Here is a 186,642-nt window from a genome sequence, read left to right on the forward strand (position 1 = left end):
ACGGATACGCCCCCGGCTCCCCCAGCTTCTCCACCGGATCCCACCCCGCAAGGGCCTCCGGACCGTAGACCGGCTCGATGGGCAGACCGGACTCCGACTCGCGTGCCATGGTGTGTGCCTCCAGCTGAGCTGTTTCGTGGGTACGGATCCGACCCTCGCGACGGACTGTAGTGGCGGCCGTGCGGCCGGTGGAGGGAGCACGCCTTTGAACTTGCTCACAGACCGGGGGAGACCACGCTCACACGCGTCACGCGGAGTTCGCGGACGCGTGTCGGTGGGCAGCATCCCTGCTGCACCGGAGACCGCACCGAGAGCCGCGGGGGACCCCATGCGCCCGTTCCGTACCGCCGTCGCCGCACCGCCCGTCCGCGCCGGTCTGGCCGCGTGCGCGGTGTTCGCGCTGCTGTGCGCCTGTGAGCCGCAGGCCGGCGGCGCGCAGGGGCGGCAGCCCCCGCCCATCAGCATCAGCATCGGCCCCACGGGCACGCCGGACGGCAAGGGCGGGGCGGCAAAGGGGAGCGGTGGTGGCCGGGAGACGGCCGGCGCCCCGGCGAAGGGGAGCGGAGGCGGGGCCTCCCGGTCCGCGCCGCCCGCCGCCTCCACGCCTGCGGCCGCCCCCGCCGCGGTCCTGTGGTCGAGCGGCGACACGGGCCCGCGGGTGCGCGAACTGCAGGCCAGGCTGCGCCAGGTCGCCTGGCTCCACGACGGCCCGACCGGCACCTACGACGACCTGACGGCACAGGCCGTCGAGGGCTTCCAGCGCAAGCGCGGGCTGCCGCGCACGGGCGAGACGGACACCGTCACCTGGCAGCGGCTGCGGGGGATGACGCGCGAACCGGGCTACTGGGAGCTGTACGCCATGGGCGGCCAGCCCGCCGCGCCGCCCGACCCGCGCTGCCTGAGCGGACGGGTGCTGTGCATCAGCAAGACCAGCCGCACCCTGCGCTGGATGATCGACGGCCGGACCGTCTCGACCATGGCCGTGCGCTTCGGCACCGAGCACACGCCCACCCGCGAGGGCGTCTTCAAGGTCTACTTCAAGTCACGCCACCACGTGTCGACGCTCTACGACTCCCCCATGCCGTACGCGATGTTCTTCAGCGGCGGCCAGGCGGTGCACTTCTCGCAGGACTTCGCGGCGCGCGGCTACTCCGGCGGCTCGCACGGCTGTGTCAACGTCCGGGACGAGAAGGCCGTCGCGGCGCTGTTCGCACAGGTGAGGAACGGGGACAAGGTCGTCGTGCACTGGTGACGGCGGCGGCGAGGAGTGAAGAGCCGGCGCGGGCGGGACCGGGGGAACGTGTCCCGCCCGCGCCGATGGGCACTGAGCCGTGGGTACGGGGGGAACCCCGGCTCGTGCGAAGCCGATGACCAGTCGGCTCATCTCCTACAGCGCCGGGGCGGCCGAAACTGTCACACCTGGCTCGCGGAAAGTTCAAAGCGGTACGAGAACACAGGTCAGGAGGCCGGCGAGGGGTGGGGCAGCGGCAGGGAGCCGGTTCCGGTGCCGGGCAGCCCGGCGGGGTGCGGCGGGTGCGGCCGGCTCGTGACCGGCTTCGTCGGTGCGGACCGGACGCCGCCGCGGGAATGCCCGTCACCCGTGCGGACGCCGCCCGGGCGTATGGAGGCGTCGCCGTCGTCGGCGCCCTCGTCGTCGCCGTCGCCGGTGCCCTCGTCGTCGCCGGCGTCGTTCTCGCCGCCCTTGCCGCGGCCGTCCCGGTCCGGCGTCCCGGCGTCCCGGCCGCCGCGGCCGTCGGAGCCCTTCTGCTCCGCGTCCTTCAGCAGGCCCTTGCAGTACTTCCGCACGTGCTGGGCGCCGTTCGCCGCCTCCTCGAGACCGCGCAGGCGCTCGATGCCCAGCGCCTTGCCGTCGCGTACGTCGCGGCAGGCCGAGGCGGTCCCGTGCCGCCGCGCGCCGGCCTCGTCGTCGTGGGGGCCCGCGCCGGAGCCGGACCGCGGGCCGGCGGCGGAGCCGCGGGCCTCGTCGCGCGACGGGGCGTCCGGCGCGACGGACCCGGACGTGCCGCCCCCGGGCGCGGGGGACGCCGGTCCGCCGTCCGCGCTCGCCCCGGGCGACGGTGTGAGAAGCGGGCGGCCGGTCGGGGAGACGGCCGCCGAGACGGAGGCGGCGGGCCCGGGGCGCTCCCCGTCGAACGGCGTCGGCAGGATTCCGGTTCCGGCGGCGACCGCCGCTCCGCCGATCGTGCCGGCGGCGAGGGCCGCCGCCAGGCCGAGGCGCACGGGGCGGCCCCAGACGGAGGGGCCGGATCTGTCCCGGCGCGGGACGGCGACGTGGACGACGCCCATGTCGCAGGCCTCGTCCGTACGTCTGCGGACGCCGGGCGCCGGGTGCGGCCGCTCGGCGGCGGCACCGGTGCGGGCCTGTCGGAAGGCGGCCACGGCGGCGGCCTCACCGGGCAGTTCGGGGCCGGTGGGCGGGGTCCCGGCGGCCAGTGCGCGCAGGGTCCCGGCGAGCCGGTCGGCCCGGGCGCGGACGGCGGCGTCGGCGCATTCGAGCGGCTCTCCGCGCAGCAGGCGTTCCGCCGCCTCCCGATTGAGCCACTTGTCCTGCTCGTCCGCCATCACATGTCCTTCTGCGTCCGCGTCCGCGTATCCGTCACACCGGCGGACGTCACCGGACGGGGGCGCGGTTCTCGCGGCAGGGCCACGACGGCGGGCGGCCCGGGGGATTCCGGATCGTCGCCGAGGAGCTCCGCGAGCCGCTTGAGACCGCGGTGCGCGGCCGTGCGGACGGCGCCCGGGCGTTTGCCGAGGGTCTCGGCGGCGGTCTTCGCGTCGAGGCCGACGACGACGCGGAGCACCACGGCCTCGGCCTGGTCCTGCGGGAGCCGGGCGATGAGGGAGAGGGTGCTGTCGGTGGCGAGCGCCTCGATGGCCTCGCCCGCGGTGTCGGACTCGGCGGCCCGGCCGGTGAGTTCGCTCTCGTCGCCGCCTATGGCGGGCCGCCGGCCGCGCATCCGGATGTGGTCGAGCGCGCGGTTGCGGGCGATGCGCGCGGCCCAGCCGCGGAAGCGGTCCGCATCGCCGCTGAACCGTCCGAGGTCCCGGGCGATCTGCAGCCACGCCTCGGACGTGACGTCCTCGGCGTCCGGGTCGCCGACCAACGTCCGTACGTACCCCAGGAGCCGCGGGTGCACCGATCGGTACACAGTCCGGAAACCGGTCTCGTCCCCGTCCTGTGCCGCAAGCACCGCCGCGGTCAGCTCCGCGTCCTCCCCCAGCACCGCGCCCCTCATTGCGCCCAGCCGGCGCCGCTCTCGCGGACCGGGTTCTCGCCGTCGTGACTTCCTCGATTGGTGGTTGCGGTCGTGCTCCGCATCCGGCGCGAAACGCACGTTACGACGTGAAACCGGTGCGCGTCCACGACCGTACAACGTGCAACTAACTCGTGACCCAAGGGGTGTGACACAAACCGCACCCGTGGCGCTGTAGAGAGTACGGGCCGCCGCGCGGCCCGTGCCGCGCGACGGTCGGGGCCTCTCCTGTGGGGGGTGGCGGCCCCGGCCGTTGCCATCGGCGACGGGAGCTCCCCGACAGGGGAGCTCCCGTTTTCTGCTGTCGGGGACGCGCCGCTGCTACCGCGTGCGGAAGGGGCGCGGGACCGGGCGCACGGTCCCCCGGGGCGGACCGGGGCGGGAGCGGGGCGCTCCGGGCGTCACGCGGGCGACGGGCCGCGGGGCTCACTCCCGTCCGCCGCCCCCTTCGCCCTTGCCGCCGTTGCCGTTGCCGCCGCCGTTCGCGTTGCTCCCGCCGGTCCCGTTGCCGTTGCCGCCGCCGTTCGCATTGCTCCCGCCGGTCCCGTTGCCGCCGCCGTTCGCGTTGCTGCCGTTGCTTCCGCCGTTGCCGTTGCCGCCGCCGTTCGCGTTGCTGCCGTTGCTTCCGCCGTTGCCGTTCCCGCCGCCGTTCGCATTGCTCCCGCCGGTCCCGTTGCCGTTGCCGCCGCCGCTGCTCCCGGCGTTCCCGTTGCCCCCGTTGCCGTTGCCGTTGTTGCCGGCGCTCTCGGCCTTGTCCTTCTTGCCCTTGCCCTTGTCCTTCCCGCCGTTCCCGGGCGTGCCGTCGCCGGACCCGGGCTCCCCGGTCCCCTCCGGTCCACCACTTCCCGTCGGCGTGGGCGGCGGTGTGCCGGGGGCGGTGGCGGGCGCCGAGGGGGTCGCGGGCCCCGCGCCGCCGGGCGGGACGCGCGGGGTCGTGACGTCCCGGTCCGGACGGGGCGGGCCGGCGGGTCCGGCGACGTGCCCGATGGTCGCGAACGCCGCTCCGCCGAGGACCACGCTGCCCAGCAGCAGCGCGCAGACGGTCCGCACGGACCACCGCGCCCCGGCGGCCCTGGGCCGCCAGTCGTCCCGGCGCCGGGTGCGCGCCGCGTGGGCGCCCGCGTCGCGGGCGGCCCGGAAGGCGGCGACCGCCCGCTCCTCGCCGTCGTCGGCGGCGCCCGGTCTCCGTACGGCCTCCGCGAGCAGCGCGTCGAGGCCCGGGGACGCACCGCGTCCGCGCCCGTCCCCCGCGGCGCCCTCCGGCGGCGGGTCGGGCGCGGGCGTTCCGCCGGAGGGCGCGGAACTGCCCCTGGAGGGCGCGGGATCGCCGCCGCGCCCGGGCGTGCGCGGACCACGGGCGGCGGGGCCGTGCCGGCCGGCCGCCCCGGACCCGTCGTCCTCGTTCCAGGACCCGTCGCCGTTCATCTCGACTCCCCCAGCGTGCGTGGCGGTTCATCCGTCACATCGTCGACGCCCAGCCGCCGCGCGAGCCGTTTCAGGCCCCGGTGGACGGCCGTGCGGACCGCCCCCGGGCGCTTGCCGAGCACGCGTGCGGCCGACGGGCCGTCGAGCCCGACCACGATCCGCAGCAGCACCGCCTCCGCCTGGTCCGGGGGCAGTTCGGCGACCAGGCGCAGCGCGGCCTCCGTGGAGAGGGACTCCAGGGCCTGGTCGTGGGTGCTGTGGGTGCCCGGCAGGTCGAGCACGTCCTGCTCGATGACCGACGGCCGCGGCCGGGCCCTCTGCCGCCGCAGGTGGTCGAAGGCCCGGTGCCGCGCGATGGTCGCGGTCCAGCCGCGGAACCCCGCGCCGTCCCCGCGGAAGCGCCCGAGGTCCCGCGCGATCTCCAGCCACGCCTCGGACGCCACGTCCTCCGCGTCGTCGCCGACCAGACCGCGCAGATAGCCCAGCAGCCCCGGCTGCACCAGGCGGTAGGCGACCGCGAAGGCGTGCTCGTCGCCCTGCTGCGCCCGCGCCACGGCGGCGCCCAGTTCCCCGTCGGACCCGCGTCCGCGGTGGGTCTCGCCTCCTCGGCCCAACACTTCCCTCGTTCGCAGCGAACTCGTCCCCGGGTCCGTCCCCGTGAGGCACCGTGCGGCACGGCCGTCGGCGGCCGTGCCTTCGGCAACATCTGCGTCGCGCCGCGCGGAAACGTCACAGGCGCTCAACGGCCGCGGACCGGTCCCGGCCGCCGGGGCGGCGACGGCCGCGGCAGGCCCCGCGCCTCACGGTAGAGCGCGCGCACGGATTCGCGCCCGCCGGTCTCGAAGCGCCGCACCACCTTGCCGAGCGGGTTCCACAGCCGGCCGTCCGGCGTCCGCACGCCCACGGGCCGGCCGAACAGCTCCCGCTGCTCCGGGTCGAACTCGACCCACACGGCGCCGACCCGGCGCACCAGGACCTCGCCGGTGTAGGCGCCGAGTTCGAACAGGACGCGCCCCGCGTCGGCCGGTTCCCGCCCCTCCCCGCGCATCTCGTCGACGATGAAGTCGACGACGCCCAGGCTGTCGACGGAGTAGTCGAGCGGCAGCCGCGACCTCGCCGAGACCCGTCGCACGAACTCCGCCGCGCAGCGCCGCATGCGCAGGTCGGCGGTCGCATGCCTGGTCCGCACTCCCATGCCGCGCCTCCCGCTCCGAGTCCTCCGTCCGCGTGCGCGCGGACCGGTCCGCAGAACAGAGCGCAAGGACCCCTCCGAACGTCACACCCGCCGCCGCGCGGGAGGCCGGGCACCGGCGCCCCGGGGCGGGCGCCGACGGCGGCAGTGACGCAGCGCACACTCTTTCCGGTGGTCTCCGGGGAGTCGTGCGCGCTCAACGGACGACGTCACCCGTGGGGCAGGTGACCTCGATGCGAAGACTTCCCAGGGGCGGGGCACTTGAGCCGCGGGACGACGTACGCGCACGAACCGCTCGGTCCGGGGCGGAGGGCCCGGCCGGCGCGCGGGAGGTGGTCCCGGGCGTCGCCGTCGCCGGGGCCCCCGCCGCGGCGGCGCCCGCGCCCGCCGGCACCGGGTCCGCCGGCACCGGGTCCGCCGGCCGCGACGGCGACGGCCGCGCCGGCCTGGTCCTCGGCACCGAGGACGAGGACACCGGCGACGGCACCCTGCTGTACGTACGTACGTGCCGGCGTCCGCCTCGGGCGCCTCGGGGCGGCCGCCGGGTACTACGGCCCCGCCCGGCTGGGCACGGCGGCCGGGGCCCGGCCGGGCCAGGTGCTCGCGCCGTGGCCCGCGGCACAGGGGACAACGGGCCGGGCCCACCGGACCGGGCGGCGAAGCGCCCCGCAGGACCGGACGGCGGAGAACCGGGATCCCGTACGAGGGCGTCCCGGCCCGCTCCGCCGCTACGCGGCGGCCGCCGCCGTCGCCTCCCGGCACAGCAGGTGCAGCGAGCCGTCCCCGGACCAGCAGCGCCGGGCCTCGACCACCGGGTCCCAGTACCGGCCGTCCGGGGTGCGCAGCATCAGGCCGAGGTGCGTCTCCAGCCACTCGCCGCCGGTGTGCCGCGCGATCACCTCGCCCGCGTACGCGCCGAAGCAGCGCAGCACGGTGTGCACGGCGTCGTACGGCGCGCCGTCCCTGCGTATCTCCTGGATCGTGCGGTCGACGCTCCACAGGCTGCGCGCCGAGTAGTCCAGCCGCAGCCGCGCCCCCTCGCGCAGGACGGCGACCGCGTCCGCCGCCCAGCGGATGGGCCGCGCCGCGGCCGGATGCCTTGTTGCCATCTGTGCAGTCACACAGAGGAAGATCCGTCCTGCGGGCCCGTCCTGTCACGCCCCGGTCCGGGCGGTACGCCCGACCGACGCGAGACCGCCCCAGGGCTCTCGCAGGACGGCCACAGGAACTCCCCGGGACCTGCGCGGTTCCGCGCCCGCGGCGGCACGGGCACGGCGGCGGGACCGGTGCCGGGGCGCGGCGTCCGGACAGGCACCGGAGGACGGCCGGGGGCGGGTGCCCGTCAGCTCCGTCCGCGCGCCCTGCGGGAGACGACCGCGCGCAGCACCCGGCGGCCCTCGGTGGAGATCTCCAGGGCCTGGCGCAGTCCGCCGGTCCCCTGGACCGCGAGCAGTTCCAGGACGGCGGTCTGGCGGCGCAGCTCGGCCGCGACGAGCGGCGGCAGGCCCTCCGCCCCTCCCCCGCGGCGCGCCTCCACCCAGGCGGCGTCGTCCTCGTAGGCGTCGAGCAGCCCGTGCACGCGCAGGGCCGCGACGGAGCAGGCGTCGGCCCACACGCGCAGGGCCGCGGCGTCCAGGGCGTCCGGGGCGGCCGACAGCATCCCGCGGACGAGCGGCACGGTCTCGTCGCCGGGGCCGCCCGCCTCCGCGGCGGCGGGCCCGAGGTCCCCGCGCACCTTGGCGAGCCGCTCGCCCCAGTCCGCGTCCTCCGCGAGCCCCGTCCACAGGGGCCGCAGGGTCTCGTCGTCACCGCCCAGCAGCGGTACGCAGCGGTCCAGGCACCCCAGGGCGCTCGCCGCCAGTGCCGGTCCGCCGGCTCCGGCGATCAGTTCGACCAGACTCATCGCGCCTCCCCTTGCGCCTCCCCCTCGGCGGACGCCGCCTTTCACGGAGCCCGCACATTTTCCCTTACTGCGCCCCGGCCGGCCGGAATGTCACAGGGGCACGACGCCCAGGCGGTCCAGGAACCGGAAGAAGAGCATCTCCGCCGAGGGCTCGTCCTCGGCGCTCAGCACCTCCAGGAGGGGCCGCTCGGCGACGGTGCGGCCGGCCTCCTCGGCCCAGGCCAGGGCCCGGGCGACGGCGTCGCGCGGCTCCAGGAAGTAGTCGTCGACGCTCGGTCCGTCCCCGCCGGACCCGAGGTGCCCGGCCATCGCGCCGCGCGCCAGGCACGTCGTCCAGGCCCCGCCGCGCGGCGCGGCGGCCTCGACGACCACGCAGTCGCCGCCCATCACGTAGCCGAAGAGGGCGGGCGCGCCGGTCTCGGCGGCCAGGCCGGCCATGTCCCCCACGTCACCGGCGCCGTCCTTGCTCGGGTACTGCCAGACCTGCCAGCCCTCGGACGTCATCTCGTGCAGCGTCATCCCCTGTACGTCCGCCAGCGCGGCCAGCCCGGCGAGCGGCTTCTCGCTCCTGCCGACGACGTAGTACCCCCAGAAGCCCATGCGGCGTCCCCCCAGACTCTCGACCCGCTCGGGCCGAATACACCACAGGGAGCGGCCCGCCGCCACCGGAACGGGCACAACGCCGCGGCGGGCGGCCGGTACCCGCCGCCGTGTGCCCGGTACCGCGCGGCCGCCGCCGGCCCGCCGCGCCGCCGGCCGTCCCGTCCCGCGTCCGCGCCGTCCGGCGCCGGGAGGCCGGCCCCCGGTCCGGCCCCTCAGCCCAGCCGCCCGGCCAGTGCCTCGAACTCGGCCCAGGACAGGTCCGGCTCCCCCGGGTCCCAGAGCTTCTGCGCCAGCGCCCGCAGCGGCATCCGGACGCCGGCGGCCACCTGGTCCTGCGTCTGCCGGGTCGCGAGGTCGCACCAGACGGCGAAGGAGGCGCCGAGGATCTGGCCGTCGTAGCGCTCGGGGACCGGCTCGGTGCCGCGCACCACGCGCGGGGTCCACTTCTCGTAGATGCGCTTCCCGGTCGGGTAGACGAAGGTGTTGGGCTCGCCGAGCACGTAGTAGAGGAACTCGTCGTTGTAGTTGATCATCCTGCGGCCCTCGGCCAGGTACTCGTCGGGCTGCCGCGCGCCGATCTCCTTGCCCGTCCAGTACGCGACCTCCAGGTCCCCGTCCGGCCGGACCGCCCCGCCGGGGAAGAAGCCGTCGTTCCACGCCCGCAGGGTCCGGTCGTGGCGGCGCACCGTCCTCGCGCGGTCGTTCAGCCAGCCGGTCGCGAGGTCCTTCACGCCGGCGGCCGCCCCGTACTTCTTCCGCGCCGCGGCGGCCAGCCGCGGGTACGACGCCTCCGGGTCGGACGCGACCAGCGCCTGGTACTCGTCGGCGCCCAGGTGCCAGTACCCGCCGGGGAACAGCTCGGCGTACTCGTCCAGCAGGTCGTCGACGACGTCCGCCGCCGCGGGGTCGGAGATGTCGACCGCGCCCCGGGTGGGCGTGCCCGACGCGGTGCGCAGCTGCAGGTCCGGGTGGGCGGCGATCACCGCGCCCAGGTGGCCGGGCGAGTCGATCTCGGGGACGACCGTGATGTGCCGGCTCTCCGCGAGCGCGACGATCCTCTTCACCTCGGCCTTCGTCAGGTGCGGCGAGGAGACGACCTCCGGGTGCGAGTCCGACTCGATGCGGAAGGCCTGGTCGTCGGAGAAGTGCAGGCCCAGCTCGTTGTACTTCAGGTCGCCCAGCTCGCGGATGCGGTCCTCGATCCAGCCGGCGGTGAAGTGCTTGCGCGCGATGTCCAGCATGAAGCCGCGCCGGGGCTTGGCCGGCTCGTCGCGTACCACGCCCTCGGGGGCCGTGCCGCCGCCGTGCACCTCCTGCTTCAGCGTGCGCGTCCCGTAGAAGACGCCCGCCTCGGCGGGTCCGGCGACGCGCACCCGCCCGTCCCGCACGGTCAGGGTGTACGACTCCGGGCCGCCGTCGCCGCCGAGGGCCAGCTCGACGTCGCCCGCGCGGGCGCCGGCCCGGCCCGCGTACGCCAGCCCCAGCTCGTCCGCGAGCAGCCTCCCCTCGTCGGCCAGGTCCGTGTCGCCCACGACGACCCGGCCGCCCTTCGCCGGCTTCCAGCCGGGACCCCGGGCCGGGGTGTGCCCGCGGACGGCGGGGATGGTGCGGGGCGCCTCCGACAGGGGGTACGTGCGCGAGGGCGAGGGGGACGCCGACGACGCCGGAGCGCTCCCCGAGGGACGCGAGCCCGTCGTGGCCCCGTCGCCGTCCGGCCAGACGGCGACGGCCACGGCGACGGCGCCCGCCGCCACGATCGCCGCCGCGGCCGGCAGCGGCCCGCCCGGTCCGCGCCGCGCCGGGGCCCGGCGCCTGCGTCCGCTCACCGCGTCTCACCCATCCCCATACGCTGCACCCCCGCGGCCGGCCTCCGGCGTGCGCCGCCCCGCTGATCGTCCACTAAGCGTTCTGAAACCTGCCCGGTCGAGTGAAATTCGGGCATCCGTCGGACAGCTCCTGTCAACTCTCGATAACTTGGCTGCACATCCCTCACTGCATCCCCTCCCGATGCACACGTGGCGGCCCTCCGGACCGTCACCGAGCCGCCGAGGATCCCACGCTGTCTCCGCAGTCTTCACCCCACCCCTCCCGTCCCCGCGACGCGGCCCCGGTCGTACCGGAGCAGGGCCGCGCGCCGTCCCCCGCCGCCCTGGAGCGGTTCAACCGCGCGCCCGCCGACACCGTCGAGGACGCCCTGCTGTCCTGCTACCCCAGCCCCCGCTGGGCCCGGCGGATCGCCGCGCACCGCCCCTACCCCGACCTGGAGTCGCTGCTGGCGGCCGCCGACGAGGCGGCGTACGACCTGACGGCCGCCGAGCTCGCCGGGGCGCTGGCCCGCGAGGCCCCGTCGCCCCCGCCCGGGTACGCCTCCGCCGCCGCGCTGACCGCCCTGGGCGCGGCCCACGCGGCGTACGAGAGCCGCTTCGGCCACGTCTTCGTGATCTGCCTGGACGACGCGGCCCCGGACGAGGCGCTCGACCGGGTGCTGGCCGGGATCCGGGCGCGGCTGGCCCACGACCCCGACGAGGAGCGCGCCGTCGTCGCGGAGGAGCTGCGGCGCCTGGCCCGCGGCCGGCTCGCCCGCCTGGTCGGGCGGTACGCCGGGCGCGACACGCCCGACGGGCGCCGGTATCGCGAGGATCATCCCGGTTCGGGTGACCCCGGTCACCCGTACGTGCCCGTTTGATTGCCTGTTTGATCACACAGACGGGCCCGCTGTAAGCGTTCCGACAAGTCGTCGCTACGATGGCCGGGGCCGGTGGACCGTACCCGGCCGGGCCCGTCCGACACGACAAGCCGGCGCGGCCCCAATCCCCGCTCCCGGAGGGTTCTTCCGTGCCGGCTGGAACGCTGTACCGCGGCCGGGAAGGAATGTGGTCCTGGGTGGCTCACCGAGTCACCGGCGTCCTCATCTTCTTCTTCCTGTTCGTACACGTGCTGGACACCGCTCTCGTCCGTGTCTCCCCGGAGGCCTACGACAAGGTCGTGGCCACCTACAAGACCCCGCTCGTCGCGCTGCTGGAGTACGGCCTCGTCGCCGCCATCCTCTTCCACGCGCTCAACGGCCTGCGGGTGATCGCCGTCGACTTCTGGTCGAAGGGCCCCCGCTACCAGAAGCAGATGCTCTGGACCGTCGTAGGCATTTGGGTCGTGCTGATGATCGGGGCGCTGTACCCGGTCCTCGGGCACGCCGTCCGTGAACTGTTCGGGGGCTGAGGCAGATGTCGACCACTGAGACCACCGCTTCCGGCGTCGGCCCCGTCGAGGGCGCGTCGCCGTACGGCCCGGACAACCCGGCCCCGTTCATCGAGCCCCCGCGCAAGCGGACCAAGAAGACCCCGAGGTCGACCCGCGGCAACTTCGAGATGGCCGCCTGGCTCTTCATGCGCCTGTCGGGCATCGTCCTGGTCGTCCTGGTCATCGGCCACCTGCTGATCCAGCTCGTCCTGGACGGCGGCGTCTCCAAGATCGGCTTCGCCTTCGTGGCCGGCCGCTGGGCGTCCCCCTGGTGGCAGGTCTGGGACCTCGCCATGCTGTGGCTGGCGATGCTGCACGGCGCGAACGGCCTGCGGACGATCGTCAACGACTACGCGGAGCGTCCGAACACCCGCCTGTGGCTGAAGGCTCTGCTCTACACCGCCACGGTGTTCACCATCCTGCTGGGCACGTTGGTGATCTTCACCTTCGACCCGAACATCCGCTAGGCACGGGGCTGCGACCATCATGAAGATCCACAAGTACGACACCGTCATCGTCGGCGCCGGCGGCGCCGGCATGCGCGCCGCCATCGAGGCGACGAAGCGCAGCCGCACCGCCGTGCTGACCAAGCTCTACCCCACCCGCTCCCACACGGGCGCCGCGCAGGGCGGCATGGCCGCCGCGCTGGCCAACGTGGAGGAGGACAACTGGGAGTGGCACACCTTCGACACGGTCAAGGGCGGTGACTACCTGGTCGACCAGGACGCCGCCGAGATCCTGGCGAAGGAGGCCATCGACTCCGTCCTCGACCTGGAGAAGATGGGCCTGCCGTTCAACCGCACCCCGGACGGCACCATCGACCAGCGCCGCTTCGGCGGTCACAGCCGCAACCACGGCGAGGCCCCGGTCCGCCGGTCCTGCTACGCGGCGGACCGCACCGGCCACATGATCCTCCAGACGCTGTACCAGAACTGCGTGAAGGAGGGCGTGGAGTTCTTCAACGAGTTCTACGTCCTCGACCAGCTGATCACCGAGGTCGACGGCGTCAAGCGCTCGGCCGGCGTGGTCGCGTACGAGCTGGCGACCGGCGAGATCCACGTCTTCCAGGCGAAGGCCGTGATCTACGCGTCCGGCGGCACCGGCAAGTTCTTCAAGGTGACGTCCAACGCGCACACGCTGACCGGCGACGGCCAGGCCGCCGTCTACCGCCGGGGCATCCCGCTGGAGGACATGGAGTTCTTCCAGTTCCACCCGACCGGCATCTGGCGCATGGGCATCCTGCTCACGGAGGGCGCCCGCGGTGAGGGCGGCATCCTGCGCAACAAGGACGGCGAGCGCTTCATGGAGAAGTACGCGCCGGTCATGAAGGACCTCGCCTCCCGCGACGTCGTCTCGCGCTCCATCTACACGGAGATCCGCGAGGGCCGCGGCTGCGGTCCCGAGGGCGACCACGTCTACCTCGACCTCACGCACCTGCCGCCGGAGCAGCTCGACGCCAAGCTCCCGGACATCACCGAGTTCGCCCGGACCTACCTCGGCATCGAGCCCTACACGGACCCGATCCCGATCCAGCCCACCGCGCACTACGCCATGGGCGGCATCCCGACGAACGTCCAGGGCGAGGTCCTCGCGGACAACACCACCGTCGTCCCGGGCCTGTACGCGGCCGGCGAGGTCGCGTGCGTGTCGGTGCACGGCGCCAACCGCCTGGGCACCAACTCCCTGCTCGACATCAACGTCTTCGGCCGCCGGGCCGGCATCGCCGCCGCGGAGTACAGCCAGAAGGCCGACTTCGTGGAGCTCCCGGAGAACCCGGAGTCCCTCGTCGTCGAGCAGATCGAGCGGCTGCGCGCCTCCACGGGCACCGAGCGGGTCGCCGAGCTGCGCCGCGAGCTGCAGGAGACCATGGACGCCAACGTCATGGTGTTCCGCACCGAGCAGACGATCAAGACGGCGGTCGAGAAGATCGCCGAGCTGCGAGCGCGGTACAAGAACGTGTCGATCCAGGACAAGGGCAAGCGGTTCAACACCGACCTGCTGGAGGCCGTCGAGCTGGGCAACCTGCTCGACCTGGCCGAGGTCATGGCCGTGTCCGCGCTCGCGCGCAAGGAGTCCCGCGGCGGTCACTACCGCGAGGACTACCCGAACCGCGACGACGTCAACTTCATGCGCCACACCATGGCGTACCGCGAGGTGGGCGACGACGGCTCCGAGTCCATCCGTCTCGACTACAAGCCGGTCGTCCAGACCCGCTACCAGCCGATGGAGCGTAAGTACTGATGGCTACCCCCGTACTGGACAAGGCGGAGGCCCCCTCCACCGCGTCCCCCTACATCACGGTCACCTTCCGCGTCCGGCGCTTCAACCCGGAGGTCGCGGCGGAGGCCACCTGGGAAGACTTCCAGCTGGAGATCGACCCCAAGGAGCGCGTCCTCGACGGCCTCCACAAGATCAAGTGGGACCTGGACGGCACGCTGACGTTCCGGCGCTCCTGCGCGCACGGCATCTGCGGCTCCGACGCCATGCGGATCAACGGCAAGAACCGCCTGGCCTGCAAGACGCTGATCAAGGACATCAACCCCGAGAAGCCGATCACGGTCGAGCCCATCAAGGGCCTGACGGTCCTGAAGGACCTCGTGGTCGACATGGAGCCGTTCTTCCAGGCGTACCGCGACGTCATGCCCTTCCTGATCACGAAGGACACGAACGAGCCGACGCGCGAGCGGCTGCAGTCCGCCGAGGACCGCGAGCGCTTCGACGACACCACGAAGTGCATCCTCTGCGCCGCCTGCACCTCCTCGTGCCCGGTCTTCTGGAACGACGGCCAGTACTTCGGCCCGGCCGCGATCGTGAACGCGCACCGCTTCATCTTCGACAGCCGTGACGAGGCGGGCGAGCAGCGCCTGGAGATCCTCAACGACAAGGACGGCGTGTGGCGCTGCCGCACCACGTTCAACTGCACGGACGCCTGCCCGCGCGGTATCGAGGTCACCAAGGCGATCCAGGAGGTGAAGCGGGCGCTGATCACGCGCCGCTTCTGACACCGCCGCGACGCCCGATCCCCGAGGGCCCCGTCTCCGGCCGGAGACGGGGCCCTCGGGCATGCGCGCCCTGTTCTCAGCACCCCGAAGGGCATCCTCTTCGCCAGGACCGCGGTACTGGCCGCGTCCAAGTGGCGGGAGACCCGGCAGACGCGCGCCGCCGGCCCGGGCGGGCGCGCCCACCACGGCGGGGACGGCCGGACGTACGACCCGCGGGGCGGCTGGTCCCACACGCCGCCCGCCCGTGGCGACGGCATCTGCGCCGCTGGTTAGGCTCTGTTCCCGTGCCAGCAGCGAACGACAGCCCCGGCCGGCCGGACTCCGGCGAGGAACGGACCGGCCGGGAAGCCACCGGTTCCGAGCGGACCGGCCAGGCCAAGAGCGAGCAGACCCGCGCCCTGATCCTCCAGACGGCCCTGCGCCTGTTCCAGGAGCGGGGCTACGACAGGACGACGATGCGGGCCATCGCCAAGGAGGCCGGGGTCTCCGTCGGCAACGCCTACTACTACTTCGTCGGCAAGGAGCACCTGATCCAGGGCTTCTACGACCGGATCGGCGCCGAGCACCAGGTGGCGGTGGAGCCGGTGCTGGAGCGCGAGACGGACCTGGAGGCGCGGATCGCCGGGGTGCTGAAGGCGTGGCTCGACGTCGCGGAGCCGTACCACGAGTTCGCGGCCCAGTTCTTCAAGAACGCCGCCGACCCCGACAGTCCGCTCAGCCCCTTCTCCCCCGAGTCGGCGGGCCCGCGCGAGGAGGCGATCGCCCTGCACCGCGAGGTGCTCTCCGGGGCGAAGGCGAAGGTGCCGGACGAGCTGAAGGACGTGCTGCCGGAGCTGATGTGGCTCTCCCAGATGGGGCTGGTCCTGTACTGGGTCTTCGACCGGACCGAGGGCCGCGAGCGCAGCTACCGCCTCGCCGAACGCGGCGCCCGGCTGACCACCCGCGGCGTCTCCCTGGCCCGCTTCCGCGTACTGCGCCCCCTCGTCCACGAGGTCCACGAGCTGTTCACGGACTTCCTGCCCGGGATGACACACATGCTGCCGGACCCGGCCGTCAAGGGGCGGGGCAAGTGATCACTCATGGGTGAAGCGGCTCGAACGGGACGTTCCGGTCCTGCCCCGCCTACGATGATGCTCTCGACAACCAGCTCCCAGGAGGCACGTGATGTCCGCAGCATCCGTCGAGCGGCCTCCCGGCGAGCGTCCGCTGATCGCGGAGGCGAACCGTCTCATGGACCGCCTTCCGGGCTACCGCGTCGAGATCATCGAAGACCAGATCCTCGTGTCCCCACCACCGGACGGCCCGCACGCCCGCGCCCTGACCAAGCTCATGCGCCCGTTCCTCGCAGCGGGACTGGACGACGGTCCCACTGAAGTCCTCCAGGGCGTCGGGCTGTGGCTGCCCACCGGCACCGAGGACTACGCGATCCCGGACCTCGCCGTGGTGGACGCCGACATCGACGACCATCTCGTCGGGAACAACTCCTACGACCCCGTCGTCCTCCGTCTCGTCCTGGAGGTCACGTCGGGCAACTGGAAGACCGACCTGAAGACCAAGGCCGCCGCCTACGCCGAGGCCGGGATCCCGGTCTACGTGATCGTCGACCGCAGGCACCAGCGCCTCCACGTCCTCACCGACCCGGCCGGGAGCGAGTACGCGGGCCACCGCGTCCACTCCCCCGGCGAGTCGGTCGCCCTCCCCGACTCCATCGGCGCCAAGGTCACCCTGGACGTCGACGAGGTGCTGCGGGCGGGCCGGCCGCAGCCGCGTCCCGACGGATGACTCAGGCGGCCGTCCGCTCCGGGGTCCGGGACGCCGTACGCAATCCGAACCGGGACCGAGCCGGGACCGAGGCCGGGACGGGGCCAGAGCCGGTACCGGGACCGGGCCGCGACCAGAGCCGGAGCCGCGGCCGGGGACGGGGACGGGGACGGGGACGGGGACGGCCAAAGGAGCCCTTGTCCTGATCGGCTCAGGGGGCCGGTACCAGCGCCCACACCGTCTTGCCGTGCACGCCGCGGCTCCACACCCCCCAGGCGGTGGTCAGCTGCTCCACCAGGTGCAGGCCGCGGCCGGACTCGTCGTTCGGACCGGGCCGCTCGCGCAGGCGCGGCTGCGCCGAGCCCTCGTCGGAGACCTCGATGAAGCAGGAGCCGTCCGCGAGCGCGGTCACCGCGACCTCGAACTCGCGCTCCAGGACCGGGCCGTGCCGCACGGCGTTCGTCGCGAGCTCGGAGACGAGCAGGACGGCGTCCTCCAGCGCCGGGTCCCCGTCCGAGTGCCCCCAGTCCGCCAGGTGTTCGCGCACCCGGGCCCGGGCGATGCCGACGGACGCCGGATGCCGGGGCAGCCGGAAGGAGTTGCGCCTCACCACACGTATGCTCCTCACCCCGCACACACCTCCCCCACACACATGGTGCTGCGTCGGGCGCTCCCGCGCCGTCACTTCCGCAATCACCGCTCCCGCGAGATCGCGTCACATCCGGAACGGCCACGCACGGTCCCCGCCCGGCGCCACCGCTGCGGAGATACGGTTCGCCAGCCGCGTCGTCACCGCTCAGAGCGCGCTTCCCGCCTCCCGCGGCGCAACGGGCCGGGGCATCACGGACGGCCTCCTTCCGGCGCCCCGGGCCATCGGGGCCGTGTTCGGGGCGCCCGCGGCTGTCCTGATCCGGACCCCCGGCGCGGCGGTGCGCGGCCCGGCCGGAGCGGGCAGCGCGACGAAGTCCGTCGTACCGGCCCCGCGGGGCCCGGCAGCGGTCACCGGCGGCCGCTCGTCCGGCGGCGGTTTCCGGACGTCCGCACGGTCCGCTTTCCGCTTTGCGGATGTGTATGGCTCGACTTTGCTCAGTACGGCCTCGGGGGGCCCGCCGCGAGAACCGGCGGACCCCCTTGCGGAGCCTTGCCGCGCCCCTGCCGGGCGGTCGTCTCAGGCCCGGCGCGAGGCCAGTTCGACGACCGTGACGTCGGAGGGCGCGCCGACCCGCGTCGGCGGCCCCCAGGCGCCCGCGCCGCGCGACACGTACAGCTGCGTGTCGCCGTACCGCTCCAGGCCCGCGAGCGTGGGGTTGGCCCGGTCGGCGATCAGGGGGCCGGGCCAGAGCTGGCCGCCGTGGGTGTGCCCGGACAGCTGGAGGTCCACGCCGTGCCGGACGGCGTCGTGGATCTGCACCGGCTGGTGCGCCATCAGCACGCACGCGCGGTCGCGGTCCCGGTCGCCGAGCGCCTTGTCGTAGTCGGGCCCCTGGCCCTCGTCCTCGCCGGCGACGTCGTTCACACCCGCGAGGTCGAAGCCGGGCAGCTCCGTACGGGCGTTCTCCAGCGGCCGCAGCCCGAGCGAGCGCACCTGCTCCACCCACTGCTCGGCCCCGGAGAAGTACTCGTGGTTGCCGGTCACGAAGTACGCGCCGTGCCGCGCCCGCAGCTGGGCGAGCGGCGCCGCGGCGGGCCCGAGGTCCTCGACGCTGCCGTCGACGAGGTCGCCCACGACGGCGATCAGGTCGGGGTTGGTGGAGTTGACCGTGTCGACGACCTTCTGCGCGAAGCCGCGGCCGAGCACAGGACCGAGGTGGATGTCGCTGACCACGGCGATCCGGTAGCCGTGGGCCGCGCGCGGCAGCTTCGCCAGCGGCACGGTGATCCGCTTGACCTTCGGGCCGCGCAGGACGCCGTACGTGCCGTGGCCGACGGTCCCGACCGCGGCGACCGCCGCGGCGGCGCCGACGGCGCGGGCGACGAAGAGGCGGCGGGAGGGACCGCCGGGCACGGGCCGCGCGGTGTCCGCGCCGGCCGCCGCGGACGGCTCCCGCCCGGCGGCACCGGACGCGCCGGTCCCGGCCTCGCCGCCGGCCGCCGTCCCCGCGTCCGCGCCGGAGCCCTCGGGCTCCGCCGTGGCCGTACCGCGCGCGGCGGTGGCGGAGGCGCCGCCCGCGGGGGCCGCGTCCTCGCGCGGCGCGCCCGCGGGCCCTGCCGTCCCGGCCGCCGCGGGGCCGTCCGCCGCGGACTCCGCTCTACCGGACTCCGCCGTACCGGGTCCCGTCGCGGCGGGCTCCTCCGTGACGGTCCCGAGCGCGCCCGCGCCGGAGGCCGTCTCCCCGCCTCCGGGCCGCGCGGCGGACGCGGGGCCCGCGGCGGGCGCGGAGGCCGTCCCGGCGGGCGCGGGACCGGTGGCGGCCGTGCCGGCGCCGGCGGGGCCGCCGTCCCGCTCCGCCGTCCGCGAGGGCTCCGCCCCGCCCGCGCGCGCCGCGCGCCGTTCGAGGAACAGCCGCAGCAGCGGCCGCACCAGCTCGCCCACCAGGAGCGCGAGCAGCAGGTACATGGCCAGCACCATGTACAGGAAGCCCGGCCAGGCCAGCACGCGCTGGAGGGCGAAGGGCATGCCCATGCGCCCGCCCGCGAGCGCGGCGAGCATCAGTACGGGCCCGACGACGAGCACGGCCGTGCCGATGCGCCGGGCGGGCCCTGGCCCCGCGGTCGTGTCGCGGACCAGCCGCCGCCACACGTACCAGTGCAGGACGGCGAGCAGGGCGAGGACGAGCAGTAAGAACACGATCACCATGGCGGCGCTCCCCTAAGTGCCTATGCCGTGCGCCGCAGTGCGCGCAGTCCGCGCAACCCGATGGCCCCCACGATCGTCCCCAGAACAAAGGAGACGACGGCGAGCGTCAGGTGCACCCAGAAGTACGCGGTCGGGTCACCGGCGTCGTCGAAGGCCAGCCCGCTGCCGTCCTTCCACAGGTTCTTGACGAAAGTGATCCAGATGACCCAACTCCACACCCCGAAGGCGAGCAGGAACCAGGAGACGGGACGGCTGAGCTTCATGCGTTCAGTATCACCGCCGCCCGCTGGCCGCCGCGTGCGGGGTGGGGAGGGGGGTGCCGGGGCCGACCGGGGACCCTGTAATTTCTCGGTCGTGCCCGCCTCTCAACGGATCGTCAGGACCTCCCTGTTGATCACCTCAGCGTCCCTGTTGTCCGTCTCCCTGTCCGTGCCCGCGGTCGCGGACGAGAAGCCGAAGCCCCCGGCGTCGATGTCGACGGTGGGCGGCGAGCGCCTCGGGAGGGCGGGGACCCAGGTGGAGCTGGGCAGCGGTGCCCCGGTGCTGCCCAAGGAGCTGACGGCGCGCTCCTGGATCGTCGCGGACGCGGAGTCCGGCGACGTGCTGGCCGCGCACAACGCGCACTGGAAGCTGCCCCCGGCGAGCACCCTGAAGATGCTGTTCGCGGACACGCTGCTGCCGAGGTTCCCCCGGACCGAGAAGCACGAGGTCGAGCTGTCCGACCTGGCGGGCGTCGGCGCGGGCTCCAGCACGGTGGGGATCAAGGAGAACGAGACGTACACGGTCCACGACCTGTGGCTCGGCGTCTTCCTGCGCTCCGGCAACGACGCCGTGCACGTGCTCTCCGCGATGAACGGAGGCGTCGACAAGACGGTCGCGGACATGCAGGAGCACGCCGACGAGCTCCGGGCCACGGACACGACCGTGGCCAGCCCCGACGGCTACGACGCGCCGGGCCAGGTCTCCTCCGCGTACGACCTGACGCTGTTCGCCCGCTCCGGGCTGCAGAAGAAGGACTTCCGGGAGTACTGCTCGACCGTGCGGGCGCAGTTCCCCGGCGAGACGAAGAAGGACAAGAAGGGGAGGACCACCCGCGGCTCCTTCGAGATCCAGAACACCAACCGGCTGCTGACCGGCGACTACGACGTGGACACCTACAAGGGCATCGCGGGGGTGAAGAACGGCAACACCACCAACGCCGGCGCCACCTTCACCGGGGTCGCCGAGCGCGACGGCAGGGTGCTGCTCGTGACGGTGATGAACCCGCAGAAGAACGAGCACAACGAGGTCTATAAGGAGACCGCGCGGCTGCTCGACTGGGGCTTCGCGGCGGCCGGGAAGGTGGAGCCGGTCGGCGAGCTGGTGGCGCCGCGCAGCGCGAGCCCGGACGCGCGGCCGGGCGGCACGGCGGCCCCGGAGAGCCGGGAGTCCGCGCGGGCCGCCGCGGCCGCCGCGCCGGGGACCGGGAGGTCGAGCGGTGCCGGGGTCGCGCTGGGCGTCGCCGGCGGGCTGCTGGCCCTGCTGGCGGGCGGTGCGTTCCTGATCAACCGTCGGTGGCCGCTGCCCGATCTGGTGCGCCGCCGGACGCGGCACTGACCTCCTCCTTCGGCGCGTCGTGCTCGCGCGTCGCCGTCCACGCGGCGCAGTACAGCACCAGCTTCGAGGTGAAGTTGATCCACAGCAGCAGGGCGATCGGCACGCCGAAGGCGCCGTACATGCTCTTGGCCGCGACGCCCTGCAGATAGCCGCTGAGCAGTAGTTTCAGCAGCTCGAACCCGGCGGCGCCGAGCAGTGCCGCGGTGATCAGCCGGCGGCGCTTGGGCTCGACGCCGGGCAGCAGCGTCAGGACGTACAGGAGCAGCAGGAAGTCGGCGAGGACGGCGACCAGGAACGCGGCGGCCTGCAGCAGGACGCCGCCGAAGCCGTTCTCGTCGATGCCGAGGCGGCGCGTCGTCCAGCCGATCGCCGCGGAGGCGAGGCCGGAGGCGGCCACGGAGACGAGGACGGCGCCGCCGAGGCCGAGGAGCACCCCGGCGTCGCCGGCCTTGCGCAGCAGGGGGTTCTCGTCGGGCTCGGGCAGTTCCCAGACGTCCCGGAGGGACTCCCGTACGGAACCGATCCAGCTGATGCCGGTGACCAGCAGCAGGGCGCCCGCGATGACACCGACCTTGCCCGCGTTGTCCACGAGCCCGCCGATGTCCAGCTGGTCCGCGATTCCGGGGATCTGCTCGGCCAGCTTGTCCTCCAGCGTGCGCACCTGCGCGTCGCTGAGGGCCGCGGCGGCGACCGCGGCGGTGACGGTGAGCAGCGGGAAGAGGGCGACGAAGCTGGTGAAGGTCATGGCGGCGGCCAGACGCGTCCACTTCACCCGGTCCAGGCGCTCGTACGAACGCCACGCGTGCGTCTCCATCAGGCGCGCGAGCCACGGCCCGATGCCCGGAAGCTTCTTCAGCCAGTCCATGTCCGGCCTCTGCCCCCGTCGCGGAAAACCAATGTCCGCGTCCCCCAGAAGCGCAGGACAGTGGCGAGCGCCATGCCCACCACGGCGCCGGAGACGGTGTCCGCGTGCCGCGAGGTGAGCCCGAGCCCGTAGTGGCTGACGGCCAGGCACAGCAGCTGCACGAGCGCGCCCGCGGCGTTCACCGCGAGGAAGACCCCGTACTGGCGCAGGCGCGGCCCGGTGCGGTGCCGGTAGGGGCCGAGCGCGTTGCCCGCGTACGCCACGGAGCAGCCGGCCGCGAACGACAGGGCCTTGGCGGTCAGCGGGTCCAGGCCCGCCGGTCCGCGCAGCCAGAGGAAGAGGGCGAGGTCGGCGGCGTACGCGACGAGGCCGGCGGCGGCGAAGCCGAGCAGTTCCCGCGACCGGCGCGGGCGGCGCCGGGTGCGCGAGGGGTCCGCGGTCCACGGGTGGCGCGGGGTCCACCGGCGGCGCCGGACCCACCGGCGGCGCGAGGCCCGCGGGTGGCTCGGGGTCCACCGACGGCGCGAGGTCCGCAGGTGGCGCGGGATCCGCCGGCGGCGCGAGGTCCACCGGCGGTGCCGGGCCCGTCGGCGGCGCGGGGTCCGCGGGTGGTGCGGGGCGCTCACCAGCCGGCCACCGCCAGCCCGTACATCGCCAGCCACACCAGCCCGATCAGGGCGAGCGCGCGGTCGTGCAGGACCACGTCCTCGGGCTCGCCGGCCGTGCCCCGGTCGGCGAAGACGGCGTAGCGCAGGACCGCCAGGATGAACGCGACCACCGACAGCTGCCGCCAGGGCAGCAGGCCGGACTCGGGCGGACCGCCCTCCAGGGCCCACAGGCAGTAGCCGAGGACGGCGACGCCGGCCGCGAGCTGCCAGACGAAGCGCAGGTAGCCGGTGGTGTACTCGCTGAGCAGCGCCCGGGTGGCACCCGCCTTGCCGGCCATCTGCACGGCCTCGGAGTAGCGCTTGGCGGCGACCATGAACAGCGCGCCGAAGCCGGCCGTGATCAGGAACCAGCGCGACAGCGGGATGCCGAGCGCGAGCCCGCCGATCATCGCCCGCATCAGGAAGCCCGTGGCCACGACGGCGAGGTCGACGACGAGGACGTGCTTCAGGCTGACGCAGTACGCCAGCTGCATGCCGAGGTAGGCGGTGAGCAGCGCCGCGGTGACCGGTGAGCCGAGGAGGGCCGCGGCGGCGGGCGCGAGGACGGCGAGGGCGCCGCCGACGGCGTACGCGACCGGCACCGGCACCTGCCCGGCGGCGACCGGGCGCCGGCACTTGACGGGGTGGGCGCGGTCGGCGTCGGCGTCCCGGGCGTCGTTGATCAGGTAGACGGCGGCGGAGCACGCCGTGAACAGCACGAAGACCAGGGCGGTGCGGAGCAGGGCGTGGCGCGAGAACAGCTCGCCCGCGGCGGCGGGGGCCGCCACCACCAGGACGTTCTTGATCCACTGCCGGGGACGGGCGGTGCGGACGAGGCCGGACAGCAGACCGCCCCGGCCCGGCGGCACGGGCCCCGGCCCCGGTCCGCGGACGCGGGTCCTGCCCAGGTCCAGGAGCGCGGTGTCGGTCACGGCCGGGACCTCCCGTTCGTCCAGCGGCTGCCCAGCCGGGCCGTGAGCGCGCCGAGGACCGCGCCCGCCGCCACGTCCGAGGGGTAGTGGACGCCGACGACCAGGCGCGACAGGCACATCGCGGCGGCCAGGGGCGGCACCGCGGCGGCGACGGGCGGGCGCAGCGCGCCGTACGCGACGGCAGCCGCCACCGCCGACGTGGCGTGCGAGCTGGGGAAGGAGTGCCGCCCGGCGGTGCGGACCAGCGGCTCGACGTGCCCGGGGCGCGGGCGGCGCACGAGCCGCTTCACCCCCATGCTGGCCAGGTGCGCGCCCGCCGTCAGGGCCGTGGCGCGCAGCCAGGCGCCGCGCCGCTCGCGGTCGGCGGCGGCGCCCGCCAGGCCGAGCGCGAGCCACAGCGTGCCGTGCTCGCCGGCCCGGGACAGGGCGCGGGCGGCGGCCGCGACGCGGGCGTCCGCGGCCCGGGCGCGGAGGGCCGACAGGAGCCGGCGGTCCAGGCCGTCGAGGTCGTCGAGTTCGTCCATGTGGACCCACTGTTCACCGCAACACCCCTGGAACTCCGTCACTATTGAGCGACATCCCATTAATCACCCATTTCGGGGAGGGATACGAGGTTTCTGGGCTGAACTTCTCAATAGTGGCGTTACGGTCGCCCGTATGCCTGCCGACACGGTTTCCGTCACCGGGTGGGGACGCACGGCCCCCACCACCGCCCGTCTGGTCCGCCCCCGCACCTACCAGGAGGCGGCGGACGCCGTCCGCTCCTGCGGCGCCCGCGGGGGCATCCCGCGGGGGCTCGGGCGGGCGTACGGCGACGCGGCGCAGAACGCGGGCGGGGCCGTCCTGGACATGACGGGCCTGGACCGCGTGCACCTGATCGACGCGGCCGGCGGGACGGTGCTGTGCGACGCCGGGATCTCGCTGCACCGGCTGATGCAGGTCCTGCTGCCGCTCGGCTGGTTCGTGCCCGTGACGCCCGGGACCCGCTACGTGACGGTCGGCGGGGCGATCGGCGCGGACATCCACGGCAAGAACCACCACGTCTCGGGGTCCTTCTCGCGGCACGTGCTGTCCATGGAGCTCCTCACCGCCGACGGCGGGATCCGCACCGTGCGCCCCGGCACGCCCCTGTTCGACGCCACCGCCGGCGGCATGGGGCTGACCGGCGTCGTCCTCACGGCGACGCTGCGGCTGCTGCCCGTGGAGACGTCGCTGATGTCGGTGGACACCGAGCGCGCCACGGACCTCGACGACCTGATGGCCCGTCTGACGGCCACCGACCACCGCTACCGCTACTCGGTCGCCTGGATCGACCTGCTCGCGCGCGGCGGGTCGACGGGGCGCTCGGTGCTGACCCGCGGTGACCACGCGCCCCTGGACGCCCTGCCGGACCGTGCGCGCCGCGACCCGCTGGAGTTCCGCCCCGGTCGGCTGCCCGCCGCCCCGTCCTTCGTCCCGGAGGGCCTGCTGGGCCGCACCACCGTGGGCCTGTTCAACGAGGCCTGGTACCGCAGGGCGCCCCGCGCGCGCACCGGGCAGCTCCAGTCGCTGACCGCCTTCTTCCACCCGCTGGACGGCGTACCGCACTGGAACCGCGTCTACGGCCGGTCCGGCTTCGTGCAGTACCAGTTCGTCGTCGGGTACGGGCAGGAGGACACCCTGCGGCGGGTGGTGCACCGCATCGCGCGCCGGGGCTGCCCCTCGTTCCTCGCCGTCCTCAAGCGCTTCGGCGAGGGCGACCCGGGCTGGCTGTCCTTCCCGATGCCCGGCTGGACCCTCGCCCTGGACATCCCGGCCGGCCTGCCCGGCCTCGACCTCTTCCTCGACGAGCTGGACGAGGAGGTCGCCGCCGCGGACGGCCGCGTCTACCTCGCGAAGGACTCCCGGCTGCGGCCCGGACTGCTGGGCGCGATGTACCCGCGGCTGGAGCAGTTCCGGCGGCTGCGCGGCGAGCTGGACCCGGACGGGGTGTTCACCTCGGACCTGTCCCGGCGCCTGGGCCTGTGACGCGCCCGCGGCTCCCCCGGTCCCCGCGCCCGGGCCTCCCCCACCTCCGCATCCCCTACAGGAAGTCGGTTCCATGAAGGACGCCTTCGGTACCCCGCAGTCGCTGCTCGTCCTCGGCGGCACCTCCGAGATCGCGCTGGCCACCGCGCGCCGGCTGATCGCCCGCCGCACCCGGACGGTCTGGCTGGCGGGCCGCCCCTCCCCCGCTCTGGAGTCGGCCGCCGAGGAGCTGCGCGCCCTCGGCGCCGACGTGCGGACCGCCGCCTTCGACGCGCTCGACCCCGGGAGCCACGAGACGGTGCTCGGCAAGGTCTTCGCCGAGGGCGACATCGACCTGGTGCTGCTCGCCTTCGGCGTCCTGGGCGACCAGGCGCACGACGAGCGGGACCCCGCGGCGGCGGTGCGCGTGGCACAGACCAACTACACCGGCGCCGTCTCCGCCGGCCTGCTCTGCGCCCAGGCCCTCCAGGCGCAGGGGCACGGCTCCCTGGTGGTCCTGTCCTCGGTGGCCGCCGAGCGCGCCCGCCGCGCCAACTTCATCTACGGCTCCAGCAAGGCGGGCCTCGACGCCTTCGCGCAGGGCCTGGGCGACGCGCTGTACGGCACGGGCGTGCACGTCATGGTCGTACGCCCCGGCTTCGTCCGCTCGCGGATGACCGCGGGGCTGCCCCGGGCGCCGCTCGCCACCACCCCGGAGGCGGTCGCCGCGGCCGTCGAGGCGGGCCTGCGGCGGCGCGCGGAGACGGTGTGGGTCCCCGGGGCGCTGCGGGTGGTGATGTCGGCGCTGCGGCACGCACCGCGCCCGCTGTTCCGCCGGCTGCCGGTCTGAGCCCGCCCCGGGGCCCCGGCCCGCCACCGCCCGGCATCAACGACGACCCCGCCGCTGCCACCCCGGGGACCGGCCGCCACCTCCGACCCCGGAAACCGGCGCGACACCCCCGGATCCAGGGACTGGCGCGCCGCTCCGGGACCCGGCGCCCGGCCCGCCGCCTCCGGCGCCTGAAGCGGTGCTCAGCGCTTCAGTGTCACGATCACCGCGCGCTCGGCGGGGCCACCCGGCTGGTCGGCCCTGACGTACCCCACGCCGATGACCTCGTCGGTGCCGGGGACCGGCTCGATCGCGCGCAGCCGCAGCGACTGCCGCGAGGAGGGCCGGACGCCGTGCCCGTCCGGCAGCCGGGGGCGCCCGATGCGCGTGCAGGTGCCGTCCGCGGCGAGGTAGCGGCCACCGTCCAGGAAGAGGCCCCGCGTGCCGTCGCGGGCCACCGGGACGCGGGCGGCGCAGTCGCCCGCCCAGTCCGGCTCCCGGTTCCAGCGCGTACCGTCCCAGCGCAGCCGGACGGCCTCCTCGGCGAGCCCGCCGCCGGGTCCGCCGGGGGCGCGGGTGCCGTACGCCCGGATGTCGTTCCGGGCGAGGGCCATGACCGCGTGGAGCGAGGCCCTCGGCGCGGCGGGCACCGGTTCGGGGAAGCGGTGCTCCGGCGTCGGCACCTCCCGCCACTTCCGCCCGTCCCAGTGCGCGGCGGCGGGCCGGCTCGCCCCGGCGGCCCCGCCGTCGCCGGTGGCGCGGCTGCCCACGGCCCACAGGTCGTCCGGTGCGACACCGCCGAGCGCGGAGGCGCGGACGGGCAGCCGCGCGGTGCTCCAGCGGGCGCCGTCCCAGTGGTGGACGCGGGACCGCGCGTCCAGGACGTGGATGTCGTCGGCGGCGAAGCCCCGTACGTCCACGACCCGGCCGGCCGGGGGGCCGGGCAGCGCGGTCCAGCGGGTGCCGTCCCGGCGGACCGACCGCGGCCCGTCCCCGCCCGGCAGGGACGCCGTCAGCAGGAACCCGTCGGTGCCGAGCGGGTCGAAGCGGGCCTCGTGGACGCTGCCGCCCAGGGCCCCGGGCATGGCCTGCCGCCGCCAGTGCCTGCCGTCGCCGCGCAGCAGGTAGCCGTCCTCGGGCGAGGGGCCGGAGGCGCCGGGGGCGCTGCCCGCCGCCCAGTAGTCGCCGGGGGCGGCGGCGATCACGTCCGTGAGCCGGCCGTCGCCCTCGTAGACCTCGTCGTAGGCCCAGGCCGGCCCGGAGTCCGGGGGCGCGGTCTCGGAGTCGGGGCGCCCGTCCGTCCCGCCGCAGCCGGCGGCGCCCAGCGCGGCGAGCACGGCCAGCGCGGCCAGGGCCCGCCGCGGGATGCGTGCGGTGCGCCGCGTGGCGTCCTGTGTCCCCATGGTCCCCCCTGCTGCTCGTCGCCCGGCGGGCGGGCGGCCAGGGGTCCGTGCCGGGACGGCCGTCCCGGCGCCCGCGGGTCAGCGGGCCGGCAGCGGACCCCGTTCCACGGAGCCGGCCTGCGGGGGCACGACCGCGCTCCCGAAGGGGAACTCGCGCAGCTTGCGCCACACGCCGTCGGCCCCCTGCTCGTAGAGCGCGAAGCCGGTGCACGGCCACTCGGCCTCGTAGCCGGCCAGCTCCTCGTACGCCCGGTCCATCGCCTCCTCGGCGATGCCGTGCGCCACCGTGACGTGCGGGTGGTACGGGAAGTGCAGCTCGCGGGCGACCGGCCCGGAGGCGTCCCTGACCTGCTTCTGCAGCCAGGTGCACGCCTCGGCGCCCTCGACGACCTGCACGTACACCACGGGCGACAGCGGGCGGAACGTGCCCGTCCCGGACAGTCTCATCGGGAACGGGCGCCCGGCCGCGGCCACCTCGGCGAGGTGCGCCTCGATCGCGGGCAGCGCCGCGGCGTCCACCTCCGTCGGCGGCAGCAGCGTGACGTGGGTGGGAATGGCGTGCGCCGCGGCGTCGCCGAAGCCCGCGCGCCGCTCCTGGAGCAGGCTGCCGTGTGGCTCCGGGACCGCGATCGACACACCGATCGTTACGGTCCCCACGTCGTCTCCTGTCGTCGTGTCGTGTTCCTGGTGTGCGGAACCCGCGGCCGGTCCGGTGTCCGCGCCGTGCCACGGTGCCGCGGGTTCGCTGTCCCGTCTACGACTGTACGGCCGCCGGGCCCGGAACCCGGCGTCAGTGCTTCGCGGGCAGGAAGCCCACCTTGTCGTACGTCTGTGCAAGCGTCTCCGCGGCGACGGCCCGGGCCTTCTCCGCACCCTTGGCGAGCAGGGAGTCGAGCGTCTCCGGGTCGTCCAGGTACTGCTGGGTGCGCTCCTTGAACGGGGTGACGAAGTCGACCATCACCTCGGCGAGGTCCGTCTTCAGCGCACCGTAGCCCTTGCCGGCGTACTTCTGCTCCAGTTCCGGGATACCCGTCCCGGTCAGGGTGGAGTAGATCGTCAGCAGGTTGCTGACGCCCGGCTTCTGCTCCGTGTCGTACCGGATCACGGTGTCCGTGTCGGTGACGGCGCTCTTGACCTTCTTGGCGGTGGTCCTCGGCTCGTCGAGCAGGTTGATCAGGCCCTTCGGCGTGGACGCCGACTTGCTCATCTTGACCGCCGGGTCCTGCAGGTCATAGATCTTCGCCGTCTCGCGCAGGATGTACGCCTCCGGGACCGTGAAGGTCTGCCCGAAGCGGCCGTTGAAGCGCTCGGCGAGGTCGCGGGTCAGCTCGATGTGCTGGCGCTGGTCCTCGCCCACCGGGACCTGGTTGGCCTGGTACAGCAGGATGTCCGCGACCTGCAGGACCGGGTACGTGAACAGGCCCACCGAGGCGCGGTCGGCGCCCTGCTTGGCGGACTTGTCCTTGAACTGGGTCATGCGGGATGCCTCGCCGAAGCCGGTGAGGCAGTTCATCACCCAGGCGAGCTGCGCGTGCTCGGGCACGTGGCTCTGGACGAACAGCGTGCAGCGCTCGGGGTCGAGTCCCGCGGCCAGCAGCTGGGCGGCGGCGAGCCGGGTGTTGGCCCGCAGTTCGGCCGGGTCCTGCGGAACGGTGATCGCGTGCAGGTCGACGACCATGTAGAACGCGTCGTGGGTCTCCTGCAGGGCCACCCACTGGCGGACGGCACCGAGGTAGTTGCCGAGGTGGAACGAACCGGCGGTGGGCTGGATGCCGGAGAGCACGCGGGGTCGGTCTTGGGCCATGTTCACCATTCTCTCAGGTACGGGGGGCGGGTCCGGTACCGGCCGGAGACAGAAACGATCCGGTCCGTTCCCTGTACTGCAACAAGTGGTCCGCGCCGCCCGGTGGCCGCCGCCGGTGAGACGAGGAACACACGGCCTCGCGGCGGGAACGGCCGACCGCCCGGCGCGGACGCCGGGCGGTCGGGGTGCGTGCGGTCGCGGTGGGCACCGTACGGGCGCGCGGCGGTCCGGCGCGGGCCGGGCCGTCCGCGGCCGGGTCAGGTCAGGTCGATCTCCGGGTAGAGCGGGAAGCCGGTCAGCAGGTCGGCGGCGCGGTGGGAGACCTCGTCGGCGATCTTGGCGTCCAGGACGTGCTGGGCCTTGGAGGGGGCGCCCTTGGCGGTGGTGCCCGGCTCGGCGGCGGTGAGCACGCGGTCGATCAGGCCGGCGATCTCGTCCATCTCCGCCGTGCCGAGGCCGCGGGTGGTCAGGGCGGGCGTGCCGATGCGGATGCCGGAGGTGTACCAGGCGCCGTTGGGGTCGGCCGGGATCGCGTTGCGGTTGGTGACGATGCCCGAGTCCAGCAGGGCGGTCTCGGCCTGGCGGCCGGTGAGGCCGTAGGAGGAGGCGACGTCGATCAGGTTCAGGTGGTTGTCGGTGCCGCCGGTGACCAGCGTGGCGCCGCGCCGCAACAGGCCCTCGGCCAGCGCGCGCGAGTTGTCGACGACGGCCTGCGCGTAGTCGCGGAACTCCGGGCGGCGGGCCTCGGCGAGCGCGACCGCCTTGGCGGCCATGACGTGCGGCAGCGGGCCGCCGAGGACCATCGGGCAGCCGCGGTCGACCTGCTCGGCCAGGGACTCGTCGCACAGCACCATGCCGCCGCGCGGGCCGCGCAGCGACTTGTGGGTGGTGGTCGTGACGATCGGGGCGTGCGCGACCGGGTCGAAGTCGCCGGTGAGGACCTTGCCCGCGACCAGGCCCGCGAAGTGCGCCATGTCGACCATGAGGGTCGCCCCGACCTCGTCGGCGATCTCCCGCACGATCCGGAAGTTCACCAGGCGCGGGTAGGCGGAGTAGCCGGCGACGATGATCAGCGGCTTGAACTCGCGGGCGGCGGTGCGCAGCGCGTCGTAGTCCAGCAGGCCGGTGGCGGGGTCGGTGCCGTAGGAGCGCTGGTCGAACATCTTGCCGGAGATGTTCGGGCGGAAGCCGTGGGTGAGGTGGCCGCCGGCGTCCAGGGACATGCCGAGCATGCGCTGGTTGCCGAAGGCGCGGCGCAGCTCGGCCCAGTCGGCCTCGGAGAGGTCGTTGACGTTGCGCACGCCGGCCTTCTCCAGGGCGGGGGCCTCGACGCGCTGGGCGAGGACGGCCCAGAAGGCGACGAGGTTGGCGTCGATGCCGGAGTGCGGCTGGGCGTAGGCGTGCTCGGCGCCGAAGAGCTCGCGGGCGTGCTCGGCGGCGAGGGACTCCACGGTGTCCACGTTGCGGCAGCCGGCGTAGAAGCGGCGGCCGACGGTGCCCTCGGCGTACTTGTCGCTGAACCAGTTGCCCATGGCCAGGAGGGTGGCCGGGGAGGCGTAGTTCTCGGAGGCGATCAGCTTGAGCATCTCGCGCTGGTCGGTGACCTCCTGCGCGATGGCGTCGGCGACGCGGGGCTCGACGCCCCGGATCACCTCGAGGGCGCTGCGGAAGGCGGTGGACTCGGTGGAGAGAGGGGCGGCGGAATCTGCCATGTCGGCCTCCGGACGTGGTGATCAGCGTTCGCGGTTCGGCCCAGGCGCACGGCACTCGCTCACCGCGCTCCCGCCCGGGGCCGCTGCGGACCTCGCCGGGCTGTCCTCCCCGGCAGGCCCCGGCCGCTCCCGGGGTGACACGGTGCGGGCCGCTCCCCGATGGTCGGTCCCATCCCAGCGCGCCAGTCACGGCCCGCCCGCCAGCCTACCGGGGACGCCCGAGGGCCGGTTCCCGGCGTCCACCATGCGGGCGACGACGGGACCGGCCCTCATGGGGCGGGCCGCCGGGACCGGGGCCGGTCCCGGGGGCGGGCCGCTAGAGGATCACGTGCGGCAGGAAGCGGGCGTACTCGTCCGTGACCAGCCCGGCGGACTCGCGGATGCCGAGGCCCGCCGACTCGTCCCCGACGACCCAGGCGCCCAGCACCACGCGGTTGCCGTCGAAGGACGGCAGCGGCGCCAGCTCCTGGTAACAGCACGCCTCGTCCCGCACGGCGGGCTCGCCGCCCGCCTCGTGGACGGTGACGCCCGCGCCCTCGCGGCCGAGCAGGGGCTTGGCGACCCAGCCGGTGGCGGTCAGCTCACGGGGCCCGTCGAGGTACGCGGGGAGCAGGTTGGGGTGGCCCGGGTACAGCTCCCACAACACGGCCAGCAGCGCCTTGTTCGACAGCAGCATCTTCCAGGCGGGCTCGATCCACAGGGTGGAGCCGGTGCCGCCGCCGTTGTCGAGCGTCTCCAGGACGTGCGGCCCGAAGCGGTCGGCGGTCAGCCACTCCCACGGGTAGAGCTTGAAGCAGCTGCGGATGAAGCGCAGCCGCTTGTCGACGAACCGGCCGGAGAGCCGGTCCCAGCCGATCTCCTCCACCGCCAGCCACTCGGTCTCCAGCCCGGCCTGCTCCGCGGTCTCCTTCAGGTACGCGACCGTCATCAGGTCCTCGCCGAGCTCGTCGGCGGCGGAGTGCGCGAAGTGCAGCGGGCCCGGCGGGAGCAGCTTCGCCTGCCTGCGCCAGGCGTCGACGAGGCGCTCGTGCAGGGAGTTCCACTGGTCGGCGCCCGGGAAGCGCTCCTCCATCCAGAACCACTGCGGGCTGGCCGCCTCGACCAGCGAGGTGGGCGTGTCGGCGTTGTACTCCAGGAGCTTGGCCGGGCCCGTGCCGTCGTGGCGCAGGTCGAAGCGGCCGTACACGGACGGCAGCTCGGCGCGCCGGTGCCAGGCCTCGGCCACCAGCTCCGCCAGGCGCGGGTCGGTGATGCCGAGGTCGGCGAACCGGTCGTGCTCGACGATGTGCGCGGCCGCGGCCAGGCACATGCGGTGCAGCTCCTCGACGACCTCCTCCAGCGCCTCGACCTCGGGCAGCGAGAAGACGTAGTACGCGCTCTCGTCCCAGTAGGGGCGCAGGGAGCCGTCGGGGTGGCGGGTCAGCGGGTAGATCAGCCCCTGCTCCTCGACCGTCCGCTGCCAGCCGGGACGGGGTTCGATCGTGCGGCGTTCCATGGTCGCGCCGTGTCCCGCGGCTCAGCCGCCGGAGCTGCCGTCGCCGCCGCCGAAGCCGCCGCGGTCCACGCCGCCGCTGCTCCCGGAGCCGCCGGAGCCGGAACCGCCCCCGGAGCCCTTGCTGAAGGAGCCGCCCTCGACCCAGCCCTTGCGCTCCTTGCCGCCGTAGTACCAGGCGTCGTCGGAGGTGACCCGGACCTTCTTCCTCGCCTTCGACGTGCCGCCGCTCTTGCAGTTCTTGTCGGAGACGACCTTGTAGCCCTTGGCCGCGTCGTAGCTGTCGCGGTCCACGCAGCGCTTGTCGGGGTCCGACGAGCACGCGGTGAGCGCCGCCGCGAGCAGTCCCATGCCGCCGAGCACGACCGTGCCCGAGCGCAGTTGCCGTCGTGCGTCCGCCATGTCTTTTCCTCCCCGTTGACGGTGCGTGGCCGCGGCACGGGTGCCCCGTGGCCGCACGGCCGCCGCTCAGACTAGATCACCGGCGCTTGACATGTGCCCGCTCCTCCCGGGGATATTTCAGGGCAGGGCCCGGCACAGGGCGTCCAGGGTGCCCGTCCACGCGTGGTCGGGCGGGGTGCCGTAGCCGACGACGAGCGCGTCGCGCACCGGCGCCGCCGACCGCTCGTGGCGGAAGCGGGACAGGCCGTGGACGGCGAGGCCCTGCCAGGCGGCCGCGCGGACCACCGACGGCTCGGTGCCGGGCGGCAGTTCGAGCACCGCGTGCAGGCCCGCCGCGATACCGGTGGCGCGGACCGAGGGCGCGCGCTCCGCGAGTGCCGCCACGAGCTGGTCGCGCCGGCGGCGGTAGCGCAGCCGGGCGGCGCGCACCTGACGGTCGTACGCCCCCGAGTCCAGGAACTCCGCCAGCGTCAGCTGGTCGAGGACCCCGCCCGTGACGCCCTTGGCCTCCGCCACCTCCGCCACCAGCGCCTCCGGCAGGACCATCCAGCCCAGGCGCAGTCCGGGCGCGAGGGACTTGCTGGCCGTGCCCAGGTACACCACCCGCTCGGGGTCGAGTCCCTGGAGGGCGCCGACGGGCTGGCGGTCGTAGCGGAACTCGCCGTCGTAGTCGTCCTCCAGGACCAGGCCGCCGGTGCGCCGCGCCCAGTCGACGAGGGCGGCCCGGCGGTCGGGGTGCAGCGGGACGCCCATGGGGAACTGGTGCCCGGGCGTCACCAGCAGGGCCCGTACGCCGCTCAGCGCGTCGACGCGGGTGCCGAGCCCGTCGAAGGCCAGCGGGTCGGTGCGCAGGCCGGCCGCGGCCAGCAGGTTCCAGTGCACGTCGAGGCCGTAGGACTCCACGGACACCGCGCGCACGCCGCGCCGCCGCAGCACCGTCCCGAGCAGGGAGAGGCCGTGCGAGAAACCGGAGCAGACGACGATGCGCCCCGGGTCCGCGCGCACGCCGCGGGCGCGGGCCAGGTAGCCGGCGAGGGCGGTGCGCAGCTCGATGCGGCCGCGCGGGTCGCCGTAGCCGAGGGCGTCGTGGGGCGCGGCGGTCAGGGCGCGGCGGGCCGCCCTGAGCCACTCGGCGCGCGGGAAGGCCGCGAGGTCGGGGCTGCCGGGGGTCAGGTCGTAGGCCGGTCCGGCGGCCGGGCGCGGCCGCGGCGCGGGCCGTCCGGCGGGCGCCGCGGGGGCGCGCTCGGCGACCCGGGTGCCGGAGCCCTGCCGGGCGGTGAGCCAGCCCTCGGCGACGAGGTCGGCGTAGGCGTCGGCCACGGTGTTGCGCGCGATGCCGAGGTCGGCGGCGAGCGCGCGCGACGACGGCAGCCGGGTGCCGGGGGCGAGCCGGCCGCCGCGGACCGCCTCCCGCAGCGCGTCGGTGAGACCTCTGCGCAGACCGGGGCCGGTCGGTTCGACGTAGAGGTCGATGCCCAAAGTGGCCCACTCTTTTGCCATGGAAATGGACCATACCCGTGGGCCGCCGCGTCCGTAGGGTCGATGCCATGACGACGAACGAGAACACCTCGGCCACGACCGCGTACGCCCCCGAGCACACCCCGCGCCTGGAGATGGCGAAGCTGGCACCCGACGTCTACAAGGCCATGGTGAGGCTGGACGCGGCGGCCCGGCAGGGCCTGGACCCGGTCCTCCTGGAGCTGGTGAAGATCCGCGCCTCCCAGATCAACCACTGCGCGTTCTGCCTCGACATGCACACCAAGGACGCCCTCGCCGCGGGCGAGCGCGTCGAGCGGATCATCCAGCTCAGCGCGTGGGAGGAGTCGCGGCACTTCTACACGGAGAAGGAGATCGCCGCGATCGAGCTGACCGAGGCGGTCACGGTCCTCACGGACGGCTTCGTACCGGACGACGTGTACGAGCGGGCCGCGAAGCACTTCGAGGAGGCCGAGCTGGCCCAGCTGATCGCCGCGATCACGGTGATCAACGCCTGGAACCGGTTCTCCGTGGCCACCCGCGCGGTGCCGGGGCACTACACGCCCGGCCAGTACAAGTGACGGTCCGCGGCGCCGCGGCCTTCCGCGCGCTGCACCACGGGCGGGCGCCCGGCGATCCGCTGGTGCTGCCCGGCCCGTGGGACGCGGCGAGCGCGCGGGTCCTCGCCGACGCCGGGTTCCCGGCGCTCGCCACTCCGAGCGCCGGGGTCGCCGCGGCGCTCGGGTACGCGGACGGGCGCACCCCGCCGGACGAGATGTTCGCGGCGGTGGCCCGGATCGCGCGGGCCGTGGACGTGCCCGTCTCCGCCGACGTCGAGGGCGGCTACGGGCTGCCCCCGAAGGAGCTGGTCGAGCGGATCCTGGAGGCGGGCGCCGTCGGCTGCAACCTGGAGGACTCCGCTCCGGACGGCACGCTCACCGACCCGCGCCGGCACGCCGACCGGCTGGCCGAGGTGCGGGCGGCGGCCGGGGACGCGCTGTTCGTGAACGCCCGCGTGGACACGTACCTGCGTGGGGTCGCCGGCCCCGGGCCCGCCCTGGAGCGGGCCGCCCTGTACGTCGCGGCCGGCGCCGACTGCGTCTACCCGATCGGCGCGCCGCCGGAGCACCTGCCGCTGCTGCGTGCGGGGATCCAGGGACCGCTCAACGCCTTCGCCCCCGCCGACGGCGCCTCCGTGGCCGAACTGGGCGCCCTGGGCGCCACCCGGATCACCTTCGGCCCGGGCCTGCTGCGCCGGACGACGGCGGCGCTGGCGGACATCGCGGCGGAGTTCGCCCCCGCCGGCCGGGAGGGGCGCCCCGGGTGACCGGGAGGAGTCCCCCGGCGGCCGGACGGACCAGGACGCGCCGCGCCGGACGGCGGCGGCACCGGCGGGTCCGGCACGCGGGCCGGACCGGCGTGGTGCCCCGCGGGACCCTGGCCGCACCGTCCGTGCGGCGGGCCGGCCGGGGCGCCGGACCGGCCCTGCCGTGCCGTGCTCAGCCGGCGAACCACCGCACCGGCCCCGGTGCCAGGTTCTGGTAGACGTGCTTGGTCTCGCGGTACTCGGCGAGGCCCGCCGGGCCGAGTTCGCGGCCGACGCCGCTCCTGCCGAAGCCGCCCCACTCCGCCTGCGGCAGGTAGGGGTGGAAGTCGTTGATCCACACCGTGCCGTGGCGCAGCCGTCCGGCGACCCGCCGGGCGCGCCCCGCGTCGGCGGTCCAGACGGCTCCCGCGAGCCCGTACTCGGTGTCGTTGGCGAGCGCGACCGCCTCGTCCTCGGTGCGGAAGGTCTCCACGGTCAGCACGGGCCCGAAGACCTCCTCGCGGACGACGCGCATGCCGCGGTGGCAGTGGTCGAGCACGGTCGGCTCGTAGAAGTAGCCGGTGGCGGGCCGGACGCCGGAGGGCCCGGGCCGCCCGCCGCCGGAGCGCAGCACGGCGCCCTCCGCGAGCGCCGAGGCGACGTACTCCTCGGTCCTCTCCCGCTGCCGCGCGGAGACGAGCGGGCCGCACTCGACGCCCTTCTCCGTGCCGCGGCCGAGCCTGATGCGGCCCGCGCGGCGGGCGAGCTCGGCGACGAAGCGCTCGCGCACCGGCTCCTCGACGATGAGCCGGGACCCGGCGGAGCAGACCTGCCCGCTGTGCATGAAGGCGGCGTTGAGTGCCTGGTCGACGGCGGTGTCGAAGCCCTCCGCGGTGGCGCAGGCGTCGGCGAAGACGACGTTGGGGTTCTTGCCGCCGAGTTCGAGGGCGACCTTCTTCACGCCCGCCGCCGCGGCCCGCGCGACCTTCGTGCCGCTGGCCAGGCCGCCGGTGAAGGAGACGAGGTCGACGTCGGGGTGCTCGGCGAGCCGGGCGCCGACCGGGTCCCCGGGCCCGGTCACGATGTTGGCGACGCCGGCCGGCAGCCCCGCCTCCGCGAGCAGCGCGACGAGCGCCACCGTGGTCAGCGGGGTGATCTCGCTCGGCTTGAGCACGAAGGTGTTCCCGGCCGCGAGCGCCGGGGCGACCTTCCAGCTCGCCTGCAGGAGCGGGTAGTTCCAGGGCGTGATCAGCGAGCAGACGCCGACGGGCTCGTGCACGACCACGCTGTGCACGTCGGGCGAGCCCGCGTCGACGACCCGGCCCGCCCCCTCCCCCGCCACCAGGTCGGCGAAGTAGCGGAAGGCGTCGGCCACGCAGTCGACGTCCACGCGCCCCTCCTCGAGGGTCTTGCCCGTGTCCCGGCTCTCCAGGAGGGCGAGTTCCTCGCGGTCGCGGACGAGCAGGCCGGCGACGCGGCGCAGCAGCGCGGCGCGTTCGGCGACGGGCGTGCGCGGCCACGCCCCCGCGTCGAACGCCCGCCGTGCGGCCGCCACCGCGAGGTCCGCGTCGCGCTCGTCGCCCTCGGCGACGGTGGCGAAGGGCCCGGCGTCCGCCGGGTCGAGGATCTCGCGCGTGGCCCCGGAGACGGCGGCCCGCCACTCCCCGTCCACGTGGATGGTCTTCTGCGTCTGGTGTCCCGGCATGATCGGTCGTGTGCCTTCCCTTCTTCTCTCGGCACCGCCGCGCGGAACCGCAAGCCCCCGCGCGGAGGTGCCGGGCGCCTGCCCGGACGCCGTCGCCTCATGCGCACCGGCGCCGTCGCCTCATGCGCACCGGGCGGCGGGAAGCACGCCGCGTCATCGGCCGACGGGCCGGGCCGCGCCCGGGCGGACGCCCGGCCCGCCGCCCGTCCGGATCAGCCCGTCCGGTGGGCCTCCGCCTCCTTGGTCAGCCGGACCGCCTGGAGCAGCGAGAGGCCGGGAACCGCCTCGCGCAGCGCCTTCACCGCGGGAACCGAGTCGTACGGGCCCTCGACACCGGCGGCCGCGAGCCGGTCCCGCGTCCAGCGCGCCCGCAGCTCGGCGTCGGAGGCGCCGGCCGCCTCCGCGACGAGCGCGACGGCGCGCTCCAGGCCCGGCCGCTCCTCGGGGCCCGCCTCGGCGAGCGCCCTGCGGACGCTCGCGGCGATGACGTCCGCCTCGCGCAGGACCAGGACGTCGGATTCCGTTTCCGTCTGCTTGCCACGTCCGAACATGGACCCATGGTGGTCCGGCGCCGCCCCGCGTTCCAGGGAGTTGAGGGACTTCTGAGGAGCGCGCCTTCGCGGGTCAGCCGCCGCCCGGCGCCGGGCACTGGGTGTCCGGCGGGCAGAACCAGTCCAGCGCCGTGTCCACGAGCCTGCGTTCGTCCTCGCGGCCGCCCGCGTCCGGGCCGTAGCCGGCGATCGCGTAGACGCGGTGGTCCACGGACTCGAAGCGGTGGTCGACGACGTGCCACGGCCCCACGTCCGGCTCTCCCTTGAGGGAGTCGGCGAGGTATTCGAAGCGGACGGCCGCGAGGCCGTCCCGGCCGGCGTCCTCCCGGGCGAGCTCCTCGAAGCCCCGCGGCTTGGGGACGGCGTCGGACAGGTACAGCTCGACCGACTCGTCCGGGGTGGCCTCCTCCACCTGGTAGACCTGCAGCCTCCGGGTGCCGTCCGGGCTGCGGTAGTGGACGACGTCGAACCCGAAGGCCGCGTCGGTCGTCCCTCGGTCCCAGCCCTCCGGCACGGCGACGCGGAAGCCCTCGGGGTCCTGCACGGCCTCGTAGCCGGCGGGCGGGGCGGCCGGGGAGGAGGGCGACGGGCCCTCCGTGGTGCCGCCCGGATCCGGTTCGTCCGGGCCCGGCGCGTCCGTGGCGGTGTTCTCCAGCACCACGAACCATCCCCTCGTCCCCGGCTCGTCCTTCCAGCCCAGCGCCCACGTGCCGAAGGCGAGTCCGCAGACGGCGAGGACGGTGACGGCGCCGCGCAGCGCGTGGCGCTGGCGGGCCGCGTCGCGCCGGTGCAGCTCGGCGACGCGCCGCTCCTGCTCCGGTCCCACCCACTCCTGGCGGTCCGCGTCGAAGACCCTCACGATCCCTGCCCTCCCGGAGTGGATCCTCAGCCCATGACCTGGGCGATCGCCTGGATGACTGCGGTCACGGACGCGGCGGTCGCGGCGGCGGGACCGTAGGCCGCGAGCCGGCCCAGCAGCGGTCCGAGACGGCCGCGGTCGGCGGCCCCGCCGGAGGTGATCTCCCCCTCCACGCGCGCCAGTTCGTCGTCCAGCGCGGTGTCCTCGCCCGTGCGGTCCCGCTCGGCCAGCTCGCCGCGCAGCCTCCGTACGGCGTCGAGCAACTGCTGCTGCGCGGGGTCCGGGCCGTTGTGATGGGTGACGCTCGTCGCCCGGCCGTGCGAGCCCGTGGCGATCGCGCCGCCGCTCATGCTGCCGATGCTGATGCCGACCCGGTCCTCGCCGCCGCGCTCGTCCCCGTCGCCGTCCGTGCCGCTCATGACGTGCTCCTCTCCGTGTGCGTGGCCTGGCCGTGGGTGCCGGTGGCGACCGCGCCGCCGGACATCTCCTCGATGTAGACGCCGCTGTTGTGGATGGTGGTGATGTGCTGCTCCAGGCGGTCGGTGCGGTAGCCGTGGGCGTGCAGGGCGTCGCGCACGCCCTCGCCGATGCGGTCCTGGAGGGTCCGGATGTAGCGGGTGACGTCCATCTCCTGGAAGAGGGAGAGCTCCTGCGTGCTCGCCAGCTCGCGCAGCGAGACCGCCGGCGCGTCCGGTGCGGCCCGCTCGGGGCGGTCCTGCCACACCCGGAGCACCGAGCGCAGCGTGCCGAGGGCGGCGACGCCCAGCGACACCCCGGCCGAGGGCCCGTCGACGAGCGCGCGGACCGCCTCGCGCAGCGGTCCCGCCGGCTCCCCCTCCACGAGCGCGTCCACCTCCCGGAACGCGGGCACGACCGGCCCGAGCACGTGGGGGACGACCTCCAGGACGAGCATGCCGCCCTGGGTGTGCACCCGGACCAGCAGCGACACGACGACCTGCTCGTCCCAGGCGCCGACCCGCACCCGCAGGAAGTGGCGGCGGGCCTCGCCGCCCTCACCGGCCGCCTCGGCCAGGTGCCGCTCGACCTGTTCCCGTCCGTAGACGCCCGCGCCGCTCCCGTCCCCCGGGCCCAGCGGCTCGTCCCGGCCCACGCCGGCCGGGAGGTACACGAACTCCTCGACCTCCAGCGCGCGCAGCCGGTCCCGGACGCCGTCGCCTGCGGACGCCCGCAGGTCCCGCAGGCGCGGCTCGATCATGTCGATGATTTGGCGCGCGGTGAGGAGCGCCGCCCCCGGGGGCCGCTGCCCTGGCACGGCCGCGAGGCTCTTCTCCGGCTGGTTCCGCGGCTGCAGTTCGAGCACGACCGACCAGGGCTTGCGCGGTGTCCCGGCGCCGATGAAGGGGCGGTTGACGTCGTAGAGGGTGAGCGAGGCGTCCTGCTCGCGGCGGATGCGCTCGCGCAGCCGGGCGTACCGGGCGGGCAGCGCGGGCTGCTCCGCGGCGGCGAACGCCCGCCGGGCCAGGGTGGCGCGCAGCGTCCCCTGCCGTACGGAGCGGTGGCGCCAGACGACCGTCGCCAGCAGCAGCGGGAAGAGCACCGGGTACGGCGTGTCCGTGACCGCGTGGAGGGCGAACCACCAGTACCGCAGGGCGAGCACCCAGACGGCCGCCGTGAACAGTTGCCCGAAGTACCGCCGCACCCACGCCAGGGGCGCGGGCAGCGTCACGCGCCGCAGCACCGCGGTGTCCGTGCCCCGGCCGGAGACCGTCCGCGCGCTCCACAGCAGCAGCGCGACCAGGGCGTAGGACACCGCCCACCGGCCCGGCACCACGTCGCCGAACGGGAGGGCCGGCCCGGGTCCGTCCGGCCGGAGGGGGAGCAGGAGCACGTCCCCGAGGGAGAGTCCCGCGTCGCCGCCGTAGGCGTCCTCCAGCGCGTCCCGGGCCATGACCGCGTCGGCGGCGAGGAACCCGGCCCACACGGCGAGCAGCAGCAGCGCCGTGCGCACCTCCTCGCGCCGGGCGTGCAGCGCGTGCGCGAGGACGGGCAGGACGTCGGCGCCGAACTGCGGCGCCACCGGGCGCTCGGCGTGCCCGACGAGTTCGTCGATCACCCGCCGGCGGAAGACCGCGTCCAGATGGGTTCCCGCGCACAGCAGCCGGGTGGCCTCCGTGCGGCCGCCCCGCCGCGTCGACGGTTCGTCGTCCATGCTCTCCCGGCACCCCCGTTGCCGTCGGTCGGCTCGTCCGGCCGGACATGTGGCCGAATTCCCCTGCAGTGAAGGGAAGTTGACGTTAGCGGAGGGGCAGGTCGGATGCGAGGGGCGGGACGGAAAGACCCCCGGATCGGTGAATCCGGGGGCGGGGGAGACACGCGGGCCCGCACGGCGTGCCGCCGTGCGGGCCCGCGGACGGCCGGGACGGGGCCCCGGCCGCGCGGCTCAGATGAGGCCGAGCGAACGGACCGCCTCGCGCTCCTCCTCGAGCTCCTTGACGGAGGCGTCGATGCGGGTGCGGGAGAACTCGTTGATCTCCAGGCCCTGGACGATCTCGTACGCGCCGTCCTTGACGGTGACCGGGAAGGAGGAGATCAGGCCCTCCGGGACGCCGTAGGAGCCGTCGGACGGGATGCCCATGGAGACCCAGTCGCCCTCGGCGGTGCCGTTGACCCAGGTGTGGACGTGGTCGACGGCGGCGTTGGCGGCGGAGGCGGCCGACGAGGCGCCACGGGCCTCGATGATCGCGGCACCGCGCTTGGCGACGGTCGGGATGAACTCCTCGGCCAGCCACTTCTCGTCGTTGACGACCTCGGCGGCGTTCTTGCCGGCGACCGTGGCGTGGAAGATGTCGGGGTACTGGGTGGCGGAGTGGTTGCCCCAGATCGTCAGCTTCTTGATCTCGGAGACCGGGACGCCGGTCTTCTTCGCCAGCTGGGTCAGCGCGCGGTTGTGGTCCAGGCGCGTCATCGCGGTGAAGCGCTCGGCCGGTACGTCCGGCGCGGCGGCCTGGGCGATGAGGGCGTTGGTGTTGGCCGGGTTGCCGACGACGAGGACGCGGACGTCGTCCGCGGCGTGGTCGTTGATGGCCTTGCCCTGCGGCTTGAAGATGCCGCCGTTGGCCTCCAGGAGGTCGCCGCGCTCCATGCCCTTGGTGCGGGGGCGGGCGCCGACCAGCAGGGCCACGTTCGTACCGTCGAAGGCGACGTTCGGGTCGTCGGTGATCTCGATGCCCTGCAGCAGCGGGAAGGCGCAGTCGTCGAGCTCCATCGCTGTGCCCTCGGCGGCCTTGAGCGCCGGGGTGATCTCCAGGAGGCGCAGCTTGACCGGCACGTCCGCGCCGAGCAGCTGGCCCGAGGCGATGCGGAAGAGCAGCGCGTAGCCGATCTGGCCGGCCGCGCCGGTGACGGTGACATTCACGGGAGTGCGGGTCATGGCGTTCTCCGTATGACAGCAGGCGGTGGGGCGTCCCTGCCCCCGGGGTGCGGGATCTTCTGCGGCCGCCGCGACGATCGATCCGGTACGGATGATCGATCTCTTGGCGTCAAGAGATCCGCGGTCAGGCTATCGCGCATCCGCCGTACCGCACGGTCCCGGGTCGGTGTGGTCCACCCCACAGAGTGCACGCCCGGCGGACACCGGGGCGGCCGCCGGTCCGGGACAGGGTGGACCGGCGGCCGCCGGGGCGGGTACCGGGCCCGGGAGGAGCACGTCCTCCCGGGCGGCGCCGGATTCCCGTGGGGTACGGGTGCGCCTGCCCCCGAGCGGCCGGATCATGCCTCCCGCGACACGGTCAGCACGCCGTCCCGCGCCCGCCCCGTGCGGTGCCCGCCTAGGGCCCGGTCCGTGCGGCGGTCCGGCGGTCCCCCGCGCCCGCTCCGTGCCGTCCGGCGGCCCCTCGGGCCTACTTCGTGCAGCCCTGGCGGCCGTTCTGCAGGAACGCGCAGGCGTTCGCGTCGCCCGCGTCCTTCACCGCGACCATCGGGGTGTAGGCGTCGGTGGCGTTCTCGACCTTGCCGCGCTGCGCCTCGGCGCCGTCCGCCGTCACCCGGACCTCGTCGCCCAAGGCGGCCTGCGTGATGCGCGCCCAGGCGGCCTCGCAGGTCTCGCTGTAGCGGACCTCGACGACGGCCGTGCCGACGGTGACGCTGCCGGCGGTGGTGGCCAGGTCGCCGCCGCAGCCCATCTTCTCGGGGTCCTGGCCCGTGCAGTCCGCGCCGCTGCACTCGACCCCGGCGGGCAGCTTCCTGCTCGCGGTCGGGGACGGGCTCGGATCGGCCTCGCTCTTCGTGCCGCCGCCCGCGGTCAGGTAGACGGCGAGCGCGACGACGACGAGCGCGCCCACGACACCCGCGACGAACATGCTCACGCGCCGCTTGCCCCCGTCGCCCTGCGGCGGCTCCGGCCGTGCGGCGGGCCGCGCGTCCCGGGGCGGCGTCCCGCCCGGCGGCCGGCCCTGGTGCGTGACGTAGGGCGGCGGGGCGACGGCCGGACCGCCCGGCGGCTGGACGGGGACGCCCCAGCTGCCCACGCCCGCGCGCGCCGCGGCGGGCCCGTGCTCCCCGGGCACGCCGGTGCGACCGGCCCGCTCCTCGCCCGGCTGCGGTCCCTGCGGCGGCACCGCCGGCGCCGTCCCCGCGGCGCCGGGAGCGGCCGCGCCGCCGCCCTTGCGTCCGCCGCGCACCTCCCCGGCCCGCGTCGGCCCGGTCTCTCCCAGCGCGGCCCGCGCCTGGGAGATCCGGATGGCCTCCATGGTCATGTCGTGGCGCATCTCCGAGCGGCTCCACGCGCGCTCGGCCAGCTCCCACATCGTCGTCAGGTGGACGGGGTTGGTGCCGGTCACCTCGGCCAGCGCGACGATCGCCCCCTTGGGCGCCAGCAGCCGTCCGTTGAGATAACGCTCCCAGGACGTCTTGCTGTAGCCGGTGCGGTCGGCGACCGCGGCGATGCTCAGCCCGCTGCGGTCGACGAGCCGCCGCAGCTGGCCGGCGAACTCCTTGAGCTGCGGATCGAGTTCGTCGGGCAAGGCCTTCCAACGAGGCACTGCTTCCCCCCTCCTCTTCCCCCGGTACGTGCCGGCTTCTCCCCCGCCCGCGCCGCCCTCCGGCCGGCTCCCGTCCGGCCGTCCAGAGGGATGCGTCCGACCGGGGTCCCGGTTCCCGGGGCGGGGTCGCGAAAGCGTTCGGGGCGCGGGCCTGCACGGTCGCACGCCCGCTGGTTCGCGGTCCAGTCTCCACCGGCGCCCACCGCGTCCGACCTGCGCCCCCGGCCCGCGCACCGGACGTACCGGACCGTCCGGATTGCCCACGTCGGCCCCGGTGCCGACGGTGATCCACGCACATCGCGGAACTTGTCGACACATCGATACAGAAGGGCCGCACGTCCGGTCCCGCCGGTCCCGTACGCCTTCACCGGCCCCTTCCGTACACCCTCACCGCCCCTTCCGTACACCCTCGCCGGCCTCTTCCGTGCGCGGCGACGGGAACCGCCGGAGCCCGCGCCCGCCGGGGAGCGCCCCCGCTGGGGGACGCCGGGGAGGCGGGAAGCGGACGGCAGGCGAGTCGACGGGGGTGTTCCGGAACGGTCACTTCCGTGCCACGGCGGGCGGACAGCCCTCGAAACCACCCGGCGCGTCCGCGACCCTTGATCCGAGGCGGCGCCCGTCCTCACTCGGGGGAGTGGGCGGGCGCCGTCGCTCCGTTCCGGGCGCCGTCAGGTCCGGATCGTGAAGTGGAGCGTGTCGTCCAGGAACGGGATCTCCAGCAGCGGCTTGGGCTGCGCCATCAGCGCGAGCAGCACGATGGCGAGGCCCAGCACGCCGTACGTGATCATGTCCGTGAAGCGCGAGCGGACCGCGAGCATGCCCACGTCGGGCAGCGCCCAGCGCAGCACGGCGCCCGCCAGCAGGGAGAGCCCGATCAGCACCGTGCCGACGCGGAACACGTCCAGCGCGGTGAGCAGCAGGCCGAGGCCGACGCCCGACAGCACGGTCAGCACGGGCCACTGCCGGGCGGGCGCCGGGGCGTCGCCGGGGGCCGCGCGGCCACCGCCCTCGGGCCGCGCGGTGTCCCGGGTGAAGAGCGGGAACCGGCGCGTGACGCGGCGCGGTCTGCCCTGCGCGTCGGGCGCGCTGATCGCGTCCTCGGCGACCGGCTCGACGAACTCCTCGGGGTCCCGGCCGGACTCCCGCCCGGCCTCCTGCCGCGGCGTGCTCTCAGCCGACACTGCGTTCCGCCGCCTCGACCACGTTGACCAGCAGCTGGGCCCGGGTCATGGGGCCGACGCCGCCGGGGTTGGGCGAGAGGAAGCCGGCCACCTCGGCGACGTCCGGGTGCACGTCGCCGACGATCTTCCCCTCGGCGTTGCGCGAGACGCCGACGTCGAGGACGGCGGCGCCCGGCTTGACGTCCTCGGCGCGGATCAGGTGCGGGGAGCCGGCGGCGGCGACGATGATGTCGGCCCGCCTCAGGTGCGCGGACAGGTCGCGGGTGCCGGTGTGGCACTGCGTCACCGTGGCGTTCTCGGAGCGGCGCGTGAGCAGCAGCGGCATCGGGCGGCCGATGGTCACGCCGCGGCCGACGACCACGACCTCGGCGCCCTTGGTCTCCACGCCGTAGCGGCGCAGGAGGGTGAGGACGCCGTTGGGGGTGCAGGGCAGCGGGGCCGGCTCGTTGAGCACGAGGCGGCCGAGGTTCATCGGGTGCAGGCCGTCCGCGTCCTTGTCCGGGTCCATCAGCTCCAGGATGCGGTTCTCGTCGATGCCCTTGGGCAGCGGCAGCTGGACGATGTAACCGGTGCAGGCGGGGTCCTCGTTGAGCTCGCGGACGACCGCCTCGATCTCCTCCTGCGTGGCGGTCGCGGGCAGTTCGCGCTGGATGGAGGCGATGCCGACCTGGGCGCAGTCGCGGTGCTTGCCCGCGACGTACTTCTGGCTGCCGGGGTCGTCGCCGACCAGGATCGTGCCGAGGCCGGGCGTGACGCCCTTCTCCTTCAGCGCCGCCACGCGGACGGTCAGATCGGACTTGATCGCGGCTGCGGTGGCCTTGCCATCGAGAATCTGGGCGGTCATGTCCCCCATCCTCGCGGATGACCCCTCCTGTGTTCCAATTCGGCCGCCCCCGAACCGTTCCCCGGGCCGTCCCCGGGCCGTCCCCGGGCCGTCTCCAGGCCGGGACAATGCTTCACTTGCGCAACATAAGGGCTATACGACTGGACAACGCCTCAACCTTGCCAGCACGATGAGCGGCGCAAAGTCGCGGCAGCGCAGGGGGGCGAACCGCTCGATTTGTGAAGTTCCTCCGCTGGAACCGCATCGTCCCCGATACACCAACGGAGAGATTTCGCCATGAGCTTCGGCGAGCCGAACAACCCGTACAACGCGGGTCCCCCGCAGAACCAGCCCGGGCAGCCGGGCTACGGCTACCCGTCCCAGGCCCCGCAGGGCGTCCCGCCGCAGGGCTACCCGCAGCAGCCCGGCTACGGCTACCCGCAGGCGCCGCAGGGCGTGCCGCCGCAGGGCTACGGCTACCCGCAGCAGCCCGGCTACCCCCAGCAGCCGGGTTACCCGGGCGGCCCCGGTCCCCGGGTCGCCAGCATGGGCCGCCGTTTCGGCGCCCGGATGATCGACGGCGTCATCATCGGCATCGTCTACGCCATCCTCGTCGTCGCCGGCGTCGCCGGGTCCGCCGACTCGATCAGCGACTGCGACCCGAGCTCGGCCGCCTACCAGAGCTGCGTCAACGACGCCAGCGGCGACTTCGCGGCGTCGTTCGGCGCCGTGCTCGGTGTCCTCTGGGTGCTCACCCTGCTCTACGAGTGGCTGCTGATCGCGCTGGTGGGCGCGACCCTGGGCAAGCTCGCCGTCGGCCTGCGCGTCGTGAAGGCCGACACGGGCCAGAAGCCCGGCCTGGGCTCCTCCTTCATCCGCTGGATCATCCCGATCGTCGGCAGCTTCGCCTGCGGCATCGGCCAGCTGCTCGTCTACCTGTCCCCGTTCTGGGACAAGTCGGGCCGCCAGCAGGGCTGGCACGACAAGGCCGCCGGCACGATGGTCGTCCAGAACTGAGCCGACGCGGGCCCCGCCCCCGCACCGCACATGCCACAGGGCCGTGTCCCCTCGTACGGGGGGACACGGCCCTGGTGCGTGCGGCCGCGGGCGGACCGGCGGGCGCGGTGGCCGGCCGGCCGCCCGGCGGGATCAGTGGAAGAAGTGGCGCGTACCGGTGAAGTACATGGTCACGCCGGCCTTCTTCGCGGCCTCGACGACCAGCTCGTCACGGACCGAACCGCCCGGCTGGACCACGGCCCTGACGCCCGCCTCGGCGAGGATCTCGAAGCCGTCGGGGAACGGGAAGAACGCGTCCGAGGCCGCGTACGAGCCGCGGGCCCGCTCCTCGCCGGCCCGCGCGACCGCGAGCTTCGCGGAGTCGACGCGGTTGACCTGGCCCATGCCGACGCCGACCGAGGCGCCGTCCTTGGCGAGCAGGATCGCGTTGGACTTCACCGCGCGGCAGGCGCGCCAGGCGAAGGCCAGCTCGTCCAGCTCCTGCGCGGAGAGCGCGTCGCCGCTCGCGAGGGTCCAGTTCGCCGGGTCGTCGCCGTCGGCCTGGAGCCGGTCGGCCACCTGGAGCAGCCGGCCGCCGTCGATCTGCTTGACCTCGACCTGCGCGGACGGGCCCTCGGGGGCGCGCAGCACGCGGATGTTCTTCTTCTTGGTGAGGGCCTCGAGGGCGCCGTCCTCGTAGTCGGGCGCGACGATGACCTCGGTGAAGATCTCGGCGACCTGCTCGGCCATCTCCTTGCTGACCGGCCGGTTGACGGCGATGACGCCGCCGAACGCGGACAGCGGGTCGCACGCGTGCGCCTTGCGGTGCGCCTCGGCGACGTCCGCGCCGACCGCGATGCCGCAGGGGTTGGCGTGCTTGATGATCGCGACGCAGGGCTCGGCGTGGTCGTACGCGGCACGGCGCGCGGCGTCCGTGTCCGTGTAGTTGTTGTACGACATCTCCTTGCCGTGCAGCTGCTCGGCGTCGGCGAGGCCGCCCGTGCCGTCGACGTAGAGGGCGGCGCCCTGGTGCGGGTTCTCGCCGTAGCGCAGGGTGCTGCGGCGCTCGAAGGTCGCACCGAAGAAGTCGGGGAAGGCCGAGTCGTCCACGGGCGCGTACTCGCTCGCGAACCAGGAGGCCACGGCCACGTCGTACGCGGCGGTGTGCCGGAATGCCTCGGCGGCCAGCCGCTTGCGGGCGCTCAGGTCGAAGCCCCCGTCGCGGACGGCGGCGAGCACGTCGCCGTAGCGCTCGGGGCTGGTGACCACGGCGACCGACGGGTGGTTCTTGGCGGCGGCGCGGACCATCGAGGGGCCGCCGATGTCGATCTGCTCGACGCACTCGTCCGGCGACGCGCCCGAGGCGACGGTCTCGCGGAACGGGTAGAGGTTGACGATCACCAGCTGGAACGGCTCCACGCCCAGCTCGGCCAGTTGCCGCTGGTGCGACTCCAGGCGCAGGTCGGCGAGGATGCCGGCGTGCACGCGCGGGTGCAGCGTCTTGACCCGGCCGTCCAGGCACTCGGGGAAGCCCGTGAGCTCCTCGACCCTGGTGACCGGCACGCCGGCCTCGGCGATCCGGGCGGCGGTGGAGCCGGTGGAGACCAGCTCGACGCCGGCCTCGTGCAGCCCGCGCGCGAGCCCCTCCAGGCCGGTCTTGTCGTACACGCTGACGAGCGCCCGGCGGATCGGCCGCTTCGTCTCCTGCGCCTGCGTTGCCTGCGTACCTTCGGCGGTCACGGGATAACTACCTTTCGTCCCTCGATGCGATGGCCGTGACGGGCGAGCCGTCCCACGACGTCGACCAGCAGCCTTCGCTCGACTTCCTTGATGCGCTCGTGCAGAGCGGCTTCGTCGTCCTCGTCCCGGACCTCGACCACGCCCTGGGCGATGATCGGGCCGGTGTCGACGCCGTCGTCGACGAAGTGGACGGTGCACCCGGTGACCTTCGCGCCGTACGCGAGGGCGTCGCGGACGCCGTGCGCCCCGGGAAAGCTGGGCAGCAGGGCGGGATGGGTGTTGACGAACCGGCCGCCGAAGCGCGCCAGGAACTCCTTGCCCACGATCTTCATGAACCCGGCCGACACCACGAGGTCCGGCTCGTACGCGGCGGTGGCCTCGGCCAGGGCCGCGTCCCACTCCTCGCGGGTGGCGTAGTCCCTGACCCTCCGCACGAAGGTCGGCAGCCCGGCGCGTTCGGCGCGTTCCAGCCCGACGATGCCGTCACGGTCGGCGCCGACCGCGACGATCTCGGCCCCGTAGACGGCCGTGCCCTGCGTCGCGATCGCGTCGAGGAGTGCCTGCAGATTCGTACCTGATCCGGAGACCAGCACGACGAGGCGCTTGGCCACAGCGGGGCCCTTTCTCGGGAGAGCGTTTGTACGGTCGTACGAATGCTTCGCGCCCCGGTATACGGGGAAGTCTACGAAGCGCCCGACCGTCAGCAACGATACCGGCACACCGGACGGCCCCCACGGGACGGGGGCGGGGCCGGAAGGTAGCGTCTGGGGAGAATCCGCCCGGACCGCGCGGCCCGCCCGGGGAACGCCTTCGCCTCACGGGACGTTGACCGGGGAACGGGTACGCACTCGGACACGACGCCCACCGCACTCTCACCAAGGGGAAGACGCACACCTGATGCCGGACCGCAGCCTCCGACTCCTTTCGCTCCTCCCCTCCCCCGCCGCCGGACCGGCCGGGGCGCCCCGGGGAGAGGGCCGCGACGTGCTCCTGCGGCCCCTGCCGGCCCTGGCCGGCGGCGCGGCCGACGGCATGCGGTCGGCCGGCCCCGGCGCGGTGCCCCGGTTCCCGGTGGCGGCGCCCGGCGGATTCCTGATGCGGGAGCGGCCCGCCGCCCCGTCCGCCGGCGCCGGGGGCGGGGGCAAGGACGGGCACGAGGGCTCCGGCTCCGGTGACGGCGCCGATTCCGGCTCCGGTGGCGGGCGGGACGCGGCCGGGGGCCGTCCGGCGTCCGGCGACCGGGGCGGCCGGGAGGACAACCCCTTCGCGCCGCCGCCGGAGGGCACGCCCGACCGGCCGTGGCAGCCGCGGCGCCCCGCCGACGGGTCCGACCGGCAGGACGGCGGCGAGGGCGGCCGCTCCCCCTGGGGCAGCCAGTGGAGCGACCGGCAGCCGGGCCGCTCGACGGGCGGCGGCTTCGGCGACCGGCCCGGCGGTCCCGGCGAGCGGCCGGGCGGCCAGGGCGGTCCGGAGGGCGGTCCCGGCACCGGCATGCGCTGGGACCCCACCGACCCGGCCCAGCGCCGCGCGCGCTACGCACTGCTGTCCGGCATGTGGGCCTTCTTCTTCGCCCTCTTCAGCTGGTCGTACGTGGCCCTGCTGCTCGGCGCGCTGGCCCTGTACTGGGGCGTGAGCGCGCTGCGCGCCAAGCCCCGCACGCCGGACCCGACGGCCCCCGCCCCGGCCGTGCCGGCCGCGCGGCCGCAGACGACCGCCGCGGTCAGCGGACTGGTCACGGCGGCCCTGGCCCTCGCCCTGGTGGCGTCGACGTTCGCGGCCCAGCTGGTCTACCGCGACTACTACACCTGCGTGAACGACGCGCTGACCAACAGCGCGAAGCAGTCCTGCGACGAGCACCTGCCCGAACAGCTGCGCGACCTGCTGGGCACGCGCGGCTAGACCGCCGGGCACCCGGAGGGCGCCGCGCGCTTCTCCCGCGCGCCGCGCCGTACGCCGATGAGTTCCGGACGGCGCGGCGGTCTGTCCCCGCGTACGCACGGACGCAGTCGTAGCGGACACAACCGGGACTATGGAGGGGAGCGGTTTCCATGCGCGTCGTGATCACTGAGTTCATCAGCCTGGACGGGGTCGTGCAGGCACCGGGCGGACCGGACGAGGACACCGAGGGCGGGTTCGCCCACGGCGGCTGGTCCCACCCGTTCTTCGACGAGAAGGTGGTGGGCGGGGCCTTCGACGGGGCGCTGGCGGACGCCGAGGCACTGCTGTTCGGGCGCCGCACCTGGCAGACGATGGCCGCGGCCTGGCCGGAGCGGGCCGGTGACCCGTTCGCCGACCGGATGAACGCCATCCCCAAGTACGTCGTCTCCTCGACGCTCGACGACGCCGCGGCGACCTGGAGCAACACCACGCGCATCCCCGGCGGGGAGGCGGTCGCCCGCGTCGGGGAGCTGCGCGCGGCGGACGGCGGCGACCTGGTCGTCATGGGCAGCCCCACGCTCGTGCGCGCCCTCCTGCACGCGGACCTGGTGGACGAGCTGCGGCTCGTCGTCATGCCGGTGGTCCTCGGCGGCGGCAAGACGATCTTCCCCGACGACGGCCTGCGGCACGCGTTCGACCTGGTCTCCAGCGCCGTCGGCCCGACGGGCGCCGTCGTGTGCGTCTACCGGCCGGCCGGCGGGGCGAAGCGGGCCGACTGAACCGGGCGGACGGACGCGGTCGGAAGGACGAGCGGACGCGGTCGGACGGAGCGGGTGGGGCCGACTGCGGGCGACCGGCCCCGGGCGCCCCAGGGCGACTGGTCCCGGGCGCCCCAGGGCGACTGGCCTCGGGCGATCGGCCGCGTCCGGGTGCGGCCGGGCCCGACGGTGCGGCGGCTGGTGCCGCGAGCCGAGAGGTCCGCCGTGGGCTCACGGCGTCCGGTGCGGCGCGTCGCAAGGCGGAGGACCACCCTCGTACTGTGGACGTACTCGGACGGCTCCGACAACGCGGCGTGGGGGTCCCCTGCTCGAAGAGCCAGGGGGAGTGCCGTGCCGGGCGTCGTGAGCCGGTGAACCTCTCCGGTCACGGCACTAGGCGCCGTTCGGCGGGGACGGGCGTACGGACGGATCGTCCGGACCCTCCGGACTTTCCCGGCCCTCTGGACTTTCCGGACGCCCGTCCGGCGTACTCGACGCGCCGCTCGGCGAGCGGGGTGCGAGGGAGCCTCCCCCGGGCCAGGTCGGGGCGGCGACGTCGTACCAGTCCGGGACCCCGGCGTCGTCGGCCGGCAGGAAGTCGTACGGCTCCGGCTCGTCCCACGGCCCGTACGGGTCGGAGGCGTCCCGCGGCTCGGACGGCCGAGGGGTTCCGGCCGTCCCGTCCGGCTCCGGCGCGTGCGGTGCGGCAAGCCCCCCGGTCCCGAACGTCCCGGTACCGCCCCGCCGGGACCGGGACGTTCGGGACCGCGTGAGCGGGGCGAAGGGCGCGAGCAGAGCCGTCCGGGCGCGGCGGCCGAGGCGGCGCGCCCGCCCACCGCCCGTGCCGTGCGGGCCGTACGCGCTGTCCGCACCGCCCGTGCCGTACGTGCCGTACGGCTCCGGTCCGCTGGAGTCGGCCGACGCCGGGAGCCCGGGTGCCCCGTGCGGTCCGCCGCCGGGCCCGGTGCGGCGGCCGGGAGCGAGGGGCTCGCCGTTCCGTCCGGGCCGCGGGCGGCGCGAGAACCGCGCGCGCGATGCGGACGCCTCCTCGGAACCGGCTCCGGTCCCGGTCCGGGCCTCCGCCCCGTTCCGGCCCGGTGCGCGCAGGCGCCAGGCCCGCAGGCCCAGGGCCACCGGTACGCCCACCACCGCGCACCACGCGAACGCCGCCGCCCCCGTCTGCCACCACACGGGCCCGAAGGCGGCCAGCGTGCGCGTCCCCAGAGGGCCGCCGGACGCCGCGGCGAGCACCGCGAGGGCCGCGGCGGTCAGGGCCGCCGCCAGGACCACGGTCCCGGCGGTCCGCCCGGCCGGCCACGGCGCGGTCCGCCCGGGTGGCCGTGGTCCGGTGCGCGCCTCACCGCGTACGGGCGCCCCCCCGCCGGGTTCGCGCTCCGGTACGCCCGCCCGCACCACGAACCACGCCACGGCCGTCACGGCCGCCAAGGGCACCGCTCCCGCCGCCCAGGTCAGCGGCGTGCCGGGGCCGCTGTCCGGCACCGCCGCCAGCAGCGGGAAGGGCGGCAGCATCGGCGCGGCCGCCGCCGACAGGGGACCCGCCGCATGGCCCGCGCCGAGCAGGAAGCCGGGGCCGAGGCCGTAGGACGCGCCCCACACGGCGGCGTTCGGCACGAGCGCGAGTGCCAGCAGCAGGACCGCGCACCGCCCCGACCATCCCTCGGTGAGCTGCGGGAACGACGCCCGCGCCACCGCGCCGTGCCACACCAGCGACACGCCCACGAGCAGCGCGCCGCCGCCCGCCAGCACGGCCGTGCCGGCCCCGGCCGCGCGTCCGGCCACCGCGATCCGCCGCCGCGCGTCCGGCTCCAGGACCCGCCGGACGGCGAAGCGGCGCGCGCCCGCGGGCAGCGCGTCCAGCACGCGGCGCACGGCCGGCGACAGGGGATCCACCGGACGCCCGTACGCCGTCCACACGCCCGCTCCCGCCGCGACCGTCGCGAGCAGGGGCAGGGCCAGGACCGTCGTCACCCAGTCCGGCCGCAGCCCGCCCGTCGAGGCGTAGAGCGCGACGGCGGCGCCGACGGCCAGATAACCGGCGACGGCACCGCCCCAGGCGGTCCGCACGGGGACCAGCGGCGGCTCCTCGGCGGCGGAGTGATCCGCCACCGGGACGCCGCCCTCCGCCGCCGTGCCGCCCAGCGCGGCGTCGCGGCCTCCCCGGTGCAGCAGCCAGAGGGGCAGGACGACGAGGAGCAGCGGGACGACGCCGAGGGGCGCGGGCACGCCGGAGAGCGTGTCGGTGCGGACCAGTTCGGCGCCGTGCGCGAGCAGCCACAGCGCCGCGGCGACGTGCACCACCCCGTCGGGCCCGCTGTCCGGGTACGGCGAGCTGACCCACAGCAGCGTGACGAGCATGGCGAAGGAGGCGAGCCCGAGCCCCGCCGCGAGCGCCCCGGACAGCAGGGCGTCCACCGGCCCGGGCGATCTCCCCCGCACGCGGGCGGGCGGGGAGACCGGCGACGGCCTGCGCTCGGCGGGACGGCCGTTCGGACGATCGGTGGGGCGATCGGTGGGGCGATCGGTGGGGCGGTCGGTGGGGCGGTCGGTCATACGGGTCACGACGGCCATGCTGCCAACGACACGCGCTTTACCGGCGCAACCCGCCAAGACCGGATGTGTCGCCCAAGATACTTTTTATGTACTTTTCCGCTGGAAGGGGCGCCCGGTGACGCAGACTCCCGCCACCCCCCTGCCGCCGCCCAAGGAACGCCGCCGTCTGCGCGAGGCCCGGTCCCTGAGCCAGGCCCAGGTCGCGGCGGAGATCGGGGTCTCCCGCAAGACGGTGCGCGCCTGGGAGACCGGGCGCACCACGCCGCGCGGCCGCCAACGGGAGGCGTACGCACGGCTGTTGATCATCTCGGAGACCTCCGGCACCGCCTCCCCGCCGCGGGCGGGATCCGCCGGGGAGGCCGCAGGGAGAGCCGTGCGCGAGATCGTCGTACGCACGGAGTCCGGGGCCGGTACCGCGCCCGCCCGCACGTCCGGGAAGCCCCGGCCGGGCGAGGGGACGGAGAGGACCGGGAGGGCGAGGAGGCCCGGAAGATCGTGGGGCGCGGGCGGAGGAGCCGCCGGGACGGGCGCAGCCGCCGCGGCGGCGGACACGGCCGATGGGGTGAACAAGGCCGGCGGGACGGGCGCGGACGACGCGGCGGGCACGAAGAGCGTGGCGGACGGCGGAGCGTGCACGACGCATGCGGCGGGCCCGGCGGGCCCGGCGGGCTCAGTGGACGCGGCGGACGCGGCCGTCAGTGCGCGCCCGGCAGGCGGAGCGGACGGAACGAGCGAAGCAGGCGAGAAGAGCAAGAAGGGAGAGAAGGTCGAGAAGGGCGGGAGAGCCGAGAAGGGGGAGGCGGATGGGGCGAACGATGCTGACAAGGCGGCCGAGGCGGAGCTGACGCCCGATCAGGCCTTCGACGCGCTCTACGCGTTCTGCGCCCCGGCCCTCGTACGGCAGGCGTACCTGCTCACCGGGCGCCGGGAGCTGGCGCGGGAGGCCGTGGAGCGGGCCTTCCACCTCGCCTGGCAGCGCTGGCCCGAGGTGGCCGTCGACCGCGATCCGGCGGGCTGGGTGCGGGCGGTGGCGCACGAGTACGCCCTGTCGCCCTGGCACCGGCTGCGTCCCCGGCACCGCACCCCGGAGCAGCCGCCCGCCGCGCTCGACGACCGGCGCCTGCTGACGGCGCTGCTGAGCCTGCCGCCCGCGTACCGCCGCACGCTCCTGCTGTACGACGGGATCGGCCTGGACCTGCCCGAGACCGCGGCCGAGACGGAGGCGAGCACGCCCGCGGCGGCGGGCCGGGTGGAGTACGCGCGCGACGCCGTCGCCTCCCGCGTCCCCGGTCTGGAGGACCCCGAGGCGCTGCGGCGGCGGATGACCGGGCTCGCGGGCACGGAACGCCTGCGGCCCGTGCCGAGGCCGGTCGCGGTGCGCGCCGGCAGCGAGCGGCGGGCCCGGCACTGGACCCGCGCGGCGATCGCGTTCACCGCGTTGATCGTCGGCGCGACGGTGTTCACGCTGCACCGGGCGCCCGACCACTACGAGGCGCCGCAGGCCCCCGCCGCGTCGGTGCGCGGGGTGCCGCCGCGCTCCGGTCCCGGCCCGCTGTCCCCGGCGGACCTCACCCTGCGCGCCGAGCTCCGCTCGGCGGTGACGAACGGCCCGTACCGCCTGGTCCCGGAGACCCGCTGAACCGCCGGGCACCTGACCGGGCACCCGGCCGGACATTCTTACGGGCGGGCACGCGGACGGGCCCGCACCCCTCGCGGATGCGGGCCCGTCCGTGCGTGCCGTGCGGCGGAAGGTCAGCCGGCGAGGATCTCGCGGGCCAGCTTCGCCGTCTCGGTCGGGGTCTTGCCGACCTTGACGCCGGCGGCCTCCAGGGCCTCCTTCTTGGCCTGGGCGGTGCCGGAGGAGCCGGAGACGATGGCGCCGGCGTGGCCCATGGTCTTGCCCTCGGGCGCGGTGAAGCCCGCGACGTAGCCGACGACCGGCTTGGTCACGTTCTCCTTGATGAAGGCCGCGGCCCGCTCCTCGGCGTCGCCGCCGATCTCGCCGATCATGACGATCAGGTCGGTGTCGGGGTCGTCCTGGAAGGCGGCCAGGGCGTCGATGTGCGTGGTGCCGATGATCGGGTCGCCACCGATGCCGACGGCGGTGGAGAAGCCGATGTCGCGCAGCTCGTACATCATCTGGTACGTCAGCGTGCCGGACTTCGAGACCAGGCCGATGCGGCCCGGCTTGGTGATGTCGCCCGGGATGATGCCGACGTTGGACTGGCCCGGGGTGATGATGCCGGGGCAGTTCGGGCCGATGATGCGGGTCTTGTTGCCCTTCTTGCCCGCGTACGCCCAGAAGGACGCCGTGTCGTGCACGGCGATGCCCTCGGTGATCACGACGGCCAGCGGGATCTCGGCGTCGATGGCCTCGACGACCGCGTCCTTGGTGAACTTCTCCGGCACGAAGATGACGGACACGTTCGCGCCGGTCTTCTCGATGGCCTCCTTGACGGTCCCGAAGACGGGTACCTCGGTGCCGTCGAAGTCCACGGTCTGCCCCGCCTTGCGCGGGTTCACGCCGCCCACGACGTTGGTGCCGTCACCGAGCATGAGCTTGGTGTGCTTCATGCCGGTGGCGCCGGTCATGCCCTGGACGATGACCTTGCTGTCCTTGTTGAGCCAGATAGCCATGGTGTGTTGACGTCCTCGTCCTAGGTGCTTACTTGGCGGCGGCCAGCTCGGCGGCCTTGTCGGCCGCGCCGTCCATGGTGTCGACGCGCTGGACCAGCGGGTGGTCGGCGTCGTCGAGGATCTTGCGGCCCAGCTCGGCGTTGTTGCCGTCGAGGCGGACGACGAGCGGCTTCTCGACCTTCTCGCCCTTCTCCTCGAGGAGCTTCAGGGCCTGCACGATGCCGTTGGCGACCTCGTCGCAGGCGGTGATGCCGCCGAAGACGTTGACGAACACGGAGCGCACGTCCGCGTCACCGAGGATGATCTCCAGGCCGTTCGCCATGACCTGGGCGGAGGCGCCGCCGCCGATGTCCAGGAAGTTGGCGGGCTTGACGTTGCCGTGCTTCTCACCGGCGTACGCGACGACGTCCAGGGTGCTCATGACGAGACCCGCGCCGTTGCCGATGATGCCGACCTCGCCGTCGAGCTTGACGTAGTTGAGGCCCTTCTCCTTGGCGGCCGCCTCGAGCGGGTTGGCGGCGGCCTTGTCGTGGAGCTCCTCGAACTCGGGGTGACGGAACTCGGCGTTGTCGTCCAGCGACACCTTGCCGTCGAGGGCGATGACGTCACCGGAGGCGACCTTGGCCAGCGGGTTGACCTCGACGAGGAGGGCGTCCGACTTGATGAAGGTGTCCCACAGCTTGACCAGGACGTCCGCGACCTTGTCGGCGACCTCGGCCGGGAACTTCGCGGCCTCGACGATCTCGCGGGCCTTCTCCGGGGTCACACCGTCGATGGCGTCGATCGGGGTCTTGGCGACGGCCTCGGGGCGGGTGGCCGCCACCTCCTCGATCTCCATGCCGCCCTCGACGGAGGCGATGGAGAGGAAGGTGCGGTTGGCGCGGTCGAGGAGGAAGGAGACGTAGTACTCCTCGAGGATCTCCGGCGCGGTCTCGGCGATCATCACCTTGTGGACCGTGTGGCCCTTGATGTCCATGCCGAGGATGTCCGTCGCGCGGGCGACGGCCTCGTCCGCGGAGGCGGCCAGCTTCACACCGCCGGCCTTGCCGCGACCACCGACCTTCACCTGCGCCTTGACGACGGACTTGCCGCCCAGACGCTCGGTGATCTCGCGCGCCGCCTCAGGCGTGTCGATGACTTCACCGGCCAGCACCGGTACATCGTGCTTGGCGAAGAGGTCCCTCGCCTGGTACTCGAACAGGTCCACGCGCGTCCGTCCCTATCAGGTATCTCGCGGTTCGTTGTCTGCGTGGGCGTGCCGCGAGGGCAACGTGACGGCGCGGTCACAGGGAAGGCGTGCACGGAGGCCAGGCACGCGGCATGTCCGTCTCGCAGGTTATCGCCGTGACCGGCAGGTCCCTAAATCCCAGATCACACCTGAGCGGTGATACCCGTCACAGATCGGAACCTCACCGGGACGGGGTTTGCCTGGTGAGGCCCGTGGTGCGCCCCAGGGAGGGAACGGCCCGGGAGCGCCCGCCCCGATGAGCGCGTCCCGTCCCCCGGCCGCGGGGAGCGCGGCCGGACGGATCGACGGTCCCGGCCGGCGGACCGACGGCCCCGGCCGGACCGGCCGGCGGATCCGGCCGTCCGATCCGCTTTCCCCGCGGGGCCGGACGGTGCCTGCCCCGTCCCCCGTCCCCCGTCCCCCGTCCCCCGTTCCCTGTGGAGCCGGGCGTGGCGTCCGCCCGCCCTGCGGGCGCGGCGTCCGCGGCGGTCTCAGGCGGTCTCGTCCGAGCGGCGTCCGTGACGGTCCCACCGGGCGGCGCGTCGCCGGGGAGGGACTCACCGGCGACGCGCCGCCGCTGTCGGAACGGTCTCACCGGGGCGGCGCGGCGCTGTCGGGTATCGGGATCGGGCGTTTCTCCAGCGCCGCCGCCATCACCTCGGGGAAGAGGTCGGGCGTGCAGGCGAAGGCCGGCGCGCCGAGGGCCGCCAGCGCCGCCGCGTGCTCCCTGTCGTACGCGGGCGCTCCCTCGTCCGACAGCGCGAGCAGCGTCACGAACTGCACGCCGGACGCCTTCATCGCCGCGACCCGCTTCAGCATCCCGTCGCGTATGCCGCCCTCGTAGAGGTCGCTGATCAGTACGACCACCGTCTCGGCGGGGCGCGTGATGCGCGACTGGCAGTACGCGAGGGCCCGGTTGATGTCCGTGCCGCCGCCGAGCCGTGTGCCGAAGAGGACGTCCACCGGATCGTCGAGCCGGTCGGTGAGGTCGACGACGGCCGTGTCGAAGACGACGAGCCGGGTGGCGAGGGACCGCATCGAGGCCAGGACCGCGCCGAACACCGAGGCGTACACGACGGACGCCGCCATCGAGCCCGACTGGTCGACGCAGAGGACGACCTCCTTGCGCACGGACCGGGACGCCCGCGCGTACCCGACGAGCCGCTCGGGCACGACCGTCCGGTACTCGGGCAGGTAGTGCTTGAGGTTCGCGGAGACCGTGCGGTTCCAGTCGATGTCGCGGTGGCGCGGCCGGTCGGCGCGGGCGCTGCGGTCGAGGGCCCCGGCGAGCGTGGCCCGGGTGCGGGCGGCGAGCCGCTTCTCCAGGTCCTCGACCACCTTCCGTACGACGGTCCGCGCCGTCTCCCTGGTCGTCTCCGGCATGGCCCTGCTGAGCGAGAGCAGGGTGCCGACGAGGTGGACGTCGGCCTCCACCGCCTCCAGCATCTCCGGTTCGAGCAGCAGGGTGGCCAGGCCGAGGCGGTCGACGGCGTCCCGCTGCATGATCTGCACGACGGAGGACGGGAAGTAGGTGCGGATGTCGCCGAGCCACCGTGCGACGGACGGCGCGGAGGCGCCGAGTCCCGCCGGACGGTCCCGCCCGGACCGTCCCTTGCCTCCCTGTCCGGCCGTCCCCCGGCCGTCGCCCTGCCCGTACAGCGCGCCGAGGGCCGCGTCCATCGCGGCGTCCCGCCCGGTGAGGCCGTGCCCGGTGCCGTCCGCCTCGTCCCCGCCGAGCACGAGCCGCCACCGGCGCAGCCGTTCGTCCGCGGGGACGCGCCCGCCGTGCCCGGGTTCCGTCATCGGTCCGCCCCCACGAGATCGTTGCCGCTGCCGCCGTTGCCGCCCTTACTGCCGCTGCCGCCGCTGCTTCCGCCGCTGCCGTTGCTTCCGCTGTTGCCGTTGCTGTCGTCGCCGGGGGCGGCGTACGGTCCGGACGGGCCGGCACCGGACGGCTCGACCGGGCCGGAAGGGCCCCCTGGGCCGTTCGGGGCTCCTGGACCACCCGGGCCGTCCAGATCTCCCGGGCCGTCCGGGCCGCCCGGGCCGCCCGGCTCGTCGCGGCCGAGCAGCAGGCGCAGTACCGGGAGGACGGCGTCGGCACGCCTCGCGTCGGGGTCCGGGGCGAAGCCCGGTACCGCGGTGACGGCCGCGGTACCGCCCGGCGCGCCGGGTCCCCGTCGCACCAGTTCCCCCAGCGTCCGGCGCACGCCGGGCTCGTACGCCGAGAACGTGCGGCGCAGCAGCGGCAGCACGTCGGTGAACGCGTCCGCGGGCACCCCGGTCAGCCACGCGTCGACCAGCCCGAGCAGCCGCTCGTCGTGCACGAGGAGCAGGCCGCCGCCGGAGCTCCCGCCGACGAACCCCTCGATCCACGCGGCCGCGTCCCCGGGCGCCGTGCCCGGCGACAGCACGAGCCCCATCAGCCGGGCGGCCTCCTCCCGCGCGAGCCGCCCCTCGTCGAGCAGCATGCGCACGGCGCGGCCCCGCAGGACGCCGTGGACGGTGTCGCGGGTGGCGAGCGCGCGCAGCACGCCGTGCCACCGGTCCCGGATGTCCGGCCGCACGCCCGCCGCCGCGACCGTGGTGCCGCTCTCGGCCAGCAGGCCCACCGCCCCGTGCACCGCGTCCACGTGGCGGCGCATCTCCTCGGCCGCCTCCGCGTCCAGCGCGGCACAGGCCGGGGGCAGCCCGACGAAGACGCGTTCGGCGAGTCCGGCCGCGACCCCGGCCAGCGCCCCGGTGTCCGTGCCGCGGACGTCGCCGTAGCGCAGGGAGCGCACCAGGGCGGGCAGCGCCTGGGCGAGGCGGCCCACGTCGGCGTCGAGCGCGGCGCGGTCGGCGAGCACGCGCATCACCACGGGGAGGGCGTCCGGGAGCCCGGCGCGCAGGCAGTCTTCGGCGAGCGCCGTGACGTCGGCGAGCGTGCGCGCGGCGACGGCGTCCGACCCGGCCTTCGCGGTCGCGGCCGCCGGCACGGTCGTGCCCCAGATCCCGGCCTCGGCGACGCGCACCGCCAGTTCCGGCTCCCACCTCAGCCGCCATGTCTCCCGGAAGGTGCCCGTGCTCCCCCGCGACGCGGCGGCCTCCCCCCACGGGACGCCGAGGAGCCGCAGCCGGTGCAGCAGTCTGCTGCGCTCCGCGTCGTTGTCCTTGCGCAGGTCGAGCTCCAGCTCCCGCTCGGCGGCCTCCGGTTTGAGCCGCAGCCGGCGCTGGGCGCGGGCGAGGTCCCGCTGCAGCGGTACGGCGGGCGCGGCGTCGGGGACCTCGCCGAGGACGTCGCCGACGACGAGCCGGTCGTGCACCAGCGCGAGCGGGACGTCGGACCCGTCGCACATCACGGCCCGTACGGCGTCCGTGGTCTCGGTCAGCCCGGCGAGCGGCCGGCCGCGCAGCGCGGCCAGCGTGTCCGCCAGCCGTACGGCCTCGATGACGTGCGCGGACGACACGATCCGGTCCTCCTGCCGCAGCAGCCCGGCCACCTTGGCCAGCCACCGCTCGACCGGCCGGTCGGGGGCGTCGAACAGATGCCCGTACCAGCCCGGCGAGTCGATCCCCGCGCCGTAACCGCTCGCCCGGGCCAGCCTCCGGTGCGTCCAGGGCACCCACGTCATGTCGGTCCTCACCCTGGGCAGCCCCTTCAGCAGGGCCCGGTCGGCGGCGACGGCCGCCCTGAGCCGCAGCGCCGGTACGTGCCAGGCGCCGCACACCACGGCGACCCGGTCGTCCCCGAACTCCCGCCGGGCGGCGCGGACCTTCAGCCGCATGTGCGCCTCGCGCACGAGGTCCCGCTCGTGCCCGCCCGTCCCGTACGCCTCCCGCAGCGCGCCCATCGCCTCGGCCAGCACCTCGAACGGGGCGAGCGCGTCGGTCCCCGCCCCGTCCCGGTGCTCGACGACGTCCTCCCACCAGCGCTCCGGGTCGTCGTACCCGGCGGTCCCGGCGAGCACCGCGAGCGGGTCCACCCGCACCGCCGCTTCCCGCTCCCCCTCCGGGGCTTCCTGCTCTCCGGCCCCCCGCTCCGGGACGCCCGGTTCCGCAGCCCCCGTCTCCGGCTCCGGGACCTCCCGTTCCCCCGTCCTCTGTTCCGGTGCCCCCTCCTCCTGTCTCTTCCGCCTCTCCGGCCGGCCGTCGCCGTCCCCGTGGCCCTCTTCCCCGCCCCACGCCAGGGTGTGCGCCGCCGGGAGGTCGATGAAGCGGACCTCGGCGCCGTGCCGCAGGGCCCAGCGGATCGCCACCCACTCCGGGGAGAAGGCGGCCAGCGGCCAGAACGCCGACCGCCCGGGTTCGTCGACGGCATGGGCGAGCAGCGCGACCGGCGGCCGCATGTCCTCCCCGGCGGCGAGGGGGACCAGCGCGTCCGCCTCCGGCGGCCCCTCGACGAGGACGACGGCGGGCCGTGCCGCGTCCAGCGCGGCGCGCACGGCCCGGGCCGAGCCGGGCCCGTGGTGGCGCACACCGAGCAGCAACGGCCCCGCGGCACGCCTCTCCGCCGCCGTGTCCGCGGCACGCACCCTCGCCGCCGTGTCCCCGGTACGCGTTCCCGCCGCCGTGTTCCCGGCACGCGCCCCGGCCGTCGCCTCCGTACCGGCTGCCGCGCCGGTGTCCGTGGCGGCGTCCGCGTCCGTCATGCGCTCACCTCCCGGCAGGCGCGGTAGAAGTCCTTCCACCCGTCGCGCTCGCGGACGACGGCCTCCAGGTACTCCTGCCAGACGACGCGGTCGGCCGCCGGGTCGCGGACGACGGCGCCGAGGACGCCGGCGGCGACGTCGCCCGGGCGCAGCACCCCGTCGCCGAAGTGCGCGGCCAGGGCGAGGCCGTTGGTGACGACGGAGATCGCCTCCGCCGTCGACAGCGTGCCGCTGGGCGACTTCAGCTTCGTCCGGCCGTCGGCGGTGACGCCGTTGCGCAGTTCGCGGAAGACCGTGACGACGCGACGGATCTCGTCGACGCCGTCGGGGGCCGCGGGCAGGTCGAGCGCGCGTCCGAGCTGGTCGACGCGGCGCGCGACGATGTCGACCTCGGCGTCGGTGGTCTCGGGCAGCGGCAGCACCACCGTGTTGAAGCGGCGGCGCAGGGCGCTGGACAGCTCGTTGACCCCGCGGTCGCGGTCGTTGGCCGTGGCGATCACGTTGAAGCCGCGTACGGCCTGCACCTCCTGGCCCAGCTCCGGTATCGGCAGCGTCTTCTCCGACAGGATCGTGATGAGCGTGTCCTGCACGTCGGCGGGGATGCGCGTCAGCTCCTCGACGCGCGCGGTCAGCCCCTGCGCCATCGCCCGCATGACGGGGCTGGGCACGAGCGCGTCGCGGCTGGGGCCGTGCGCGAGCAGCCGCGCGTAGTTCCAGCCGTAGCGGATCGCCTCCTCGGGCGTCCCGGCCGTGCCCTGGACCAGCAGCGTCGAGTCGCCGCTGACGGCGGCGGCGAGGTGCTCGGACACCCACGTCTTCGCCGTGCCGGGCACGCCGAGCAGCAGCAGCGCCCGGTCGGTGGCGAGCGTGGTGACGGCGACCTCGACGATGCGGCGCGGCCCCACGTACTTCGGTGTGATCACCGTGCCGTCCGGCAGCGCCCCGCCGAGCAGGTACGTCGCGACGGCCCACGGCGACAGCCGCCAGCGGGCCGGGCGCGGGCGGTCGTCCTGCGCGGCGAGCGCGGCCAGCTCGGCCGCGAACGCGTCCTCGGCGTGCGGCCGCAGCACCGCGTCCGCCGTCTCCCCCGCCTCCGCGCCCACACCCGCCCGCGCGTCCGTGGGCGCATCCGTGGGCGCGGACGCGGGGACGGGTGCGGAGCCGTACGGACCGGGCTCGCTGGACGTCGGGTCGACGGACACGGACATGGCGCGTTCCCCCTCGCGGCGGTGCCGGATCGGATGTGCTTCCCACCGTGCACCACGCCACTGACAACCGGCCCTGACCTGCGCGGACACCCTCGCCAGGGTCGATTGTCAGTGGCGGCGCCTACCGTCGACGACATGACACAGCAGGGGGTGCGCTGGACGGCGGACCAGGTGCTGGCACTGGCGCCTGACGCCGCGTCACGCGAGGCGGGAAGCGAGCTCGGCGCGGCGAGTCCGTGGTCGGAGGCGGGCCATTCTGACGAGGGGACGGTGTGGGGGCTGTGCAAAGGCAGTGGCAGCAAGCCGTATCGGACGGTCATCGACGTCGCGGACGCCTCGGGGCCCGCGTACACGTGCAGTTGTCCGAGCGGGAAGGTCCCGTGCAAGCACGCGCTGGGGCTGCTGCTCCTCTGGGCGGGCGGGGACGGTGCGGTGCCGCGGGGGCAGGCGCCGGACTGGGCCGTGCGGTGGGCCTCGGACAGGCGGCGGCACGTCCGGGAGGAGGGTCGGGGGAAGAGGACGACGGACGGGGCATCTGGGGACGCGCCGGCCGGCCGGGAGGCGGCCCGGCGCAGGGCGGAGCGCCGGTCGGAGCACGTCACCGCGGGCGCGGTGGAGCTGGAGCGGCGGCTGGGAGACCTGCTGCGCGGCGGTCTCGCCGCGGCGGAGCGGGAGGGGTACGGGCTGTGGGAGGAGACGGCGGCCCGCATGGTCGACGCGCAGGCGCCGGGACTGGCCTCCCGCGTACGGGAGTTGGGGGCGATACCGGCGTCGGGTCCCGGCTGGCCGGTGCGGCTGCTGGAGGAGTGCGCCCTGCTGCACCTGCTCGGACAGGGGTGGCTGCGGCGCGAGCGGCTGCCTGACGGGCTCGCCGCGACGGTCCGCTCGCGGATCGGGCTGCCCGCGCCCGCGGAGGGGCCCGCGCTGCGCGACCACTGGTCGGTCCTCGCCCAGTACGACACGGCGGACAGCCGGCTCACCACGCGCCGGATCTGGCTGCACGGCGCGCGGTCGGGGCGCACGGTCCTGCTCCTGTCGTACGGGGCGGCGGGCCGCGCGCCGGAGCTGTCGCTGCCCGTCGGGCTGGTCCTGGACGCGGACGTGCGGGCCCACCCCGGTGCCGGGCGGCTGCGGGTCGCCCTGGGCGAGCGGTACGGCCGGGGCGACGCCTCCGCGTCCGGGCAGGGGGCGCGTCCGCCGGGGGTGGGCGTGGCACGGGCCGCGGCGCTGTACGGGGAGGCGCTGCGCGACGATCCGTGGCTGGACTCGTACCCGGTGACGCTGTCCGGGGTCGTGCCCGGACCGGACGGCGGGGACGGCGGGAGCAGGGGGTGCGGAGGGGGCGGCGGTACCGGCGACCGCTGGCAACTGGCCGACGCGGACGGCGACTCGGCGCTGCCGCTGACGTCGTCCGCGCGGTCCCGTTCCGGCCTGTGGCGGCTCGTCGCCCTGTCGGGCGGCGCTCCGGTCACGGTCTTCGGCGAGTGCGGCCACCGCGGCTTCACCCCGCTGACGGCCTGGCCGCAGGGACCGGGGGCGGCGGTGCCCCTGTGCTGAGGGCGGCGCGGTCCCGCACCCGGGACCGCGCCCCCGACCGCCCGGTGCGCGAGGAGCGCGGAAGGGCGGGGAGGGCGACCGGCGCACGGACCACGAGGAGTGCGGGTCGCCGGAAGTGCGGACCCCGAGGAGCGCGGACCACCGGGAGTACGGACCGCGGGAGATGCGGACCGTGAGGAGTGCGAGGAGCACGAGAGGTACGGGAGAGGAGTCCCGATGACCGAAGCGTTCGAGGAGGCACCGGTTCACCGGGACGTGCCTCCGGGCCCCTCCTGGGAGGAGCTGGTGACGGCTGCGCTCCTGGGCACGGACCGCCGTACGCCGCCGGGGGCACCCCCCGGCGGTGACGCTCCGGCGGCGCTGCTGGACGCGGCGGCGGTGGAGACCGTCCGGCGGCGGGCCGGACTGCGCCCCGGCCCGGCGGCGGCCCCGCTGGAGCCGGCCGCGCCGGACCCCCGTCCGGTGCCGCCGCCCGCGGCCGGGCGCCGGCTGGCGACGCTGCTCGCCGACCGTCCCAGTCCGGGCTCCGGGCGCAGGAGCACCGCGCCCGACCTCATGGAGCTGCTGCCGCAGTGGCTCGCCGCGGCGAACCGGCGCGGCTTCGCGGCACCGCCCGAGCTGCTGCCCGCACTGCTGGACGCGGCGCGCGGACGGACGGACCTGCGGCCCGCTGCCCTGGCGTTCGCGGGGCCGCGGGCGGTGTGGCTGGCGCGGCTGAACCCTGAGTGGCGGTTCGCACTGCGCTCGGCGCCGGGCGGCGGGGCGGCGCTGCCGGGTCCCGGAGAGACGGAGGCGATGCGGCGGTTGTGGGAGGAGGGCCTGTTCGCGGAGCGGGTGGCCCTGCTCACGGCGGTGCGGGCGCGCGACGCCGCGGCGGCGCGCGAGCTGCTCGCGGCGACCTGGGCGACGGAGCGCGCCGAGGACCGGCTGATGTTCCTGGACTCGCTGCGGGCGGGGCTCGGCCCGGCGGACGAGCCGTTCCTGGAGCGGGCGCTCGCCGACCGCAGCCGCAACGTACGGTCGACGGCGGCGGAGCTGCTCTCCGCGCTGCCCGGCTCCGCGCTGGCCGGGCGGATGGCGGAGCGCGCCGGCTCCTGCGTGTCCGTCGACCGCACCCGGAGCACGCCGACGATCGTGGTCGAGGCGCCGCACGAGTGCGACGCGGGGATGGAGCGCGACGGAGTGGCGGCCACGGCGCCGGCGGGCCGGGGCGAGCGGTCCTGGTGGCTGGGCCAGCTGGTGGAGGCGGCGCCGCTCGGCGGCTGGTCCGCGCGGCTCGGCGGGCGTACGCCGCAGGAGATCGTCGCGCTGCCCGTGGCGGACGACTGGCAGGACGAGCTGCACGCCGCGTGGTGCAGGGCCGCGGTGCGGCAGCGGGACCCGTCCTGGGCGCGGGCGCTGCTGGGGGCGCCCGCGGCGGCGGAGGCCGCCGGTCCGGGCGCGGTGTCCCTGGCCGAACGGGCGAAGCTGCTCGGCACGCTGCCGGCCGGGGAGCGGGCGGAGTGGGTGGCGGTGTTCATCGCCACGCACGGTCTGTCCGAGACGTTCCAGCTGCTCGGCGTGTGCGCCGTGCCCTGGTCGGAGCCCTTGGGGCGGGCCGTGGTGGACGCGCTCGACATCGCACGCGACGCGGGGAGTTACCCATGGAGCTTCAGTGGTGTGATGGGTCTGGCCGAGCGGTGTCTGGACCCGGCCGCGGCCGGCCGGCTGGAGGCGCTCACGGCCGCGCGGGACGACCCCGAGGACGCGTCGCCCGGCGCCGGGGGCTACTGGGCGGAGGCGTTCCAGCGGCTGGTCGGCACGTTGCGCCTGCGCGCGGCGATGCTGGCGGAACTCGACGGGGGCTGACGGTGCGGCGCCGACCGCGCGGCGCCGCCCGCGCGGCGCCTCCCGCGCCGACCGTGCCTGGCACCGGCCGGAGCGGGGGCCGTGCGGCCGCCGGTGCCCCGGGTCCCCGGCCGACGCGCCGCCCGCCGTGCGCACGGCCGACCGCCGCAGTGGCGACGGCAGCCGCGGCAGCGGCGGTCGCAGAGACACCGGCAGTCGCAATGACAGCGGCGGTCACAGGGACAGCGACAGTCGCACGCGGCGCGCTGAGTGCCGAGTGCCCCGTGCACGCCGCGGGGCGGCTACGCCTCCGCCGGCTGGCGGATGTTCGCCCGTACCCAGTCGACGATCGACGCCGTGGTGGCGCCCGGCGTGAAGATCTCCGCCACGCCCTGCTCCTTCAGCGGCGGGATGTCGGCCTCCGGGATGATGCCGCCGCCGAAGACCTTGATGTCCTCCGCGTCGCGCTCCTTCAGGAGGGCGATGACCGCGGCGAACAGGGTGTTGTGCGCTCCGGAGAGGATGGACAGGCCGATCGCGTCGGCGTCCTCCTGGATCGCGGTGTCGACGATCTGCTCGGGCGTCTGGTGCAGGCCCGTGTAGATGACCTCCATCCCCGCGTCGCGCAGCGCACGCGCGATGACCTTCGCGCCGCGATCGTGCCCGTCGAGCCCCGGCTTGGCCACCACCACACGGATCGGACCGGCTGCCACACCCATCACTGCCTCCATGAACCGACTGCACCGCTCTGCAGAGATCTGTTTCCACCCGTACCGCGCCGGTCCGGGCAAGTGAACGAACGTTATCGCCAGCATCCCGCACCCGGCAGTTTCACGGTAAGGAGCGAGGGGGAAATCACACGTGGGACACGTTCACCGCGCACCGTTCCCGCTCCCGTGGCACACGGGGTCACAGCCGGACCGGGCGCAAGGGAAGCCGTTACAGAGAACCACCGCACCTCCGCGCCGCCTGCCGGCGGGCGCGAGGCGCGGCACGGCGACGACCGCACGACGGCGGACACCTTCGCCGTTTCACCAGCACAGCGGGCACCGCTCGTGCGTCGTCGTCCCCTTCTGCGGACGGTTTCCCCCGAGGGCACACGGGGGACAGAGGCGTCCCTCCGTGCGCCGACAGGAGGTCGGCCATGAAGGTCACCAGGGCGGCCGCGCCCTTTCTTCCGCTCTGCCAGCACCTGTTCCCGAACAAGCTGGCGGGGCTCTCGCTGGCTCTCCTGAAGGCGACGGCCCTGGAGATGGCGATTCTCGCGGGCCACCTCTTCCTCTATCCGTCCGGCATCACCCAGGAGCGCCGGGCCCCCGCCGCCCTGCCGGGCTCCGGCACCGAGGAGGACTCCGGGACCGACCCGGCCCGGCTGCCCACCCCGGACAAACCCCCGGTCGTCCTGCTGCACGGGTTCATCGACAACCGCTCGGTCTTCGTGCTGCTGCGCCGTTCCCTCGCCCAGCACGGGAGACAGCAGGTCGAGTCGCTCAACTACTCGCCGCTCACCTGCGACATACGCACCGCCGCCGAGCTGCTCCGCCGGCACATCGAGGACATCTGCGAGCGCACCGGCCGGCGCGAGGTCGACATCGTCGGGCACAGCCTGGGCGGCCTGATCGCGCGGTACTACGTGCAGCGGCTGGGCGGCGACCTGCGCGTGCGTACGCTCGTGACGCTCGGCACGCCGCACGGCGGCACCCGGGTCGTGCCGCTGATGAACGCGCACCCGATCGTGCGGCAGATGCGCCCCGGATCGGCGGTGATCGAGGAACTGCGGCTGCCGGCGCCCGGGTGCCGTACGCGCTTCGTGAGCTTCTGGAGCGACCTCGACCAGCTGATGGACCCGCTGCGGACCGCCTGTATCGAGCACCCCGATCTGCTCGTGCAGAACGTGCAGGTGAGCGGCATCGGGCATCTCGCGCTGCCCGTGCACCCGGCCGTGGCCTCCGGCATCCGGCAGGTGCTCGACGCCGAGGAGACGGCCACGGCCGACCGGCCCGGCGGGCTGACGGTGGCCTGACCCACCGGCCGGCGGTCCGGACACGGCCGACCCGGCGGCACCCCGGCGACGGCTCCGGCGGCGGATTCGGTGGCGATCCGGTGGCGACCTCCGCAGCGGCCCGAAGCCGACTCCGGCGACGGTCTCCGCAGCGGTCCGGTGACGGTTCCGGCGTCCGTCCGATTCCCACGGGTGGTGGTCCGGACGCACTCCCGCACCCGCCTCGATATCGAACACTCATCGAACACAAGGCCAAGGCTCTGTGCGCAGTCCGCCGAAAGGCGGCCGAATGCCCGTTTCCCGCGAGCACGAAACCTACGGAAGATTGTCGCGCTCGCATACTGCCGGGTACAGTCGCCGCACTGCTCTACCAGCCCCTGTCGTCGAGGCGAAAGAGAAGTTGGTGAACGACCGTCACCCGTCGGGGACCGTGAACTCCCCGGCCACGGCTCCCGGAGCCGCCTCGGCGCATCACGCGCCCTACGGTGAGCAAGGAAGCCAGTACGGCGACTTCACCACGTACGGCGGGTACCCCGCCACCGGATTCCATGCCGACGGATTCGGCGGGCACGAGACCGGCGGCTACACCCCCACCACGGCCTTCTCGACCGACCCCCTGTTCGGCGACATGACCGGCGGCGGGAGCGTGCCGGGCGCCGACACGGGCGCGTACGACACCGCGCAGTGGGCCACCGGCAGCCACGGGACGGCGCACTACGACCCGTACGCGGGCCAGGGCGCGCACCCCACCTCGTACGAGACGGGCGGGTTCGACGCGACCGCCTTCACCGACCCGGCGGGCGCCGCGGACGGGACGTGGCAGGACGCCGGGCACGACCACCTCTCCGGGATCCCGGCGCAGACGCCCGGTCCCGAGGCCACCGGCCAGTGGGACGCGGCCGCCTGGTCGCAGGCCGGCCCGCACGAGCAGACCCAGCAGTGGGAAGCCACCCAGATCTTCGACAGCGGCGCCTACGACGCGACGGCGTGGAACTCCGCGGGCCCCGAGCCGACCCTGGTCCAGCCCCAGGTCCCGCAGGAGGGCTTCGAGCCCTTCGACGCGGCCGCGCACGAGCTGCCCTTCGACCAGCAGCCGACCGCGACCTTCGAGCAGATCGCGCCCGACGAACACGCGCTCGCCGGTGAGGAGTTCGGCGACGGCGCGGGCGCGCACGGCGACACCGGCCCGGACGCGTACGCGCCGGCCGACGTCGCCGAGGTGGTCACGCATACGCGCGCGGAGGAGCGTTCCGCCGCGCGCTCCCGTTCCCGCCGCCGTCCTCCCGCCCGGCGCTCCGCACTGTTCACCGTGGCCGTGCCCTCCGCCTGCGTGATGGGCGTGGCCGGGATCGCGGCCGCCTCCGTGGGCGGTGGCGGCGACGAGTCCAAGGAGACGACGGCCTCGGCCGCGGACACGAAGACGGTCCAGCCGTCCACCGCTAACAACAAGCTGGACACCCAGCTCCAGAACCTCTCCGCGGACGTGGACGACTTCGCCGACCGGGCGAGCCGCACGCAGGAACGCATCGACCTCAAGGCCCAGCAGGAGCTGGAGAAGAAGAAGGCGGCGGAGGAGGCGGCCCGCAAGGAGCGGCTGCGCCCGAAGTTCGCCCTCCCGGTCGCGCAGCACGGCCTCAGCGCCTACTACGGCCAGGCCGGCATCAACTGGATGTCCGCGCACACCGGCATCGACTTCCCGGTCTCGTACGGGACGACCGTGATGGCCGCGACCGACGGGACCGTGCGGACCCAGTGGAACGCCGCCTACGGCAACATGGTGATCGTCACCGCGAAGGACGGCACGGAGACCTGGTACTGCCACCTCTCCACCTACAAGGTCGCCTCGGGCGCCGCCGTGAAGGCCGGCGACCCGATCGCCTTCTCGGGCAACTCGGGCAACTCCACCGGCCCGCACCTCCACTTCGAGGTGCGCCCGGCCGGCGGCGCCGCGATCGACCCACTGCCGTGGCTGCGCAGCCACGGCCTCGACCCCTCCTGAGCCGGCCGGACCCGACGAACGCGGCCGCCCCCGCGGGCGCCCGAGCGCCCGGATGCGCGCCCGCGTGCCCACGTGCCTTCCCGGCTGTCCGCTGTCCGCTGTCCGCTTGACCGGATCACCGAATGTCCGGATCACCGAGCGCCCGGGAACAGTACGGCCCCCGCACCCGTGGTGCGGGGGCCGCGTCCGGTCCGTCCCGGGGATCCCCGGGGGCGGGGCGAGTGAGGGCTACAGCTTCTCCACCGGCGCGTACCGCAGCAGCAGCCTCTTCGGCTTCGTGTCGCCGAAGTCGATCGTCGCCTCCGCGTTCGCGCCCGTCCCCTTCACGCCGACCACCGTGCCGAGGCCGAACTGGTCGTGCGTGACGCGGTCGCCGATCGCCAGGGACACGACGGGTTTCTCCGCGGCACCGCCCCGGCGCGTGGCGAAGCCTGACGCCCCGGAGGCGGCCGACCGCGACCGCGACAGCGAGGACGACAGCGAGGACGCGATCCCGGAGACCGGGGCGGAGGACACCGGGGCCGACGCGCCCGTGCGCTTCCACTCCAGGTGGCTGCCGGGGATCTCCTCCAGGAACCGCGACGGCGGGTTGTACGAGGGCTGGCCCCAGGCACTGCGCATCGTCGACCGGGTCAGGTACAGCCGCTCCCGCGCGCGCGTGATGCCCACGTACGCGAGGCGCCGCTCCTCCTCCAGCTCCTTGGTCTGCCCCAGCGCACGCATGTGCGGGAAGACGCCGTCCTCCATACCGGTCAGGAAGACCACCGGGAACTCCAGGCCCTTGGCGGTGTGCAGCGTCATCAGCGTGATGACGCCGGAGCCGTCCTCCTCCTCGTCCGGGATCTGGTCGGAGTCGGCGACCAGGGCGACGCGCTCCAGGAAGTCGGAGAGTCCGGCGGGCTCGGTGTCCTCACCGGTCTCCTGCTCGAACTCCAGGGCGACCGCGGCGAGCTCCTGGAGGTTCTCGATACGGGTCTCGTCCTGCGGGTCGGTGGACGCCTGCAGCTCGGCGAGGTACCCCGTCCGCTCCAGGACCGCCTCCAGGACGGTCGCCGGTCCGGCGCCGGACTCGACGATCGTCCGCAGCTCCTCCATCAGCGTGTTGAACCGCTTGACGGCGTTGGTGGAGCGCGCCGCCATGCCGTACGCCTCGTCCACACGCCGCAGCGCCTGCGGGAAGCTGATCTTCTCGCGCTGCGCGAGCGCGTCGATCATGGCCTCGGCGCGCTCGCCGATGCCGCGCTTGGGCACGTTCAGGATGCGGCGCAGCGGGACGGAGTCCTCCGGGTTCGCCAGCACGCGCAGGTAGGCGAGGACGTCCCGGACCTCCTTGCGCTCGTAGAAGCGGACGCCGCCGACGACCTTGTAGGGCAGGCCGACGCGGATGAAGACCTCTTCGAAGACACGGGACTGGGCGTTCGTGCGGTAGAAGACGGCGACGTCGCCCGCCTTCGCCTCGCCCGCGTCCGTCAGACGGTCTATCTCGTCGGCGACGAACTGGGCCTCGTCGTGCTCGGTGTCGGCGACGTAGCCGGTGATCTGCGCGCCCGCGCCCGCGTTGGTCCACAGGTTCTTGGGGCGGCGGGACTCGTTGCGCTCGATGACCGCGTTGGCGGCGCTGAGGATCGTCTGCGTGGAGCGGTAGTTCTGCTCCAGCAGGATCGTCGTCGCGTCCGGGTAGTCCTCCTCGAACTGGAGGATGTTGCGGATGGTCGCGCCGCGGAAGGCGTAGATCGACTGGTCGGCGTCGCCGACCACGCACAGCTCGGCGGGCTCCTGGCCCCCGCCCTCGGCGGAGGGGCCCACCAGCTCGCGCACGAGCGCGTACTGCGCGTGGTTGGTGTCCTGGTACTCGTCGACGAGGACGTGCCGGAAGCGGCGGCGGTAGTGCTCGGCGACGTCCGGGAACGCGCGCAGCAGATTGACCGTCGTCATGATCAGGTCGTCGAAGTCGAGCGCGTTGGCCTCGCGCAGCCGCGACTGGTAGAGCGCGTACGCCTGGGCGAGGGTCTTCTCGAAGCCGTCGGTGGCCCGGGCGGCGAAGTCCTCCTCGTCGATCAGCTCGTTCTTCAGGTTGGAGATCTTGGCGCTGAAGGACTTGGGCGGAAAGCGCTTCGGGTCGAGGTCGAGATCGCGGCAGACCAGGGCCATGAGGCGCTTGGAGTCGGCGGCGTCGTAGATCGAGAAGGACGACGTGAAGCCGAGCTTCTTGCTCTCCCGGCGCAGGATGCGCACGCACGCGCTGTGGAAGGTCATGACCCACATCGCGCTCGCCCGGGGACCGACGAGCTGCTCGACGCGCTCCTTCATCTCACCGGCGGCCTTGTTGGTGAAGGTGATCGCCAGGACCTGGCCGGGGTGCACGCCGCGCTGCCCCAGCAGGTACGCGATCCGGTGCGTGAGCACCCGCGTCTTGCCGGAGCCCGCGCCGGCCACGATGAGCAGCGGGGAGCCGGCGTGCACGACGGCGGCGCGCTGGTTGTCGTTCAGCCCCTCCAGGAGCGCGGCCGGATCCACGTGGGGGCGCGCGGCACCGTCCCGGTAGTACGCGTCTCTGGCCGGGGGCGCGTCGAAGCGCCCGTCGAACAGGTCGTCCGGAATCTGCTCCGGCGTCTCGTCCTCGGGCGGCGGCGGGGGCTCCTCCTCAGGGGCCTGCGAGGTCCCGAGGTCCGCCAGGAAGCTGTCGTCAAAGAGGCTGCTCATCGCCTTCCGAGTCTAGGCCGCTCCGCCGACACCCGGTCGCCGCCCGGGAAATCCGGCCCCGGCCGGGAGGCGGATCACGGCGGCCGGCCGACGCGGGACGCTGCGGGACGCTCGCGGAGCGGGCCCGCGGCGTCACGCACAGGAGCGGTCCGGCCGGTCCGGCCGCCCGGACCGCTCACGCACGTCACGAGGCGTCACGGTGCGTCGAACCCGCGGACAGGGGCGGACCGGCCCTCTCCCGTGCCGCACATCACCCGCTGCACGGCCGAATTGCCCGGGTCCGCACCGCTCCCATACCAAGGTCACGAAAATGTATCGGGCATTTCGAACATCAACCTTCACAGGAGGCACACGGGTTGGCTAGCTTTCCGGTGGGCCGTACGACCCTCTCCGGCGAACGTCGCCGGGCCGCACGGCCTCCGCCGAGTCCGGCACGTCCGGAGCCGGGGACCCACCGTTCCCGGGGTGAATCGGCCCGACCGCCCGCCGGCGCGAGGACCGTAGGGCAACCCTTCCGAACCACCCGCCCGAACCCGACAGCTAACCCGGTAGGCGGACGACGGAAGGAGCCGCCCTCGTGGCGTCGCACCGCAAAGACCGGTCCCCCGGTCCCGTGGGCATACGGACCCCCGCCCTCGCCACCGCCGCGCTGACCTCGGTGGCCCTGTTCTCCCAGACGGCGAACGCGGCTCCCTCCGAGGAGCCGAGGCCGAGCCTGGAAGAGGTGCAGAAGAAGGTCGACGATCTCTACCGCCAGGCCGGGACGGCGACCGAGAAGTACAACGCGGCCGAGGAGAGGACCGCCAAGCAGCGCAAGCGCGTCGACACGCTGCTGGACGACGTGGCCGAGCGCACGGAGAAGCTGAACGAGGCCCGCGAGGAGCTGGGCTCGTACGCCGCCGCCCAGTACCGCACCGGCGCCGCGGCGCCCGACACCGCGAGCCTGCTGCTGGCCGACGACCCGCAGGACTACTTCGACCAGAACCAGCTGATGGACCGGCTCACCAGCCGGCAGCAGCGGGCGGTCGACGACTACGTGACCCAGCAGGCGGAGACGGCACAGAAGCGCCAGGAGGCCTCGCGCAGCCTGGAGACGCTGACCGACTCGCAGGCCACGCTGAGGACGCGCAAGGCCGCCGTGCAGCAGAAGCTCGCCGCGGCGCGCGACCTGCTGTCGCGGCTGACCGCGCAGGAGAAGGCGCGGCTGGCGGCGATCGAGCGGCAGAAGCAGGAGGAGGCGCGGCGCAAGGCGGACGAGCTGGCGCGGCAGCAGGCGGAGGCCGCCGAGCGGCAGCGCCAGGAGGAGCAGGCGCGGCAGTCGGCCGGCACCTCCGCCGGCGGTTCCACGGCCTCCGGGACCACCGGTGCCGGCACGGGCACGGGTACCAGCAGCTCCAAGGCGGAGAAGGCCCTGGCCTTCGCCCGCGCCCAGATCGGCAAGCCGTACGTCTGGGGGGCCAGCGGGCCCGGCTCGTACGACTGCTCGGGGCTGACCCAGGCCGCCTGGAGGACCGCCGGCGTGAGCCTGCCGCGGACGACGTGGGACCAGGTGAACGCCGGAACCACCATCGGCGTCTCCGCCGCGAAACCCGGCGACCTGGTCTTCTTCTACGACGACATCAGCCACGTCGGCATCTACATCGGCGGCGGCATGATGATCCACGCCCCGAAGCCGGGCGCGTACGTCCGCGAGGAGTCGATCTACTACGACGGCGAGTCGTCGATCTACAGCGTGGTGCGGCCGGCCTGACACCGGGGCGGTCACGCGGTCACGCGGTCACGCGGTCACGCGGTCACGCGGTCACGCGGTCACGCGGTCACGCGGTCACGCGGTCACGCGGCGGACGGCCGTCCCCGGGCTTCGGGTACGGCCGTCCGGCGGGTTCTCACGCCTTCGGGTCCTTCAGGTCCACAGGACGGCGATGAAGACGTTCGCCGTCGTCAGGGCGCCCACCAGGCCGAAGAGACTCTTGTCCACCTTCTCCTCGTCCCGCTTCACGTACACGAGGCCGAGGATCACGATCAGCAGGGCCAGCTTCACGCCGATCTTGATGTTGTTGACGGACGAGCCGTCGGCCTGGTTGAGGCCGACCAGGACCACGCCCGTGACCAGCATCGTCAGTGCACCGTGCAGCATCGCCGGGACGAAGCGGGCCGTGCCCCGGCCCATCGCCTTCATCTGCGTGAGGAAGCCGCCGAGGAGTGCGGCGATACCGACGATGTGCAGGGCGACGAAGAGGTGGATGAGTACGTCCATGACGCCGGAGCCTAATCGGGGCCTTCCGCCCCTCTCCGCACCACCCCGGCGGGCCCGGGGCGGACGGGCCTCACGGCCCCGGCACACAGGGTCCGTGAGCCCCGGCGCAGGGCACATGGCGAGACGGCACGGCCGCCCGTAGCAGCACCGCACGGCGGGATCGCCCGCAACCGCCGCATCGGTCAGCGCTTCGCGCGAAGGCGCTACGGGCCCACCGGGATCACGGTCGCAAGCGGTCGCTGCACGGTCCGGTCCCGTCAGTTCCGTACATGGCGGTACCGGGTCCCCGCTGCCGGGGCTAGCGTCCTTCCCAGGTGACCGGCTCCCCACCGCCGCCCGGCCAGGGGCGGCAGTCGGACACCACCGCCGAGAAGGTCCGGCGGCGGCCCGCTCCCCCTGTGCGGGCCGCCGCCGGACGGACTCCCGGCCCCGTCCGGCCCGACCGTCCCGGTCGGATCCGATCAATCCTGGTCGACCCGTTGGCTCAGCTCGGCCCAGCCCCGGCCCGGTCGGTCCGGCCCGCTGCTCAGACCAGCCGACGGGCCGTGGCCCAGCGGGTCAGCTCGTGCCGGTTGGACAGCTGGAGCTTCCTGAGCACCGCCGAGACATGCGACTCCACCGTCTTCACCGAGATGTACAGCTGCTTGGCGATCTCCTTGTACGCATAGCCGCGGGCGATCAGGCGCAGCACCTCCCGCTCGCGCTGGGTGAGCCGGTCGAGGTCCTCGTCGACCGGCGGGGCGTCCGTGGAGGCGAACGCGTCGAGGACGAAGCCCGCGAGGCGCGGCGAGAAGACCGCGTCGCCCTCCTGCACGCGGAAGATGGAGCCGATCAGGTCCGCACCGGTGATCGTCTTCGTGACGTACCCCCGGGCGCCGCCCCGGATCACGCCGATGACGTCCTCGGCCGCGTCCGAGACGGACAGCGCGAGGAAGCGCACGGGCTGCTGCGCGTCGGCCGTCAACGCGGCGCAGCGGCGCAGCACTTCGACGCCGCCGCCCCCGGGGAGGTGGACGTCGAGGAGGACCACCTCGGGGCGGGTGGCCGTGATGACCGAGACCGCCTGGTCCACGTCCGCCGCCTCGCCGACCACCTCGACGCCGGTGCGGTCGGTCTCCCCGATCTCCGCCCGCACGCCCGTACGGAACATGCGGTGGTCGTCGACCAGTACGACACGGACGCGTCGCCCGGCCGCCGTGCCCGCCTCCGCGGCGCCCCCGTTCGGCTCGGCCGGTCCGGCCGCCCCGTTCGCGTCGCTCATGTCTCCGCCCTCTCCATCTCCAGCTCGACCTCCGTGCCGCCGTCGGGCACCGCGCGCAGCCGCGCCGTGCCGCCGTTGCGCTCCATGCGGCCGATGATCGATTCTCTGACGCCCATGCGGTCGGCGGGTATCGCGTCCAGGTCGAACCCGGGCCCCCGGTCGCGCACCGAGACGAAGACCGTTCTGCCCTCCGCCTCGGCGAAGACCTGTACCGCGCCGCCCTCGCCACCGTACTTGGCCGCGTTCACCATGGCTTCCCTCGCGGCCTGCATCTGGGCGCCGATCCGCTCGTCGAGCGGGCAGTCGCCCACGACGACGACCTCGATGGGTACGCCGTGCTTGTCCTCCACCTCCGCCGCGTTGCGCCGGACCGCCTCGGCGAGGGTGTCGGGCTCCTCGTCCTCGTCCTTGCCCGTGCCCTCGGGCTTGTAGAGCCAGGCGCGCAGGTCGCGTTCCTGGGCGCGGGCGAGACGGCGCACCTCGCCCGCGTTCTCCGCGTTGCGCTGGATCAGCGTCAGGGTGTGCAGCACCGAGTCGTGGACGTGCGCGGCGACCTCCGCGCGCTCCTGGGCGCGGATGCGCATCAGGCGTTCCTCGGAGAGGTCCTGTGTCATGCGGACGAGGTAGGGGCCGGCGAGCAGCGTTATGCCGACGAGCACCGCGAGCGCCGCCTGCAGCACCGAGCCCAGGTGGGCGGCGGAGCCCTGGAGGACGAATATCCCGGAGACGCCCACGGTCACCAGCAGGACGCCCGCGGCCGAGCGCAGCAGGGTGAGCGTGCGCCGGCGGCGGCCGACCTCCATCCAGCGGGCGCGCCGCGCGTTGTCCGCCTGGCGCCAGACCAGGGCGACGCCCGCGGCGACCAGCACGATCGGCCAGAGGTACGCCTTGACGCCGCCGCCGAGGTCGACGTTGCCGACGAAGATCATGGCCACCACGACCATGGCGAGCAGCGCGACGATCTGGCCGCGGTCGGGTCTGCGGGCGACGAGTCTGCGGCGGCCGTCGGGGGCGACCTCCGTGGCGATCACCGGCGGGCGCCCCGAGCCGACGCCGCCGACACCGAGCGGCACGAAGAACCAGAACGCCGCGTACACCAGCGAGCCGAGCCCGTCCGCCATGCTCAGTCCGACGAAGACCAGCCGCACCCAGACCACGGGCAGCCCGAGATGCCCGGCGAGCCCCCGCGCCACGCCCCCGAGCCAGCGTCCGTCGCTGCTGCGGTAGAGCTTGCGCGGCGGCCGCGGTTCGGCGAGGGGCGGTGCTGCGGCTTCCGGCATGCCAATGATGGTCACACGCACGGGCGGAGCAGGGCATCAGGGTCGGTCCCGGAGACTTCCCTGATCTCCGTGGCCGGATAGGTGTCGGGGCCCGGACCCGGGACGCGTCGGGGCGATTTCAGGGTTCGGCCAGGGTCGTCCCGACTGCCGCCGGGCCGTCGCGGCCGTCACCATGGACGCATGACAGATCAGCAGCGCGCCGCGGCGGAGCGGGGACCCGGCTCCGGCTCGGACCCGCGTACGGGCGGCGAGCCGCGGGACGCCGTGGCCGGGGCCGCGGCCTCCACGCCGTCGGCCTCCGCAGGAGCGGAATCCGTGGGGGCGGGTTCCGAAGAGGAGCCGCGCGCGTACGAGGGTGCACACGCGTACGCGGAGAGTTCCGGCGCGTCCGGTCGGTCCGGCGCGGCCGGTCGGTCCGGCGCGGCCGGAGGCCGGCGGGCGACCGCCGGCGCCGCGGAGGGCGCGGCCGGTGCGGACGGGAGCGGGGAGCCCGCCGGTGCCCGGGCCTCCGGCGGATTCCGGCGCGACCGGCGGCAGAAGCTGCTGGGCGGCGTGTGCGCGGGGCTGGGCCGGCACTGCGACATGGACCCGGTGATCTTCCGGATCGTCCTCGCCGTCCTCGCGGCGACCGGCGGCGTGGGGCTGATCTTCTACGGCTTCGTCTGGCTCTTCGTCCCGTACGACGACGAGGACGAGAACGAGGTGCGCAGGATGCTCACCGGCCGCGTGGACGGCCAGGCGCTGGCCGGCGTCCTCTTCGCGCTGGTCGGCTGCGGCGCGTTCCTGTCCATGCTGAACAACGGCGACATGCTGTCGTTCGCCGTGGTGCTCGCCCTGCTGCTGGCGGGCGCCGGGTACTGGTCGCGGCGGCGCGGCGCCCCGCACCCCGACCCGCTGGCCGCGCAGGCGGCCGCCGACGCCCCGCCGGAGGCCCAGGCGCCGCCCGTCACGGCGACCTATCCGTCCTGGTGGCGGGAGCCCATCGTCAAGGACGGCACGCACGTGGGCGGCACGGGCTATCTGTGGGGGCCGTGGGAAGCGCGCGACCGGGACGTCGCGGCGGCGGTCGCCATCGCCCGGAGCGGGGCCGCCCGGCAGGAGACGCGCACCGAGCGCGGGCCGAGACCGCGCGGCCCGCGCTGGATCGGCGGCTGGGTGTTCCTGCTCGCCCTGCTGGCCGGTGCCTTCGGCACCGGGCTGACCTGGGAGGACCAGACACTGGCGACCAGCCTGCAGACGGGGCTGTCCTGTGCGCTCGCCGTGTTCGGCCTGGGCATCGCGGTCAGCGCGTTCCTGGGGCGCACGGGGGGCGGATCGATCTTCCTGGCCGTCGTCACGGCGGTACTGCTGACGTGCTCGACGGCGCTGCCGGAGAACGCCGGTACGCACTGGGTGCGCACGGACTGGACGCCCGCCGGGGCGACGGCCGTGCGGGACCGCTACGAACTGGGGACGGGAGTCGGCACGCTGGATCTGAGCCGTGTCGACCTGTCCGGCGAGCAGACGCTGACGACCGGCGCGGACGTGGGGGTGGGCCGTCTGAAGGTGATCGTGCCGGACGACGTCACGGTGAAGCTGGACATCCATGTGGGACTCGGCGACATTCAGCTGCCGGGCGAGAAGAAGCAGGACGTGGACGTGGCACCGGGCAGGGAGAAGCAGCTCACGCTCGCACCCGAGGGCGGCGGGAAGAGCGGTGGCACGCTCGACCTCTCCCTGACCGTCGGTGCCGGACAGGCGGAGGTGGCCCGTGCTGCGTCATGACTTCCAGCCCGGGAAGCTGGTGGCGGGCGTGTTCCTCGCGATCGCCGGCGTGACGTACGCGGGTGACGCCGGCGGACTGTGGGAGACGCCGTGGTTCGTGGTGATCCCTCTGGTCGTCGGCGGCCTGTGCCTGGCCGGAGCGGTGGGCACGGTGACCGCGGCGGTACGCCACCGCAACGCCTCGCGCCGCGCGGGACGGTGCCGCCACGAGAAGCGGAGACAGCATCCCTTCGACGGTGGGGCCCGCGAGGACGCCCGCACACCGGGCCGCGACACCCACATACCGGGTTAGACGACAGCCGCCCTACGGCTTCCGTCCCCACCGCCCGCCCTCCGGCTTCCGGCCTCGGCCTCCGGCGGCTCGGCAGCCGCTCAGTAGCCGACCGGGCGCCGCCATCGGCGGCGGTCACGGAGGGTGGCGTCGACGGAGAGCGCCTGGGCGCCCGCGAGGACGAGGGGCAGCCATGCCATGAGGTACGGGAGGTCGTTGCCGTAGTAGTACGGATCGGAGGCCCAGCTCACGGTGAGCCAGAGGCTCAGGGAGATCAGCGCGCCGCCGAGCGCGGCGATCCGGGTCAGCAGGCCGATCAGCACGCCGATGCCGACGGCCAGCTCGCCGAGGGCGATGGCGTAGCCGAAGCCGACGGGGTTCTTCAGGGCCAGGTCGACGAGGGCCGGGATCGCCGAGGAGTCGCGCACGGCGCGCATCGTGTCGCCCACGGACCCGGACCCCGCGTCCGACAGGAACGCGCTGTCGGTCAGCTTGTCGATCCCCGCGTAGACGAAGGTGACGCCGAGGAAGAGGCGCAGGGGCAGCAGGGCGTGGCGCGTGACGGTGTCCCGCCAGCCCCCGCTGTCGACCCGTGTGCCGCCGGGGTCCGTACGAAATCCCTGAACCATTGCTCTCGCCGCCTCTCACCGCGGTGTGCGAGTCCTCGACGGCCCATACGTACGCCATCGGTCGGCAGCTCAACCACCGGTTCGCCGGTATGTGTCACAAGCACGCGGGTTCACGGAACGAAAGGAGACACCGATGCGCACCCGGCCACCCTCTTCCCGTCGCCTCGCTGTCGCTCCCCGTCGTCACTCCGCTCCCGCCTCCCGCCGTCCCGTGGGCCCTCGCCGCCCCGCCGCCCCCGTCCGCCGCCCGGTCCGGGCCTCGCCTCAGTCCGTGACCTCGATCTCGCAGGAGTTCGTCTCCACGCCCGCCGCGGTGACGACCTGCACCTCCAGCCGGCCCGGGTCGACGTCGACCGGGACCGGGACGGTGAGCACGGCGTCCGTCGGGTTGCTGAAGCCGCCGGTCACCGGCACCAGCGGCACATGGACGTGCACGGCACCGATGCGCACGACCATACGGGACAGCCGCGCCGCGTCCTGCGCGCCCGGCGGGACGAACCCGGCGCCGCGGATCTCGATGTCGTCGCCGGTGCGTATCGGCGCGTCGAGGTCGCCGGCCTCACGGGCCCGGACGACGGACAGGATCACCGGGCGCCCGCCCTCGGCGTACTTGCCCGCGAAGTACGTGGCGGCGGAGACCAGGACCAGCAGGGCCAGTCCCCAGGGCAGGTCCGGCAGCCGGTCCGGGCGCCGGGCGAGGCGGACGGCGGCGAAGACGAGGGCAGCGGCGGACACCAGGACGTACTGCGTGTCGGCGAACGTGCCGCGCCCGGCGTCGTCCGTCAGCAGGTCGGCCGCGCGGGGCCGGTCGGCACGCACCTTCTGCAGCCGCTGCCCGAGCACGCGCAGGCCGACGACGCGGCGCACCAGGACGGCGATGCCGCACACCACCGCGACGACGGTCACCACGCCCGCGCCGCGTGCCAGGTCGAGGCCGGAGATCAGGGCGTCGCGCTCCTCGGGGCCGGAGGCGCCGGCCAGCCGGCCGGCGAGCACGAGGACGGCGTACACGGCGAAGAGCACCCAGGCGGCGGCCACCGCGCGGGAGGTGGAGAGGCGGTTGTCCTCCCCGACGACCGGGGCGAGCGCCCCGCCGCGCGCCCGGTGGAACCACGACGCGGCGGTCAGCAGCGCGGCCACGAGCACCGCGGCGAGCAGTCCGGCGGTCCGGGCGGTCGTCCAGCCGGACCCGACGGCGGTGAGGGCCTGCACCAGCAGCAGGACCGCGACGGCGGCCCACACCGCGACGGCCGTGCGCCGCCACAGCAGCGTCAGCCACACCTCGCCCTCGGCGCGGGCGCGTTCGGCGACGAGGGCGGCGGACTGGGTGAGTTCGTCCGACACCCACTGCCGGGAGGCCCCGGCCGAGTGGGCGACGGCGGCGGGCAGCCCCTTGCCGGACGCCAGTTCGTCCCGCTTGGCGAGGAACTCGGCGACGGCGCGCCGGTGTCCCGCCCGCGCGCCGTGCGGGCAGTCACCGCAGGCGCAGCCGCCCTCGTGCGCACTCCGCACGGCGTCACGCCCCACGTCCCGTCCCGCTTCCCGCACCGCCACGACCGCCGCCGCCTTCCGCGCCCTCGCGCCCTTCGCACCACGTGTGTATGACCTGCACGACTCGTACCTCCTGCAGGGACGTGCCGTCCCGCACCGCCCGCATCCGCGACGGCACCACGGGGGCGCACGCCGCGACGCGCCGCGCGCCGGACCGGCGCGCACCACCGTCCGGCCGGACGTCCGCCACGCCCGGACAACTGCCGCGCCGAGAAGGCGAATTGTGCCGTACGCGGCCCGCCCGCCGCCCGGCAGGTGGTACCGGTACGGGTGAAGAACGGGTCCCGGTGTTGACCCGGCTGCGAGAATTCCCTTATGGCCGAGATCATCCAGCGGGACGGGACCTGGGCCTTCGACGGCAGCACGGTCCGCATCACGCCGGGGTTCCACCGTTCCGTGCCGCTGTTCCGGCAGACGTACGGGGAGATCGCCGTTCCGATCGAAGCGGTCGCGAGTGTCGTCTTCGAGCCCGAACGCAAGCGCGGACGGCTGCGGTTGCGGCTGCGCGAGGGCGCGGACCCGCTGCTCCAGGCGACCGGCGGCCGCCTGCCGGACACCGCCGACCCCTACCGGCTGACGGTGGACGTCGACCGCTCGGGGGTCGCCGAGTACGTGGCGGAGGAGATACGCCGCGCCCTGCTGCTGGAACAGGTGCCCAGGGAGCCGACGAAGGGTTACCTGCTCCAGGGCCCGCCCGTGCCGGTGTCGGTGCGGTCCAGCGACGGCACGGTGTCCTTCGACGGCACCGAGGTGCGCATCGACTGGAGCGACACGGCCGACCGCATCAAGCGCGCGACCGGCCCGCGCATCATCCGCGTCGCGGAGCTGGTGCAGGTGGAGTGGCTGCCCAACTCCGGTTACGAGGACGGGTTCCTGCGCTTCGTGACCGGTGAGACCGTGTTCTCCAAGCTGCCTCCGGAGAAGGACCCGTACGCGCTGGACCTGTGGGGCAACGTCCGCCGCGACCTGCTCACCGCCCTGGTCGCCGGAGCGGTCACGGCCCGCCTCCCGCACCCCTCCACCCGCACCGGCGCCTACGGGCCCGCCGACCGTCCGCGCCCGCAGGCGGCGATCGTCGCGGCCCCGCCCCGGGACGCCCTGCCGCAGCGGCCCCGGCAGCCGGAGAGCCACGACGTACTGATCCGCCGGCTGCGGGAGCTGGGGGAACTGCACCGCGACGGGATGCTCACGGACGAGGAGTTCGCTATGACGAAGGCGGCGGTGCTGCGCGACTTCTGAGCCCCCTCGCCCGGCCCCACGCCCTCTCGCACGCACGCTCCCCCGGACTCGCGGATCGGCGGCCAATGACGACAAAAGATGTCAGGTATGGGGACGAGACTCGGCGCATGACGCCGCACTCGAACTGGGCCGCCTTCGCCGCCGCCGCGCCGGACCTCGCCGCGACGGCCGAGGAGCGCTTCGGCCGCTTTCCGCACCACGTCCTCGCGACCCTGCGCAAGGACGGTTCGCCCCGCACCAGCGGTATCGAGGTCCGCTTCCTGGACGGTGAGCTGTGGCTCGGCATGATGCCGGGCTCGCTCAAGGCGCTGGACCTGCGCCGCGACCCCCGTTTCGCGCTCCAGTCCAATCCCGGCGCGGACACGGACATGGCGGGCGGGGACGTACGGATCGCGGGCCGCGCCGTGGAGGTGGGGGATCCGGCGACGGTGGCCCGGTACGCCGAAGAGGTGGAACCGCCGGAGCCGTTCCACCTCTTCCGCACCGAGTTGACGGAGGTCGTACGGACCCGCGTCGAGGACGACACGTACCTGGTCGTCGAGACCTGGCGGCCCGGAGCGCCGGTGCGCGCGCTCAGGCGGAAGTGATCAGGGAAGCCGCCGGCCGGGTGATCCGGTGCCCGGGCACCGGTCCTGGTCCTGAACCCGGCCCAGGTCCCGGCCCGGGCCCCGGATCACTCCCACTCGATGGTGCCCGGCGGCTTCGAGGTCACGTCGAGGACGACCCGGTTGACGTCCCGGACCTCGTTGGTGATGCGAGTCGAGATCTTCGCCAGGACGTCGTACGGCAGCCGCGACCAGTCGGCGGTCATGGCGTCCTCCGACGACACCGGGCGCAGCACGATCGGGTGGCCGTACGTCCGGCCGTCGCCCTGGACGCCGACGGACCGCACGTCCGCGAGGAGCACCACCGGGCACTGCCAGATGTCGCGGTCGAGTCCGGCCGCGGTCAGCTCCTCGCGGGCGATGGCGTCGGCCTGGCGCAGCAGGTCGAGCCGCTCCTTGGTGACCTCGCCGACGATGCGGATGCCGAGGCCGGGGCCCGGGAAGGGCTGGCGCTGGACGATCTCCTCCGGCAGGCCGAGTTCCTGGCCGACCATGCGGACCTCGTCCTTGAACAGCTTGCGCAGCGGCTCGATCAGCTTGAACTCGAGGTCCTCGGGGAGGCCGCCCACGTTGTGGTGGGACTTGATGTTGGCGGCGCCGGTGCCGCCGCCGGACTCCACGACGTCCGGGTAGAGGGTGCCCTGGACCAGGAACTCCACCGGCTGGTCGTTCGGCGCCTCGGCGACGATCTCGGCCTGCGCCTGCTCGAAGACCCGGATGAACTCGCGGCCGATGATCTTCCGCTTCTGCTCCGGGTCGGAGACGCCCTTCAGGGCCTCCAGGAAGCGCTCCTGCGCGTCCACGACCTTCAGCTGCACGCCGGTCGCGGCCACGAAGTCCTTCTCGACCTGCTCGGTCTCGCCCTGGCGCATCAGGCCGTGGTCGACGTACACGCAGGTCAGCTGGGAGCCGATGGCCTTCTGGACGAGGGCCGCGGCGACCGCTGAGTCCACGCCGCCGGACAGGCCGCAGATCGCGCGCCGGTCACCGACCTGCTCGCGGATCGCGGCGACCTGCTCCTCGATCACGTTGCCGGTGGTCCAGGACGGGGACAGGCCCGCGCCCCGGTACAGGAAGTGCTCCAGGACCTGCTGGCCGTGCGTGGAGTGCATGACCTCGGGGTGGTACTGGACGCCGTACAGCTTCTTCTCGTCGTTCTCGAAGGCGGCGACCGGGACCACGTCCGTGGACGCGGTGACGGTGAAGCCCTCGGGTGCGGCGGAGCAGGCGTCGCCGTGCGACATCCACACGGGCTGCTCCTCCGGGGTGCCCTCGAAGAGGGTGGAGGAGGGCTTGGCGACGGTCAGCGGCGTGCGGCCGTACTCGCGGGCACCCGTGTTGTCGACGGTGCCGCCGAGGGTCGTGGCCATCAGCTGGAAGCCGTAGCACATGCCGAAGACCGGGACGCCGGCCTCGAACAGGGCACCGTCTATCCGCGGCGCGCCCTCCTCGTACACGGACGAGGGGCCGCCGGAGAGGATGATGGCCGCGGGGTTCCTGGCGAGCATCTCGTCGACCGGCATGGTGCTCGGCACGATCTCGCTGTAGACCCGGGCCTCGCGGACGCGGCGGGCGATGAGCTGGGCGTACTGCGCACCGAAGTCGACGACCAGAACGGTGTCGGGGGCGGCGGCGGAGGGTGCTGGCACGGTTTGCCTTCCGGCGGTTCGGCGGAGGTGTGTGCCGTCGAGTCTAACGGGGTACGAGGGGTGATCTCCCGTCCGCCGGGGGCGGCGGACGGGGGAAGCCGCGGGCGCCACGGGCGGTGATCACCGCGACACGGACCGCCGCACCCCGACACGGACCACCCGACCACCGCACGGGCTGACACACCGCGACACGGACCACCGCACGCCGACCACCGCACGGGCTGGCACACCGCGACACGGACCACCGCACGCCGACCACCGCACGGGCTGGCACACCGCGACACGGACCACCGCATGTCGGCCGCCGCACCGCGACCGACACGCGCGGGTCCACCGGTCCCGTCTCAGGATGCGGGCCGGATTGGCCCGCGGCCACTCTCGGGGCATACTGCTCGCATGCTCTCGCACCAGACCTTCGTCTTTACCTATGGCACCGGGCCCACCGGCTGCCATGGTCGTGCTGCTTGAGCAACTGACAAGCGACTTCCCAGGCGCCCCGGGCCGACAAGGTCCGGGGCGCCTGCCGTTTCCGGGCCTCGCCGCTCCGGGGAACCTGCCGAGCAGACCCCGAAGGAGCCCGCCATGGCGGACGTACTCGACAAGACCGGCGCGCGGACCGACGAGGCCGCGGACGTGATCACCGGCGCCCGTGAGCGCATCGACGCCCTCGACGACCGCATCATCGGCCTCGTCCAGGAACGGATGGCCGTCTCGGCCGTGATCCAGGAGGCCCGCATCGCCTCGGGTGGCCGGCGCGTGAACCTCTCCCGCGAGATGGAGGTACTCGGCCACTACCGCGAGGCGCTGGGCAAGCCCGGCACCACGCTGGCGATGGCGCTGCTGGAGCTGTGCCGGGGGCGCGTCTGAGCGGTCGGCGGCGCGCGCGTCGCCGGGGCCGCAAACGGTGTTCCGGCGGATTCGTCACGGCGTCCCGCGTACGCACGTACGGATGCCGTCTCACCCGTACGGCGCGTGACCGGTCCGGCGCGGGCTTCGTTGGTCCCGGTGTCCGTGCCAGCCAGGGGCGGGCCCGAAAGAACCACGCGTGGCTCCGCTGGAGCGATGAGGCGCCCGGTTCGCACCGTGCGCCGTGGGACCTCGCTCCAGATGAAGTGACCGGACGGCAGGGGACAGCAGCCCGGTCACCCAAGAGAGGTCGGCCCCGGGGACGCCCGGGGCCGACCGGCGGAAACCGTGCGGAAGGGCACGACGGTTGCGGAGGCCGTCAGCCGTTCCGCACGATGCGAAGAAGACCCCCGTCCCGCAGCGGACGACGGCATTCCCTCGTCCGACCGCCAGAGGTCCGCACCGGCGCGCTCGCCAGGCACGCCGGGGCACGCACCGGCGGTCGTACCGGCCGGCGGCGCAACCCCCCGGCGCCGCTTCGAGGCACCGGCGCCGCCCTGACGCCGGTGCTGACGGAGGAAGGGCCCCGCGGATCCGTCCTGCGGGGCCCTTCGCCCTACCTGGCACCGGACATCGGGCATTGAGCACCGCACCGGGCGCCGAGGACCGGACACCGGATCCCGGCCGTGGACCGGGCCGCGGCAGTGGTCAGCCGGTGGGCTTCCCCGTTTTCTCCAGCTTCTCCAGCTGCGTCTCGACGACCTCCGACGGGACCTTCAGCGTGTCGCCGTTCAGCATGTCCATCGCCATGAAGGAGGCGATCGTGGTGCCCGAGCGCACGACCGTGAACGTGGTCGGGACCTTCGCGCCCTCGATCGAGGCGGTGAACCCGTACGCGACGGCCTCGTCGCCCAGCCCCGGGGCCGTCCGCCTCCCGACGCCGGTGTGCCGGTAGCCCACGTGCTCGTACTCCGTGCACTTCCCGATCGCCGTGCGCAGACCGGCCAGCACCTCCTCGGCCCCGCCCTCCTCGTACGACAGCAGGACGAGGGACAGCGCCAGGGAGGCGTCGCGCTCGCCCTCGGCGGTGAGGTTGCGGCCGACGGACGCCTGCGCGGCGGGGTCCGACGTGAACACGGCCATGTCGGCGACCGGCTGGCACGCGGCCGGTTTGGCCGGCACGGAGTCCTCCACGATGTCCGACGCGGCCATCTTCCTGACGGTGAAGCCGTCGACGTCGCCGTCCGCCAGCGCGGCCTTCTCCAGCAGGTCCTTCGTCAGCGCCCCGCCCGCCGCCGGCTCCTGCGGGTCCGCCGTGGCCGCGGACGTGGCCCTCGACGCCCTCTTCGCGCGCTCGTCCCCGCCGTCACCGCCGCTCCCGTCGCTTCCGCCGCCCCCGCCGCACGCCGTGGCGAGCCCCAGGGCCGCCACGGCCGACGCCGCCGCCACGATCCGCGACACCTCTGCCTTCACGCTTCCCCCCTCGAACTTCGCGGTGCGGACTCCGGTGTCCGTACCGGTACCGGTTCCGCATCCAACAGCCCGGACAGCGGTCTTCGCCAGTGTCCCGCGTGAGGACCGGGGACCTGCGGCACGGCGGCCGGTGCGGCGGCGGGCCGCTCAGGTGCGGGACACCACGCCGCACTCACCGGCCCCCGCCCCGTCGCGGATGTCCCGGCTGCGGTCGTACGGGTCGCGCGTGGGCCCGGTCGGCACCGCGCTCGGGCCGGCGGCGGCCTGCGAGTCGAACTGGGGGTGCAGGAAACCGTCGTGGGTGTCGCAGGCGGAGTTGCCGAAGTCCTGCGCGTACCGCATGACCGCCAGCTTGCCGGGGGTGGCCGTGTACTTCGCCGGGTCCAGGAGCCGGACGTCGAGGGCGCGCCGGACGATCGTGCGGGTCACCTCGGTCCTCTCCTCGTCGGCCGGGGCGAGCGCGTAGACGAAGGTGTAGTCGGCGTGGACGACCACGGACGCGCCGTCCTCGCCCGCCTCGAACGTCATGCGCCCGCGTGTCTTGACCACGTCGCCGACCAGTCGCACCTCGTCCGGGTCGAACCGGCTGAACAGCAGGAGCGGGTCGTGGTCCTCGTCCGGGTGGCGCAGCCAGGAGCGCACGTCGTCGAGCATCTCGGGCTGCTTGGGGTCGAGGACGTCGAGCGCCGCCTTCGGGTGGCCGCCGAGCAGCACCTTCCGGTCGAGGTTGGCGCCGACGAGCAGGGCCTTGGTCTGCTTCAGCGCCTGAGCCACCTGCTCCTCGCCCATCGCGCCGACCGGCTTCGCCCCGGGCACGACGATGCCGTCGGCGCCGTCCGCGTACCGCTCGGCCGGGGAGCCCGCGAAGGGGTGGTCGAGGCTCGCCGTACCGGGGGCGGCGGCCGGCGCCGTGGTCGGCGCGGCGGTCTCCGGCGGCAGCGCGGCCGCCTCGGTGCGGTCGCCGAACGGGTCGCCCGGCAGCAGGGACGGCCGCATGGCGACCAGCACCACGGCGACCGCGACCGGCACCCCGGCGACGGCCCACCACTTGCGGCGCCGGGCCGCCCTCCCGTCCGTCTCCCGCCAGGCGGGACCGGTGCGCCAGCCGGTGGGCAGCTCCCCGCGGGCGTCCTGCTGCCGCAGCCGCTCGGTCACCATGCGGGCCCGTGCGGACGGCTCCTTGGGCGCGTCGGCCGGGACGCCCCGCTCGGAGTCCCGCAGGAACCGCTCCCACTCCTCGTCGGATATGGACTCTTCGGACGACTTGCCGGCCACTTCTCCCCCATCGGTCTTCCTTCGGTCAAAGCCCCCGTTGTATGCCGCGTGGCGACGGGCGCACAAGTCGCCGTGGGCGGCGGGCGCACAGGTCGCGGTGCCCCGCGGCGGGGCCACATGAGAATTCCATGAACGCCGGGGCAACCATTCACCGAAGTCACTGGTCTCACCTCCGAAACCACCGGCCACGCCCGCCTTCCGCGCGCTGCGGCCCTCCGCATCCGTACCGCGACGCCGCGGTGCGCCGGACCGACCGAGGTCTTCATGAAACTTCGCCGTGCCATGGCCGCCGCGGCCGCGACGGCAGTCATCGCGCCCCTGGCGCTGCTGTCCGCGCCGGCCGCGTTCGCGGAGCAGTCGGAGCAACCGCCCTCCGGCACCCCGTCCGACGCCTCGTCCCAGTCGGCGTCCTCCTCCCCGTCCGCGCCGGAGTCCGTACCGGCGTCGGAGTCCGCCTCCACGACGCCTCCGGCCCCGTCGGACGGGACCGGGGTGCCGGGCGGTGCCCCGTCGGGCAGCACGACGCCGAGCGGCTCCGCCACGCCGTCGGACTCCGCCGAGCCGTCCGAGTCCGCCGACCCGGCCGACCCCGAGGACCCGATCGACCCCGCCGTCCCGTACTGCGAGGAGATCGACGGCGACTACACCGACGCCAAAGTGTCCGCCGACATCAAGGGGCTGCCCGGCAAGATCGTCGCGGGTGACGGCTTCCACGCCTTCCAGCTGGTCGTCACCAACAAGTCGGACCTCGACCTCCGGAACGTCGCCTTCTACGCCGAGGTGGAGAACTTCGAGATCGACGAGGCGAAGTACCTCAGCAGCCATGTCGACCTGCAGTTCAAGAACCCCGAGTCGGGCGCGTGGGAGCGCATCGGCTCAGACGAGTGGGCCGGTGACTACTTCTTCTTCACCGAGACGCTGAGGGCGAAGGCCAGCCAGAAGGTGGACCTGCGCGTCGGCGTCGACGCCGGGGCCCCGGCCGGCGACGCCTACACCTTCGCCTCGGGCGCCTACCTCGACAACGTCGAGGGACAGGAATGCGTCGCCGAGGGATGGGCACTGTACGACTTCACGGTGCTGAGGCCCGGCTCGCCGAACCCGAGCCCGGGTACGGCGAAGCCGGGTACGACGAAGCCGGGTGACGGCGTCAAGGGCCCGGTGAAGAAGCCGCAGGGCGACGTCTCCGCCCTGCCCACCGGCAGCCTCGCCGAGACCGGGTCGGACCCGGTCCTGCCGGTGGTCGGGCTCGTCGGCGGCGTCGCCGTCGTGGCCGGTGCCGGAGCGGTGTTCGCGGCGCGCCGCCGCAGGGCCGGCGCCGACGCGTGACGGGATCCGCGGCGAGGCGCGCGGAGCGGGTCCCCCGCACCGTGTGCCTCGCCCGCGAGGCATGGAGGAACTGCGCCAGGAGGGGGGCGCGGGTCCTCCGCCCGTCCGGGCCCCGCCATCACGCCCCCCGGGGCCCGGGGCCGGTTCACTTCCTGGGTGGTACCGCCGGCATCCCCAGGAACGGCAGCCGCAGCGCGCCGAACGCGTCCGCGGGAACGGCCGGCGCCTTCGGCGCGACCGGCTCGAGGCGCTCGTACGCCGCTCCCTGCGCCGGGCGCGGGTCGGCCTCGCCCTTGTTGGGCCAGTACGACGCCGCCCGTTCGGCCTGGGCCGTGATGGTCAGCGACGGGTTGACGCCGAGGTTCGCCGAGACGGCCGAGCCGTCCACCACGAAGATCCCCGGGTGTCCGTACAGCCGGTGGTAGGGGTCGATCACGCCCTCCCGCGCCGACGCGCCGATCGGGCAGCCGCCCAGGAAGTGCGCGGTCAGCGGCATGCCCATCAGCTCGCCGACGTTGCTGCCCGGGAAGCCGTTGATCTCGGCGGCGAGCGCCGAGGCGCCCTCCGAGGCCGCCCTGATCTGCTTGGGGTTGGGCGCACCGTGCCCCTGACGGGCCGTCAGCAACCCCTTGCCCGCGCCCTTCGGCTTCAGGTACGTCGTCAGGGAGTTGTCGAGCGACTGCATGACCAGGCCGATGATGGTCTTCTCCGACCAGCGGTGATTGGACAGCGAGCGGGCCGTCATGACCGGGTGCCTCACCACGTTGGCCAGCCAGGCGAGCACGCGCGAGGAGTTCTCGGCGTAGGGGATCTGGAGGATCGACAGGCTGCCCATCGAGTTGGAGCCCTTGCCGTAGCGGACCGGCTCGATGTGGGTGTTCGCGTCGGGGTGGATCGAGGAGGTGATGGCGACGCCGCGGGTGAAGTCGGCCCGCCTCTCGCCGGTGGCCCTGCGGTAGCGGCGGTCGGTGGTCTGCGCGCCGACCAGCGCCTCGGAGTTGGTGCGGGTCAGCTCGCCGAGCCGGCCGGACAGGTACGGCAGCCGGCCCGTCTGCCGCATGCGGTGCAGCAGGGTCTGGGTGCCGTAGGTGCCGGCCGCCAGCACCACCCACCTGGCCCTGAAGACCCTCCCCCCGCTCGTGCCGCTGCCCTTGCGGCGGCGGTCGGTGGGCAGCGTCGTCACGGCGTAGCCGCCCTGCGAGTCGTCGGTGACCGACACGACCGTCGTCATCGGGTGGACGACCGCGCCCGCCTTCTCCGCGAGGTGGAGGTAGTTCTCGTTGAGGGTGTTCTTCGCGCCGTGGCGGCAGCCCGTCATGCACTCGCCGCACTCGGCGCACGCCCGGCGGGCGGGACCGGCCCCGCCGAAGTAGGGGTCGGGGACCTCCCCGCCCGGCGTCGTGCGCACCGAGCCGTCCGCGTCCTCGCCGTCCCCGAAGAAGACCCCGACCGGCGCCATGTGGAACGTGTCGCCCACGCCCATCCGCTCGGCGGCCTTCTTGAGGTGCACGTCCGAGGGCGTCATCGTCGGGTTGAGCCGTACGCCGAGCATCCGCCGGCCCTGGTCGTAGTACGGCCGCAGCTCGTCCTCCCAGTCGGTGATGTCCTTCCACTGGGGGTCCTCGAAGAACGGCTTCGGCGGTATGTACAGCGTGTTGGCGTAGTTCAGCGATCCGCCGCCGACACCGGCCCCCGCCAGCACCATCACGTTGCCCAGCAGGTGGATGCGCTGGATGCCGTACATGCCGAGGCGGGGCGCCCAGAGGTAGTTCTTCAGGTCCCAGGAGTTCCTGGGCAGCGACTCGCGCGTGAAGCGGCGGCCCGCCTCCAGCACGCCCACCCGGTAGCCCTTCTCGGTGAGGCGGAGCGCGGTGACGGACCCGCCGAAGCCGGAGCCGACGACGACCACGTCGTAGTCGTAGCGGTCGTCGTCGCGGTCGGTGCGGTCGGCGCGCTCGCCGTGACGGCCGCCGTCGCGCTCGCGCGCCTCCCGGGGCTCGTCCTGCTTCCGGACGTCGTCGTCCTGCGGCATGGTGCTTCCTCGTCTTTCGTGCGGCTCACTGGGACAAGAAGAGGTCGTACGGGGGGGACGTACGGGCGGGCCCCGGGCGGGGCCCGCGGGCGGGGGCTCAGCGCAGGCGAAGCGCCTTCATCGCCTTCAGGCTGCGGCTCATGAACGCCGCGTACCGCTCGTCGTCCATCCCGAGCGACGGCGCCATCGGCAGCAGCCGCTGGTGGGCGACGGTCTGCGCCTCGGTGTACTTCAGGAGGCCCTCGGAGCCGTGCCGGCGGCCGAGGCCGGAGTCCTTCATGCCGCCCATCGGCGACTGGACGCTGCCGTACGCGGAGGCGTAGCCCTCGTTGATGTTGACGGTGCCGGTGCGCAGGCGGGCGGCGACGGCGGCGCCGCGCCGGGCGTCCCGCGTCCAGACCGAGGCGTTGAGGCCGTACGGCGTGGCGTTGGCGAGCCCGACCGCCTCGTCCTCGTCCTTGACGCGGTAGACCGAGACGACCGGGCCGAAGGTCTCCTCGGCGCAGAGGGCCATGTCGGGGCCCACCCCGTCGAGGACGGTCGGCTCGTAGAAGTACGGGCCGATGTCCGGGCGGGCCACGCCGCCGGCGAGCACCGTGGCGCCCTTGGCCACGGCCTCGTCGACGTGCCGGGCGACGGCCTCCAGCTGGCGCGCGCCGGCCAGCGACCCCATGTCGGCGCCGTACGCCAGGGACCTGCCGAGCCGCATCGCCCTCGTCCGGGCGGTGAACCGCTCCAGGAAGGCGTCCGCGACCGACTCGTGGACGTACAGCCGCTCGATGGAGATGCACAGCTGCCCTGCGGAGGAGAAGCAGGCGCGGACGGCTCCGGCGGCCGCCTTCTCGACGTCGGCGTCCTCCAGGACGAGCATGGCGTTCTTGCCGCCGAGTTCGAGGGAGACGCCGACGAGCCGGGCGGCGGCACCCCGCGCGACCTCGCGGCCGGTGCGGGTGGAGCCGGTGAAGGAGACGTAGTCGGCGTGCCGGACCACCTCGGGTCCCACGACCGGCCCCTCGCCCAGGACGACCTGGAAGACGTCGGCGGGCAGGCCCGCCTCGACCAGCAGGTCGCGGGCCCACAGGGCGGTGAGCGCGGTCTCGGTGTCCGGCTTCATGACGACGGCGTTGCCCGCGACGAAGGCGGGCAGGGCGTCGCCGACGGACAGTTCGAGGGGGTAGTTCCAGGGGGCGATCTGCCCGATCACACCGCGCGGGTGGCGCAGCTCGGTGACCTTGGTGAGGGCCGGGACGGCGCCGGTGTGCCGCCTCGGCCTGAGGTACGCGGGTGCCTTGCGGCCGTAGTGGCGCGCGGCGACGGCGACGGCCTGCACCTCCTCGTGGGCGTGCAGCCGGGCCTTGCCGGTCTCCAGCTGGACGAGGTCGAGGACCTCGGCCTGCCGGTCGAGCACCAGGTCGTGGAAGCGCAGCAGGACGGCGGCGCGCCGGCGCACCGGGACCTGCGCCCACACCGCCTGCGCCCGGCGGGCCCGCTCGAAGGCCACGGCCACGTCCTCGGGGGTGGACTCGGGCAGGTCGGCCAGCTTCTCGCCGGTGAACGGCGTGTGGTTCGCGGTGCGCCCCGACCCGGTCACCCCGCGGGCGAGCCGGGCGACCAGCTCGGGCGTGACCACGTCGGCGGCCGTGCGGGCGCCCTCGGGTGCGGGCGCGAGGGGGTTGGTGCCGAGGGGGGCGAGGGGTTCGGTACCGCCGCCGCCACCGGTACCGGCAGCGGTCTTCTCCGGGGCCTGCGAGTCCGTCATGACGCGCAGGGTATGCCCGCCCGCACGCTTTGTGTACCCGTTGGTAACCCCCTTTCACGCACTACACACAAGCCGCCAGTGGTCACTGGCAACGTTTGGGCTGATCAGGGGGGTTGCAGAACGGGGATGCGTGATGACGCGCCACGGCCCGGCCGGCCTCGACGCCCGCCGGCCGAGCGGTGCGCGGCGCCGTGCCCGGCCGGGGCGCGGCGCCCCCGGGCCGCGCGGCGAATGCGCGACCCGACCGGAGCGGCTTCCGGAATTCCCGAATTCTCCCCGAACGGAGAATTGTCCGCCTGTGCCGACGAAGAACGGCATTCACTTCTTGCGACACCATGACGGGCAAGGCGGGCAAACACCCAAGTAAGTCGCTTGACTCGCCCTTGACCCGGCCTCCATTCTCTTTTCACCAGGAAAACGCAGCTCATCCCGGCTTTCCACGCAAACGCCATATCGCAGCGCCGGGGCGAAGAACTGCCACGGAACGGACTTCGGCCACGCCGACAGCTCCTCTTCCTCCGCCTTCTCACGGAAAGGCCCGGCGCCTCTCGCACTGTCCGCGCCAAGGCGTCCGAAGGCGGCCGCTCCCGAACGCGTACGGGACAAGCACGCACCAGCACCAGCACCAGCACCAGCACCAGCACCGAGAAAGACTGAACCGACATGAAGAGAACCGCCCTTCCGCGTACCGGCGCCGCCGTGACCGCTCTCGTCCTCTCGCTCGCCGCGGTGGCGGGGTGCGGCTCCGGCGGCGCGGACGACGCCGAGGGTTCCGGCGGCAAGGAGTCCGCGACGGCGAAGGCGGCGTCCGCTGCCGAGCTGGAGAAGCTGTCCGCTGCCGAGCTGGAGAAGCTGGTCCTCGCCGACGGGGACGTCGAGGGGTACACGGTGGACGAGGGCGAGGGGTACGCGAGCTTCGCCGCCTCCAAGGACGACGTCGAGGTCGGGGACGAGAAGTGCGCTCCCCTCGCGTACGTGCTGTCCTCGCTGCCGCTCGGCGACCCGGCCGCCCACGTCCGTCGCCTGGCCACGGAGAAGACCCCGGCCACCACCCCGAGCAAGGACATCGAGGACATGACCGACGCGGAGATGGAGGAGGCGCTGGCCAGCTCCGCGGGAGCGGCGACCTCCGTCTCGCTCTCCTCCTACGACGGCGAGGGCGCCGCGGAGGCGATGGACTCGCTCTCGGACGCGGTCGGGGCCTGCGCGGGCGGCTTCACCGGGGGGATGGCGGGCGAGAGCGCGAAGTTCACGAAGGTCGCCCCGGCGAAGGACGCCGGGCAGGGCGACGAGTCGGTGGCGTTCACGCTCGGCCTCGACATGGAGGGGAAGCCCACCTCCGTGAGCGGCGAGGCGGTGCGCAACGGCGGCACCGTCACCACGTACTACACCTTCGACCTGGAAACGCTCATGTCCGGGAAGCCGTCCGGGATCCCGGCCGAGGTCGTGAAGGCGCAGTCCGCCAAGCTCGGCTGACGGCGGAGGAGTTCCGGAGGGGGTTCCAGGGGAGGCGGGGAGGGCCGTGCGGCCGCCCCGCCTCCCCTCGCGCTCACGGCTTGTCGAGGTCCAGGTTCGCGACGGCCGTCCGGGCCACCTCACGGCCGCGCTCGGTGAAGTCGCCCTTCCCCGGGTAGCCGATCATGAGCTTGTACAGGTCGCCCGCCCCGGTGCGGTAGTAGAGGAGCTGGAGCTCGCGCGGGAGCGGGTCCTGGGTGTCGGTGGTCGAGTACACGACGGTGTTGCGGGCCGCCCTGCGGCCCTTGTACGTCGTCTCCCGCGGGTCGCTCCTCGGGGCGGGGTCGGCGGCCATGCCGAGGCCGTAGTCGCCGCTCCGTTTGAACTCCTCGTTGTCGTCGTACATCTCGGCCGCCGCCGTCCCGGCGATCCCGCCGCCGGAGTCCTCCGCCTTCCTGGCGAGCGTGAGGCCCACCCAGAGGCTGCCGCTCGGGTCGGTGTACCGCACCCAGTGCTCGTCCTCGGGCGCGTCGGCGTCCGGCACGGACCGCCGGTACCCGGCCGGGACCGCGACCGTCGCGCCCAGCTCCGTGACCCGCCGCTCCTTCCAGCCGTCCGGCAGCGGCCCCGCGAACGGGTCCGCGACCAGCAGGTACGCCACCGCAGCCGCCGCGACCACCGCAGCGCCCGCGCCGAGCCACGCGGTGCGGCCGAGGCGGACGCCGCGTCCCCCGGGGCCCGCGGCCCGGACGGCCCGGGTCTCGGCCGGCGGCCCGGCCGCCCGCTCCAGCAGCGCGCGGACCCGGCCGGCGTCCGGGCGGCGGGCCGGGTCCTTCGCCAGCAGGCCGTTGATCGCGTCGGCGAGCGGGCCCTTCGCCGCGCTCGGCGCGGCGGGCACGGTGTTGAGGACGGACTGCAGCGTGGCGGGGGTGTTGGAGCGGCGGAACGGCGAGACGCCCTCCGTCGCCGCGTACAGCACCACCCCGAGCGACCACAGGTCCGAGGCGGGTCCGGGCTGCCGCCCCAGCACCCGCTCCGGCGCGACGAACTCGGGCGAGCCCACGAAGCCCCCGGTGTCCGTCAGGCTCGTCTCGCCCTCCGTCCTGGCGATGCCGAAGTCGGTGAGGACGACCCGGCCGTACCGGCCGAGCAGGATGTTGTCGGGCTTGACGTCCCGGTGCAGGACGCCCGCGGCGTGCGCCGCCTCCAGGGCGCCGAGGACCTCCAGGCCGATCCGGGCCGCCTCCCGCGCGTCCAGGGTGCCCTCCTGGAGCGCGTCGCCGAGCGAGCGGCCCCGCACCAGCTCCATGACGATCCACGGCCGCCCGTCCACGTCCACCACGTCGTGGACGTTCACGACGGCGGGGTGGTCGAGCCGGGCCGCGGCGCGCGCCTCGCGGCGCATCCGCTCGAAGACGTTGGCGCGCTCCCGCTCGGGGAGGTGGTCCAGTACGCGCGGCTCCTTGACCGCCACCTCCCGGTCCACCGTCTCGTCCCCGGCCCGCCAGACCGTGCCCATGCCGCCGTGGCCGAGCCGGGCGAGCAGCCGGTAGCGGCCGCCGATCAGCCGCCCGGCGCCCGGGTCCCGCTGCTGCTCCGGCGCCGCCGGTGCCGGGGGCCGCACCGTCCGGGCGGGCGGCACCACCTGGGTGGGCGTCGCGTGCGGGGCGTCCGGGGCGCCGTCGTAGGACGCGTGCGGGGCGCCGTCGCGGGGCGCGCGCGGCGGTCGCAGGACGAAATCGGTGGGGCCGTCAGGGCCTTGCGGAGTTCCCCCGTTGTCGCTCATGCGCCCATCCATACCGCGCGGGGCGGGAGAGCTTCCAGCCCCGTCCGGCGCCGGTCACAGACCCGTGACGTACCCGGACCGCGCGGGACCGGCGCACGCCCTCCCCGCCCCTTCCCTCCCGGCCCGCGCGGGCGGCCGGGCCGTCCGTGTGCCCCGGCGAATCCGCGCGCGCCGCGGCTCCGCACGTCCCGCCCCGGAAGGCCGGCACCACGCCGCGGGTCCGTGCACCCCGCCTCAGAAGGCCGCCTCCGCGCCGCGCAGGTCCGTACACCGCGCCCCAGAGGCCGGCGCCGCGCCGGAAGGCCGTACGCCGCGCCTCAGAAGGCCGGTGCCGCGCCGAAGCTGGCGACGGCCACGTCGAAGTGCCTCCGCGCCTCCCGGGCCCGGTCGGCCGGCGCCGACACCCACAGCTCGTACGTCCGGCCGTCCACCTCCCAGCTCAGGTCGTACGCGTGCCGGGGCCCCTCGCAGCGCAGGGAACCGTCCCAGGTGAACTGCCGCAGCGCGGCCGGCGAGCCGCCGTACGCGGTCGCGGTGACCCGGCCCTCGCGGTAGCCGCGGTACGCCGACGGGCCCTCGGCGTGCGCGCGGCGCATCGCGGCGAGCGGGCCGCCCGGCTCCGCCCTGGTGACCCTGACGCCGATGCGGAAGGTCTCCCCCGCCGACACGTAGAAGGTCCGATCGGCCCTCGGCTTACGGACGAAACCTTTCGGCACCGCGAGCGCGAAGCCCTCGGGGTCGTGGGCGAGACGGTAGCCGGAGGGCACCTCGCGGGCGGACACGCCGCTGCCCGGCCCCGACGGCGTGTGCGTCACGGTGACCGTGGGCGCGGGCGTCGGCGTCGGGCTGACCTGCGGGGCCGACGTGGCGCCCGGCGTACGGCCGGCGGACGTGCTCGGCGCCGGACTCGACGTCGGCACACGGCCGCCCCCCTCGCCCTCGCGCATCAGCAGCGCGGCGGCCGAGACGCCCGCCCCGGCCACCGCGGCGACCAGCGCGGCGGCCACCAGCGCGCTGCGCGCCGACGGCCGCGCCCTGCCCTCGCGGCCCGGCGGCATCAGCGGCGGCAGCGGCTCGGGCGGCCGCCGCGGCACGTTGCGCTGCCCCGGCGTCCGGCCGGGCGGTGGCTGCGGGGTGCGGCCGGTGGCGAGGTAGGAGCGCAGCATCCGCTCGGCCTCCGACGCGCCGAGCCGCCGCCCGGGGTCCCGCTCCAGCAGGCCCGCCACGACGGGCAGCAGCGGGGCGGCGGCCGCGGGCGGGCGGATCTCGTCGATCACGACCGCGTGCAGGACGCCGCTCAGCGAGTCGCGGTGGAAGGGCGACTCGCCGCTCAGCGCCGTGCACAGCAGCGCCCCGAGCGACCACAGGTCGGAGGCGGGGCCGGTGCGGAACCCGGACATCCGCTCGGGCGCGGTGTACTCGGGCGAGCCGACGAACGACCCGCTCTCCGTGAGCGTCGTCGCGCCCGCCACCTGCGCGATCCCGAAGTCGGTGAGCACCACGCGGCCGTCGTCGGCGATCAGCACGTTGTCGGGCTTCAGGTCGCGGTGCAGCACGCCCGCGGTGTGCGCGGCGCGCAGCGCGCCCAGCAGCGCGACGCCGATGCGGGCGGCCTCGGCCGGGCCGACGGGGCCGTCGGCGGCGATCCGGTCGGCGAGCGAGCCGCCCTCGATCAACTCCATGACCATGTACGGGCGTTCGTCGTGCTCGACCACGTCGTGCACCACGATGATGTGCGGATGCCGCAGCTGCGCGACCGCGCGCGCCTCCCGCAGGGTGCGCTCGCGCTGCTGCCGGGCCCGGTCCGCCGGGAGCGAGGGGTCGACCGCCAGCTCCTTGACCGCGACCTGCCGGCCGAGCAACCGGTCCGTGGCCCGCCACACGACCCCCATGCCACCCCGGCCGAGCCGGTCCTCCAGACGGTAACGGCCCGCGATGACGCGGACGTTGTCACCCTCGGCCATCATGCGCCCAATCATGCACCAGACCCGTGCGGCCGCCGACGACGGCGAAGAGGCGGATGGCCGAGTTCCGACGGTCCGCCGGTCCGTTCAGGACAGGGCGTACGGGCGGTCCGGGCGGCGCCCCGTCAGCCGGCCGGCGCGGGCCGCCAGCTGCGCAGCACCGTGTCGAACTGCTCGCGGGCGGTCTCCCAGTCCCCGGCGGGCGACGACATGTAGATGACGTACTCGACGCCTTCCCGGCTGATATACGCCTGCTCGATCGCGCGGCGCGGACCGGGGAAGGCCGAGTCCTTGCCCAGCGCGGTCCAGGTGAAGTCCCACAGTGCGCCGGGGCGGTCGCGGAAGACGTTCGACTCCAGGCTGACACGTGCGTAGTCCTGCAGCCGGGCCAGCTGCTTCTCCAGGTCGAGCTGGTGCTCGCGCGGGTCGTCGTAGTCGGGCGAGCCGTCGACGGCGATGCGGACGAAGTGGTCGCCGCCGTCGGGCGTGTAGTCGATCTGGCCGTCCTCGGCCCGCCGCTCCCAGCCCTCGGGCAGGGCGAGGCTGAAGCCGCCCTCGGGGTCCTCGACGCGCTTCCAGCCGTCCGGGACCGTCGTGGGCTGCGTGGCCGAGGGGGAGGAGGACGGGCTCGGCGTGCTCCGGCCGTCCTGCGAGCCCTGCGAGCCGTCGGTGCCGCCGGTGCCGCCGGAGGCGGAGGTCTCCCCGTCCCGCCGGCCACCGTCCGCGTAGTACAGGGCCAGCGCGCCCCCGCCGCCGGCCAGCACGACCAGGGCCGCGACGGCGGCCAGGGCACGGGCGAGGCGCCGCTTCCCGCGGACGGCCGGCTGCGGGGCGGTCACCGGCGGGTACGGCGTGGAGGGCCCGGCCGGGGCCGGCGAGTGGGGGTACCCGTACGGGCCTGCCGCCGGGTACCCGCCCTGCGGACCCGCCACGGTGGGGTACCGCCCCGGCGCGCCGGCGGCGGAGTGGCCGTGCGGCGCCGGCGTCCGCCCCGGCGCGGGTGTGTCGTACTCGTGACCGCGATCGGGACCGTGGCCGTGCTCGGGGTGCGCGGTCGCCGCCGGGCCGGTGGCCGCCGGGCCGGTCGTCATCCGCCGGGTCGGCGCGTGCGGCTCCGCGGTGCCGGGGTGCCGCCCCTCGGCCGCCTCGGCGAGCATGCGCTCGGCCTGCTCCGCGTCGGGGCGTGCGGCCGGGTCCTTGCACAGCAGCGCGGCGATCACCGGGGCCAGCGGACCCGCGGCCCTCGGCTCCGGGGGCTCCTCGTCGACCACGGCCTGCATCGTCGTCAGCGGCGAGGTCCGCCGGAACGGGGACGTGCCCTCGACCGCCGTGTGCAGGGTCGCGCCGAGCGCCCACAGGTCGGAGGCGGGGCCGGGGTCGGCGCCGCGTATGCGCTCGGGGGCCAGGTAGTCGACCGAGCCGACGATCTCGCCGGTACGGGTGATCGTCGAGTCGCCCTCGACCTGGGCGATGCCGAAGTCGGTGAGCAGGACGCGGCCGTCGCGGGCGAGCAGGACGTTGCCGGGCTTCACGTCGCGGTGCAGGACGCCCGCGGCGTGGGCGGCCCGCAGCGCGCGCAGCACCCACAGGCCGACACGCGCCGCCTCCTGGGGCTCCACGCGCCCCTCCTCCTTGACCGCGTCGGCCAGCGACCGGCCCTCGACCAGCTCCATCACGATCCAGGGCCGGCCGTCGTGGTCGAGCACGTCGTGCACGGTGACGACGGCCGAGTGGTTGATCCGCGCGGCGGCGCGGGCCTCGGCCCGGGTCCGGGCGAGCAGGACCTCCCGGTCGCTCTCGGACACGTAGAGCGCCGCCGTCAGTTCCTTCACGGCCACGGCACGGTGCAGTACCTCGTCGTGTGCGCGCCACACCCGGCCCATGCCGCCGCTTCCGATGGCGTCGACGAGCCGGTAGCGGCCCGCGAGGAGCAGGCCCTGCATCTGATTCACGTTTCCCCGCAATGGTCTTGACAAGGTCAGACTAGGGACCCGCTTCCGTTGAAGGAACCGGCGAGACCGTATTGGGGGCAGCACTGTGACGGTTGTCGCCTCCCGTGGCGCTGGGGAAGCACTGAGGAAGCCGTGACACATGAGGCGTGAACGGCAGAGAACGGCAGAGAACGGTGGAGAACACAGGAAGAGTGCGGAACGGTGGGAAAGGACACCCTCGCCCACCGGAGCCGACCCGCCCCGGGCGCCGCACCGACTGACGGAGCGTCATGCCGGCCGGACGGGCACTGCTCCGGCTGACGGAACATCACATCGGCCGGCCGGGCACCGCACCGGCCGGCCGAGTGCCGCACCGGCCGGCCGAGTGCCGCACCGGCCGGAGGCCGGCGGTCGCCGCGAGACGCCGTCGGCCTCCGGCACCCTCCGTCAGATCCCGTCGGCCGCCCGTCAGCCGCCCGTCACTTGGTAGGTGGTCGACGCCTGCTCGTACAGCCGGGTCACCTCGTCGCGCTCGGCCTCCGGGCCGCGCACCTGCACCACGTGGTAGCGCCCGTCGACGACCATCGCGAGGTTGCGCACGTAGACCTCCTGGCCGTCGGCGTCCTGCCAGGTGAACTGCCCCTCGACCATGGTCCGTCCGCCGACCTCCACGGTCCGCATCCCGCTGGACGTGGCCCAGGTCGAGTCGCGGAACGGCTGCAGCTCGCGCTCCCGCTCCCGCTGGTACTCCATGGGGTCGTCGCCGAACTCGCCGGTGCTGTCGCGCCCGGGCACGACGATCAGTTCGAAGTCGCCCTTCGAGTACACCACCTGGCCCTGGCCGTTCCTGGGCGCGCGGTCCCAGCCGGAGGCCACCGCGACGCGGAAGCCCTCGGCGTCCTTGCGCAGCGAGAAGCCCTGCGCGACCTCGGCCCCGGTGGTCTGCGACGACTGCGCCGAACTCGACGACGGCGACGTGCCGCCGTCCTCCCCGGCCGCCTCGTCGGACCCTCCCTGGCCCTCGTCGTTCCCCTCGGCGTCCGAGGAGTGCCCGGGGTCCGGGCTCACGCTCCCGGCGGTGCCGGTGCGCCCCCCGGCCGCGTCGTCCGTGCCGGCCTTCGGCATGAACGCCACGGCGTACGCGACCGCCCCGGCCAGCGCCAGCAGGATGAGCAGGAGCAGCGTGCGGCCGAGCCGGCGCGGTGCGGGCCGCTCCTGCCGGGACCGCTTGTGCCGGCCGTGCGCGTCGGGCAGTCCGGCGCGGCGCCTGCGGACGAGCTCGCCCCGGCGGCGCACGATGGGCAGCCGTGCGGGGTCCGAGGGCGGCGGGGGCACGGGCACGACGTACGTGCCCGCGTCGGGCTCGGGCGCCGACCGCACGAGGGACCGCAGCCAGCCGTTCAGCTCCTCGAAGTCGATGCGCTCGGTGGGGTCCTGGCGCAGCAGCGACTCCACGACCGGCCGCAGCGGACCGCACTCCTCCGCGAACGCCGGCGGCTCCGAGCAGACGAGCTGCACCAGCTCCGCGGTGCTCTCCTCCGGGTACGGCGCGTGCCCCTGGACGGCGCGGAACAGCAGCGCGCCGAGCGCCCACAGGTCGGTGGCCGGGCCGATGGGCGCGGCCAGCTGCCAGTTCTCGTGGACGGGGCCGGCCTGTTCCGGGGCCCAGCGCTCGGTGACGGGGCCGACCACGGCCATCCGCGCCTGGCGCGCCCGCTCGGCGGCCAGCGCCGTGGCCGGACCGCGCCGGGGCGCCGAGGCCGGCTGGTCCCAGGAGGCGGCGGTCCCCTCGGAGGCGTGGCCGGACGGGGCGGCGGGGGCGAGGGCGCCCGGTCCGCCGTGGTGGGCCGCCCCGGTCCACGGGACGTCCGGAGCACCGCCGTACGGGCCCTGGAGTTCGTCGTGGTACTGCCGCTGCGCCGGGGGGCCGCCGAGGACGTCGGGGCCGCCAGGACCGGCGTGTCCACTGTGGCGGTTCGTTCCTGCACCGCCGACCGGGGCGCCCGGACGGCCCTCGCCACCGCCTCCGTGGGGTCCGGGGACGGTGGTGCCGGGGCCCGGGAGTTCACCGCGGCTCCGGCCGCCGGCGTCCGTGCCGCCGCCGTTTCCGCCTCCGGCCGCGGGCGCGCCGGGGCGGGGCATCGCGCCGTGCCAGGGGTTGGTCCGCCCGGCGACGCCGTACGGATCGGCGATCCGGCCCGGCGGCGAAGCGGCCTCGGCACCGGTCCCGCGCCCGGCACCGGACGCGTCCGGCTGTTCCGGCACGCTCCCGCCGCCCAGGGGGCGGGGCCGCGGCGCCGGCAGCGCGGCGTCCCGGCCGGCCTGCTGCGCCTCCTGCACCCGTGCCGCGGCGCGGGCTCCGGCACGGTAGGCGGCGATGGCCCCGGCGCGCGCGGCCCGTATGTCGCCGCCCGTCTCCGGCGCCTGCCCGGACGCGTGCGCCGACGGCGCGCCGGGAGCCGGGAGCGGCCCGGCCGGAGCGCCTGCGGTGCCCGCCCGCCCGGGGTCCGCGGGCCGCGCGCCCGCGGACCCGTCCTCCCCGGTGCGCGCCTCCGGCAGCGCGGGCCGCCCGCCACCGACGCCGTACAGGCCGTCGGGTCCGTACCCGGACGCGCCGTACCCGCGGGACCCGTCGCCCTCGCCCGACGCCGGTCCGTATCCCTGCCCCTGGCCCTGGTCACCCGGGCCGTACGTGCCGGGGGCACCGTGCCCGGCGTGCGCCTCGGCCCCGTCCTCGCCCTCCTCGGGCGGCACCGGGTCGTATCCGCACAGGGCCTCCTCCGCGGCGCCGGCCGCGAGGCCGGTCAGCATCACACGGCCGTCGTCGCAGACCAGCACCGTGCGCGAGGTGATGTTGCGGTGCACCCAGCCGTGCGCGTGCAGCACCCGCAGCGCCGCGAGGACGTCCGCGGCGACCTCGGCGGCCCGGTACGGGCTCAGCGGACGCTCCGCGAGCAGGGCCGCCAGCGGCCGGGCGGACACCAGTTCGCTGACGACCCACAGCGAACCGCCCTCGGCGAACACGTCGAAGACCTGGTCGAGCCGGGGGTGGTCGGGTATCCGCGCGGCGGCCTGCGCCGCCTCGATGGCGCGGCGCACCGCGGGGTCCGCGGGCTGCCGCGCGGTGCGCGCGGACGAGCGGTGTCCTCCGGCCCGGCGCGGCACGAAGCCGTCGGGCAGCCCGTCGGCGTCGAGCACCTCCGCCTCGACGACCTCGGGCAACGGCACCTGCCTGACCAGGACTTCCTGTCCGCTGTAGGTGTCGAAGGCCCGGGTCTCGGCGAGTTCGTACTCGTCGGCCGGGGGCAGCGGGAGGCGGTAGCGGTCGGCGAGAACCCGACCCGCGTAGTCGTCCACGATGCCTCCCCCGGCCGCCCGGTCTGTCAGTTCCGTTCGACTGATGTCCTGTCGTGACACCAGATGTGGCTGCGTACGGTCCGCAAACACTCACGATACGTGCCGTGGGCAACCCGCAGTGAGAGATGCGAGATCTCGGGAGTCCGGTTCCCCCGGGATTCCCGTCGCCCCGGGGTCCCGGCCCGCCCCGGGTGCTCCGGTCCGCCCCGGGTGTCCCGGTCCGCTCCGGGCCCCCGGTCCGCCCTGGGTGTTCCGGTCCGCTCCGGGCCCCCGGACCGTCCCGGGTGTCCCGGTCCTCCGTCCCGGCCGCGGATCCTCGGGTTTCGTCCCGGCCTCAGGACTTCGGCTTGAAGGTCTTCGTCAGGGCGCTCCACGTGTCGCGGCGCAGATCGCTGTCCCACTCCGAGGCTTTGGCCGTGTACATGATTCCGTAGCCGAGGCTGCCGTTCACGACCGTGCCGCGGTCTATGGTGCGGTACTTCGTACCGCCGTCGACGTAGGTGAACTCCCAGTCGGCCGTGTTCCAGTCGCGGTAGTCCACCTTCTTTATGGAGATGCGCTGGTACTGCGAGCGCACCATGTACTTCTCCTGGTTCTGCCAGTCCGCGACCGGGTCGCTCTTCGGCTGGGAGGTCCAGCCGATCAGCAGCTTCTGCCCGTCGGGGCCGGTGAACCGGGAGCCCGCCCTGCTGGTGGACTGGTACTTCCACCCTTCGGGCAGGCCGATGGAGAAACCCTGGCTGCTCTTGTACGTCGTCGTGTTGACGCCGCCGACCTCGTCCTCGTCGGGCTCGTCCTCGTTCTCACCGGAACCGCCGCCCGCGCCCTCGGTCGCGCTCGGGGACCCCGACGGGGACGCGTCGCCGGAGGCCGAGGCGCCGCCGTCCGTCCTGGTGCCGTCGGTCTCGTCCGTCCTGGTGTCGTTGCCCGCGTTCGCGCCGCTGGAAGCGGTGGCGCCGCTTCCGCCGCCCGTCGACGACGTGGTGTCGTCGCCGCCGAGCGTGAGCGCGAGGATCGTGCCGATCACGGCCAGCACCACGACCACCGCGACGATCACCAGCGTCCGCTTCGGCACCACGTCGGTGAGCGGCGCCCGCGGCGTGCTGCGCGGCGGGGGCGTCTCCCCCTTCGCGTTCCACGAGGAGGCGGTCGCGCCCGTGCCGGCGGCAGCGGTACGGGCGGCCGGCGTCCTGCCGCCCGTCCTCGCCGCGGAGCCCCTGGACGCCGCGGACGGCGCCTGGGAGGGGACGGGCGTCCGCGCGTCCGCGCCCTTCGCCGCGGACGCGGCCGGACCCGCGTCCGGCGAGGCCGCCTCGGCCCGCGTGCCCGACGCGGCGGCCGCGGCCGTGCCCGCCCCGGCCGCCTTGCGCACGGAGCGCAGCGCCCCGCGCAGCCGCTCGGCGGCCTCCTCGCCCTTCTTCGCCCCACCCGCGGGGCCAGGTCTTTTCCCGCGCGCGGCGGGCGGCAGGCCGGGCAGCGGGACGACCTTCGTCGCCTCGACCGGCTCGGGCTCCGGCTTCTCGGGCGCGCGCAGCACGTCGAGCAGCATCGCCCGCGCGCCCGCGTCGTCCAGCCGCTGCTCGGGGTCCTTGACGAGCAGGCCGTAGATCACGTCCTGCAGCGGTCCCGCGTTCTTGGGCGGGTCGACCGGCTCCGTCATCACCGCGGTCAGCGTCGCGATGGCCGAGCCCTTGTCGTACGGGGGCACGCCCTCCACCGACGCGTACAGCAGGCCGCCGAGCGACCACAGGTCGGCCGCGGGGCCCGGCTTGTGCCCGCGCGCCCGCTCCGGGGAGATGTACGAGGGGGCGCCGACGAGCATGCCGGTGGAGGTGATGGACGGGTCGCCCTCGACCTGCGCGATGCCGAAGTCGGTGAGCACGACCCGGCCGTCCTCGGCGATCAGCACGTTCGACGGCTTCACGTCGCGGTGCAGGATGCCCTCCCGGTGCGCGGAGCGCAGCACGTCCAGGACGGCGAGGCCGACCTCGGCGGCGCGCTTCGGCGTGAGCGTGCCGTCCTGGCGGATGACCTCGGCGAGGGACTTGCCCTCGACCAGCTCCATCACGATCCAGGGCCGGTCGTCCTCGTCGACCACGTCGAAGACGGTCACCGCGGCGTTGTTGCGGATGCGCGCGATCGCCTTGGCCTCGCGCAGCGTGCGCGTGATGAGCCGGCGCTTCTCGTCCTCGTCGATGCTGGACGGGAACCGCAGCTCCTTGACGGCGACCGTACGTCCCAGCGTCTCGTCCTTGGCGCGCCAGACGGTGCCCATGCCGCCGCGGCCGAGGACTTCTCCCAGCCGGTACCGCCCGGCGAGGAGACGTTCGCTCTTGTCCTGACGGGATGTCCCCGCCCGCTCCGCCTCCGACATGCGTCCCCTCTGCAACCCGCCCTGACAGAGCCTCCATTGTCACCCACGCGGCGACCACTCGACGCCCAGGGTCCCCTCACGGCGCGCACCGCCCGGCGCGTCGGTGCACCCGGCGGGGGCACCGCCCGCCCCGCGCTCAGGAAGGTCCCCCATCATGGGGCCCCGACGAAGGGAGGAAGCGGATGCCGCCGCTTCGGACGCTGCCGGTCCTTCCGGTGTGCGTGGCGCTCCTCGGTCTGGTCCCGGCCGGGGCCGCCGCACACGCGCCGCGCGCCTCCGACACGGTCCTCGACCGGCTCGTCGGCCCGGGGAAGGCGCCCGCCGCGGCGCTGCTCGCGCGGGAGGAGAGCGGCTCGCACGCCGCCCTGGCCGGCGGGGGCATCTCCCTCGCCGACCACTTCCGCGCGGGCAGTGTCACCAAGACGTTCCTCGCGACGGTCGTGCTCCAACTGGCCGCGGAGCACCGGCTGTCCCTGTCCGACTCGGTGGAGGACCATCTGCCGGGCCTGGTCCGTGGTGCGGGCCACGACGGCCGCGCCCTCACTCTGCGCGCCCTGCTCACCCACACCAGCGGCCTGTACGACTTCACCGCCGACACCGGGGGGACCGTCCCCCTGACTCCCGCTCAGGCCGTCCGCATCGCGCTCACCCACCCTCCGGCCGCTCGGGGCCGCTTCGCCTACTCGAACACCAACTACGTCGTGCTGGGCATGATCGTGGAGCAGGTCACCGGGCGTTCCTACGCCGTCGAGGCCGAGCGGCGCATCCTCCGCCCCCTCCATCTGGCGGATACCTCGTTCCCCGGTTCCCACACCTGGCTGCCGGATCCGCACGGCCACGCGTACGACGCCGGCGGCCGGGACGTCACCGAACTGGACCCGCGCGTGGCCGGGGCCGCGGGCGAGCTGATCACCACCCTCGCCGACCTGGACCGCTTCTACGCGGCCCTGCTCCGCGGCGACCTGCTCCCGCCCCGCCGGCTGCGCCAGATGCTCGACACCCGTACCGCGCACGGCTCGTACGGCATGGGCCTGTTCCCCGTGCGGCTCCCGTGCGGTACGACGGTGTGGGGGCACGACGGCCGGATATCCGGCAGCTACGTGCGCACCGCCGCCACCCGCGACGGCCGCCGCGTCCTCGCCTTCCGCGTGAACACGGACGCGCGGACGTCCCCCGGTCTCGAACGCGCCCTGCTCGCTGCCGAGTTCTGCCCCCGCACCCCGTAGAACGGCCGGGCGCCGGGCGGAGATCCCGGTCCGGCACCCCCGTCCGGGTGAAGCCCGGAGCCGAAGCCCGCCGGTCCGGGTCCCGAGCCGAAGCCCGCCGGTCCGGAGCCCGCGGGTCCCGGTCCGCGGGTCCCGGTCCGCGGGGACGGCGGCCTCCCCGCGGCACCTCCGGCCGCCACAGCGGCACGGTGTCCGGCGCCGCTACAGCGGCACGATGTCCGGCGCGCCCAGCCGGGCCGCGTCCGCCGTGAGGTCGTCCGGCTGCCGCTGCGACTCCCGCTCCGCCTCGACCCGCTTCCGGTAGTGCTCGACCTCCCGCTCGATCTGGCCCTTGTCCCAGCCCAGGACCGGCGCCATCAGCTCCGCCGCCTCCCGGGCGCTGCGCGTGCCCCGGTCGAAGGTCTCGATGGATATGCGGGTGCGGCGGGTGAGCACGTCGTCGAGGTGGCGGGCGCCCTCGTGCGAGGCGGCGTACACGACCTCGGCGCGCAGGTAGTCGTCGGCCGCCGCCAGCGGCGCGCCGAGGCCGGGGTCCCGGGCGATCAGGTCGAGCACCTCCTCGGCCAGCGACCCGTACCGGTTCAGCAGGTGCTCCACGCGCACCACGTGCAGGCCGGTGCGCTCGGCGATGCGGGCCCGCGCGTTCCACAGCGCGCGGTAGCCCTCCGCGCCGATCAGCGGGATCTCCTCGGTGACACACTCGGCGACGCGCCGGTCGAGCCCGTGCACCGCCTCGTCCACCGCGTCCTTGGCCATCACCCGGTACGTCGTGTACTTGCCGCCCGCCACGACCACGAGCCCCGGCACGGGGTGCGCCACGGTGTGCTCGCGCGACAGCTTGCTGGTGGCGTCCGACTCCCCGGCGAGCAGTGGCCGCAGTCCCGCGTACACGCCCTCGACGTCGTCGCGGGTGAGGGGCACCGCGAGCACCGCGTTGACGTGTTCCAGCAGGTAGTCGATGTCCGCGCTGGAGGCCGCCGGGTGGGCCTTGTCCAGGTCCCAGTCGGTGTCCGTCGTGCCGATGATCCAGTGCCGTCCCCACGGGATGACGAACAGCACCGACTTCTCGGTCCGCAGGATCAGCCCCGTCGAGGAGTTGATGCGGTCCTTGGGCACGACCAGGTGGATGCCCTTGGAGGCGCGCACGTGGAACTGCCCGCGCTCGCCCACCATCGCCTGGGTGTCGTCGGTCCACACGCCCGTCGCGTTGACGACCTGCTTGGCGCGGATCTCGTACTCGCCGCCCGCCTCGACGTCCTGCACCCTGGCGCCCACCACGCGCTCGCCCTCGCGCAGGAAGCCGGTCACACGCGCGCGGTTGGCCACCTTCGCGCCGTACGCCGCCGCCGTGCGCACCAGCGTCGCGACGTAGCGGGCGTCGTCCATCTGCGCGTCGTAGTACTGCAACGCTCCGACCAGGGCGTCCTTCTTCAGCGCGGGTGCCGCGCGCAAGGCGTGACGGCGCGTCAGGTGACGGTGCGCGGGCAGTCCCCGGCCATGGCCGCGGGCCATGGACATGACGTCGTAGAGCGCGACGCCCGAGCCCGCGTACAGCCGCTCCCAGCCCTTGTGCCGCAGCGGGTACAGGAACGGCACGGGCTTCACGAGGTGCGGCGCCAGCCGCTCCAGCAGCAGCCCGCGCTCCTTCAGCGCCTCCCTCACGAGCGCGAAGTCGAGCATCTCCAGATAGCGCAGGCCGCCGTGGATGAGCTTGCTGGACCGGCTCGACGTGCCCGACGCCCAGTCACGCGCCTCCACCAGACCGGTGGACAGACCGCGGGTCGCGGCGTCGAGCGCCGTGCCCGCGCCGACCACGCCCGCGCCGACGACCAGCACGTCCAGCTCGCGCTCGGCCATCGCTGCGAGTGACTCGGCGCGCTCCCGCGGCCCCAGTGTCGCTGTCCTCACGGCTGCCTCCCACTGATCGGTCGCGCCGGCCCCACCCGCCCGGAGAGGCCCCGTCCACATCCCCCATGCCCAGATTCTGACCGTCCTCGCCGCCTTCGGCCACCACACGGCGCGGGCCTGTGGACAACACTCGGCGAATCACGCACGAGCAATCCCGCATATCGGTCATATTTACTCCTAGTCTGACATTGCGCTCGCTCGTTCTGTCCACCGGGCTTGCGCCCTGGTCCCGTCTCGGCTATTCGGAAGGACGGCCCACCGCCATGCCCGCAGATCTCGCCGTCATCGGCCTCGGCCAGCTCGGCCTGCCCCTGGCCCGGGCCGCCGTCGCCGCCGGCATCCCCACCCTCGGCTACGAGAGCGGCGACCCCGCGCCGCTCGCCCCGGCCGACCTGCGCCGGATGCTCTCCAAGGGCTTCCTGCCCACCGACGACCCGGCCGGGCTCGGCCGGGTCCGCACCGCCGTCATCTGCGCGCCCACCCCGCGCGGCGCGGACGGCGGGCTCGACCTCGGCCAGGTGACCGCCGCCGCGCGGGTCCTCGCCGCCCGGATGCGCCCGCACACCACCGTGATCCTGGAGTCACCGGTCCACCCGGGCACCACCGAGGGCCACCTGCGCGCGGTCCTGGAGGAGGGCTCGGGACTGCGCGCCGGCCGCGACTTCCATCTCGCGTACTCCCCCAGCCGCGTCGACCCGGGCAACCGCGACCACGGGCCCGCGAACACCCCGAAGGTCATCGGCGGCCTCACGCCCGCCTGCACCGAGTCGGCCGCCGCCTTCTACGGCCGGATCACCGACCGCGTGGTCCGCGCGCGCGGCCTGCGCGAGGCGGAGACCGTGCAGCTGCTGGAGACCAACTTCCGGCACGTGAACATCGCGCTGGTCAACGAGATGGCCGTGCTCTGCCACGACCTGGGCGTCGACCTGTGGGACGTGATCCGCTGCGCCGAGACCAAGCCCTTCGGCTTCCAGGCGTTCCGCCCCGGGCCCGGCGTCGGCGGCCACGGCGTCCCGCAGGACCTCTCCGGCCACCGCGTGCGCCCGCTGCGCATGGTCGAGCTGGCCCAGCAGGTCAACCAGCAGATGCCGCGCTACGTGGTCCAGCGCGCCGCCACCCTGCTCAACGAGCACGGCAAGTCGGCCCGCGGCGCGCGCGTGCTGCTCCTCGGCGTCACCTACAAGCCCGACCACGCCGACCAGCAGGGCACCCCCGCCCGGGAGATCGCCGTCCGGCTGATGGAGCTGGGCGCCACGGTCAGCTACCACGACCCCCTGGTGCCGTCCTGGAGCGTCCTGGACCGCCCGGTCCCGCGCGCCGACTCCCTGTACGAGGCGGCGGCCGCCGCCGACCTGACGATCCTGCTCCAGCCCCACCGCACGTACGACCTCCAGGGCCTGTCGGTGAAGGCCCAGCTGCTGCTGGACACGCAGGGGGTCACGCCCACGGGGGCGGCGCACCGGTTGTGAGGGCGGCGCGGAGCGCCGGGGCCCCGGCCGCCGGCATGCGGCGCCTCGCGCCGGTACCGCGGGGAACGAGGCGGAGCCCGCCGCGGCGGATCACGGGCGTCCGCCCCTGCTCCCCCCGGGCCGGCCACCCGCCGTCCGTGCCCCCACCGGGCCTCGGACATGCGGAAGGGCCCGGCCGCCCCACGGGCGGCCGGGCCCTTCCCCGCGCTCGGGCCGAGCGCGGCGTCACGTCACCGCTTGTGCTGTGCGTCGGCGACCGTCACCTCGACCCGCTGGAACTCCTTGAGCTCGCTGTAGCCGGTCGTGGCCATGGCGCGGCGCAGGGCGCCGAAGAAGTTCATCGAGCCGTCCGGGATCCGCGAGGGACCGGTGAGGACCTCCTCGATGGTGCCGACCGTGCCGAGGTCGACCTTCTTGCCGCGCGGCAGCTCCTCGTTGACGGCCTCCATGCCCCAGTGGTGGCCGCGGCCGGGCGCGTCGGTGGCGCGCGCCAGCGGGGAGCCCATCATCACCGAGTCGGCGCCGCAGGCGATGGCCTTGGGCAGGTCGCCGGACCAGCCCACGCCGCCGTCCGCGATGACGTGCACGTAGCGGCCGCCGGACTCGTCCATGTAGTCGCGGCGGGCGGCGGCCACGTCGGCGACCGCGGTGGCCATCGGCACCTGGATGCCCAGCACGTTGCGCGTGGTGTGCGCGGCGCCGCCGCCGAAGCCGACGAGGACGCCGGCCGCGCCGGTCCGCATCAGGTGCAGGGCGGCGGTGTACGTGGCGCAGCCTCCCACGATCACCGGCACGTCCAGCTCGTAGATGAACTGCTTCAGGTTCAGCGGCTCGGCGGCGCCGGAGACGTGCTCGGCCGAGACGGTCGTGCCGCGGATCACGAAGATGTCCACGCCCGCGTCCACCACGGCCTTGGAGAACTGCGCGGTGCGCTGCGGGGAGAGCGCGGCGGCGGTGACCACGCCCGAGTCGCGCACCTCCTTGATGCGCTGCCCGATCAGCTCCTCCTTGATGGGGGCCGCGTAGATCTCCTGGAGGCGGCGGGTGGCCGTCCCGGCGTCCAGCTCCACGATCTCGTCGAGCAGCGGCTGCGGGTCCTCGTAGCGGGTCCACAGGCCCTCGAGGTTGAGTACGCCCAGGCCGCCGAGCTCGCCGATGCGGATCGCGGTGGCCGGGGAGACGACCGAGTCCATGGGAGCGGCCAGGAAGGGCAGCTCGAAGCGGTAGGCGTCGATCTGCCAGGCGATCGAGACCTCCTTCGGGTCCCGCGTACGGCGGCTCGGGACGACGGCGATGTCGTCGAAGGCGTACGCCCGGCGGCCGCGCTTGCCGCGCCCGATCTCGATCTCAGTCACGTGTGTGGCCTTTCCCTCTTCGCTTCTGCGCCTTCCAGTATCCCCGACGCCCATGACGGAGGCGGCCCCGGAACGCTCCGGGGCCGCCTCCGGTCGTGCGGCACGCGCGCGCGTGCGGGCCGTTCCCGGACCGCCGCGGGGGCCCGTGGGGCCGCCCGCGCGCCTACTTGCGGCTGTAGTTGGGCGCCTCGACGGTCATCTGGATGTCGTGCGGGTGGCTCTCCTTCAGACCCGCCGAGGTGATCCGGACGAACCGGCCACGCTCCTGCAGCTCGGGCACGGTGCGCCCGCCGACGTAGAACATCGACTGGCGCAGGCCGCCGACCAGCTGGTGGACGACCGCGGAGAGCGGGCCGCGGTAGGGCACCTGGCCCTCGATGCCCTCGGGCACGAGCTTCTCGTCGGAGGCGACGCCCTCCTGGAAGTAGCGGTCCTTGGAGAAGGAGCGCTGCTCGCCGCGGGACTGCATGGCGCCCAGGGAGCCCATGCCGCGGTACGACTTGAACTGCTTGCCGTTGATGAAGAGCAGCTCGCCCGGGGACTCCTCGCAGCCCGCGAGCAGGGAGCCGAGCATCACCGTGTCGGCGCCCGCGACCAGGGCCTTGGCGATGTCGCCCGAGTACTGCAGGCCGCCGTCGCCGATGACCGGGATGCCGGCCTCCCTGGCGGCGAGCGACGCCTCGTAGATGGCCGTCACCTGGGGCACGCCGATGCCGGCGACGACGCGGGTGGTGCAGATGGAGCCGGGGCCGACGCCGACCTTGATGCCGTCCACACCGGCGTCGATGAGCGCCTGGGCGCCCTCGCGGGTGGCGATGTTGCCGCCGATGACGTCGACGCCCGTGGAGTTGGACTTGATCTTGGCGACCATGTCGCCGACCAGCCGGGAGTGGCCGTGCGCGGTGTCCACGACGATGAAGTCGACACCGGCCGCGATGAGGGCCTGGGCGCGCTCGAAGGCGTCGCCGGCCACGCCGACCGCGGCGCCGACCAGGAGGCGTCCCTCGGCGTCCTTCGCGGCGTTCGGGTACTTCTCCGCCTTCACGAAGTCCTTGACCGTGATCAGGCCCTTGAGGACGCCCTCGCCGTCGACGAGCGGCAGCTTCTCGATCTTGTGGCGGCGCAGCAGCTGCATCGCGTCGTCACCGGAGATGCCGACCTTGCCGGTGACCAACGGCATCGGCGTCATGACCTCGTGCACGCGGCGCGCGCGGTCGGTCTCGAAGGCCATGTCGCGGTTGGTGACGATGCCGAGCAGCTTGCCGCTGGGGTCGGTGACCGGCACACCGCTGATGCGGAACTTGGCGCAGATCGCGTCGGCCTCGGCGAGCGTGGCGTCCGGGTGCACGGTGATCGGGTCGGTCACCATGCCGGACTCGGAGCGCTTCACCAGGTCGACCTGGTTGGCCTGGTCCTCGATGGAGAGGTTGCGGTGCAGCACGCCGACGCCGCCCTGGCGGGCCATCGCGATCGCCATGCGGGACTCGGTGACCTTGTCCATCGCGGCGGACAGCAGCGGGATGTTCACCCGCACGTTCTTCGAGACGTACGAAGCGGTGTCGATCTGGTCGGGCGCCATGTCCGACGCGCCCGGCAGCAGCAGCACGTCGTCGTAGGTCAGCCCGAGTGTCGCGAATTTCTCGGGCACTCCGTCGACGTTGGCAGTCATGACACCTTCCCCAAATGGCCTTGAACGGTGCGGATGCCCATGCTAACGGGAAGCGGGGGCCCCACATTCCACGCTTCGGGCCGCCGCCGGCCGGTCCCGCACCTCCGTACGGCGGGGACGCCTGGTGCGTCCAGGCGCGCCGACCACGCTGTTCAGGGCGTATTCCACCGGGCCGCGGCCGCGCGGGGCCCGGGTGCGGTCCGCGCACGTGACGCATGTCGCTCGCACCGGTGTCCGCAACGGGGAACCGGGCACCCAACGGACCACCCCGTCACCCGTGGGTGAGGGACCACCGTACGGACGGACCACCGTACGGGTGATGTACGGCCGGCCCTTCCCGCTCCAGCTCTACTGCTCCGCCAGTGCTCTCAGCCGGCTCAGGGCCCGGTGCTGCGCGACCCGCACCGCACCCGGCGACATGCCCAGCATCTGCCCGGTCTCCTCGGCGGTCAGCCCGACGGCGATGCGCAGCAGCAGCAGTTCGCGCTGGTTCTCGGGCAGGTTCGCCAGGAGTTTCTTGGCCCACTCGGCGTCGCTGCTGAGCAGCGCGCGCTCCTCGGGCCCGAGCGAGTCGTCGGGCCGCTCGGGCATCTCGTCCGAGGGCACCGCCGTCGACCCGGGATGGCGCATCGCGGCGCGCTGCAGATCGGCGACCTTGTGCGCGGCGATGGCGAAGACGAACGCCTCGAAGGGGCGCCCGGTGTCCTTGTAGCGCGGCAGCGCGAGCAGCACCGCGACGCAGACCTCCTGGGCGAGGTCCTCCACGAAGTGCCGCGCGTCGCCCGGCAGCCGGGACAGCCGCGTGCGGCAGTAGCGCAACGCCAGTGGGTGGACGTGGGCGAGCAGGTCGTGCGTGGCCTGCTCGTCGCCGTCGACGGCACGATGCACGAGCGCACCGATCACCGTCGTCTCGTCCTCGCGCATCGGTCCATGGTGCCTTGGCGTCGTCCGATCCGTGGCACCGCGTCCGTAGTTGTGCACCGAAGCGTTATGAGCAGGCGCGCCGGCGTTCATCTCCTGCGCCCTCCCCTTCCGCTCGTCCGACTCGTCCCCGAGGAACTCCACAACTCAAGGATGCGGCATCCGCCGGGAAACGGAAGGCGGGCTCGTGAGGGCCCGGCCCCGCCCGCCGTCCGGCGGGCGGAGACAGCCGTACCCCGGGAGCCACCTAGCGGACCAGACCCCAGCGGAATCCGAGCGCCACGGCGTGTGCCCGGTCCGAGGCGCCGAGCTTCTTGAACAGCCGCCTGGCGTGGGTCTTCACCGTGTCCTCGGAGAGGAAGAGCTCGCGCCCGATCTCCGCGTTCGACCGGCCGTGGCTCATGCCCTCGAGCACCTGGATCTCCCGCGCGGTGAGCGTCGGGGCGGCGCCCATCTCGGCCGAGCGCAGTCTGCGCGGCGCGAGCCGCCAGGTCGGGTCGGCGAGCGCCTGCGTCACGGTCGCCCGCAGTTCGGCGCGCGAGGCGTCCTTGTGCAGGTAGCCGCGGGCGCCGGCGGCCACCGCGAGCGCCACGCCGTCCAGGTCCTCGGCGACGGTCAGCATGATGATGCGCGCACCGGGGTCCGCGGACAGCAGCCGCCGTACGGTCTCCACGCCGCCCAGGCCGGGCATGCGTACGTCCATCAGAATCAGGTCCGAACGATCGGCGCCCCAGCGGCGGAGGACTTCCTCGCCGTTGGCCGCCGTCGTCACACGCTCTACGCCGGGCACGGTCGCCACCGCGCGGCGGAGCGCTTCTCGGGCAAGCGGGGAGTCGTCGCAGACGAGGACGGATGTCATGGCCGCCCTCCGCAGCTGATGCGCGTCACCTTGAGCCTCCAGGCTGTTACGAATCGTCACCTGTGCGGTCGACACTCGCCGGCGGGGCTGCCGCCTGCCCGAGCGCTTGTTCCTTCAACCGCCTCCGCACTCTCAACGATGGTCACTCGAAAGAGTTACGGGCCGTGAGCCACCCTTCGGCACTCTACGTGAGGGGGCGGACACGGTGCAGAGACCCGCAAGGGACCCTCAATCTTTCATCACAACCAATGCCCCGTTTAGACCCTTTTCTTCCCCTTCAGGGGTGTCTGCCACTAGATTCGCAATGAGTCATATTTTCATCTCCTTAGATCGTAGTTATACGGTCGTCGGCACTGAACCGCCTAGAACGGTTGCAAGGGGACACGTAATGGCAGATTTCTCCCGCCTTCCCGGACCCAACGCGGACCTGTGGGACTGGCAGCTCCTCGCGGCGTGCCGCGGGGTCGACAGCTCGCTCTTCTTCCATCCGGAGGGCGAGCGCGGTGCGGCGCGGAGCGCTCGTGAGAACTCGGCCAAGGAGGTCTGCATGAGGTGCCCGGTACGCGCCCAGTGCGCGGCCCACGCGCTGGCGGTGCGCGAGCCGTACGGCGTCTGGGGCGGGCTGACCGAGGACGAGCGCGAAGAGCTGATGGGCCGGGCGCGGCACCGCCTGGTCTCGGCGTCGGCCCCCGGAGGAGGCGCCTCCCCGGACCGGCTGCACGACTGAGACAACCGCACGACGGCGCTGAAGGAACGTTTCGGCAACAGGGGCGCGCCCCTGTGCGCCAAGGGGTGGCCGTCCGCTCCTGTCGACGGGCACGCGCGCGTGCCCGTCGGTCTCCCCGCGCCGCCCCTGCCACCGGCAGTCCCGGGGCGGTCCGCCGCCGGCCGGGCGGGCCGGACTCTCACGGCCGGGGCGGACCGGGGGCGCTCACGGCCGGGTCAGGCCGGTGCGCCCGCGGCCGGGACTCAGCGGGCGGCGGCCCGGGACAGCTCGGCCAGGGTCGCGGCCACCGTCGGGACCTGCGCCAGGTCGGGCAGGGTGAGCGCGACGATCTCCCGCCGCACGGCGGGCTCGAGGCGCACCGTGCGCACCCGTTCGGTGCGCACGGACCCGACGGCGAGCTCCGGCAGCACGGCGACGCCGAGACCCGCGCCCACCAGGCCCACGACGGCCGGGTAGTCGTCGGTCGCGAAGTCGATGCGCGGGGTGAAGCCCGCGCCCTCGCAGACCTCCACGAGCCGGCCGCGGCAGCGGGGGCAGCCCGCGATCCACGGCTCCGCGGCCAGGTCGCCGATGGCGACCGACTCCGCCCCGGCCAGCCGGTGGCCCTCGGGGACCAGGCCGACGAGCCGGTCCGTCAGCAGGGGGCGTACGACGAGGTCGTCCCACTCCTCGGGGGCCGCGCCCTCGTACCGGAAGGCGAGCGTGAGGTCGCAGTCGCCCTCGCGCAGCAGGTCGACCGAGCGGGGCGGCTCGGCCTCCTCCAGGGAGACGCGGGTGCCGGGGTGGGCCGCGCGCAGGGCGGCGAGTGCGGTGGGCACCAGGGTGGAGCTGCCGCTGGGGAACGACACCAGGCGGACCCGTCCGGCCCGCAGGCCCGCGATCGCGGCGACCTCCTCCTCGGCGGCGGTGAGCCCGGCGAGGATGCCGGCGGCGTGCCGCACCAGGGCCTCGCCGGCCTCGGTCAGCCGCATCTCGCGGCCCGAGCGGATCAGCAGCGGGGTGCCCACGGAGGCTTCGAGCGCCTTCATCTGCTGGCTGACGGCGGGCTGGGTGCAGCCCAGCGCGCGGCCCGCCGCGGAGAAGGAGCCCGTGGCGGCGACGGCGCGCAGTACCCGGAGATGACGTGCCTCGATCACATGTCGAGCATAAGCGGACCTTGGAATCCGCGCCCATTAATGCGTCGACGCTTTGGCCTTTCGTCACTTAGTGTGACGACATGAAGCTGCTCTCCGTGAATCTGGGCCGACCGAAGCCCGTGGACTACACCGGCCAGGCCGAGGGCCTGACCGGGATCGACAAGCGCCCGGTGGACGGTCCGGTCCGGGTGGCGCCGCCCGGGCCCAAGGGGGTGGGCGGCAGCGGCCTCGCCGGGGACGCCGTGTGCGAGAAGCGCCACCACGGCGGCGACCACCAGGCCGTGTACGCGGTGGCGCGCGAGGACCTCGACGACTGGGAGCGCGAGCTGGGGCGCACGCTGGCCGACGGGATGTTCGGGGAGAACCTCACGACCTCGGGGGTCGACGTCTCCGGGGCGCTGATCGGCGAGCGCTGGCGCGTCGGCCCCGACGTGGTCCTGGAGGTGACCAGCGGGCGCATCCCGTGCCGGACCTTCCAGGGGCACCTCGGGGAGAAGGGGTGGGTCGGGCGGTTCACCGCGAAGGGGGCGCCGGGGGCGTACCTGCGGGTGATCGAGCCGGGCGAGATACGGGCGGGGGACGCGATCGGGGTCGTGCACCGGCCGGCGCACGGGGTGACGGTCGCCCTCCAGTTCCGCGCGGTCACGACCGAGCGGGAGCTGCTCCCCCGGGTGCTGGCGGCCGGGGACGCGCTGCACCCGGAGGCACGGGCGCAGGCGGAGCGATACGTGGCGCGGCACGGCCGGGCGTGAGGGCCTCGCGGGCGTGGGGACGGCCCGCCGCGGGCCGGGAGCCGGCCGGCTCCCGGGGCCTGTCGTCGCCCGCGCGGCAGGCGGGGTTCGACGACAGGCCTAGGGGCGAACCCCGGGACAGCGGCCGGGGGCGCATCGGGGAAGGCCGGGGCGGATCCCGGATGTTCGGAGACCGGCCGGCCGGAACGCTTGTCGCATGTCCCGCCTCGAACGTGCGTCCCGCCTCAAACGTCTCCTCGTCGTGCTCGGCTCGGTCGTCGCCGTCGCCGTCGCCGTCGCCGCGCCGGCCGATCGCGGCCGGCGCCGCCTGGAGCCCGCGCTGGACGGTGGACCAGCCGGCCGCGACGCTCTGGTACCACCCCCGTCCGCACGGCGCCGGCGCCGTCCGCGGGAGGTTCTTCGACCTGAAGCGCACCGGGATCAACGGGCGCGCGATGGACACGGGCCGGGTCGACGAGACGGTCGCACGGGGCACGACGGAGGTGTGGACGGTCCGCGGCACCGACGGCATGCCGCACACCTTCCATGTGCACGACGTCCGGTTCCGGGTGCTGGGGGTCGACGGCTCTGCACCGCCGCCCGCGCCGCGGGGCCCGAAGGACACGGTGTTCCTGCCGAACGGCACCACGATGAGACTGGCGCTGCGCTTCGACGGCCCGGCCGACCCGGGCACGCCGTACATGTACCACCGCCACCTGCTCCGCCACGAGGACTAGGGGATGACGGGCCAGTTCGTGGTGGTGGGGAAGGGGCGGCGGGCGGGCACGCCGGCAGGCCACGGTGCGGGACACGGACAGGGCGGGTGAAGGCCGGTCCGGGAGCGGACGAGTTCGGTCCGGGTCACTAATCTTGCGTCATGACAACGGCTCTCATCACGGGATCGACCGCGGGCATCGGCTCCGCCTTCGCGAGGCGGCTCGCCGCGGACGGCCACAATCTGGTGCTGGTGGCGCGCGACGTCAAACGGCTCCGCGAGCAGGCGACCGAGTTGCACGACCGGCACGGCATCGAGGCGGAGGTCCTGGCCGCCGATCTGTCCACCGACGACGGCATCGAGGCGGTGGCGACCCGTCTGAAGGACCGCAAGAACGCGGTGGACCTGCTGGTCAACAACGCCGGCTTCGGCAACAAGGGCCGTTTCCTCGACGTGCCCATGGCCGACGAGCTGACGATGCTGAAGGTGCACTGCGAGGCGGTGCTCCGGCTGACCGCGGCGGCGACCGGGGGAATGCGGGAGCGCGGCCGGGGCGGCGTGATCAACGTCGCGTCGGTGGCCGCCTTCGTGCCGCGCGGCACGTACGGGGCCTCCAAGGCGTGGGTCGTGCAGTTCACCCAGGGCGCGGCGCGCGACCTGGCCGGCAGCGGCGTGCGGCTGATGGCGCTGGCGCCGGGCTTCGTGCGCACGGAGTTCCACCAGCGGGCCGGGATGGGCACGGACAACATCCCGAACTGGATGTGGCTCGACGCGGACAAGGTCGTCGCCGCGGCCCTCGCCGACCTGGCGCGCGGCAGGTCGCTGTCGATCCCGGACCCGCGGTACAAGGCCCTGATGGGTCTGGCGAAGGTGACGCCGCGCTCACTGCTCGGCGGCATCACGTCCAGGACGGGACGCAAGTACGGGCCGCAGTGAGCCCTGTGCCGCCGACGGCCGGCGCGTCCGTCCCTGCGGACGGAACCGGAGGCACCGACCGCCAACGGTCCCGGTCCCGGCGCCGACAGCGGAATCGGCACCAGCAGCGGCAGCGGGACCAGTACCGGCAACGGCAGCGCGAAGGCCCGGCGCCCCTCCTCGGGGTGCCGGGCCTTCGTCACGCGGTCACCGGAGTGTGCCGCGGGGTGTCTCAGTGGGAGTGGCCGTGACCGTGGCCGGCGGCCTCCGGCTCCTCCTCGGCGGGCTTCTCGACGACCAGGGTCTCGGTCGTCAGCAGCAGCGAGGCGATGGAGGCGGCGTTCTCCAGGGCGGAGCGGGTGACCTTGACCGGGTCGATGACGCCGGCCTTGACCAGGTCGCCGTACTCGCCGGTCGCGGCGTTGTAGCCGTTGCCCTTCTCCAGCTCGGCGACCTTGGAGACGATGACGTAGCCCTCCAGGCCGGCGTTCTCCGCGATCCAGCGCAGCGGCTCGACGGCGGCGCGGCGCACGACCGAGACGCCGGTGGCCTCGTCGCCCTCCTTGCCGAGGTTGCCCTCGAGCACCTTGACGGCGTGGACCAGGGCGGAGCCACCACCGGAGACGATGCCCTCCTCGACCGCGGCGCGGGTCGCGGAGATGGCGTCCTCCAGACGGTGCTTCTTCTCCTTCAGCTCCACCTCGGTGGCGGCGCCGACCTTGATGACGCACACGCCGCCGGCCAGCTTCGCGAGGCGCTCCTGGAGCTTCTCGCGGTCCCAGTCGGAGTCCGTGGTCTCGATCTCGGCCTTGATCTGGTTGACGCGGCCCGCGACGTCCTCGGCGTTGCCGCCGCCGTCGACGATCGTGGTGTCGTCCTTGGTGACGGTCACGCGGCGGGCGGTGCCCAGCACGTCCAGGCCGACCTGGTCGAGCTTGAGGCCGACCTCCTCGGCGATGACGGTGGCGCCGGTCAGCGTGGCGATGTCGCCGAGCATGGCCTTGCGGCGGTCGCCGAAGCCGGGGGCCTTGACCGCGACGGCGTTGAACGTGCCGCGGATCTTGTTCACGACCAGGGTCGACAGGGCCTCGCCCTCGACGTCCTCGGCGATGATCAGCAGCGGCTTGGAGGCGTTGGCCTGGATGACCTTCTCCAGCAGCGGCAGCAGGTCCGCGATCGCGGAGATCTTGCCCTGGTGGATGAGGATGTACGGGTCGTCGAGGACGGCCTCCATGCGCTCCTGGTCCGTCACGAAGTACGGCGACAGGTAGCCCTTGTCGAAGGCCATGCCCTCGGTGAAGTCCAGCTCCAGGCCGAAGGTGTTGGACTCCTCGACGGTGATGACACCGTCCTTGCCGACCTTGTCCATCGCCTCGGCGATGAGCTCGCCGACCTGCTGGTCCTGGGCGGACAGCGCGGCGACGGCGGCGATGTCGGACTTCTCGTCGATCGGGCGGGCGGTCGCGAGGAGGTCCTCGGAGACCGCGGCGACGGCGGCGTCGATGCCCTTCTTCAGGAGGGCGGGGGAGGCGCCGGCGGCGACGTTCTTCAGGCCCTCGCGCACGAGCGCCTGGGCGAGCACGGTGGCGGTGGTCGTACCGTCACCCGCGATGTCGTTGGTCTTGGTCGCCACCTCCTTCACCAGCTGGGCGCCGAGGTTCTCGTACGGGTCCTCGACCTCGACCTCGCGGGCGATGGTGACACCGTCGTTGGTGATGGTGGGGGCGCCGAACTTCTTGTCGATGACGACGTTGCGGCCCTTGGGGCCGATCGTCACCTTCACCGTGTCGGCAAGCTTGTTGACGCCGCGCTCGAGGGCGCGACGGGCGTCCTCGTCGAACTTCAGGATCTTCGCCATGGAGCTAGTCAGTCCTCTCGATTGCGATCCCCGGCCGCTCCCCCTGGAACGGCCGTGCCGCGGAAAACGAACCGCGCCCCCGACGCCCGGCTTCTTGACGGTCGCGGGGGCCAGGGGCGCAGCTCGAAGGCAAGGCAGAAGCGGTGAATTACTTCTCGACGATCGCGAGCACGTCGCGGGCCGAGAGGACGAGGTACTCCTCGCCGTTGTACTTCACCTCGGTGCCGCCGTACTTGCTGTAGAGCACGATGTCGCCGGTCTTCACGTCGAGCGGCAGGCGCTCGCCGTTCTCGAAGCGGCCCGGGCCCACGGCCAGGACGACGCCCTCCTGGGGCTTCTCCTTGGCGGTGTCCGGAATGACCAGGCCAGAGGCCGTGGTCTGCTCGGCGTCCAGCGGCTGGACCACGATGCGGTCCTCGAGCGGCTTGATGGCAACCTTGGAGCTGGCGGTCGTCACGATCCGACCTCCCCCTTCGGAGATCTCACGGGGTTAACTGTCTGAGGTGGCGACCAGGTCGATCCGTCGTCGCGGGTGCCGGACCTGCCCGTCGCTTGGTTGGCACTCTCCGGTGGTGAGTGCCAGAGCTGAGACTATGACCGCGATTAGCACTCGGTCAAGCGGAGTGCCAATTGCCGGCGGCGCGGCGCCCGGAAACGGCTCCGCACGGCCTGCGGGACGACGGCCCGCGGGAGCCGTAAGGCCCCCTCCGGAGACCGTGCGACCGCGCCGCGGACCGCGTGCCCGCCGCCCCGCCCGCTCGTCGGCCGCTCCCCGACCACGGTCCTGGCCGACCACGGTCCTACGGGAGCGGGGCGCGCGGGGTGATCCGGGGCCCGTGTCTCAGAGGTAGTCCTCCAGGCGGCCCACCGCGTACCCCTTGGCCGTGACCTTCTCCAGGAAGGTGCGGACCATGTCGCGCATGGTGCCCTTCCACTCGTCGCGGCCGCGGAAGTGGGTCAGGACGATGTCGCCGGGGTGCAGGTCGCGGTCCCACTCGCGGTACTCCCAGCGGTCGGCGAAGACCTCCTCGTTCCACAGCGGGACCGCCTCGACGCCGCAGGACTTCGCGGCGCGCAGCGTGTCCTCGTCGTAGTCGCCGTAGGGCGGGCGGAAGAGGGTGGGGCGCCTGCCGTAGCGCTTCTCGACGACGTCCTGCATGCCGCAGATCTCGCGCTTCTGCTGCCGGTAGGAGAGGGCGGGCAGGTAGGGGTGGTGGAGGGTGTGGTTGTTCAGCCCGATCCCCCGGTCCCGCATCCGCCCGAAGTAGCCGTAGCCCTTCTTGATCAGGAAGTCGCTGAGGAAGACGGTGTACGGGATGTCCAGCTCGTCCGTCATCCGCAGGAACTCCGGATCCTTCTCCGCCCCGTCGTCGATGGTCAGGAAGACGACCTTGTCCTCGGTGGGGACGGTCGTGAAGACGGGCGGCAGGCCCCGCTCCTCGTGGCGGTCGACCTCGAAGCCCTCGCGGGTGGCCGGGCGCCGCTTCCGCGCCGGCGGCGGGGGCGCGGCGAGCGGGACGGCGGACAGCCTCCAGCGGGCGGCCGCGGCGACGCGCGCGGCGTGGGCGCGGCCCGGTCCGGACGCGTACGCGTGCAGGGCACGGGCGGGCGGTGCCTTCAGCGGCCGCGGGCCGGGTCCGGGCGCCGCCCTCCCGGAGCCGCCGTCCGTGCAGCCGGAGGCGAGGGCGGCCGCGGCGAGCGCGGCGGCCGCGCCCCGGACCGCCGCCCGCCTCCCCCGGCTTTCATCATTTCGTCCCACTGGTCGCATGGGAGCGGATCCTCGCAGCGCACGGCGGGCGCGGAGGGCCGACACCGCACGCGTACGCACACCGTCCACCGACTGGCCGACAATGGGGCGGTGAACGACCTCGATCCCGTCGCCTCCTTCGCCGCCCTGCTCACCGACGAGGGCCGTGCCCTGCTCGACGAGGTGCGCGGCACCGAACCCGCCCGCGAGCTGGCCGTCGCCACCCGGCTGCGCCGCGACCACCCCGCGGGGCTGGTCTCCGCCGCGCTCGCGCAGGCGCGGCTGCGGCAGCGGGCGGCGGCGAAGTTCGGCGCGGACGCGGAGCGCATGTTCTTCACGCCCGACGGCGTGGAGCAGGCGACCCGGACGGCGGTGGCCGACCACCGCGCCCGCCGCTTCCGGGAACTCGGCGCGGGGTCCGTGGCCGACCTGTGCTGCGGGATCGGCGGCGACGCGATCGCGCTGGCCCGGGCCGGGGTGCGCGTCCTCGCCGTCGACCGCTCCCCGCTGACCTGCGCGGTGGCGCGCGCGAACGCCGCGGCGCTGGGTCTGGAGGACCTGATCGAGGTGCGTGAGGGCGACGTGGCCGACGTCGACGCGTCCGGGTACGACGCGGTCTTCGTGGACCCGGCCCGGCGCGGCGGACGCGGCCGGATCTTCGACCCGGAGGCGTACTCCCCGCCGCTGTCCTGGGCCGTGGCGGCGGCCCGCGAGGCGCCCCGTGCGGCCCTGAAGATCGCCCCGGGCGTGCCGCACGAGGCGGTGCCCGCCGAGGCCGAGGCCGAGTGGGTCTCGGACGGCGGGGACGTGAAGGAGGCGGTGCTGTGGTTCGGCACCGAGCCGGGTCTCGTCCGCGCGACGCTGCTGCCCGGGCCGCGCGCCCTGACCGGCCGCGACCTGCCGGACCCGGCCGTCCGGCCGCCGGGGCGCTACCTGTACGAGCCCGACGGCGCCGTCGTCCGGGCCCACCTGGTCGCCGAGGCCGCGGCGGAGCTCGACGGCGGGCTGCTCGACGAGACCATCGCGTACGTCACGGCGGACACGCTGCGGCCGACCCCGTACGCCACCGCGTACGAGATCACCGACGTGCTGCCCTTCAACGTCAAGAGGCTCAGGGCGCTGCTGCGCGAGCGCGGGGTCGGCGTCCTCACGGTCAAGAAGCGCGGCTCGGCGGTGGAGCCCGAGGAGCTGCGCCGCAAGGTCAAGCCGCAGGGGCCGCACGCGGCCACGGTGTTCCTCACCCGCGTCCAGGGCGCGCCGACGATGCTGATCGGGCACCCCGCGCGCGCGTGAGGCCCCCCACGCGCGTGCGGGGGGCCTCACGCGCGGAACGGCGGAGGCGGGGACCGCCTCCGCCGTTCCGACGGGACCACTGCTCAGGACGCCGCCTCGACGGGACCGCCGCTCGGAGCGCCGTTCCGGCGGACCGCCGCTCAGGACGCGGACGGGGCGCCGTCCAGCTCCTCCAGGGTGGCGTTCGACGGGCCCCTGCGGGACCGCTCGTCGCGGGCCACGTCCTCGGCGGCACCCAGCACCCGCACCGCGTTCTGCCAGGTCACCTTGGCCAGGTCGGCCTCCGACCAGCCGCGGTCGAGCAGCTCGGCGATCAGGTTCGGGTAGCCCGAGACGTCGTCCAGGCCCTCCGGGGTGAACGGCGTGCCGTCGTAGTCGCCGCCGATGCCGATGTGGTCGACGCCCGCGACCTCGCGCATGTGGTCGAGGTGGTCGGCGACGTGCGCGACGGTGGCGACCGGGCGCGGGTGGTCCTCCTCGAAGGCGTGGTGCACCTTCATCGCCTCGGCGGTGGAGTCGAGGTGGTGGAAGCCGTGCCTGCGCATGTTCTCGTCGGCCTCGGCCGTCCAGTCCACGGCGGCCTGGAGCACGAACTTCGGCACGAAGGTCACCATGGCGACGCCGCCGTTGGCGGGCAGCCGCTCCAGGACGTCGTCCGGGACGTTGCGCGGGTGGTCGCAGACGGCGCGCGCCGAGGAGTGCGAGAAGATCACCGGCGCCGCGGAGGCGTCCAGGGCGTCCCGCATGGTCGACGCCGCGACGTGCGAGAGGTCCACGAGCATGCCCTCGCGGTTCATCTCGCGCACCACCGCGCGGCCGAAGGCCGACAGGCCGCCGACGTTCGGCTCGTCCGTCGCCGAGTCCGCCCAGGCGATGTTGTCGTTGTGCGTGAGGGTCATGTAGCGCACGCCGAGCGCGTACAGCCCGCGCAGCGCGGCCAGGGAGTTCTCGATGGAGTGGCCGCCCTCGGCGCCCATCAGGGACGCGATGCGGCCCTCCGCGCGGGCCGCCTCCATGTCGGCCGCCGTCAGCGCCGGCCGCAGGTCGCCGGGGTAGCGGTCGAGCAGCTGCCGTACGCAGTCGATCTGCTCCAGGGTGGCGGCGAGCGCGCCCGGCAGGTCGGAGCGGACGTACACCGACCAGTACTGGGCGCCGACGCCGCCCGCGCGCAGCCGCGCCAGGTCGGTGTGCAGGTGCGCGCTCTGGTCGGCGGCGATGTCGCGGGCGCCGATGTCGTAGCGGACCTGCTCGCGCAGCGCCCAGGGCAGGTCGTTGTGCCCGTCCACGACGGGGAAGCGGGCGAGCAGGCCGCGGGCGCGGTCCAGGGAGGACGCGGACGGGGAGGGAGACGTCACGGCGCTCACTTCCCCGAGCCGAAGCCGAAGCCCTCGGCGGCGCCCTCGACCCTGGCGCGCAGCCGCTTGCCCTTCTCGGTGGCCTGGTCGTTCAGCTCCTGCTGGAACTGCCGCATCCGGGCCAGCAGCTCCTCGTCGTGCGCGGCCAGGATGCGGGCGGCGAGCAGGCCCGCGTTGCGCGCGCCGCCGACCGAGACGGTGGCGACCGGCACGCCCGCCGGCATCTGCACGATGGACAGCAGGGAGTCCATGCCGTCGAGGTACTTCAGCGGGACCGGGACGCCGATCACCGGCAGCGGGGTCACCGACGCCAGCATGCCCGGCAGGTGGGCCGCGCCGCCCGCGCCCGCGATGATCGCCTTCAGGCCGCGTCCGGCGGCCTCCTCGCCGTACGCGACCATCTCGCGCGGCATCCGGTGCGCGGAGACGACGTCGACCTCGTAGGCGATCCCGAACTCGTCGAGGGCCTTGGCGGCGGCCTCCATGACGGGCCAGTCGGAGTCCGACCCCATGACGATGCCCACGACCGGGCTTGCTGCGACGGAGCTCATTCGGTGATCGTTCCCCTGAGGTAGCCGGCTGCGTGACGGGCGCGCTCCAGCACGTCGTCGAGATCGTCGCCGTAGGTGTTGACGTGGCCGACCTTGCGGCCGGGCTTCACGTCCTTGCCGTACATGTGGATCTTGAGCTGCGGGTCACGGGCCATGCAGTGCAGGTACGCGGAGTACATGTCCGGGTAGTCGCCGCCGAGCACGTTGACCATGGCCGTCCACTTCGCGCGCGGGCGCGGGTCGCCGAGCGGCAGGTCGAGGACGGCGCGCACGTGGTTGGCGAACTGCGAGGTGACCGCGCCGTCCATCGACCAGTGGCCGGAGTTGTGCGGGCGCATGGCCAGCTCGTTGACGAGGACGCGGCCGTCGCGGGTCTCGAAGAGCTCGACCGCGAGGTGGCCGACGACGCCCAGCTCCTTGGCGATGGTGAGCGCGAGCTGCTCGGCGTGCAGCGCCAGCTCCTCGGAGAGGCCGGGCGCCGGGGCGATCACCGTGTCGCACACGCCGTCGACCTGGCGGGACTCCACCACCGGGTAGGCGACGGCCTGGCCGTGCGGCGAGCGGACGACGTTCGCGGCGAGCTCGCGCACGAAGTCGACCTTCTCCTCGGCGAGGACCGGCACCCCGGCCTTGAACGGCTCGGCGGCCTCCTCGGCGGAGCGCACGACCCACACGCCCTTGCCGTCGTAGCCGCCGCGCACGGTCTTGAGGACGACGGGGAATCCCCCGCCGCCCTCGGCCGCGAACGCGGCCACGTCCTGTGGGTCCGCCACGATGCGGTGGCGTGGGCAGGGCACCCCCATCGCGGTGAGGCGGGCCCGCATCACCCCCTTGTCCTGGGCGTGCACGAGCGCGTCGGGGCCGGGCCGGACGGGGATGCCGTCCGCCTCCAAAGCCCGCAGGTGCTCGGTCGGGACGTGCTCGTGATCGAAGGTGATCACGTCGCAGCCCCGCGCGAACGCGCGCAGCGTGTCCAGGTCGCGGTAGTCGCCGACGACGACGTCGCCGACGACCTGTGCCGCGGAGTCCTGGGGTGTGTCACTGAGAAGCTTGAACCTGATGCCGAGCGGGATGCCTGCCTCGTGCGTCATACGAGCGAGCTGACCGCCGCCGACCATGCCGACTACCGGGAACGTCACGCCTCAAGGGTATCGGCCGCGCCATCGGGCCTCGCCGGGGTGTGTGATCAGCGGCTTCTCCGACGGGTTCCGTCCACCGTACGCCCGCCGCGCGCCCGCCGCGCGGTCACTCCCGGGCGGGCGGCGGAGCCGCTGGTTAGCATGGCCGGAACCGGCGACTGCGACGCGTCCGACGAGACGGGACTGGGGCGACACCATGGGCATGGGTGGTTCACGCGAGGCCCGTACACGGCCCCGCAGCGCGGTGCGCCGGCGGATCGACCGGCTCGTACGGGAGGTCGCCAAGTTCGGCGCGGTCGGCGGGGCCGGGCTGCTGGTGAACCTGGCCGTCTTCAACCTCGTCCGGCACACCACCGACCTGCAGGTCGTGCGCGCCAGCGTGATCGCCACCCTCGTCGCGATCCTCTCGAACTACATAGGGTTCCGCTACTTCACCTACCGCGACCGCGACAAGAGCGGGCGCACCAGAGAGCTGACCCTCTTCCTGCTGTTCAGCGCGGCCGGGCTGGTCATCGAGAACGGCGTGCTGTACGCGGCGACGTACGGCCTCGGCCTCGACAGCCCGCTGCAGAGCAACGTCTTCAAGTTCCTCGGCATCGGCGTCGCGACCCTCTTCCGCTTCTGGTCCTACCGCACCTGGGTCTTCCGGGCGCTGCCGTCCGAGGGACCGGCGCACGGGGCGGCGGACGCGGAGGCGCTCCTGGAGGACGACGCGGAGGGCCCGCGGGGGGCTGCGGGCCCGGCGGGCGCCCGGGCAGACGTACGGGACGCCGGGCAGGAGCGTGCGGGCCACCGGGTGCCGTGAGGCCCGCCTGATCCCCGGCCGGGATCCCGGCAGCCCCGCTACCTGATCGTGCTCTCCGGCTCGCCGTCCTCGGGCGAGGGGTCCGCGGCGGTGCGGGAGAGGAACAGGCCGAACACCGGGGGCTTCGCCTGGAGCATCTCCAGGCGGCCGCCGTCGGCCTCGGCGAGGTCCCGGGCGACGGCGAGGCCGATGCCGGTGGAGTTGCGGCCGCTGATGGCGCGCTCGAAGATGCGGGCGCCGAGGTCCGCGGGCACGCCCGGGCCCTCGTCGGTCACCTCGATCACGGCCTGGTTGCCGGTGACGCGGGTGCGCAGCGCGACCGTGCCGCCGCCGTGCATCAGCGAGTTCTCGATCAGCGCGGCCAGCACCTGGGCGACCGCCCCCGGCGTGCCGACGGCCCGCAGGTGCCGCTTGCCGGAGCTGACGATCGCGCGGCCCGCGCTGCGGTAGGCCGGGCGCCACTCGGCGAGCTGCTGGTGGATGACCTCGTCGAGGTCGAAGAAGACGGCGGAGCCGGTCCGCGGGTCGCGTGAGTTGGTGAGCAGCCGCTCCACGACGTCGGTGAGCCGCTCGACCTGCGTCAGCGCGATCGTCGCCTCCTCCTTCACGATGTCCGGGTCGTCGGTGAGGGTGATCTCCTCCAGGCGCATGGAGAGCGCGGTGAGCGGCGTGCGCAGCTGGTGGGAGGCGTCGGCGGCGAGGCGGCGCTCGGCGGTGAGCATGCGCGCGATGCGCTCGGCGGAGCCGTCCAGCACGTCGGCGACGCGGTCGAGCTCCGGGACGCCGTACCGCTTGTGGCGCGGGCGGGGGTCGCCGGAGCCGAGGCGCTCCGCGGTCTCCGCGAGGTCGGTGAGGGGCGAGGCGAGGCGGTTGGCCTGGCGCACGGCCAGCAGGACGGCGGCGATCACGGCGAGCAGGGCGACCGCGCCGATGATCAGCAGCGTGCGGCCGACCTCCCGGGTGACGGAGGAGCGCGACTCCTCGACCGTGACCGTCTCGCCCTCCTCGCCCCGGGCCGTGGCGCGGATGACCTCGTCGGCGGGCTTGTCGCCGATCTCGATGGGGGCGCGGCCCGGGATCTCCACGCGCGCGTAGCGCTCGCCGGCGACCTGGTCCTGCAAAACCCGTGCGGTGACGTTCTCGTCGCCGAGGATGCGGCTGTCGACGATGCTGGCGAGACGCAGCGCCTCGGAGTCCACGCGCTCCTGGGCGCTGTTGCTGATGGTGCGGGTCTCGACGATGACGAGGGAGACGCCGAAGACGGCGATCACGACGAGCACCACGGCGAGGGTGGACTGGATGAGACGGCGACGCACGGGGGCCCTCCGGGCTGGCGGATTCCGCAACCCAGTGTGCCTTGCCGCGGGCGCCCCACGGACGGGGCACCCCTGGCACGCACCTGCGTGCATACGTACGTACGCGCACGTACGGGCCCGGACGGCGGACGAGGGGGCCGGCTGCGCCAGGGGGACGACGGCCCCGGCGGAACGCGGGCCGGACCCGCGACAGAGCGAGCCGTCGCGCCAGCCGTCGCGCCCGTGTCCGGGCCGGTCACAGCCCCTGCGTCCCGGCGGACCGCCGCGTCCGGCCCCGGACGCACCGTTCCGCTCCCGGGCGCGCCGCCACCCACCCGGACAAGCCGTGACACCCGTATCCCGGCGGGCCACCGCGGTCAGCTCCGGGCGGACCGCCGCGTCCGGCCCCGGGCAAGCCCTCCGCCGCACCCCGCGCACCGCGGGGCGCCGGCTCAGCTCTTCTCGAAGCGGAAGCCCACGCCCCGCACCGTCGCGATGTAGCGCGGGTTCGCCGCGTCGTCGCCCAGCTTCTTGCGGAGCCAGGAGATGTGCATGTCGAGGGTCTTGGTGGACGACCACCACGTGGTGTCCCAGACCTCCCGCATCAGCTGGTCGCGCGTCACGACCCGGCCCGCGTCCCGGACCAGCACCCGCAGCAGGTCGAACTCCTTCGCCGTGAGCTGCAGCTCCTCGTCGCCCATCCAGGCGCGGTGCGACTCGACGTCGATGCGCACGCCGTGCGTGGCGGGCGGCTGCTGCGGCTCCGCGGCGCCGCGCCGCAGCAGCGCCCGGACCCGGGCGAGCAGCTCGGCGAGCCGGAAGGGCTTGGTGACGTAGTCGTCGGCGCCCGCGTCCAGGCCGACGACGGTGTCCACCTCGTCGGCGCGCGCGGTGAGGATCAGGATCGGCACCGTGTGGCCCTCGGCGCGCAGCCGCCGGGCCACCTCCAGGCCGTCCATGCCGGGCAGTCCGAGGTCCAGGACGACGAGGTCGACGCCGCCCTGCATTCCGGCGTCGAGCGCGGTGGGGCCGTCCTCGCGCACCTCCACCTCGTACCCCTCCCGGCGCAGGGCGCGGGCCAGCGGCTCCGAGATGGACGCGTCGTCCTCGGCGAGCAGTACACGGGTCATGAACCGATGGTAGTCCGCGCCGGAGGAGCGCCGGACTGTGATCGGCAGGAGTGATCCCGCCCGCCGGACGGCCCTGTTCGGACCTGCGGCTGTGGGATGCCATCCTGGCGGAGACCTTCGAATGGGCGTTCACGGTTCCGCTTTCACCTGTGATCCATGTCTCAAGTCCTTCCATATCCGGCACTGTCATGCCGTATGGTGACCTGAACGCCTGTAGCACGACCGAAGACCTTCGTGAACTCTGGACGCTGAAGGTCTTTTTCGCGTGCGGTGCGTGCGGGCCGGCCTCTCGCCGGCCCCGAACGGAACGACCTGTGGCCGGGCCCGGACGCGACGACGCGTGCCCGGGCGTGGATCCCGGTGGCCGCCGTCCTTCGCTCCGTGATCCGGGGCGGACTCCCCGTGGGCGTGGAGTGGACGTCGGACCCGCCGGTGCCGGCCGCCCCACCGGGCGCGCTCCTCCGGTTTCCCAGCGAAGCGCGGAGGACACCCCCACGCGCCCCAACCAGCAAGGAACGACCATGGCGTCCAGCCTGACGAAGGACTCGGTCACCCCGGGCACCCCCGGCTCCGAGAAGACCTTCTTCGGCCACCCCCGCGGACTGGCCACACTCTTCATGACCGAGATGTGGGAGCGGTTCTCCTACTACGGCATGAGGGCACTGCTCCCGCTGTACCTGGTCGCTCCCGGCGGCCTGCACCTGAGCGCGGCCACGGCGACCGCGATCTACTCGGTCTACCTGTCGCTCGTGTACCTGCTCGCCATGCCCGGCGGCTGGTTCGCCGACCGCGTGCTCGGCCCGCGCAGGACCGTCGCCGTGGCCGGTGCGGTCATCATGCTCGGCCACCTCACGCTGGCCCTGCCGTGGTCCGGCAGCTTCTACGGCGGCCTCGGCCTGGTCGCGATCGGCTCCGGCCTGCTGAAGGCCAACATCTCCACGATGGTCGGCCACCTCTACGACGGCCCGGACGACCCGCGCCGCGACGGCGGCTTCACGCTGTTCTACGTCGGCATCAACCTCGGCGCCTTCGCCGCGCCGCTGATCATCGGCACCATCGGCGAGAACGTCAACTGGCACCTGGGCTTCGCGCTCGCCGCGCTCGGCATGGCCCTCGGCCTGGCGCAGTTCCTGCTCGGCAGCCGCCACCTGGACGCGCGCTCCGACGTCGTGCCGACCCCGCTGTCCGCCGCCGAGAAGGCCGCCACGCTGCGCAAGGGCCTGCTGTGGCTGGCCGTCGCCGTGGTCTTCTACGGCGTCGTCGGCTTCTCCGGCGTCTACACGCTGAACTGGCTGCTGGTCCCGATCACCGTGGCCGGCCTGGTCATCCCGGTCTGGGTCATCGCCCGCATCAAGCGCGACAAGGACCTCGACCGCCACGAGCAGTCGAAGATGACCGCGTACATCTGGTTCTTCGTGGCCGCGGCCGTCTTCTGGATGATCTACGACCAGGGCGGCTCGACCCTGTCGATCTTCGCGGAGAGCTCCGCGGAGAACAGCGTCCTCGGCTGGGAGTTCCCGGTCTCCTGGTACCAGTCGGTCAACCCGGTCCTGATCATGGCGTTCGCGCCGGTCTTCGCCTGGCTGTGGCTCGCGTTGAACCGCCGCGGCAAGGAGCCGAGCACGATCGTGAAGTTCGCCTCCGGCCTGCTGCTGGTCGGCGCGTCCTTCTTCCTGTTCCTCGCGCCGCTGTCGATCGCCGACGGCGGGCACAAGGCCGCCGCGCTGTGGCTGGTGGGGATCTACTTCGTGCAGACCGTCGGCGAGCTGCTGCTCTCCCCCGTCGGCCTCTCCGTGACCACGAAGATGGCGCCCGCGAAGTACGCCTCCCAGATGATGGGCGTCTGGTTCCTGGCCGTCACCGCCGGTGACGCCACGACCGGCCTGCTCTCCATCGCCGGTGTCGACCTCAACAAGACCGGCATCGTCACCCTGGAGGCCGTGCTCGCCGTGATCGCCGGTGTCGCGGTGTACATGTACCGCAACAAGGTCAAGGCGCTCATGGGCGACGTCCGCTGACGCCTCCCGCCGCGCGGGCCCGCCGGCCCGCGTGAGACGCGCAGAGAGGCCCGCCGCACCCCGGGATGCGGCGGGCCTCTCTGCGTTCCCGTTCCCGTACGGCGGGGCCGGCGGTGGCAGGGACACGGCGCACGCCCCGGCCACCGCGTCGCGCCCCGCGCGCCGCACACGAAGAACGCGCCGGAACCGGGTCGGTCCGACGCGCACGGGGAGCGGGAAGCGGTGGGTGGCTCGCGGTGGGGTGCGCTGCGGCGCGCGGAGGACGCGCGAGGAGACGCGGCGCGTGCCGAGCGGCTCGTGGGGGGGGAGGCGGCGCGTGCCGGGCGGCTCCCGGCTCGCGAGGGGGCGCTGCTAGGCGGGCGCCCCGATCTCCGCCCACACGGTCTTGCCGGACAGGCCGGGCGTGCGGATGACGCCCCAGTCCAGGCAGAGCCGCTGCACGATGAACATGCCGTGGCCGCCGGGGCGGCCCGCGCGGTGCGGGGTGCGCGGGGTCGGCTGGCCCGCGCCGCGGTCGGAGACCTCGACCCGCAGCATCTTCTTGTCGCACGCGATCACGAGCTCTTCCGGGCCCTCGGCGTGCAGGCAGGCGTTCGTCACGAGCTCCGAGACGACGAGCAGGACGTCCTCCGCCGCGGCCCGCTGGTCGGCGGTCGCCGAAGGCAGCCAGCCCCACTCGTACAGCGCCTGGCGGGTGAAGTCGCGGGCGAGCGGCACGACGCCGCTCTCCTCGTCGAACCTCAGCCGGCGGGTCTGCCGCCCGCCGACGCGCGCGGACGAGCCGCCTCGGGTCGCCCCGGAAGCGCCGTCGGCGCCCTGATCCGGGCCGCGGTCGCCCGGCGAGACAGGCCGGGTGGTGCTCATCAGCGCTTCACCTCACCGATTCACCAGTTCGTGATTTGGGACTCAGACAGTCGGAGCGTTCGGATTCCGGGACCGCCGGGCGCCTGTCCTTCGATCTGCTGACAACATTCAGGATGTCTCCTGCCCGGCCGGTCCGTCCGGACACCACTTATTCCGCTCAGGCCTTGTGACCGTCGTAACGCGCTGATCACACGCGGGCAACCGGACATCACTCCGCCGTACGCCGCCTAGTCGGCCAGCGCCGCTTCGAGCGTGTCGTGCACGCTGAAAACAGCATCGGCGCCCGTGATCTCGAATACCCGTGCCACCACCGGCTGCATGCCCGCCAGCCGGACCTCTCCGCCGGCGGCCTCGGCCTTCAGCCTGGCCCCGAGCAGCACGTTGAGGCCCGTGGAATCGCAGAACTCGAGCTGCGAGCAGTCCACGACCATGCGTGCGAAGCCGCGCTCGACGCACCCTTCCAGGGGCTCGCGCAGCAGTTCGGCGGTGTGATGGTCGAGCTCGCCCGCCGGTGTGACGACGGCACTCGAGCCCTCTTCCCGCACCTTGACCAGAAGCCGGCCCGACTGTGCGCTGCCGACCGTCCCGCGGTCCATGCCGTGTCTCTCTTCCGACCGTCGTGGCTTTTTGTTGACGCCCTCGAACATTACGCCCTCCCCGCATCCTGCGACACCCGAACATCCCCCCGGAAACGGACATTTCGCTATGGAACGCACTTGCGGCGAGTTCATGAAAGCGGGTAGGGCTAGTAGGGACAGTTATCGACACGGCCGGCTTTGGAGGCGCCGCACACCGCAGTGCACGTATGGGCATCGGCGGCCATATGCCGAGAACGATGGAGGACATCATGTCACCCCGGCTCGACGCATCGCATACCCCTGAGGCGACGTCGGCATTCATCCCGGATCAAGCAGACCACTCCGAGGAGGTCCTCGACGGGCTCGACGGGCTCGAAGGACTTCCGGAGATCCCCCCGTACGACGAGGTGGGGGCGATGGACGCCCGGGCCTTGTCCAAGACGCTCTTCAAGCGGCTCGAGTCCCTGGAAGAGGGCACGCACGAGTTCGCCTACGTCCGCAACACCCTCGTCGAACTGAACCTCGCCCTCGTGAAGTTCGCGGCCTCCCGGTTCCGCTCCCGCAGCGAGCCGATGGAGGACATCGTCCAGGTGGGCACGATCGGCCTCCTCAAGGCCATCGACCGTTTCGAGCTGAGCCGGGGCGTCGAGTTCCCGACCTTCGCGATGCCGACCATCATCGGCGAGATCAAGCGCTTCTTCCGGGACACCTCCTGGTCCGTGCGGGTGCCGCGCCGGCTGCAGGAGCTCCGGCTCGACCTGGCCAAGGCCGGCGACGAGCTCGCCCAGCGCCTGGACCGCGCCCCGACGGTCACGGAGCTCGCCGGCCACCTGGGCATCTCCAACGAGGAGGTCGTCGAGGGCATGGCCGCGTCCAACGCCTACACGGCGAGTTCGCTGGACGCCCAGCCCGAGGAGGACGACTCCGAGGGCGCGCTGGCCGACCGCATCGGCTACGAGGACCACGGGCTCGAGGGCATCGAGTACGTGGAGTCCCTGAAGCCGCTGATCGCGAGCCTCCCGGCGCGCGACCGCAAGATCCTCTCCCTGCGCTTCGTGGCCAACATGACGCAGTCGGAGATCGGCGAGGAGCTCGGCATCTCCCAGATGCACGTGTCGCGGCTGCTGTCGCGCACGCTGGTCAGGCTGCGCAAGGGGCTGACCGTGGAGGAGTGACCGCGACGGCGGTGACGGTGGCGCTCGGGCCCCCGGGTCCGACGAGCCCCGCCGTCGCCGCCGTGGTTCCGTGGACGCGTACGGACGCCGCGCCGGGCCTCGTGCCCGGCGCGGCGTCCGTGTCCGCGCGCAGGGACGCGGCGGCCGTGCCCCTGCGGCACGGAGCGCGGCGACCGTGCTCGCGCGCGAGGCGCGGTTCCCGCCGAGGGCGGCCTCAGACGACGCGCACGCCGCGGTGCCAGACCGCCGCGGCCAGCGGCACGCCCGGCCGGTAGGCGAGGTGGACGTGGCTGGGCGCGTCGAGGAGGACCAGGTCGGCGCGGGCGCCGGGGACCAGCCGGCCCACGTCGTCGCGGCGCAGGGCCGCCGCGCCGCCCGCCGTCGCCGACCACAGCGCCTCGTCGGGCGTCATCCCCATGTCCCGCACCGCCAGGGCGACGCAGAACGGCATCGAGGACGTGAAGGACGACCCCGGGTTGCAGTCGGTGGACAGCGCCACCGTGGCGCCCGCGTCCAGCAGGCGGCGGGCGTCGGGCCAGGCGGCGCGCGTGGAGAACTCCGCCCCGGGCAGCAGCGTCGCGACGGTGCTCCCCTGCGCGAGCGCGTCCACGTCCGCGTCGGTCAGGTGCGTGCAGTGGTCGGCGCTGGCCGCGTCCAGTTCCACCGCCAGCTGCACGCCGGGCCCGTACGAGAGCTGGTTGGCGTGGACGCGCGGCGTCAGGCCCCGCTCCCTGCCCGCGGTGAGAACCGCCCGCGCCTGGTCGCCGTCGAAGGCGCCCTCCTCGCAGAAGACGTCGACCCACCGCGCGTACGGGGCGCAGGCGTCGAGCATCGGGCCGGTGACGAGGGACACGTACGCGGCCGGGTCGTCCGCGTGCTCGGGCGGGACGACGTGGGCGCCCAGGAAGGTCGTCTCGTCGGTGTGCCGGGCGGCGATCCGCAGCGCGCGGGCCTCGTCCTCGACGGTCAGCCCGTAGCCGGACTTGGTCTCCATCGTGGTGGTGCCCTGGCGGAGGGCCTCGTGGAGGTGGCGGGCGAGGGTGCGTTCGAGCGCGGCGTCGCCGGCGGCCCGGGTCGCGGCGACGGTGGTGCGGATGCCGCCCGCGCCGTAGGGCCGCCCGGACATGCGGGCGGCGAACTCCTCGGTGCGGTCGCCCGCGAAGACCAGGTGGGAGTGGGAGTCGACGAAGCCGGGGATCACCGCCCGGCCCGCCGCGTCGACCCGGTCGTCGGCGGCGGGTGCCCTGCCGGCTGCGCCGACCCACGCGACGCGGTCGCCGTCGAGGACGACGGCCGCGTCGCGGACCAGGCCCAGGGGCGACGCGTCGCCGAGGGAGGGCTCGTTGGTGACCAGTGCGGCGATGCCGCTGATGACGGTGCTGCTCATGACGTCCTTCCGGGCGGTCGGCCGAGGGGTGCGCCCGGCGGGGGCCGGTGGCGGTACGGGCGGCGGCGGGGTCAGGCGCGCAGGGCCCCGACGGCGGCGGCGAGGGCCGACGGCACGTCGGGGACGAGGGTGTGCGCCCCGTCGCGCACGATGTGGCGGCCCGCCACGACCGTGTGCCGCACGTCCGCCGCCGTCGCGGCGAACACGGCCGTCTCGGCGCCGAGGCGCGGCGGCGGCCCCGCCGTTCTGACCGAGTCGAGCGCGACGGTCGTGAAGTCGGCGGGCGCCCCGGGCTCCAGGACGCCCGCCCCCTCCCAGCCGAGGGCGGCGTGGCCGTCCTGCGACGCGGCCCGGAGCAGGGCGGCGGCCGTCCAGTGGCCCCGGACGCGGGTGCGCAGGCGTTCGTCCAGCTCCATCGCGCGCGCCTCCTCGAACGGGTCGATCACGGCGTGGCTGTCGGAGCCGAGGCAGAGCGGCGAGCCCGCCCGCTGCAGGGCGGCGGCCGGGCCGATGCCGTCGGCGAGGTCGCGTTCGGTGGTGGGGCACATGCAGACGCCGGTGCCGGAGCCGCCGAGCAGGGCGACGTCCTCGTCCGTGAGGTGGGTGGCGTGCACGGCGGTGGTGCGCGGCCCGAGCACGCCGTGGTCGGCCAGCAGCCGCGCGGGCGTGCACCCGTGGGCCGCGCGGCAGGCGTCGTTCTCGGCCGTCTGCTCGGACAGGTGCACGTGGAGCGGGGCCCGCCGCTCCCGCGCCCAGCGCGCCACGGTCGCCAGCTGGTCCGCCGGCACGGCCCGTACGGAGTGGACCGCGGCGCCGATCCGCACGTGGCCGTCCTCCTTGAGGAGGGAGGCGCGCTCCGCCCACTCCTCGGCGGTGCCGTCGCCGAAGCGGAGCTGGTGGCGGTTCGGGGGCTCGCCGAAGCCCGAGGAGAGGTACGCCGTGTCGAGCAGGGTGATGCGGATGCCCGCGTCGGCGGCGGCCGCCACCAGCGCCTCGCCCATCGCGTTGGGGTCGGCGTAGCGGACGCCGCCGGGCGCGTGGTGCACGTAGTGGAACTCGCCGACCGCCGTGACGCCCGCCAGCGCCATCTCCGCGTACACGGCGCGGGCCAGCGCGTGGTACGTCTCCGGGGTCAGCCGGTCCGCGACGGAGTACATGACCTCGCGCCAGGTCCAGAAGGTGCCGGAGCCGACCTGGACGGTGCCGCGCAGGGCGCGGTGGAAGGCGTGGCTGTGGGCGTTCGCGAGGCCGGGCAGGGTCAGGCCGCGCAGGACCTCGGCGCCGGGCGGCGGCGCGGCCACGCCGTCGCGGACGGCGGCGAGGCGGCCGTCGCGGACCTCGGCGGTCACGCCCGGTTCGACGTGCGTCCCGAGCCAGGCGTGCTCCAGCCAGTAGGTCGTCATCCGCGGACGAGTCCTTCCAGTGCGTCGGCGAGCGCGGTCACCCCGGCGGCGCAGTCGTCCTCCGTGGCGTGCTCGGCCGGGGAGTGCGAGACGCCCGTGGGGTTGCGTACGAACAGCATGGCGGTGGGGACCGTCCCGGAGAGGATTCCGGCGTCGTGTCCCGCGCCGGTCCCCAGGACGGGGGTGCCGGGTCCCAGGACGCGTACGAGTTCGTCCCGCAGGGCGTGGTCGAAGCCGACGACGGGGGTGAACGACTCGCGGACGACGTCGAGTCCGACGCCGTGCTCCCGGGCGTACGCGCGGGCCGCCCTCTCGACGCCGGTGACGACGGCGTCGAGGCTCTCCGGGTCGGCCGCGCGGGAGTCGAGCCAGCCGCGCACCAGGGAGGGCACGGCGTTGACGCCGTTCGGCTCGACCGCGACCTTGCCGAAGGTGGCGAGGGCTCCGGCGAGGCGGGCCTCGCGGCGGGCGGCGAGGACGGTCTCGGCGTACGGGAGCATCGGGTCGCGGCGGTCGTCGAGGCGGGTCGTGCCGGCGTGGTTGGCCTCGCCCCGGAAGTCGAACCGCCAGCGGCCGTGCGGCCAGATGGCGCTCGCCACGCCGACGGCGTCGCCGGACAGGTCCAGGGCGCGGCCCTGCTCGACGTGGAGTTCGACGAAGGCGCCGATGCGGGCGAGGCGTCCGGGGTCGGGCCCGATGGCCTCCGGGTCGTACCCGGCGGCCTCCATCGCCCGCGGCAGGGTGACGCCGTCGGCGTCGGTCAGCCGGTGGGCCTCCTCCGCGGTGAGCCGGCCCGCGGTGAGCCGGGAGCCGACGCAGGCGAGCCCGAACCGGGCGCCCTCCTCGTCGCCGAAGTTGACGACGCCGAGGGGCCTGGCGAACTCCGTCCCCCTGTCGCGGAGCTCGTCCAGGGCGGCGAAGGCGGAGACGACGCCGAGGGGGCCGTCGAAGGCGCCGCCGTCCGGCACGGAGTCGAGGTGGGAGCCGGTGACGACGGCGTCGCCGAGGGCGGGGTCGCCGAGCCACGCCCACTGGTTGCCGTTGCGGTCCACCTCGTACGCCAGGCCGCGGTCGCGGGCCTGCTGGGCGAACCAGGCCCGGCAGTCGGCGTCGGCGCCCGTCCAGGCGTAGCGGCGGTAGCCGCCGGAGGCCGAACTGCGGCCGATCGGCCGCAGCTGCGCCCACATGCTGTGGAAACTCACCGGCCGCCGCCCTCGCGCACCGCGTCGCCACCGGCGCCGGCCGGGGCGCCGGTCCCGCGCACCGCGTCGGCCGGACCGCCGTCCTCCTCGCGCATCGGTACGCGCACGCCGCGCTCGGCCGCCACCTCCTCGGCGGTCTCGTACCCGGCGTCGACGTGCCGGATCACGCCCGTACCGGGGTCGTTGGTGAGTACGCGGCGGATCTTCTCGCCGGCGAGCCTCGTGCCGTCGGCGACGGTGACCTGGCCCGCGTGGATCGAGCGGCCCATGCCGACGCCGCCGCCGTGGTGGACCGACACCCACGACGCGCCGGAGGCCACGTTCACCATGGCGTTGAGCAGCGGCCAGTCGGCGATCGCGTCGGAGCCGTCGCGCATGGCCTCGGTCTCGCGGTAGGGCGAGGCCACCGAGCCGCAGTCCAGGTGGTCGCGGCCGATCGCCAGCGGGGCCGCCAGCTCGCCGCTCGCCACCATGTCGTTGAAGCGCTCGCCCGCCCGGTCGCGCTCGCCGTAGCCGAGCCAGCAGATGCGGGCGGGCAGGCCCTGGAAGCGGACGCGCTCGCCGGCCAGCCCGATCCAGCGGGCCAGGGACTCGTTCTCCGGGAAGAGGTCGAGGATCGCCCGGTCGGTCCTGGCGATGTCGGATGCCTCGCCCGAGAGCGCCGCCCACCGGAACGGCCCCTTGCCCTCGCAGAACAGCGGCCGGATGTAGGCGGGCACGAACCCGGGGAAGTCGAACGCCCGCTCGTACCCGGCGAGTTTCGCCTCGCCCCGGATGGAGTTGCCGTAGTCGAAGACCTCGGCGCCCGCGTCCTGGAAGCCGACCATGGCCTCGACGTGCCGGGCCATGGACTCGCGGGCGCGGGCGGTGAAGGAGGCCGGGTCCTTGGCGGCGTACGCGGCCATGTCCTCGAAGGCGACGCCGGCCGGGAGGTAGGAGAGGGGGTCGTGGGCCGAGGTCTGGTCGGTGACGACGTCGACGGGCGCGCCCTCGGCGAGCAGGCGCGGCAGCAGCTCGGCGGCGTTGCCGAGCAGGCCGATCGAGAGCGGGCGTCGGGCGTCGCGGGCCTCGACGGCGAGCCGGAGGGCATGCTCCGGGGAGTCGGCCCGTACGTCCAGGTAGCGGTGCTCGATACGGCGTTCGACGGCGCGCGGGTCGCAGTCGACGCAGATCGCCACGCCGTCGTTCATGGTGACGGCGAGCGGCTGGGCGCCGCCCATGCCGCCGAGCCCTGCGGTCAGGGTGATGGTCCCGGCGAGGCTGCCGCCGAACTTCTTGGCGGCGACGGCGGCGAACGTCTCGTAGGTGCCCTGGAGGATTCCCTGGGTGCCGATGTAGATCCACGAACCGGCCGTCATCTGCCCGTACATGGTGAGTCCGAGCTGTTCGAGCCGCCGGAACTCCTCCCAGTTCGCCCAGTCGCCCACCAGGTTGGAGTTGGCGATCAGCACGCGCGGCGCCCACTCGTGGGTCTGCATGACGCCGACGGGGCGGCCGGACTGCACGAGCATGGTCTCGTCCTGCTTCAGCGTCCGCAGCGTGCGCACCATGGCGTCGAACGACCGCCAGTCGCGGGCGGCCTTCCCGGTGCCGCCGTAGACGACCAGCTTGTCGGGGTGCTCGGCGACCTCGGGGTCGAGGTTGTTCTGGAGCATCCGCAGGGCGGCCTCCTGCTGCCAGCCCAGGGCGCTCAGCTCCGTGCCGCGCGGCGCTCGCACGCCGCCGGGCGGCGGTCCGTAGGTCCTCGTCCGGGGGCTGTGGGGGGAGGCGGGCGGGCGGGGTCCTGACACGGTCGGCCTCCTGGCGGGCGGCTCGCCGGTGGTACGCGCGGCGCACTCCGGCATGGCAGTGGTTATTCACATCCTCACGACATGAATAGAACCAGTCAATACGTGCACGCCCCCGCGGGAACGGCGCCGCGGGTGTTTCGCTGGACGTATGGCGACCTACACAGGCGGCACGGGCGGCAGGGACGCGAGAACCACGGCGGCGGACGGCGGGGAGGGCGCGCCGGGAGGCGGCGAGGGGATACCGGGCGGGGCGGCGGACGGTGCGGAGGGCGCGCCCGGCGGCGGCGCGGAGGCCCGCGGCGCGCGGCGGGACGAGGCCGTGCGCGCCGCCGTGGAGCAGGGGCTCGTCGGCCCGGACCGCCCCGTCGCCGGCCTGCTGGACGTGGCCGGCGTCCGGGCGGAGGCGGCCGCGCTGCGCGCGGCGTTCGAGGCGGTGACCGCGCCCGGGACCCCGGTCCTGCACGCGTTCGCGGTGAAGGCCACGCCCCTGGTACCGGTCCTGCGGCTGCTGCACGCGCAGGGCGTCGGCGCCGAGGTGGCGAGCCCGGGCGAACTGGCCCTGGCCCGGGCGGCCGGGGTACCGGCGTCCCGCATCGTGCTCGACTCCCCCGCCAAGACCCCGGCCGAGCTGCGGGAGGCGTTGGCGCTCGGCGTCGCGGTCAACGCGGACAACCCCCAGGAACTGGCGCGCCTCGACGCCCTCGTCCGCTCGGCGCAGCCGCGCTCACCGCTGGGACTGCGGGTGAACCCGCAGGTCGGCGGAGGCTCGATCGGGGCGCTGTCCACGGCGACGGCCACCTCGAAGTTCGGCGTGGCGCTGCGGGACGAGGGGGCCCGGGAGTGGGTCGTCCGGGCGTACCTGGACCGCCCGTGGCTGACCCGGCTGCACACGCACTCCGGGTCGCAGGGCATGCCGCTGGAGCTGATGGCCCGCGGGGTGGCGGAGGCGTACGCGCTCGCCGAGGAGGTCAACGCCCGGGCCGGGCGGCGGCAGGTCGACACGCTCGACATCGGCGGCGGCCTGCCGGTGAACTTCGCGTCGGACGAGCAGACCCCGACGTACGCGCGGTACGCCCGGCTGCTCGCACGGACCGTACCGGGGCTGTTCGACGGGCGGTACGGGCTGGTCACCGAGTTCGGGCGGTCGCTGCTGGCCAAGCAGGGACTGGTGCTGGCCCGGGTGGAGTACGCCAAGACGGCCGGGGGCCGGGCGATCGCGGTCACGCACGCGGGGGTGCAGGTGGCCACCCGCACGGTGTACGCGCCGGGGTCCTGGCCGCTGCGGATGCTGGCGTACGACGCGAAGGGACGGCCCAAGCAGGGGCCCGACGTCGTGCAGGACGTGGCAGGCCCCGCGTGCTTCGCGGGCGACCTGCTGGCCGAGGGACGGGCGCTGCCGCGCCTGGAGCAGGGCGACCACGTGGCCGCGCCGGACACGGGCGCGTACTACTTCGCCCACCACTACGGCTACAACTCCCTGGCGCGGCCCGGGGTGTACGGCTTCGGCCCGGACGGAGCGGGCGGCGTCCGCTTCGTGACGGTGCGGGAGCCGCAGACGCTCGACGAGATCGTGGCGGAGTCGGGAGGCGGCGACGCCACGGGCCTGACGGACGCGTTCTAGACGGAAGGGCACGTCAGGGCAGGTCAAGGCGGTTTCCCGGGGTGCGGGCGCGCCGGGGCATTCGTCCGACCCTAGTCGTCGCGGAGGACACCCCGCAGTCGAATGCGATTTCCCTCACCCCGGAGGCGCACGGTGCGTAACTTCTTCGTCACTCGGCCGGAGCGTACGGGTGTGAGGGGGGGTGCACCGTGTCCGGAATCGACGAATGCCTGCTGGAGGCCATGCGGCTGCCCGGGGCCCGGGGTGCCGCGGTGGTCGACTGGACCAGCGGGCTGGCCCTGGGCACGGTCGGGGACTCGCCCACCGGGGACCACGAGGCGACCGCGGCGGAGACGGCGGAGTTCGCCCGGCTGGCCGCGGAGCACAAGACCTTCGCCCCCGCGGAGGGCGCGGACTGGGCGGGCGGCGAGCCCCCGGTCGAGGACCTCGTCGTCAGCAACCGCGACAGCTACCACGTGCTGCGCTTCGTCCGGACGACCTTCGACAGCAGCGTCTTCCTCCACCTGTGGATGGGCCGCTCCGACGGCAACCTCGCGCTGGCCCGCATCCGGCTGGGCGAGATGGCGGAACGGCTGGTGGTGGGATGACCGCCGTCGAGACGCGCGAGCCGCCCGGCCGGAAGGCGGCGGACCGCAGCGCGCACACCGGCCTCTCCCCCATGCTGGGCCGGCTGGCCGCCGAGCGGGCGAGCGGCGTGCTCACCCGCGACCGCGGCGTGCTGTACCTGGTGGACGGCCAGGTGGTGCACGCCGAGAGCCCCGCCACGCCCGGGCTCGACGTCCTGCTCACCGCGGGCGGGACGCTGGGCTCCGAGGGCTGGTGGGAGGCGGTCTCGCAGGCCGGGGCCGAGCGGCGGGTGGGCCGGTTCCTGGTGGACAGCGGCCGGCTCTCCGCGGGCGCGCTGGAACTGTGCCACCTGGGGGCGCTGTACGACGCGGCGTACTTCACGCTCGGCCCGAACAGCGGCCCGACCCGGTTCCGCTACGGGGTCGCGCACTGGATCGGGCCCGTGCGCCCGGTCTCCGTGGCGGCCGTGGAGCGGGAGACGCTGCGGCGCCGGGCCCTGCTGGACCGCATCTGGCCGGAGTCCGCGACCGACACCGAGCCGGTCGAGCGGACCGGCCGGCGCGCCGACCCCTCCCTGCCGCCGCGCCGCCGCACGGTCCTCGACCACGTGGACGGCGAGCGCACGGCGGCGGCCATCTCGCTCGCCCTGGGCCGGCCCGGTTTCCACACCCTGGTCGACCTGCGGCGGCTCGCGGCGGCCGGGATGGTCACCGCGACCGTGCGTCCGGCGGCGGCAACGCCGCCGGACGCACGGCCACCGGCCGACGGGCCACCGGCCCGGCCGGTTCCTCCGCCGGCCGACCGGCCGGTTCCGCGGGCGGCGTCCGATCCGGACATCGGCCTGCTGGTCAGGCTCAAAGAAGCCCTGGAGGCCCTGTGATCCGCGCGCTCCGACAGCGTGCCGAGAGGAGGCAACTGATGGCGGCCGAAGCCGAGGTCCTCGACGAGCTCCGCCGGCTGCGGGCCCGTCTTCCCCAGTTGACGGGGGCGCTCGCCGCCAGTGCCGATGGTCTGGTGCTGGCCCGGGACACACCCGGCGTGGAGCCGGAGGGCGTGGCGGCGCTCACCGCCGCCGCGCTCGGCGTGGCCCTGCGGATGGCGGACGCGACGGACCGCGGCGACTTCCGCGAGCTGCTCGTCCGCGGCGAGCGCGGCTACGTGGCGACGTACGCGGCGGGTCCGTCCGCCGTCCTGACGCTGCTGGCCGAGGACCGGGTGAACGTCGGCCGGCTGCACCTGGAGGGACGGCGGTCCGGGAGCCGGATCGCGGAGGCCGTCGCGGCGGTCGCCGCCCAGGCGGCCGCGTCCGGCGACAGGAAGGCCGCCCCGAGGGCCGGGGACGCCGCGAGCACCGGGAAGGCGGAGACTCCCGGCCGCGCGTCCAAGGGACCCGGGCACGTACGGAAGGCCGCCGAGCCCGGGAGACCCGCGGACGCCGGGGGCCCGGGGGACGACGGGGCAGCGGGGACCGCCGCGGACACGGTCCCGGCCGAAGGGCCGGACGACCGGGCGGACACGCCGGACGCGCCCGACCCGGTGGCTCCGGCCGGCCCGGCGGACCCGCCGGGCACCGCGACCGCCCTGCCCGTCCGCACGACCGGCACCGGCACCACCGGCACCCGGACCACCGCGCCGCGCATGAGGACGACCACCCGCGCGGCGCGCACCACCGAATCCAGCGGCAAGGGCTGCTGAGCACAGACGGACACAGACACCGAAAGGACACACCGATCATGGCCAATACCGAGTCGGCGCTGAAAGAGGCCCTGGCCTCCATCGAGGGCGCGACGGGAGCCGCGCTCGTCGACTACACCAGCGGCATGGCGCTGGGCACGATCGGCGGCAGCAAGGGGTTCGACCTCAATGTGGCGGCCGCCGGCAACACCGACGTCGTCCGCGCCAAGATCCGCACGATGGAGCACCTCGGCCTGAAGGGCGAGATCGAGGACATCCTGATCACCCTGAGCAACCAGTACCACCTCATCCGGCTCCTCAAGGGACGCGGCGGCAACGGCCTCTTCCTCTACCTGGTGCTGGAGGCCGGCCGCGCCAACCTGGCGATGGCCCGGCACCAGCTGCGCAGGATCGAGGCGGAGCTGGAGGTCTGAGCCGAGCGGTCCCGGCGGCGGGCGCCACGGAACCGCACACCGCCCCGGCCCGCCGCCGGGACACATCTCGCGGCCGTCTCCGGCCGGCCCGGTACCGCCGGACCGGCCGGAGACGGCCGCGAGGGGCGGCGGTTCAGACGAGCGCGTCGACGCGGCGGCGCGCGCCGCCCGGGGCCGCGTCGCCGGCCGCGATGCCCGTGCTGCGGTAGCCCTTGACGGGCTTGCCCGCCGGCGCGCCCGCGCCGCGGCCGAGCCAGTCGACGCGGACCCACAGCAGGGCTTCCAGCTCGCGCTCGCGGCGGCCGATCCGGGCCGCCTTCAGGCGCAGCCCGGTCCCGGCGCCGGCGAGCAGCATCCCGCCCGCCGCGGGCACCGCGAAGGCGCTGCCCAGGGCGGCGGCGAAGGCGAGGAGCAGCCACCAGCGGTGGCCGCGCCGCCAGTTGCGCGTCGTCACGGCGCGGTCCTGCAGGACGTCGTGCCGGCCCGCGCGCGCGGCGCCGCGCGCCAGGGCCGCGTACCGCTTCCTGCGCACGCACGCCACGACGGCGGCCGCGACCAGGAACAGGGCCGCGCCCGCCAGTACCCCGATCCGGCGCCCGGTGACCCCGGGCACCAGTACGCCGATCCCCGCCGCGAACACGCCGAGCCACCACAGCGGTGCGGCTCCGGCCCGTACGACGACGGCCACCCGAGCCAGTCCCTGACCTCCGCGTCCCACCGGCCCTCTCCTCCTTCGGACTCCGTGCCTCCGTACGCCTTCGGGCGCGCAGGCTAACCGGTGAAGGTGAGACGATTCTGAGAACGGCGGACGGCCCCGGCACCGGACGCCTCCCCGGCGCCGGTCGACACCTGGCACCGGACGGCGCGTCGGCACCGGACGGCGCGTCCGGGGATGTGCGCGGACACCCGTCCCGCCCGCTACTCGACGAACAGCCCCCGCGCCGCCGCCCGCGCGTCGAACTCCTCCAGGCGGGCCTGTGCGTCCGGCAGGTCGTCGCACATGGCCTCCAGCAGCACCCGCCCCAGCAGCATCGGCGCGCAGGCCGTGTCGAAGGCGAGCCCGGTGCCGACGGCGGCGGGCAGCAGCAGGTCCGACACCTTCGCCACCGGCGCGAACGCCGAGTCCGCGACGGTGACGACGGTCAGTCCGGCCTCCCTGGCGTACGCCAGCACCTCCACGACCTCGCGCGGATGGCGCGGCAGCGCGAAGCACAGCAGGGCGCTCGCCCCGGCGCGCACCGCCGCGTCGATCCGGTCCTGCAGCAGGGAGCCGCCCTCGTGCAGCGGCCGCACGTCGGGGTGGACCTTGGCGGCGAAGTACGCGAAGCCGTACGCCTGGGCCGCCGCGGCGCGCAGCCCCAGCACGGGCAGCGGCCGGGACGCGGCCAGCAGCCGGCCCGCGCGCGTGACAGGCCGCGGGTCGGCGAGCACCTCGGCCAGGTGCCGGAGGTTCTCGATCTCGGCCTCGACGGCCTGCTGGTACGCGTTGTGCGCGACCGGCTCCGCGGGGGCGGGCCCGGCGGGCGCGACCTCGCGCAGGTGCCTGCGCAGCGCGGGGTAGCCGTCGAAGCCGAGGGCGACGGCGAAGCGGGTGACGGAGGGCTGGCTGACCCCGGCCAGCTCGGCGAGTTCGACGCTCGACAGGAACGGCACCTCGGCCGCCCGGCGCACCATGCTGTGCGCGATGCGCCGCTGGGTGGGCGTCAGCCGGTGCCCCTCGAAGAGGGCCTGCAGGCGCGCGGCAGGGCTGTCCGCCCCGTTCATGAGGTGCTCTCCTTCGGCTGGCGACGCGTGAGGACCGGGCAGGCGGTGGCCGCCGGGGCCGCGGCGGCCACCGGGGACCGCGCGGGCCACCGGTCCCGGCCGCCGGGGCACCGGCGGCCGTTCAGCTCCCGAAAACCCTGCATGACCCTATACAGCACCGGCAAGGGGCCGCCCCGGACGACCGCCTCCCTCCGTCGTCCCCGGCCGCCGCTGGGGCCCGTCCCCGTACGAATACGGGGGCTGGCCCCCGTGCCCGGCGCACCCCGGATTCCTACCGTGAGGGCATGGCCGGTATGGAGGCGCGCGACGCCGAACTCAAGAAGGAACTCGACGCCGCCCTGCACGCGCGCAGGGAACTGGGCGAGGAGTACGAGTCCGCGCTGGTCGACTCGTTCCTGGAGAAGGTCGAGCAGCGGCTGGACGGGGCGGTCGACCGCCGGGTGCGGCGCCACCTGGCGGAGCGGCGGACGGCGGAGGAGCGGAGCGCGCGCTCCCCGCGGCCCGCCGACAGCTGGGGCGAGCGCTTCGGCTTCGGCGTCATCTCGCTGGTCCTGGCGATCCCGCTGTCCGCCATCGGCGGCGGCGTCGCCGATCTGCGAGGGCTCCTGGTCGCCTGGACGGGCATCGTCGGGGTCAACGCCGTGCAGGCGCTGCGCACCTCGCCGAGGATCGGCCGCCGCGGCGACGGGCAGGACTCCGGCTGGGAGGAGTGAACGGCGGGGACCGAGGGCTGCGGACCGGAACCGGGCGGGACGGCGCCCCGGGCGCGGGGGAAGCGGGAGCGCCGGGCGCCTCCGGGGGTGAGGCGTCCGGCGCTCGCGCGGGAAAGGGTGTGCGCGGGGACCGCCGCACCCCCGTGAACGGGGGGCGGGACGACGGCGGTCCCCGCGAGGGACGCGGGCCGGGTCAGGGCCGGGCTTGCGCGTCCGTGGCGTTCACGAAGGTCCGGGAGCCGCTCCGGAGGTTCATGACGCCGTTTCGGGTGCCGGCCCGGGGCGGGGAGCCTCCCCCAGTGCTGAACGCCTGGGAGGTGTCCCCACCGCCTGCCGACACCCACCAATGTGCCGGACCAGTGTTAAGCGGGTGCTGCGCGGACGTGACGTGCTCGTACCACTTCCACGAAGTTCCTCCGGGAGGCGAAGTTCCTCCGGGAGGCGCCGCGGGATCCGGACGCGCAGGGGCGCCGCGGGAGCGCTTCCCGCGGCGCGCCCGCCCGGCGGGCCCCTTCCGGCCCTGCCGCCCCTACTGCTTCGCGCCGCCCTTGGCGAGGAAGGACAGCAGGTCCTGGCGGCTGACGACGCCGGTCGGCCTGCCCTCGACGAGGACGATCGCGGCGTCGGCACCGCCCAGCACGGACATCAGGTCGCCGACCGGCTCGCCCGAGCCGACCTGCGGCAGCGGCGGGCTCATGTGCTTCTCCAGGGTGTCGTCCAGGGAGGCGCGCTGGGCGAACAGGGCGTCGAGCAGCTCCCGCTCCACCACGGAGCCCACGACCTCGGCGGCCATCACGTCCGGGTGTCCGGCGCCCGGCTTGACGATCGGCATCTGCGAGACGCCGTACTCGCGCAGCACCTCGATGGCCTGGCCGACGGTCTCGTCCGGGTGCATGTGGACCAGGGAGGGGATGGAGCCGCCCTCCTTGTCGTTCAGCACGTCGCCGACGCGGGCGCTCGGACCGGAGTCCTCCAGGAAGCCGTAGTCGGCCATCCACTCGTCGTTGAAGATCTTGCTCAGGTAGCCGCGGCCGCCGTCCGGCAGCAGGACGACCACGACGTCGTCGGGGCCGAGCCGCTCGGCCACCTTCAGCGCGGCGGCCACGGCCATCCCGCAGGAGCCGCCGACCAGCAGCCCCTCCTCCTTGGCCAGCCGGCGGGTCATCTGGAAGGAGTCCTTGTCGGACACGGCGACGATCTCGTCGGCGACGGTCCGGTCGTAGGCGCTGGGCCAGAAGTCCTCGCCGACGCCCTCGACCAGGTACGGGCGGCCGGAGCCGCCCGAGTACACCGAGCCCTCCGGGTCGGCGCCGACGACCTTCACCCTCCCGTCACTGGCCTCCTTCAGGTAGCGGCCGGTGCCGGAGATGGTGCCGCCGGTGCCCACGCCCGCCACGAAGTGCGTGATCCTCCCCTCCGTCTGCTCCCACAGCTCGGGGCCGGTCGAGTGATAGTGGGAGAGGGGGTTGTGGGGGTTGGAGTACTGGTCGGGCTTCCAGGCGCCCGGCGTCTCGCGTACGAGCCGGTCGGAGACGTTGTAGTACGAGTCCGGGTGCTCGGGGTCGACGGCGGTCGGGCAGACGACCACCTCGGCGCCGTAGGCGCGCAGTACGTTGATCTTGTCGGTGCTCACCTTGTCGGGGCACACGAAGATGCACTTGTAGCCCTTCTGCTGCGCCACGATCGCGAGGCCCACACCAGTGTTTCCGCTGGTCGGCTCGACAATGGTGCCGCCCGGCCGCAGCTCTCCGCTCTGCTCCGCCGCCTCGATCATGCGCAGGGCGATGCGGTCCTTCACGGAACCGCCCGGGTTGAAGTACTCGACCTTCGCCAGGACGGTCGCCTGGATGCCCGCGGTCACGTGGTTGAGCTTCACCAGCGGGGTGTTGCCGACGAGGCTGATCATCGAGTCGTGGAAGTGCACCGTTGTCTCCGGAGCTGCAAAAGGGGTGGTCTGGGTGGTGCCGCCAGCCTATGCCCCCTCTCGGCGTTACCGGACCGCCGCGATTGGACGGCCGTCTCCACGGGGCAAGCAGTTGATGTACGGCTACGAGGAGGTGGCGGCTTCGCATGTCGAGGGCGAGGGTGGCACGGCGGATCGCGGCGGGCGCGGCCTACGGCGGCGGTGGCGTCGGCCTGCTGGGAGTGGCGGCGGCGGGCGTTCTGCTGGCCGAGGTGCAGCTGGCGAAACGGCAGGTGGGAAACGGCTCCAGCCCGCTCCCGCCCAGCGCGGACGGCCTGTACGGGCACGCGTACTCCGGTCATCCGGAACCGCTGCTGCTGACGATGCTCGGCGACTCCACGGCGGCGGGCCAGGGGGTGCACCGGCCCCGGCAGACGCCGGGGGCGCTGCTGGCCGCGGGGCTGGCGGCGGTGGCGGAGCGGCCCGTGCGGCTGCGCAACGTGGCGGTGCCCGGCGCCCAGTCCGACGACCTGGACCGGCAGGTCGGCCTGGCGCTGGAGGGGCCGGAGCGGGTGCCCGACATCTGCGTCATCATGATCGGCGCCAACGACGTCACGCACCGCATGCCGCCGACCCGCTCGGTGCGCCACCTGGCGTCGGCGGTGCGCCGGCTGCGGACGGCCGGCGCCGAGGTGGTCGTGGGCACCTGCCCCGACCTGGGCACCATCGAGCCGGTGCAGCAGCCCCTGCGGTGGCTGGCCCGCCGCGCCTCGCGCCAGCTCGCGGCGGCGCAGACGATCGGGACGGTGGAGCAGGGCGGCCGCACGGTGTCGCTGGGCGACCTGCTGGGCCCGGAGTTCGAGGAGAACCCCCGCGAGCTCTTCGGCCCCGACAACTACCACCCCTCCGCCGAGGGGTACGCCACGGCGGCCATGGCGGTGCTGCCGACCGTCTGCGCGGCGCTCGGCCTGTGGCCGGCCGAGGAGGAGCGCCCGGACGTCTCGCGCCGCGAGGGGTTCCTGCCGGTGGCCCGCGCCGCCGCGGAGGCCGCCTCGGAGGCGGGCACGGAGGTCACGGCCGCGATGCCGACGGGCCCGCGCGGCCCCTGGGCCCTGCTCAAGCGCCGCCGGCGCCGGCGCGTCCCGGAGTCCGACCCGGCCCCGACGACCTGACCCGGCACCGGAGAACCGAACCGACCGGGAACCCCCGTCACCAGCCGCTCCGGGCATTGGCGGCTCCGGTCACCAGCGGCCCCGGGCGTTGGCGGCTCCGGTCACCAGCGGCCCCGGGCGTTGGCGGCTCCGGGCGCCGGTGCCGGCGGGGTGCGCCCCCGGCCCGCCGCACGGCAAAAAGCAAGCGCTTAGAAAAGTGCGGTCCGTGTCACACCGCCGCCCCGGTGACCCCGACGGTACGTACGGGTAACTTCCCCCTCAGTCCCGCTGTCTCTCCGCCGTTGGAGCCGTGATGCCCGAAGCCGTGATCGTCTCAGCCGCCCGCTCCCCGATCGGCCGCGCCTTCAAGGGCTCCCTGAAGGACCTGCGCCCGGACGACCTGACCGCCACGATCGTGCAGGCGGCCCTCGCCAAGGTCCCCGGGCTCGACCCGGAGGACATCGACGACCTGATGCTCGGCTGCGGGCTCCCGGGCGGCGAGCAGGGCAACAACCTCGGCCGCATCGTCGCCGTGCAGATGGGCATGGACCACCTGCCCGGCTGCACGATCACCCGTTACTGCTCCTCGTCGCTGCAGACGACCCGCATGGCGCTGCACGCCATCAAGGCCGGCGAGGGCGACGTGTTCGTCTCGGCCGGCGTCGAGATGGTCTCCCGCTTCGCCAAGGGCAACTCCGACAGCCTGCCGGACACGCACAACCCGCTCTTCGCCGAGGCCGAGGCCCGCACCGCCGCCGTGGCCGAGCAGGAGGGCACGACCTGGCACGACCCGCGCGAGGACGGCCTCCTCCCGGACGCGTACATCGCGATGGGCCAGACCGCGGAGAACCTGGCCCGCCTGAAGGGCGTCACCCGCCAGGAGATGGACGAGTTCGGCGTCCGCTCGCAGAACCTCGCCGAGGAGGCCATCGGGAACGGCTTCTGGGAGCGCGAGATCACCCCGGTCACGACCCCGGACGGCACGGTCGTGAGCAAGGACGACGGCCCCCGCCCGGGCGTCACCCTGGAGGGCGTCCAGGGCCTGAAGCCGGTCTTCCGCCCGGACGGCCTGGTCACGGCCGGCAACTGCTGCCCCCTGAACGACGGCGCCGCCGCCCTCGTGATCATGTCGGACACCAAGGCGCGCGAGCTCGGCCTCACGCCGCTCGCCCGCGTCGTCTCCACCGGCGTCTCCGCCCTCTCCCCCGAGATCATGGGCCTCGGCCCGGTCGAGGCGTCGAAGCGGGCGCTGGCCCGCGCCGGGCTGACGATCGGCGACATCGACCTGGTCGAGATCAACGAGGCCTTCGCCGCGCAGGTCATCCCCTCCTACCGCGAGCTGGGCATCGACCTCGACAAGCTGAACGTCAACGGCGGCGCCATCGCCGTCGGCCACCCCTTCGGCATGACCGGCGCCCGCATCACCGGCACGCTCATCAACTCCCTCCAGTGGCACGACAAGCAGTTCGGCCTGGAGACGATGTGCGTCGGCGGCGGCCAGGGCATGGCGATGGTCATCGAGCGCCTCAGCTAGCGCCGTGACCGGCGCCGGTGCGGGCCCGCGCCCCGGCGGCGGGCGGCGCGGGCCCGCACCGCGCGCTCAACCGGGCCGCCGCACGGCCCCGGAGTCCCGGTTCTCCTCCGGGGCTCCGGGCCGTTTTGTGATCCAATCTGCCCCATGATGTGACCTGTCTCCCGCCTGTACGGGAAGCGCGCAGGTCAGGGCAGTTGCCCCGGGACCTCCCGGGCCCAAAGTCCCGCCCCATTCGTGACGTCCTGCACTGACAGGTGGATAGTCCACCCTTCAAGCTGATGTAGGAAGTCGGGGGTCGACTTTGAACCGGGAGTACGTCAGTGAGCGCCATGTCCCTTGCCCTGCTGCTCACCACGGTCGCCGCCACGGCCGTGGGCGCCGCCGGTCTGCGTGCCGTGCACGGCCTGCGCCGGCAGATCGATGACCTGCACAGAGAGTTCGCCGAGAGCCGCGGCGCGGTGGTCCGCGCCGTCGTGCCCGCGGCCCGCACCACTCCGGACACCGACGACATACGCGCCGCCGTCGCGGAGGCGCTCGCCGAGGAGCGGGAGCGGGAGCTGGCCGAGGCCCGGGCCTTCTGGGCGGCCCAGGAGGCGCGCGACGCCCCGGACGCCCCGACGCTGCTCGGCCTGACGGACAGCGAGCTGTTCCTGCCGCGGCCGGCGGACTTCGCGGGCCTGGAGCCGGTGACCGAGCCCGGTGCGGACGCGGACGACTTCCCGTCCCGGGACCACGTCCAGGAGGGGGCGCCCAGCGAGTCCCCCGAGCTGGCCGCGGCCCGGCGCCGCCACCCCTCGCACCCGGACTTCGTACCGGTGCAGTCGCCGGCGGCCGACGACCACGAGCGCACGGTCGCCTGCCTGGAGGAGCTGGCCCGCTCGGGCACCGCCCTGGCGGACGTCCGCCCCGGCCCGCTGGGCACCCTCGACGTGTACGTCTTCGCCGACGGCACGACGCTCTGCATGACGCCGGGCCACCGCGAGACCGCGGAGGAGCTCGCCGACGCCCTCGACGAGGGCGAGGCCCCGGTCCTCCTCGGCGGCTCGGGCGTCTCGGGCGCGTACACCCTGACGTTCTCCTGGGGAGACCGGAACGTCTACATCCTGGCCGACCGCGTCATCGCCTCGCTGTAGTCCGCAGCGCCGCCGCGGCCCGCGCGCCCCTCGTCGTCCCCCACGCGCCGGAGTTCACACTCCGGCGCGTTTCTGTGCCTCCTCCACCAGCCGCACCGCGTTCTCCATCTCCCCCTCGTCCTTCAGGACGAGCGCCAGGTCGTGCCCGGCCACGGTGATCTGGTCGGCGGCGGCGAACATGCCCGCGTCGGGCATCTCGCGGACCTCGGCCAGCGGTTCCTCCAGCTGCTGGGCCCGCCGGGACAGCTCTCTGGCGAGGCCCAGCGCCTCGGCCGCAGCGCCGCGCTGCAGCCGGCTCTGCGGAGCGGCGCGGAGCCGGTCGGCGAAGTGGTCCACGGCACGGGTCAAGGGCGTCGTATCTAGCACGCGGCGACCCTAACGCGTCTTTCCGGGACTGTTGCCAACGCGCGGACGCTCAGGCACGGTGACGTGAAGGACCGGCCACATCGAACGCGTCCGGAGGCGCCGATGTCCCAAGTCTTCTCCGAGGAGACCCATCGCAACCTGCTCGCCCGCATTCCCCACTGCACCGGTCGTGAAGTGTCCGACTGGCTCCGCACCGTCGACGAAGGACCCGCTCTCTTCCGCTTCGAGGAGAAGGTCAGCTGGCTCCGCGCCGAGCACAACCTCGCGTACGGCCACGCCAAGGCGATCATCCACGAGTACGACCTGAGGAGGGCTGCGCGCCGGCTGGCCTGAGCGCGCACCGGTGGGGAGACACCGGGCAGGGAACGGCGAAGGGCCCGCGAGCCGAAGCTCGCGGGCCCTTCCTCCGTGGACGGGCGGGACCGGCCGGTCCCGCCTCGGCGCCCTTAGTCGTCGCCGCTGAAGATGGCGACCAGGCGCAGCATCTCCACGTAGATCCACACCAGGGTCATGGTCAGGCCGAACGCGGCCAGCCATGCCTCCTTGCGCGGGGCGCCGTAGGCGATGCCGTCCTCGATCTGCTTGAAGTCCAGCGTCAGGAAGAACGCGCCCAGGACGATCGCGATGATGCCGACGATCGCGCCGAGCGGGCCGAAGCTGCGCAGTCCGCCGTCCTCGGCGACGCCGAAGGCGACCAGCAGCAGATTGACCGCCATGACCAGCACGAAGGCGATGGCGATGGCCATGCCGATGCGGGCGTAGCGCGCGGTGACCCGGATCCAGCCCGCCTTGTAGATCAGCAGGGTGGCGCCGGAGACCGCCATGGTGCCGAGCACCGCCTGGAAGGGCGCGCCGTTCCAGCGGGCGTTGAACATCTCGCTGAGCACGCCGAGGAACACGCCCTCGAACGCGGCGTACGACAGGATCAGCGCGGGCGAGGCGTTGCGCTTGAAGCTCTGGACCAGCGCGAGCACCATCGCGACGAGCGCGGCGCCGATGGCCAGGCCGTAGCTGGTGGCCGAGACCGGCAGCAGGGCCCACGCCAGGACGGCGCCGACGGCGACCGTGCCGAGCGTCATGGCCGAGCGCGTGACGACGTCGTCCATCGTCATGCGGTCGGTGGTGGACGGGGCCTGCGGCGGAGCGCCGTGCTGCAGGTCCTGCTGGGCGTAGGGGTTCTGGGCGTACGGGTTCTGCGCGTACGGGTTGCCGCCCTGCTGGGCGTACGGGTTCCCCTGCGCGTAGGGGTTGCCCTGCGTGCCCACAGCTGCTCCCCCGGCCTGCGGCGCGGTGTTGAAGCCCGCGTAGCCGTTGTCGCGGCTGAACCCCCGTCGCGAGAAGACCGGGTTGCTGCTCCTCATTTCACTCCTCCATGGCCGCCTCTGCGGCCTTGGCTCAAGAGTAATGGGTAGGCAAAGGATTGCCTCTAGTGCTTGGGGAGGATCTTTCCCCTGTTGTGACCGCCAACACCAGGCTCGGACCCCGCATTCCCCTGCGCCTTTACAACGCCGACGACCCCGTCCGCGGTTCCGCCGTCCGGGGCCCGTGAGGTAAAAGGCACCTTTTGGGACGGGCGTACGGACCCCGGGCGCGCCCTCAGTCGAGGGGGAAGCCCGTGTAGCCCTCCGCGAGGTCCGTCCCGGCCGCGCGGGAGGTGGCGATGCGGTCCAGACGGGCCAGCTGGATGCGGTCGTCGAAGGGCGTGGCGCCGGGGGCGCGGTGCAGCATCGTGGTCATGTCGTAGGAGAAGCGCTCGGCCTGCCACACGCGGCGCAGACAGGTCTCGGAGTAGGCGTCGAGACGCTCGGCCGATCCCGTCTCCCCGAGGTGGACGAGCGCGCGGGCGAAGGTGACGACGTCGCCGACGGCGAGGTTCAGGCCCTTGGCGCCGGTGGGCGGCACGATGTGGGCGGCGTCCCCGGCGAGGAAGAGGCGGCCGTGGCGCATCGGCTCGTGGACGTAGGACCGCATGGGCGTGACGGACTTCTGGGTGATCGGCCCGCGCTCCAGGCGCCAGTCGTCGCCGGTCTCGAAGCGGCGCTCCAGCTCGTCCCAGATCTCCTCGTCGCCCCAGTCGGCGGCGTCGGTGCCCTCGGGGACCTGGAGGTAGAGGCGGGAGACGGACGGGGAGCGCATGGAGAGCAGGGCGAAGCCGCGGTCGTGGCGGGCGTAGACCAGCTCGTCGTGCGAGGGCGGCACGTCGGCGAGGACGCCGAGCCAGCCGAAGGGGTACGTCCGCTCGAAGACCCGGGACAGGTGCTCGGGCACGGCCTTGCGGGCCACGCCCCAGAAGCCGTCGCACCCGACCACGTAGTCGCACTCCAGCACGGACTCGCGGCCCTCGTGCCGGTAGCGGACGCGCGGGCTGTCGGTCCCGGCGTCCTCGACGGCCAGCGCCTCGGCCTCGAAGAGCAGCGGGCCGCCCTCCTTCAGCTGGAGCGCGATGAGGTCCTTGCAGACCTCGGTCTGGGCGTAGACCATCACGGCACGGCCGCCGGTGAGCGCGGGGAAGTCGACGCGGTGGCGGCGGCGGTCGAAACGCAGCTCGATGCCGTCGTGCGGGAGGCCCTCGCGGTCCATGCGCGCGCCCGCCCCGGCGGCCCGCAGCACGTCGACCGTGCCCTGCTCCAGGATCCCGGCCCGCTGGCGCTGCTCGACGTAGGCGCGGTCGCGGCTCTCCAGGACCACCGAGTCGATGCCGGCGTTGTGCAGCAGCCGCGCGAGGAGGAGGCCGGCCGGGCCGGCGCCGATGATGCCGACGGTGGTGCGCATCGGGCTTCCCTTCGATTGACGTCGTCGTCATGTTCGCGCAGTGAAATTTCCTTCACTGATATGCTCCCGCGAGTCTCCGACCGCAGAGGTCCGCTGTCAACGGTCGGGCGGCGAAGAGGGTGGGGCGGTGGGGACGGCGAGGGAAGACACCCGGAGGGGCCAGGGCTCCCGGAGTCCCCGGAGCCCCCGGAGTGATCGAAGTCCTGGGAGTGCCCGGAGCCCTCAAGGGAGGACGCGGCGAAGAGGGAGAGGCGGAGGTGCCCGGAACCGGACTCGAACCGGTACGCCCGCGAGGGGCAGCGAGGTTTAAGCTCGCCGTGTCTGCTTTCCACCATCCGGGCAGGCCATTGGGCTCCGCATTGAGCTTCCGAGCCTATCGGGACGCATCCTGCGAGCAGCGGGGACCCGGTCCGATGTTGTCTTATTTTATTGGCGTCTGAGGGCTCGTCAGACATCGGCACTCGCCATCCGCACATGCCAAACGGGCTCAGGACCTGCATAGACGCCGTACAGGGAATGACGTGATTTCACCGCCCGGACGGGGAGCACCGGTGCGGAGCCCGTCGCGGGCCCCCGTCGGCGCTGTCTCGGGGGCCGCCCTCCTCCCCAGGTATGACACGGCCCCCCGCGGTCCGACCCTGGTCGCCCCCGGGAACGGGAACAGCGGCTGACTCCGCGGCGCCGACCGGGGTGAACGATGGGAAGCACGCCGCCACCCATCGCCGTACCGACAGGAGCACCAGTCGTGACCACCACGCCCACCGCCGTCCGGACCACCGCCGTGGCCGCCCGCGCCACGGACCTGTCGAAGACCTACGGCACGGGCGAGACGCGGGTCGTCGCCCTCGACCGGGTGTCCGTCGACTTCCGGCAGGCCGAGTTCACCGCGATCATGGGGCCCTCCGGCTCCGGCAAGTCCACGCTGATGCACTGCGTCGCCGGACTGGACACGTTCTCCTCCGGCTCGGTGCGCATCGGCGACACGGAGCTGGGGGCGCTGAAGGACAAGCACCTCACCCGGTTGCGCCGGGACAAGATCGGCTTCATCTTCCAGGCGTTCAACCTGCTGCCCACCCTGACCGCCCTGGAGAACATCACCCTTCCCATGGACATCGCCGGACGCAAGCCCGACCGGCAGTGGCTGGACACCGTGATCGACATGGTGGGCCTGTCCGGCCGGCTCTCCCACCGGCCCTCGCAGCTCTCCGGCGGCCAGCAGCAGCGCGTCGCGGTCGCCCGGGCGCTCGCCTCCCGCCCCGACATCGTCTTCGGTGACGAGCCGACGGGCAACCTGGACTCCCGCTCCGGCGCCGAGGTCCTGGGCTTCCTGCGCAACTCCGTGCGCGAACTGGGCCAGACCGTCGTCATGGTCACGCACGACCCGGTGGCGGCGGCGTACGCGGACCGCGTGGTCTTCCTCGCCGACGGGCGCATCGTGGACGAGCTGCGGGACCCGACGGCGGACGCGGTGCTGGACCGCATGAAGCGGTTCGACGCGAAGGGCCGCACGAGCTGACGCCGCCGGGCCGCCGCACCGGCCCCACGGCCCCCGGACCACCGCCGTCCGGCGCCACGGCCCCCGGACCACCGCCGTCCGGCGCCCCCGCGCGGCCCGCCCGCCGCCCCTCTCCCCCACAGGTGCCCCAGGGCGCCTCCCCCGCCCTCCCGGACTGAGAGACCGATGTTCCGTACCGCCCTGCGCAACGTGCTCGCGCACAAGGCCAGGCTGCTGATGACCGTACTCGCCGTGCTGCTCGGCGTGGCCTTCGTCTCCGGCACCCTGGTCTTCACCAACACCATCTCGGACGCCTTCCAGAAGAGCTCCGCCAAGGGGTTCGACCACGTCGACGTCGCCATCCGGCCGGAGTACCGCGAGAGCGAGGGCGACCGGCTCGCCGAGCAGCCGAAGCTCACCCGGGAGCTGCTGGAGAAGGCCGCCGGCGTGCCCGGCGCGGCCTCCGCGGTCGGCGTCGTCGACGGCTTCACCGCCCTCGCCGGCAAGGACGGCGGGCCGGCCGTCGACGGCTTCCAGTCGCGGGGCGGCAACTACTGGGGCGAGGAGGACCCCCGGTACCCGCTGGCCCGGGGCCGCGCCCCGAAGGGCGCGGGCGAGGTCGCGATCGACGCCGAGACCGCGAAGCGGACCGGGTACGGGATCGGCGACACCGTACGGCTCTCGGTCGACGGGCCGGTCCTGGAGCCGACCGTCACGGGGATCTTCACCACCGACGACGGCAACGTCGCCGCCGGCGGCAGCCTCACGCTCTTCGACACGGCCACCGCCCAGAAGCTGTTCCACAAGGAGGGCGCGTACGACGAGATCGACGTGCGGGCCGCCTCCGGCACCTCGCAGAGCGCGCTGCGCGCGAGCCTGGACGAGGTCGTGCCCGAGGACGTCGGCTCCACCGTCACCGGGCGGCAGCTCGCCGACGAGCAGGCCGAGGCGATCGCGTCGTCGATGGAGGGCATGAGGACCGGCCTGCTGGTCTTCGCCGGCATCGCCCTGTTCGTCGGCACCTTCATCATCGCCAACACCTTCACCATGCTCGTCGCCCAGCGCACCAAGGAGCTGGCCCTGATGCGCGCGGTCGGCGCCTCCCGCCGCCAGGTCACGCGGTCGGTGCTGGTCGAGGCCCTCGTGGTGGGCGCGGTCGCCGCCGTGGCCGGCCTGGCCGCGGGCATCGGCATCGGCGCCGGGATGCGCTCCCTGATGGGCTCCTTCGCCGCGACCTTGCCCGACGGGCCGCTGGTCGTCACCCCGGGCACGGTGGTCGCCGCCCTCGCCGTCGGCGTCCTGGTCACCGTGCTGGCCGTCTGGCTGCCGGGCCGCCGCGCCGCGAAGATCCCGCCGGTCGCCGCGATGAGCAGCGTGCACGCCGCGGCGACCACCAGGTCGCTGGTGCTGCGCAACACCCTCGGCGCCCTCCTCTCCGCCGCGGGCACCGCCGTCGTGCTGTACGCGACGACGCTCGACGGCACCAGCGGCCAGGCGCCCATGGGCCTCGGCGCGGTCCTCCTCGTCATCGGCGTCTTCGTCCTCACACCGCTGCTGTCCCGCCCGCTGGTCGCGGCCGCCGCCCCGGTGCTGCGCGTCTTCGGGGTCGCCGGCGGGCTCGCCCGGCGCAACTCCGTGCGCAACCCGCGCCGCACCGCCGCCACCGCCTCGGCCCTGATGATCGGCCTCACCCTGATCACCGGCATGACCGTGCTCGCCGGCAGCCTGCAGCGCTCGATCGACAAGATGGCCACCGCCGCGCTGAAGGCGGACTACGTGGTCTCGATGGCGAACTACAACACCCTCTCCCCCGAGGTGGCCGAGAAGCTCGGCGAGACCGAGGGCGTCACGGCCGTCAGCCCGCTGCGCAACGCGCCCGCGCGCATCGACGGCGCCACCGAGTACCTGACGGGCGTCGACGGCGCCGCCATCGGCGAGCTGACGGACCTGGCGGTGGAGGACGGCGCCTTCGAGGTCGGCGGCGCCCGGGTCGTCGTCGACGACGCCACCGCCGAGGACCACGGCTGGCGCGCCGGCTCGCGCTTCACCGTCGCCTACGAGGACGGCGCGAAGCAGCGCCTGACGGTCGCCGGGGTCTACGAGGGCAACGAGATGATCCGCGGCATCATGCTCGACACCGCCGTCCTCGCCCCGCACCAGTCGGACCCGTCCGACATGCAGGTCATGGTGAAGACCGCCGGCGGCGCCTCCGCCGCGGCCGAGGACCGGCTGGAGAAGGCCCTCGGGAACAACCCGGGCATCCTCGTCCAGGACAAGAAGGACGTCTCCGAGGGCATCGCGCAGATGTTCACGCTGATGCTGAACATGCTCTACGGCCTGCTGGCCATGGCGGTGATCGTCGCGGTCCTCGGCGTCGTCAACACGCTCGCGATGTCCGTCTTCGAGCGTTCGCAGGAGATCGGGATGCTCCGCGCGATCGGTCTCGACCGCCGCGGCGTCAAGCGGATGGTGCGCCTGGAGTCCCTGGTCATCTCGCTCTTCGGCGGCGTGCTCGGCGTCGGTCTCGGCGTGTTCTTCGGCTGGGCGGCCGGACAGCTGGTGGGCGGCGGCATGGCGACGTACGAGCTGGTCCTGCCGTGGGGCCGGATGGCGGTCTTCCTGCTGCTCGCGGCGGTGGTCGGCGTCCTGGCCGCGCTGTGGCCGGCCCGCCGGGCGGCCCGCCTGGACATGCTGGCGGCCATCAAGGCGGAGTAGCCCCCGCGACCGGTCACGCGCCGGGCCCCGTCCGTGGCGGACGGGGCCCGGCGCGTTCCCCGGGCCCTTCGCGGACTCAGTTCCAGGTGCGGGACCGCAGCGGCATCCCCGACTCCCCCGACTCGGGGGTGCGGACGGCCAGGACCTGGTTGACGCCGATGCGGTTGCGCTCGAAGGCCAGGGCGCTCGCGGCCATGTACAGGCGCCAGACGCGGGCCCGGCCGGGGCTGGTGAGCCGGACCGCGCGCGCCCAGTCCGCCTCCAGGTTCGCCACCCAGCGGCGCAGCGTCAGGGCGTAGTGCTCGCGGATGGACTCCAGGTCGCGCACCTCGAAGCCGGCGCGCTCCAGCTGGGTGACGGTGGTGCCCACGGGCGCCAGCTCGCCGTCGGGGAAGACGTACGCGTCGATGAACTCGTCCACGCTGTACGCCGACTCGTCGGTCTGCGGGCGGCGCGCGATCTGGTGGTTCAGCAGCCGTCCGCCGGGCTTCAGCAGGGCGTACAGGTCCCTGGCGTACTCCAGGTAGCGCTCGGCGCCGACGTGCTCGGCCATGCCGATGGAGGAGATCGCGTCGTAGGGCCCGTCGTGGACGTCGCGGTAGTCCTGGACGCGGATCTCGACCTTGTCCGTGAGGCCCTCCTCCGCGACGCGCTTGCGGGCGTAGGCGGCCTGCTCCTGCGAGAGGGTGACGCCGACGACGCTCACGCCGTGCTCGCGGGCGGCGTGGACCGCCATGGAGCCCCAGCCGCAGCCGACGTCCAGGAGCCGCATGCCGGGCTTCAGGTCCAGCTTGCGGCAGACGAGCTCCAACTTGTCGCGCTGGGCGTCCTCCAGGGTGCCGCCGTCCTGCCAGTAGGCGCAGGAGTAGACCATGGACGGGCCCAGGACCAGCTCGTAGAAGTCGTTGCCGACGTCGTAGTGGTGGCTGATGGCGCGCTTGTCGCTGCGCCGGGTGTGCAGGTGCAGGCGGCCCCTGCGGCGGGTCTCCTCCTCCGGCGGGGACGGCGGCGGGAACGGGCCCGCCAGCTTCAGCAGGCCGCGCGCGGCGGCGCGCACCTCGGGGTCGCGCAGGGCCTCGCCGAGGCCGCGGGCGTCCTCGCCGCGCTCCCAGATCAGCCCGGCCAGCAGGTCGAGGGCGGTGTACAGGTCCCCGTCGACGGTGAGGTCACCGGCGACCCAGGCCCGGGCGAGCCCCAACTCCCCGGGTTTCCACAGCAGTCGGCGCAGTGCGCGCCGGTTGCGCACGACGAGGACGGGCGCTTGGGGCGGGCCCGCCTCCGAGCCGTCCCAGGCGCGCAGGCGCACCGGGAGCGGTGCTCCCACGAGCTGTTCTACGAGGGTTTTCAGCCGCAGTGCGGCATCCTGCATGGCGCACACCTCCGTGAAGGGGGTTTCCCCCTGCCCGACCGAAGCGGAGCCGGGGAGAAGAGCCCCGGACCTCCGACACCACGTAAACACCGACGCGCCCCGTGCGCAGTCCCGCGAAAGCGTCATGGCTCGGCAAAATAGGTGTAGGTGACATGCATACGGTGGGACGTCCGCCGTACGTACGCCCGCGTGCGCTCGCGGGGGCGCCGGCCCCGGATGCGCCGCGGGACAGCCCGGCCCCGGATGCGCCGCGGGACAGCCCGGTCCGGATGCGCCGCGGGGACCGGGCCGTCCGGGTACGCCGAAGGGGCGCCCGCACCACGGATGGCGGGCGCCCCTTCGAGGACGGAACCGTTCGGCCGGCTTGCGGCCGGGGGCCTTGGACCGGAGGTCAGGAGGCCTTGGCCTTCTCCTCCGTCTTGGCCGCGGGGGCGGGCTCGGCCTTGGCCGGAGCCGCCGGGGCGGGCTTGGCCGCCTCGTAGAACTCCTCGCGCGGCGTCTCCAGCGCGCCGAGGGCGACGACCTCGCGCTTGAGGAACATGCCGAGGGTCCAGTCCGCGAAGACGCGGATCTTGCGGTTCCAGGTCGGCATGGCCATACCGTGGTAGGCGCGGTGCATGTACCAGGCGAGACGGCCCTTGAGCTTGATCTTCATCTTGCCCATGACGATCATCGCGACGCCCTTGTGCAGGCCGAGACCGGCGACCGCACCCTTGTTGGCGTGGCTGTACTCCTTCTGCGGGAAGCCCCGCATGCCGGAGACCACATTGTCGCCGAGGACCTTGGCCTGGCGCAGCGCGTGCTGGGCGTTCGGCGGGCACCAGGCGTTCGGGTTGCCGTTCTTGCGCCCGACGAGGTCCGGCACCTGCGCGTTGTCGCCCGCGGCCCAGATGTAGTCCGTGCCCTGCACCTGGAGGGTGGCCTGCGTGTCGACGTGACCGCGCGGGCCGAGCGGGAGGCCGTAGCGGGACAGCACCGGGTTCGGCTTGACGCCGGCGGTCCACACGATGGTGTTGGCGTCGACCTCCAGGCCGTTCTTCAGCACCACGTGGCCGTCGACGCAGGAGTCCATGGAGGTGGAGAGGTAGACCTCGACCCCGCGGCTCTCCAGGTGCTCCTTGCCGTACTGGCCGAGCTTGGGGCCGACCTCGGGAAGGATCTTGTCCGCGGCGTCCACGAGGATGAACCGCATGTCGTCGCGCGAGACGTTGTTGTAGTACTTGGCGGCGTCGCGGGCCATGTCCTCGACCTCGCCGATGGTCTCCGCACCCGCGAAGCCACCGCCGATGAAGACGAAGGTCAGCGCCTTGCGGCGGATCTCCTCGTCCGTGGTGGAGTCGGCCTTGTCGAGCTGCTCGAGGACGTGGTTGCGCAGGCCGATGGCCTCCTCGACGCCCTTCATGCCGATGCCCTGCTCGGCGAGGCCGGGGATCGGGAAGGTGCGGGAGACCGCGCCGAGCGCGATCACCAGGTAGTCGAAGGGCAGCTCGTACGCCTCGCCGACCAGCGGGGCGACCGTGGCGACCTTGCGGTCCTGGTCGATGGTGGTGACCCGGCCGGTGAGGACCTCGGCCTTGGGCAGCACGCGTCGCAGCGGGACGACGACGTGGCGCGGCGAGAGGTTGCCGGCGGCGGTTTCGGGGAGGAAGGGCTGGTAGGTCATGTACGAGCGCGGGTCGACGACCGTGACGGTCGCCTCGCCGTAGCGCATCTTCTTGAGAATGCGACGAGCTGCGTACAGGCCTACGTACCCACCGCCTACTACGAGGATCCTGGGACGCTCCGTGGTGCTCATGGCATCGAGTATCCACCCGCCCCAGGGGGGTACCTCGTGCGCCCCTTCACAAGCTTGTCGATGCCCTCTGATATACTGCGCGGCTTCCGCACGGTCCGGTGGAGCGGTGCGTGAGGCCGTGACAGTCGTGGGAGATCTTGTCAACACCCCGTGAGCAGCCACTCCGGCGCCCCGAACGCCCCCTGCGGGCCCTCCGCTTCGACACCGCGGCCGGTTTCGGCGCCACCCCCGCAGGGGGTCACGCACGGCGCAGGCCCCCCTCGCAAAGCCCCGGACGGCCGATTCCTCGGCCGACGGGACCCAATCTCTTGTGAAGAACTTCACGAGACTTCCCGCGGGCCTCGCGCGCCGGCCCCGGGAAGCGCCTCCGGAACCTGCTCATACGTTTTCCGACCTGCTCAGACGAGGATCACGGAAGGCCCGCGGACCGCCCCCTTCAGGCGAGGGACCAGGCGATGCCGTCGAGGATGTCGTGCTCGCTGACGACGACCTCCCGGGCACCGGTCCGCTCCATGATCGCGAGCAGGACGAGGGCGCCCGCGCCGATGACGTCCACGCGCCCGGGGTGCATCACGGGGATCGCGGAACGCTCGGCGTGCGTCGAGGCCAGCAGCCGCTCGGTGATCTCGCGGACGCGCTCGTAGGAGACGCGGGAGTGGTGGATCCGCTCGGACTCGTACGCGGGCAGGTCCAGGGCGATCGCCGCCACCGTGGTGACCGAGCCGGCGAGCCCGACCAGCGTGCGGGCCTCGCGCAGCGGCACGGTGCCCTCGGCGAGGTCCAGGGCCGCCTCGATGTCCGCCCTCATGGCGCGCACCTGCTCGGCCGTGGGCGGGTCGGTGACGGCGCCCTCGTGCACGAGGTGGCGCTCCGTCATGCGCACGCAGCCGACGTCGACCGAGCGGGCCGCGCGCACGCGGTCGTCGCCGACCACGAACTCGGTGGAGCCGCCGCCGATGTCCACGACCAGGAACGGCTTGTCCAGGTCCTCACGGCCCGCCAGCTCCTTGGTGGCCCCGGTGAAGGAGAATCCGGCCTCCTGGTCGCCGGTGATGACCTCGGGCTCGACGCCCAGGATGTCCAGCACCCCGCCCACGAACTCGTCGCGGTTCTCGGCGTCGCGGGAGGCGGAGGTGGCCACGAAGCGGATGCGCTCGGCGCCGTGCTCCTTGACGACCTGCGCGTACTCGCGGCAGGCGGCGAAGGTGCGCTCCAGCGCCTCCGGGGCGAGCCGGCCGGTGCGGTCGACGCCCTGGCCGAGCCGGACGATGGTCATCCGGCGGTCGAGGTCGACCAGCTCACCGGTGTCCGGGTCCGCGTCGGCGACGAGCAGACGGATGGAGTTGGTGCCGCAGTCGACGGCGGCGACGCGGGTCATGGGGCGGGCCTCCAGATGGATGTACGGGGGGCCGGCCGAAGCAGGCCGCCCCGCGTGTGAACGACGGGAACACGGAAGCGGTTCCCCGGCTTCCGGCTTTCCCTCGGGAGAGGGGCCGGTGACACCGGCCGGTGACGGCCCGGCCGACGCGGCGGATGCGGCCCGGCAGGCGCGACACGCCCGGACGCCGGGGTCCGGGCGCCGGGTGTCCGGACGCGGTGCACCCCGGCCGACGAGCGGCCCGGCGCCACGGACCGGACGCCCGGGGGACGAGCCTCCGGGCACGGCGAGGGGCCGGGACGCGGGGCGCCCGGGCCAGCGGCGCACCGAACCGGCGAGCCGCCCCCGAGTACCGCTCGTGGGCGCCGTCGGCGCGGTGCGGCCGGAACGGCGGGCGACCGGGACGGCGGGCGACCGGGCGCCGCACGGCCGGAGGAACGGCCCTCCGGGCCCGGAGCCGCCGACCGGGCGTGGTGCGGCCGGAACGGCAGGCGGACCGCCGCGCGGCCGGGAGGGCATACAGGCCCGTACGGGGGCCGCACACGGTACGGCCGGGGCCGGGAGCCGGCCGTACCGTCCGGACGCGAGGCGGACGGCCGCCGGAACGGGCGCGGTGCGGCCGGGGCGCGCCCGGCCGCACCGGGCGCGCCGGGCGCGCCGACGGTCCCTCGTGCCCGGCGCACGGCCCCGTCGCGCCGCTCAGCCCTGCTCGGCGGATGCCGCGGGTGCCGCCTGCTCGGGCGGCGTCACGCACGCGCCCTTGCGCCACCACTCCGGGAGCATCGCGATCGCCTCGTCGCCGAGCGGGTTGACGCCGGGGCCCGCGGCCAGCGAGTGGGCGACCAGGACGTGCAGGCACTTCACCCGGTCGGGCATGCCGCCCGCGCTGGGGAAGTTCTCCAGCACCTCGATGGCGTCGCGCCGCGCGAGGTAGTCCTCGTGCGCCGCCCGGTACGCCGCCGCCAGCTCGGGGTCGGTGGCGAGCCGCTCGGTCATCTCCTTCATGACGCCGTTGGCCTCGAGGGTGCCGATGGCGGAGGCGGCGCGCGGGCACGTCAGGTAGTACGTCGTCGGGAACGGCGTGCCGTCGGGCAGCCGCGGCGCCGTCTCCACGACGTCCGGCTGGCCGCACGGGCACCGGTGCGCGATCGCGCGCAGTCCGCGCGGCGGCCGGCCGAGCTGCTGCTGGAAGGCCGCGACGTCCGCGTCGGTCGGCTCGGTGCTCGGGGTGGGCGGCGGGGGCGTTTCCATGCCTGGGGGTGTGTCTCTCTCGTCGGTTCGTTTCCGCTGGTCCGCGGCGCCGCTCCGGCGGCCCGCGGTGCGCGTTCCACCGGCCCGCGGTGTCGTTCCGCCGGGCCGCGGTGCCGCGTTCCACTGACTACTGGTCCGCGCGGTCGGCCTTGTCGACGCCGTCCCAGACGTTGGCGTACCAGGGGCGGTCGGCCGCCGTCCGGTCCGTACGGGTGCGCTTGGCCGCGCCGGGGTCGATCACGATGTAGCCGGTCTCGCCCGGCATCACGTAGTGCAGCCGCTCCCGGATCTGCTGCTCGGCGTAGGAGTCGTCCTTCCAGCGGGCCTTGAGGTCGCGCAGCCGTTCGACCCGCTCGCGGGCCTCCTCGCGCTGGCGCTCCAGGTCGGCGATCTCGGCGCGCTGGGAGACGTACTGCCGCATCGGGTAGGCGAGGGCCACCACCAGCGAGCACAGGACCATGGCGAGCAGCGCGGCCCGCCCGGTGAGCCGGGAGCGGCGCGCCTGGCGCTTGGTCTGCGAGCGGTAGACGCGGGCCGCGGTCTGCTCGCCGAGCACCCGCAGTCTGGTCGCGGTGGAGAACCGGTCCCGGTCCTTCACGGCCATGAGTCCGCCTCCCCGTCACGTGCGTACGTCCCCGCACACGGTACGGGACCGGGTGCGGGGACGTACGGACGACTGGCGGGACCCGGCCCGGGGCGGGCCGGTCCGCCCGCTCAGCCCTTGAAGCGCGGGAAGGCGCTGCGGCCGGCGTACACCGCGGCGTCGTCGAGGATCTCCTCGATGCGCAGCAGCTGGTTGTACTTGGCGACGCGCTCGGAGCGGGCCGGGGCGCCGGTCTTGATCTGGCCGCAGTTGGTGGCGACGGCCAGGTCGGCGATGGTGACGTCCTCGGTCTCGCCGGAGCGGTGGGACATCATGCACTTGAAGCCGTTGCGCTGGGCCAGCTCGACGGCGTCCAGGGTCTCGGTGAGCGAGCCGATCTGGTTGACCTTCACCAGCAGGGCGTTGGCGGCGCCCTCGTCGATGCCCTTGGCGAGGCGCTCGGGGTTGGTGACGAACAGGTCGTCGCCGACGAGCTGGACCTTGGCACCGAGCTTGTCGGTGATGGTCTTCCAGCCCTCCCAGTCGTCCTCGAACAGCGGGTCCTCGATGGAGACCAGCGGGTAGGCCTCGACCAGCTCCGCGTAGTACTCCGTCATCTCGGCGGCCGTGCGCTCCTTGCCCTCGAAGACGTACACGCCGTCCTTGTAGAACTCGGAGGCGGCGACGTCGAGCGCCAGGGCGACCTGCTGGCCGGGGGTGTAGCCGGCCTCCTTGATGGCCTCGATGATGAGGTCGAGGGCCTCGCGGTTGGAGCCGAGGTTCGGGGCGAAGCCGCCCTCGTCGCCCAGGCCGGTGGACAGGCCGCGGCCCTTCAGGACCTTCTTGAGGGTGTGGTAGACCTCGGTGCCCCAGCGCAGCGCCTCGGAGAAGGACTCCGCGCCGATCGGGGCGATCATGAACTCCTGGATGTCCACGTTGGAGTCGGCGTGCGAGCCGCCGTTCAGGATGTTCATCATCGGGACGGGCAGCAGGTGCGCGTTCGGGCCGCCCAGGTAGCGGAACAGCGGCAGGTCGCTGGCCTCGGAGGCGGCGTGCGCGACGGCGAGGGAGACGCCGAGGATGGCGTTGGCGCCGAGCGAGCCCTTGTTGTCCGTGGCGTCCAGGTCGATCATCGCCTGGTCGATGAGGCGCTGCTCGGTGGCGTCGTAGCCGACGAGCTCCGGGCCGAGCTGCTCGATGACCGCGAGGACGGCCTTCTCGACGCCCTTGCCGAGGTAGCGGCCGGCGTCGCCGTCACGCAGCTCGACGGCCTCGAAGGCGCCGGTGGAGGCGCCGGACGGGACGGCGGCACGACCCGTGCTGCCGTCGTCGAGGCCGACCTCGACCTCGACGGTGGGGTTACCTCGCGAGTCGAGGATTTCCCGGGCTACGACGACGTCGATGGACGGCACGAGCATCTCCTTCTGGGATGTGACGCTGACAGTGCGGGGCTCTTCGCCTGGCGACTAGAGCCTAACCGCCTCGGGGACATCGGCCAGCCGACCGACCGTCCCGTGGGACAGAACTGACGGTGAACATTGTTCCCTACCGGAACAAAAAAGCTCCACCCCGGTGCGTACGGGGGAATGCGCACCGGGGTGGAGCGGTCCTGCGCGGCGGGCCGTCGTGCGACGGCCGGCCGACGGGGGCCGGCCGCGCGCCGCGACGGCCCCCGGACGGGTGTCAGCCGAGGTGCAGCTGCTGACCCGGGTAGATGACGTCGGCGTCGTCGACGATGTCCTTGTTCAGCTCGAAGAGCTTCTGCCAGCCGCCCGCGACGTCCTTCTCCGCGGCGATGCCGCTGAGGGTGTCGCCCTTGACGACCTTGTACTCGCCGTCGCCCTTCTCGACCTTCTTGCCGGTCGGGGTGGTGACGGTCTTCTTCTCGGCGGCCGGGCGCTCCTGCGAACGCGAGGCGCGCTGCTCCTGGGTGCCCTGGCTCTGCTGCTCCTGCGTGCTCTGCGCCGGGGCGCTCTGCTGCGGGGCGCTCTGCTGCGAGGAGGACGAGGAGGAGGAGCCGGAGGCGGCGGAGCCGCCGTCGTACGAGGCACCGGTCAGACCCGTGCCGCAGACCGGCCAGGCGCCCTTGCCCTGGGAGGCGAGGACCTTCTCGGCCACGGCTATCTGCTGGGACTTGGAGGCCTGGTCGGCGGTGGAGGCGTAGGCGGTGCCGCCGTACGCGGCCCAGGTGGAGGCCGAGAACTGCAGGCCGCCGTAGTAGCCGTTGCCGGTGTTGATGGACCAGTTGCCGCCCGACTCGCACTGGGCGACGGTGTCCCACTGGGAGGCGGTGGCGGCGGAGGCGTTCGCGGCGCCCATCAGCGGGGCGGCGACGGCGGCGCCGGTGACACCCGCGAAGGTGGCGATGCGGACGGCCTTGGACGGACGACGGTGCTTGCCCTTGCTGGAGAACAGCATGGATGGATCCCCTCACCGACGCCTACGAGGTGAGCTGTCGGGTTCGGGCGGGTGAGTGCCCGGCCGCGCGACCTGGCGCGCGGCTTCACCCCGAGCCGGTCCTGACCGTCCTTCGACGGCCGGGCCCGGCGCCTACCTTGGGTCCCCCGCTCCTGCCTACGGCGCTTGATGCGTCGACTGTTCCCGTGCGGCCGCCGGCAGGATTCGGCGTGACGGCCACAGGTGCCCGCTGTGGCGAGCGATCACGACCGTAAACACGTGATGCGCCGAAAGACAAAGACGATCAAGGCTTATGAGACTCATGTCTCACTCTCTTCAATACGGACATACAGCCCGAACTAGCCTTGCCCGCCGCCCGATTCGGCACCTTGATCACGACTTACTCCGCAGCGACCTCAAGGCTCTGACCGGGGAGGATGAGGTCCGGGTCGGCGCCGACGGTCTCCTTGTTCGTGGCGTACAACTGCGACCACCCGCCCTCGACGCCGAGGGAGTCGGCGATGCCGCAGAGACTGTCGCCGCTCTGCACGACGTAGGAGCCGTCCTGCGCGGCGAGCGACGCACCGTCCTCGCGCGAGGCGTGCCGTCCGATGGAGGCGGTGTCGGCGCGCGAGTCGGCGGCGTCCTCCTCGGCGCTCGCGCCGCGGTGCCGGCCGCCGCCGGCGGACTCCGTGTCGACGACCGAAGCCTCCTGGTTCTGCGCGGTCTTGCCCGATTCGTCGCTCTCGGTGGAGGTGGACGGGTCCTCGGTCTTCCCGGAGTCGTCGGCGGAGTCGCCGTCCTCGGAGGAGACGTCGTCGCCGGAGGCGGAGCCGGTGGTCCCGTCCGACGACCCGGTCGACCCGGAGGCGTCGGACTTGGTGGAGTCGGCACTCCTGCCGTCCGCGCCGCTCTTCTCGTCCTTCGCGCCGTCCGCGCCGTCCGCACTCTCCGTGGCGGCGGCGCCGGTGCGGTCCGTGCCGCCCGCGGCGCCGGAGGACGACGCCGTGGCGTCCTCGGCGACCCCGGTGTCGACGTCGGCGGGGGCGGGGTCGATCGCGAGCCCGGCACCGAGACCGCAGGTCGGCCAGGCGTCGGGCCCCTCGGCCGCGAGGACTCTCTCGGCCACGGCTATCTGCTGGGAACGGCTGGCCTGGTCGGCGCTCGGGGCGTAGTCGAGACCGCCGTACGTCTCCCAGGTCTCCTGCGTCACCTGGAGGCCGCCGTAGTAGCCGTTGCCCTCGTCGGCGCTCCAGGAGCCGCCGCTCTCGCACTGCGCGACCGCGTCCCAGGTGGTGCCGCTCGCCGCGCTCGCGCCGGTCGCGCCGAGCAGGGGGATCGCGATGGCCGATCCGGTGACGCCTGCCGCGACGACGAGGGCCGGAGCCTGACGGGGCCGACGGTGACGACCGTTCCCGGAGAGCATGCGGTTGCCTTTCGAGCTGCATCGACTGAGTCCGCGCACGGGCGGCGCGAACGCCGCACGGCCCCGCGGTCGGGACCACGGGCGGGACTCCTGCGACGGGTGGTGTCGCATTGATCGGTGAACGTATAGGCAGTCGAACGCTTGTCACAAGTCGATGCAGCGCAGATCACGTGGAGATCACAATCCTGACGCAGCGTCACCTTTTGGTGACGTCCGTCCCGCCGCTCGCCTTACTTCTCACGAATCCCCAACAGGTGTGAACGTCACGGGCAGTGTGCGCAATCCACGCATGATGAGCCCGCCGCGCCACCGCAAATCCCCCGAATCCACCGCGAGTTGCAGGTCGGGCAGGCGGGTGAGGAGCGTGGCGAGCGCGCTCCGTCCCTCCAGGCGGGCCAGCGGGGCGCCCAGGCAGTAGTGGATGCCGTGTCCGTAGCCGAGGTGCTGATTGTCACGCCGGGTGAGGTCGAGGGTGTCGGGCGCGTCGAAGCGTTCGGGGTCGCGGTCGGCGGCCGCGAGCACCACCAGGACGGGGTCGCCCGTCTCCACGCGCTGCCCGCCGATGGTGAGCGGCTCGGTGGCGAACCGCCAGGTCGCCAGCTCCACGGGTCCGTCGTAGCGCAGCAGCTCCTCGACGCCCGTCTCCAGCAGGTCCGTGCGCCCGGCCGCGAGGGAGTCCTGGAGCAGACGCCGCTGCTCCGGGTGGCGCAGCAGGGCGTAGGTGCCGTTGCCGATGAGGTTGACGGTGGTCTCGAAGCCGGCGAAGAGGAGTACGAAGCACATCGCGGCGGCCTCGTTCTCGGTGAGGTGCTCGCCGTGGTCGGAGGCGCGGATGAGCCCGGAGATGAGGTCCTCGCCGGGAGCCGGCTCGGCGGGCAGCTCGGCGCGCTTGCGGTGGATCAGCTCGGCGAGGTAGCCGCGCATCTTCTTCACCGAGCGGGCCACGCCGCCGCGCGGCCCTCCCCCGTGCCGGATCATCATGCCCGCCCAGTCCCGGAAGTCGTCCTGGTCCTCGCGGGGGACGCCGAGCAGGTCGCAGATGGCGTAGATGGGGAGCGGGAAGGCGAACTCGTGGATGAGGTCGGCGCTGCCGCGCGCGGCGAACCGGTCGATCAGACCGTCCGTCAGCTCCTGCACCCGCGGGGCGAACTCCGCGACCCGGCGCGGGGTGAACGCCTTGGACACCAGCCGCCTGAGCCGGGTGTGGTCCGGCGGGTCGATGTTGAGCAGGTGGGTCATGAGGTTGGCGCTGCGCTCGCCCGGGATGCCCGTCCTGCCCTTGGCGTGCGCGGGCTCGTCGTGGTGCGCCGGGTTCTTCGACAGCCTCGGGTCGGCCAGGGCCTGCCGGGCGTCCGCGTACCGGGTGACGAGCCAGGCCTCCACTCCGCTGGGCAGCCGGGTCCGGCGCACGGGCGCGTGCTCGCGCAGCCAGGCGTAGGCGGGGTACGGGTCGGCGGCGAACTCCCAGGTGAAGAGTTCGGGCACGGGGGCCGGGGCGGGGTGGGAGACGGGGTCGACGGTCACCTCACGACGGTATCCGGAGCGCGGCGGGACGGCGCCCCGGCCTCCGGCTCCGGGCGGCGCCGGTCCTCCGCGGCGCCGGCGCGCGCCCCGCCGGCGCGGGCGCGCGCCCGGTCAGTCCTCCGTGCGGTCCGCGTTCTTCTCCGCGTCCAGGATCGCGTCGCGATAGGCGCGGGCCGCCGCGCGCAGGGCCGCCTCGGGGTCGACGCCGGCCGCCTCGGCCCGCGCGGCCAGGGCGAGCAGCTCGTAGCCGACGCCCTCGCCGGGCGGCAGGGGCACGTCGAGGCCCGCCGTGCGCACCCGCGAGGCCAGCTTCGCCGCCAGGGCGAGCCCCGGCTGCCCCAGCGGCACGCCCTCCGTCACGGAGGTGCGCTGCTTCTCCTCGGCCTTGGCGCGCAGCCAGTTCGCCCTGACCTCCTCGGGCGTGGTGACCGTCGCGTCACCGAAGACGTGCGGGTGGCGGTGGATCAGCTTGGCGACGATCCCGGCCGCGACGTCGTCCACGGAGAAGGGCTCCTCCGGGTGGTCCTCGGCGATCCGCGCGTGGAAGACGACCTGGAGCAGGACGTCGCCGAGCTCCTCACGCAGCGCGTCCCGGTCGCCCTCCTCGATCGCCTCGACGAGTTCGTACGCCTCCTCGATGCCGTACTTCGCCAGGCCCTCGTGGGTCTGCCGGGAGGACCAGGGGCACTCGCGTCGGATGAGGTCCATGACCTCGACGAGGTCGAGGAGCCGGGCCCCGGGCAGGTCGTAGGAGGCCGGGAGGAGTTCCAGGTCGGGCATCCGCACCCGGCCGGAGCCGGCGAGGCGGGACAGGCCGTCGGTCAGCCGCGGCTCGCCCTCGCCGGTGGCGACGACGACCACGGTGCGGCCGCCCGCGCAGGCGTCCACCAGCTCCTGGGCGGTCGGCGCCGCCTCGTCGACGGTGACGCCCGCCTCGCGCAGGTACGGCAGCTGCGGGTGGGCGCCGTCCGCGCACAGGACGCGGTCGGCGCCGTGCAGCGCCTGCCAGGCGGGCCAGGACAGGATGCCCGGCGCGACGCGGTGGCTGGTGGTGAGGAGGACGATGCGGCCCGGGCTGGATGCGTTCACACCACGAACGTAACCCACGTCACCGGCGCCGGGATCACCGCGACCGTCGGCCGGCTCCGGGGCGGGGCGCCCGGGCCGGTCAGGCCGTCCGCTGTCCCGCGCCCACCTCGCGCAGCCACGGCGTCTTCGCGTCGACGCGGCTGCTCTTCTGCACGTCCCACGTGCCGTAGCGGGGGTTCAGGTCGATGTCGAGTTCGTCCGACGCCTTGGACAGGGCCTTCCAGAAGGCGGGCTGGGTGGTGTCCGTGCCGAGCTTCGCGGCCAGCTTCTGCGCCTCGATCTGGAGGCGGAGGTTGTCGTCCAGGCGCGCGGGCGCCACGCCGTACTGCTGGAGCCAGGTCCGCTCCAGGGCCCGCGCGCCGCCGGTCTGCTGTTCGAGCCCGTCGCGCATCTTCTGGATCTCGTGGCGCGAGACGGTCACCCCGGCGTCCCGGGCGGCGCGGTGCAGCACCTCGTCGAGGACCATGCCCTGCAGCGTGTCACGGGTCAGCGTGCCGGAGCGGGCGACCGTCTGCTCGTACTGGGTGCGGTCGGCGGTGGCGGACCGCTGCGCGTCCCGCACCTCGTTCACCCGGTTCTCCAGCTGCGCGACGGTGATGCGGTGGCCGCCGACGACGGCCGCGGCACCGGGGTGCGCGTCGTTCCCGCAGGCACTGAGGAGGGGGGCCGCGGCGACGGTCGCGGCGGAGAGGAGGAGCGCGGTACGACGACGGCGGTGCAAGGGAACCTCCCGAGGAGATTGTGCGACGGTGCACAAAGTCTTGCGGTGATCGATGGTAGGCAGTGGGCAGGCTCCGGCCAACCCATCCGACCAACGATTCGGAGTGTCTTCGGGCACCGGTCCCTACGCGGCGGCCAACTCGCACCACACGTACTTGCCCGGACCGCCCTCCTGGCCCAGCGGCTGCCAGCCCCACAGGTCGGCGCAGGCCCGGACCAGCGCCAGCCCGCGCCCGCCCTCCGGCTCGGCGGGCGGGCCGGGTGTCCGGGGCGGTCCGGGCGGCTCCGGGTCGGCGTCCCACGCGCCGATGCGCAGCACGCTGGCCGCCCAGCACACCCGCAGGGCGGCGGGCCCCTCGGTGTGCCGCACGGCGTTGGAGACCAGCTCCGCCGCGAGCAGCTCGGCGGTGTCGACGAGACGGATCAGGCCGTGCACGGTCAGGATCAGACGGAGGGTACGGCGGCTGACGGTGACGGCGCGGACGTCGTTCGGGATGCACAGGGTGTACTCCCAGGGGGCGCTTTCGGGCATGCGGCGGCTCCGGTTCGGCGGTGGAGGTCTCGGAGGACTGCGGTGGCGGGCGGTGGCAGTGTCGCGACCGTCCTGGCAGGACGGGGCGGTGCGCTTCCGGAATCCCGGCGTTCCGCAACGTGTGCGTCGCGTCACCGACGGTATGGGTTACATGTAATCCATAGCAAGCCGCTCGCGTAGCCTGGCCCCGAACGAGCCGCTCCGGCAGACGTGTTGACCCAAGGAGCAATCGATGGTCCTCAGGCGCGAGCCGACCGCACGCCAACTGCGCCTGGGTGCTGAGCTGCGCAAGCTCCGCGAGGCGGCGGGGCTCACCGCCATCGAGGCGGCGGCGCTGCTCGGGGCGAACAGAGTTCAGATCAGCCAGATCGAAGCCGGACTGGTGGGTGTGGGCGAGGAGCGTCTGCGCCGCCTCGCGTGCCACTACGCCTGCACGGACGGCGAGTTCGTCGAAGCCTTGGTCGCGATGGCGACCGATCGGACGCGTGGCTGGTGGGAGGAGTATCGGGGAGCGCTGCCGACGCCCTTTCTCGACCTCGCCGAGTTGGAGCACCACGCCACGCTCATGTACGAGGTCGCGTTGCTGTATGTGCCCGGCCTGCTTCAGACCACGGATTACGCGCGTGCCGTCTTCTCGTCGCGAGTTCCGGAACTCACTCATGAGGAACTGGAGTTGCGCATCAGTCACCGGTCAGCCCGGCACACGGTCGTCGAGGGGCCGTCCCCCGTCCCGTACGAAGCGGTGATCCACGAGGCGGCACTGCGGATCAGGGTCCGCGACCGCCCCACCGCGAAGGCTCAGCTCGCCCGCCTCCTCGAACTTTCCGAAGCCGAACACATCACCCTGCGCGTCATTCCCTTCGACCTGGACGGATTCGCTAGGGCGTCCAGCACCATGACGTATGTCGGCGGCTCCGTCCTCAAACTGGACACCGTGGTCCGCGACGTACCTCACGGCTCCGCCTTCGTCGACTCCGAAGCACAGCTCGGCGTCTACCGAACACGTTTCCGTAAAGTAAAGGCCGTAGCGCTCGACCCCGGACGGTCGCGCGACTTCATCAACCGGCTGGCGAAAGAGCTGTGAGGCGCCCCATGGACAACTGGCGTAAGTCGTCCTACTCCGGCCCCGACGACGGCAACAACTGTGTCGAGATCGCGGACTCCCCCGCCCACGTGGCCGTGCGCGACTCCAAGAACCCGGCCGGAGGCACCCTCTCCTTCCCCGCCACGGCCTTCGCCGCCTTCCTCGCCGCCCTGAAGGCGGACGCTCCGCACCAGGCGTAGTCCGGGGAGCCGGGGCCGTCGCCCGCGAGCGCCGTCAGGCGGGCGGCCAGCCCCGCAACGCCATGTCGGCCACCTGCCGGAGGTCCTCGCGGGTGGCGCCGCCGGCGGCCTGGACGGCGATGCCGTTCGCCACGGTCATGAGGTAGCGGGCGAGCGCTCCGGGATCGGTGTCCGCGGGCAGGTCGCCCTCGTCGACGGCGCGCCGGAAGCGGTCGCGCAGGCGGGAGGTGCCCTCCTCGCGCCAGGCGGCGAGGGTGTCGCGGGCGTCGCGCCCCGTGTCGCCCGCGGCGAGGGAGCCCTGGACGCCGAGGCATCCGGCGGGGCAGCCGGGGCGGGTGGTGGCCCGGACGGAGCCGTCGAGGAACGCGGCGGCCACCTGCCGGGCGGTCGGCTCCCGAAGCGCCCGGGCCGCGTACGAGGCGGGGCCCTCGGTGTAGCGCTCCAGGGCCTTGCGGAACAGCTCCTCCTTGTTGCCGAAGGCCGCGTACATGCTGGTGCGGGTGATGCCCATGGCACCGGTCAGGTCGGTGAGGCTGGCGCCTTCGTAGCCCTGCTCCCAGAAGACCCGCATGGCACGTTCGAGCGCCTCGTCGGCGTCGAAGCCCCTCGGCCGGCCGACCGGCGCCTTTCTTCTGGTCTCCATGCGATCAACCCTACCTCTTCTGTACCGATCGGTGCTCAACCTGCTACGGTCTCGTTCAGTACCGATCGGTGCAGAAATGCGTGGAGGTCATTCACATGGGACAGCTCGAAGGCAAGACCGCCGTCGTCACCGGCGGCGGCACCGGGATCGGCCTGGCCAGTGCCGTACGGCTGGCGGACGAGGGGGCGCACGTCTTCCTCACCGGCCGGCGCGGGGCCGAGCTGGACGCGGCCGTGGAGACCATCGGCGCGGCGCGGGCCACCGCGGTGGTGGGGGACATCTCGAACCCGGCCGACCTGGACCGGCTCTACGACGCGGTCCGTGCCCGGGGCCGGGGCCTGGACGTGGTCTTCGCGAACGCGGCGACCGCCTCGCTGGTGCCGCTGGAGAAGATCACCGAGGACGACTTCTACCACGTCTTCGACATCAACGTGCGGGGCACGCTGTTCACCGTCCAGAAGGCGCTGCCGCTGCTCAACGACGGTGCCTCGGTGATCGTGAACGCCTCCACCGCCGCCGACAACGGCACGGAGGCGTTCGGCCTGTACGCGGCGTCCAAGGCCGCCCTGCGGACCTTCACGCGGGTCTGGGCCAACGAGCTCAAGGGCCGCGGCGTCCGGGTCAACGCCGTCTCGCCGGGCCCGGTCGACACCCCCGGGATCACGAACCTGTTCGGGGAGGAGAACGCGGCCGGCGTCCGGGCGAAGCTCGCCACGGACACCGCGCTGGGCCGGATGGGGCGCCCCGAGGAGGTCGCCGCCGTCGTGGCGTTCCTCGCCTCCGACCAGAGCAGCTTCATGCTCGGCGCCAACGTCTACGTCGACGGCGGCGAGAACCAGATCTGACCCGCGGCCGGCGCTCCGCCGGCCTGCTTCAGTGCCTAGTGCCGTGACCGGAAAGGTTCACCGGCTCACGACGCCCGGCACGGCACTCCCCCTGGCTCTTCGAGCAGGGGACCCCCACGCCGCGTTGTCGGAGCCACCCGAGTACGTCCAGTACGAGGGCGGTCCTCCGCCTTGCGATGCACCGCACCGGACGCCGCGAGCCCACGGCAGACCTTTCCGGTCACGGCACTAGCCGCGCACCTGGCCCAGCCACTGGAGGGTGCGGCGGACGTCGGCCGCCAGCGGGTGGCCGGGGCCGTGCCGCCGCTCCACGTCCATCAGCAGGCGGGCCAGGGTGTCGTGGGCCGCGGGGCGGTCGCCGAGGGCCAGCAGCAGGTGACCGATGCGGCGGCGCACGTCGAAGGCCAGGTCGGGGTCGCCGGAGACGTACTGGTTCTCGTAGTACGGCAGCAGGGCGCGGTACTCGGCGAGCGCGGCCGCCGGGTCGCCGAGCTGCTCCAGGCACTGGGCGGCGTCGTAGCGGAAGCGGAGCGACTGGGGGTCGGCGTGGCCGGCCTCGGTGGCCCGCTCGTCGGCGAGGCGGCGCAGCTCGGGCAGCGCCCGGCGGTACTGCCCGTCGTCCATCAGCGTGGCCGCGTACTGCTTGCGCAGGGTGCGCACCACCGGGGAGTGCTCGCCGTGCTGCTCGGCGGCGGCCGGGAGGATGGCGCCGAGGATGTCGACGGCCTGGGTGATGCGGCCCTCGCCGAGGAGGCGCTTGACCTCGTCGACGGCGCGCGCCACGTCCGGCTTCTCCGCCGCGGGCGGCGCGGGCTGGGGCGTCGGCTGCGGCGCGGGCGTGCGCGCCCGGTCCGGCCAGGGCGCGTGCGGGCGCAGGAAGGGGCGGGTCGGGTCGAGCGGGGCGCCGGAGGGCATCCCGCGCGCGGGCAGCAGCGGGAGCAGCTGCTCGTACGTCTCCTGCGCGGAGGCCGGGCGGTGCTGCGGGTCCTTGGCGAGCAGCCGCAGCACCAGTGCCTCCAGGGCCTCGGGGACCTCGGGGCGCAGCCGGCGGACCGGGACGGGGGGCTCGTAGAGGTGGCGGTGGAGCACGCCGAGCGCGGTGGAGCCGGCGAACGGAACGTCCCCGCTGAGCAGTTCGTGCAGCAGCACGCCGAGCGCGTACAGGTCGGTGTACGGGCCGACCGCGCCGCCCATCGCCTGCTCCGGCGCCATGTAGGCGGGGCTGCCTATGGGCGAGCCGGTGTGGGTCAGGCGGGTGGTGTCGTTGTCCATCACCGACGCGACGCCGAGGTCGAGGACGGTGACGGTGCCGTCCTGCTTGACCATCACGTTGCGCGGCTTGAGGTCGCGGTGGACGATCGGCACGGCGTGCACCGCCGACAGCACGGCGCACAGCTGGGCGGCGACCGCCACGGCCCACTGCCAGGGGTAGGGGGTGTGCTCGGCGAGGTGGTCGGAGAGGTCGGCGCCGTCGACGTACTGCATGACGAGGAACAGCTCCTCGCCCTCGCTGCCCGCGTCGTGGACCGTGACCAGGCCGGGGTGGTCGACCTGCGCGGTGACCCGGCACTCGCGCACGAAGCGGCGGCGCAGCTCCTCGGCCTCGTGCCCGGCGACCTTGTCGGGGCGCAGCAGCTTGACGGCGACGCGGCGGTCCAGGCGCTGGTCGTAGGCGGTCCACACCTGGCCCATGCCGCCCTGGCCGATGAGGGTGGACAGTTCGTAGCGGCCGGTGATGACGCGTCCCGCCGCCACGGTCACCGGCCGTCCTCCTGCTTGCGCAGGTAGTCGCTCAGCTCGTCGAGTTCGGCGCGCACCTGGTCGATGCGGGCCGGCGCGGGGCGCTGTGTCGCCGGGGGCTGTGTCGCCGGCGACTGGGGTACCGGGGTCTGCGGTGCCGGGGTCTGGAACGGCGTCTGCTGGAAGGGCGGCCGCTGGAGCGGGGGCCCCTGGAACGGCGGCTGCCCGAACGGCGGCTGCGGCGCGGGCGCGGGGACGTACGGACCCGTCCCGCGGGCGGGGTCGTAGCTCGCGCCGACGGTCTGCGCGTAGGGCGGTGCGTAGCCGGCGGACGGCTGTGCCGTGCCCGGCAGGCGGATGTCCGTCACCACGAAGTAGGCGGCGGCCGCCGCGCCGAGCAGCATGACGGCGGCCAGGGCGACGTCCGTGCGGGGGTCGCTCTCCGGCAGCGAGCCCACCACGGCGAAGCATATGAAGGACACCGGCAGGCTCAGCCAGGCCGCCGCCCAGTCGATCCGGCGGTTGCGCAGCACGGCGACCCGGAACAGCGGGACGCAGGCGAGCAGGCCGCACGTCAGGAAGCCGGCGGCGGCGAACAGCACGCGCAGGGTGATGACGGTGCCCGCGCTGCGGGGCGGCGGCGGCATCGCGCTGTTGCCGTACATGACTGCTCCTGGACCGGTGTCGCCGGCGCGGCGAACGGACGGACGGGGTGGTTCGGTGTGGAAGTCCGAGCGTATAGGCCGACAGCGACAAGCGGTCCCGGGTTGTACCGAACCGTTGTCGTACTGATCACAAACCGGGCGCGACCGTCCCGTCGGTGAGCCCGTCGTGCATGCCGCGCACCAGCTGCTCGCCGAGCCGGGCCGCCTGCCGCAGCGCCTCCTCGAACTCCGCCAGCGCGCGGAACCGCTCCCCGTACTCCCGCTGCCGCTCCAGGGGCAGCCGGGGCAGTTGGAGGCGGCGCACGTCGAGGCGGGTCGCGGTGGAGGCGTAGCTGCTGGCCTGGCGGTTGTTGGCGGTGCCGCGCAGGAAGCCGGCGAGGAACCAGGGGTCGAGCGCGGCCGGGTCGGGGCGCAGCAGGACGAGGTTGCGGCCGAGGGCGGCGCCGGCGCTCGCCGCGCCGGCCACGCGGGCCACGGCGCCGCCGCCGAGCACGGGCACGACCACGTCGCCGGTCTCGACGAGGACCGGTTCCTCGTCGCCCTCGGGGAGCGTGCCGGAGGGCGCGGTCCCGGCGAGGACGTCGTGGTCGGTGAGGACCGGTACGCGCACGGGTCCGCCGGCGCCGCCCGTGCGCAGCGACAGGGCGCCCGCGCGCGCGAGTTCGCCGACCGTGGTGAGCGGCCAGCGGGCGGGGGACGGGGCGGCGGCAGCGGCGGGCGGTGTGAGACGGGTGGTCAGACGGAGGGTGTCGCCGAGGCGTTCGCGCACGTCGGCGAGGTGTTCGGGACCTCCGGCCGCGGCGGGCGGCGGCAGGTGGCGGGCCGGGGTGAGGTCGACGTCGTCGTCGAGCAGGTCGAGGACGGGCACGCCGCGGCTGACGCCGGGCCGCTCGGGGGCGGCGCCGGTGCGGTCGAAGGGCCGCCAGACCTCGCGGACGGCCGCGCGCACGGCCGTCCAGTCGAGCCCGCCGCGCGCGTCGGCGGCCAGGTGGGCGGTGTCGGCGAGCAGCACCTCGGGGTGCGCGGGCTGCGCCGCGGCACCGGGCCTGCGCAGCACCCACAGGTGCAGCGGGATGTTGTACGGCGGCGCCGCGCCGGCCGGCAGGGCGATCACGGCGCGCAGGGCCCCGCGGCGCAGCAGGTCGGCGCGGATGCGGCGGCCGGAGCGGCGGGCCGCGGCGGCCGGCGGCATCAGCAGCACGGCGGTGCCGCCGTCCTTGAGGCGGGCCAGCGCGTGCTGCACCCAGGCCAGCTCGGACTCGGTACGGGCCGGGAAGCCGTACTCCCAGCGGGGGTCGTAGGCGAGCTCGTCGTGGCCCCAGTTGCGCTCGTTGAACGGCGGGTGGCACACCACGGCGTCGGCCCGTACCGCCGGGTGCGCGTCGGCGCGCAGGCTGTCGCCCGCGGCGGTGCGCACGGAGGCGGCGGTGTGCAGGGCGAGGCGCAGCGCGGTGAGGGCGGCCAGCTCGGGCGAGCTGTCCTGGCCGTGGAGCAGCTGGTCCGGGGCGGCGGGGACGGCGCGCAGCAGGGCGCCGGTGCCGCAGGCGGGGTCCAGGACGGTGCGGGCGGGCCCGGCCAGGTCGGCCATGAGGGCGGCGAGGCCGGCCGGGGTGAGGGTGTACTGGCGCGGGTTGGCGTCCAGGTGCCGGCCGAGCAGGAAGTCGAAGGCGTGGCGGGCGCCCTGCTCGGCGGCGAGTTCGGCGGCCCCGCGCAGCAGGGGCGCGGACGGCAGCAGGTCCTCGGCGCCGGGCGTGGCCACGGCGCGTTCGCCGAGCACGCCGAAACGGGGTGCGAGCACCTGCTCCAGGGCGGTCGGCAGCAGCTTCGCCAGGCGCTCGTCGGAGCCCTCGGCCACCTCCAGCCAGACGGGCGGCCTGGCGTGGACGAGCAGCAGCGCGCAGCCGGCGTGGACCAGGGCGGTGACGGGTCCCGCCGGGTGTCCCGCGAGCTGTTGCCAGACCCGCTCGCGCAGCGGGACCTCGGCGAGCTTGCCCTGCTTGCGCAGCCACTCCTCGACCTCGGCGAGCGCGAAGGACGGGCTGGTCTCGGTGCCGCCGACGGGCCGGGGGAAGTCGGCGTGCCGGCGGCGCCAGTTGCTGACGGCGGCGCGGCCGACCCCGGCGAGCCGTGCGATCCCGGCGGCCGTGACCTCTGTCCCGTTGTCCCGCACGCGTCGGCTCCCCTCGTTCCGGTGTGTGGCTCAGAGCATACCGACGTACGCAAGATTCCAGGATTCACGCGTGAGCGGAACGCATCTCTGTGAACTGTGGTTGATTCGGTTCACAGACTCTGGTCTTATTGACCCAGCGAACGGATGCATCCGGGAGAACCCGGAGGTCCGTTGTGCACCGATGTCTCTTGTCTCTGGGGAGAGGACACAGCCATGGGCACCAAGATGAAGATCGCGCTGGGGGCGGCGGTCGGGCTCGTCGTGATCGGCGCGGTCTCGGCCAACGGGGGCGACGGGGACGGCGGTTCCGGCTCCGGCAAGGACACCGCCACGTCGTCGGTCACGGCCGGGAAGGACTCCGGCTCCGGCTCCGGCTCCGGCTCCGACGGGAAGGACGCGAAGTCCGACACCGCGGACAAGGGCGCCGAGAAGGCCTCGCAGGCCGAGCAGTTCAAGTCCTTCGTGGACAAGAACGGCAGCCCGAACGAGAAGGACGCCGTCGCGCACGTGACGAAGGTCCAGGGCGCCGAGGAGCAGAACGACATCCTCGACTCGGCCGACGTCTACACCGACTTCACCGGCGGCCTGATGGGCGAGGGCACCGGCCCCGCCAAGCTCATCGCCTCCGCCTTCGCCGACTGGAAGCAGAGCGAGAACGGCCTCGTCACGGTCTACGACGCCGACGGCGAGATCCTCGGCAACGGCAACTTCTGACCGGCGCCGCGCTCCCGCGCCCGTGGGCGACGTCCTCGACCCGGACGGACGCGGCGGCCGACGCCCGCCGGGCCGGGGGCACCACGGCGGCCGACGCCCGCCGGGCCGGGGGCACCACCGTCCGGCGTGGCGTCAGAGGGTGTGCCGCACCCACACGTTGGGCTCCACGTAGACCGCGTACCCCCGGTCCGGCACGCAGTGCACCGGTACCAGCGCGCCCGGCACCTCGACGGGCCCCTCCGTGTCGAAGGGCAGCCCGGTCCAGTTCCGCCACTCCGCCAGCGAGCCGGCCACCGTCATCGACGCGTGCGCGACGGACTCGATGACGCCGCCCGCCCGGACGTGGACCCGCAGCCACGGGTCGTACGGCAGCCCGTCGGCGCGCACCCGGAAGGCGTACTCCTCGATCGGCGCCAGGGGTTCGAGGTGCTTGGCGTTGGGCCGGACCGGGGCGACGACCTCCGTGAAGCCGCGCGCCCGCGCGTTGTCCCGCATCGCCGCGAGCATCCGGGCCGACAGACCGGTGCCCTGGGCGTGCGGGGCGACGACGATCGAGATCGCGCTCACCAGCTCGGGCGGGACGCCGTGGCGCAGCCCGGAGAACGCCCGCAGCAGCACCTCGTCCCACCCCCGGGCCGGCAGCGCGGCTCCGGCCCGCTCCTCGTCCGTCCGCGCGAACGGCACGCTGTAGGCGTGGGCGACGACCTCGCCCCGCCCGTCCTCGGCGAAGAGCACGTACTCCGGCAGTTCGGTGGCGATCCGGCCGTAGTGGGCGTTGCCGACGAGGTCCTGGAGCATGAACTCGGGCCAGGTGTCCGCCATGCCGGTCACCCGATCGAGCATGTCCGGGCGGTCGGCGAGGCTCGCCACTCTCCATTCCATGCCGGACACCGTAGGACGCGGCTCAGCCCGCGTGGAAGCGGTTCGGCGCGTTCGTCGGGTTGCCGCCGGTGGGCAGCCGCTGCCCGGGACAGCCGGACAGCACCTTCTTCATGGCGGCCTTCTCCGCCCCGGTGACCCACAGCCCGTACTTCTTCTTCACGGCCACCTGGCCCGCGACGTACGTGCAGCGGTAGCCCTTGTTCGGCGGGAGCCAGGTCGCGGTGTCGCCGTCGCCCTTGCCGCGGTTGGTGCCCGCGTCGACGGCGAGGAGGTTGAGCGGGTCGTTGGCCAGCGCGATGCGCTTGCTCGCGTCCCACTGCCGGGCGCCCTTCTGCCAGGCGTCGGAGAGGGAGACCAGGTGGTCGATGTCGACCTGGCTGCGGCCGCGGGTGAACGTCACGTCCTTCCCGGTGTACGGGTCGGGGTCGAGCGTGCCGGAGACGACCTTGCACGTGCTCCCGTCGAACTCCACGTCCTCCAGGTCGCGCTCGAGGATGTCGTCGCGCGTGCCGCACCCGTTGGAGTCGGTGTCGGCCCAGGCGCTGCCGAACCTGTCCCGGTCGTAACCGGTCCTGGGCGCCCGGCCCTTCACGGTCAGCGTGTCGACGGCGGCGAGCGCCTCTCCCCCGCCGGCCGTCGACGTCCCCTGCGACCGCCCGGGGTCCGTCTCCACCTCGCAGCCGGTGACGGCGATCAGCAGTGCCGTCGCGCCGACGACCGTGGTCCGAAACCTCACGGTGCTCCTCTCCCAGCCTTCCCTCGGCCGTCCGCACGGGACGGCAGGTCACCGGCCTCACCGTAGCCGGGAGCGGAAGCGGAACCGGTGCCCGCGGGCTCCGGCGTGCACACCCCGGCGCGGCGCCCGCCCCCGGACGCCGCGCCCACCCACCATCCGTGAGGTGCACTGTCCCTGATTGCCCGCGAACCCGGATCCATGCCTCCCCGTACGCGGAACGCGGCCCCGGACCTCCCGTGCGGGAGGTCCGGGG

The 186,642-nt window shown here is 74.3% G+C and carries 154 protein-coding genes, 1 tRNA gene, 2 pseudogenes and 2 riboswitches; of the genes and pseudogenes, 55 read left to right on the forward strand and 102 right to left on the reverse strand.

The features are described from left to right. The first annotated feature begins 328 nt into the window (after window positions 1-328). Window positions 329-1,252 (forward strand): L,D-transpeptidase family protein, encoded by a 924-nt coding sequence (locus IE271_RS10875; protein WP_190190037.1) that lies wholly within the window; start codon window positions 329-331, stop codon window positions 1,250-1,252. Between the two features lie 206 nt (window positions 1,253-1,458). On the opposite strand, the gene IE271_RS10880 is transcribed toward IE271_RS10875, so the two are convergent. From IE271_RS10880 to IE271_RS10920, 9 genes are all read right to left on the reverse strand, one after another. Beyond that, entirely contained in the window at window positions 1,459-2,583 is a 1,125-nt protein-coding gene (locus tag IE271_RS10880; RefSeq protein ID WP_190190038.1) for an extensin, read from the reverse strand. Next, complete coding sequence (locus tag IE271_RS10885) at window positions 2,583-3,245, reverse strand: RNA polymerase sigma factor (protein ID WP_190190039.1); 663 nt, start codon at window positions 3,243-3,245, stop codon at window positions 2,583-2,585. The genes IE271_RS10880 and IE271_RS10885 overlap by 1 nt, the downstream gene beginning before the upstream one ends. A gap of 456 nt (window positions 3,246-3,701) precedes the next feature. Next, window positions 3,702-4,700 (reverse strand): hypothetical protein, encoded by a 999-nt coding sequence (locus tag IE271_RS10890; RefSeq protein ID WP_190190040.1) that lies wholly within the window; start codon window positions 4,698-4,700, stop codon window positions 3,702-3,704. Beyond that, entirely contained in the window at window positions 4,697-5,314 is a 618-nt protein-coding gene (locus tag IE271_RS10895; RefSeq protein ID WP_190190173.1) for an RNA polymerase sigma factor, read from the reverse strand. Before IE271_RS10895 ends, IE271_RS10890 begins: the two co-directional genes overlap by 4 nt. A gap of 125 nt (window positions 5,315-5,439) precedes the next feature. Beyond that, a complete protein-coding gene (locus IE271_RS10900) occupies window positions 5,440-5,895 on the reverse strand; it encodes a hypothetical protein (RefSeq protein WP_229919249.1) in 456 nt (151 codons plus the stop codon). A 725-nt stretch (window positions 5,896-6,620) separates the two neighbouring features. Further along, window positions 6,621-7,001: a hypothetical protein gene (locus IE271_RS10905; RefSeq protein WP_229919250.1), complete on the reverse strand. Its 381-nt coding sequence runs from the start codon at window positions 6,999-7,001 to the stop codon at window positions 6,621-6,623. A 233-nt stretch (window positions 7,002-7,234) separates the two neighbouring features. Further along, window positions 7,235-7,795 carry a hypothetical protein gene (locus tag IE271_RS10910; protein ID WP_190190042.1) on the reverse strand — a complete coding sequence of 187 codons (561 nt, stop codon included), beginning with the start codon at window positions 7,793-7,795 and terminating at the stop codon, window positions 7,235-7,237. Window positions 7,796-7,885: 90 nt separating this feature from the next. Beyond that, the gene (locus IE271_RS10915) at window positions 7,886-8,395 is read right to left on the reverse strand and encodes a hypothetical protein (RefSeq protein ID WP_190190043.1); all 510 of its coding nucleotides are present in this window, start codon (window positions 8,393-8,395) and stop codon (window positions 7,886-7,888) included. A gap of 215 nt (window positions 8,396-8,610) precedes the next feature. After that, window positions 8,611-10,152 carry a beta-N-acetylhexosaminidase gene (locus IE271_RS10920; protein ID WP_229919262.1) on the reverse strand — a complete coding sequence of 514 codons (1,542 nt, stop codon included), beginning with the start codon at window positions 10,150-10,152 and terminating at the stop codon, window positions 8,611-8,613. A gap of 173 nt (window positions 10,153-10,325) precedes the next feature. Between IE271_RS10920 and IE271_RS10925 the strand changes: the two genes are divergently transcribed. The 7 genes from IE271_RS10925 to IE271_RS10955 all read left to right on the forward strand — a co-directional run bounded on the left by IE271_RS10925 (window position 10,326) and on the right by IE271_RS10955 (window position 16,419). Continuing rightward, window positions 10,326-11,084: a 2-oxo-4-hydroxy-4-carboxy-5-ureidoimidazoline decarboxylase gene (locus IE271_RS10925; RefSeq protein ID WP_373308744.1), complete on the forward strand. Its 759-nt coding sequence runs from the start codon at window positions 10,326-10,328 to the stop codon at window positions 11,082-11,084. Between the two features lie 149 nt (window positions 11,085-11,233). Then, window positions 11,234-11,614: a succinate dehydrogenase, cytochrome b556 subunit gene (sdhC, locus tag IE271_RS10930; RefSeq protein WP_190190044.1), complete on the forward strand. Its 381-nt coding sequence runs from the start codon at window positions 11,234-11,236 to the stop codon at window positions 11,612-11,614. Between the two features lie 5 nt (window positions 11,615-11,619). Beyond that, the gene (locus IE271_RS10935) at window positions 11,620-12,102 is read left to right on the forward strand and encodes a succinate dehydrogenase hydrophobic membrane anchor subunit (RefSeq protein WP_190190045.1); all 483 of its coding nucleotides are present in this window, start codon (window positions 11,620-11,622) and stop codon (window positions 12,100-12,102) included. A 19-nt stretch (window positions 12,103-12,121) separates the two neighbouring features. Then, window positions 12,122-13,876, forward strand: a complete 1,755-nt coding sequence (sdhA, locus tag IE271_RS10940; RefSeq protein ID WP_190190046.1) for a succinate dehydrogenase flavoprotein subunit — start codon at window positions 12,122-12,124, stop codon at window positions 13,874-13,876. Beyond that, entirely contained in the window at window positions 13,876-14,637 is a 762-nt protein-coding gene (locus IE271_RS10945) for a succinate dehydrogenase iron-sulfur subunit (RefSeq protein WP_190190047.1), read from the forward strand. Before sdhA ends, IE271_RS10945 begins: the two co-directional genes overlap by 1 nt. Before the next feature lie 284 nt (window positions 14,638-14,921). Then, window positions 14,922-15,710 carry a TetR/AcrR family transcriptional regulator gene (locus tag IE271_RS10950; RefSeq protein ID WP_190190048.1) on the forward strand — a complete coding sequence of 263 codons (789 nt, stop codon included), beginning with the start codon at window positions 14,922-14,924 and terminating at the stop codon, window positions 15,708-15,710. Between the two features lie 91 nt (window positions 15,711-15,801). Next, window positions 15,802-16,419, forward strand: a complete 618-nt coding sequence (locus tag IE271_RS10955; protein ID WP_190190049.1) for a Uma2 family endonuclease — start codon at window positions 15,802-15,804, stop codon at window positions 16,417-16,419. 190 nt (window positions 16,420-16,609) lie between these two features. Here IE271_RS10955 and IE271_RS10960 read toward each other — a convergent pair whose 3' ends face one another. The 3 genes from IE271_RS10960 to IE271_RS41855 form a co-directional block, all read right to left on the reverse strand. Beyond that, a complete protein-coding gene (locus tag IE271_RS10960; RefSeq protein ID WP_190190050.1) occupies window positions 16,610-17,011 on the reverse strand; it encodes an ATP-binding protein in 402 nt (133 codons plus the stop codon). Between the two features lie 555 nt (window positions 17,012-17,566). After that, on the reverse strand, window positions 17,567-19,195 hold the full coding sequence (locus IE271_RS10965) for a metallophosphoesterase (RefSeq protein WP_190190051.1): 1,629 nt from the start codon (window positions 19,193-19,195) through the stop codon (window positions 17,567-17,569). 20 nt (window positions 19,196-19,215) lie between these two features. After that, a complete protein-coding gene (locus IE271_RS41855; protein ID WP_229919251.1) occupies window positions 19,216-19,458 on the reverse strand; it encodes an SCO4848 family membrane protein in 243 nt (80 codons plus the stop codon). A gap of 91 nt (window positions 19,459-19,549) precedes the next feature. Here IE271_RS41855 and IE271_RS10970 point away from each other — a divergent pair, with 91 nt between their 5' ends. After that, the gene (locus IE271_RS10970; RefSeq protein ID WP_373308745.1) at window positions 19,550-20,791 is read left to right on the forward strand and encodes a D-alanyl-D-alanine carboxypeptidase family protein; all 1,242 of its coding nucleotides are present in this window, start codon (window positions 19,550-19,552) and stop codon (window positions 20,789-20,791) included. Here IE271_RS10970 and IE271_RS10975 read toward each other — a convergent pair. The 4 genes from IE271_RS10975 to IE271_RS10990 all read right to left on the reverse strand — a co-directional run bounded on the left by IE271_RS10975 (window position 20,739) and on the right by IE271_RS10990 (window position 23,759). Then, window positions 20,739-21,656: a YihY/virulence factor BrkB family protein gene (locus IE271_RS10975; protein WP_190190053.1), complete on the reverse strand. Its 918-nt coding sequence runs from the start codon at window positions 21,654-21,656 to the stop codon at window positions 20,739-20,741. The two genes, IE271_RS10970 and IE271_RS10975, sit on opposite strands and share 53 nt — an antisense overlap. Next, entirely contained in the window at window positions 21,644-22,048 is a 405-nt protein-coding gene (locus IE271_RS10980) for a GtrA family protein (protein ID WP_190190176.1), read from the reverse strand. Before IE271_RS10980 ends, IE271_RS10975 begins: the two co-directional genes overlap by 13 nt. A 230-nt stretch (window positions 22,049-22,278) precedes the next feature. Further along, the gene (locus IE271_RS10985; protein WP_190190054.1) at window positions 22,279-23,235 is read right to left on the reverse strand and encodes a decaprenyl-phosphate phosphoribosyltransferase; all 957 of its coding nucleotides are present in this window, start codon (window positions 23,233-23,235) and stop codon (window positions 22,279-22,281) included. Continuing rightward, window positions 23,232-23,759, reverse strand: coding sequence for a phosphatase PAP2 family protein (locus IE271_RS10990; RefSeq protein WP_190190055.1), 528 nt, complete (start codon window positions 23,757-23,759; stop codon window positions 23,232-23,234). The genes IE271_RS10985 and IE271_RS10990 overlap by 4 nt, the downstream gene beginning before the upstream one ends. A gap of 133 nt (window positions 23,760-23,892) precedes the next feature. Between IE271_RS10990 and dprE1 the strand changes: the two genes are divergently transcribed. Both dprE1 and dprE2 read left to right on the forward strand, forming a co-directional pair. Continuing rightward, the gene (gene dprE1 / locus IE271_RS10995) at window positions 23,893-25,242 is read left to right on the forward strand and encodes a decaprenylphosphoryl-beta-D-ribose oxidase (protein WP_190190056.1); all 1,350 of its coding nucleotides are present in this window, start codon (window positions 23,893-23,895) and stop codon (window positions 25,240-25,242) included. 73 nt (window positions 25,243-25,315) lie between these two features. Continuing rightward, entirely contained in the window at window positions 25,316-26,071 is a 756-nt protein-coding gene (gene dprE2, locus IE271_RS11000) for a decaprenylphospho-beta-D-erythro-pentofuranosid-2-ulose 2-reductase (protein ID WP_190190057.1), read from the forward strand. A 182-nt stretch (window positions 26,072-26,253) separates the two neighbouring features. Here dprE2 and IE271_RS11005 read toward each other — a convergent pair whose 3' ends face one another. From IE271_RS11005 to pdxR, 7 genes are all read right to left on the reverse strand, one after another. Further along, window positions 26,254-27,453: a hypothetical protein gene (locus tag IE271_RS11005; RefSeq protein WP_190190058.1), complete on the reverse strand. Its 1,200-nt coding sequence runs from the start codon at window positions 27,451-27,453 to the stop codon at window positions 26,254-26,256. Window positions 27,454-27,531: 78 nt separating this feature from the next. Continuing rightward, window positions 27,532-28,110, reverse strand: coding sequence for a 2'-5' RNA ligase family protein (locus IE271_RS11010; RefSeq protein ID WP_190190059.1), 579 nt, complete (start codon window positions 28,108-28,110; stop codon window positions 27,532-27,534). Between the two features lie 133 nt (window positions 28,111-28,243). Next, window positions 28,244-29,257, reverse strand: a complete 1,014-nt coding sequence (gene trpS, locus IE271_RS11015) for a tryptophan--tRNA ligase (RefSeq protein WP_190190060.1) — start codon at window positions 29,255-29,257, stop codon at window positions 28,244-28,246. Between the two features lie 257 nt (window positions 29,258-29,514). Next, window positions 29,515-30,969: a glycine hydroxymethyltransferase gene (locus IE271_RS11020; RefSeq protein ID WP_190190061.1), complete on the reverse strand. Its 1,455-nt coding sequence runs from the start codon at window positions 30,967-30,969 to the stop codon at window positions 29,515-29,517. Window positions 30,970-31,285: 316 nt separating this feature from the next. Then, the gene (locus IE271_RS11025) at window positions 31,286-32,464 is read right to left on the reverse strand and encodes a glutathionylspermidine synthase family protein (RefSeq protein WP_190190062.1); all 1,179 of its coding nucleotides are present in this window, start codon (window positions 32,462-32,464) and stop codon (window positions 31,286-31,288) included. A gap of 21 nt (window positions 32,465-32,485) precedes the next feature. Further along, entirely contained in the window at window positions 32,486-32,863 is a 378-nt protein-coding gene (locus IE271_RS11030; protein WP_190190063.1) for a hypothetical protein, read from the reverse strand. Between the two features lie 117 nt (window positions 32,864-32,980). Then, window positions 32,981-34,363, reverse strand: coding sequence for a MocR-like pyridoxine biosynthesis transcription factor PdxR (gene pdxR, locus IE271_RS11035; protein WP_190190064.1), 1,383 nt, complete (start codon window positions 34,361-34,363; stop codon window positions 32,981-32,983). Window positions 34,364-34,410: 47 nt separating this feature from the next. Here pdxR and IE271_RS11040 point away from each other — a divergent pair, with 47 nt between their 5' ends. Together IE271_RS11040 and IE271_RS11045 are read left to right on the forward strand one after the other, a co-directional pair. Continuing rightward, the gene (locus IE271_RS11040) at window positions 34,411-34,920 is read left to right on the forward strand and encodes a carboxymuconolactone decarboxylase family protein (RefSeq protein ID WP_190190065.1); all 510 of its coding nucleotides are present in this window, start codon (window positions 34,411-34,413) and stop codon (window positions 34,918-34,920) included. Beyond that, a complete protein-coding gene (locus tag IE271_RS11045) occupies window positions 34,917-35,666 on the forward strand; it encodes an isocitrate lyase/PEP mutase family protein (RefSeq protein ID WP_190190066.1) in 750 nt (249 codons plus the stop codon). Before IE271_RS11040 ends, IE271_RS11045 begins: the two co-directional genes overlap by 4 nt. 172 nt (window positions 35,667-35,838) lie before the next feature. On the opposite strand, the gene IE271_RS11050 is transcribed toward IE271_RS11045, so the two are convergent. The 9 genes from IE271_RS11050 to IE271_RS11090 form a co-directional block, all read right to left on the reverse strand. Next, window positions 35,839-37,350, reverse strand: a complete 1,512-nt coding sequence (locus IE271_RS11050) for an aldehyde dehydrogenase family protein (RefSeq protein WP_190190067.1) — start codon at window positions 37,348-37,350, stop codon at window positions 35,839-35,841. Window positions 37,351-37,562: 212 nt separating this feature from the next. Next, window positions 37,563-37,901 carry a hypothetical protein gene (locus IE271_RS11055; RefSeq protein ID WP_190190068.1) on the reverse strand — a complete coding sequence of 113 codons (339 nt, stop codon included), beginning with the start codon at window positions 37,899-37,901 and terminating at the stop codon, window positions 37,563-37,565. A gap of 73 nt (window positions 37,902-37,974) precedes the next feature. Continuing rightward, a complete protein-coding gene (locus IE271_RS11060; protein ID WP_190190069.1) occupies window positions 37,975-38,760 on the reverse strand; it encodes a serine/threonine kinase C-terminal domain-containing protein in 786 nt (261 codons plus the stop codon). 26 nt (window positions 38,761-38,786) lie between these two features. Continuing rightward, window positions 38,787-39,179, reverse strand: coding sequence for a hypothetical protein (locus IE271_RS11065; RefSeq protein ID WP_190190070.1), 393 nt, complete (start codon window positions 39,177-39,179; stop codon window positions 38,787-38,789). Beyond that, entirely contained in the window at window positions 39,176-40,930 is a 1,755-nt protein-coding gene (locus tag IE271_RS11070) for an AbeC-like domain-containing protein (protein WP_190190071.1), read from the reverse strand. The genes IE271_RS11065 and IE271_RS11070 overlap by 4 nt, the downstream gene beginning before the upstream one ends. 231 nt (window positions 40,931-41,161) lie before the next feature. After that, complete coding sequence (locus tag IE271_RS11075; RefSeq protein WP_190190072.1) at window positions 41,162-42,151, reverse strand: malate dehydrogenase; 990 nt, start codon at window positions 42,149-42,151, stop codon at window positions 41,162-41,164. A gap of 469 nt (window positions 42,152-42,620) precedes the next feature. After that, window positions 42,621-43,760, reverse strand: coding sequence for an XRE family transcriptional regulator (locus tag IE271_RS11080; RefSeq protein WP_229919253.1), 1,140 nt, complete (start codon window positions 43,758-43,760; stop codon window positions 42,621-42,623). Between the two features lie 668 nt (window positions 43,761-44,428). After that, complete coding sequence (locus tag IE271_RS11085; RefSeq protein WP_229919266.1) at window positions 44,429-44,851, reverse strand: DUF3017 domain-containing protein; 423 nt, start codon at window positions 44,849-44,851, stop codon at window positions 44,429-44,431. A 79-nt stretch (window positions 44,852-44,930) separates the two neighbouring features. After that, complete coding sequence (locus IE271_RS11090) at window positions 44,931-45,785, reverse strand: bifunctional methylenetetrahydrofolate dehydrogenase/methenyltetrahydrofolate cyclohydrolase (RefSeq protein WP_190190075.1); 855 nt, start codon at window positions 45,783-45,785, stop codon at window positions 44,931-44,933. Window positions 45,786-46,061: 276 nt separating this feature from the next. Here IE271_RS11090 and IE271_RS11095 point away from each other — a divergent pair, with 276 nt between their 5' ends. Then, on the forward strand, window positions 46,062-46,781 hold the full coding sequence (locus IE271_RS11095; protein ID WP_190190076.1) for an RDD family protein: 720 nt from the start codon (window positions 46,062-46,064) through the stop codon (window positions 46,779-46,781). A gap of 132 nt (window positions 46,782-46,913) precedes the next feature. Here IE271_RS11095 and purH read toward each other — a convergent pair whose 3' ends face one another. Beyond that, a complete protein-coding gene (gene purH / locus IE271_RS11100; RefSeq protein WP_190190077.1) occupies window positions 46,914-48,500 on the reverse strand; it encodes a bifunctional phosphoribosylaminoimidazolecarboxamide formyltransferase/IMP cyclohydrolase in 1,587 nt (528 codons plus the stop codon). Beyond that, the gene (gene purN, locus IE271_RS11105) at window positions 48,497-49,111 is read right to left on the reverse strand and encodes a phosphoribosylglycinamide formyltransferase (protein WP_190190078.1); all 615 of its coding nucleotides are present in this window, start codon (window positions 49,109-49,111) and stop codon (window positions 48,497-48,499) included. Before purN ends, purH begins: the two co-directional genes overlap by 4 nt. 286 nt (window positions 49,112-49,397) lie before the next feature. Here purN and IE271_RS11110 point away from each other — a divergent pair, with 286 nt between their 5' ends. After that, window positions 49,398-50,399, forward strand: coding sequence for a hypothetical protein (locus IE271_RS11110; RefSeq protein WP_373308746.1), 1,002 nt, complete (start codon window positions 49,398-49,400; stop codon window positions 50,397-50,399). Window positions 50,400-50,548: 149 nt separating this feature from the next. Continuing rightward, window positions 50,549-51,157, forward strand: a complete 609-nt coding sequence (locus IE271_RS11115; RefSeq protein WP_190190079.1) for a dihydrofolate reductase family protein — start codon at window positions 50,549-50,551, stop codon at window positions 51,155-51,157. A 372-nt stretch (window positions 51,158-51,529) separates the two neighbouring features. Here IE271_RS11115 and IE271_RS11120 read toward each other — a convergent pair whose 3' ends face one another. Continuing rightward, window positions 51,530-53,725, reverse strand: coding sequence for a cell division protein PerM (locus IE271_RS11120; RefSeq protein WP_229919255.1), 2,196 nt, complete (start codon window positions 53,723-53,725; stop codon window positions 51,530-51,532). A gap of 97 nt (window positions 53,726-53,822) precedes the next feature. On the opposite strand from IE271_RS11120, the gene IE271_RS11125 reads away from it, so the two are divergent. After that, window positions 53,823-55,346 (forward strand): helix-turn-helix domain-containing protein, encoded by a 1,524-nt coding sequence (locus IE271_RS11125; protein ID WP_229919256.1) that lies wholly within the window; start codon window positions 53,823-53,825, stop codon window positions 55,344-55,346. A 113-nt stretch (window positions 55,347-55,459) separates the two neighbouring features. On the opposite strand, the gene sucD is transcribed toward IE271_RS11125, so the two are convergent. The 5 genes from sucD to IE271_RS11150 form a co-directional block, all read right to left on the reverse strand. After that, window positions 55,460-56,344 (reverse strand): succinate--CoA ligase subunit alpha, encoded by an 885-nt coding sequence (sucD, locus tag IE271_RS11130; protein WP_190190081.1) that lies wholly within the window; start codon window positions 56,342-56,344, stop codon window positions 55,460-55,462. A gap of 28 nt (window positions 56,345-56,372) precedes the next feature. Next, window positions 56,373-57,551, reverse strand: a complete 1,179-nt coding sequence (gene sucC / locus IE271_RS11135) for an ADP-forming succinate--CoA ligase subunit beta (protein ID WP_190190082.1) — start codon at window positions 57,549-57,551, stop codon at window positions 56,373-56,375. A 612-nt stretch (window positions 57,552-58,163) separates the two neighbouring features. Then, window positions 58,164-59,375, reverse strand: coding sequence for a VWA domain-containing protein (locus tag IE271_RS11140; RefSeq protein WP_190190083.1), 1,212 nt, complete (start codon window positions 59,373-59,375; stop codon window positions 58,164-58,166). Beyond that, window positions 59,372-62,203 (reverse strand): DUF5682 family protein, encoded by a 2,832-nt coding sequence (locus IE271_RS11145; protein ID WP_229919257.1) that lies wholly within the window; start codon window positions 62,201-62,203, stop codon window positions 59,372-59,374. Before IE271_RS11145 ends, IE271_RS11140 begins: the two co-directional genes overlap by 4 nt. After that, complete coding sequence (locus IE271_RS11150; RefSeq protein ID WP_190190084.1) at window positions 62,200-63,411, reverse strand: ATP-binding protein; 1,212 nt, start codon at window positions 63,409-63,411, stop codon at window positions 62,200-62,202. The genes IE271_RS11145 and IE271_RS11150 overlap by 4 nt, the downstream gene beginning before the upstream one ends. A 135-nt stretch (window positions 63,412-63,546) precedes the next feature. Here IE271_RS11150 and IE271_RS11155 point away from each other — a divergent pair, with 135 nt between their 5' ends. Together IE271_RS11155 and IE271_RS11160 are read left to right on the forward strand one after the other, a co-directional pair. Continuing rightward, window positions 63,547-64,968, forward strand: a complete 1,422-nt coding sequence (locus IE271_RS11155) for an SWIM zinc finger family protein (protein ID WP_190190085.1) — start codon at window positions 63,547-63,549, stop codon at window positions 64,966-64,968. 216 nt (window positions 64,969-65,184) lie between these two features. Continuing rightward, entirely contained in the window at window positions 65,185-66,816 is a 1,632-nt protein-coding gene (locus IE271_RS11160; RefSeq protein WP_190190086.1) for a DUF5691 domain-containing protein, read from the forward strand. 281 nt (window positions 66,817-67,097) lie between these two features. Here IE271_RS11160 and icmB read toward each other — a convergent pair whose 3' ends face one another. Continuing rightward, the gene (gene icmB, locus IE271_RS11165; RefSeq protein WP_190190087.1) at window positions 67,098-67,514 is read right to left on the reverse strand and encodes a coenzyme B12-dependent isobutyryl CoA mutase small subunit; all 417 of its coding nucleotides are present in this window, start codon (window positions 67,512-67,514) and stop codon (window positions 67,098-67,100) included. Window positions 67,515-67,939: 425 nt separating this feature from the next. On the opposite strand from icmB, the gene IE271_RS11170 reads away from it, so the two are divergent. Together IE271_RS11170 and IE271_RS11175 are read left to right on the forward strand one after the other, a co-directional pair. Beyond that, entirely contained in the window at window positions 67,940-68,818 is an 879-nt protein-coding gene (locus IE271_RS11170; protein WP_190190088.1) for an esterase/lipase family protein, read from the forward strand. Between the two features lie 382 nt (window positions 68,819-69,200). After that, entirely contained in the window at window positions 69,201-70,796 is a 1,596-nt protein-coding gene (locus IE271_RS11175; protein WP_229919258.1) for a M23 family metallopeptidase, read from the forward strand. Window positions 70,797-71,024: 228 nt separating this feature from the next. Here the strand turns inward: IE271_RS11175 and pcrA are convergent, their stop codons facing one another. After that, the gene (gene pcrA, locus IE271_RS11180; protein WP_190190090.1) at window positions 71,025-73,499 is read right to left on the reverse strand and encodes a DNA helicase PcrA; all 2,475 of its coding nucleotides are present in this window, start codon (window positions 73,497-73,499) and stop codon (window positions 71,025-71,027) included. Between the two features lie 410 nt (window positions 73,500-73,909). After that, a riboswitch (cyclic di-AMP (ydaO/yuaA leader) is annotated at window positions 73,910-74,069 on the forward strand. 7 nt (window positions 74,070-74,076) lie between these two features. On the opposite strand from pcrA, the gene IE271_RS11185 reads away from it, so the two are divergent. Beyond that, the gene (locus IE271_RS11185) at window positions 74,077-75,249 is read left to right on the forward strand and encodes a C40 family peptidase (protein WP_190190091.1); all 1,173 of its coding nucleotides are present in this window, start codon (window positions 74,077-74,079) and stop codon (window positions 75,247-75,249) included. 153 nt (window positions 75,250-75,402) lie between these two features. Here the strand turns inward: IE271_RS11185 and IE271_RS11190 are convergent, their stop codons facing one another. The 3 genes from IE271_RS11190 to IE271_RS11200 form a co-directional block, all read right to left on the reverse strand. Next, window positions 75,403-75,756, reverse strand: coding sequence for a hypothetical protein (locus IE271_RS11190; RefSeq protein WP_190190092.1), 354 nt, complete (start codon window positions 75,754-75,756; stop codon window positions 75,403-75,405). 526 nt (window positions 75,757-76,282) lie between these two features. After that, window positions 76,283-77,017 carry a LuxR C-terminal-related transcriptional regulator gene (locus IE271_RS11195; RefSeq protein WP_190190093.1) on the reverse strand — a complete coding sequence of 245 codons (735 nt, stop codon included), beginning with the start codon at window positions 77,015-77,017 and terminating at the stop codon, window positions 76,283-76,285. Then, complete coding sequence (locus IE271_RS11200; protein WP_190190094.1) at window positions 77,014-78,297, reverse strand: ATP-binding protein; 1,284 nt, start codon at window positions 78,295-78,297, stop codon at window positions 77,014-77,016. Before IE271_RS11200 ends, IE271_RS11195 begins: the two co-directional genes overlap by 4 nt. Before the next feature lie 180 nt (window positions 78,298-78,477). Between IE271_RS11200 and IE271_RS11205 the strand changes: the two genes are divergently transcribed. Together IE271_RS11205 and IE271_RS41865 are read left to right on the forward strand one after the other, a co-directional pair. After that, window positions 78,478-80,061 (forward strand): PspC domain-containing protein, encoded by a 1,584-nt coding sequence (locus IE271_RS11205; protein ID WP_190190095.1) that lies wholly within the window; start codon window positions 78,478-78,480, stop codon window positions 80,059-80,061. Then, window positions 80,048-80,353 carry a hypothetical protein gene (locus IE271_RS41865; protein ID WP_229919259.1) on the forward strand — a complete coding sequence of 102 codons (306 nt, stop codon included), beginning with the start codon at window positions 80,048-80,050 and terminating at the stop codon, window positions 80,351-80,353. The genes IE271_RS11205 and IE271_RS41865 overlap by 14 nt, the downstream gene beginning before the upstream one ends. A gap of 80 nt (window positions 80,354-80,433) precedes the next feature. Here the strand turns inward: IE271_RS41865 and IE271_RS11215 are convergent, their stop codons facing one another. Beyond that, complete coding sequence (locus tag IE271_RS11215; RefSeq protein WP_190190096.1) at window positions 80,434-80,961, reverse strand: DoxX family protein; 528 nt, start codon at window positions 80,959-80,961, stop codon at window positions 80,434-80,436. A 264-nt stretch (window positions 80,962-81,225) separates the two neighbouring features. After that, window positions 81,226-82,515, reverse strand: coding sequence for a hypothetical protein (locus tag IE271_RS11220; protein WP_190190097.1), 1,290 nt, complete (start codon window positions 82,513-82,515; stop codon window positions 81,226-81,228). A 312-nt stretch (window positions 82,516-82,827) separates the two neighbouring features. Here IE271_RS11220 and IE271_RS11225 point away from each other — a divergent pair, with 312 nt between their 5' ends. Together IE271_RS11225 and IE271_RS11230 are read left to right on the forward strand one after the other, a co-directional pair. Next, window positions 82,828-83,751, forward strand: coding sequence for a DUF4429 domain-containing protein (locus tag IE271_RS11225; protein WP_190190098.1), 924 nt, complete (start codon window positions 82,828-82,830; stop codon window positions 83,749-83,751). Between the two features lie 107 nt (window positions 83,752-83,858). Beyond that, on the forward strand, window positions 83,859-84,338 hold the full coding sequence (locus tag IE271_RS11230; protein ID WP_190190099.1) for a pyridoxamine 5'-phosphate oxidase family protein: 480 nt from the start codon (window positions 83,859-83,861) through the stop codon (window positions 84,336-84,338). 86 nt (window positions 84,339-84,424) lie between these two features. Here IE271_RS11230 and guaA read toward each other — a convergent pair whose 3' ends face one another. Then, window positions 84,425-86,005 carry a glutamine-hydrolyzing GMP synthase gene (guaA, locus tag IE271_RS11235; protein WP_190190100.1) on the reverse strand — a complete coding sequence of 527 codons (1,581 nt, stop codon included), beginning with the start codon at window positions 86,003-86,005 and terminating at the stop codon, window positions 84,425-84,427. Window positions 86,006-86,578: 573 nt separating this feature from the next. On the opposite strand from guaA, the pseudogene IE271_RS11240 reads away from it, so the two are divergent. Beyond that, window positions 86,579-86,872, forward strand: a pseudogene (locus IE271_RS11240) (chorismate mutase); the annotation flags it as partial. A 687-nt stretch (window positions 86,873-87,559) separates the two neighbouring features. Here the strand turns inward: IE271_RS11240 and IE271_RS11245 are convergent. Both IE271_RS11245 and IE271_RS11250 read right to left on the reverse strand, forming a co-directional pair. Next, entirely contained in the window at window positions 87,560-88,324 is a 765-nt protein-coding gene (locus IE271_RS11245; protein ID WP_190190102.1) for a hypothetical protein, read from the reverse strand. 147 nt (window positions 88,325-88,471) lie between these two features. Then, window positions 88,472-89,599 carry a hypothetical protein gene (locus IE271_RS11250; RefSeq protein WP_190190103.1) on the reverse strand — a complete coding sequence of 376 codons (1,128 nt, stop codon included), beginning with the start codon at window positions 89,597-89,599 and terminating at the stop codon, window positions 88,472-88,474. 264 nt (window positions 89,600-89,863) lie between these two features. On the opposite strand from IE271_RS11250, the gene IE271_RS11255 reads away from it, so the two are divergent. Further along, window positions 89,864-90,925, forward strand: coding sequence for a cell wall protein (locus IE271_RS11255; RefSeq protein ID WP_190190104.1), 1,062 nt, complete (start codon window positions 89,864-89,866; stop codon window positions 90,923-90,925). 145 nt (window positions 90,926-91,070) lie between these two features. On the opposite strand, the gene IE271_RS11260 is transcribed toward IE271_RS11255, so the two are convergent. Both IE271_RS11260 and IE271_RS11265 read right to left on the reverse strand, forming a co-directional pair. After that, on the reverse strand, window positions 91,071-92,957 hold the full coding sequence (locus IE271_RS11260; RefSeq protein WP_190190105.1) for a GMC family oxidoreductase: 1,887 nt from the start codon (window positions 92,955-92,957) through the stop codon (window positions 91,071-91,073). 97 nt (window positions 92,958-93,054) lie between these two features. After that, window positions 93,055-94,716, reverse strand: a complete 1,662-nt coding sequence (locus tag IE271_RS11265) for a succinic semialdehyde dehydrogenase (protein WP_190190106.1) — start codon at window positions 94,714-94,716, stop codon at window positions 93,055-93,057. A 699-nt stretch (window positions 94,717-95,415) separates the two neighbouring features. Here IE271_RS11265 and IE271_RS11270 point away from each other — a divergent pair. Continuing rightward, on the forward strand, window positions 95,416-96,192 hold the full coding sequence (locus IE271_RS11270) for a hypothetical protein (protein WP_190190107.1): 777 nt from the start codon (window positions 95,416-95,418) through the stop codon (window positions 96,190-96,192). Between the two features lie 73 nt (window positions 96,193-96,265). On the opposite strand, the gene IE271_RS11275 is transcribed toward IE271_RS11270, so the two are convergent. The 5 genes from IE271_RS11275 to IE271_RS11295 all read right to left on the reverse strand — a co-directional run bounded on the left by IE271_RS11275 (window position 96,266) and on the right by IE271_RS11295 (window position 107,583). Beyond that, window positions 96,266-97,957, reverse strand: a complete 1,692-nt coding sequence (locus IE271_RS11275) for a serine/threonine-protein kinase (RefSeq protein WP_190190108.1) — start codon at window positions 97,955-97,957, stop codon at window positions 96,266-96,268. Window positions 97,958-98,274: 317 nt separating this feature from the next. Beyond that, window positions 98,275-99,924, reverse strand: coding sequence for a serine/threonine-protein kinase (locus IE271_RS11280; protein ID WP_190190109.1), 1,650 nt, complete (start codon window positions 99,922-99,924; stop codon window positions 98,275-98,277). A 122-nt stretch (window positions 99,925-100,046) separates the two neighbouring features. Beyond that, window positions 100,047-101,864 carry a serine/threonine-protein kinase gene (locus IE271_RS11285; RefSeq protein WP_190190178.1) on the reverse strand — a complete coding sequence of 606 codons (1,818 nt, stop codon included), beginning with the start codon at window positions 101,862-101,864 and terminating at the stop codon, window positions 100,047-100,049. 456 nt (window positions 101,865-102,320) lie between these two features. After that, the gene (locus IE271_RS11290) at window positions 102,321-105,209 is read right to left on the reverse strand and encodes a serine/threonine kinase C-terminal domain-containing protein (protein ID WP_190190110.1); all 2,889 of its coding nucleotides are present in this window, start codon (window positions 105,207-105,209) and stop codon (window positions 102,321-102,323) included. Window positions 105,210-105,543: 334 nt separating this feature from the next. Next, window positions 105,544-107,583, reverse strand: coding sequence for a serine/threonine-protein kinase (locus IE271_RS11295; protein ID WP_190190111.1), 2,040 nt, complete (start codon window positions 107,581-107,583; stop codon window positions 105,544-105,546). A gap of 182 nt (window positions 107,584-107,765) precedes the next feature. Here IE271_RS11295 and IE271_RS11300 point away from each other — a divergent pair, with 182 nt between their 5' ends. Next, entirely contained in the window at window positions 107,766-108,809 is a 1,044-nt protein-coding gene (locus IE271_RS11300; protein ID WP_190190112.1) for a serine hydrolase domain-containing protein, read from the forward strand. 201 nt (window positions 108,810-109,010) lie between these two features. Here IE271_RS11300 and IE271_RS11305 read toward each other — a convergent pair whose 3' ends face one another. Beyond that, the gene (locus tag IE271_RS11305) at window positions 109,011-110,717 is read right to left on the reverse strand and encodes a glycerol-3-phosphate dehydrogenase/oxidase (protein WP_190190113.1); all 1,707 of its coding nucleotides are present in this window, start codon (window positions 110,715-110,717) and stop codon (window positions 109,011-109,013) included. 263 nt (window positions 110,718-110,980) lie between these two features. Between IE271_RS11305 and IE271_RS11310 the strand changes: the two genes are divergently transcribed. Further along, a complete protein-coding gene (locus tag IE271_RS11310) occupies window positions 110,981-112,186 on the forward strand; it encodes a nucleotide sugar dehydrogenase (protein WP_190190114.1) in 1,206 nt (401 codons plus the stop codon). Between the two features lie 230 nt (window positions 112,187-112,416). Here IE271_RS11310 and IE271_RS11315 read toward each other — a convergent pair whose 3' ends face one another. From IE271_RS11315 to IE271_RS11330, 4 genes are all read right to left on the reverse strand, one after another. Beyond that, window positions 112,417-113,541, reverse strand: coding sequence for a GuaB3 family IMP dehydrogenase-related protein (locus IE271_RS11315; protein ID WP_190190115.1), 1,125 nt, complete (start codon window positions 113,539-113,541; stop codon window positions 112,417-112,419). Between the two features lie 163 nt (window positions 113,542-113,704). Beyond that, entirely contained in the window at window positions 113,705-115,210 is a 1,506-nt protein-coding gene (guaB, locus tag IE271_RS11320) for an IMP dehydrogenase (RefSeq protein WP_190190116.1), read from the reverse strand. A 348-nt stretch (window positions 115,211-115,558) separates the two neighbouring features. After that, on the reverse strand, window positions 115,559-116,134 hold the full coding sequence (locus IE271_RS11325) for a sigma-70 family RNA polymerase sigma factor (RefSeq protein ID WP_028805397.1): 576 nt from the start codon (window positions 116,132-116,134) through the stop codon (window positions 115,559-115,561). Window positions 116,135-116,378: 244 nt separating this feature from the next. Then, window positions 116,379-116,990, reverse strand: a complete 612-nt coding sequence (locus IE271_RS11330; RefSeq protein ID WP_003948568.1) for a response regulator transcription factor — start codon at window positions 116,988-116,990, stop codon at window positions 116,379-116,381. Window positions 116,991-117,378: 388 nt separating this feature from the next. Here IE271_RS11330 and IE271_RS11335 point away from each other — a divergent pair, with 388 nt between their 5' ends. After that, on the forward strand, window positions 117,379-117,717 hold the full coding sequence (locus IE271_RS11335; RefSeq protein WP_190190117.1) for a WhiB family transcriptional regulator: 339 nt from the start codon (window positions 117,379-117,381) through the stop codon (window positions 117,715-117,717). Between the two features lie 242 nt (window positions 117,718-117,959). Here the strand turns inward: IE271_RS11335 and IE271_RS11340 are convergent, their stop codons facing one another. Beyond that, entirely contained in the window at window positions 117,960-118,853 is an 894-nt protein-coding gene (locus IE271_RS11340) for a LysR family transcriptional regulator (protein ID WP_190190118.1), read from the reverse strand. 80 nt (window positions 118,854-118,933) lie between these two features. Here IE271_RS11340 and IE271_RS11345 point away from each other — a divergent pair, with 80 nt between their 5' ends. The 3 genes from IE271_RS11345 to IE271_RS11355 all read left to right on the forward strand — a co-directional run bounded on the left by IE271_RS11345 (window position 118,934) and on the right by IE271_RS11355 (window position 121,235). Next, entirely contained in the window at window positions 118,934-119,605 is a 672-nt protein-coding gene (locus tag IE271_RS11345; protein WP_190190119.1) for an MOSC domain-containing protein, read from the forward strand. A gap of 161 nt (window positions 119,606-119,766) precedes the next feature. Continuing rightward, window positions 119,767-120,321 carry a multicopper oxidase domain-containing protein gene (locus IE271_RS11350; RefSeq protein WP_229919260.1) on the forward strand — a complete coding sequence of 185 codons (555 nt, stop codon included), beginning with the start codon at window positions 119,767-119,769 and terminating at the stop codon, window positions 120,319-120,321. 140 nt (window positions 120,322-120,461) lie between these two features. Then, window positions 120,462-121,235 (forward strand): SDR family NAD(P)-dependent oxidoreductase, encoded by a 774-nt coding sequence (locus IE271_RS11355; protein ID WP_190190121.1) that lies wholly within the window; start codon window positions 120,462-120,464, stop codon window positions 121,233-121,235. 211 nt (window positions 121,236-121,446) lie between these two features. On the opposite strand, the gene groL is transcribed toward IE271_RS11355, so the two are convergent. The 3 genes from groL to IE271_RS11370 all read right to left on the reverse strand — a co-directional run bounded on the left by groL (window position 121,447) and on the right by IE271_RS11370 (window position 124,840). Further along, window positions 121,447-123,072, reverse strand: a complete 1,626-nt coding sequence (gene groL, locus IE271_RS11360) for a chaperonin GroEL (protein ID WP_190190122.1) — start codon at window positions 123,070-123,072, stop codon at window positions 121,447-121,449. 148 nt (window positions 123,073-123,220) lie between these two features. Then, the gene (gene groES / locus IE271_RS11365; RefSeq protein ID WP_016434667.1) at window positions 123,221-123,529 is read right to left on the reverse strand and encodes a co-chaperone GroES; all 309 of its coding nucleotides are present in this window, start codon (window positions 123,527-123,529) and stop codon (window positions 123,221-123,223) included. A 384-nt stretch (window positions 123,530-123,913) separates the two neighbouring features. Further along, entirely contained in the window at window positions 123,914-124,840 is a 927-nt protein-coding gene (locus IE271_RS11370) for a polysaccharide deacetylase family protein (RefSeq protein WP_190190123.1), read from the reverse strand. A gap of 90 nt (window positions 124,841-124,930) precedes the next feature. Between IE271_RS11370 and IE271_RS11375 the strand changes: the two genes are divergently transcribed. Next, window positions 124,931-126,112, forward strand: coding sequence for a class I SAM-dependent methyltransferase (locus IE271_RS11375; protein WP_190190124.1), 1,182 nt, complete (start codon window positions 124,931-124,933; stop codon window positions 126,110-126,112). A gap of 140 nt (window positions 126,113-126,252) precedes the next feature. Here the strand turns inward: IE271_RS11375 and IE271_RS11380 are convergent, their stop codons facing one another. Genes IE271_RS11380 through IE271_RS11390 form a run of 3 tightly spaced genes read right to left on the reverse strand, consistent with a single transcriptional unit; the run spans window position 126,253 to window position 129,157 of the window. Then, window positions 126,253-127,467 (reverse strand): dipeptidase, encoded by a 1,215-nt coding sequence (locus tag IE271_RS11380; protein ID WP_190190125.1) that lies wholly within the window; start codon window positions 127,465-127,467, stop codon window positions 126,253-126,255. Window positions 127,468-127,472: 5 nt separating this feature from the next. Beyond that, window positions 127,473-128,018 (reverse strand): 5-(carboxyamino)imidazole ribonucleotide mutase, encoded by a 546-nt coding sequence (gene purE, locus IE271_RS11385; RefSeq protein ID WP_190190126.1) that lies wholly within the window; start codon window positions 128,016-128,018, stop codon window positions 127,473-127,475. Next, window positions 128,015-129,157 carry a 5-(carboxyamino)imidazole ribonucleotide synthase gene (locus IE271_RS11390; protein ID WP_190190127.1) on the reverse strand — a complete coding sequence of 381 codons (1,143 nt, stop codon included), beginning with the start codon at window positions 129,155-129,157 and terminating at the stop codon, window positions 128,015-128,017. The genes purE and IE271_RS11390 overlap by 4 nt, the downstream gene beginning before the upstream one ends. A 202-nt stretch (window positions 129,158-129,359) precedes the next feature. Between IE271_RS11390 and IE271_RS11395 the strand changes: the two genes are divergently transcribed. After that, a complete protein-coding gene (locus IE271_RS11395) occupies window positions 129,360-129,962 on the forward strand; it encodes a GtrA family protein (RefSeq protein ID WP_190190128.1) in 603 nt (200 codons plus the stop codon). A gap of 38 nt (window positions 129,963-130,000) precedes the next feature. Here the strand turns inward: IE271_RS11395 and IE271_RS11400 are convergent, their stop codons facing one another. Together IE271_RS11400 and IE271_RS11405 are read right to left on the reverse strand one after the other, a co-directional pair. Beyond that, entirely contained in the window at window positions 130,001-131,278 is a 1,278-nt protein-coding gene (locus tag IE271_RS11400) for a sensor histidine kinase (protein ID WP_190190129.1), read from the reverse strand. A gap of 431 nt (window positions 131,279-131,709) precedes the next feature. Next, window positions 131,710-132,387, reverse strand: a complete 678-nt coding sequence (locus IE271_RS11405) for a response regulator transcription factor (protein ID WP_018566970.1) — start codon at window positions 132,385-132,387, stop codon at window positions 131,710-131,712. 521 nt (window positions 132,388-132,908) lie between these two features. Here IE271_RS11405 and IE271_RS11410 point away from each other — a divergent pair. Further along, window positions 132,909-134,405 carry an oligopeptide:H+ symporter gene (locus IE271_RS11410; RefSeq protein ID WP_190190130.1) on the forward strand — a complete coding sequence of 499 codons (1,497 nt, stop codon included), beginning with the start codon at window positions 132,909-132,911 and terminating at the stop codon, window positions 134,403-134,405. A 351-nt stretch (window positions 134,406-134,756) separates the two neighbouring features. Here the strand turns inward: IE271_RS11410 and IE271_RS11415 are convergent, their stop codons facing one another. Then, window positions 134,757-135,269 (reverse strand): ATP-binding protein, encoded by a 513-nt coding sequence (locus IE271_RS11415; protein WP_190190131.1) that lies wholly within the window; start codon window positions 135,267-135,269, stop codon window positions 134,757-134,759. Between the two features lie 227 nt (window positions 135,270-135,496). Beyond that, window positions 135,497-135,865: an STAS domain-containing protein gene (locus IE271_RS11420; protein WP_190190179.1), complete on the reverse strand. Its 369-nt coding sequence runs from the start codon at window positions 135,863-135,865 to the stop codon at window positions 135,497-135,499. Between the two features lie 239 nt (window positions 135,866-136,104). Here IE271_RS11420 and IE271_RS11425 point away from each other — a divergent pair, with 239 nt between their 5' ends. Beyond that, window positions 136,105-137,022 (forward strand): RNA polymerase sigma factor SigF, encoded by a 918-nt coding sequence (locus IE271_RS11425; RefSeq protein ID WP_190190132.1) that lies wholly within the window; start codon window positions 136,105-136,107, stop codon window positions 137,020-137,022. Between the two features lie 214 nt (window positions 137,023-137,236). Here the strand turns inward: IE271_RS11425 and hutI are convergent, their stop codons facing one another. From hutI to hutU, 4 genes are all read right to left on the reverse strand, one after another. Next, window positions 137,237-138,409 carry an imidazolonepropionase gene (gene hutI, locus IE271_RS11430; protein WP_190190133.1) on the reverse strand — a complete coding sequence of 391 codons (1,173 nt, stop codon included), beginning with the start codon at window positions 138,407-138,409 and terminating at the stop codon, window positions 137,237-137,239. A 71-nt stretch (window positions 138,410-138,480) separates the two neighbouring features. After that, complete coding sequence (locus IE271_RS11435) at window positions 138,481-139,812, reverse strand: formimidoylglutamate deiminase (protein ID WP_190190134.1); 1,332 nt, start codon at window positions 139,810-139,812, stop codon at window positions 138,481-138,483. After that, entirely contained in the window at window positions 139,809-141,014 is a 1,206-nt protein-coding gene (locus tag IE271_RS11440) for an allantoate amidohydrolase (RefSeq protein WP_190190135.1), read from the reverse strand. The genes IE271_RS11435 and IE271_RS11440 overlap by 4 nt, the downstream gene beginning before the upstream one ends. Next, complete coding sequence (hutU, locus tag IE271_RS11445) at window positions 141,011-142,804, reverse strand: urocanate hydratase (protein WP_373308747.1); 1,794 nt, start codon at window positions 142,802-142,804, stop codon at window positions 141,011-141,013. The genes IE271_RS11440 and hutU overlap by 4 nt, the downstream gene beginning before the upstream one ends. 148 nt (window positions 142,805-142,952) lie before the next feature. On the opposite strand from hutU, the gene IE271_RS11450 reads away from it, so the two are divergent. From IE271_RS11450 to IE271_RS11470, 5 genes and pseudogenes are all read left to right on the forward strand, one after another. Next, window positions 142,953-144,425, forward strand: coding sequence for a type III PLP-dependent enzyme domain-containing protein (locus IE271_RS11450; protein WP_190190136.1), 1,473 nt, complete (start codon window positions 142,953-142,955; stop codon window positions 144,423-144,425). 188 nt (window positions 144,426-144,613) lie between these two features. Beyond that, window positions 144,614-145,012, forward strand: coding sequence for a hypothetical protein (locus IE271_RS11455; RefSeq protein ID WP_190190137.1), 399 nt, complete (start codon window positions 144,614-144,616; stop codon window positions 145,010-145,012). Then, the gene (locus IE271_RS11460; protein ID WP_373308748.1) at window positions 145,009-145,872 is read left to right on the forward strand and encodes a transcriptional regulator; all 864 of its coding nucleotides are present in this window, start codon (window positions 145,009-145,011) and stop codon (window positions 145,870-145,872) included. Before IE271_RS11455 ends, IE271_RS11460 begins: the two co-directional genes overlap by 4 nt. Window positions 145,873-145,910: 38 nt before the next feature. Beyond that, a pseudogene (locus IE271_RS11465) lies at window positions 145,911-146,286 on the forward strand (roadblock/LC7 domain-containing protein); the annotation flags it as partial. 439 nt (window positions 146,287-146,725) lie between these two features. Further along, window positions 146,726-147,100 (forward strand): roadblock/LC7 domain-containing protein, encoded by a 375-nt coding sequence (locus IE271_RS11470; RefSeq protein ID WP_190190138.1) that lies wholly within the window; start codon window positions 146,726-146,728, stop codon window positions 147,098-147,100. Window positions 147,101-147,233: 133 nt separating this feature from the next. Here the strand turns inward: IE271_RS11470 and IE271_RS11475 are convergent, their stop codons facing one another. Next, on the reverse strand, window positions 147,234-147,818 hold the full coding sequence (locus tag IE271_RS11475; protein WP_190190139.1) for a hypothetical protein: 585 nt from the start codon (window positions 147,816-147,818) through the stop codon (window positions 147,234-147,236). A 200-nt stretch (window positions 147,819-148,018) separates the two neighbouring features. Then, the gene (locus IE271_RS11480) at window positions 148,019-148,864 is read right to left on the reverse strand and encodes a MurR/RpiR family transcriptional regulator (protein ID WP_190190140.1); all 846 of its coding nucleotides are present in this window, start codon (window positions 148,862-148,864) and stop codon (window positions 148,019-148,021) included. A 293-nt stretch (window positions 148,865-149,157) separates the two neighbouring features. Between IE271_RS11480 and IE271_RS11485 the strand changes: the two genes are divergently transcribed. Further along, the gene (locus IE271_RS11485; RefSeq protein WP_190190181.1) at window positions 149,158-149,577 is read left to right on the forward strand and encodes a hypothetical protein; all 420 of its coding nucleotides are present in this window, start codon (window positions 149,158-149,160) and stop codon (window positions 149,575-149,577) included. 529 nt (window positions 149,578-150,106) lie between these two features. Here IE271_RS11485 and IE271_RS11490 read toward each other — a convergent pair. Beyond that, entirely contained in the window at window positions 150,107-151,501 is a 1,395-nt protein-coding gene (locus tag IE271_RS11490; RefSeq protein WP_190190141.1) for a cystathionine beta-synthase, read from the reverse strand. 146 nt (window positions 151,502-151,647) lie between these two features. Here IE271_RS11490 and IE271_RS11495 point away from each other — a divergent pair, with 146 nt between their 5' ends. From IE271_RS11495 to IE271_RS11505, 3 genes are all read left to right on the forward strand, one after another. Beyond that, window positions 151,648-152,652, forward strand: a complete 1,005-nt coding sequence (locus tag IE271_RS11495; RefSeq protein WP_190190142.1) for an SGNH/GDSL hydrolase family protein — start codon at window positions 151,648-151,650, stop codon at window positions 152,650-152,652. Between the two features lie 292 nt (window positions 152,653-152,944). Next, window positions 152,945-154,165, forward strand: a complete 1,221-nt coding sequence (locus IE271_RS11500; protein WP_190190143.1) for an acetyl-CoA C-acetyltransferase — start codon at window positions 152,945-152,947, stop codon at window positions 154,163-154,165. 320 nt (window positions 154,166-154,485) lie between these two features. Next, complete coding sequence (locus IE271_RS11505; protein ID WP_190190144.1) at window positions 154,486-155,298, forward strand: hypothetical protein; 813 nt, start codon at window positions 154,486-154,488, stop codon at window positions 155,296-155,298. A 54-nt stretch (window positions 155,299-155,352) separates the two neighbouring features. On the opposite strand, the gene IE271_RS11510 is transcribed toward IE271_RS11505, so the two are convergent. Continuing rightward, the gene (locus tag IE271_RS11510; protein ID WP_229919261.1) at window positions 155,353-155,646 is read right to left on the reverse strand and encodes a hypothetical protein; all 294 of its coding nucleotides are present in this window, start codon (window positions 155,644-155,646) and stop codon (window positions 155,353-155,355) included. A gap of 120 nt (window positions 155,647-155,766) precedes the next feature. Between IE271_RS11510 and IE271_RS11515 the strand changes: the two genes are divergently transcribed. After that, window positions 155,767-155,997: a DUF4287 domain-containing protein gene (locus tag IE271_RS11515; protein WP_190190146.1), complete on the forward strand. Its 231-nt coding sequence runs from the start codon at window positions 155,767-155,769 to the stop codon at window positions 155,995-155,997. A 113-nt stretch (window positions 155,998-156,110) separates the two neighbouring features. On the opposite strand, the gene IE271_RS11520 is transcribed toward IE271_RS11515, so the two are convergent. From IE271_RS11520 to IE271_RS11530, 3 genes are all read right to left on the reverse strand, one after another. After that, window positions 156,111-157,025, reverse strand: a complete 915-nt coding sequence (locus IE271_RS11520; protein ID WP_190190147.1) for a Bax inhibitor-1/YccA family protein — start codon at window positions 157,023-157,025, stop codon at window positions 156,111-156,113. Between the two features lie 235 nt (window positions 157,026-157,260). Next, on the reverse strand, window positions 157,261-158,436 hold the full coding sequence (locus IE271_RS11525) for a 4-hydroxybenzoate 3-monooxygenase (protein ID WP_190190148.1): 1,176 nt from the start codon (window positions 158,434-158,436) through the stop codon (window positions 157,261-157,263). Window positions 158,437-158,694: 258 nt separating this feature from the next. Further along, window positions 158,695-158,777 (reverse strand) — tRNA-Leu (locus IE271_RS11530). A 404-nt stretch (window positions 158,778-159,181) separates the two neighbouring features. Here IE271_RS11530 and IE271_RS11535 point away from each other — a divergent pair. After that, window positions 159,182-159,952: an ABC transporter ATP-binding protein gene (locus tag IE271_RS11535; RefSeq protein WP_190190149.1), complete on the forward strand. Its 771-nt coding sequence runs from the start codon at window positions 159,182-159,184 to the stop codon at window positions 159,950-159,952. Between the two features lie 165 nt (window positions 159,953-160,117). After that, window positions 160,118-162,646: an ABC transporter permease gene (locus IE271_RS11540; RefSeq protein WP_190190150.1), complete on the forward strand. Its 2,529-nt coding sequence runs from the start codon at window positions 160,118-160,120 to the stop codon at window positions 162,644-162,646. Between the two features lie 76 nt (window positions 162,647-162,722). Here the strand turns inward: IE271_RS11540 and IE271_RS11545 are convergent, their stop codons facing one another. From IE271_RS11545 to IE271_RS11600, 12 genes are all read right to left on the reverse strand, one after another. Next, window positions 162,723-164,015: an SAM-dependent methyltransferase gene (locus IE271_RS11545; RefSeq protein WP_190190151.1), complete on the reverse strand. Its 1,293-nt coding sequence runs from the start codon at window positions 164,013-164,015 to the stop codon at window positions 162,723-162,725. 391 nt (window positions 164,016-164,406) lie between these two features. After that, window positions 164,407-165,810 carry an NAD(P)/FAD-dependent oxidoreductase gene (locus tag IE271_RS11550; RefSeq protein ID WP_190190152.1) on the reverse strand — a complete coding sequence of 468 codons (1,404 nt, stop codon included), beginning with the start codon at window positions 165,808-165,810 and terminating at the stop codon, window positions 164,407-164,409. A gap of 436 nt (window positions 165,811-166,246) precedes the next feature. Further along, complete coding sequence (locus tag IE271_RS11555) at window positions 166,247-167,188, reverse strand: Ppx/GppA phosphatase family protein (RefSeq protein ID WP_190190153.1); 942 nt, start codon at window positions 167,186-167,188, stop codon at window positions 166,247-166,249. A gap of 699 nt (window positions 167,189-167,887) precedes the next feature. After that, a complete protein-coding gene (locus IE271_RS11560; RefSeq protein ID WP_190190154.1) occupies window positions 167,888-168,439 on the reverse strand; it encodes a DUF501 domain-containing protein in 552 nt (183 codons plus the stop codon). A 127-nt stretch (window positions 168,440-168,566) separates the two neighbouring features. Continuing rightward, window positions 168,567-169,043, reverse strand: a complete 477-nt coding sequence (locus IE271_RS11565) for an FtsB family cell division protein (RefSeq protein ID WP_190190155.1) — start codon at window positions 169,041-169,043, stop codon at window positions 168,567-168,569. A gap of 110 nt (window positions 169,044-169,153) precedes the next feature. Beyond that, window positions 169,154-170,434 carry a phosphopyruvate hydratase gene (eno, locus tag IE271_RS11570; protein WP_190190156.1) on the reverse strand — a complete coding sequence of 427 codons (1,281 nt, stop codon included), beginning with the start codon at window positions 170,432-170,434 and terminating at the stop codon, window positions 169,154-169,156. 271 nt (window positions 170,435-170,705) lie between these two features. Then, window positions 170,706-171,440 carry a LysM peptidoglycan-binding domain-containing protein gene (locus IE271_RS11575; RefSeq protein WP_190190157.1) on the reverse strand — a complete coding sequence of 245 codons (735 nt, stop codon included), beginning with the start codon at window positions 171,438-171,440 and terminating at the stop codon, window positions 170,706-170,708. A 4-nt stretch (window positions 171,441-171,444) separates the two neighbouring features. Next, window positions 171,445-171,614, reverse strand: a riboswitch (cyclic di-AMP (ydaO/yuaA leader). A 205-nt stretch (window positions 171,615-171,819) separates the two neighbouring features. Continuing rightward, window positions 171,820-172,845 carry a LysM peptidoglycan-binding domain-containing protein gene (locus IE271_RS11580; protein ID WP_190190158.1) on the reverse strand — a complete coding sequence of 342 codons (1,026 nt, stop codon included), beginning with the start codon at window positions 172,843-172,845 and terminating at the stop codon, window positions 171,820-171,822. 237 nt (window positions 172,846-173,082) lie between these two features. After that, window positions 173,083-174,369, reverse strand: a complete 1,287-nt coding sequence (locus IE271_RS11585; protein ID WP_190190159.1) for a cytochrome P450 family protein — start codon at window positions 174,367-174,369, stop codon at window positions 173,083-173,085. 111 nt (window positions 174,370-174,480) lie between these two features. Continuing rightward, window positions 174,481-175,476 (reverse strand): nucleoside triphosphate pyrophosphohydrolase, encoded by a 996-nt coding sequence (locus tag IE271_RS11590; protein WP_373308749.1) that lies wholly within the window; start codon window positions 175,474-175,476, stop codon window positions 174,481-174,483. Window positions 175,477-175,537: 61 nt separating this feature from the next. Continuing rightward, entirely contained in the window at window positions 175,538-176,179 is a 642-nt protein-coding gene (locus IE271_RS11595) for a SurA N-terminal domain-containing protein (RefSeq protein ID WP_190190161.1), read from the reverse strand. A 123-nt stretch (window positions 176,180-176,302) separates the two neighbouring features. After that, the gene (locus tag IE271_RS11600) at window positions 176,303-176,710 is read right to left on the reverse strand and encodes an ATP-binding protein (RefSeq protein ID WP_190190162.1); all 408 of its coding nucleotides are present in this window, start codon (window positions 176,708-176,710) and stop codon (window positions 176,303-176,305) included. 232 nt (window positions 176,711-176,942) lie between these two features. Between IE271_RS11600 and IE271_RS11605 the strand changes: the two genes are divergently transcribed. Both IE271_RS11605 and IE271_RS11610 read left to right on the forward strand, forming a co-directional pair. Next, window positions 176,943-177,794, forward strand: coding sequence for a helix-turn-helix domain-containing protein (locus IE271_RS11605; protein ID WP_190190163.1), 852 nt, complete (start codon window positions 176,943-176,945; stop codon window positions 177,792-177,794). 8 nt (window positions 177,795-177,802) lie between these two features. Further along, a complete protein-coding gene (locus tag IE271_RS11610; protein ID WP_190190164.1) occupies window positions 177,803-177,994 on the forward strand; it encodes a DUF397 domain-containing protein in 192 nt (63 codons plus the stop codon). Window positions 177,995-178,028: 34 nt separating this feature from the next. Here the strand turns inward: IE271_RS11610 and IE271_RS11615 are convergent, their stop codons facing one another. Beyond that, window positions 178,029-178,637: a TetR/AcrR family transcriptional regulator gene (locus IE271_RS11615; protein ID WP_190190165.1), complete on the reverse strand. Its 609-nt coding sequence runs from the start codon at window positions 178,635-178,637 to the stop codon at window positions 178,029-178,031. 95 nt (window positions 178,638-178,732) lie between these two features. Between IE271_RS11615 and IE271_RS11620 the strand changes: the two genes are divergently transcribed. Beyond that, a complete protein-coding gene (locus IE271_RS11620) occupies window positions 178,733-179,482 on the forward strand; it encodes an SDR family NAD(P)-dependent oxidoreductase (protein ID WP_190190166.1) in 750 nt (249 codons plus the stop codon). A 228-nt stretch (window positions 179,483-179,710) separates the two neighbouring features. Here IE271_RS11620 and IE271_RS11625 read toward each other — a convergent pair whose 3' ends face one another. The 3 genes from IE271_RS11625 to IE271_RS11635 all read right to left on the reverse strand — a co-directional run bounded on the left by IE271_RS11625 (window position 179,711) and on the right by IE271_RS11635 (window position 184,057). Next, complete coding sequence (locus IE271_RS11625) at window positions 179,711-181,201, reverse strand: serine/threonine-protein kinase (RefSeq protein ID WP_268256185.1); 1,491 nt, start codon at window positions 181,199-181,201, stop codon at window positions 179,711-179,713. 38 nt (window positions 181,202-181,239) lie between these two features. Next, window positions 181,240-181,887, reverse strand: a complete 648-nt coding sequence (locus tag IE271_RS11630) for a hypothetical protein (RefSeq protein ID WP_190190168.1) — start codon at window positions 181,885-181,887, stop codon at window positions 181,240-181,242. Window positions 181,888-182,014: 127 nt separating this feature from the next. Next, window positions 182,015-184,057, reverse strand: a complete 2,043-nt coding sequence (locus IE271_RS11635; RefSeq protein WP_190190169.1) for an N-6 DNA methylase — start codon at window positions 184,055-184,057, stop codon at window positions 182,015-182,017. Window positions 184,058-184,270: 213 nt separating this feature from the next. Here IE271_RS11635 and IE271_RS11640 point away from each other — a divergent pair, with 213 nt between their 5' ends. Further along, window positions 184,271-184,771: a hypothetical protein gene (locus IE271_RS11640; RefSeq protein ID WP_190190170.1), complete on the forward strand. Its 501-nt coding sequence runs from the start codon at window positions 184,271-184,273 to the stop codon at window positions 184,769-184,771. A 132-nt stretch (window positions 184,772-184,903) separates the two neighbouring features. Here IE271_RS11640 and IE271_RS11645 read toward each other — a convergent pair whose 3' ends face one another. Together IE271_RS11645 and IE271_RS11650 are read right to left on the reverse strand one after the other, a co-directional pair. Then, window positions 184,904-185,653 carry a GNAT family N-acetyltransferase gene (locus IE271_RS11645; RefSeq protein ID WP_190190171.1) on the reverse strand — a complete coding sequence of 250 codons (750 nt, stop codon included), beginning with the start codon at window positions 185,651-185,653 and terminating at the stop codon, window positions 184,904-184,906. Between the two features lie 22 nt (window positions 185,654-185,675). Then, window positions 185,676-186,389 carry an HNH endonuclease family protein gene (locus IE271_RS11650; protein WP_190190172.1) on the reverse strand — a complete coding sequence of 238 codons (714 nt, stop codon included), beginning with the start codon at window positions 186,387-186,389 and terminating at the stop codon, window positions 185,676-185,678. Window positions 186,390-186,642: the final 253 nt, after the last annotated feature.

Origin of the sequence: Streptomyces minutiscleroticus (assembly GCF_014650875.1) — a bacterium.
Lineage (GTDB): Bacteria > Actinomycetota > Actinomycetes > Streptomycetales > Streptomycetaceae > Streptomyces > Streptomyces minutiscleroticus.

Excerpts from the sequence above, each read along its gene's own strand:
- IE271_RS10875 (WP_190190037.1), top strand. The coding sequence starts at position 329 with ATGCGCCCGTTCCGTACCGCCGTCGCCGCACCGCCCGTCCGCGCCGGT.
- IE271_RS10880 (WP_190190038.1), bottom strand. The coding sequence starts at position 2,583 with ATGGCGGACGAGCAGGACAAGTGGCTCAATCGGGAGGCGGCGGAACGC.
- IE271_RS10890 (WP_190190040.1), bottom strand. The coding sequence starts at position 4,700 with ATGAACGGCGACGGGTCCTGGAACGAGGACGACGGGTCCGGGGCGGCC.
- IE271_RS10900 (WP_229919249.1), bottom strand. The coding sequence starts at position 5,895 with ATGGGAGTGCGGACCAGGCATGCGACCGCCGACCTGCGCATGCGGCGC.
- IE271_RS10905 (WP_229919250.1), bottom strand. The coding sequence starts at position 7,001 with ATGGCAACAAGGCATCCGGCCGCGGCGCGGCCCATCCGCTGGGCGGCG.
- IE271_RS10910 (WP_190190042.1), bottom strand. The coding sequence starts at position 7,795 with ATGAGTCTGGTCGAACTGATCGCCGGAGCCGGCGGACCGGCACTGGCG.
- IE271_RS10915 (WP_190190043.1), bottom strand. The coding sequence starts at position 8,395 with ATGGGCTTCTGGGGGTACTACGTCGTCGGCAGGAGCGAGAAGCCGCTC.
- IE271_RS10935 (WP_190190045.1), top strand. The coding sequence starts at position 11,620 with ATGTCGACCACTGAGACCACCGCTTCCGGCGTCGGCCCCGTCGAGGGC.
- sdhA (WP_190190046.1), top strand. The coding sequence starts at position 12,122 with ATGAAGATCCACAAGTACGACACCGTCATCGTCGGCGCCGGCGGCGCC.
- IE271_RS10945 (WP_190190047.1), top strand. The coding sequence starts at position 13,876 with ATGGCTACCCCCGTACTGGACAAGGCGGAGGCCCCCTCCACCGCGTCC.
- IE271_RS10955 (WP_190190049.1), top strand. The coding sequence starts at position 15,802 with ATGTCCGCAGCATCCGTCGAGCGGCCTCCCGGCGAGCGTCCGCTGATC.
- IE271_RS10965 (WP_190190051.1), bottom strand. The coding sequence starts at position 19,195 with ATGGTGATCGTGTTCTTACTGCTCGTCCTCGCCCTGCTCGCCGTCCTG.
- IE271_RS41855 (WP_229919251.1), bottom strand. The coding sequence starts at position 19,458 with ATGAAGCTCAGCCGTCCCGTCTCCTGGTTCCTGCTCGCCTTCGGGGTG.
- IE271_RS10975 (WP_190190053.1), bottom strand. The coding sequence starts at position 21,656 with ATGGACTGGCTGAAGAAGCTTCCGGGCATCGGGCCGTGGCTCGCGCGC.
- IE271_RS10990 (WP_190190055.1), bottom strand. The coding sequence starts at position 23,759 with ATGGACGAACTCGACGACCTCGACGGCCTGGACCGCCGGCTCCTGTCG.
- dprE1 (WP_190190056.1), top strand. The coding sequence starts at position 23,893 with ATGCCTGCCGACACGGTTTCCGTCACCGGGTGGGGACGCACGGCCCCC.
- dprE2 (WP_190190057.1), top strand. The coding sequence starts at position 25,316 with ATGAAGGACGCCTTCGGTACCCCGCAGTCGCTGCTCGTCCTCGGCGGC.
- IE271_RS11005 (WP_190190058.1), bottom strand. The coding sequence starts at position 27,453 with ATGGGGACACAGGACGCCACGCGGCGCACCGCACGCATCCCGCGGCGG.
- trpS (WP_190190060.1), bottom strand. The coding sequence starts at position 29,257 with ATGGCCCAAGACCGACCCCGCGTGCTCTCCGGCATCCAGCCCACCGCC.
- IE271_RS11020 (WP_190190061.1), bottom strand. The coding sequence starts at position 30,969 with ATGGCAGATTCCGCCGCCCCTCTCTCCACCGAGTCCACCGCCTTCCGC.
- IE271_RS11025 (WP_190190062.1), bottom strand. The coding sequence starts at position 32,464 with ATGGAACGCCGCACGATCGAACCCCGTCCCGGCTGGCAGCGGACGGTC.
- IE271_RS11030 (WP_190190063.1), bottom strand. The coding sequence starts at position 32,863 with ATGGCGGACGCACGACGGCAACTGCGCTCGGGCACGGTCGTGCTCGGC.
- pdxR (WP_190190064.1), bottom strand. The coding sequence starts at position 34,363 with ATGGCAAAAGAGTGGGCCACTTTGGGCATCGACCTCTACGTCGAACCG.
- IE271_RS11040 (WP_190190065.1), top strand. The coding sequence starts at position 34,411 with ATGACGACGAACGAGAACACCTCGGCCACGACCGCGTACGCCCCCGAG.
- IE271_RS11050 (WP_190190067.1), bottom strand. The coding sequence starts at position 37,350 with ATGCCGGGACACCAGACGCAGAAGACCATCCACGTGGACGGGGAGTGG.
- IE271_RS11055 (WP_190190068.1), bottom strand. The coding sequence starts at position 37,901 with ATGTTCGGACGTGGCAAGCAGACGGAAACGGAATCCGACGTCCTGGTC.
- IE271_RS11065 (WP_190190070.1), bottom strand. The coding sequence starts at position 39,179 with ATGAGCGGCACGGACGGCGACGGGGACGAGCGCGGCGGCGAGGACCGG.
- IE271_RS11070 (WP_190190071.1), bottom strand. The coding sequence starts at position 40,930 with ATGGACGACGAACCGTCGACGCGGCGGGGCGGCCGCACGGAGGCCACC.
- IE271_RS11075 (WP_190190072.1), bottom strand. The coding sequence starts at position 42,151 with ATGACCCGCACTCCCGTGAATGTCACCGTCACCGGCGCGGCCGGCCAG.
- IE271_RS11090 (WP_190190075.1), bottom strand. The coding sequence starts at position 45,785 with ATGACCGCCCAGATTCTCGATGGCAAGGCCACCGCAGCCGCGATCAAG.
- IE271_RS11095 (WP_190190076.1), top strand. The coding sequence starts at position 46,062 with ATGAGCTTCGGCGAGCCGAACAACCCGTACAACGCGGGTCCCCCGCAG.
- IE271_RS11110 (WP_373308746.1), top strand. The coding sequence starts at position 49,398 with ATGCCGGACCGCAGCCTCCGACTCCTTTCGCTCCTCCCCTCCCCCGCC.
- IE271_RS11115 (WP_190190079.1), top strand. The coding sequence starts at position 50,549 with ATGCGCGTCGTGATCACTGAGTTCATCAGCCTGGACGGGGTCGTGCAG.
- IE271_RS11120 (WP_229919255.1), bottom strand. The coding sequence starts at position 53,725 with ATGGCCGTCGTGACCCGTATGACCGACCGCCCCACCGACCGCCCCACC.
- sucD (WP_190190081.1), bottom strand. The coding sequence starts at position 56,344 with ATGGCTATCTGGCTCAACAAGGACAGCAAGGTCATCGTCCAGGGCATG.
- IE271_RS11140 (WP_190190083.1), bottom strand. The coding sequence starts at position 59,375 with ATGACGGAACCCGGGCACGGCGGGCGCGTCCCCGCGGACGAACGGCTG.
- IE271_RS11145 (WP_229919257.1), bottom strand. The coding sequence starts at position 62,203 with ATGACGGACGCGGACGCCGCCACGGACACCGGCGCGGCAGCCGGTACG.
- IE271_RS11150 (WP_190190084.1), bottom strand. The coding sequence starts at position 63,411 with ATGTCCGTGTCCGTCGACCCGACGTCCAGCGAGCCCGGTCCGTACGGC.
- IE271_RS11155 (WP_190190085.1), top strand. The coding sequence starts at position 63,547 with ATGACACAGCAGGGGGTGCGCTGGACGGCGGACCAGGTGCTGGCACTG.
- IE271_RS11160 (WP_190190086.1), top strand. The coding sequence starts at position 65,185 with ATGACCGAAGCGTTCGAGGAGGCACCGGTTCACCGGGACGTGCCTCCG.
- icmB (WP_190190087.1), bottom strand. The coding sequence starts at position 67,514 with ATGGGTGTGGCAGCCGGTCCGATCCGTGTGGTGGTGGCCAAGCCGGGG.
- IE271_RS11170 (WP_190190088.1), top strand. The coding sequence starts at position 67,940 with ATGAAGGTCACCAGGGCGGCCGCGCCCTTTCTTCCGCTCTGCCAGCAC.
- pcrA (WP_190190090.1), bottom strand. The coding sequence starts at position 73,499 with ATGAGCAGCCTCTTTGACGACAGCTTCCTGGCGGACCTCGGGACCTCG.
- IE271_RS11190 (WP_190190092.1), bottom strand. The coding sequence starts at position 75,756 with ATGGACGTACTCATCCACCTCTTCGTCGCCCTGCACATCGTCGGTATC.
- IE271_RS11195 (WP_190190093.1), bottom strand. The coding sequence starts at position 77,017 with ATGAGCGACGCGAACGGGGCGGCCGGACCGGCCGAGCCGAACGGGGGC.
- IE271_RS11200 (WP_190190094.1), bottom strand. The coding sequence starts at position 78,297 with ATGCCGGAAGCCGCAGCACCGCCCCTCGCCGAACCGCGGCCGCCGCGC.
- IE271_RS11205 (WP_190190095.1), top strand. The coding sequence starts at position 78,478 with ATGACAGATCAGCAGCGCGCCGCGGCGGAGCGGGGACCCGGCTCCGGC.
- IE271_RS11215 (WP_190190096.1), bottom strand. The coding sequence starts at position 80,961 with ATGGTTCAGGGATTTCGTACGGACCCCGGCGGCACACGGGTCGACAGC.
- IE271_RS11225 (WP_190190098.1), top strand. The coding sequence starts at position 82,828 with ATGGCCGAGATCATCCAGCGGGACGGGACCTGGGCCTTCGACGGCAGC.
- IE271_RS11230 (WP_190190099.1), top strand. The coding sequence starts at position 83,859 with ATGACGCCGCACTCGAACTGGGCCGCCTTCGCCGCCGCCGCGCCGGAC.
- IE271_RS11255 (WP_190190104.1), top strand. The coding sequence starts at position 89,864 with ATGAAACTTCGCCGTGCCATGGCCGCCGCGGCCGCGACGGCAGTCATC.
- IE271_RS11260 (WP_190190105.1), bottom strand. The coding sequence starts at position 92,957 with ATGCCGCAGGACGACGACGTCCGGAAGCAGGACGAGCCCCGGGAGGCG.
- IE271_RS11265 (WP_190190106.1), bottom strand. The coding sequence starts at position 94,716 with ATGACGGACTCGCAGGCCCCGGAGAAGACCGCTGCCGGTACCGGTGGC.
- IE271_RS11275 (WP_190190108.1), bottom strand. The coding sequence starts at position 97,957 with ATGAGCGACAACGGGGGAACTCCGCAAGGCCCTGACGGCCCCACCGAT.
- IE271_RS11280 (WP_190190109.1), bottom strand. The coding sequence starts at position 99,924 with ATGATGGCCGAGGGTGACAACGTCCGCGTCATCGCGGGCCGTTACCGT.
- IE271_RS11285 (WP_190190178.1), bottom strand. The coding sequence starts at position 101,864 with ATGCAGGGCCTGCTCCTCGCGGGCCGCTACCGGCTCGTCGACGCCATC.
- IE271_RS11295 (WP_190190111.1), bottom strand. The coding sequence starts at position 107,583 with ATGTCGGAGGCGGAGCGGGCGGGGACATCCCGTCAGGACAAGAGCGAA.
- IE271_RS11300 (WP_190190112.1), top strand. The coding sequence starts at position 107,766 with ATGCCGCCGCTTCGGACGCTGCCGGTCCTTCCGGTGTGCGTGGCGCTC.
- IE271_RS11310 (WP_190190114.1), top strand. The coding sequence starts at position 110,981 with ATGCCCGCAGATCTCGCCGTCATCGGCCTCGGCCAGCTCGGCCTGCCC.
- guaB (WP_190190116.1), bottom strand. The coding sequence starts at position 115,210 with ATGACTGCCAACGTCGACGGAGTGCCCGAGAAATTCGCGACACTCGGG.
- IE271_RS11325 (WP_028805397.1), bottom strand. The coding sequence starts at position 116,134 with ATGCGCGAGGACGAGACGACGGTGATCGGTGCGCTCGTGCATCGTGCC.
- IE271_RS11330 (WP_003948568.1), bottom strand. The coding sequence starts at position 116,990 with ATGACATCCGTCCTCGTCTGCGACGACTCCCCGCTTGCCCGAGAAGCG.
- IE271_RS11335 (WP_190190117.1), top strand. The coding sequence starts at position 117,379 with ATGGCAGATTTCTCCCGCCTTCCCGGACCCAACGCGGACCTGTGGGAC.
- IE271_RS11345 (WP_190190119.1), top strand. The coding sequence starts at position 118,934 with ATGAAGCTGCTCTCCGTGAATCTGGGCCGACCGAAGCCCGTGGACTAC.
- IE271_RS11350 (WP_229919260.1), top strand. The coding sequence starts at position 119,767 with ATGTTCGGAGACCGGCCGGCCGGAACGCTTGTCGCATGTCCCGCCTCG.
- IE271_RS11355 (WP_190190121.1), top strand. The coding sequence starts at position 120,462 with ATGACAACGGCTCTCATCACGGGATCGACCGCGGGCATCGGCTCCGCC.
- groL (WP_190190122.1), bottom strand. The coding sequence starts at position 123,072 with ATGGCGAAGATCCTGAAGTTCGACGAGGACGCCCGTCGCGCCCTCGAG.
- IE271_RS11370 (WP_190190123.1), bottom strand. The coding sequence starts at position 124,840 with ATGCGACCAGTGGGACGAAATGATGAAAGCCGGGGGAGGCGGGCGGCG.
- purE (WP_190190126.1), bottom strand. The coding sequence starts at position 128,018 with ATGAGCTCCGTCGCAGCAAGCCCGGTCGTGGGCATCGTCATGGGGTCG.
- IE271_RS11395 (WP_190190128.1), top strand. The coding sequence starts at position 129,360 with ATGGGTGGTTCACGCGAGGCCCGTACACGGCCCCGCAGCGCGGTGCGC.
- IE271_RS11405 (WP_018566970.1), bottom strand. The coding sequence starts at position 132,387 with ATGACCCGTGTACTGCTCGCCGAGGACGACGCGTCCATCTCGGAGCCG.
- IE271_RS11410 (WP_190190130.1), top strand. The coding sequence starts at position 132,909 with ATGGCGTCCAGCCTGACGAAGGACTCGGTCACCCCGGGCACCCCCGGC.
- IE271_RS11415 (WP_190190131.1), bottom strand. The coding sequence starts at position 135,269 with ATGAGCACCACCCGGCCTGTCTCGCCGGGCGACCGCGGCCCGGATCAG.
- IE271_RS11420 (WP_190190179.1), bottom strand. The coding sequence starts at position 135,865 with ATGGACCGCGGGACGGTCGGCAGCGCACAGTCGGGCCGGCTTCTGGTC.
- IE271_RS11425 (WP_190190132.1), top strand. The coding sequence starts at position 136,105 with ATGGAGGACATCATGTCACCCCGGCTCGACGCATCGCATACCCCTGAG.
- hutI (WP_190190133.1), bottom strand. The coding sequence starts at position 138,409 with ATGAGCAGCACCGTCATCAGCGGCATCGCCGCACTGGTCACCAACGAG.
- IE271_RS11435 (WP_190190134.1), bottom strand. The coding sequence starts at position 139,812 with ATGACGACCTACTGGCTGGAGCACGCCTGGCTCGGGACGCACGTCGAA.
- IE271_RS11450 (WP_190190136.1), top strand. The coding sequence starts at position 142,953 with ATGGCGACCTACACAGGCGGCACGGGCGGCAGGGACGCGAGAACCACG.
- IE271_RS11460 (WP_373308748.1), top strand. The coding sequence starts at position 145,009 with ATGACCGCCGTCGAGACGCGCGAGCCGCCCGGCCGGAAGGCGGCGGAC.
- IE271_RS11470 (WP_190190138.1), top strand. The coding sequence starts at position 146,726 with ATGGCCAATACCGAGTCGGCGCTGAAAGAGGCCCTGGCCTCCATCGAG.
- IE271_RS11480 (WP_190190140.1), bottom strand. The coding sequence starts at position 148,864 with ATGAACGGGGCGGACAGCCCTGCCGCGCGCCTGCAGGCCCTCTTCGAG.
- IE271_RS11485 (WP_190190181.1), top strand. The coding sequence starts at position 149,158 with ATGGAGGCGCGCGACGCCGAACTCAAGAAGGAACTCGACGCCGCCCTG.
- IE271_RS11495 (WP_190190142.1), top strand. The coding sequence starts at position 151,648 with ATGTCGAGGGCGAGGGTGGCACGGCGGATCGCGGCGGGCGCGGCCTAC.
- IE271_RS11500 (WP_190190143.1), top strand. The coding sequence starts at position 152,945 with ATGCCCGAAGCCGTGATCGTCTCAGCCGCCCGCTCCCCGATCGGCCGC.
- IE271_RS11515 (WP_190190146.1), top strand. The coding sequence starts at position 155,767 with ATGTCCCAAGTCTTCTCCGAGGAGACCCATCGCAACCTGCTCGCCCGC.
- IE271_RS11520 (WP_190190147.1), bottom strand. The coding sequence starts at position 157,025 with ATGAGGAGCAGCAACCCGGTCTTCTCGCGACGGGGGTTCAGCCGCGAC.
- IE271_RS11525 (WP_190190148.1), bottom strand. The coding sequence starts at position 158,436 with ATGCGCACCACCGTCGGCATCATCGGCGCCGGCCCGGCCGGCCTCCTC.
- IE271_RS11540 (WP_190190150.1), top strand. The coding sequence starts at position 160,118 with ATGTTCCGTACCGCCCTGCGCAACGTGCTCGCGCACAAGGCCAGGCTG.
- IE271_RS11545 (WP_190190151.1), bottom strand. The coding sequence starts at position 164,015 with ATGCAGGATGCCGCACTGCGGCTGAAAACCCTCGTAGAACAGCTCGTG.
- IE271_RS11550 (WP_190190152.1), bottom strand. The coding sequence starts at position 165,810 with ATGAGCACCACGGAGCGTCCCAGGATCCTCGTAGTAGGCGGTGGGTAC.
- IE271_RS11555 (WP_190190153.1), bottom strand. The coding sequence starts at position 167,188 with ATGACCCGCGTCGCCGCCGTCGACTGCGGCACCAACTCCATCCGTCTG.
- IE271_RS11560 (WP_190190154.1), bottom strand. The coding sequence starts at position 168,439 with ATGGAAACGCCCCCGCCGCCCACCCCGAGCACCGAGCCGACCGACGCG.
- IE271_RS11565 (WP_190190155.1), bottom strand. The coding sequence starts at position 169,043 with ATGGCCGTGAAGGACCGGGACCGGTTCTCCACCGCGACCAGACTGCGG.
- IE271_RS11575 (WP_190190157.1), bottom strand. The coding sequence starts at position 171,440 with ATGCTGTTCTCCAGCAAGGGCAAGCACCGTCGTCCGTCCAAGGCCGTC.
- IE271_RS11580 (WP_190190158.1), bottom strand. The coding sequence starts at position 172,845 with ATGCTCTCCGGGAACGGTCGTCACCGTCGGCCCCGTCAGGCTCCGGCC.
- IE271_RS11600 (WP_190190162.1), bottom strand. The coding sequence starts at position 176,710 with ATGCCCGAAAGCGCCCCCTGGGAGTACACCCTGTGCATCCCGAACGAC.
- IE271_RS11605 (WP_190190163.1), top strand. The coding sequence starts at position 176,943 with ATGGTCCTCAGGCGCGAGCCGACCGCACGCCAACTGCGCCTGGGTGCT.
- IE271_RS11610 (WP_190190164.1), top strand. The coding sequence starts at position 177,803 with ATGGACAACTGGCGTAAGTCGTCCTACTCCGGCCCCGACGACGGCAAC.
- IE271_RS11615 (WP_190190165.1), bottom strand. The coding sequence starts at position 178,637 with ATGGAGACCAGAAGAAAGGCGCCGGTCGGCCGGCCGAGGGGCTTCGAC.
- IE271_RS11620 (WP_190190166.1), top strand. The coding sequence starts at position 178,733 with ATGGGACAGCTCGAAGGCAAGACCGCCGTCGTCACCGGCGGCGGCACC.
- IE271_RS11630 (WP_190190168.1), bottom strand. The coding sequence starts at position 181,887 with ATGTACGGCAACAGCGCGATGCCGCCGCCGCCCCGCAGCGCGGGCACC.
- IE271_RS11640 (WP_190190170.1), top strand. The coding sequence starts at position 184,271 with ATGGGCACCAAGATGAAGATCGCGCTGGGGGCGGCGGTCGGGCTCGTC.
- IE271_RS11645 (WP_190190171.1), bottom strand. The coding sequence starts at position 185,653 with ATGGAATGGAGAGTGGCGAGCCTCGCCGACCGCCCGGACATGCTCGAT.